At 67.0% G+C, this 230686-nt stretch carries 167 protein-coding genes and 1 pseudogene (1 of these 168 cut by a window edge); 79 read left to right on the top strand and 89 right to left on the bottom strand.

Features of this window, described 5'->3' with window-relative positions:
- A protein-coding gene (locus E6C72_RS31000; protein WP_247882191.1) for a DUF6165 family protein crosses the window boundary here: on the bottom strand, positions 1–1018 show its 5' portion. Its footprint begins 1181 nt before the window's first position; 1018 of the gene's 2199 nt are visible here — the first part of the coding sequence; the start codon lies at positions 1016–1018; its stop codon lies beyond the left edge, outside the window.
- A gap of 831 nt (positions 1019–1849) precedes the next feature.
- On the opposite strand from E6C72_RS31000, the gene E6C72_RS30995 reads away from it, so the two are divergent.
- Positions 1850–9685: a calcium-binding protein gene (locus tag E6C72_RS30995; RefSeq protein WP_247882190.1), complete on the top strand. Its 7836-nt coding sequence runs from the start codon at positions 1850–1852 to the stop codon at positions 9683–9685.
- 201 nt (positions 9686–9886) lie between these two features.
- Here E6C72_RS30995 and E6C72_RS30990 read toward each other — a convergent pair whose 3' ends face one another.
- From E6C72_RS30990 to gmd, 3 genes are read right to left on the bottom strand one after another with little or no spacing between them, the layout of a single operon-like run.
- Positions 9887–10315 (bottom strand): hypothetical protein, encoded by a 429-nt coding sequence (locus E6C72_RS30990; RefSeq protein WP_109085322.1) that lies wholly within the window; start codon positions 10313–10315, stop codon positions 9887–9889.
- A gap of 41 nt (positions 10316–10356) precedes the next feature.
- A complete protein-coding gene (locus E6C72_RS30985; protein WP_109085323.1) occupies positions 10357–11352 on the bottom strand; it encodes a GDP-mannose 4,6-dehydratase in 996 nt (331 codons plus the stop codon).
- A 45-nt stretch (positions 11353–11397) separates the two neighbouring features.
- Entirely contained in the window at positions 11398–12453 is a 1056-nt protein-coding gene (gene gmd / locus E6C72_RS30980) for a GDP-mannose 4,6-dehydratase (RefSeq protein ID WP_109085324.1), read from the bottom strand.
- Positions 12454–12778: 325 nt separating this feature from the next.
- Here gmd and E6C72_RS30975 point away from each other — a divergent pair, with 325 nt between their 5' ends.
- From E6C72_RS30975 to E6C72_RS30965, 3 genes are read left to right on the top strand one after another with little or no spacing between them, the layout of a single operon-like run.
- Entirely contained in the window at positions 12779–14743 is a 1965-nt protein-coding gene (locus tag E6C72_RS30975; protein WP_109085325.1) for a tetratricopeptide repeat protein, read from the top strand.
- Positions 14744–14797: 54 nt separating this feature from the next.
- Positions 14798–15556, top strand: coding sequence for a bifunctional 2-polyprenyl-6-hydroxyphenol methylase/3-demethylubiquinol 3-O-methyltransferase UbiG (locus E6C72_RS30970; protein ID WP_109085326.1), 759 nt, complete (start codon positions 14798–14800; stop codon positions 15554–15556).
- A complete protein-coding gene (locus E6C72_RS30965) occupies positions 15549–16469 on the top strand; it encodes a class I SAM-dependent methyltransferase (RefSeq protein ID WP_109085327.1) in 921 nt (306 codons plus the stop codon). Before E6C72_RS30970 ends, E6C72_RS30965 begins: the two co-directional genes overlap by 8 nt.
- A gap of 176 nt (positions 16470–16645) precedes the next feature.
- Here E6C72_RS30965 and E6C72_RS30960 read toward each other — a convergent pair whose 3' ends face one another.
- Entirely contained in the window at positions 16646–18259 is a 1614-nt protein-coding gene (locus E6C72_RS30960) for a tetratricopeptide repeat protein (protein WP_136700890.1), read from the bottom strand.
- Positions 18260–18455: 196 nt separating this feature from the next.
- On the opposite strand from E6C72_RS30960, the gene E6C72_RS30955 reads away from it, so the two are divergent.
- Positions 18456–20267 (top strand): tetratricopeptide repeat protein, encoded by a 1812-nt coding sequence (locus tag E6C72_RS30955; RefSeq protein ID WP_247875638.1) that lies wholly within the window; start codon positions 18456–18458, stop codon positions 20265–20267.
- A gap of 200 nt (positions 20268–20467) precedes the next feature.
- The gene (locus E6C72_RS30950) at positions 20468–21679 is read left to right on the top strand and encodes a sulfotransferase family 2 domain-containing protein (RefSeq protein ID WP_109085329.1); all 1212 of its coding nucleotides are present in this window, start codon (positions 20468–20470) and stop codon (positions 21677–21679) included.
- A gap of 127 nt (positions 21680–21806) precedes the next feature.
- Here the strand turns inward: E6C72_RS30950 and E6C72_RS30945 are convergent, their stop codons facing one another.
- Together E6C72_RS30945 and E6C72_RS30940 are read right to left on the bottom strand one after the other, a co-directional pair.
- Positions 21807–22988: a glycosyltransferase family 4 protein gene (locus E6C72_RS30945; RefSeq protein ID WP_109085330.1), complete on the bottom strand. Its 1182-nt coding sequence runs from the start codon at positions 22986–22988 to the stop codon at positions 21807–21809.
- A gap of 159 nt (positions 22989–23147) precedes the next feature.
- Positions 23148–25112: a tetratricopeptide repeat protein gene (locus E6C72_RS30940; protein WP_109085331.1), complete on the bottom strand. Its 1965-nt coding sequence runs from the start codon at positions 25110–25112 to the stop codon at positions 23148–23150.
- 361 nt (positions 25113–25473) lie between these two features.
- Here E6C72_RS30940 and E6C72_RS30935 point away from each other — a divergent pair, with 361 nt between their 5' ends.
- The 4 genes from E6C72_RS30935 (at position 25474) to E6C72_RS30920 (ending at position 31653) form a co-directional block, all read left to right on the top strand.
- Positions 25474–27630: a peptidase domain-containing ABC transporter gene (locus E6C72_RS30935; protein ID WP_109085440.1), complete on the top strand. Its 2157-nt coding sequence runs from the start codon at positions 25474–25476 to the stop codon at positions 27628–27630.
- 12 nt (positions 27631–27642) lie between these two features.
- Positions 27643–29079, top strand: a complete 1437-nt coding sequence (locus tag E6C72_RS30930; protein WP_109085332.1) for an HlyD family type I secretion periplasmic adaptor subunit — start codon at positions 27643–27645, stop codon at positions 29077–29079.
- A gap of 2 nt (positions 29080–29081) precedes the next feature.
- Positions 29082–30434 (top strand): tetratricopeptide repeat protein, encoded by a 1353-nt coding sequence (locus E6C72_RS30925; RefSeq protein WP_109085333.1) that lies wholly within the window; start codon positions 29082–29084, stop codon positions 30432–30434.
- A 307-nt stretch (positions 30435–30741) separates the two neighbouring features.
- Positions 30742–31653, top strand: a complete 912-nt coding sequence (locus tag E6C72_RS30920; RefSeq protein WP_305764661.1) for a GDP-L-fucose synthase — start codon at positions 30742–30744, stop codon at positions 31651–31653.
- A gap of 13 nt (positions 31654–31666) precedes the next feature.
- Here the strand turns inward: E6C72_RS30920 and E6C72_RS30915 are convergent, their stop codons facing one another.
- From E6C72_RS30915 to E6C72_RS30905, 3 genes are all read right to left on the bottom strand, one after another.
- Entirely contained in the window at positions 31667–31957 is a 291-nt protein-coding gene (locus E6C72_RS30915) for a hypothetical protein (protein ID WP_109085335.1), read from the bottom strand.
- Between the two features lie 75 nt (positions 31958–32032).
- A complete protein-coding gene (locus E6C72_RS30910; RefSeq protein WP_109085336.1) occupies positions 32033–32899 on the bottom strand; it encodes a hypothetical protein in 867 nt (288 codons plus the stop codon).
- A 119-nt stretch (positions 32900–33018) separates the two neighbouring features.
- Positions 33019–33258, bottom strand: coding sequence for a hypothetical protein (locus tag E6C72_RS30905; protein WP_136700889.1), 240 nt, complete (start codon positions 33256–33258; stop codon positions 33019–33021).
- A gap of 608 nt (positions 33259–33866) precedes the next feature.
- On the opposite strand from E6C72_RS30905, the gene E6C72_RS30900 reads away from it, so the two are divergent.
- From E6C72_RS30900 to E6C72_RS30890, 3 genes are all read left to right on the top strand, one after another.
- Complete coding sequence (locus E6C72_RS30900; RefSeq protein ID WP_109085441.1) at positions 33867–35330, top strand: mannose-1-phosphate guanylyltransferase/mannose-6-phosphate isomerase; 1464 nt, start codon at positions 33867–33869, stop codon at positions 35328–35330.
- Between the two features lie 72 nt (positions 35331–35402).
- Entirely contained in the window at positions 35403–36644 is a 1242-nt protein-coding gene (locus E6C72_RS30895; protein WP_109085338.1) for a class I SAM-dependent methyltransferase, read from the top strand.
- Positions 36645–36931: 287 nt separating this feature from the next.
- Positions 36932–39028, top strand: a complete 2097-nt coding sequence (locus E6C72_RS30890) for a glycosyltransferase (protein ID WP_109085339.1) — start codon at positions 36932–36934, stop codon at positions 39026–39028.
- A gap of 24 nt (positions 39029–39052) precedes the next feature.
- On the opposite strand, the gene E6C72_RS30885 is transcribed toward E6C72_RS30890, so the two are convergent.
- From E6C72_RS30885 to E6C72_RS31955, 4 genes are all read right to left on the bottom strand, one after another.
- Positions 39053–41161, bottom strand: a complete 2109-nt coding sequence (locus E6C72_RS30885) for a hypothetical protein (RefSeq protein ID WP_136700888.1) — start codon at positions 41159–41161, stop codon at positions 39053–39055.
- A 10-nt stretch (positions 41162–41171) separates the two neighbouring features.
- The gene (locus tag E6C72_RS30880; RefSeq protein WP_136700887.1) at positions 41172–43505 is read right to left on the bottom strand and encodes a hypothetical protein; all 2334 of its coding nucleotides are present in this window, start codon (positions 43503–43505) and stop codon (positions 41172–41174) included.
- 240 nt (positions 43506–43745) lie between these two features.
- Positions 43746–47333 (bottom strand): glycosyltransferase, encoded by a 3588-nt coding sequence (locus E6C72_RS30875; RefSeq protein ID WP_158280133.1) that lies wholly within the window; start codon positions 47331–47333, stop codon positions 43746–43748.
- The gene (locus tag E6C72_RS31955; protein WP_158280134.1) at positions 47330–49432 is read right to left on the bottom strand and encodes a hypothetical protein; all 2103 of its coding nucleotides are present in this window, start codon (positions 49430–49432) and stop codon (positions 47330–47332) included. Before E6C72_RS31955 ends, E6C72_RS30875 begins: the two co-directional genes overlap by 4 nt.
- 532 nt (positions 49433–49964) lie before the next feature.
- Between E6C72_RS31955 and E6C72_RS30870 the strand changes: the two genes are divergently transcribed.
- The 3 genes from E6C72_RS30870 (at position 49965) to E6C72_RS30860 (ending at position 54995) form a co-directional block, all read left to right on the top strand.
- Positions 49965–50984: a GDP-mannose 4,6-dehydratase gene (locus E6C72_RS30870; protein ID WP_158280135.1), complete on the top strand. Its 1020-nt coding sequence runs from the start codon at positions 49965–49967 to the stop codon at positions 50982–50984.
- A 72-nt stretch (positions 50985–51056) separates the two neighbouring features.
- Positions 51057–53411, top strand: coding sequence for a glycosyltransferase (locus tag E6C72_RS30865; protein ID WP_158280136.1), 2355 nt, complete (start codon positions 51057–51059; stop codon positions 53409–53411).
- 51 nt (positions 53412–53462) lie between these two features.
- Entirely contained in the window at positions 53463–54995 is a 1533-nt protein-coding gene (locus E6C72_RS30860; RefSeq protein WP_136700886.1) for a glycosyltransferase, read from the top strand.
- 25 nt (positions 54996–55020) lie between these two features.
- On the opposite strand, the gene E6C72_RS31950 is transcribed toward E6C72_RS30860, so the two are convergent.
- From E6C72_RS31950 to E6C72_RS30840, 5 genes are all read right to left on the bottom strand, one after another.
- Complete coding sequence (locus E6C72_RS31950) at positions 55021–55605, bottom strand: NUDIX hydrolase (RefSeq protein WP_158280137.1); 585 nt, start codon at positions 55603–55605, stop codon at positions 55021–55023.
- Positions 55602–58262: a hypothetical protein gene (locus E6C72_RS31945; protein ID WP_158280138.1), complete on the bottom strand. Its 2661-nt coding sequence runs from the start codon at positions 58260–58262 to the stop codon at positions 55602–55604. The genes E6C72_RS31950 and E6C72_RS31945 overlap by 4 nt, the downstream gene beginning before the upstream one ends.
- An 82-nt stretch (positions 58263–58344) precedes the next feature.
- Positions 58345–59619 carry a DUF4214 domain-containing protein gene (locus E6C72_RS30850; protein WP_109085346.1) on the bottom strand — a complete coding sequence of 425 codons (1275 nt, stop codon included), beginning with the start codon at positions 59617–59619 and terminating at the stop codon, positions 58345–58347.
- 39 nt (positions 59620–59658) lie between these two features.
- Positions 59659–61431, bottom strand: coding sequence for a hypothetical protein (locus tag E6C72_RS30845; RefSeq protein WP_136700885.1), 1773 nt, complete (start codon positions 61429–61431; stop codon positions 59659–59661).
- Between the two features lie 968 nt (positions 61432–62399).
- Positions 62400–64604, bottom strand: a complete 2205-nt coding sequence (locus E6C72_RS30840; RefSeq protein WP_136700884.1) for a hypothetical protein — start codon at positions 64602–64604, stop codon at positions 62400–62402.
- A 311-nt stretch (positions 64605–64915) separates the two neighbouring features.
- Here E6C72_RS30840 and E6C72_RS30835 point away from each other — a divergent pair, with 311 nt between their 5' ends.
- A complete protein-coding gene (locus E6C72_RS30835; RefSeq protein WP_158280139.1) occupies positions 64916–67279 on the top strand; it encodes a glycosyltransferase in 2364 nt (787 codons plus the stop codon).
- 15 nt (positions 67280–67294) lie between these two features.
- Here E6C72_RS30835 and E6C72_RS30830 read toward each other — a convergent pair whose 3' ends face one another.
- From E6C72_RS30830 to E6C72_RS30820, 3 genes are all read right to left on the bottom strand, one after another.
- Positions 67295–69283, bottom strand: a complete 1989-nt coding sequence (locus E6C72_RS30830) for a tetratricopeptide repeat protein (RefSeq protein WP_109085350.1) — start codon at positions 69281–69283, stop codon at positions 67295–67297.
- Positions 69280–70845 carry a tetratricopeptide repeat protein gene (locus E6C72_RS30825; RefSeq protein WP_109085351.1) on the bottom strand — a complete coding sequence of 522 codons (1566 nt, stop codon included), beginning with the start codon at positions 70843–70845 and terminating at the stop codon, positions 69280–69282. The genes E6C72_RS30830 and E6C72_RS30825 overlap by 4 nt, the downstream gene beginning before the upstream one ends.
- Positions 70846–70918: 73 nt before the next feature.
- The gene (locus E6C72_RS30820) at positions 70919–71743 is read right to left on the bottom strand and encodes a bifunctional 2-polyprenyl-6-hydroxyphenol methylase/3-demethylubiquinol 3-O-methyltransferase UbiG (protein ID WP_109085352.1); all 825 of its coding nucleotides are present in this window, start codon (positions 71741–71743) and stop codon (positions 70919–70921) included.
- Positions 71744–71946: 203 nt separating this feature from the next.
- On the opposite strand from E6C72_RS30820, the gene E6C72_RS30815 reads away from it, so the two are divergent.
- Positions 71947–72789, top strand: coding sequence for a hypothetical protein (locus E6C72_RS30815; protein ID WP_109085353.1), 843 nt, complete (start codon positions 71947–71949; stop codon positions 72787–72789).
- On the opposite strand, the gene E6C72_RS30810 is transcribed toward E6C72_RS30815, so the two are convergent.
- Positions 72768–74480 carry a glycosyltransferase family 41 protein gene (locus tag E6C72_RS30810; protein ID WP_109085354.1) on the bottom strand — a complete coding sequence of 571 codons (1713 nt, stop codon included), beginning with the start codon at positions 74478–74480 and terminating at the stop codon, positions 72768–72770. The two genes, E6C72_RS30815 and E6C72_RS30810, sit on opposite strands and share 22 nt — an antisense overlap.
- Positions 74481–74489: 9 nt before the next feature.
- A complete protein-coding gene (locus tag E6C72_RS30805; RefSeq protein ID WP_109085355.1) occupies positions 74490–75077 on the bottom strand; it encodes an SIS domain-containing protein in 588 nt (195 codons plus the stop codon).
- A 206-nt stretch (positions 75078–75283) separates the two neighbouring features.
- On the opposite strand from E6C72_RS30805, the gene E6C72_RS30800 reads away from it, so the two are divergent.
- Positions 75284–75847 (top strand): hypothetical protein, encoded by a 564-nt coding sequence (locus E6C72_RS30800; protein ID WP_109085356.1) that lies wholly within the window; start codon positions 75284–75286, stop codon positions 75845–75847.
- Positions 75848–75891: 44 nt separating this feature from the next.
- On the opposite strand, the gene E6C72_RS30795 is transcribed toward E6C72_RS30800, so the two are convergent.
- On the bottom strand, positions 75892–77232 hold the full coding sequence (locus E6C72_RS30795; protein ID WP_109085357.1) for a tetratricopeptide repeat protein: 1341 nt from the start codon (positions 77230–77232) through the stop codon (positions 75892–75894).
- 303 nt (positions 77233–77535) lie between these two features.
- Here E6C72_RS30795 and E6C72_RS30790 point away from each other — a divergent pair, with 303 nt between their 5' ends.
- The 4 genes from E6C72_RS30790 to E6C72_RS30775 all read left to right on the top strand — a co-directional run bounded on the left by E6C72_RS30790 (position 77536) and on the right by E6C72_RS30775 (position 86350).
- Positions 77536–79137: a glycosyltransferase gene (locus E6C72_RS30790; RefSeq protein ID WP_109085358.1), complete on the top strand. Its 1602-nt coding sequence runs from the start codon at positions 77536–77538 to the stop codon at positions 79135–79137.
- On the top strand, positions 79134–82217 hold the full coding sequence (locus tag E6C72_RS30785) for a glycosyltransferase (RefSeq protein ID WP_247875639.1): 3084 nt from the start codon (positions 79134–79136) through the stop codon (positions 82215–82217). The genes E6C72_RS30790 and E6C72_RS30785 overlap by 4 nt, the downstream gene beginning before the upstream one ends.
- Positions 82218–82353: 136 nt before the next feature.
- Positions 82354–85479: a M10 family metallopeptidase C-terminal domain-containing protein gene (locus tag E6C72_RS30780; RefSeq protein WP_109085359.1), complete on the top strand. Its 3126-nt coding sequence runs from the start codon at positions 82354–82356 to the stop codon at positions 85477–85479.
- A 127-nt stretch (positions 85480–85606) separates the two neighbouring features.
- Positions 85607–86350, top strand: coding sequence for an FkbM family methyltransferase (locus tag E6C72_RS30775; RefSeq protein ID WP_158280141.1), 744 nt, complete (start codon positions 85607–85609; stop codon positions 86348–86350).
- Between the two features lie 32 nt (positions 86351–86382).
- Here E6C72_RS30775 and E6C72_RS30770 read toward each other — a convergent pair whose 3' ends face one another.
- Entirely contained in the window at positions 86383–88083 is a 1701-nt protein-coding gene (locus E6C72_RS30770) for an ABC transporter ATP-binding protein (protein WP_158280142.1), read from the bottom strand.
- Positions 88084–88328: 245 nt separating this feature from the next.
- Here E6C72_RS30770 and E6C72_RS30765 point away from each other — a divergent pair, with 245 nt between their 5' ends.
- The 4 genes from E6C72_RS30765 to E6C72_RS30750 all read left to right on the top strand — a co-directional run bounded on the left by E6C72_RS30765 (position 88329) and on the right by E6C72_RS30750 (position 90723).
- On the top strand, positions 88329–89138 hold the full coding sequence (locus E6C72_RS30765; protein ID WP_109085362.1) for a 2OG-Fe(II) oxygenase: 810 nt from the start codon (positions 88329–88331) through the stop codon (positions 89136–89138).
- Between the two features lie 3 nt (positions 89139–89141).
- The gene (locus E6C72_RS30760) at positions 89142–89828 is read left to right on the top strand and encodes a hypothetical protein (RefSeq protein WP_109085363.1); all 687 of its coding nucleotides are present in this window, start codon (positions 89142–89144) and stop codon (positions 89826–89828) included.
- A complete protein-coding gene (locus E6C72_RS30755; RefSeq protein WP_109085364.1) occupies positions 89825–90241 on the top strand; it encodes a lasso peptide biosynthesis B2 protein in 417 nt (138 codons plus the stop codon). The genes E6C72_RS30760 and E6C72_RS30755 overlap by 4 nt, the downstream gene beginning before the upstream one ends.
- A gap of 161 nt (positions 90242–90402) precedes the next feature.
- Complete coding sequence (locus E6C72_RS30750; RefSeq protein WP_109085365.1) at positions 90403–90723, top strand: hypothetical protein; 321 nt, start codon at positions 90403–90405, stop codon at positions 90721–90723.
- A 90-nt stretch (positions 90724–90813) separates the two neighbouring features.
- Here E6C72_RS30750 and E6C72_RS30745 read toward each other — a convergent pair whose 3' ends face one another.
- From E6C72_RS30745 to E6C72_RS30730, 4 genes are read right to left on the bottom strand one after another with little or no spacing between them, the layout of a single operon-like run.
- The gene (locus tag E6C72_RS30745) at positions 90814–91437 is read right to left on the bottom strand and encodes a GNAT family N-acetyltransferase (protein WP_109085366.1); all 624 of its coding nucleotides are present in this window, start codon (positions 91435–91437) and stop codon (positions 90814–90816) included.
- A 19-nt stretch (positions 91438–91456) separates the two neighbouring features.
- A complete protein-coding gene (locus tag E6C72_RS30740) occupies positions 91457–92023 on the bottom strand; it encodes a phage tail protein (RefSeq protein ID WP_109085367.1) in 567 nt (188 codons plus the stop codon).
- Positions 92024–92040: 17 nt separating this feature from the next.
- Complete coding sequence (locus E6C72_RS30735) at positions 92041–92577, bottom strand: phage tail protein (RefSeq protein ID WP_109085368.1); 537 nt, start codon at positions 92575–92577, stop codon at positions 92041–92043.
- Positions 92578–92607: 30 nt separating this feature from the next.
- Entirely contained in the window at positions 92608–93153 is a 546-nt protein-coding gene (locus tag E6C72_RS30730; RefSeq protein ID WP_109085369.1) for a phage tail protein, read from the bottom strand.
- 659 nt (positions 93154–93812) lie between these two features.
- On the opposite strand from E6C72_RS30730, the gene E6C72_RS31940 reads away from it, so the two are divergent.
- Positions 93813–93977: a hypothetical protein gene (locus E6C72_RS31940; protein ID WP_158280143.1), complete on the top strand. Its 165-nt coding sequence runs from the start codon at positions 93813–93815 to the stop codon at positions 93975–93977.
- 180 nt (positions 93978–94157) lie between these two features.
- Positions 94158–95312: a JmjC domain-containing protein gene (locus tag E6C72_RS30725; RefSeq protein WP_109085370.1), complete on the top strand. Its 1155-nt coding sequence runs from the start codon at positions 94158–94160 to the stop codon at positions 95310–95312.
- Between the two features lie 27 nt (positions 95313–95339).
- Here the strand turns inward: E6C72_RS30725 and E6C72_RS30720 are convergent, their stop codons facing one another.
- Genes E6C72_RS30720 through E6C72_RS30710 form a run of 4 tightly spaced genes read right to left on the bottom strand, consistent with a single transcriptional unit; the run spans position 95340 to position 99484 of the window.
- Positions 95340–97271 (bottom strand): asparagine synthetase B, encoded by a 1932-nt coding sequence (locus E6C72_RS30720; RefSeq protein WP_158280144.1) that lies wholly within the window; start codon positions 97269–97271, stop codon positions 95340–95342.
- Entirely contained in the window at positions 97268–98176 is a 909-nt protein-coding gene (locus E6C72_RS31935) for a hypothetical protein (RefSeq protein ID WP_158280145.1), read from the bottom strand. The genes E6C72_RS30720 and E6C72_RS31935 overlap by 4 nt, the downstream gene beginning before the upstream one ends.
- Positions 98176–99213 carry an aspartyl/asparaginyl beta-hydroxylase gene (locus E6C72_RS30715; protein WP_199228728.1) on the bottom strand — a complete coding sequence of 346 codons (1038 nt, stop codon included), beginning with the start codon at positions 99211–99213 and terminating at the stop codon, positions 98176–98178. Before E6C72_RS30715 ends, E6C72_RS31935 begins: the two co-directional genes overlap by 1 nt.
- Positions 99206–99484 (bottom strand): PqqD family protein, encoded by a 279-nt coding sequence (locus tag E6C72_RS30710; protein ID WP_109085373.1) that lies wholly within the window; start codon positions 99482–99484, stop codon positions 99206–99208. The genes E6C72_RS30715 and E6C72_RS30710 overlap by 8 nt, the downstream gene beginning before the upstream one ends.
- 213 nt (positions 99485–99697) lie before the next feature.
- Here E6C72_RS30710 and E6C72_RS30705 point away from each other — a divergent pair, with 213 nt between their 5' ends.
- Positions 99698–100444: a trans-aconitate 2-methyltransferase gene (locus E6C72_RS30705; RefSeq protein ID WP_158280146.1), complete on the top strand. Its 747-nt coding sequence runs from the start codon at positions 99698–99700 to the stop codon at positions 100442–100444.
- A gap of 44 nt (positions 100445–100488) precedes the next feature.
- Here the strand turns inward: E6C72_RS30705 and wbaP are convergent, their stop codons facing one another.
- On the bottom strand, positions 100489–101874 hold the full coding sequence (wbaP, locus tag E6C72_RS30700; RefSeq protein ID WP_158280147.1) for an undecaprenyl-phosphate galactose phosphotransferase WbaP: 1386 nt from the start codon (positions 101872–101874) through the stop codon (positions 100489–100491).
- A gap of 325 nt (positions 101875–102199) precedes the next feature.
- On the opposite strand from wbaP, the gene E6C72_RS30695 reads away from it, so the two are divergent.
- Positions 102200–103222 (top strand): radical SAM protein, encoded by a 1023-nt coding sequence (locus E6C72_RS30695; protein WP_109085376.1) that lies wholly within the window; start codon positions 102200–102202, stop codon positions 103220–103222.
- Positions 103223–103235: 13 nt separating this feature from the next.
- On the opposite strand, the gene E6C72_RS30690 is transcribed toward E6C72_RS30695, so the two are convergent.
- Complete coding sequence (locus E6C72_RS30690; RefSeq protein ID WP_109085377.1) at positions 103236–103991, bottom strand: FkbM family methyltransferase; 756 nt, start codon at positions 103989–103991, stop codon at positions 103236–103238.
- Positions 103992–104082: 91 nt separating this feature from the next.
- Here E6C72_RS30690 and E6C72_RS30685 point away from each other — a divergent pair, with 91 nt between their 5' ends.
- Positions 104083–105243, top strand: coding sequence for a hypothetical protein (locus E6C72_RS30685; RefSeq protein WP_136700883.1), 1161 nt, complete (start codon positions 104083–104085; stop codon positions 105241–105243).
- On the opposite strand, the gene E6C72_RS30680 is transcribed toward E6C72_RS30685, so the two are convergent.
- Genes E6C72_RS30680 through E6C72_RS30665 form a run of 4 tightly spaced genes read right to left on the bottom strand, consistent with a single transcriptional unit; the run spans position 105234 to position 109538 of the window.
- On the bottom strand, positions 105234–106181 hold the full coding sequence (locus E6C72_RS30680; protein ID WP_109085379.1) for a hypothetical protein: 948 nt from the start codon (positions 106179–106181) through the stop codon (positions 105234–105236). The genes E6C72_RS30685 and E6C72_RS30680 overlap by 10 nt on opposite strands.
- On the bottom strand, positions 106178–107011 hold the full coding sequence (locus E6C72_RS30675) for a glycosyltransferase family 2 protein (RefSeq protein ID WP_109085380.1): 834 nt from the start codon (positions 107009–107011) through the stop codon (positions 106178–106180). The genes E6C72_RS30680 and E6C72_RS30675 overlap by 4 nt, the downstream gene beginning before the upstream one ends.
- The gene (locus E6C72_RS30670) at positions 107008–108300 is read right to left on the bottom strand and encodes an O-antigen ligase family protein (protein ID WP_109085381.1); all 1293 of its coding nucleotides are present in this window, start codon (positions 108298–108300) and stop codon (positions 107008–107010) included. Before E6C72_RS30670 ends, E6C72_RS30675 begins: the two co-directional genes overlap by 4 nt.
- On the bottom strand, positions 108297–109538 hold the full coding sequence (locus E6C72_RS30665; protein ID WP_109085382.1) for a glycosyltransferase family 4 protein: 1242 nt from the start codon (positions 109536–109538) through the stop codon (positions 108297–108299). Before E6C72_RS30665 ends, E6C72_RS30670 begins: the two co-directional genes overlap by 4 nt.
- 198 nt (positions 109539–109736) lie before the next feature.
- Here E6C72_RS30665 and E6C72_RS30660 point away from each other — a divergent pair, with 198 nt between their 5' ends.
- Positions 109737–110897 (top strand): glycosyltransferase, encoded by a 1161-nt coding sequence (locus tag E6C72_RS30660; protein WP_136700882.1) that lies wholly within the window; start codon positions 109737–109739, stop codon positions 110895–110897.
- A 293-nt stretch (positions 110898–111190) separates the two neighbouring features.
- Here E6C72_RS30660 and E6C72_RS30655 read toward each other — a convergent pair whose 3' ends face one another.
- Positions 111191–112771: a hypothetical protein gene (locus E6C72_RS30655; protein ID WP_109085384.1), complete on the bottom strand. Its 1581-nt coding sequence runs from the start codon at positions 112769–112771 to the stop codon at positions 111191–111193.
- Positions 112772–112774: 3 nt separating this feature from the next.
- Positions 112775–113950: a glycosyltransferase family 4 protein gene (locus E6C72_RS30650; protein WP_109085385.1), complete on the bottom strand. Its 1176-nt coding sequence runs from the start codon at positions 113948–113950 to the stop codon at positions 112775–112777.
- Between the two features lie 101 nt (positions 113951–114051).
- Here E6C72_RS30650 and E6C72_RS30645 point away from each other — a divergent pair, with 101 nt between their 5' ends.
- Complete coding sequence (locus E6C72_RS30645; protein ID WP_136700881.1) at positions 114052–114798, top strand: FkbM family methyltransferase; 747 nt, start codon at positions 114052–114054, stop codon at positions 114796–114798.
- Positions 114799–114819: 21 nt separating this feature from the next.
- Here E6C72_RS30645 and E6C72_RS30640 read toward each other — a convergent pair whose 3' ends face one another.
- A complete protein-coding gene (locus E6C72_RS30640) occupies positions 114820–116241 on the bottom strand; it encodes an O-antigen ligase (RefSeq protein WP_169055338.1) in 1422 nt (473 codons plus the stop codon).
- A 232-nt stretch (positions 116242–116473) separates the two neighbouring features.
- On the opposite strand from E6C72_RS30640, the gene E6C72_RS30635 reads away from it, so the two are divergent.
- The 3 genes from E6C72_RS30635 to E6C72_RS30625 are packed head-to-tail and all read left to right on the top strand — an operon-like array spanning position 116474 to position 120301.
- On the top strand, positions 116474–117310 hold the full coding sequence (locus E6C72_RS30635; protein WP_247875641.1) for a metallophosphoesterase family protein: 837 nt from the start codon (positions 116474–116476) through the stop codon (positions 117308–117310).
- The gene (locus tag E6C72_RS30630) at positions 117286–119613 is read left to right on the top strand and encodes a polysaccharide biosynthesis tyrosine autokinase (RefSeq protein WP_247875642.1); all 2328 of its coding nucleotides are present in this window, start codon (positions 117286–117288) and stop codon (positions 119611–119613) included. The genes E6C72_RS30635 and E6C72_RS30630 overlap by 25 nt, the downstream gene beginning before the upstream one ends.
- Positions 119594–120301, top strand: coding sequence for a hypothetical protein (locus E6C72_RS30625; RefSeq protein WP_136700880.1), 708 nt, complete (start codon positions 119594–119596; stop codon positions 120299–120301). Before E6C72_RS30630 ends, E6C72_RS30625 begins: the two co-directional genes overlap by 20 nt.
- A gap of 100 nt (positions 120302–120401) precedes the next feature.
- Here E6C72_RS30625 and E6C72_RS30620 read toward each other — a convergent pair whose 3' ends face one another.
- Positions 120402–121532 carry a nucleotidyltransferase family protein gene (locus E6C72_RS30620; RefSeq protein ID WP_158280148.1) on the bottom strand — a complete coding sequence of 377 codons (1131 nt, stop codon included), beginning with the start codon at positions 121530–121532 and terminating at the stop codon, positions 120402–120404.
- A gap of 377 nt (positions 121533–121909) precedes the next feature.
- On the opposite strand from E6C72_RS30620, the gene E6C72_RS30615 reads away from it, so the two are divergent.
- Positions 121910–122995, top strand: a complete 1086-nt coding sequence (locus E6C72_RS30615) for a hypothetical protein (protein WP_109085391.1) — start codon at positions 121910–121912, stop codon at positions 122993–122995.
- 363 nt (positions 122996–123358) lie between these two features.
- Here E6C72_RS30615 and E6C72_RS30610 read toward each other — a convergent pair whose 3' ends face one another.
- A complete protein-coding gene (locus E6C72_RS30610; protein WP_247882194.1) occupies positions 123359–123916 on the bottom strand; it encodes a polysaccharide biosynthesis/export family protein in 558 nt (185 codons plus the stop codon).
- 695 nt (positions 123917–124611) lie between these two features.
- Here E6C72_RS30610 and E6C72_RS30605 point away from each other — a divergent pair.
- The gene (locus tag E6C72_RS30605) at positions 124612–125958 is read left to right on the top strand and encodes an outer membrane beta-barrel protein (RefSeq protein ID WP_158280149.1); all 1347 of its coding nucleotides are present in this window, start codon (positions 124612–124614) and stop codon (positions 125956–125958) included.
- A gap of 21 nt (positions 125959–125979) precedes the next feature.
- On the opposite strand, the gene E6C72_RS30600 is transcribed toward E6C72_RS30605, so the two are convergent.
- Positions 125980–127263 (bottom strand): glycosyltransferase family 4 protein, encoded by a 1284-nt coding sequence (locus E6C72_RS30600; protein ID WP_158280150.1) that lies wholly within the window; start codon positions 127261–127263, stop codon positions 125980–125982.
- 233 nt (positions 127264–127496) lie between these two features.
- On the opposite strand from E6C72_RS30600, the gene E6C72_RS30595 reads away from it, so the two are divergent.
- From E6C72_RS30595 to E6C72_RS30575, 5 genes are all read left to right on the top strand, one after another.
- Entirely contained in the window at positions 127497–128129 is a 633-nt protein-coding gene (locus tag E6C72_RS30595; protein WP_158280151.1) for a methyltransferase domain-containing protein, read from the top strand.
- 48 nt (positions 128130–128177) lie between these two features.
- Positions 128178–129317 (top strand): hypothetical protein, encoded by a 1140-nt coding sequence (locus E6C72_RS30590; RefSeq protein ID WP_109085396.1) that lies wholly within the window; start codon positions 128178–128180, stop codon positions 129315–129317.
- Positions 129318–129477: 160 nt separating this feature from the next.
- Positions 129478–129969 (top strand): RT0821/Lpp0805 family surface protein, encoded by a 492-nt coding sequence (locus tag E6C72_RS30585; RefSeq protein WP_109085397.1) that lies wholly within the window; start codon positions 129478–129480, stop codon positions 129967–129969.
- 222 nt (positions 129970–130191) lie between these two features.
- A complete protein-coding gene (locus tag E6C72_RS30580) occupies positions 130192–132942 on the top strand; it encodes a class I SAM-dependent methyltransferase (RefSeq protein WP_136700879.1) in 2751 nt (916 codons plus the stop codon).
- Positions 132943–132951: 9 nt separating this feature from the next.
- Positions 132952–134124, top strand: coding sequence for a hypothetical protein (locus tag E6C72_RS30575; protein WP_109085400.1), 1173 nt, complete (start codon positions 132952–132954; stop codon positions 134122–134124).
- A gap of 163 nt (positions 134125–134287) precedes the next feature.
- Here the strand turns inward: E6C72_RS30575 and E6C72_RS30570 are convergent, their stop codons facing one another.
- The 3 genes from E6C72_RS30570 to E6C72_RS30560 all read right to left on the bottom strand — a co-directional run bounded on the left by E6C72_RS30570 (position 134288) and on the right by E6C72_RS30560 (position 138673).
- Positions 134288–136627: an HAD family hydrolase gene (locus E6C72_RS30570; protein WP_109085401.1), complete on the bottom strand. Its 2340-nt coding sequence runs from the start codon at positions 136625–136627 to the stop codon at positions 134288–134290.
- 276 nt (positions 136628–136903) lie between these two features.
- Entirely contained in the window at positions 136904–137599 is a 696-nt protein-coding gene (locus E6C72_RS30565) for an FkbM family methyltransferase (RefSeq protein ID WP_109085402.1), read from the bottom strand.
- Between the two features lie 42 nt (positions 137600–137641).
- A complete protein-coding gene (locus E6C72_RS30560; RefSeq protein ID WP_136700878.1) occupies positions 137642–138673 on the bottom strand; it encodes a hypothetical protein in 1032 nt (343 codons plus the stop codon).
- 295 nt (positions 138674–138968) lie between these two features.
- Between E6C72_RS30560 and E6C72_RS30555 the strand changes: the two genes are divergently transcribed.
- Complete coding sequence (locus tag E6C72_RS30555) at positions 138969–140129, top strand: glycosyltransferase family 9 protein (RefSeq protein WP_109085404.1); 1161 nt, start codon at positions 138969–138971, stop codon at positions 140127–140129.
- A 69-nt stretch (positions 140130–140198) separates the two neighbouring features.
- On the top strand, positions 140199–141407 hold the full coding sequence (locus E6C72_RS30550; RefSeq protein WP_158280152.1) for a hypothetical protein: 1209 nt from the start codon (positions 140199–140201) through the stop codon (positions 141405–141407).
- Positions 141408–141480: 73 nt separating this feature from the next.
- Here the strand turns inward: E6C72_RS30550 and E6C72_RS30545 are convergent, their stop codons facing one another.
- Positions 141481–142575, bottom strand: a complete 1095-nt coding sequence (locus tag E6C72_RS30545; protein ID WP_109085407.1) for a 3-oxoacyl-ACP synthase III family protein — start codon at positions 142573–142575, stop codon at positions 141481–141483.
- Positions 142576–142829: 254 nt separating this feature from the next.
- Between E6C72_RS30545 and E6C72_RS30540 the strand changes: the two genes are divergently transcribed.
- The 4 genes from E6C72_RS30540 to E6C72_RS30525 are packed head-to-tail and all read left to right on the top strand — an operon-like array spanning position 142830 to position 145820.
- Complete coding sequence (locus E6C72_RS30540; protein ID WP_109085445.1) at positions 142830–143606, top strand: SDR family NAD(P)-dependent oxidoreductase; 777 nt, start codon at positions 142830–142832, stop codon at positions 143604–143606.
- A gap of 8 nt (positions 143607–143614) precedes the next feature.
- Positions 143615–144244 (top strand): Rieske 2Fe-2S domain-containing protein, encoded by a 630-nt coding sequence (locus E6C72_RS30535; protein ID WP_109085408.1) that lies wholly within the window; start codon positions 143615–143617, stop codon positions 144242–144244.
- On the top strand, positions 144241–145260 hold the full coding sequence (locus tag E6C72_RS30530) for an RHO alpha subunit C-terminal catalytic domain-containing protein (RefSeq protein ID WP_109085409.1): 1020 nt from the start codon (positions 144241–144243) through the stop codon (positions 145258–145260). Before E6C72_RS30535 ends, E6C72_RS30530 begins: the two co-directional genes overlap by 4 nt.
- Positions 145257–145820: a GNAT family N-acetyltransferase gene (locus E6C72_RS30525; RefSeq protein WP_109085410.1), complete on the top strand. Its 564-nt coding sequence runs from the start codon at positions 145257–145259 to the stop codon at positions 145818–145820. The genes E6C72_RS30530 and E6C72_RS30525 overlap by 4 nt, the downstream gene beginning before the upstream one ends.
- Before the next feature lie 27 nt (positions 145821–145847).
- Here E6C72_RS30525 and otnI read toward each other — a convergent pair whose 3' ends face one another.
- The 5 genes from otnI to E6C72_RS30500 form a co-directional block, all read right to left on the bottom strand.
- Positions 145848–146648, bottom strand: a complete 801-nt coding sequence (gene otnI / locus E6C72_RS30520) for a 2-oxo-tetronate isomerase (protein WP_109085411.1) — start codon at positions 146646–146648, stop codon at positions 145848–145850.
- Between the two features lie 43 nt (positions 146649–146691).
- Positions 146692–147993: a DUF1501 domain-containing protein gene (locus E6C72_RS30515; RefSeq protein WP_109085412.1), complete on the bottom strand. Its 1302-nt coding sequence runs from the start codon at positions 147991–147993 to the stop codon at positions 146692–146694.
- A gap of 14 nt (positions 147994–148007) precedes the next feature.
- Positions 148008–149630: a DUF1800 domain-containing protein gene (locus E6C72_RS30510; RefSeq protein ID WP_109085413.1), complete on the bottom strand. Its 1623-nt coding sequence runs from the start codon at positions 149628–149630 to the stop codon at positions 148008–148010.
- Between the two features lie 93 nt (positions 149631–149723).
- Complete coding sequence (locus E6C72_RS30505; RefSeq protein ID WP_109085414.1) at positions 149724–150842, bottom strand: aromatic ring-hydroxylating dioxygenase subunit alpha; 1119 nt, start codon at positions 150840–150842, stop codon at positions 149724–149726.
- A gap of 80 nt (positions 150843–150922) precedes the next feature.
- Entirely contained in the window at positions 150923–152080 is a 1158-nt protein-coding gene (locus tag E6C72_RS30500) for a sialidase family protein (RefSeq protein WP_109085415.1), read from the bottom strand.
- Between the two features lie 168 nt (positions 152081–152248).
- Here E6C72_RS30500 and E6C72_RS30495 point away from each other — a divergent pair, with 168 nt between their 5' ends.
- A complete protein-coding gene (locus E6C72_RS30495; RefSeq protein ID WP_169055337.1) occupies positions 152249–153244 on the top strand; it encodes a hypothetical protein in 996 nt (331 codons plus the stop codon).
- 28 nt (positions 153245–153272) lie between these two features.
- Here E6C72_RS30495 and E6C72_RS30490 read toward each other — a convergent pair whose 3' ends face one another.
- A complete protein-coding gene (locus E6C72_RS30490; protein WP_247875643.1) occupies positions 153273–154226 on the bottom strand; it encodes a glycosyltransferase in 954 nt (317 codons plus the stop codon).
- 37 nt (positions 154227–154263) lie between these two features.
- On the bottom strand, positions 154264–156645 hold the full coding sequence (locus E6C72_RS30485; protein ID WP_109085417.1) for a glycosyltransferase: 2382 nt from the start codon (positions 156643–156645) through the stop codon (positions 154264–154266).
- Positions 156646–157013: 368 nt separating this feature from the next.
- On the opposite strand from E6C72_RS30485, the gene E6C72_RS30480 reads away from it, so the two are divergent.
- From E6C72_RS30480 to E6C72_RS30455, 6 genes are all read left to right on the top strand, one after another.
- Positions 157014–157601 carry an NUDIX hydrolase gene (locus E6C72_RS30480; RefSeq protein ID WP_109085418.1) on the top strand — a complete coding sequence of 196 codons (588 nt, stop codon included), beginning with the start codon at positions 157014–157016 and terminating at the stop codon, positions 157599–157601.
- A gap of 57 nt (positions 157602–157658) precedes the next feature.
- Complete coding sequence (locus E6C72_RS30475) at positions 157659–158321, top strand: class I SAM-dependent methyltransferase (protein ID WP_109085419.1); 663 nt, start codon at positions 157659–157661, stop codon at positions 158319–158321.
- A 26-nt stretch (positions 158322–158347) separates the two neighbouring features.
- The gene (locus E6C72_RS30470; protein WP_109085420.1) at positions 158348–158626 is read left to right on the top strand and encodes a hypothetical protein; all 279 of its coding nucleotides are present in this window, start codon (positions 158348–158350) and stop codon (positions 158624–158626) included.
- Between the two features lie 172 nt (positions 158627–158798).
- Positions 158799–160727, top strand: a complete 1929-nt coding sequence (locus tag E6C72_RS30465) for a PhoX family phosphatase (protein WP_169055336.1) — start codon at positions 158799–158801, stop codon at positions 160725–160727.
- 263 nt (positions 160728–160990) lie between these two features.
- Complete coding sequence (locus E6C72_RS30460) at positions 160991–161212, top strand: hypothetical protein (RefSeq protein ID WP_109085422.1); 222 nt, start codon at positions 160991–160993, stop codon at positions 161210–161212.
- A gap of 47 nt (positions 161213–161259) precedes the next feature.
- Positions 161260–161481: a hypothetical protein gene (locus E6C72_RS30455; protein ID WP_109085423.1), complete on the top strand. Its 222-nt coding sequence runs from the start codon at positions 161260–161262 to the stop codon at positions 161479–161481.
- Between the two features lie 4 nt (positions 161482–161485).
- Here E6C72_RS30455 and E6C72_RS30450 read toward each other — a convergent pair whose 3' ends face one another.
- The 4 genes from E6C72_RS30450 to E6C72_RS30435 all read right to left on the bottom strand — a co-directional run bounded on the left by E6C72_RS30450 (position 161486) and on the right by E6C72_RS30435 (position 165661).
- A complete protein-coding gene (locus tag E6C72_RS30450) occupies positions 161486–163024 on the bottom strand; it encodes a glycosyltransferase (protein ID WP_109085424.1) in 1539 nt (512 codons plus the stop codon).
- On the bottom strand, positions 163021–164190 hold the full coding sequence (locus tag E6C72_RS30445; RefSeq protein WP_247875645.1) for a lysylphosphatidylglycerol synthase transmembrane domain-containing protein: 1170 nt from the start codon (positions 164188–164190) through the stop codon (positions 163021–163023). Before E6C72_RS30445 ends, E6C72_RS30450 begins: the two co-directional genes overlap by 4 nt.
- Positions 164191–164250: 60 nt before the next feature.
- Complete coding sequence (locus E6C72_RS30440) at positions 164251–164973, bottom strand: SDR family oxidoreductase (RefSeq protein ID WP_109085447.1); 723 nt, start codon at positions 164971–164973, stop codon at positions 164251–164253.
- Positions 164974–165106: 133 nt separating this feature from the next.
- Positions 165107–165661 (bottom strand): FMN-dependent NADH-azoreductase, encoded by a 555-nt coding sequence (locus E6C72_RS30435; RefSeq protein WP_109085426.1) that lies wholly within the window; start codon positions 165659–165661, stop codon positions 165107–165109.
- 89 nt (positions 165662–165750) lie between these two features.
- Here E6C72_RS30435 and E6C72_RS30430 point away from each other — a divergent pair, with 89 nt between their 5' ends.
- The gene (locus E6C72_RS30430; RefSeq protein ID WP_247875646.1) at positions 165751–166176 is read left to right on the top strand and encodes a helix-turn-helix domain-containing protein; all 426 of its coding nucleotides are present in this window, start codon (positions 165751–165753) and stop codon (positions 166174–166176) included.
- Positions 166177–166180: 4 nt separating this feature from the next.
- On the opposite strand, the gene E6C72_RS30425 is transcribed toward E6C72_RS30430, so the two are convergent.
- The 5 genes from E6C72_RS30425 to E6C72_RS30405 all read right to left on the bottom strand — a co-directional run bounded on the left by E6C72_RS30425 (position 166181) and on the right by E6C72_RS30405 (position 171708).
- Entirely contained in the window at positions 166181–168784 is a 2604-nt protein-coding gene (locus tag E6C72_RS30425) for a right-handed parallel beta-helix repeat-containing protein (RefSeq protein ID WP_109085427.1), read from the bottom strand.
- A 189-nt stretch (positions 168785–168973) separates the two neighbouring features.
- Positions 168974–170014, bottom strand: a complete 1041-nt coding sequence (locus E6C72_RS30420; protein WP_247875655.1) for a M23 family metallopeptidase — start codon at positions 170012–170014, stop codon at positions 168974–168976.
- Positions 170015–170156: 142 nt separating this feature from the next.
- Positions 170157–170783: a DNA-3-methyladenine glycosylase I gene (locus tag E6C72_RS30415; RefSeq protein ID WP_109085429.1), complete on the bottom strand. Its 627-nt coding sequence runs from the start codon at positions 170781–170783 to the stop codon at positions 170157–170159.
- 17 nt (positions 170784–170800) lie between these two features.
- Entirely contained in the window at positions 170801–171088 is a 288-nt protein-coding gene (locus E6C72_RS30410; protein ID WP_109085430.1) for a hypothetical protein, read from the bottom strand.
- A 26-nt stretch (positions 171089–171114) separates the two neighbouring features.
- Positions 171115–171708, bottom strand: a complete 594-nt coding sequence (locus E6C72_RS30405; RefSeq protein WP_109085431.1) for a TetR/AcrR family transcriptional regulator — start codon at positions 171706–171708, stop codon at positions 171115–171117.
- Positions 171709–171947: 239 nt separating this feature from the next.
- Between E6C72_RS30405 and E6C72_RS31930 the strand changes: the two genes are divergently transcribed.
- The 3 genes from E6C72_RS31930 to E6C72_RS30390 all read left to right on the top strand — a co-directional run bounded on the left by E6C72_RS31930 (position 171948) and on the right by E6C72_RS30390 (position 175590).
- On the top strand, positions 171948–173417 hold the full coding sequence (locus E6C72_RS31930) for a carbohydrate-binding domain-containing protein (protein WP_109085432.1): 1470 nt from the start codon (positions 171948–171950) through the stop codon (positions 173415–173417).
- A gap of 141 nt (positions 173418–173558) precedes the next feature.
- A complete protein-coding gene (locus E6C72_RS30395) occupies positions 173559–174269 on the top strand; it encodes a hypothetical protein (RefSeq protein WP_247875656.1) in 711 nt (236 codons plus the stop codon).
- Positions 174259–175590: a glycosyltransferase family 1 protein gene (locus tag E6C72_RS30390; protein WP_247875657.1), complete on the top strand. Its 1332-nt coding sequence runs from the start codon at positions 174259–174261 to the stop codon at positions 175588–175590. Before E6C72_RS30395 ends, E6C72_RS30390 begins: the two co-directional genes overlap by 11 nt.
- Here E6C72_RS30390 and E6C72_RS30385 read toward each other — a convergent pair.
- Positions 175503–176573, bottom strand: a complete 1071-nt coding sequence (locus E6C72_RS30385) for a YheC/YheD family protein (RefSeq protein ID WP_109085451.1) — start codon at positions 176571–176573, stop codon at positions 175503–175505. The two genes, E6C72_RS30390 and E6C72_RS30385, sit on opposite strands and share 88 nt — an antisense overlap.
- 266 nt (positions 176574–176839) lie before the next feature.
- On the opposite strand from E6C72_RS30385, the gene E6C72_RS30380 reads away from it, so the two are divergent.
- Genes E6C72_RS30380 through E6C72_RS30370 form a run of 3 tightly spaced genes read left to right on the top strand, consistent with a single transcriptional unit; the run spans position 176840 to position 179191 of the window.
- On the top strand, positions 176840–177949 hold the full coding sequence (locus E6C72_RS30380; RefSeq protein ID WP_109085433.1) for a hypothetical protein: 1110 nt from the start codon (positions 176840–176842) through the stop codon (positions 177947–177949).
- Between the two features lie 7 nt (positions 177950–177956).
- Positions 177957–178265, top strand: coding sequence for an acyl carrier protein (locus E6C72_RS30375; RefSeq protein WP_109085434.1), 309 nt, complete (start codon positions 177957–177959; stop codon positions 178263–178265).
- A complete protein-coding gene (locus tag E6C72_RS30370) occupies positions 178265–179191 on the top strand; it encodes a hypothetical protein (RefSeq protein ID WP_109085435.1) in 927 nt (308 codons plus the stop codon). Before E6C72_RS30375 ends, E6C72_RS30370 begins: the two co-directional genes overlap by 1 nt.
- A gap of 22 nt (positions 179192–179213) precedes the next feature.
- Here E6C72_RS30370 and E6C72_RS30365 read toward each other — a convergent pair whose 3' ends face one another.
- Entirely contained in the window at positions 179214–180722 is a 1509-nt protein-coding gene (locus E6C72_RS30365) for an HlyD family type I secretion periplasmic adaptor subunit (protein WP_109085436.1), read from the bottom strand.
- A gap of 14 nt (positions 180723–180736) precedes the next feature.
- Positions 180737–182998, bottom strand: coding sequence for a type I secretion system permease/ATPase (locus tag E6C72_RS30360; protein ID WP_247875658.1), 2262 nt, complete (start codon positions 182996–182998; stop codon positions 180737–180739).
- Between the two features lie 317 nt (positions 182999–183315).
- On the opposite strand from E6C72_RS30360, the gene E6C72_RS30355 reads away from it, so the two are divergent.
- Together E6C72_RS30355 and E6C72_RS30350 are read left to right on the top strand one after the other, a co-directional pair.
- Positions 183316–184311: a hypothetical protein gene (locus tag E6C72_RS30355; RefSeq protein WP_109085437.1), complete on the top strand. Its 996-nt coding sequence runs from the start codon at positions 183316–183318 to the stop codon at positions 184309–184311.
- A 196-nt stretch (positions 184312–184507) separates the two neighbouring features.
- Positions 184508–185731, top strand: coding sequence for an MFS transporter (locus tag E6C72_RS30350; RefSeq protein ID WP_109085438.1), 1224 nt, complete (start codon positions 184508–184510; stop codon positions 185729–185731).
- Positions 185732–185773: 42 nt separating this feature from the next.
- Here the strand turns inward: E6C72_RS30350 and E6C72_RS32500 are convergent, their stop codons facing one another.
- The 8 genes from E6C72_RS32500 to E6C72_RS30310 all read right to left on the bottom strand — a co-directional run bounded on the left by E6C72_RS32500 (position 185774) and on the right by E6C72_RS30310 (position 199288).
- Entirely contained in the window at positions 185774–189808 is a 4035-nt protein-coding gene (locus E6C72_RS32500; protein ID WP_305764659.1) for a DUF4347 domain-containing protein, read from the bottom strand.
- A gap of 384 nt (positions 189809–190192) precedes the next feature.
- On the bottom strand, positions 190193–190783 hold the full coding sequence (locus E6C72_RS30340; RefSeq protein WP_109086717.1) for a YigZ family protein: 591 nt from the start codon (positions 190781–190783) through the stop codon (positions 190193–190195).
- Between the two features lie 19 nt (positions 190784–190802).
- Positions 190803–193235 carry a calcium-binding protein gene (locus tag E6C72_RS30335; RefSeq protein WP_109086710.1) on the bottom strand — a complete coding sequence of 811 codons (2433 nt, stop codon included), beginning with the start codon at positions 193233–193235 and terminating at the stop codon, positions 190803–190805.
- 53 nt (positions 193236–193288) lie between these two features.
- Entirely contained in the window at positions 193289–193585 is a 297-nt protein-coding gene (locus tag E6C72_RS30330) for a hypothetical protein (RefSeq protein ID WP_098734685.1), read from the bottom strand.
- A gap of 146 nt (positions 193586–193731) precedes the next feature.
- Complete coding sequence (locus E6C72_RS30325; RefSeq protein WP_109086709.1) at positions 193732–195318, bottom strand: flippase; 1587 nt, start codon at positions 195316–195318, stop codon at positions 193732–193734.
- A gap of 233 nt (positions 195319–195551) precedes the next feature.
- A complete protein-coding gene (pseC, locus tag E6C72_RS30320) occupies positions 195552–196784 on the bottom strand; it encodes a UDP-4-amino-4,6-dideoxy-N-acetyl-beta-L-altrosamine transaminase (protein ID WP_109086708.1) in 1233 nt (410 codons plus the stop codon).
- A complete protein-coding gene (pseB, locus tag E6C72_RS30315; RefSeq protein WP_109086716.1) occupies positions 196784–197776 on the bottom strand; it encodes a UDP-N-acetylglucosamine 4,6-dehydratase (inverting) in 993 nt (330 codons plus the stop codon). Before pseB ends, pseC begins: the two co-directional genes overlap by 1 nt.
- Positions 197777–197995: 219 nt before the next feature.
- A complete protein-coding gene (locus E6C72_RS30310; RefSeq protein WP_109086707.1) occupies positions 197996–199288 on the bottom strand; it encodes a glycosyltransferase family 4 protein in 1293 nt (430 codons plus the stop codon).
- A gap of 201 nt (positions 199289–199489) precedes the next feature.
- Here E6C72_RS30310 and E6C72_RS30305 point away from each other — a divergent pair, with 201 nt between their 5' ends.
- Both E6C72_RS30305 and E6C72_RS30300 read left to right on the top strand, forming a co-directional pair.
- Positions 199490–200161, top strand: a complete 672-nt coding sequence (locus E6C72_RS30305) for an aspartyl/asparaginyl beta-hydroxylase domain-containing protein (protein ID WP_109086706.1) — start codon at positions 199490–199492, stop codon at positions 200159–200161.
- Between the two features lie 206 nt (positions 200162–200367).
- Positions 200368–201189 (top strand): annotated as a pseudogene (locus tag E6C72_RS30300) (IS5 family transposase).
- Between the two features lie 8 nt (positions 201190–201197).
- Here the strand turns inward: E6C72_RS30300 and E6C72_RS30295 are convergent.
- Positions 201198–201596 carry a hypothetical protein gene (locus E6C72_RS30295; RefSeq protein ID WP_109086705.1) on the bottom strand — a complete coding sequence of 133 codons (399 nt, stop codon included), beginning with the start codon at positions 201594–201596 and terminating at the stop codon, positions 201198–201200.
- Positions 201597–201937: 341 nt separating this feature from the next.
- Here E6C72_RS30295 and E6C72_RS30290 point away from each other — a divergent pair, with 341 nt between their 5' ends.
- Together E6C72_RS30290 and E6C72_RS30285 are read left to right on the top strand one after the other, a co-directional pair.
- The gene (locus E6C72_RS30290; RefSeq protein ID WP_247875810.1) at positions 201938–203791 is read left to right on the top strand and encodes an ABC transporter ATP-binding protein; all 1854 of its coding nucleotides are present in this window, start codon (positions 201938–201940) and stop codon (positions 203789–203791) included.
- Positions 203788–204306 (top strand): hypothetical protein, encoded by a 519-nt coding sequence (locus E6C72_RS30285; RefSeq protein ID WP_247875809.1) that lies wholly within the window; start codon positions 203788–203790, stop codon positions 204304–204306. Before E6C72_RS30290 ends, E6C72_RS30285 begins: the two co-directional genes overlap by 4 nt.
- A 179-nt stretch (positions 204307–204485) precedes the next feature.
- On the opposite strand, the gene E6C72_RS30280 is transcribed toward E6C72_RS30285, so the two are convergent.
- Positions 204486–205430 (bottom strand): replication protein RepA, encoded by a 945-nt coding sequence (locus E6C72_RS30280; protein WP_012978551.1) that lies wholly within the window; start codon positions 205428–205430, stop codon positions 204486–204488.
- 742 nt (positions 205431–206172) lie between these two features.
- Here E6C72_RS30280 and E6C72_RS30275 point away from each other — a divergent pair.
- Positions 206173–207648 (top strand): mannose-1-phosphate guanylyltransferase/mannose-6-phosphate isomerase, encoded by a 1476-nt coding sequence (locus tag E6C72_RS30275; protein ID WP_109086703.1) that lies wholly within the window; start codon positions 206173–206175, stop codon positions 207646–207648.
- 54 nt (positions 207649–207702) lie between these two features.
- Here the strand turns inward: E6C72_RS30275 and E6C72_RS30270 are convergent, their stop codons facing one another.
- On the bottom strand, positions 207703–208101 hold the full coding sequence (locus E6C72_RS30270; RefSeq protein WP_136700876.1) for a phage tail protein: 399 nt from the start codon (positions 208099–208101) through the stop codon (positions 207703–207705).
- Between the two features lie 379 nt (positions 208102–208480).
- On the opposite strand from E6C72_RS30270, the gene E6C72_RS30265 reads away from it, so the two are divergent.
- The 5 genes from E6C72_RS30265 to galE all read left to right on the top strand — a co-directional run bounded on the left by E6C72_RS30265 (position 208481) and on the right by galE (position 215272).
- Positions 208481–208879 (top strand): hypothetical protein, encoded by a 399-nt coding sequence (locus E6C72_RS30265; protein ID WP_109086702.1) that lies wholly within the window; start codon positions 208481–208483, stop codon positions 208877–208879.
- A gap of 3 nt (positions 208880–208882) precedes the next feature.
- Positions 208883–211099, top strand: coding sequence for a peptidase domain-containing ABC transporter (locus E6C72_RS30260; protein WP_109086701.1), 2217 nt, complete (start codon positions 208883–208885; stop codon positions 211097–211099).
- A 3-nt stretch (positions 211100–211102) separates the two neighbouring features.
- Positions 211103–212602: an HlyD family type I secretion periplasmic adaptor subunit gene (locus E6C72_RS30255; protein ID WP_109086700.1), complete on the top strand. Its 1500-nt coding sequence runs from the start codon at positions 211103–211105 to the stop codon at positions 212600–212602.
- Between the two features lie 110 nt (positions 212603–212712).
- Positions 212713–214113 (top strand): DUF2142 domain-containing protein, encoded by a 1401-nt coding sequence (locus E6C72_RS30250; protein ID WP_109086699.1) that lies wholly within the window; start codon positions 212713–212715, stop codon positions 214111–214113.
- Positions 214114–214276: 163 nt separating this feature from the next.
- Positions 214277–215272 carry a UDP-glucose 4-epimerase GalE gene (gene galE, locus E6C72_RS30245; protein WP_109086698.1) on the top strand — a complete coding sequence of 332 codons (996 nt, stop codon included), beginning with the start codon at positions 214277–214279 and terminating at the stop codon, positions 215270–215272.
- A gap of 47 nt (positions 215273–215319) precedes the next feature.
- Here galE and E6C72_RS30240 read toward each other — a convergent pair whose 3' ends face one another.
- The 8 genes from E6C72_RS30240 to E6C72_RS30205 all read right to left on the bottom strand — a co-directional run bounded on the left by E6C72_RS30240 (position 215320) and on the right by E6C72_RS30205 (position 225775).
- A complete protein-coding gene (locus E6C72_RS30240; protein WP_109086697.1) occupies positions 215320–216276 on the bottom strand; it encodes a UDP-glucuronic acid decarboxylase family protein in 957 nt (318 codons plus the stop codon).
- Between the two features lie 140 nt (positions 216277–216416).
- Positions 216417–217280: a glucose-1-phosphate thymidylyltransferase RfbA gene (gene rfbA / locus E6C72_RS30235; protein ID WP_109086696.1), complete on the bottom strand. Its 864-nt coding sequence runs from the start codon at positions 217278–217280 to the stop codon at positions 216417–216419.
- A gap of 11 nt (positions 217281–217291) precedes the next feature.
- Positions 217292–218182 carry a dTDP-4-dehydrorhamnose reductase gene (gene rfbD / locus E6C72_RS30230; protein WP_109086715.1) on the bottom strand — a complete coding sequence of 297 codons (891 nt, stop codon included), beginning with the start codon at positions 218180–218182 and terminating at the stop codon, positions 217292–217294.
- Between the two features lie 8 nt (positions 218183–218190).
- Complete coding sequence (gene rfbB / locus E6C72_RS30225; protein WP_109086695.1) at positions 218191–219258, bottom strand: dTDP-glucose 4,6-dehydratase; 1068 nt, start codon at positions 219256–219258, stop codon at positions 218191–218193.
- Between the two features lie 84 nt (positions 219259–219342).
- A complete protein-coding gene (gene rfbC, locus E6C72_RS30220; RefSeq protein ID WP_109086694.1) occupies positions 219343–219894 on the bottom strand; it encodes a dTDP-4-dehydrorhamnose 3,5-epimerase in 552 nt (183 codons plus the stop codon).
- Between the two features lie 3 nt (positions 219895–219897).
- On the bottom strand, positions 219898–223332 hold the full coding sequence (locus E6C72_RS30215) for a glycosyltransferase (protein ID WP_247875808.1): 3435 nt from the start codon (positions 223330–223332) through the stop codon (positions 219898–219900).
- Between the two features lie 213 nt (positions 223333–223545).
- The gene (locus E6C72_RS30210) at positions 223546–224967 is read right to left on the bottom strand and encodes an ABC transporter ATP-binding protein (RefSeq protein WP_247875807.1); all 1422 of its coding nucleotides are present in this window, start codon (positions 224965–224967) and stop codon (positions 223546–223548) included.
- Positions 224957–225775, bottom strand: coding sequence for an ABC transporter permease (locus E6C72_RS30205; protein ID WP_109086692.1), 819 nt, complete (start codon positions 225773–225775; stop codon positions 224957–224959). Before E6C72_RS30205 ends, E6C72_RS30210 begins: the two co-directional genes overlap by 11 nt.
- A gap of 900 nt (positions 225776–226675) precedes the next feature.
- Here E6C72_RS30205 and E6C72_RS30200 point away from each other — a divergent pair.
- The 3 genes from E6C72_RS30200 (at position 226676) to cysN (ending at position 230368) form a co-directional block, all read left to right on the top strand.
- The gene (locus tag E6C72_RS30200; RefSeq protein ID WP_247875806.1) at positions 226676–227440 is read left to right on the top strand and encodes a sulfotransferase; all 765 of its coding nucleotides are present in this window, start codon (positions 226676–226678) and stop codon (positions 227438–227440) included.
- Positions 227441–227573: 133 nt separating this feature from the next.
- On the top strand, positions 227574–228425 hold the full coding sequence (cysD, locus tag E6C72_RS30195) for a sulfate adenylyltransferase subunit CysD (RefSeq protein WP_247875811.1): 852 nt from the start codon (positions 227574–227576) through the stop codon (positions 228423–228425).
- A 59-nt stretch (positions 228426–228484) separates the two neighbouring features.
- Complete coding sequence (gene cysN / locus E6C72_RS30190; protein ID WP_158280190.1) at positions 228485–230368, top strand: sulfate adenylyltransferase subunit CysN; 1884 nt, start codon at positions 228485–228487, stop codon at positions 230366–230368.
- Between the two features lie 36 nt (positions 230369–230404).
- On the opposite strand, the gene E6C72_RS32485 is transcribed toward cysN, so the two are convergent.
- Positions 230405–230683 (bottom strand): hypothetical protein, encoded by a 279-nt coding sequence (locus E6C72_RS32485; protein WP_247882193.1) that lies wholly within the window; start codon positions 230681–230683, stop codon positions 230405–230407.
- Positions 230684–230686 lie beyond the last annotated feature (3 nt).

Below are 230686 nucleotides of genomic sequence, written 5' to 3'. Positions count from 1 at the left end.
CGTCGCCCAGCCCCTGCTCCCCATGCAGCAGGATACGGCGGCCGTCCAGCGGTTCGCCCGCCCAGCGCGGCTTGGGCATGGCGGCATGGGTGGGGGCGTCCTTGCAGCGCAGCCGCCATTCATACTCGCGCCAGCCCTCCTCGAACCGGCCGGCGACCAGCAGGGCCATGCCCAGGTTGCGGCGGGCGTCCGGACCGGCCGGGTCGATCGCCACGGCACGGCGGAAGCCGGCGATCGCCTCGTCCAGCCGGTTCTGGTTCAGCCGGGCGTTGCCATGGTTGGCATAGCCGCCGGCGAAGCCCGGATCGACGGCGGCGGCGCGGGCATGGGCGCGCGCCGCCTCATCCAGGCATCCCCGCTCCTGCAAGGCGAGGCCGAAGCTGCTGTGGCCGGCGGCGAAATACGGATCGAGGGCCACGGCGCGGCGATGGCAGGCCATCGCCGCGTCCGGCCGGCCCAGCCCACGCAGCGCGATGCCCATGTTGTTCCAGGCGGCGGCATGGGCGGGATCGATGGCCAGCCCGCGGCGATAAGCCGCTGCGGCGTCGTCGAGCGCATCGCGTTCCTGGAGGACGTTGGCCAGCCCGTTGTGGCCTTCCGCCGCCATCGGGTCGACGCGGATCGCCCGACGATAGGCCCGTTCGGCTTCGGCGGGGCGGTCCTGTCCACGGTACAGCCCCCCCAGGCTCTCATAGGCGGCGGTCAGGCCCGGCCGCAGGGCGATGGCGCTGCGGTAGGCCGCCGCCGCTCCCTGCCCGGCCCCGAAGTCGCGCAACATGTTGCCGAGATTGAGGCGCGGCTCCGCCATGGCGGGATCGAGGCGCAGCGCGCGGGCCAGCAGGCGCAGCGCCGCACCGCCCTGGCCGGCGCGCCGGACGGCCAGCCCCATCAGATGCAGGGCGTCGCTCTGGTCGGGTGCGATTTCGATGATGCGCCGGTAGATCCGGGCCGCGACGGCGATCTGGCCGTTCTGGTGGTGCCGCACCGCCGCGGCGAGTGCCTCCTGAATGGTCGCCATGCTTGATCGATCGCCTCTGTCGGTCTTGCGGCATCGGTTCCGCAGCCTGCCCATCCAACCGCCGGAGCCGGCCGCCGGAACGGAATAGCGGGTGTTCCCGAATTCTCCAAGTGAGATCGGGAGCGCCATACCCCCGGGCGCGATCCCGATCGCCGCGAGCGCCGAGGGGACGCAGCTGAGAGCCAAGCCGCACATGCATCCGCGATGGGACGGCGGTGGCAATACTGTCCATATTATGAAATTGTAACGACGATGACTGCACAGGCTTAAGCCAAGCCATGACCGGCGAAGTGACGGCGGCATGGAACGCTGTGTAAATCCTCTGCGGCGGAGATGCGAGTCGAGTGGAAAGGAACCCTGCATCCCCGGTGGAACGCCGCCGGATCGCGGAACTGTGGGTACCACCAACTTCGACCCTGCCTGTTGCGGATTGGCCATACCGGGTATTTCGGCAGGTTTTCCAAATGCTTGCCGGAGTGGGCGTATAAGCGGGATATGGCCCCTATGGGACTGTTTGGTCAGTCAGGCGTTTCGCCCTACCCACTTCGGTAGAAACGCGTTGCTTTGGGTCCATTCCTTCGGATAACAAGGGCACGGTGTGTTAGCTCGCGCTAGGACTGACTCTGCCTGCCATCAGCCGAGCGTGACGCGCGCCTTAAAGATGGTTCATCCGCCGGCGAACCAAACCTGAAGGGGATTAGTATGGCTGGAACCTTTAACGTAACGACGGGTTCAACCCTAACACTAGGACAGTTCTCTACAATCATCGGCAGCTCTGGTACTGACGTCATCACGCTCGGGACCTCCGGTAACACGGTGTCCATCTCGGCGTTGGAAACTCTGATCGGTGCAGGCGGTGCGGGCTTCGATTTCATCACTCTGACTGCCGGCTCTTCCCTGCAGGTTTCGCTGCTGGAAACTCTGGTGGGCAGCAGCTCGACGGACGTGATCTCGGTCGGCACGACCGGCTCGACCATGCTGGTGTCTTTGCTTGAGACGATCACCGGCGGCACGGGCACGGATGTTGTCACGCTGGCCAGCGGCGGCAACACGCTTCTGGTTTCGGCGCTCGAGACGCTGACCGGCGCCGTGGGCTCCGACATCGTCACGCTGGGCACCGTCGGCAACACGCTTCTGGTTTCGGCCGTCGAGACGCTGACCGGCGCTGCGGGTACCGACGTCGTCACGCTGGGCACCGTCGGCAACACGCTTCTGGTTTCGTCCATCGAGACGCTGACCGGCGACACGGGCACCGACATCGTCACGCTGGGCACTGCCGGCAACACCATCCTGGTTTCGGCGCTTGAGACGCTGACCGGCGCCGCGGGCACCGACATCGTCACGCTGGGCACCGCGGGCAACACCCTGCAGATCGTTGCCTTCGAGACGATCATCGGCCAGAACGGCACCGACGTCGTCTTCCTCGGCACGTCCGGCAACACCGTCCTGCTCTCCGGTCTGGAGTCGCTGGCTGGCGCCGCGGGCACCGACATCGTCACGCTGGGCACCGCCGGCAGCACCATGCTGGTCACCCTGCTTGAGACGCTGACGGGCCAGGGCGGCACCGACGTCATCACCCTCGTCGGCACCGGCGCCACCATGCTGGTTTCGGGCCTCGAGACGCTGGCTGGCGCCGGCGGCAGTGACATCATCACCCTGGGCACGTCCGGCAGCACCATCCTGGTTTCGGCGCTTGAGACGCTGACGGGCCAGGGCGGCACCGACGTCGTCACGCTGGGCACCGCGGGCAACACCCTGCTGGTCACCGCGGTCGAGACGCTGACGGGCCAGGGCGGCACCGACGTCATCACGCTGGCTTCGGGCGGCAACACCATCCTGGTTTCGGCGCTTGAGACGCTGACGGGCCAGGGCGGCACCGACATCGTCACCATCGGCACCACCGGCAGCACCCTGCTGGTCACCGCCGTCGAGACGCTGACGGGCCAGGGCGGCACCGACGTCATCACGCTCGCTTCGGGCGGCAACACCGTCACGGCTTCGCTGCTGGAGACCCTGACCGGCGGCGCCGGTTCGGACCTGGTCTTCCTCGGCACGTCCGGCAACACCACCACCGTTTCGGCGATCGAGACGCTGGTCGGCGGTGACGGCACCGACCTCGTCATCGTCGGCACCACCGGCAGCACCCTGCTGGTCCGTGCGGTCGAGACGATCATCGGTCAGGGCGGCACCGACGTCATCACGCTGGGCAACACCGTCAACACGCTGGTCGTGGGCGGCATCGAGACGCTGACCGGCGGCACCGCCAGCGACGTCGTCACCATCGCCACCACCGGCAGCACCCTGCTGGTCTCGGCGGTCGAGACGCTGACGGGCCAGGGCGGCACCGACGTCATCACGCTGGCCTCCAGCGGCAACAGCATCACGGCCTCGCTGCTGGAGACCCTGACCGGCGGCGCCGGTTCGGACCTGGTCTTCCTCGGCACCGCCGGCAACACCACCACCATTTCGTCGGTTGAGACGCTGGTCGGCGGTGCGGGCACCGATGTCGTCACGCTGGGCACCATCGGCAGCACCATGCTGGTGCGCGCGGTCGAGACGATCACGGGCCAGGGCGGCACCGACGTCATCACGCTGGGCGACACCACCAACACGCTGACCGTCGGCGGCATCGAGACGCTGACCGGTGGCACCGCCAGCGACGTCGTCACCATCGCCACCACCGGCAGCACCCTGCTGGTCTCGGCGGTCGAGACGCTGACGGGCCAGGGCGGCACCGACGTCATCACGCTGGCCGCTGCCGGCGCGACGATCCTCGCCAGCCTGGTCGAGACCATCACCGGCGGCGCCGGCTCCGAGCTGGTGTTCCTCGGCACGGCCGGCAACACGCTGACCGTTTCGGCCATCGACATCCTGATCGGCGGCACGGGCACCGACGTCGTCACGCTGGGTACCGCTGGCAACACGGTTCTGCTGCGCGGCCTGGAGACCCTGACGGGCGCTGCCGGCACCGACGCCATCACGCTCGGCGACACCGGCAACACGCTCTCCGTCTCCGCTCTCGAGACGCTGCTCGGCGGTTCCGGCACCGACGTCGTCCTGCTCAGCACCTCGGGCAACACCCTGCTGGTTTCGGGCCTTGAGACGCTGACCGGCGCCGGCGGCACCGACGTCGTCACGCTGGGTTCGGCCGGCAACACCCTGGTCGCCACGGCTCTCGAGACGATCGCGGGCGGTGCGGGCACCGATGTCGTCAACATCGGCACTTCGGGCAACACGCTGCTCGTCTCGGCTCTCGAGACCCTGACCGGCGGTGCTGGCACCGATGTCGTCACGCTGGGTTCGGCTGGCAACACCCTGCTCGCCAACCTGCTCGAGACGGTCGCCGGCGGCACGGGCTCCGATCTGGTCTTCCTCGGCACGGCCGGCAGCACGGCTCTGGTGTCGGGTCTGGAGATCCTGGTCGGCGGCACGGGCACCGACGTCGTCACGCTGGGCACGGCCGGCAACACCGTCCTCGTCCGCGGCATCGAGACCCTGATCGGTCAGGGCGGCACCGACGTCATCACCATCGGTGACACCGGCACCACCATGCTGGCTTCGGGCCTCGAGACCCTGATCGGCGGCGCTGCCACCGACGTGATCTCGCTGGGCACGGTCGGCAACACCCTGCTGGTCTCGGCTCTGGAAACCCTGTCGGGCGCTGCTGGCACCGACGTCGTCACCATCGGTTCGGCCGGCGCCACGCTGCTGGCTTCGGGCCTGGAGACGCTGACGGGCGGCACCGGCTCCGAGCTGGTCTTCCTGGGCACGGCCGGCAACACGCTCTCGGTGTCGGGCATCGACATCCTGATCGGCGGCACGGGCACCGACGTCGTCACCTTCGGCACGGCCGGCAACACGCTGCTGCTCCGCGGCATCGAGACGCTGATCGGCGCCGCCGGCACCGACGTGCTGACGCTGGGCGACACGGGCAACACCGCGTCGGTTTCGCTGTTCGAGACGGTCATCGGCGGCACGGGTACCGACGTCCTCACGATCGGCACCGTTGGCAGCACCCTGTTCGTTTCGGGTCTGGAGACCCTGACGGGCCAGGGCGGCACCGATGTCGTCACCATCGGTTCGGTCCTCGGCAACACCCTGCTGGTGACCGGCATCGAGACGCTGACCGGTCAGGTCGGCACCGACGTCGTCACGCTGGGCACGGTCGGCAACACCATCCTGGTGTCGCTGCTCGAGACCCTGACCGGCGGCACGGGCACCGACGTCGTCACCCTGGGCTCGGTCGGCGGCACGCTGCTGGCTTCGGGTCTGGAGACGATCACCGGCGGCACGGGTTCGGACCTGGTCTTCCTGGGCTCGGCTGGCAACACCCTGCTGGCTTCGGCTCTTGAGTTCCTGATCGGCGGTGCTGGCACCGACGCGATCACGCTGGGCACGACGGGCAACACCGTCATCGTGCGCGGCCTCGAGACGCTGACGGGTCAGGGCGGCACCGACGTCGTCACCATCGGCGACACCGGCACCACCATGCTGGCCTCGGGTCTGGAGACGCTGACGGGCGGTGCGGGCACCGACGCCATCACTCTGGGCACGGTCGGCAACACCCTGCTGGTCTCGGCTCTGGAAACCCTGTCGGGTCAGGGCGGCACCGACGTCGTCACCATCGGTTCGGCCGGCGCCACGCTGCTGGCTTCGGGCCTGGAGACGCTGACGGGCGGCACCGGCTCCGAGCTGGTCTTCCTGGGCACGGCCGGCAACACGCTCTCGGTGTCGGGCATCGACATCCTGATCGGCGGCACGGGCACCGACGTCGTCACCTTCGGTTCGGCCGGCAACACGCTGCTGCTCCGCGGCATCGAGACGCTGATCGGCCAGGGCGGCACCGACGTGCTGACGCTGGGCGACACGGGCAACACCGCGTCGGTTTCGCTGTTCGAGACGGTCATCGGCGGCGCTGCCACCGACGTCATCACGATCGGCACCGCCGGCGGCACCCTGTTCGTCTCGGCTCTGGAAACCCTGTCGGGTCAGGGCGGCACCGACGTCGTCACCCTGGGTTCGGCCGGCAACACCCTGTTCACGACCGCCCTTGAGACGATCACCGGCGGCGCTGCCACCGACGTCGTCGCGCTGGGCACGGTCGGCAACACGCTGCTGGTCTCGGCTCTCGAGACGGTCACCGGCGGCACGGGCACCGACGTCATCACGCTGGGCACGGCGGGCAGCACGCTCACCGCTTCGGCGCTGGAGACGATCGCCGGCGGCACGGGCACCGATTGGGTCCTCCTCGGCGCGGCCGGCAACACCCTGCTGGTCTCGGGTCTGGAACTGCTGGTCGGCGGCGCGGGTACCGAACTGGTCACCCTCGGCACGGTCGGCAACACCATCCTCGTCCGCGGCATCGAGACGCTGACGGGTCAGGGCGGCACCGACGTCGTCACCATCGGCGACACCGGCACCACCATGCTGGCCTCGGGTCTGGAGACGCTGACGGGCGGTGCGGGCACCGACGCCATCACTCTGGGCACGGTCGGCAACACCCTGCTGGTCTCGGCTCTCGAGACGATCACCGGCCAGGGCGGCACGGACGTCATCACCATCGGTTCGGTCGGCGCGACCTTCCTGGCCAATGCTCTGGAGACGATCACCGGCGGCACGGGTTCGGAACTGGTGTTCCTGGGCGCGTCCGGCAACACGGTCACGGTGTCGGCTGTCGACATCCTGATCGGCGGTGCTGGCACCGACGTGGTCACCCTCGGCACGGCCGGCAACACGGTGCTGCTGCGCGGCATCGAGACGCTGACCGGCGGCACGGGCACTGAAGTCATCACGCTGGGCAACACCGGCAACACGCTGGCGATCTCGCTGATCGACACGCTGGTTGGCGGCACGGGCTCCGACGTCGTCAACATCGGCACCACCGGCACCACCATGGTGCTGTCGGCGATCGAGACGCTGACCGGCGGCACGGGCACCGACGTGATCACCCTGGGCTCGACCGGCAACACGCTGGCGATCACCCTGATCGACACCCTGACGGGTGGCGCTTCGACCGACGTCGTCACCCTGGGCACGACCGGCACCACCATGCTGGTTTCGGCTCTGGAGACGGTCACCGGCGGCACGGGCACCGACGTCATCACGCTTGGTACGGTTGGCAACACCCTGCTCGCCAATGCCATCGAGACGATCGCCGGCGGCACGGGCTCCGACCTCGTGTTCCTGGGCTCGTCGGGTAACACCGTCCTGGCCTCGGGCGTCGAGATCCTGGTCGGCGGCACCACCACCGATGTCGTCACGCTGGGCACGGCCGGTAACACGGTCATCCTGCGCGGCCTGGAGACCCTGACGGGTCAGGGCGGCACGGACATCATCACCATCGGCGACACCGGCACCACCATGCTGGTCTCGGCGCTGGAGACCCTGGTCGGCGGTGCGGGCTCCGACGCGATCACCCTCGGCACGACCGGCACCACCATGCTGGTTTCGGCGCTCGAGACGGTGACCGGCGGCACGGGCACGGACGTCATCACCATCGGCACGGTCGGCTCGACCTTCCTGGCCAATGCTCTGGAGACGATCACCGGCGGTTCGGGTTCGGAACTGGTGTTCCTGGGTTCGGGCGGCACGACGGCCCTGGTTTCGGCGATCGACATCCTGATCGGCGGCACCGGCACCGACGTGGTCACCCTCGGCACGGCCGGCAACACGGTGCTGCTGCGCGGCATCGAGACGCTGACCGGCGACACTGGCACCGACGTCATCACGCTGGGCAACACCTTCAACTCGCTGCTCGTCAGCGGGATTGAGACGCTGACCGGCGGTTCGGCTTCGGACATCGTCACGCTGGGCACGGCCGGCAACACGCTGGTGGTGTCGGGCATCGAGACCCTGATCGGCGGCACGGGCACCGACATCGTCACCATCGGCACCGCCGGCGGTACGCTGCTGGCTCTCGGCATCGAGACGCTGATCGGCGGCACGGGCCTTGAGGTGATCTTCACCGGTTCGGCGGGTGCGACCCTGACCGTCTCGGGCGCGGACTTCGTGATCGGCAACACCGGCACCGACGTCCTGACCCTGGGTTCGGCTGGCAACACCACCACGATCCGCGGCATCGAGACGCTGATCGGCGGTGCGGGCACCGACGTCGTGTTCCTGGGTGACACCGGCAACACGATGACGCTCGGCCTGAACGTCGAAGTCCTGGTCGGCGGCACGGCCACCGACGTGCTGAGCATCAGCACTTCGGGCGCCACCCTGCTGACCCGTGCGATCGAGACCCTGATCGGCAGCACCGGCACCGACGTGATCACGCTCGGCGACACGGTGAACACGGTCACCGTGTCGGGCATCGACACCCTGACCGGCGGTGCCAGCACCGACATCGTCTTCACCGGCTCGGCCGGCGTGACGATGACGGCTTCGGGCATCGAGTTCCTGGTCGGCGGCACCGGCACCGACGTCGTCACCCTGGGCTCCTCGGGCAACACCGTCATCACCCGCGGCATCGATACGCTGTCGGGCGGTGCGGGCACCGACTGGGTGTTCCTGGGCGACACCGGCGTCACCATGGCGCTGGGCACCGGCATCGAACTGCTGATCGGCGGCGCTGCCACCGACGTCATCAGCCTCTCCACCTCGGGCAGCACCCTGCTGACCCGCGCGGTCGAGACGCTGATCGGCGCGGCCGGCACCGACGTGGTCACGCTGGGCGACACGCCGAACACGATCACCGTGTCGGGCATCGACACCCTGACCGGCGGTGCGAGCACCGACATCGTCTTCACCGGCTCTGCCGGCGTGACGATGCTGGCGTCTGGCGTCGAGTTCCTGGTCGGCGGCACCGGTTCGGACGTCGTGACCCTGGGTGCGTCGGGCAACACCGTCATCACCCGCGGCATCGACACCATGATCGGTGGTGCGGGCAGCGACCTGGTCCTGCTGGGTGACACCGGCGTGACCATGCGTGCGGAGAGCGGCATCGAGATCATCGTCGGCGGCGCGGCCACGGATGTGGTCAGCCTCGGCGACGGCGGCTCGACGGTCCTGCTGCGCGGCATCGAGACGCTGGTCGGCGGCACGGGCAACGACGTGATCACCACCGGCAACACCGGCGTGACCATGTCGGTCTCGGGCGTCGAGACGCTGATCGGCGGCCTGGGCACCGATGCGATCACGGTGACCAGCGGGTCGATCCGCTTCCAGGGTGGTACTGGCGACAGCATCAGCCTGGCGTCGGGCAGCGGCACCGATACGGTGGTGTACTCGTCCTTCAGCGACATCGCTGCACTGGGCGCGAACACCGGCTTCATCTCGGTGTCGAACTTCCAGTCGGGCACCGACAAGGTGCAGCTGACGGATGCCGCCCGGACGACGGCGGACAAGAATGGCGACGCTTCGCTGACCACGGCGACCGCGGCGACCAACGGGGTGAGCATGACCAACGAACTGGTCAGCCTGTCCTCGGCGGTCAGCGGCAGCCTGACGGATGCGAACCTGGCCAACTTCCGTACGGCTCTGGGTACGCTGACGAACTCGTCGGCTGGTGCGGGCACGCTGGTTCTGGCCAACAACGGCACCAGCTCCGCTCTCTACCAGGTGGTCGACACCAACGGCGACGGCCAGGTGGCCGCGTCCGAGGTGCGTCTGCTCGGCGTCTACAACAGCACGGTGCTCTCGCTCTCCGACATCAACCTCGGTTGATCCGGCGACAAAGCATCGCGGTAAAAGGAAAGGGCGCCCGCAAGGGCGCCCTTTTCTTTTGAGGATGGCGTGGCCGATCGGCTCTTTACCTCGGCCATGCCGGGTCTGTCGGACAAAAGAAAAGGCGGCAGCCGGGAAAACCGGTTGCCGCCTTTCGCTACAGGACCTCCCGCCGTCGGATGGGGAGGGCAGGGGGTGGGATCAGTGGGCGGGTTGGGCCGACAGGCGGTCCACCAGGCGCAGGATGCCCTGGGCCAGCCGGATGATGGCCGGCGAACCGATGAACAGCTCGCGCAGGGCGTCGCCTTCGCCGAAGCGCAGGACGAAGCCGTTCGGATTGAAGACCACGGCGACCTTCGCGGTCTCCGACAGGACATGCTGGGTCCGTCCCTGGAACACCGCGTCCAGGATCGACCGTGCCAGCTCGCGCGCGTCTTCCTCCGGCAGGGTGGCGATTTCCGGCGCCAGCCTGCTTTCATTGAACAGGAAGACGCCCTCCATCCGGACGGCGCCGTCCTGTGCCGATCCTTCTTCGGTCAAGGCGATGTGGGACAGGAACTTGCCGTCGGGAAACAGGACGGTGCGGTCGTCGACCTCGACATTGATGACCAGCCTGCTTTTGGCGGACATGGGGTGTGTTCTCCGGGACGGAGGGGATTTGTGAAAACGGATCAGTCGGCGACGCGGCGCGCCATCTCGGCATCAGCCAGTCCGACCACCACGTCGGCCATCCGGCGTTCGGCACGCCAGCCCAGCATCCGTTCCGCCTTGGCGGGGTTGCCGACGCTGAAGGCGATGTCCGACGGGCGCAGCAGGGCGGCATTGCCATGGACATGCCGGCGCCAGTCAAGCCCGAAATAGGAAAAGGCCTGTTCGACGAAGTCTTCCAACCGGTGCGCCTCGCCGGTGGCGATCACGAAATCCTCGGGCTGGTCATGGGCCAGCATGCGGGCCATGGCATCGACATATTCCGGTGCCCAGCCCCAATCGCGGGCGATCGACAGCGTTCCCAGTTCCAGGCTGTCGGCCTTGCCTTCGGCGATGTCGGCGGCGCCGCGGATGATCTTCTGGGTGACGTAGCGAACCGGCCGCAGCGGCGATTCATGGTTGAACAGGATGCCGGAGCAGGCGAACAGCCCATAGGCCTCGCGGTAGTTGGCGACCGCCCAGTAGGCCGCCGCCTTGCCCACGCCATAGGGGCTGCGGGGATGGAACGGGGTCGATTCGTCTGCCGGAGCGCTGGTGTTGCCGAAGCATTCGCTGGACGACGCATTGTAGAAGCGCGCATCGAGATTCAGGAAGCGGATCGCTTCCAGGATGTTGATGGTGCTGTTGATGGTGCTGTTCAGCGTCTCGACCGGCTGGTCGAAGGACAACCCGACCGAGGCCTGGCTGGCGAGGTTGTAGATTTCGGCCGGGCGGACCCTGGCGATCACCTCGACCACGCTGCGGAAGTCGGTCAGCACGGTGGAATGAAGCACGACCCGGCCGAAGATGCCGAGCCGCCGCAGGTTGGCGAAGCTCGACATCTCCCGGTCGCGCGAGGTGCCGTGGACCGTATAGCCCTTGCCCAGCAGAAGCTGGGCGAGATAGGCGCCGTCCTGACCCGAAACGCCGAAGACCAGCGCGGTCTTCGGTTTGCTCCGGGTCGTCGTTCCGATGATCATGAACAGCGCCCTATCGGTCGCGGTGCAGCGGTCGCGGAAGCGGGATCAGCGGTGATCGTCGCCGTTGGCTGCCAGCCGCATGTCCGATTCGACCATGTCCCGTACCAGATCGCGGAAAGCGGTGGTGTGGGTCCAGCCCAGCTTCGCGCGCGCCTTGCTGGGATCGCCCAGCAGCAGGTCGACTTCGGTCGGGCGGAAATAGCGCGGATCGATGCGGACCACCACCTTGCCGGTCTTCTGGCAGATGCCTTCCTCGTCCACGCCCTCGCCGCGCCACTCAATCCCGCGGCCGATATGGCCGAAGGCCAGTTCGACGAACTCGCGCACCGAATGGGTCTCGCCGGTGGCCAGCACGTAATCGTCGGCCTCATCCTGCTGCAGGATGCGCCACATGCCCTCGACATAGTCGCGGGCGTGGCCCCAGTCGCGCTTGGCGTCCAGGTTGCCCAGATACAGGCAGTCCTGGCGGCCATGCTCGATCGCCGCCACCGCACGGGTGATCTTGCGGGTGACGAAGGTCTCGCCGCGGGTCGGGCCCTCGTGGTTGAACAGGATGCCGTTGCTGGCATGCATGCCGTAGGCCTCGCGGTAGTTCACCGTGATCCAGTAGGCATACAGCTTGGCGGCGGCATAGGGGCTGCGCGGGTAGAAGGGCGTGGTCTCGCGCTGCGGCGTCTCCTGCACCTTGCCGTAAAGCTCCGAGGTGGAGGCCTGATAGAAGCGCGTGGTCTTCTCCAGACCCAGGATGCGGATCGCTTCCAGCAGGCGCAGGGTGCCGATGCCATCGGCATTGGCGGTGTATTCCGGCGTCTCGAAGCTCACATGGACGTGGCTCTGGGCCGCCAGATTGTAGATCTCGGTCGGCTGGATCTGCTGGACCAGACGGATCAGGTTGGTGCTGTCCGTCAGGTCGCCGTAATGCATGAAGAAGCTGACATCCTCCTCATGCGGGTCGCGGTAGAGATGCTCCACCCGCCCCGTGTTGAAGGACGAGGACCGGCGCTTGACGCCGTGGACGACATAGCCCTTCCCCAGCAGAAGCTCGGCAAGATACGCGCCATCCTGGCCGGTGGCGCCGGTGATGAGGGCAACTTTGCGCAAAGGACCGACCCTTGATCTGTACGGGGTTGATGATCGGGCACTATCGTCAAGTCATCCAACGAAGGCAAGGCCCTTGGTTTTTCGCCTTTTGAGGGTTCCGAGGACAATGTCGAGACCGATCGAAGATGTGCGGGACATGGCACGAACGCTGTTGATGCGTTCAACCTGGGGCGATAGGGTGCGCCCCGAACAGTCTGGGCCTTTCCCGGGGCGGTTCCATGGGGATGTTTCCGGGAGATGTTCCCGGGTGGATGTTCCCGGGTGGAGCGGTCGGGTTGGAACGGCTCCCCGGCCGCGTCGCCCCGGCCTCACCGCGTGGATCACCATGGCAACCGTTGCCGAAGCATTGCAGATCGCTGTTGGATTGCAGCGTTCCGACCGTCTGGGCGAAGCGCGCGATCTGTATCTGCGGATACTGGAGGTCGATCCGCGCAACGCCACGGCCTTGCATCTGCTGGGGTTGATCGAGCGTCGGGAAGGGCGCCGGGACAAGGCGCTGGAACTGATCCGCAGCGCGCTGGAGATCGCCCCGGAGATGGCCGACGCCTGCTGCAACCTCGCCTCCACCCTGTCCGAGCTGGGCCGGATCGACGAGGCGGCGGCGGCGCAGCGCCGGGCCCTGGCGATCGATCCGGCATTGGAGCCGGCTCATCATGGCCTCGCCTCCCTGCTGTGCGGACGCGGCGGCCCGCGCGACTGGGCTGCGTCGGCCGCGTCCTTTCGCCGCGCGCTGCGCCTTGCTCCCCAGCGTCCCAACCTCTACCACGATCTGGGCATCGCGCTGCGCCAGGGCGGGGCGTCCGATGCCGGCGCCGTGGCTCTTGCCTTGGGCAGCCAACGCAACGCGCTCGCCCTGCAGCCGGACTTCGCCGCCGCCCACATGAACCTCGGCAACCTGCTGGTCGAACTCGGCCGGCTGGACGAGGCGCTGGTCTGCTTCCGCCGCTCGCTCACCATCGAGCCGGAGCAGGGCGGCGCCCTCTACAATCAGGGCAACGCCCAGCATGCCGCCGGATTGGCCGAGGCTGCGGTCGACAGCTATGTCCGCGCGGCGCGCGCCGGCGTCAACCTGTCGCTGACCCGGCTGGCCGACGTGCTGACCGGCTTGGGTCGCGAAGGCGAGGCGGAGCAGGTGCTGCGGCTGGCGTTGACCAGTCCGGGCAGCGACGTGGCCGGCGCCATCGACATGTTGTCGGCCCTGCTGGTCCGCCAGGGACGTTACGAGGACTCGCGGCGCTTCTTCGCCGACTACCGCTATCCCCACCTCGCCGACCCCAACGCCTTCCGCATCGAATGCCTGACCGCCATCGCCGAAAGCTGGCTGGCAGCCGGCGAGATCGACCGGGCGGTGGAGGTGCTGGCCGGCGTCCACGGCCATGGCAGCCGCTTCTTCACCGTGAAGTCGATCGCCGGGTTGCAACAGGTCCTGGCCCGGCAGGGCCGGCGGCTGGAACGGCCGGCAAACCCCGATCCGTCGCAGCCGCGCATCTGTTCCTCGACGCTGGCCACCCACGGGCGCTTCGCCCACAACGTGCTGGAATATGTGCTGCTGCGGCTCTATGCCGAGAAATTCGGCTACCGGCTGGAGACGCCGGACTGGGTCGGGGGGTATTACTTCGACCTCGACGACCCCAGGCCCGGCGGCGGGCTGAAGCCGATGCATTTCGCCCGGCGCATCCTGAACGATCTGGTGACCGGGCGGCGCGACGATCCGCGTCCGGACGTCGACATCCTCTCGCCCCTGTTCCTCTTCGAGCATCGCGAGGAGTGGCGTGAGCGGGTGCGGTCCTGGCTGCGGCCCCGGCCGGACTGGCTGCCCTATGTCGATCCGGTGATGCAGGCGCTCAAACAGCGTGGCAACACGGTGGTGGCGCTGCACATCCGCCGCGGCGACTTCGTCTGGTTCCGCTACACCATCACCGAGACCTCCTGGTACGTCGACTGGCTGAAGGCGCTGTGGCCGACGCTGGACCGGCCGGTGCTCTACATCGCCACCGACGACCCGGCGACCATCGCCGACTTCGCGGAGTTCGCGCCGGTCTCGCTGGCCGATTTGACTGGGGCCGATCTGGCGAGGGAGGGGGCGGTGCAGCCGTGGAAGGGGCTGGAGTTCCTGCAGGACTTCCATGTCCTGATGAACGCCGACGTGCTGGGCGTCAGCGCCCAGAGCGGCTACAGCCAGCTGGCGGCCCTGCTGAACCGCAACGCCCAGCTGTTCGTCGAGCCGGATGCGGCGGCGCGGCGGATCAGGCCCTATTCCCCCTGGACGGCGTCGTCCGAGACCCCTTAAGACCACCACCATCACGACCAAAGCGACGCCCTCAGTGGGCGGGAGGGCAGCCCCATGGATCTCGCGACCAAGGAATTCTACGACGACTTCTGGCCCCGTTTCGTGCCGATCTACGACGAGACCAAGAAGTACATGCTGGAGACGCTGACCGAGCGGCAGATCGGCCGGGCGCTCGATGCCGGCTGCGGCCACGGCATCTGCTCCGTCATCCTGTCGGAAATGGCGGAACAGGTGGTATCGGTCGACGTGTCGTCGGACAGCCTCGCCACCGCCCGCCAGCAGGCCCAGCGCTTCGGCCGCGACAACATCGAGTTCCATCACCAGGACCTGCAGGAACTGGACACGGACCTCGGTCCGTTCGATCTGGTCTGGTGCTGGGGGGTGGCGATGATGGCGCCCGACCCGATGAAGGTCATGCGCAACCTGATGGCCGTCACCAAGCCGGGCGGCACCGTCTATCTCGGCCTCTACCTGAAGACCTGGCTGTCGCCGGTGCATGAGGGCGTGCGCCACTTCTGCCGCGCCTACATGGACACGCCGGCCCGGCGCAAGCTGGTCGGCGGCTTCTTCACCGGGCTGACCAAGGTCGCCTGCCTGTTGAAGGGACAGGAGATCAACCGCCGTGCCGACAACGTGTCGATCCAGGCCCAGGTCGAGGACTGGTACTACCCGCCCTACAAGACCTTCTATTCGATCGGGGAGATCATTGCGCTGTTCGAGCGCAACGGCTTCAAGGCCGAGTGCATCCAGGACCGGCTGGGCCGGATGAAGAGCGCCACGATCTTCGTGATCCGGGCGACGAAGAATGCCTGAGGCGGCGGCGGGACGGGAGGATCGGACGGCTTCCCCCGACTGGGAGGAACTGGGCCGGCTGCTGTCCCGCGGCTACATCGACAGCGGCTTCATCGGTGGCGTCACCCGCGTGCCGGTTGCCGATGTCGTGCGCGACATGCTGTCGGAGGCCCGGGCCGACGAGCAGGTGGCGGAACTGCGGCGCACCGCCGCTGCCGCCGGGGTCGATGCGGACAAGGCCCGCATCCTGGAGGTCGGGTCGGGCTGCGGCATGACCGTGGTGCGCGGCCGCACGGCGCATGGGCTGGACATCCACGGCATCGAGCCCAGCATGGGCGAATACAGCTCCACGCTGGATGTCTGCCGCCGGCTGATCGACCATTACGGCCTGCCGGCCGACGCGGTGCGCGACGCCACCGGCGAGGCGATTCCCTTTTCGGATGCCAGCTTCGACATCGTCTACTCCTCCAACGTGTTGGAGCATGTCGGCGACCCGGCGGCGGTGCTGGACGAGGCGCTGCGCGTGCTGAAGCCGGGCGGGCTGCTGCTGATCGTCGTGCCCAACTACGGCTCCTGGTGGGAGGGGCATTACGGCATCCTGTGGCTGCCGCGGATGCCGGCCGGGCTGGCGAAGCTCTATGTCCGGCTGTTCGGCCGCGACCCGTCCTATGTCGACACCCTCAACCTGATCGACCGCCCCTGGTTCGACCGCTGGCTCGGCCGCCATCCCGGCAGGCTGGAGGTGCTGGACTGGGGCTGGGGCGTCTTCGAGCAGCGCCTGCGCACCCTGGGCTTTGGTGATTGGGCGGCGTTGTCGGTCGCCAAGCGCATCGTCACCTTCGTCCACCGCTCCGGCCTGCTGGAGCCCGCGATCTGGCTCGCCCGCCGTCTGCACTGGGAAACCCCCATCATCTTCGCGGCGCGCAAGCGCTGAGCAGGACCGCACGCCGGCGTCCCGTCCTGCCGCGGTGGATTTTTCAGCCTGCGCTTATCCCCGTTCCTGCTGCGTGATAGAAAGACCTGTCCGCCGGCCGGACCTTTGGAACAATGGAACAGGCGCCTATTTCTGTTCCACGGTGTTCCAAATGTTCCACCACACCGTCAGCCGACTTACGGCAGCAGGTCCGGCGGCAGACCGGCGGCCTTGGCCTCGGCGGCGCGGGCGAGGTCATGGGCGATGCTGGCCATCGAACCGGACCAGTCCCACTGGCGGTCCTGGCGGTAGATGCGCAAGGACGGGTACCAGATGCTCTTCTCCGCATCGTTCATCCAGCGCCAGTCCATCCGGTAGGGCGCCGGCAGCCAGGTCGGGACGCCCAGCGCCCCGGCGACATGCAGGACGGAACTGTCGATGGCGATGACCAGATCCAGCGTCTTCATCACCGCCGCGGTGTCGAGGAAGGCGTCCGGCCCGGCGTCGAAATCCGCACCCAGCCGGTGGAGCAGCGCCTCGTCGGCATCCGCCAGGCGCTTGGCGGCATTGTCCTGCTTGTGCAGGTTGACCAGGCTGACGCCGGGGATGGCGGCCAACGGGCGGACGAACTCGAAGGGGACGGAGCGCCTGGGGTCGGCGTCGCGGGTGGCGTCGCCGTTGCTCCAGCACAGCCCGACGCGCAGGCCGCCCAGCCCGGCCAGCCGTTCCGTCCACAGCCGCACCCGTTCGGGATCGGCCGACAGATAGGGGCGGTTCGGCACGCTGTCGGCGGTCGACCCGAGCAGATGGGGCAGGCTGAGGCACATCGCACGGGCCCGGATGTCGGGCATGTGCTCCGGGTTGAAGCGGATGTTGCCGGGATTGGGTACGGTCGCCAGCAGGCGCTGCAGCCGCGGCGGACAGACCACGACCACCTCGCCGCAGATGCGGGCGACCTGCGGCACGAAGCGGATGAAATGGATCATGTCGCCCCAGCCGCCCTCGGCGGCCAGGGCCACCGTGTCGTCGGGCAGCGGCCGGCCGTCCCAGACCGGGATCGGGTTGCCGTCGGCCCGGAACCAGACATTGTTCTTGCGCGCTTCGAAATCGGCCATGCCGCCGACGAAATCGCCGAGCCGCATCCGGTTGATGCCGGCGATGTGGCGGGCGTCGGTCATGGTCGGCTGCAGGCGCAACGCCCGGCGGCAGGCCGCCAGGGACTCCGACGCGCGGGCCATCTCCTCCAGCACCAGGGCGACCTGCAGATGGGCCACCGGGTTGCCGGGCCCCAGCATGACCGAAGCCTGGGCGTTGCGCAGCGACTCTTCGAACTCCGCCCCCTGCGAGGCGGAATCGAGCAGCAGGGCCTCGCTGAGGGCGATGCGGGTTTCCAGATGGTCCGGACGCAGCACCGCCGCCCGCCGCAGCGGTCCGGCGGCCTCCTGCCGCCGCTCCTGCCGCAGCAGGGTGCTGCCCAGCTGGTACAGGGGCTCGGCATCGTCGGGAAGTTCCGCAGCCAGCTGGCGAAGCAGGATCATGGCGCCGGCATGGTCGCCGATCCCCTGCAAGGTGCGGCACAGATTCTGCCGTACGGCGGTGAAGCCGGGAGCCAGCCTCAGCGCCCGGCGCATCAGAGCCACCGCGTCGTCGGTCCTGGCGAACCGCTTTTCCACCAACCCCAGCAGTTGCAGCCCGTCATACTGGGCGGGATCGACGGCGAGTGCCTTGCGGTACAGCTGCCGGGCTTCGTCCAGCCGGTCGGTCTGGTGGGCCTCGACGGCGGGGATGAGAAAGGACTGCGGCTGGATCATGGACGGGCTCGCGAAGGGCAGGGTGCCTTTATGGCCGTTGGACGGCGCCGATTGCAATTCCGGAAGCCCTTCCGGGCAGGCGGACCGCCACCGGTTGACCCGAAAAAACATGCCGTGCTATGGCCGCGAACCGGAAGACCGCATTCTTCGTCCGCCTTCCGGCCTTTTCCCCGCAAAGCCAGTGGATAGCCGCTTCATGGGTCAAGACATCGCGCGCGCCATAGAGCATTACCGGGCCGGTCGCCGCGACGACGCCCTGGCCCTGGCAGAACAGGTTCTGCGCGAGGCCCCCGGCGACAGCGGGGCTCTCAACCTTGCCGGCGTCATCCTGTACGAGCTGGGCCGCCTGGACGAGGCGGTGGAGCGGCTGTCGGGCCTGGTGGCGCTCGATCCCTCCTTCTTCCAGGCGCGCATCAATCTGGCGGTGGTGCAGCAGGCGAGGGGCGCGCGGATGGAAGCCGTCGCCCAGTTCCGCATGGTTGCGGCCCTGGTGCCGGACCAGCTGGAGGTGCAGGACCGGCTGGGCAGCCTGCTGCATGGTTTGGGCGATCATGACGGGGCGTTGCGCCATCTGCGCCGCGCCGTCAGGCTCGCCCCCAACGACCCCGACCGCCGGGTGCTGCTGGCGGTGTCGTTGATGTCGAACGGCGCTCATGCCGAGGCAGCCGCGATCCTGTCCGACGTGCTGGCGCGGCAGCCCGGCCATGCCGATGCCCGTGGCCATCTGGCCACGGCCTGGCTGTCGTCCGGCCGGCCTGACCTGGCGGAGGCGGTGCTGGCGGAAGGCGGTGCCGTGACCGGCGAGGCGGCGAACACCCTGGCCCGTGCCCGTCTCTACCGCCGGATCGCCGAAGAAGCCGGCCGGCCGCAGCTTCCCCACGGGCTGCTGGTGCGCGCGCCCTTCTCGGTTCTGTCGGGCTACGGCGACTTCGCCCAGCATTTCGTGCGCAGCCTGATGGAGCGCGGGCAGACGCTGCGGCTGGCCGGGCTGGCGGGCGAGGAGAGCTGGCGCCCCTCCTTCGCCGACCCGATCCTGCAGGCGGCGGCGCGGCGGCTGGATGCGCCGGTACGGCCCCGTCTGGCGCTCAGCGTGCTGACCCCGCCGCTGGTCGAGCCGATCCCCGGCGTGCCGACCGTCAATTACACCATGTTCGAAGGGCCGCGGATCCCCGCCGTCTTCGCCCTCTGCAATCGGGCGCATGATCTGGTGATCGTGCCGACCGAATCCTCCCGGCTGGCCTGGATCGCCGCCGGCCATCCGGAGGACCGCATCCGCGTCTGTCCGCCCGGCATCGCCCCCAACCCGGCGGACGCCGGGGCCCGGCCGCTGCCCATCATGGGGTCGCGCGGCCGGGGCGTGATGGAGTATCGGGTCCGCGTGCTCAACATCTCCGACTTCGTTGCCCGCAAGAACCTGGACGGGCTTCTGCGGGTCTGGCTGCGCGCCACCCGCGCCGATGACGACGCGATCCTGATCCTGAAGGTGGGCAAGGGTGGCTCGTCCCTGGTCGGCGAGGTTCGCCGGCTGCTGGAGCAGGGCATGCGCGCCACCGGCCGCCGGATGGAGGCGGCGGCTCCCATCGCGCTGCTCACCGACCGCTACGACGAGCAGGGTATTGCCTGCCTCTACGCCATGGCGACCCATTATTTCAGCCTGTCGCACGGCGAGGGCTGGGACCTGCCGATCACCCGGGCGGGCTGCCTGGGCGCCGGCCTGATCGCTCCCAGGCACAGCGCCTATACCGCTTACCTGAACGATGAGGTCGCCCACCTGATCCCCTGCACGACCGGTCCGGCGCTGATGCCCTACAGCAGCGCCTATTACCCGGCTTTCCACGGGCTGGACTGGTGGCACCCGGATGAGGATGCGGCGGCAGAGATCCTGTCCCGTGTCGTCCGCAACCCCGAGGCCGAGCGCCGGGATGCCGCCCGCCACCTTACGGAAACCTTCACCTGGGATGCCGCCGCCCGTCGCCTGCTCGACGTCCTGGATGAGGTGAGGCGATAATGGCTGGCTTCCGCAAGGTGCAGGGTGAAAGCCTCCCCAGAGCTTTGCGGGGAGCGCCGCCCGGCCCCTTCACGGTCCGCCCTCCTCCTGAGATATAAGCGCAGGGAACCTTTTCGCACTTTTCAAGGGGGTGAAGAATATTCTATCTTTTCTAGAGAGATGGATGGATTTCCACCATCTAAAGATATGGTGGTAGAGCAATGAGGTTTGATAAGGATTATTCGGACAATAATTCAAACCATGACCGGTTGGTGTTTCTTCACATAGCAAAAACAGCTGGAACAACCCTTGACCATATTCTGAGGGAAAATTTCCTGCCTAATGAAGTCTGCCCAGAAAGGTTATCTGGTATTTCTGCGTGGTCACCACGAAATTTGTTGAAGTACAAATATTTCTCCGCCCACGACAGTTTCGATAGATTCAGCACTTACATTCCGAAGCCTTTCCAGATGGTGACGGTTCTTCGTGAGCCTGTCGATCGTCTCATTTCTCAGTATTTGTATTGGAAAAGTCATACCGACAGTCATGTCGAAGAGAACAACCTCCATTACCCTCGGCTTGCAAGAGAGTATGCATTAAAAGAGTTTCTGAAGTTCCCAATTCCTCTCCTCCGTACTTTGACCGAAAATGTCACGGCAAGGTACCTGACCGATCATACAATGAAAAATGATTGGGAGCTTTGGCGGGATGGTGACGATCAAGAGATGCTCGATCGTGCTTTGCGAAACCTTGAAAAGATAGATGTCTACGGCATCGCGGAGTTCATGGATGAGTCGATCGACGTCATATGCCGTCATTTCAATATAGCGGTTCCTGCCGTTATCCCGCGGCTGAATGAGACAAGAAACAACAATCTCGATGGAACAGCGTGTTTCGAGGAAATTGAAGACCTTAAGATCGATGATGAAACGGAAGAGCTTCTGGTAAAGCTGAACCGTCTCGATACGATTATCTACAATGAGGCTGCCAAGCCCTTCATTGAGAGAGCGAAAAAGGATGGAAGACGACTCTCCGGCATCAATTCAGCCTGCGGCCGGACCATCGCTCAGTATGCCAGGACCGTCTTCATGGCTGAGCCGGGCGAGGTCGGGTTCCTCATCTTCGGGCCATACATCCGCCTGAGGAGAGGGAATTACACGATCACTGTGGAAGTGAAGCTGTCAGACCTTCCCAACGGTTTGGACGATGCTCATGAAATCGGCTTTATCGACGTCTCTTCGGAAAAAGGCACTGCGGTTCATGCCCATCGGGCGATACGTCTGGGTGATGTGACAGGTGAGGGTTATCAAAGGATCCGCGTCGATTTCTCTTTGAACAGGACGGCAATCGATCTTGAGGTGAGGACCTATACATCAGGAGTTTGCAGGTTCTCTGCAAATCGGGATGTTCGTCTTCATGAGAGGGATGCCTGATACTCTTCCGTGCAGTGCGGTAGAGCCGCGATCCCGGCTTTCGCAGTGTTGGTCGCAGGAAGGCGACACGGAGGAATGGCGGCGCCCGCCATCGGCGGGCGCCGTTGGAAACCGGTCTCGGAGGATTCTACTGGATCGCGCTGACGAACGCCTCGGCAAAGGCCCGCCACGTGCGTTCGGTGCGGATGAAGGCTTTGGCGCGGGCGGCGCGGGCCTTGGCGGCGGCGCGGTCGGCGTAGAGGCGTTCCAACGCTTCCACCAGTTCGTCGACCGAGGATTCACCCCAACCGAAGCGGCTGCCGTCGCGGTCGGCGACCGGGACCTGCCGGTCCAGCGTCAGGCACAGGTCATCGCCCTGGGTCGGGCTTTTCAGCAGGTCGCGGTGGCCGGTGTTGTTGGACAGCACCACCGGCACGCCGCAGGCCATCGCCTCCATGGCGACCAGGTTGGTCGCCCCCTCGCAGCGGTTGGGGAAGACGGCGGCGTGGCAATCGGCCAGCACGCCGGCGATCTGGTGGCGGCCGAGGAAGCCGAGGTCGACGAAGCCTTCCTCGTCGGCGCCGTTCTCCAAGGCCCAGCTCTTCACGTCGACCATGTTGTTGGGCAGGATGCGCGGAGGCTTCGGCGCCAGGGGTGATTCCGCCATGGTCATGCCGACCTCCGGCCAGGCGTTCTGCCAGGCGGTGACGAGCAGCGCGTCGGGATGGCGCTGACGGAAGGCGCGGAAGGCGGCCAGCACGATGTCCTGGCCCTTGCGGAACTCCAGCTTCCCGCCGGAGAAGATGACGAACCGGTCGCCGAACCGGCCGCTCGGCTCCGCCTCCACCATCTCGGTCGGGTCGATGCCCTGGAAGGCGAGGCCGATATTGTCGAAGCCCCAGATCTCCAGCAACTGCCTGTTGTAGGTCGAATGCACGACGATGCGGTCGTACTGGCGGGCGCGCGCCATCACCTCGGGCGTGAAGCGGGTTTCCTCATAGGCGATGACGCCGATGTTGCGCCGGCCGCGGAAGCGCCCCGACGGGCCACCGGCGGTGAAGCCGTTGCCCAGCGCGTGCAGGACGTCGAATTCCTTCAGCAGCAGCATGTGGCCCTTGGCATTGTCGGCCATGGCGGTGACCTGCTGATAGGGGCCCTCCAACGATTGCAGCCTGGCGCGGTTCTCCGGGCGCAGGGTTCCCATCAAAGGCTTTTCAAGCAGCAGCGGCGGCCGGCCCATGTCGGCGAGGTAGAGGGCGGTGTGGACACCCACCAGTCCCCAGCCGTGGACCTCCGTGAGCTGCCAGGTGAAAGCCAAGTTCGGAATCATGATGGGAAACCCTGTTCTGGCCGCCCGCATCGGCGGTCCCTGTCGGCAGGCGCCGGGACGGCTGCCGGGCGGACGATCCCGTGCCGGGACGGCGCTTGTCAAGTCGGCCGGCACCCTGCGATGCCGCCACTCCATGACCGGCCCGCCAGGGCCGGCCGGTCAGGCTGTGCGCGCCAGCCAGTCGCGCCATATCGCGCGGTAGGCGGCCTCGACCCCGCGGGCAAAACCCTTGTAGTCGGTCAGCGGGGCGGTGTTCAGCCGGTCGCGCATGGTCCGGCGCAGCCCGCCCAAGCGCTCCGGGTCTCCGGCGAGCGCCACCGCGGTGGCGATGTAGCCGGCCTCGTCGGATGCCACCAGCTCGGTCAGGCCGCAATGAGTCAGCAGGCTGGCGCCGACGCGGGCGACGTGGTTGGCACCCGTCACCGTCACCACCGGCACGCCCATCCACAGCGCCTCGCAGGTGGTGGTGGTGCCGTTGTAGGGGAAGGGGTCGAGCCCGATGTCGATGCGGTCGTAGGCGCGCAGGTGCCCATCGGCGGCGTCGATGCGGGCCAGCAGCTCGACGCGGCCGGCATCGATCCCGAACTGGACGAAGGTGTTCAGGTAACGCCGGCGCGTTTCCTCGTCGCCCATCTGCGCGCTCTTGACGATCAGGCGGGAGTTCGGCACGCGCTTCAGGATCTCCGACCAGACCCGCACCACCTCTCCGGTAACCTTGGAGGTGTTGTTGAAGGAGCCGAAGGTGACATGGCCGTTGGCCCTGAACGGCGGCTCGGCCGGCGGGGCGACATCCACCGGCGGGCGGTAGCTGTGGAAGCCGTGGGGCAGCCGGACGATGCGCTCGGCGCTCAGCCGGTCCGCCTCGCCCGGCGGTTCGGTGACGGCGTCGCTGAAGCGCCAGTCGATGGCGCGCATGCCGGTGGTGTCGGGATATCCCAGCCAGCTCACCTGGACCGGCGCCGGCTTGCGGGCGAACAGGGTCAGCCGGTTGTTGGCGGTGTGGCCGGTCAGATCGACCAGGATGTCGATGCCGTCCTGCTCGATCAGCGTGGCGGCGCGGGCGTCGTCCATCCCGACCAGCGACCGCCAGCCCCCGGCCAGCCCCTTCAGCCGTTCGGTGACCACGTCCGAGCGTGTGGCCGCATGGTAGCAGAACACGTCGAACCGATTGCGGTCATGCTCCTGGATCAGCGGCTCGGCGAAGAAGGCGACGGAATGGGCGCAGAAGTCGGGCGAGACGTAGCCGATGCGCAGGCGGCGTTCGGGATCGCGCGGGTTGGCGTGGCGCTTGCCGGCGGGCAGCAGCGGGTCGGCATGGCGCTGTGCCCAGGCCACATGCGCCTTGAAGATGGTCTCCGGCGGGACGGCCGGCGTGTAGTGCAGTGCCAGTAGCAGGTTCGAGTGCATCAGGGCATGGCTGGGATGGGCCTCCAGCCCCTTCTGGAAGACGCCGATCGCCTCCTCGATGCGCCCCATCTCCTTCAGCGTCTCGCCCAGATTGTTCCAGGCCTCGGCCGATTTCGGGTCGGCCTTCAGCGCGGCGACGAAGCATTCCACCGCGCGGGCCAGCTCTACTCCACCCTTGTGCAGGTCGCCCAGGTTGCACAGCGCCGCCGCCATGTCGGGCTTCAGACGCAGCGCCTCGCCATAGGCGGCGCGGGCGCCGTTGCGGTCGCCGCGGTTGCGCAGGATGTTGGCCAGGTTGAAATGGGCCTCTGCATAGTCGGGCTTCAGCCGGATGGCGGCGCGCAGAGCCTCCTCCGCCTCGGTGACGCGGCCCATGTCGAGCAGCAGGCAGCCGTGGTTGCTGTGGACGAAAGGATCGGCCGCGTTGCGGGCGAGCGCCCGGCGGTAGCAGCCCAGCGCCTCCTCCCAGTCGCCGCGGGCGCGCAGGATGATGGCGAGGTTGTTGTTGGCGTTGGGGTGGCCCGGGTCGGCGGCCAGCACGGCCCGGTAGCCGGCCTCGGCCTCGGCAGTCCGGCCTTCCCGGTGCAGGGTCAGCGCCCGGCCGAACCCGGCCTCGGCCCCAGGTGCCTCAGCTGCCGTGATCCGGGCGGCGGGCAGGGGAGCAGGCTGGGGGGCCGGGCGTTTCGCCTTGGCCTGCTTGCGTGAAGGCTTTTTCATCGGGCTGACCGCTTGGCGTTATGTTTTTGTCGGCAAAGAACCATCCCATCGGTCGATAGCAATGACCGTGCACCGTCCGCAAGCGGCATCTCGTTCCGCGGTCCGTTGTGCCGCAACTGACACATGGACCGGTAGCATATGATGGATGAGGGATGCCTTTGGGGACAGATGGCTTGCCGCTGTTGGGCCTCTTCTGCTATCTCAGCGGAATCGCGTGGTCAGGCATCGTCTGCAAGTGGCGGACGCACGCGCTTCGTCGCGCCCCTGACCAAAGGAGCGTATGGTCGATCGGAACCGGGTGACCAAGCGGTATGAAGACCTTGCTTTCGCGACGCATTCCACATTTTTCACGGCGGTTTCCATGATCCTTGCTGCGGAAGTCCCCTGCGCCCACACCGGGCTGCATTCCCTGGCTGCCGTCGCGCGCCAGCGTGGCCTGGATGTTTCGGCCGAACGGCTTCAGCACAACAACGTCATCGGGAACGAGGAGCTGGACACCGCCCGCCTCCTGCGCGTCGCCAAGTCCATCGGCCTGAAGGCCGAATCGGCGACGCTGGATTGGGAGGATCTGGGCAAGCTCGAGGATGCCTTCCCCGCCATCCTGCGCCTGCGCAACGGCAACTCGATGGTGGTGCTGGGCTTCGGCAAGCAGGGCGACACCGAGGTCGCCATCCTGCAGGACCCGCTGGCAGGCCAGGAAGTTATCCTGCCGGTCGACCGCATCCGCCTGAGCCAGGCCTGGGCCGGCGAGGTGGTGCTGCTGAAGCGGGACTACGGTCTGACCGACATCGAGCAGCCCTTCGGCCTGAAGTGGTTCCTGGTGGAGATCCTGCGCCACAGGCGCATCTTCCGAGACATCGGCATCGCGGCGATCATGATGAGCCTGTTCGCGCTCGCCGTGCCGATCTTCTTCCAGCTTGTGGTCGACCGCGTGCTGGTCCACCGCAGCCTCGGCACGCTCGGCGTGCTGATGGTTGGCATGGTCGGCGTCATCCTGTTCGAGGCGGCGTTCTCCTATCTGCGCCAATACCTGATGCTCTACGCGACGAAGAAGATCGACGCGAAGATGAACGTCCAGGTCTTCAACAAGCTCGTCGGCCTGCCGATGCATTACTTCGAGCGGGTTTCGTCGGGCGAAATCGTCAAGAACATGCAGCAGGCGGAGCGTATCCGCAATTTCCTGACCGGCCAGCTCTTCATGACGCTGCTGGACACGGTCTCGCTGGTCATTTTCCTGCCGATCATGTTCATGTACAGCGTGCCGCTGACCGTTCTGGTTCTGGTCTTCTCGGCACTGATGGCGCTCAACATCGGCATCATGATCCCGCTGATCAAAGGCCGGCTGAAGGACCTCTACCAGGCGGAAATCCGCCAGCAGTCCTTCCTGATCGAAAACATCCACGGCATGCGCACGGTGAAGTCGCTGGCGCTCGACGCCCGCCAGAAGCAGGAGTGGGACCACCGTGTCGCCCGTGCCGCCGAACAGCGCTTCGACGTCGGCCGCATCATGATCATCGGGCAGACGGTGGCCCAGCCGCTGAACCAGCTGATGATGGCCTGCCTGCTCGGGCTCGGCACCTATCTGGCGCTGAACGGCGACCTGATGATGGGCGCGCTGATCGCCTTCTACATCCTGGCCGGCCGCGTCACCCAGCCGCTGCTGCAGATGGCCCAGCTGGTCCAGCAGTTCCAGGAGGTGTCGATCTCGGTCCAGATGCTGGGCACGATCATGAACCATCCGCCGGAAGAGGGCCGCACCGGCCGCGGCCTGCGCACGACCCTGCGCGGCACGGTGGAGTTCCAGGAGGTTCGCTTCCGCTACGCCCCCTCGGCTCCGCCGGCGCTCGACGGGGTTTCCTTCACCGCGTCCGAAGGCACCATCCTCGGCGTGATGGGGCGCAGCGGTTCCGGCAAGACCACCGTGACCCGATTGTTGCAGGGGCTGCATCGGGCACAGGAAGGGCTGATCCGCATCGACGGCCGCGATCTGCGCGAATACGATCTCGACCATCTCCGCGCCTCGATCGGCGTGGTGCTGCAGGATAACTTCCTGTTCACCGGCACCATCCGTGAGAACGTCTCCGCCGCCAAGCCGGGGGCGACGACCGAGGAGATCCTGAAGGTGATCCATCTGGCCGGCGCCGACGAGTTCGTCGAACGGCTGCCCAAGGGTCTGGACACCATGCTGGAAGAGGGGTCGTCCAACCTGTCCGGCGGTCAGCGCCAGCGTCTGGCCATTGCCCGCGCCCTGCTGACCAACCCGAAGATCCTGATCATGGACGAGGCGACCTCGGCGCTCGACGCCGAGAGCGAGGCGATCGTCCAGGCCAACCTGATGAACATCGCCCGCGGCCGCACCGTGATCATCATCTCGCACCGGCTGTCGTCGCTGGTGCCGTCGGACACCATCCTGGTGATGGATCGCGGCAAGGTGGTGGACAGCGGCAAGCATGACGAACTGCTGGGGCGCTGCGACATCTATCAGCACCTCTGGCACCAGCAGAACCGGCATATCTAGGAGCGCGCGCCCTTGTCCGCACAAAAGCCGACCGCACACAAGCTTGCGAAAATCGAGACGGCGCGCGTTCCTGCCAACGACGCGGCGCCGCGCCCGCCGGCCTCCCCCCTCGACAAGCGGGCCAAGGAGCGGGGGAAGGCGGCGATCGGTGCCTTCCAGAAGGACACTGAGGCGATCCAGAACGCCCCCGATCCGTTCCTGGCGCGCATCACGCTGCATCTGCTGGGGCTGTTCGTCATCGGTCTGATCGTCTGGGCATCGATGTCCTACCTGGACAAGATCGTCGCCTCGCAGGGCAAGATCATCTCGACCGAGCCCAACGTGATGGTCCAGCCGCTGGAGATGGCGGCGATCAAGCAGGTCCTGGTCCGTCCGGGCGATGTGGTGCGCAAGGGCCAGGTATTGGCGACGCTGGACCCGACCTTCACCCAGGCCGACGTCCTGCAGCTGGAATCCCGCCTTGCCAACGCCGACGCCCTGATTGCCCGGCTCGAGGCCGAGCATGACGGCAAGCCCTTCATCGGTGGCAACGACCGCTACGGCTACGGGACGCTGCAGCAGTCGTTGTGGCGTGAGCGTCAGGCCCAGTACCAGTCGCAGATGCAGAATTACGAGGAGAAGCTTGCGCGGCTGCAGTCCAACGTCGCCAAGTACGAGATGGACCGCGTCCATCTGAACGAGCGGCTGAAGGTGGTGCGCGAGATCGAGACCATGCGCTCTTCGCTGCTGGCCACCCAGGTCGGCAGCAAGCTGAACCTGCTGCAGGCCACCAGCGACCGCATCGACATCGAGCGCAATCTGGTCCTGAACCAGAACGAGCTGCAGGGCAACCGCCATGACCTGCAGGCTCTGCTGGCCGAGCGTGACGTCTTCATCCAGCAGTGGAACGGCAAGATCATCGAGGAACTGACCTCCCAGCGCAACGAGCGCGAGGCGTTGCGCGAGCAGCTCACCAAGGCGCGCAAGCGCCAGGCACTGGTCCAGCTCGACTCTCCCCTCGACGCCATCGTGCTGGAGGTTTCGCCCAAGGCCGCCCCCGGCTCCATCGCCAAGGAGGCCGAGGCGCTCTTCACCCTGGTGCCGGTCGGCTCCCCGCTGGAGGTCGAGGCCAACATCGACGCCCGTGACCTCGCCTTCGTCCAGGTCGGCGACAAGGTGCGCGTCAAGCTCGACGCCTATCCCTACATGCAGCATGGGGCGCTCGACGGCGAAGTCACGACGATCAGCGAGGACTCCTTCTCCAGCAAGGACAGCAGCACGAACGGAGCGCTCTTCTACCGGGCCCGGATCAAGCTGCTGACCACCACGCTGGACAATGTGCCTTCCAACTTCCGCCTGATCCCCGGCATGCCGCTGATGGCCGACATCAAGGTCGGCGAACGCCGGATCATCACCTATTTCCTGCGCCCCATCCTGCGCGGGGTCGACGAAAGCCTGCGGGAGCCTTGATCTTGTTCGGCAAGCTGCTGAAGCGAAGCAAATCCACCGGTTTCCGCAAGCCCGATTTCCAGCGCGGCCTCGCCGCCTTCGAAGCGGAGGACCATGCCGCCGCCGTCGCAGACTGGCTGCCGCTGGCCGAGGGCGGCCATGCCGAGGCGCAGTACCGTATGGGCCAGCTCTATGCCCGCGGTCAGGGGGTGGTGCGCGATTTCGGCGACGCCGCCCACTGGTTCCGCAAGGCGGCGGAGCAGGGCCATGTCGAGGCCCAGTTCTCGCTCGGCCTGTGCTACGCCAACGGCGAAGGCGCCCCCCAGGACAGCGCCTTGCCGGTGCGCTGGTACAAGACCGTGGCCAAGGCCAACCCGGCGGCGGCGGAGGCCAATCTGGCCTTGCTCTATCCGAATGGGCTGGGCATCGGGCCGGACATCGCCCAGGCCCTGCACTGGTACCGGCTGGCCGCCGAGGCCGGCCATGCCGAGGCGCAGCATCACATGGGCCTGCTCCATGCCTTCGGGCAGGGAGTGACGCAGGACCATGCCGCCGCCGCCGCCTGGTACATGAGGTCGGCCGAGCAGGGCTATGCCGTCGCCCAGCACGCGCTCGCCTCCCTCTACGCCAACGGCCAGGGGGTGGAGCGCGACATGGGGCAGGCGGTCGCCTGGTACCAGCGGGCGGCCGGGCAGGGCTTCGTCAATTCGCAGCTGGCGCTCGCCATCATCTATGAGCACGGCACCGGGGTGGAGGCCGATCCGGCCCGTGCGGCGGAGTTCTACCGTCAGGCGGCCGAACAGGGGCATCCGGTGGCCCAGGTCAATCTGGGCCTGCTCCATGCCCGCGGGCATGGCGTTCCCAAGGATTACCGCGAAACCCTGAAATGGTGCCGCCTGTCGGCCGAGCAGGGCAACGTCAATGCCCAGTTCAACCTTGGCCTGATCCATTCCAACGGGCTGGCCGGTGCTCCCGACCATGCCGAGGCCGCGGTCTGGTACCGGAAGGCGGCGATGCAGGGGAATGTCGGCGCCCAGGTCAATCTGGGCCTGATGCTGGCCCACGGCTGGGGCGGCCGGCCCGAACTGGTGGAGGGCGTGGACTGGCTGCGCAAGGCTGCGGCCCAGGGCCATGCCGGCGCGATGACCAACCTCGGGGCGCTCTACGCCAATCGCGATGGCAAGGCTTACAACCCGATCCAGGCCTATGTCTGGTACATCATGGCTGCCGCCGCCACCCAGCCCGGTCCCGACCGCGATGGGCTGGAGGCCAAGGCCCATGAATTGGGAGGGGCTCTGACCAGCGAGGATCGTCATAAAGCTCAGGTCATTATGGAGGACTGGAAGAAGAACCCCAAGCTGATGGCAGTGACCTGAAGCTTACGACACTCCGGTTCGGCGTGCTTCCGGTGCCGGGCTGGGGTTTCTCCTCATTCACATCGCTCGGCGGCATCACCATCTGCTCCAGCGATGGAGCCCGTGGCGATGCGGTTACCGGGTTTGGCGTCCGTCGCTTCCTCCCATATCCGGTATGCCGTCTTGTGCAAAGACGCAGGCTGGACCCCTGGCGTGCCCAATGTTAGGAAGCGGCGGCAAGGCATGAGAAGCGAGAAACGGCGTGAGCACTGAGCCCCTCCTGTTCCCTCTGCGCGGCAAGCGCGTCTGGGTGGCTGGTCACCGCGGCATGGCCGGGTCGGCGATTGTTCGCCGGCTGCGCAAAGAGGGGTGCGACGTTCTCACCGTTGGCCGCGACGTGATGGATCTGCGTCGTCAGGCCGACGTGGAGGCGTGGATGGCCGAAACGCGGCCCGAAGTCATCTTCCTGGCCGCCGCGACGGTGGGCGGGATCCATGCCAACAGCACCCGTCCGGCGGAGTTTCTCTACGACAATCTCGTGATCGAGACGAACATCGTTCACAGCGCCTACAGGTGCGGTGTGAAGAAGCTGGTTCTGCTCGGTTCCTCCTGCATCTATCCGCGGCTGGCGCCTCAGCCGATGAGCGAGGATCTGCTCCTGACCGGGCCGCTGGAGCCGACCAACGAGTGGTATGCGGTCGCCAAGATCGCCGGCATCAAGCTGTGCCAGGCCTACCGCCGCCAGTATGGCTGCGACTTCATCGCGGCGATGCCCACCAACCTCTATGGCCCCGGCGACAACTTCGACCTTCAGCAGGGCCATGTCGCGGCGGCGCTGATCGCCAAGATCCACCAGGCCAAGCGGACCGGCGCCGAGACGGTGGAACTGTGGGGGACCGGTGCGCCGTTGCGTGAGTTCCTGTTCGTGGACGACCTTGCCGACGCGCTGGTCTTTCTGGCCGAACGCTATTCCGGCGAGGAGCACGTCAATGTCGGCACCGGTATCGAGACCAGCATCCGCGGGTTGGCCGAGCTGATCGCCGAGGTCGCCGGTTGGTCGGGCCATTTCCGCTTCGATTCCAGCAAGCCCGACGGCTCGCCGCGCAAGCTGATGGACAACAGCCGGATTGCCGCCATGGGCTGGACGGCTCCCACCAACCTGCGCGACGGCTTTGCCCAGGCCTACCGCTGGTATGTGGACAATCTGCCGGCAGGAACCCTGCGCGGCATCGCCTCCTGATCCTGCTGCCGGCTCACGCTTCCGGCGAGGTCAGTTCCGCCAGCCGCTTCGCCAGCGCGTCCCGTTCGGACCGTGCGGTGTCCCGTTCCGCCAGTGCCGTGATCTGCAGGGACGACAGGATGTCGGCCAGCGGGAAGCCCGCCGCTTCCGCCACGGCGACCGGCTCGGCCGCGCCGATGAATTCGCCGATGGGCGTGCCGTCCTCGCCGAGGGTGACATAACGGAACTGCGCATGCGCCCCGGAAAGACCGCCCGTGGCGTTCCAGCGGACGAGGAACTCATAGGGTTGTTTGGTGGTCTGCATGATCGGACTCCTGTTCGAGGGGGATTCGGGGCCCTGATGCGCGATGCTCTGGACACGGCTGTCATGACATGACTGTCAGGACACGATGGCGCCATCCGGCCATCGCCAGTTGGCTCCGTCGCTGACCGCCAGCTTCTTGCCGCCGGCCCCGTCGGAGACGTAGATCAGGCCGCGTGCCGCTGCGGTCGGGAGGGTGGCGACCGTGTAGCTGGGCAGCACCGGGATCGCCCCGAAGGCGAGCCGACCGGCGCTGGTGCCGACCGTGGGATCGCCCCCGCCGCTGCCCGTGACGGTGATGCAGCGCGTGGCCCCGGATACCGCCGCCACGCGCAGGCTTTCGTTTCCGATTCCGCCGCCGACGGTGATCATCGTCACCGACAACCCGGAGCGGACCACTTGCAGGGCCGTCGCTGCCGCGCTGTATGAGTCGGTCACGGTCTGGATCGAGAACTGTCCGCCGCTGACGTTCAGGCGCCAGAGCTTCTCGTTGTCCGCTCCCGTCTGATTCTCCATGTCCAGGTTGGGGCTGCTGGAAGCGACGATCCGCACCCGCTGGTCCGCCGGGACCAGGCCGATGTATCCGTTGTTGGGGATGGAGAGACGCTCCACGCCCCCGGCGGTGAACGCCACCGTGTCGGCCGCCGGAAAGAACAGGCCGGTATCGGGATCGCCGGCCGGCGACAGGGCGGGAGTCGCCGCATTGCCGGCCGACACGGTGACGGCGCCCGTGAAGGCGGGGCCTGCGAGAGGCGCCTTGGCATTCAGCGCCGTCTGCAATCCCGCCACATCGCCCATGATATGACCGTGCCCTGTGGGGGAGAGCCCCTGGCGGATGGCTGCGACGGTCGTGCGCAGGGTGGCGGTGCCGTCGTCGATCGGCAGGATTTCATCGCCGGACAGGGAAGACGCGGCGGGAAGCTGATGAATGGCGATCTCGGACATGGGTCACCTTCCTATGAGACGATCGCCCGAGCGCGTCGTGAGTGCGGTCCCGGAACGGGTGACGAGCGCGTCGGCGAAACGCCGGGTCGCTGCGATGAACCGGCCGATGCAGGCAAGCATCAGGTCATCTCCGACACGTGCAGCGTGCCGTCACTGGTGGAGCGCATGGTCGCCAGCATTTCCCCCGGTTCCACCCGGAAATATTCCGGCGCGCTGGCGGGAAGGTAATGGCCGTTCGCGTCGGCGAAGGGCGCCTGGCCGAAGGCGATGAAGCAATGCGCGCTCGAGACGACCCGGATCACCGTGGTGGTGGGACCGAAGGGGGCCGACGCATGCGATGCGGCGCTGATGGGCACCATTTGCGCCACGCCGGGCCGAAGCGCCTGGATACGCTGACCGGAATCATCGGTAGGCAAAAGGGGCATTACTTGAGTCTCCTGTCTGTTCTGGGATTGGCGGAAATCCGAAGGCGCATGCGAAAAGCCTTGCCGTGGCGGTGGCCAGGCAAGGCGGGAAGGACATTTTTTATGTTTACGTTTTGTTCTTATTGTGGTGAGCGACGTTCCGTCAAGCGCTATTGGGAAAAACCCAGCTGGACCTCATCCTTGCCATGCGAATTGGTTCCGCTCTGGATGGGGTGATGGGGACATATTATAAAGCCTATACCACCACGGGCTGTGACTATGTACCAAGGGGGCGAATATGTTGTTGCAGGAGGAAAGTTATATCATTAGAGGTAAATGCCAAAGAGATGGCTCATATGAAGTCTGTGCAGTCCAATGCCCGTTATCCGAGATGGAAGAGATGGCGTTGATGCCAGTTTGATACGGAAGTCTGCGCGTGGGTCGCAGAGGGGGCAGGGGCTCTGTTGAAATTACAGAGTCAAGAAGCTCAAACAGACTTCCATGCTTTTTTGTACCGGTCCTGAACGGTGGGGCAGCAGGAATTGGATGAGGGCAGCGCGATCATGACGAACACCTCTCCCCTCGTCACAGTGACTCCGGTCATTCTGTCGGGCGGGTCGGGAAGCCGTCTCTGGCCTCTTTCGCGTGCGCTTTATCCCAAGCAGTTCCTGCCGCTGGCCGGTGATCGGACGATGATCCAGGAAACCGCGCTGCGGGTTTCCGGAGCACGGTTCGCGCCGCCGCTGATCGTTTGCAACGAGGATCATCGTTTCATCGTCGCCGAGCAGCTGCGCGCTGCGGCTGTCAAGCCGGCTGAAATCATCCTGGAGCCGGTTGGCCGCAACACCGCGCCGGCGGCTTGCGTCGCCGCTCTGCGGATGCTTGCCGGCGGGCAGGACGGCCTGATGCTGGTGATGCCGTCGGATCATGTCATCGCGTCATCCGACCGCTTCCTGGAAGCGGTCGAGACGGCGGTGGGCGCCGCGGCGGACGGGGCGCTGGTCACGTTCGGCATCACGCCCACGGCGCCGGAAACCGGGTATGGCTACATCAAGGTGGGCGGCTCCTTCGATGCCCGCCGCCCCGACCGCGGCTTCGAGGTGCTGCGGGTCGAGCGGTTCGTGGAAAAGCCGGATCGGCCAACGGCGGAATCCTACCTGCGGGGTGGTTCCCATGTCTGGAACAGCGGCATCTTCCTGTTCTCGGCTGCGGCCTATGTCTCGGAACTCGAGCGCACTTGCCCGGCCATCGTCGAAGCCTGCCGCCGGGCGCTTGCCGGGGCGGAGCGCGACCTGACCTTCTGCCGGCTGTCGGCCGAAGCCTTCGCCGCCTCGCCCGCCGACTCCATCGACTATGCGGTCATGGAAAAGACCGACCATGCGGCCGTGATCCCGGTGGACATGGGATGGAACGACATCGGCGCCTGGTCGGCGCTGTGGGACATCGGCGAGAAGGATGCCGACGGCAATGTTGCCCAGGGCAACGTCCTCCTTCACGATGCGCAGGATGCCTATGTCCGTTCCGACCACCCGCTGGTCGCCGTGGCCGGGCTGCGGAACGTGGTGGTGGTGGCGACCGACGACGCCGTGCTGGTGGCCGACAGGAGCCGGGCGCAGGACGTGAAGCACATCGTTGAACGGCTGAAAGCCGACGCGCGCGATGAGCATGCCCTGCACACCACGGTTCACCGCCCCTGGGGGTCGTACCGCAGCGTCGACCGCGGTTCGCGCTTTCAGGTCAAGCGGATCACCGTCAGGCCTGGTGAGAAGCTGTCGTTGCAGATGCACCATCACCGGGCGGAGCACTGGATCGTGGTTGAAGGTGTTGCGCTGGTGACCTGCGGAGAGGAGAGTTTCCTGGTGCATGAAAACCAGTCGACCTTCATCTCGGCCGGCAAGACCCACCGGCTTGAGAATCCGGGCAAGGTGCCGCTGCATCTGATCGAGGTTCAGTCGGGCGGTTATCTGGGGGAAGATGACATCATCCGTTTCGAAGATGGGTACGGCCGCAGCCTTCACCCGTCCTGAACGGCTTTTGAGTTGATCTAGAGGTTTTCGAACAAGCGGCGCAGAGCGCATTGACAACCGAGGGCGGCTTTTGTGGAAAACGTTGGATACAAGCGCATTGACAAGTGCCGGATCAGCGGAAGCGATCATCTGGTTTCGGTCCTGGACCTTGGCCGCCAGGAACTGACCGGCGTCTTCCCTTATTCCAAGAGCACGCCGATCACGCGCGGGCCGCTGGAACTGGTGTGGTGCCCGGACAGCGGGCTGCTGCAGCTGGCGCATTCCTATGATGCCGGCGAGATGTACGGCGAGAACTACGGTTACCGCTCCGGCCTGAACCAGTCGATGGTCCGCCACCTGACGCAGAAGATCCAGAATCTGGAGGCTTTTGCCGGCGTATCTGCGGGCGACGTGGTGCTGGACATCGGCTCCAACGACGCCACCTCGCTCAAGGCCTACCGGACGCCGGGCCTGAAGCGGATCGGCATCGATCCGACCGGGCTGAAGTTCAAGGCCTTCTACCCCGATGACATCACCCTGGTGCCGGACTTCTTCTCGGCCGAGGCCTTCCGGCGTGCGAGCGACCAGCGGGCGCGGGTGATCACTTCGATCGCCATGTTCTACGACCTGGACGATCCGATCCGCTTCGCCCGCGAGGTGCACGACTCGCTGGAGCCGAACGGCCTGTGGCACTTCGAGCAGAGCTACATGCCGGCGATGCTGCGCACGGTGTCCTACGACACCATCTGCCATGAGCATCTTGAGTATTACTCGCTGGGGACGATCGAATACATCCTGCGCCAGGCCGACATGCAGGTCGTCGACGTGCAGATGAACGGCGTCAACGGCGGCAGCTTCGCGGTCACGGCGGCCAAGCGCAGCAACCCGATCCGCCGCAACGAGGCGGTGATCAACTGGCTGCTGGAGCAGGAAGAGCGCATGGGGCTGAACACCCCGGTGCCCTACCGCGACTTCGAGGCGCGGGTGTTCCGTCACCGGGCGGACCTGACCCGTCTGCTGCAGTCGCTGGCGGCCGACGGCAAGAAGGTTCTGGGCTACGGCGCCTCGACGAAGGGGAACGTCGTCCTGCAGTTCTGCGGCCTGACGGACAAGGAACTGATCGCCATCGCCGAGGTGAACCCGGACAAGTTCGGCGCCTATACCCCCGGCACCCACATTCCGATCATCTCCGAGGCCGAGGCGCACGATATGAAGCCGGATTATTTCCTGCTGCTGCCCTGGCACTTCAAGGAAGGCGTCGTCCAGCGCGAGCAGGCATTCTTCGCCCGCGGCGGCAAGATGATCATTCCCTTCCCGGAAATCGAGATCATCTGAAGACAGAGGGCGCGAAAAGCGCCGCCTGTTCCGAAAGGGATGGTAATAGTCCGTATAAACGAGAAGGCGCGCATTCTATTATGTGCGCTTTCTTTTTATTCAAAAAATGACTCCTTGTTGGAGCGCTTCATGTGCAGATATCCACAGATCGCCGGCCATGGGCATGGCTGTCGGCGATGCCGGGGATTATCGATAGAGCGCAGGTCCTGTGCTAGCTTCCGTGCCTTGACCTGGCGGCGGAGCCGGACTGCCTTGCCGGGTTTCCTGCCGGTCCGTCAGAGGGTTTTATGCGTAGTTTTTCGACCAGGAACGCGGTGCTGTTCGATTTGACGTGTTTTCTGTCCAACCCGTCCCGTGGTGGTGTCCAGAGAACCATGGCCGAATTGATGCATCACTGGCCGAAAGACAGGATCCTCGTTCCGGCGGTGGTGGACGAGAAATCCACCATGCACATGATTTCATTCGACGTCCTGAAGTCCGTCGAAGCCCTCTTCCAGTTCGCCGATGAGGGCAGGGATGCCGGGCTTTCCCGGGAACTTGTATCCTATATCGACAATCGTCTGGAGGTGGTGACGGAGAGCCAGATCGATGCCTGCGACGGCATCCTGCTGGTCGGAGTGGCCTGTTGCGACCAGCAGATCGGTTTCTATGAGACGGTCGTATCGACAAGACCCGGGAAACTGTACGCCATCTGCCACGAGTCCGATCCGTTGCCGGGGGCGGCGGACTCCTCCGACGGCCATGTCCGTATTCTGCGGCGTCTGGAGAACATCGCTTTCTCCTCGCGCGGAAGGCAAAGAGACTTCGAAGCGCTCGTCGCGAAGCGGAACCTGCGGACTCCCATCATCATCGGCGGTGGGGCGGACGCGATCGGGGATGTGACCTGCACCCCCGACAGTCGGCGGCCGGAGTTCGTGTGCGTCGGGACCGTCGCCCGGCGCAACAACCATTTCCTGGTCCTCGACCTCTTCGAGACGATGTGGAAATCCGGTCTTACGGTCCGCCTGACCTTCGTCGGACAGGCCGGCGCCATCGCTCCGCAGGAGGTGGAGCGTCTGGAGGCGCTTTGCCGCGATCAGCCGCTGTTCTCATGGGAGCGATGCGTCTCCGATGGGGAGATGGGCGAGATCCTCCGATACGCAACGGGGCTGCTGTATCTGGGAGAGGGGTTCGGCCTGCCGGTTCTGGAGGGCCTGCGTGCCGGCATCCCGGCAATCGTTTCCAAGACCCTGCCCGCCCTGGAAACCGCCCTGGGCGGCGTGCTGGCCATCGATGTCGGCATCGACACGCTGGCCGCCGCGGTGCGCAGCCTTCTCGATCCGGAGGTTGCGAGGGCCAGGCGCCAGGACATCGACCGGAGCCGGTTGCCGGGCTGGGGCGACGTCACGGCCAAAGTCGCGGGGTGGGTCCACGGCTCCGGGGAGAGGGCCGAGCCGGAAACCGGGCTCGATGGTCAGGCGGCGTCTCCCGTCATCTGCTTCCGGGAGCGGTTCGAAACTGCGCGGGCGATCGACCGCATCCTTGGCCAGGATGGTCCGGCCTTCATCGATGCCTGCTTCGTGGAGCTTTTCGGGCGCAGGGCCCGTGGTTCGGAAATGGCCGGCTGGTCGAGGACCGCGGAGAAGGTCTTGCAGGACAAGCTCGATCTTTTGCTGCTCATCGCGTCCAGCGATGAATTCATCCAGGCCCGTGGTGCCGGGGAACTCCGGAAATGGATCCGCGGCGTCCTGTTCCACCGGGCCCATCCGGGGCTTCCCTATGACATGGAGCCCAGGCGGCGCCTTTCCCCGGACGATTTCGCGGAGGCGGGAGGCCTGCAGGAGCTGACGGACCCGGTTCTTGAGGAGTGCCTGCAGAAATACCAGACCCTTCTGAAGGCCGACATCGAGAATTTCGTGGAACTGTGTTTCCACCTTCTTCTCGATCGCCCGGCCGAGGAGAGTTTCAGGAAGGGCTATATGGACTGGCTGGCGACCCGCCAGACCCCGGAGGCCCGCAAGCTCATCATCAAGGAGCTTGCGACCTCCCCCTTCAACCGGGAGCGCAAGTCTGAGGCGTGGCTGGCCTGCATGGAAGCCCTCGCCGAAATCGACGTTTTCGATCCGAAACAGGTGTTCCTGCATAAGGAGCTTCAGACGCGCATCCCATCCCGGTCGCTGTTCAGGATGCTGATGTCGCTCGACGATGCGGCGTTCATCCGCTTCTCCCTGCGCGTCGATTTCGGGCCGCGCGACGGGGAGGTCAAGCCGCTGGTGCTGGTGCCGGAACACCCCATGGAACCCTCCGTCAAAGCGAAATACCTCCTGTATCTGGCGACGCTCGCCAAGGAGGCGCGCCTGACGAACGGCGTGAAGAGCTGGCTTGGGCGGATCGCCTTCCCGTGAAAGCCGCACGCCCCTCGGCCGGCATCATCCGGCCGAGGGGACATGCAGGTCATGACCCGGCCAGCCGAAACGCGGGCTGAGAGCGGCCTCCAGCCGCATCCTGAAGCGCCCGACGCTCCAGTCGTTGCAGAATGGAGCCAGGCCGGAAAGGTCGCCGCGGGCAATGGCGGCGAGGCTGCGTTCGCCAAGGGCGAGCGGCGATCCGGCGAAACGGCGTCCGGCGCCATCCACCGTCGTCGCCAGCGGCCGCTGGACGGACAGGGCAAGATCCATGCAGCGGGCAAGCCGCTCGTCATGCTCCGTCCCGTGGATGAAGACATTCATGCTGTTGGTGGCGAAGACGTCGCAGAGTTCGGCTGCCGAACCCGGCCGAGGCAGCAGGTCCAGCGTGATGCCGGCCGCTTTGGCCGATGGGCGGACGCCGTCCAGAGCCGCCTCGACCTGCCCCATCGCGGTCTCGTCGAGGATCGGCAACAGGGCGATCTCGCATGGCCCGAGATCGCGGACCATCTCGACGATCCGGCGGATGGCGCCGGGATCGGCGTCCGCCAGAACGCCACCGACGCGCATCCGGTCGCTGGGCGGCAGCTTCACGTTGGTCAGGTCGGGCACCATGCGGCCGATATGGCTCAGCGAGCCGTTCCAGGGATCGGGTATCCCGCCGGTGACCAGCACATGGTCCAGGCCCCGGAGCAGCGGCCAGCCCGCCAACGCCTCGATCCGGCCGTGCCAGCAGCCGAACCGGTGCACGCCCACCACCGCCGACAGGATCCCGGCGAGCGGCTGGATGTTTCGGGAGAGCCCGGCGTCGACGACGATCGCGTCCAGGTCCTGCTGGGCGCGCAGGATGGCGGGGAGGGTCGCCAGACGGGTGCATCGCGCGTGCAGGAAGGTGAAGCGGTCGGAGTGGCGCATGAAGTCGATGGCGTGCCCGCCCAGCCCCTCCAGCGGCGACCCGTCGTCGCAGATGTCGAGCAGCAGCACGCGGGGGCGGCGCAGGGCGGCAAGGGAATGGGACAGCTTTCTGGACATGCGCGTGCCGGTGCCGCCGGGGAGGGGGCTGCCGGAGAGTTCGCTGCCGCCGCTCATGCCAACGCTTACGGGGCTCCGGTCGAGCAATCCATGATCGGCGAGGATGTTGCGGAAGGCCGTGACGTTGCGGTCCGGTGCCCAGTCGCGCCGCATGCGCTGGACCTCCGCTCCGGAAAGGGCAATGGAATCGCGCAGCGACCGGTAGGGATATGGCGTGACATAGCGGTGGAGATGGCGGAACGTGTCGTTCGTCGACACCGCGAGCGGGCGGCCGGTCGCCACCGCCTGGTCGGTCGTCGCCGCCAGTCCCGGCTGGTTCCGGGTGTACATGAAGCAGTTGAGCGTGTTCCCCGCACACCACTCCACCAGCTCCTCCTTGGTGAAGAACCGGTGTGAAACGCGGACTTCGATGCCGGGCTTCGCCACCTTGCGGCAGAGGTCACCCAGATATTCGGCGTAATTGCGGCCGTGCAGACCGAAGAAATACTCGTCGGCATAGGTCGCGGGGGGGATGTTTATGCGGATGACCGCGCGGTCGAACTCGCGGTTGACCGCGTCGACGACGATCTCGAACCCCTTGCCCGGCGTTCCGAAACCGAAGCTGCCGATGACGGGCAGTCCCGCCTCCACCGGCCGGGCCGATGGCGTGACGGCTTCCAGCGGGCGGGGGAAGGGATGGACGGCGGGATCCGTATCGCCAATGGTGGGATCGAGCACGAGATAGCCGTCGAAATCGCCGCGTGGCGCATGGACGAACGCATCGTCACGGGCGACTTCCAGGACGATGCAGAATTTGAGGCCGCCGAGCGGGCGCAGCCGGCCGGAATCCAGCAGGGCCGCCCCCCGCATCGTCAGGTGATGGTAGTTGAAGACCCAGAAATCATAAGCCCCGGCGGGCTTCAGCGACAGGCCGGTTCCAGGCTTCGCCTCCAGCCTGAGGTCGTGGAGCGCCGCGATGTCGAGCTGGTGGATCTCCGCATAGTCCAGCGTCCAGTCGGAGCCCTGGGCAAGCGCCCGGTACACCATCAGGCCGGATTCGTAGATGCTGCAATTGGCCTTTTCCGTATTGACGAAGAGGCCGACCGGCTTGCGTCGCGTCATCGCCATGTCCTCAGCCTGCATCGGTCGGGCCGCCGTCCAGCGGCTTCACGATCTGGAGCAGCCGGTCCAAGCCGTCGCCGTGCGGCGGAGCCGGCTCGCCGCTTGCGGGCGATGCGGGATCGGGGGATGATTTCGGCGCCGCATCCAGCGCTCTCAGGAGAGCATCCGCCAGCAGGTCGATGTCGCCGTCCATGGCGTCCAGCCTGACGGTTCGGGCGCCGACGGACTGACGGCCCAGCTCTCTCCCTGCGCCCGCTCCCGAGCCGATGCACAATGCGGCGGCCTGCCCGAACAGCCGGCGTTCCAGCCTGGGATCGGCTGCCGCGGTCCACAGCACGCTCCCCTCCACTCCCAGCCGCGCCGCCACCCGCCTTGCCTCCGGCTCGACCGTCGGTGACGAGGCTCCGATCAGCAGGCGGGCGGTGGGGTGGGTTTCGAGAAGAAGGCTGAAGGTGGCCAGCAGAAGGGCCTGCTCGTCCGGGCTGGAGCCGCTGCTCGGCGCATACAGGAGGGGTGCCGTTCCGGAGGTCTCCAGCAGGGCGTCATCCGCCAAGGGATGGCCGTCGGTGGGCAACTCCTTCAAAAGCTCCTTGGGCAACTCCTCGGGCAGCGGCACCCAGGCGACCCGTGCCGGCGGCAGGCCGAACCGGTGGGCGAGCCAGTCCGCCATGCCCGGCGCATCGGTCAGCAGCAGGGTGGCCCGGCGGGCCAGCAGGTCGGTCCGCCGCCGCTCGGCCGGGGAGGCCGTGGCGGCGGAGATGGCGACGGCCTGCGGAAGAAACAGGATCGCGGGCTTGGAGAGCGATACGGCTTCGGGAAACAGCCCCCCGCCGGGGACGACGACGGCGGCGATGTCGGGATCGCCGTCGAGCCGTTGCAGACAGCGCAGGCGGAGCAGGGCGTCGGTCAACCGTTCCGTCGCCGGCGTCGCCTCGGCAGCGGTCCCGGCTACTGTCCCGGCGGCGGTCTCCAGCATCAGGGCCACCGCGTCCGGCTGGCCTTCCGCATCCTGTCCGCCCTGGAGCTGTTCATGGTCGATGGCGTGGAGGACCAGCCGTCCGTTCGCCACCGCTTCGCCGTAACGGTCGCAGAGCGCCGGCAGGCCGGCGGCATAGCTGGTCAGGATCAGGCGGCAGGGGGTCTCCGCCAGAAGCGTGCCGACCAGCCGGCAGAGCCGTTCCCGCACCTCTTCCGCAGGCATGGTTTCCGACCACAGGCCGTTTGCGGCGGGATGCAGATGCCCCAGACAGGCGATCACGGGCTCTGCGCCGCCGGATCGGCTTCCCGCCGACACGTCGCCGGCACGGATGCTCAGCGGCGGAACCGGCGAGGGCGGGGCGTCGTCGAGCAGCGCCTGCATCACCGCGTCGAACCGCGGATTGACATGCTCCGGATCGTAGAGCTTGCGAACCTCGGTCTGCGAGGCGAGGATCTCGTGGACGAAGGGCGCATCCCCCTGGCGCAGCCACTCCATCTTGGTGCGGATCTCGTCGGGCGTCCGGCCCAGGCCGGGAGCGTCGCCACCGAAGAAGCGGTGCAGGAGGGAGTCCGGGGCGAACAGGACCGGGCCGCCGACCGTCATCATTTCGATTGGCGGGAGGTAGCAGACGTTCCGGTCCTGATAGGGATAGAAATAGCCGGCCGATTGCTGGAAATGGCGGATCAGCATCGCGCGGTCCAGGCTTCCCACCACCCGCGGATCGCCGACATCGGCGCGCTGAACCCCGTAGATCCGGATGAAGGGATCCGGATAGACCGTGTTCAGGTGCTGGTACATCCTGTTGAAGAACGGGTTGTGGATGTTGGGAACGCTGACCATGATGGCCTGGCTGTGCCCGTGCGAAAGCCAGGTGTCGCGATGCTCGAAGGTGTCTTGCGGCAGGGAATAGGGCACGCTCGCCATGCACCGGGCACGGAACCACGGGGCTTCGTCCTCCACGACCTGATCGCAGAATGGGACGATGTGGAAATTGGGATGGCTGACCAGCCGCGCCCACAGTTTCCGGTCGATGATCTCCGAGGACAGGTGTCCGTGCTGCCCATAGATGCGGTAGATGATCGGACCGCGGAAATGACGCAGGACCGGCTCCAGCCACACCGGCGTGATCGTGACGACGATGGCGTCGAAATAGGTATTCAGGATCTCGGCGATCTTCGGAGAGAAATCGGCATAGAAGAAATTCGTCCTGGAGAGGATCCTGAAAACCTCCTCCGGCAAGGTCGTCGGCTGTTCGGCATCCCAGTCGAGATTGGCCGACTGGTCGTAGATCGGGGCGAGGTAGGGCGGATTGAAGACTTCATAGCCGAGCTCCCGCAGGCGCGGCAGTTCGGTCCTGGTCAGCACGACGTGCATTCCCAGCCAAAAGATCCGTTTCCTGGCCGGTGTCTTACCCTGGGCCCACATGACCGCTCCTCAATCCAGGTGCCTGCGCCGCGGCACCTTCAATGGTCTCAAGCCCACCCCTGACCCGTGCGGGGGGCTGTCCCGGTGCTTGCCCCCAGAGTGCGATCGGTTCAAGCGGACTCTATGGTTTGGCAGGTTTTCCAAGCCCGTCCGTTCGTGGGCGGAGTTCGGAAAACCTGCTTAGGACGAGGCCGCAAGCCCCAGCAGAGCCTCCGCCCGGTGCGGTTCGGTCAGCAGCGCCGCGATCACGTGGATCAGGCGGGACTGGGCGAACGGGCCGGCGGCACCGGCATATTCGGACGAGCGGCAGAGATGCTGCGCCACCATCAGCCAGCCGCTCCGCGGTTCGTTGCGCATCACCGCCGCGTAGCCGTTCCGGGCGTCGGAATCGGCCGGCCGGCCAAGAACGGCCAGATAACAGGCATCGACATAGGCGTCCGTGCCACGGGCCTGTGCCTGGTGAAGCCGGCGCGCGATGGCGACGGCAAGCGCATCGACCAGTTCCACGAAGGTCGCGTTCGGCCCTTCCTCCGCCGCCGGGGCGCCTGTCCGGACCATGCGTCCGAGGATCTGGAAGATGGCGGTCTCCCGCGGCATGCCCAGCGACAGGCGGTAGGCCAGGGTGCTGCGGGTGGAGGGGGCGGCCCGCCTCCCGGTGAGCGTTTCGTGCAGCCGGGCGGCGAAATCCGCTTCGCCCATGGTCAGCAGGGTGGCGACGCGCCTGATCAGGGAAGGCCGCGAGATCAGCCGGTCGGCCAGAAGCGGACGGATGCGATCCAGGCAGTCGGCGGAGAAGACCGTCTTGCACTCCTCGGAGTCCAGGCTGGCACGCACAAGCACGCGCCAGCCGCCGGTCCCACCGGTTCCGCCGGTAAGGGGCCATCCGGCCTTTTCCTCCGCCGTGGGAAGCCGGCCGCGGAATTGGAGGAAGCAGGTCTCGGTGAACCCTTCCGCGTCCAGCAGGCGCAGGCTGTCCCGGCAGCGCTCCAGAAGCCGCGTTCCCAGAAGCCGCTGGACGGCGGCCTGCTCGTCCGGATCCGGAAGGATGCGGGCACGGAAGCCGATGCCCGCCATCGTTTCGGCGATCAGCCGTTCCCTGGACACGCCGAGTGCAAGCCGGGCACCCAGGGCATCGGCTTCGCCGGCCTGGGCCGTCCGTCCCAGAAGCCTCTTGTGGAGCAGGGCGGCGAACTGTCCGTCGGGCACCTCCAGCAGGCGTTCGACGCTGCGCATCAGCGGGGCGGTCAGGAAGGCGTTGTGGCGCGGATTGGCGTCGATCACCGCCACCGCCATGTCGCCGTAGGTTTGCCGGGCATCCGGCGACCGCATCAGCTCCTCGATGAGCTGGAACGGAGACTGCCGCTGAAGGATGTCGAGATGCCGCGCGGTGTCCGCCTCGTCGGCGCGACGCAGCAGAATGCCGGCGTGGCAAAGGGATATGAAGGCTTCGGGCTCCAGCCCCGCGCCAGTCCCATCCTTGGCCCCGTTGCCGTCGCCGACCTGGGCGGCGGCATCCCGCAGCCGGGTCAGGAGCGACTTGGCCGCGCTCAGGCGCAGGGCGTCCAGGCTGTCCGGGGCAAGCCCCATCCAGTGGGTGGCGATGAAGGCGAGCAGGGCTTCCCGGCATGCTCCCGCCTCGCGCAGGTCCCGCAGGGCCGCCGACTGGTCGCCGTCGGGCTTGCGTCCGGTCAACGCTTCGAAGACCTGTGCGTCGCCGGCCGTTTCCCGCAGGGTCCGGGCATCGGCGAATCGCCGCCCGATCCCGGAGTGCTGTGGCCGCAGGTCGCGCAGGGCCGGCGGCGTGACGGGTGACAGCAGCTGCATGTCGCTGCAGGGGGCCGGCGTCCGGCCCCAGTCTGGATCGGACAGGACGACGGAGGCGGCGCAATACAGGGTGACCCAGCGATCCCAACCCGTCTCCAGGCTCACCGGGCCGACGAACAGGCCTTTCACCAGGGCCTGCCGTCGCGTGGCGGAGAAGGCGCCGGTGAACAGGCAGAGGCTGCGCCACAGCGCCGGATCCAGGGCTTCTCCGGCCATGGTCCGGGCCAGGGCGGTGGGGAAATCCGCGGCGGGAAGGCCATCCAGGCGGTTCAGCCGGTCGATCTCGGCCGGCAGGCGGTCGAGTTGCGGCGGCATTGCGCTCCGGTTGCCGGGAGCGCCGGTAATGACCGCCAGCAGGTCATGATGAAGGCGGCCCGCGCCGGTTCCGCCTTTCCGGCCCGCCGTCAGGGCAAGGCAGGTCAACAGGGTCCGCACGCCCGCCTGCCGGTCGCACAGGCCGACGGCGACGCTGTGATGGACGAGGTCGGCCACCAGAAGCGGGGGGGAAAGGAGATCGAGTTCGACCAGCCGCCCCAGCCGGCCAGAGCCGTACCAGCCATCGAGATCGAAGTTGAGCTCCAGCGCCGCCTTGGCGAAGGCGTTGGCGGTGCCGAACAGCAGGTCACGGCAAGCCCGCAGCGATCCCGAACGCAGTCCGCCGGCCGCGATCGCTTCGAATCCCAGGTCGTCCACGGGCTGGACCGGCGCCGCACGCTCCTCGATCCAGCCGTTCAGATCCTGACCGAACCGTGTCCAGCTCTTGAGCGTCAGGCCAGCCAGTTCCGCCCTTGCCGCCTGGTGGGTCTTGCGGTCCAGCAGCGACAGCACGGCGGCCTTCAACGCCGCCGTGTCGTGGGGAGGGACGCGGATCTGCCCCAGTGGCGGCACATCCGCCAGGGACGGGTAATCGGAACGCACGATGGTCGGAACGCCGGCCTGGAGGCTTTCCAGCGGCCCCAGCCCGAATCCCTCGCCGTCGCTGACATAGACCGTGCCCCAGGAGGAGGCCAGGCCCTCGCGGATGTCGGCGTCGCCCGGGGCCCGGACCCAGCGGAAGCGCGCTGGATTTCGCCCGGCCTCCTCCATCTCCTCGAACAGGATGTCCGAGGTGGCGCCATCGGGATTGCCGAGAAAGGCAAGCGCCGCCTCAACGCCTTCGTCCCACAGGGCACGGAAGGTCCGGAGGACGAGCAGATGCCCTTTGCGGTCGGTCACCGTGCCGACGACGGTGAACAGCGGGGTGCCGCCCGGCGGGTCGGCAGCCAGCCGCGCGGGGGACAGCGGCAGCACCGTGCCGAAGGTATCGCTGCCCAGGGTGATGACCCGGATGTTGTCCGGGTCGCGCCGTCCCATGACGGCGACCACCTGATCCCGGGTGAAGGACGAGATCGTCGCGATGTTTTCCACGCTCAGGCAGAAGCGGAAATATTCCATCGCGAAGGGCAGATGGTTCTTGAAGTGGTCAGGCTGCCCGATTGGGATGATGTCGTAGATCAGGAAGAAGATCCGCTCGCGCATGCGCTTGGTCAGGTGGGCGTAGAATTCGGCGCGGACGGAATTGTAGAAGACCTCGATATTGACCACCGCGCGTGCGGAGAGAAGGGCGTCACGGTCCACCCGGCAGAGCGGGCGGGCGGTCAGCTCTGCGATCCTGGCGCTCACCCTTTCGAAATCGTCCACCGCGAAAAGCTCGTCGGCCAGCAGGTCGAGCAGGGCGTGGTCGTGCACGACCACCATGCCGTCCGGTGCCACGGTGAAGGGGACGAGGCGCCCGCGGTCGGGCGCCGTCGCGATCATCCGGGCCAATGTCCTCTGGATGCCCGTCCGGTGGAAGCTGCTGGTCGTTTCGGTCAGGTCGAGCCAGATCCGGCCATGGAGCAGGAGGCCGATCTGATCGGCGTCGAAGGCCATGGCGGGTGCCATCAGGGTCGGCTTCACTGTCATCGATCCCACCCCAGGTGAGAGAGGAGGGAACGGGTATAGGCTGCCGCCGTCCGCTCCCCGGCACAGGTTCGGAGCCGTTCGGCACGGTCGCCGGCGGGGCCGGCTTCGATCGTCCGCTTCAGGGCAAGGGCGATGTCGAGGGAGCTCAGCATGTCGCTCACGGTCAGGACGGCGTCCTGCGGGGCGTCGGCGGAGGCGGCGAGCTCGGCATTGGCGATGCTCGGCATGCCGGCGGCGATGCAGTCGACCAGCGCCCCGGCGAAGCGCCCGAAGGCGACCTTGCCGAGGTGCAGCCCGACATCCGACGCGATCAGGTAACGGCGTACCATGTCCGGCGCCGGCGCGTCTTCGTGGCAGACCACCATCCCGGACAGGTCCAGGCGTTCCAGCGTGTGCCGGATGTGGGATTGGACGCCCGGCTCGCAGGCGGCGGCGATGTGCCATTGGACCGGCACCCTCCAGTGCCGCAGCAGATGGAGAGCCCAGAGGGTCTCCTCCAGGGCGGTCAGGTGCGACGGAGGGGAGAAACTGACGATCAGGGCGCAGCCGGGCGGAACGCCGAGCCGGGCGCGCGTCATCGCGATGAAGGCCGGCGCCAGTTCCTCCGCCTCCAGACGCTGGGACGGCGGAATGGGCAGGCCGGCGACCGGCCGATGCAGCTCGGCCGACAGGCGCCGGGCGACATCCATGCCATGCACCAGGAGCCGGGGGGCGCCATCGGCGATCGGCTCCAGAAAGCTGCGGGGGACCGGCATGGAGTGATGTCCCCAGGTGTCGGCCGTCGCGGTGTCGACCGGCCGGCCGTGGACACGGTCGATGAACGCGCCGAGTTCGGGCCTGTCCAGCCGGCTGCGCCAGTGGTCGAGCATATAGCCGTCCCGCAGCAGCAGGCCGGGGCGAATCGCCATGGCGAAATTGACCACCTCATCCGGTACCGTCGCGGCGCTCATTGCGCAGAGAAGCGTGCCCTGCCGGCCGAAGGCCCTGTAGGCGGAGAAGGGGCGGATGCGGGCAGTCGGACCCAGTCTGCCGCGGCTTTCCCCGTCCGGGGTGTAGACGGTCAGCCGCACCGTGTCGGGCAGGCTGCGTTCGATGTCGCCGACCAGGGTGTCGATGGCCGGGTCGCTGCCCAGATAGGTCGCCAGCTCCAGATCCAGGATCCCGGCGTCGCTTCCCATGGGATGGGCGGCGGGGCGTCGCAGGATCCGTTCGACCGTTTCCGCCAGGACGGTGGCGCACCGTTCCACCATGCCGGATTCCGCCGGGGCAGGCCGGGGAGCAGGCATGGGAGAGGGAGACGGCGAACCGAGCGCTGTGCGCAGGCAGACCGCCAGAGCGGCCGGGTCGGCGATGTCGGCGATCTGCATTCCAGGGGAGGCCATATCCGGTCCGGCGACCTGCGCCTCCACCCATGGCTTCGACGGCCCCTGAAGGATCAGGCTGCCGCCGCGGGCCGCCGCTTCCGCAGCCGCGACGATGTGATCCGGGGTCGTCCCCGGCACGATCACCACCGAGGCCCGGTCCAGCAGCCAGCCCCATTCTTCCGGCTCCGGGTCGGCGAGCCGGTGGGTGGTGACGTGAACGGGGATGGTCGGGGATGCTTTTCCCTGGGTTTCCGGCCCCTGGGTTTCCGGAAGCAAGTCCCGGCTGACGATGACGGCAGCCATCGGTTCTCCGTGCCGGACCTCGATCCGGCCGAGTGCCGCGAGAAAGGCGTCTTCGAAGGCCCGTTCCTCGCCCAAGCCGACGAACAGCAGAATACGGTCGCCATCCAGCCCCGGTACCGGCCGGCCGGCCGTCCGACCCACCGAGGGCCGTGCCGCCATCGGCACAGGGTAGAGCGGGGGCATGGCCGGACCCAGGAGGCGGCGCAGCAGGCACTCCACCTCTTCGGCCGCCGGCTGGCCGGCAAGCAGCGCATCATAATGACGCAGAGCCGCCATCCCGCTCAGCACGGTATGGCAATCGCCTCCCGCTCCGCGCGCGAGACCGGCGGTGCCGTGATCGCTGCTGCAGACATGGGCGATCGACGCGGCCGCCCCGGCGAGAAAGCTCCAGAATGCGCCGGGAGCCTCATCGAACGGGCAGGGATCGAACACAAGGAACGGCCTGTCCGGAATGGGGCCGTCTTCAATCCTGCGCAAAGGAAAGGGAAGGGATATTATATCCTGATGTCGGTCTTCGCATATAATTCCGATGCATTCATATGTCTTTTGGAAAATCTCTATTAGAAAGAGAGACGAAAAATTGAGGTTTTCTAAATTAAGTTCTGATCCAGGTCTGTTATTCAGTTTGATGTAGCAGATCATCTGCCGACCTTTTCAGGAATTTTTAGGACTATTATCAAAGACATATGATTAAGTCAACTTCCTGCCTGCTCTGCGCAATCATCGTTCGGATGTTGGGTTGGCGGATTATTCCCCTGCCATCAATGGCACGGCTCCTCGGACTGAAGAGCGGCAAGGTGAGCGACTGTATTCCTCCTGCCTGTCCGCCGGCGGCGGAGTGCCCGTCCCATCTTCTCTCAAGCCAGCCATTGCTTCCAAGTCCGGATCGCCTCAAGACGGACTGGCGGAAAAAGGCCGTCTGGTGCAGTAAGATGGCCTCCGGGTAAGTATGAGGGTTTGCATCGTGGATAAGGTCCGGTCGCTGTCGGAAGGGGAAAGCCCTCGCATCATGGTGACCGGCGCCGCCGGCTTCGTCGGCCGGCATGTGATGGAAGCCCTGCTGCGCCGCCTCCCGGAGGGGGGGAAGCTCATCGCCTGCTGCCGCGCGACCGGCGGTGCCCCTCTGCCGGGCGCCGGATCGGACGTTGTCGACGTGATCGAACTCGACATCGCCGACGCCGGCCGCATCGACGAGGTGGTGCGGCAGGTCATGCCGACCCACATCGTCCATCTTGCCGGCGTCTCGACCCTGGCCGCGGTCGCGGCGGCACCCGACCGGGCCTGGCAGATCAATCTGTTCGGCACGCTGCGCCTGGCAGAGGCCCTGGCCCGCCACCGTCCGGGTGGATGCTTCCTGTTCGTCGGCAGCTCCGAGGTCTATGGCCGGGCGTTCCAGGGGGGGCGAGCGGTCGATGAAACCATGCTGCCCGATCCGACGAACCTCTATTCCAGCACCAAGATCGCGGCCGATCTGGCGGTCGGCCAGCTGGCATCTGACCGGTTGACAGTGGTGCGGGCGCGGCCCTTCAACCACATCGGGCCCGGGCAACGGGAAGACTTCGCCGTCTCCGCCTTCGCGGCCCAGATCGCCAGGATCGAGCGCGGCCTCCAACCGCCGGTCATGCGTGTCGGCAACCTGGAAAGCGAGCGGGATTTCCTCGACGTCCGCGATATCGCCGATGCCTATTGCCGGATGGTCGAACAGGCCGGCCGCCTGCCCAACGGTGTCGTGTTCAACCTCGCCTCCGGCGTGCCGCGGCGCATCCGGTCGGTTCTGGACGACCTGCTGGCCATGGCCCGCATTCCCATCGAGGTGGCGATGGACGAGACGCGGATGCGCCCGAGCGAGACTCCGCTCGTCCTGGGAAACGCCGGCCGTGCCCGCGACCTGCTTGGCTGGGCGCCGACGCATCTCTGGACCGATACGGTCGGGGACATTCTGGACCATTGGCGCCATCGGGTGTCCCGTGCCGACCGGCCCTGAGGGGCTTGTCCGGAGGCCCCCGGGCATTCCGCTCCCGACATGTAACCGATGACGCCGACAGATCGCCCTGATATGGAAAAGCACAGCATTTTCTTCGACGCCCGCTGTCTCCAGGACGGCAACTATCGGTATCGCGGCGTCGGGCGCCATTCATCCGGCATCTGTGCTCATCCATCGAAGTCGAAGTATGTTGCGGTCGCCTGCTGCTCGCGCGACCTGCCGCCGTTGCCGGCGGAGTACGAGGCCCTGTTCGACCGCGTCCTGTTCAGGTTTCCGCGGGATCTGGACGGGACGTCATCGGTCGTCTCCCTGTCCCCGATGACCGACAGCACCGATTTCGCGGCAAAGCCGCATGTCGGCAATCCGCTGGTTCGCGCCGCCCTGATCTATGATTTCATTCCCTGGGACCATTACGGCTATCTGGGCAGCAAGGACGCCATCGACGAATACTGCCGGCAAATCGGCGCTCTTCGGAATTTCGACCTCTTCTTCCCGATTTCGGACTATTCGGGCCGGCGCCTCACCGACATCTGCGGGATTCCCTCCGCGTCCATCGCGGTGACCGGGGTTGGCGTGCATGATGATTTCTATGCGGCCGGGAGCATGGGGGACGATGCGGTCGCCACCCTCATCCGCCGCTTCGATCTCGAAATCGGACGCTATATCGCCTTCGTCGGCGGTGGCGATCCGCGGAAGAATGCGGATCTCGTCGTCGAGATGGCCGGGCGCTATGCCGCCATGGCCGAAGCGGACGCCCTGCCGCTGGTCATCGGTGGGCAATATCCCTTCGCCCTGCGCGAAGCCCTGACCGCGCGCCATCGCGACTGCGGCGGCCGGCCGGGCGGCCTCGTCTTCCTGCCGCATATTCCGGATTCGGAACTTGCGGCGATCTATCGGGGCAGCCTGGCGACGGTGGTCGCATCGCTGATCGAGGGATTTTCCCTGCCGGTGGTCGAAGCCGTCGCGGCCGGGTCCATCGCCCTGGTTTCGGACTGTGAAGCCCATCTGGAACTGATCTCCACGCCGGAAACGATCTTCGCCCGCACTGATGCCGGCGATGCCCTGGCGAAACTCGCGTCCATCGCGAGGCTGGATGCCGCAGGGCGGCGGCGCTTGCGCGCACGGCAGCGCGTGCAGATCGACCGTTTCCGTCCGTCGGCCGTCGCCGACCGCTTCTGGTCGGCGCTGGACAGCGCCATCGAGAGCGCGCAGCGGACGACCGCCGCCCACTCTCCCGTTTCCGGCCCGGCCCCGCTGCGCCGCGCCCGTCCGCGGCTGGCCTTCGCGACGCCCTGGCCACCGCAGAGGAGCGGGGTCGCGACCTATAGTTTCAGGGCGGTCGAGGCGCTTTCCCGCCACGCCGATGTGGATGTCTATTGCGATGTCTCGCCTGCGGATGCGCCGCCGCTTCCCGGTGTCCGATTGCTGCCGGTGCGCCGGCGGATCGACCAGCGTCACTATGACCGCACCTATTTCGTGATCGGGAACTCGCATTTCCACACGCCGATCCTCAAGCAGCTGCTGGAGAATGGCGGCGCGGCGATCATCCATGATTCGCGACTGTTCGAGTATTATTACACCACGATGGGCGGGCGGACGCCCGACTTCTGCCGTCTGACGCAACGCCTGATCGGGCGTGAGGTCAGCGAAGAGGAACTGCAAGGCTGGCTCGGCGACCAGCGGAGCCTGCCCGATCTCTTCCTCGGCGACGTGATCGATTCGGCCGCCGACATCATCGTCCACCATCCCGGCTTCAAGCGGGAGATCGTCACCCGCTATGGGCGCGAGCCTCTGTACATTCCCTTCGCCGTCCCGCCGCTGTTCGAGGACCGGGACCTGGAACCCGATGTCCGTCGGGCGGTCCGGTCCGAACTGGGGCTGCCGCCGGACAGGCTCGCGATCGCGACCTTCGGCTATGTGTCCCCGGTGAAGGGGGCGACCGAATGCATCTTCACGCTCGGTGAACTGTATGACTGGAACATCCCGGCCGACCTCTATTTCGTCGGTGGCCTCGATCCGGATTTCAAGGACAGGCTGGCACGGGACGCGGAGTTCTGCGGCGTCGGGCATGCGGTCCATTTCTTCGGGGATTACGCGGCGGACGATCTTTACCGCAAGTTCCTGGTGGCGGCCGATTGCGGCATCCAGCTGCGGAAGATCGGCTTCGGCCAGGGCAGCGGCGCCATCGCCGAATGCGCGGTGGCCGGATTGCCGACCGTCACCAATGACGGCATCGCCAGTTCGATCGAGGCGCCCGGCTATATCCGGCGCGTTCCGGACATCCTCAGCCCTCCGCTGATCGCCGAGCAGATCCTGGACATGCACCGTGACGGCTCCTTCGGGAGAAGGATGTCCGACGAGCGGAATTCATTCATCGGGAAGCACAGCTTTGCTCATTACGCCAGGACCCTTCTCGAATCTATTTGACTGATTTGACCAATTCCTGCTTGGGCGGATTGCTGTTTTTGGAGGTCCATCTTGCTGTCTTCTGCGATCAGAGAGGCCGTGTTGTTCGATGTGACATGGTTCACGTCATGGCCGGATCGCACGGGGATTCAAAGATATGTCGTGGAACTGGCGCGGAACTGGCCGCGCGACCGGGAAATCCTGCCCGTCATCGTCGATGGCGATGGGGAGATGCACATCATTCCGTCGACAATATTCTCTTTGATGGAGGCGTTCTTCGCCTGCGACCGCAAGGACCGTCTGGCGCTCCTTGCGGAGGAAATCAGGGCTTTCCGGGACAGGAAGCTGGCCCGTGTCGACAGGGTGGACATTGCCGGATGCGCCGGCATTTTCCTGCCGGAAACGACCTACAACGAAAATCAGATCAAATTCTACATGGGAATTGTCGGAGATTTCCCGGAGAAGATCTTCGCCATGACATATGATTTCATATCGTGGCTTTCTCCGGAACATTTCCCGCATTTCAATTCTTCCCAATACGGCGTCACGGGGTATCTGCGTTTGCTGAGGCGCATCAGGAATCTCGGGTTTCTGTCCAACCACACGAAGACCGTTTTCGAGACCCGGATTCTGCGTGGCGCCGTCGCCAATCCGATCGTCCTCGGCGGCGGCGCGTCGGCCTTCGAGGGGACGGACAACCGGCCGGACAGCGCATGCCCGGAATTCGTCTTCATCGGAACCGTACAGCTGCGCAAGCAGCATTTCCTCGTCCTCGACGTCTTCAGCAAACTCTGGGCGTCCGGCTGTACCGCCAGGCTGACCTTCGTCGGCCAAGCCGGCAACATCGGCGATGCCGAGGCCGAGCGCCTGAGGAAACTGTCGGCGAGCCAGCCGCTGTTCTCCTGGATCAAGAACGCATCGGACGGCGATATCCGCAACATTCTCGGCCGCGCGACCGCCTTGCTCTACCCGAGCATGGAGGAGGGGCTTGGGCTGCCGTTTCTCGAGGGGCTTCGTGTCGGAATCCCGGCCATCGTTTCGCAGACCCTCCCGGCTCTGGAATTCGCCGCCGGCGGTTATGTCGCCATCGACGTGAACGCCGAAACCCTTGACGGCGCTGTCCGTTCCTTCCTCGATCCGGTCTTCGCCGATGCCAGAAGGCGGGAAATCGACAGGGACGCGCTGCCCAGTTGGGACGGTATCGCCCGGAAGGTCGCCGACTGGATCCGGGCTGGCGAGGGGGCGGCCGGGGGGGCAGGCGTCCCGGAGCATCCCCTGGAGATCGCCGGTATCCCGGCCATCGGCTTCATCGAGCGGTTCAGGAGGGCCGGGATCGTCCATCGCCTCGACCGGCACGACGGGATCGCCTTCATCGAGGCCTGCTTTGAAGAGCTGTTCGGGCGTTCCCCGGCGCAAGCTGAGGTCACGGCCTGGAGCGGAGTCCTGGAGTCCCAGTGTCCGTCGAAGCTGGACCTTCTTCTGCTGATGGCGTCCAGCGATGACGGCATCGCCCGCCATGGTGTCGCAGACCTGCGGAGCTGGGTGCTCGGGCTGAGCTTGTACCGGAGCTGCCCCGACCTTTCCTACAATGCCGGTTACCCTTGATCCGGGGGCCCCTGATCCGGCGTCTCTACCGCCCCGGCGCTTCGCCGCGCAGGAGGCCCAGCGACACGCCCAGGGCATGGGCGAGGACGGCGATCCTGTTGTCTTGAAGGGCGTCCCGCAGCTCGCCGCGCGTCATCAGTCCGACCTCCATCTCCTCCAGGTCCCCCGATGCCGGTTCGCCGACGCGGTGGGCGTTCCGGGCGTGGAACAGATGGTCGGTGCCGCCGCCCTGGTTGCCGTTGCGCACGAAGGAGCCGAGAAAGGTCCACTCCGCCGCCGCGTAGCCCGTTTCCTCCAGCAACTCCCGCCTTGCCGCGTCTTCCGCCGTTTCTTCCGGACCGATGCGGCCGGCCGGCAGCCCGATGCAGTGGCGCCGGGCGCCATGGCTGTAATGGCCGATGGTCACGACCAGCCCGTCCTCGGTTTCGGCGAACACGCTCGCGGAATCGTCCGCCCCGACCTGATAGTAATCGTCGATGATCCGGCCATCGGGCAGCCGGACGGTTTCGACCGTCACCTCGACGTCGCGCGTCGTCCGCAGCAGCGTGCGGCGGTCGATCACCTCCCATACCGGCCGGCCGGTCGCGGTTGTGGTGGCGCTTTTGGTCATGGCGTGGCGGCTTCGGGCTTCAGGAAGACCAGCCCGGCAAGCTGGGGAGCGGAGAAGGGATTGGGGGCCAGCAACGGCCGCTGCGAGTGCCACTGCACGGGCCCGACCGGCGTCACTCCCAAGGACTCCAGGAGAGCCAGCAACTCGTCCGGATCGGTCGTCGGGAAGTCCGGATTTTCCTGGTCGTCGTCGGCATAGGCTTCGCGCTGGAAGAAGGTGAACACGCCGCTGCCGCCGGGCTTGAGCATCGCCACGACCCGGGTCAGGAAATCGCGGGCATCGGCCATCCCCGACAGCGCACAGGAACTGAAGACGCAGTCGGCGGAGCCGGCCGGGATCATCCGTTCCTCGGCGGAGGTGAGCGTGTAGCCGAGCTTCCGCAGCAGGATCCCGGACCCCCGGCTTTCGTCGCCGAAAGCCACGATGCGGCTGGCCGGCGACCAGTTGGACAGACATTCGACGGCGGCCACCAGGAATTGCTGCTGGGGCGTGACGTAGGCGGCGGCGTGTTCGTGCGCCCAGGACAGATCCGAATCCTGAAGGATGTCCAGGCGGTTTCCTTTCGCCAGCCAGGCGGACTCCTCCGCCTCCAGCAGACCGCTCGGGCAGGGGAAGGATCTCGCTTCGACGACCGAACCGGACGGCAGCCAACCGCTCTGGAGCTGGCCGGCCGGTGTAGGCGCGGCGTTGGCGCGCTGGACCCGGTCGAACTCGCTGTAGAGCCGGCCCTCGCTGCGGAGGTTGTAGAGCGCCGTCTGCGCCGACATGCCCTTGCGGGCGAGGGCCTCGACCGGTGCGTCCTCCAGGAAGGTGCCGTTCTGAATTTCCGGGAAGGACGCCATCCGCGTGAAGATCACGGCACGCTCGGTGCTCAGGGCCAGATCGCAATAATCCAGCAGCTCCGGACCATGCGTCCCGTCATTGGCGAACAGAAGCAGGTCGTAGGTGCCCACGGTGTGGATGACGCTGAAGGCGTCGCGCGGCATGGGGACCGTCACCACCTGAAGCGCCGGAGTCATCCGGAGCTGCGGCTGCATGGCCTCCAGCTTCCTGGCGAACAGCCGGTCATCCTCCTCGGTTTCGGAGGGCAGGCGGGCGACGAGGATCTGGGCATCCGGCTTGTCGCGCTGGATCTTGCTGACGATCAGCTCGAAGCTGTTGTCCGGCGTCCTGGCGCCAAACACGCAGATCCGCATGGGACCGGGCGGGATCGACGGCAGGGCCGTGTAGTAGGGGATGACCGGGGCGCGGTCGATCTTGTGCACCTTCTGCTGCAGGGCGGGGGCCTGCAGACCTTCCGCCAGCAGTGGCTGGCCGGGGGCCAGCGGCAGGTGGTGGAGCACGGGCCCGGCCTGCTCCAGGACGGGCGGCAGACCCGGATCCTCGACCGTCCCGCACAGGACGACGGCGCTCGGCCGGAGCCAGAAGATGCCGCGCTGGAAATCGTCGGCATCGCGGTAGCGCATGATGACCGGCTTGTATTCCCCCGTGCGGCCGAGCGCGGCGACGACGCGCTGGACATAGGAGATGGGGTCGGAGATGGGGCCGGAGAGGGGAGCCTTCTCCTCGCCGGTTCCGGCCATGGCCAGGACGACGGTCGTCGGCGAATGGCGTGCCGACCGGGCGGCCTCCGCGTCGCCCCGCCCGTCGACCGTGACGCCGTTCGCCACCAGCATGTCGATGAAGCTGTCCTGGAACGCCGCGACGGACCAGTCCTTTTGCAGGCGCCGGACGGAGTCCCGGGTGGAGCGCATCGCGTCGCGCAGCGACGTCTTGGGATAGGGGGCGATGTACGGGTGGATGTGCCGGAACGTATCGTTGGACGAGACGATGAGCGGCTGCCCCGAGATCACGCACTGGTCGGTCGTGGCCGACAGCCCGGACTGGCGGCGCGTGTAGAAGAAGCAGTTCAGGTCATTGTCGGCGCACCAGTCGACCAGTTCCTCCTCTTCCAGGAAATCCCTGGTGAATTGGATTTCGATCCCTGGCTTGGCGATCTTGCGGCAGAGCTTTTCGATATACTCGGAATATTCCATCCGATGGACGTTGAACATGATGCTGTCGACATGCGTCGCCCGCGGAACATTGATGCGGACGATGGCCCGATCGAATTCGCGGTTGACCGCCTCCACCACATGCTCGAACCCCTTGCCGGGCGTCCCCAACCCGAAGGACCCGATGACGGGAATCTCGCGGTTGTGATGATGGCCCTTGCGGGAAACGCCCCGCAGGGGGCGGGGGAACGGCGTCACCTTGGCGGTCGGCATCGCCGTTGGGTCCAGGACGATGCAGCTGTCGAACCGTTCGGCAGGAACGAACTTGATGGGGTTGTCCGGCTCGACTTCCAGCACGATGGCGAACTTCGGCCCTTTCAGGTGCGGCAGAAGCTCCTGCGGCAGGAGCGGCGCCATCGTGTGCGGATGGTAGTTCAGAACCCAGAAATCATAGGAGCCCGGCTTTTCCCCTTCCGCGTCCTCATGCCCTGCTTTCAACCTGAAGGACTGGTTCGTCTTCAAGTAATCAATGTCAATCTGTTCGAGCGTTATATAGTCAAGATCATAGAATTTCGACTGCTTCAGGCAGTCGTAAACCATTTTACCGCTTTCGAATATGCTGCAGACGGCCGGTTCTGTATTAAGAAATGCGCCGCGGATCATCAAAACAAACTCCCGGTATTCTCGAACAGGTTCAGCATGACGGATCGGGCGGGACCGCTGCGGGTGCCGGCTGGCCGGCAGGTCAGGCAGAGGCGAGCCACCGGAGCATCCGGTTCGCGGGTTGCTTGGCCCGCATCTCCTCCGAATTCAGGAAGGCGTTCAGCGTGACGTCGACCCGGCCATGCTGCTGCAACTCGCGTTCGTGGTGCGCCCATCCCGACGGGTCGGGCGCGCGCTCCAGGAGGACATTGTAGGTGGTCTCGATGAACCGGCGCCCCAGGGCGGCATCCTCATGGATCGGCGTCCTGATGCCTTCGACGATATTGCCGGCCAGTTCCCTGGCGTTCCAGTCGCCCGCCTCCACGAAGGCCGGGCCGCTGTCCGGCTTGCCCAGGACCAGCATCGCTTCGGCGGTGATCTCGCGGATGTTGCGGTCGAAACCCGGCCATACGTTGCCCTGCCGGTAATGGCCCTGCACCGGACCCTGGGCGTGAATGATCTCATTCGCCAGGGCCAGGTCCCCCTCCCGCAGCCGCCTGCACAGCGCCTTCGCCTCATCGATGGTCCGCGCCTCGCCGGGATTGCCGGGGGCGATCCGGCGGCTGAGCATGCTTCCCTGGAAATATACGACCGGCCCCCCCAGGAGCAGCATAGCGATCGTGGCATGCGGCAGCCGGCCCTCGCCGACATAGGGATGGAAGAGGCCGGAGAGGTTCTGCAGCATATCGACGACGGACGGTGCGGCGCCTTGCTCCGTCGCAGGCTCGCCGATCGTCTGAAAGCCTTCCGCCGCGAAGTGGTCCTGGATGAAGCGGCTCATCCGTCGCAGATAGGGGCGCTGCGGGGACGGGCCGTCACTGTCCTTGGGGACCAGAATCCCGACGGGGCGTCCGTTTGGCGGCGATCTGTCCCATGTCCCGACGGCAGTGTCCGGGACGCCCGCCGCCGTCTGCTGGGTCCAGCGCGACAGCCGGGCGATCCAGGGTTCCTCGCGGCCGACATCTTCCGGCTGGGAGAACAGGATGCGGATGTTGTTGCGGCTCTCGACGATCGACCGCAGGCTGAGTTGCCAGAGGGCGGCCGCCACGCTGCTCCGGTCACCATGGCTGCGGAAGACGATGAAGCCGGGAAAGGCCCGGATCAGTTCGGCGAACAGGGCCAGGTCGTTCCAGACGATGATGGCGTCGTACCCGCCCAGAACGGCTGCGGGTGGAAGCGCGGCCATGGGCGCCGCGCCGGCGGCTCCCCGCTGCGTGTCCACATGGATGCGTGGGCTGAGCGAGGCGAGCCGCTCGGCCTCGCACCTGGAAATCGGGTCGTGGCAACCGAGGCACAGGGTTTTGGGCTGGTGCGACATTGGAAACTCCAGGCTACGCGGAACGTCTGGCGGCGGGGGTCAGTCGGACAGCTTGATGACCGTCAGCCGTTCGATGCTCAGGGCGGCGGACCCGTTCGTGAAGATGCGGAACTCGTACTTCCCGTCGGAGCGTCCGACATGGAAGTCGCAGGTGAACCGTTCATATTGCGGCGAGGTGCTTTCCAGCGTCACCGACGCCAGAACCGTCCCGTCGCAGGACACGTCGGCGCAACCGGCGGGGATGTGGGTGGCGGAGATCCTGCCCATGACTTCCAGCCGGTAATGCCCTTCCGGCAGTGTCGCGAATGGACCGAAGAGGAGGAAGCCGGCCTCTCCCTGGTCCGTCACCCGGACCTGGCGCTTCAGGACGTCGTCCATTTCCCACCGGCCCAACCGCAGGATCGATCCAGGCGGGGCAAAGTCACGGTGAAGGTCGTCGACGGTCTGCTGCTTGCCGGAGCGCCGGCCGATCGCCCGTTCCAGGAAATCGACGGCACCGCCGTTGAGACGGACGGCCTCCTGCAGTGCCGGCCAGGGACCCGCGGTGCCGGCGACCGCGGCGAGATGGTTGCGCACCTCGTCGCCGACCGGGGCTTCGATCACCGTCGCCGACAGGGCGTCGGCGATCTGCCGGATGCGCTGGGCGGGAGAGTGCTGGCCGGCCGGGTCGATGAATGCCCTGACGAAGCGGCGCCGGCCGTCGGCGCCTGGCTGCGGGCGGGTGCCGCTGGCCGGTCGGCCGCCGATCATACGGGCCATTTCACGATCGAAGATGGGCCAGACATGCGCCGGATCGTAGAGTGTGGCGATGTGCTGCTGCGATTGCCGGACCTCGTCGATGAACACGTGGTCCTTGGCGCGGAAGGCGTTGACGATCCGATGCGCGTCCATCACCGAGGCGGCTTCGCCGGGGCCTCCCTTGCCGATATGGCGGGCCAGCAGGGAACCGCTGAGATAGGCGACCGGGCCGCCGAGTACGATCATCTCCACAGGCGGGAGGTAACAGACCCTGGGATCGCGATAGGTGTAGAGATAGCCGCTGGCGTCGGCGAACATCCCGATCTGCTTCCTGCGCTCCAGGGACCCGACGACATGGTCGTCGTCGATGTCGACCAGTTGGACCCCGCAATACTTGAAATGCTTCTGGTGGAAGAATTCCTTGAGGAAGTCGTAATGCGCCCGGTGGAATGGATTTCCCAGGATGTTGGGCGCCGTCACCAGGATGCTGTCGTTGCGGTCTGTGGACGCGGCCCATATCCCGCGATGCTGGAAGATGTCTTCCGACAGGCAGTAGGGAATCACGGTGCCGCGGCTGCGAAGCCAGTCGGCCTCCGCTTCCATCGTCTTGTCGGAATGGGGGCAGAAATGGAAATTGTCCCGGTTCTCGATCAGCGGACGGACGCCGCACAGTTCGAACTCATCCGAAAGCAGATGGGTTTGGCCATATGCACGGAAGATGCACGGTCCGTCATAAACCCGAAGGATTTCGGCGGTCCAGCGGGCGACGATCGTGACGACCACGGCGTCGAACTGGCTGTTCAGGATGTCCGCGATCTCGGGACTGATGGAGTTGTAGAAGAAGTTGTATTTTGACAGCTTGTCGAAGACTTCAGGCGGGAGAGTGGTCGGCTGGTTCCGATCCCAGGTCGATGCCACGCTCTGATCGGGAATGTGGCTCAGGTAGGGAGGGTTGAAGACCTCGTATCCCAACGCGCGGAGGCGCGCGAGCTCAGTCCCGACCAGCAGCTTGTGGGCGCCGAACCAGAAGATCCGACCTTTGCCGGCTCCGACACCCCGATCCCCCTGCACCATCACGATCTCCAGATTATCCAGGCCGACGCCCGCCTCGTACGAGGCGGGCGGGTCCGCTTGTTCAAGGTGCCGGCCTGCGCCGGTCATGGCCGCGAGAAAGACGGGAAACCACGGCGCGCTTCCCCATCGCCAAAGCGGTGCTTTCTATCATCAGATCGCGCCCCGCGCGAACATGGCTTGGGTGACCGTTCCCGGCCGGGTAGGAACGATTGAAACTGACGGCAGCAGGCAATCCCATCCGGCGTTCCGTGATCGGGCTTGCAATCCACATCATGGCGTCCCCTGCGGAAGGCGGAGAGGTGGGCCGGTGATCCGCAGCCATCAGATGCGCCCTCGCGGGCAAAATGTGCCGTCAGAAAACGAAGGGATTTTCGCAAGAGCGTTATGCGGTGTTCCTCGGAGGACAAATAACGGGCTTCTGGGAATTACGCCCCTCGCATTGGAGATCATGCTCTTTCGACGAAGTGATTTCATGATTATTCCGGCGCAGTCAAAATTCAATCAAGCTGGCTGAGGCCGTTTCAGAGAAATAGATAAGCCTAGCGAACATTTTAAACACCAAATATAATCTCTTACAGTAATAATATTACTGCATTCAAGGGTTTTGTCAATCTTTTGTAAGCGCGATAAGCGTAAAGGAATATTTATCATGAGCGCATTTTGTGAATTTTATGAAATGAAATGGCTAATGTATTTCTCTATACTAAAATTCCATATGCATAATATAAGATATTGTATTTTATATTTATGGCGAGTTGAGGAAAATATAGGCGAATATTTCTTGGTATGTTTGGAATTGCAGACGAATATCAAAACGCATTTTCATGCATATGACTGTGATTATGTCTTTCGGATATGCCGATTGCCTTCATGCCGCGACAGTTTGCGGGGTATGATTTTGATAAAAATTGTGAGAATTCTTGCCGCGATTTCGTGACGCGGCCGATAAAAATTTCACTTTTGAAATACTAGCCGGAGGCACTCAAAATCAGGCCGCTGCAAGGCGGAACTTGTCCGATTGCCACGGCCGCGACGGTGCTCATGGCGGCCGGGTGGATTGTCCGTATCCGAACCTCGAAGGCGGCTACGGGCCTCGGGACGATGAAGCGGACCGTAACGGGAACAAAACTGTCCGGTCCAAAGCAATCCGTGGTCAATCTGTAGATTTGTTCCTGTGCCGTGCCGTCGAATGCCGTGTCGATGAGGGCAATGACCGTGTCGTTGGGAAGGCCGGTTTCTTCCAGGCGGAGCAGGAAACTGCAGTAATAGGTTCCCGCCTGCATTGGAACATAGGGGCCGAACAGCAGGAAGCCAGGTTGCTCCATAGGGATGGAGAAGATGCGCTCATCGTCGTCGAAGCCCGCGATTCCCTGAGAGCGCAGGCCCATGTGAAGACGCCCCTCGATCTGAAGGTTCTGGAGCCGGGCCAGATGCCGCTCTTCGGTCGGAGGGTGGTGCCCGGCCGGCAACGGCATTGCACAGCGCAGCCTTTCAGCATCGAATTTCCGGAACACCCAACCGGCCGGGATGGATCGGGAAGTCTGGCCACCGGTTTCGCCCCCAACGCTTTCGTGTCCATTCCCGGTCCGATCCCCGTTCCACCGCGGCGGATCGAACAGGATGCAGTCCGGCAGCAAGGGCAGGAGCCGCCCGAGAATGTCGTCGGGCGTGTAGAGCCTGTGCTCCGTCGGGAACGGACCATCGGTCCGGTCAATGCTGTCAGGGTGGGCGATGTCCAGGGGCAGGACCGCCACCCCGCCGGGGGTGAGAAGATCGGCGACCGTCCGGATGAAGACCTCGTCCTTCGCTATACGGTTCAGCGTGGTGGTGCAGAAAACGATGTCATGGAAGGCGGTGCCCTTCTGGAGGGGAGGGAGGCTTTCTTCCCGCAGGCCGATCTGGTCCAGTACATAGCCTTTCATGCGCAACGCCTCGACGCAGACGTCATCCGGCGATCCGATGCCGAGAATGCGCGGTTCGAAAAAGTCGGCGGCCAGACGCTCCACCGCGTCGATCAAGAATGATTGCTGGACGTCGACCTGCCTGACCTTGCGCCCCGGTGCTTTGCGTGAACTGTCGTTCGGGCGGTGGGCCGCCGTGCCGCAGGCGACGCGCTTGGCATAGGCGCGCGAGGCGGGGGACAGAAGCTTGTTGTATCCCCGGCCGTCGGGAACCGACCGCCGGGCCTCCAACCGGTCGAGCGCCTCCAGGATGGCCCCGTTCCATGCGGCGCTGGACGCGCCCGGCTCATAGCGTGCGATATGGTGGGCCAAGGGGGCGAGCCCGGAGGCGGCGATGTCTTTCAGACGGCGCCTGTCGGCACGGATCGATGGGTTGACGCCATGCACATGGCGGAACATCCGGGACCGGCTGACCGCCATCGGCCGGCCCGCCGCCAGGGCATAGTCCAGGCAACTGGAGATGCCGCGGTCAAGCCCTGACAGGTCATCGTAAAGGAAAACATTGATCGTGTTTTCCGAAAGAAAGTCCAGCAGCCTGTCCTCGTCCAGGAAATCGCGCGTGATGTCGAGCATGATCCCCGGCTTGCGGATCATTCTCCGGCAATCGGCAATGATGGATTGCGTCGCCTGCTCGGGAAACAGCTCGCTCCGGTCATGGGGCGACAGGTTCAGGCGGATGCGCGCCGTGTCGAATTCCTCGTTCACCCGGGAGCACAGCCGGTCCAGCCCCTTTCCGGGCGAGGCGAACCCGAACCAGCCCACCGTGAACAGCTTCGGAGCGGGGGCGGGCGGGCGAATCGGCGGTGTGAAGCGCGGAACCGGAAAGACCAGGGGGCTGGCGGGAACGAAGGACGGATCCGGATAGAGGATGCCGTCGAACGGTGTCCGGTCCAGCCGTTCCGGCGTCAGCTGGTAGGCTTCGTGGACGACGGCGAGACACGGCACGCCGCAGGCGCGGATGCCATGGCCGGTCGCCCAGGGCATCGTCCCCTCGTGAAGGTTGAACAATACGGCGGCGGGGGCGATATCCTTGCATTCACCCAGGAACTCATCGATGGAGGCACACTCGGCATAGCGCCAGTCGATGTCCGGGGATAAAGAGAGAAGCTGCAGAAGGCGCCGGCCGAACTGCTGCACGCCACACCGCATTCCGCGATGCGAGACGATCAGGAAACGAAGTCGTTTTGGCAGTGCAGCAATTTTTTCCTTCATATTTTCTAATGCTCTGTCTTTGATTTTTTGAAGGCTTCCATGATTTATTACAAGGCTGCAAAGTTGTAAAGTTTGGGGAAATCCCAATTGCCCGCGCTTCCGATGCGCCGTCGTGCCCGCGCCAGCGGGAATGGAGACATCGGCTTTCCTATCGGTACGCTTGCCGCCGCGCTATACCAGTCTTTCCGGGATGGATGTGCCGCCGGGATGGCAAGGGGAAATCCGGGATGAAGGTTCGGCATGCCCGCCGGGCAGGCCGCTCTTCCAATTCCCTCTTCCCCACGCCGCTGGCCGTCGTTGTGACAGGGCGAATGATGAGCGAGATCGATTACCAGGGCAGGCTTGAGTTCATCACCACGGGCAAGATCTATGGCTGGCTGGTCAACAAGACCCGGCCGGAGATGGAATGTCTGGTCGATCTCTACGTCAACGGCTGGTTCATGGGCACCCATCCCTGCAACGAGTATCACGAGGCGCTCGCCTCGCTGCCGGGGCACAAGGGATTCGGCGTCTTCAACATCCCGCTGCCGCAGGATCTGCTGGGGATGGAGGACTGTGTCGTCGATGTCCGCATCCACGGCACCGCGGCGTCGATTCCCAACTCTCCCATCGTCACCAGCCTGCACCGGGCTGTCATCGACACCGCCCTGTCCGGCATGACGCCGGAACGCAAGACGCTGTGCCGGACGGCGCTCGCCGAGACCCTCAACCTGACCAAGCGCGCCCGCAACCGGCTGGAAGACCCGCGCCTGGCCCGCCCCGCCCCCGGCTACGAAGAGGCGGAGCTGACCATCGGTGCCTTCCTGGCGCACCAGCTTCACCGGCTGGATGCGGCGCGGGACTTCCATCTGCGCAGCGCCGCCGACCTGCTGCGCTTCCTGGTCCGGCACGCCGACCGCTTCAATCTGGCCGACCATGCCTGGTGCCCGCTGCCGGCCGACGTCGCCGCCTTCCTGGCCTCGGGAGAGGAGGATGCCGGCGGTCTGTTCCGCTCACGCCTGCTCGCAGAGTACAAGGAACAGGTTCTGGATACCGCCGGCCGGCCGACCGGGGCGGAGGAACTGTGCAAGCTGGTCCACTGGATGTTCGGCAAGGCACGCCTGCCCAAGACGGCGCTCGCCACCGAGCATGCCGATTACCTGAACGGGCCGGCCGGGCTGACGGTGGAAGGCGGCGGAACGATCGGGCACGGGCTGCTTTCCCGCTTCTATGCCGAGATGCATGCGATGGACGAGGCGCTGGGCGGCAAGCTGGCGCTGCGCGACGACAAGGCGCTGTTCGTCATCCTGCTCAGCATCAGCCTGTGGCTGGTCCGCTGGAACCTGGACGACCTGTTCCTGCCGCCGGCGGTGCGCGCGCTGTTCGATCGCCGGATCCAGCATGCCGGGCGGGAGTGGAGCGGGCTCGGCTATTTTTTCTCCTTCCTGGACCTGCCGGGCGCGGAAAGCCTGACGCTGGACAGCCTGCGCCTCCGGCAGGAGGCCGCGGCGGTCACATACGATGCCGGCCAGGGCGGCGGAGCAGTCCCGAAGGGCGGGGTCAACCTGTTCGGCTATTTCGACGGCAGCACCGGCATCAGCCGCAACGCCCTGTTCTCGCGCGAGATCCTGGCGGCAGCCGGCGTGCCGGTGACGATACCGCCGCTGGTCCTGCCGCAGCATCACGCCACCGAATCCCTCCACCCGGTGAACCTGATCCATTTCGGCATCATCGGCGCCCCCGGCGACATGGTGAACCATGGGATGGAGCGCTTTGCCGGTGCCTACAACATCGGCTTCTTCCTGTGGGAGACCAGCCTGCCGCCGCGCTCCAGCCTGCTGACGCTGGACCTGATGGACGAGATCTGGACCCTGTCGGACTTCTGCGCCCAGGGGCTGGCCCACCATTTCCGCGGCCCCATCCATGTCGTGCCGAACTGCGTCGACGAGCGGGCCGCCGCCCCGGCGGCGGGGGATGGGGCGGCGGCGGACGGGATGGCGGATGGCGCCGGCTGGCGCGGCGAACGGCCCTTCACCTTCTATTTCTGCTTCGACGCCCGCAGCTGGTACACGCGCAAGAACCCTCTGGCGGCGGCGCGGGCCTTCCAGCTGGCCTTCCCGGCCGGCGACCCGTCCTGCGGCGACATCCGGCTGCTGCTGCGCATCCGCTACCGCGCCAGTTCGCGCAGCATCGCCGACACCGCCCACCGGCTCCAGCTCGACCGGCTGGCCCGGCTCGATCCGCGCATCGTCATCCGCGACCAGGAACTTCCCTACACCGAGTCCCTGGCGGAGATGCGCAACTGCGACTGCTACGTCTCGCTGCACCGGGCGGAGGGGTTCGGCTACACGATGGCGGAGGCGATGATGATGGGGAAGCCGGTCATCGCCTCGCGCTATTCGGCGAACCTCGACTACATGACCGACCGGACCGGCTTCCTGGTCGACGGGCGGGAGCGCTTCATCGAGCCCGACGAGTATATCGACGTCACCCCCGGCGCAGCCTGGTTCGAGCCGGATGTCGCCGCGGCGGCGGAGGCGATGCGCCGCGTCCGCTTCGACGAGGCCGAGGCCCGCCGCCGCGCCGCGGCGGGGCAGGAGCATGTCCGCCGCACCCTGAACCGCAAGGCTGTGCAGGACCTTTATGTCACCCGCCTGAACGCCGCCCACGCAGCCGCCGCCCGCAAACGGGCCTGATGGGCGGCCCTCTTCCTACTGCCCGGCCGGGACGATGAAGCCCTGGGGTGGCTGGCCGGCGCTGTGCAGCGCCCACATGACCTGATAGGCGCGCTCCAGGTTGCGGGTGAAGCGGCGGCTGTCGAACAGCGGCGCCGTCATCCGGCCATCCTCCAGCCTCTTGCGGAAGCCGGCCCGGCGGGCCGGATCTCCGGCGAGCGCCACCGCCAGATCCTCGTACTCCGTCAGGGAGCGGGTGATGGTGTCGGGCAGGCCGGCCGCGCTCAGCAGGCTGGCCGCCACGCGCGAGGCGAAGGTCCCGCCCAGGCAGGTCACCACCGGGCAGCCGGCCCACAGCGCGTCGCTGGTGGTGGTGTGGCCGGTATAGGGCAGGGTGTCCAGCGCGAGATCGGCGACACGGTAGCGGGCGATGTGGTCGGCCAGCGGGCGGGGTGGGGCGAAGGCCAGCCGGGCCGGATCGATGCCCTGGGCCTGCGCCTGGGCCTTCAGGTTGGCGGCCGCCAGCGGGTTGGCCTCGAACAGCCACAGCACCGATCCCGGCACGCGCTTCAGGATGCGCATCCACAGGGCGAACATGGTGGGGCTGATCTTGTAGGCGGTGTTGAAGGCGGCGAAGACGACGCCGTCCGCCGGCAGGCCGCACTCGGCCCGCGACGCCACCTGCTCCGGCAGCGGGCGGTGGCGGTCGTTGATCTGGTAGGCGTCGGGCAGCAGCACCAGCCGCTCGGCATAGAAGGGCTGGTGCTCCGGCGGGGTGACGAAGCGGTCGCCGATCACATAGTCCATATGCGGGCAGCCGATGGTGCCGGGATAGCCCAGGTAACTGACCTCGACCGGAGCCAGCCGGCGCGACAGCAGGTCGAGCCGGGTCTGTTTCGTGTAGCCCTTCAGGTCGACCATGATGTCGACCCCGTCGTCGGCCATGCAGCGGGCGACGGCGTCGAGCGGCACGCTGCGGATGTCGCGGAAGCGGTCGAAGGCCTTCACCAGCCGCTTGCGCATGGCGCTGCCGTCGTCGGGGCCGTAGGAATAGGCCAGCACCTCGAAGCGGTTGCGGTCATGCAGCTCGAACAGCTCGGCCGCCAGGAAGGCGGTCGCATGCTCGTGGAAGTCGGCGGAGACATAGGCGATGCGCAGCCGCCCGCCGGACGACGGAGCGCGCGCCTGCAAAGGTGCCGCTGCGCCGCGCTTGACCACCCGCTCGAAGAACAGGCGGGCGGAGCGGTCCTGCTGGGCTGGGGTGCTCTCGATCGACAGGGTGGCCAGCGGGATGACGATGCCGCCGTCCTGATCGATGATCTCGGTCACGCGGGCGCAGAGCCGGTCGTAATCGTCCCAGTCGCACAGCGTCTGCATCAGGTACAGGTGATAGCACAGCGCTTCGGTCTTGGCCGGGGACAGGGCCACCGCGCGGGTGTAGGCGGTCTTCGCCCCGGCCAGCCGGCCCAGCTCGCGCAGGGTGTGGGCATAGCCCAGCATCGCCTCGGCATGGCCCGGATCGACGACCAGCGCCCGGCGCAGCGCGCGCTCCGCCTCGGCCACGCGATGGGCTTCGCGCAGGGCGACGCCGAGATTGGCGGCGGCGAGCGCGTCGACCGGCCGCAGCCGCAGCGCGCGCGCGAAGTCGGTCGCCGCCCCGTTGCGGTCGCCCAGCGCCAGCCGGGCGGACCCGCGGTTGACATAGGCTTCCGGGGTGGCGGGCGACAGCTGGACGCAGCGGTCGTGCGCCGCCAGGGATTCGCCCATGCGGCCCAGCGACTGCAGCACGGTGCCGAGATTGCCATGGCTGTCGGCCAGATCCGGCCGCATGGCGATCGCCTGACGCAGGATCGCTTCCGCTTCCTGCGGGCGGTTCTGCATCATCACCGTCACGCCCAGCAGCTGGGCGACCTCCCCCATGCCGGGGGCCGCCTGCAGAATGGCCCGGCACAGCCCCTCGGCCTCCGCCATCCGGCCGGCACGGAAATGCTCCAGCGCCAGCCGCACCGCCTCGTTCAGCGTCATCGCGTGGTCCTCCCGGCGGCCTTGGCGGCACCCTCCGCCGCCACCACGTCCTCCGCCGCCACCGTCACCCTGGCCATCACTTCGGCCCAGTCGTTGGACCTCGCCTGACGGAACAGGCGCATGGTCGGATACCATGGGCTGTCGAGCCGGTCGCGCATCCAGCGCCAGTCGGCGAACCATTTCAGCACCACCCAGGTCGGCCGTCCCATGGCGCCGGCGAGATGGCAGACCGAGGTGTCGCAGGTGACGATCAGGTCCAGGTTGGCCATCACCGCCGCGGTGTCGAGGAAGGCGTCCGGTCCGGCGTCGAAATCCGCGCCCAGCTCCGTCACCGCCACCCGGTCGCGCAGCCGCTCCAGATGGTCCAGGCCCGACACCTTCTGCAGGCTGTAGAGCCGGACGCCGGGCAGCCGGCCCATCGCCTCGAAGCACTCCAGCGGGATCGACTTGCCGGTCTCGTTGCCGTGCCAGTTGATGCCGACGCGCAAGGCCGGGCGTTCGCCGCCCTCCAGCCGGTCCAGGCGTTCCGCCCAGCGGGCCGCCAGCTCCGGCTCGGCCCGGATATAGGGCACGCCGCCGGGAACATTCTCCGGGGTGGTGCCCAGCCGGTGCATCAGGCTCATCAGCGAGATGTAATAATCATAGGCCGGCAGCGGCTCGCCGAAGGCGAACAGCCCGTCCAGGTCGGGGGCGGTCGACAGCACGCGCTTCAGCGCCGGCTGGCATTCGTAGAGCACCCGCGCGCCCATGCGCTTCAACACGCCGGCATAGCGGATGTACTGGAAGGAGTCGCCCAGCCCCTGCTCGAAATGGACCAGCAGCGTCTTGCCCGCCAGCGGCTGGCCCTGCCACAGCACGCCCGGCATGTCGCGCTTGCGCCAGACCGGCTGTTCGAGCCGGCCTTCATAGGCGACGGTGCCGTTGGGGTAGTCGCCGGCCATCAGCAGGCAGGTGCCGAGATTCTTGCGGTATTCCGGCTTGCCGACGTCGATGGCGAGCGCGCGCCGGTAGTTCAGCGCCGCGTCGGGCGGATGGCCGAGGCTGAGGCTGACCGCGCCCAGATTGTTGTAGTTGACCGCCACGTCCGGCTCGACGGTCAGCGCCAGCCGGTAGACGGTGCGCGCCTTTTCCCCGTCGCCGGTGAACATGAACAGGTTGCCGAGCGTCAGCAGCGCCCCCGGATAGTCCGGCTTCAGCCGCGCCAGTTCGCGGAAGGCGACCAGCGCATGGTCGAGGTTGCGCTGGTCGAGCAGGATGCCGCCCAGCGCGTTCAGCGCGTCCGGATAGGCGGGGCGCAGCCGCAGCGCCTGGCGCAGCGGCTCCATCGCCTCCTGCGGCCGGCCGGCGGCGCGCAGCGACAGGCCGAGGTTGCCGTGCAGGTTGGCGATGTCGGGACGCTCGTCGGCCAGCCGGCGGAAGGTCTCGGCCGCCTCGTCGAAGCGGCCGGCCTGGAACAGGACGGCACCGCCGTTGAAGGCCTCGACGAAGGCCGGTGAGAACTCGGAAATGGCAACCCCCAACGCTTCGCCCGACTGCCTGCCGCACGGATGGAACCGCCGCATGGAACCGCGGCTTCTTACCCCAAGAGCCCGGTTGGCGGCAATAAAGGGCTGCCTTCTTCGCTCCCCCGGTGCGTCACTCCTGCGGCTTGCGGCCGATGGCCGCCCAGGAGATCTCGTTGACCCAGGCGAGCCGGACGTCCTCCAGCCCGGCGCCCTGCATCAGCGCCTCCACCTCGTCCCGGCGCCAGTAGTTGGCGATCTTCGGCAGCATCTGGTCGAAGACGATGGAGCGCAGATGCGCGAAATCGAAGCGGCGGATCAAACGGAAATATTCCAGCCGGTCCAGCCCCAGCCGCAGGGCCAGCCACAGCAGCGCGGTCGGCGGCAGGGACAGCGCATGCACCAGCCCGATCGGCAGGCGGCTGAACAGCGTCTTGCGCAGCGGGTCGGCGAAGCGGACGATCCAGCCGTTGTTCTCGCGGCCATAGACCCAGATCATCACCCGCCCGCCCGGCTTCACCGCGCGCACCATGTTGGCGAGCGCGGTTTCCGGATGGGCCAGATGGTGGATGACGCCGATGGAGAAGGCGAGGTCGAAGCGTTCGACCTCGTTCAGCTCATAGGCGCTCTGGCGGCGCACCTCCATCGCCGGATGCGGCGCCAGCGTGGCGCGGGCGGAGGCGAGGCTGCGTTCGTCGATGTCGATCGCCAGCCCGCCGGCAGCACCGTAGCTCATCGGCCAGTGGCTGTTGCGCCCCATGCCGCAGCCGACGTCGACGAAGGTCAGGCCGCGCCAATCCTCCGGCGCCATGAAGGGCGTCCAGCGGCGGAACTGCTCCTGATAGATATCCTTCAGCTCGGCATAGCGGCCCCACTCATAGCCGAAGCGGTCGGCCGACCCGCTGTGCACCGCGGACGCGGTGTCGGGGGCGGGGGAAGAGGGCGGCGCTTCGCTCATCGCGGCGGTCCGGTGTGGTGGCGGGGGAAGACGGCGCTATCGGTAGAAGCCGGAGGGCGCGCTTGTCAAGGAAGGGCAATCGGGACGCTGGGGGACAGGCCGGTTCCTCCCGCCGCCGCGGGCGGCTACCATGCGGTCCCATCCCGCGAGACGAAGCATCCCCAGTCCCCATGCCCGATATGCCTCCCGATACGCCCCCCGATATGTCTGCCGGCCAGTTCCCCGGCAAGCCCGGCCTGCCCATCCTGTTCGTCCATATCGGTCACAAGGGCACGCTCGACATCGCGCTGGAACAGGCGGTGCGGGCGTCGCCCGACAGTCCGGTGATCCTGCTGACCGACGAAATCCGCGACCTGCCTTTTCCGGTGCATCAGGCCGACATCCGCCTCTACACCGGTTCCTACGGCCGTTTCGGCGCGGTGTACGAGCATCTCTCGGTGAATGGCGAGGGGTACGAGGCGATGTGCTACGGGCGCTGGTTCTTCGTGCATGAGTTCGCCGTCCGCCACGGGCTCGGCCGCTTCTGCGTGTTCGACAGCGATGTCATGCTCTACCGTCCGGCGGAACATTTCGCCGCACCCTTCGCCGGCCGCATCGCCGGCAACTGGAGCTGGGCCAACTGCTTCGAGGGGCCGGAGGCGCTGGGATACCTGTGCGACCGCTTCGTCGAAATCTTCGCCGACAAGCCGCGGCTGCACGCCCTGGCCGACCGCTTCCGCATCGGCGACCGGCCGCATGTCAGCGACATGCATCTGCTGATGGAGATCGCCGCCGCCGATCCCCGCTTCCTGGAGCAGGGCGGCCTGATCGACCGGGGGTTCGATCACAACATCCGCGACGGCAATCAGCGCTTCGTCCTGCGCGACGGGCTGAAGGACATCCGCTTCGGCCCTGACGGCATTCCGGTCTGCCCCCGCACCGACGGCGGTCCGCCGGTTCCCTTCACCTTCCTGCATTTCCAGGGACCGGCCAAGGAGCGGATGGCCGGCTTCGCCTGGCCAGCCCTGACCCAGCCCTCGGCCCTTCAGACCTCCGACCGCCGCTGATCGCACCAGCGCCGCCATATCAGCCGATAGGCGGTCTCCAGATTGCGCATGAAGCGGGTCTCGTCGCACAGCGCCGACGCCCGCACCCGCTCGCGCATGCCCATGCGCAGCCGCATCAGGCGGGTGAGGTCGCCGGCCAGCTCCGCGGCGATGGCGGCGTAACGGTCCGAGGTGGCGGCGACCAGTTCCGGCAGGCCGATGGCGGTCATCAGGCTGGCGCCGACGCGGGCGGCGTGGCGCCCGCCTGCCAGCGTCACCAACGGCGCCCCCATCCACAGCGTGTCGCAGGTGGTGATGGTGCCGTTGTAGGGATGCGGGTCCAGCGCGATGTCGATGCGGTTGTAGGCGGCCAGATGCCCGGCGGCGTCCTTGATGAAGCCGACGAGATCGAGCCGGGCCGGGTCGATGCCGGCGGCGGCGAAGCGCGCCCGAAGCCCGGCGGCGGTGCCGGCATCGGACAGCGGCCGGTCCTTCAGCAGCAGGCGCGCATCCGGCACGCGGCGCAGCACCTCGGCCCACAGCGCAACGGTGCCGTCGGTGATCTTCGACAGCTTGTTGAAGGATCCGAAGGTGACGGCCCCGGTGGCGCCGGCCGGCAGCGGCACCACCGGCGGGGCGGAAACCGGCGGGCGGAAGCACAGGAAGGGGGCGGGCAACCGGACCAGGGTCTCCACCGCATGCCCGTCGGTCGGTCCGATCGGATCGCTGACCGGATCGACGATGCGGTAGCCGACCGCCTCCATGCCGGTGCCGTTGGGATAGCCCAGCCACGTCACCTGCACCGGCGCCGGGCGCAGCGCCAGCATCGGCAGCCGGTTCAGCCCGGAATGACCGGCAAGATCGACCAGGATGTCGATGCCGTCGGCGCGGATCTGTGCCGCCAGTTCCTCGTCGTCCAGATGCCCCACATTGCGCCAACCGTCGGCCTGCGCCTTGAAGCGGGCGGTGTGGGCGTCGGCGTGGCTGTCCGGCAGGATCGAATAGCAGACGATGTCGAACCGGCCGCGGTCGGCCGCCTCGAACAGGGGCGTCAGGAAATAGGCGCCGAGATGCTCGCGGAACTCGACCGACAGGTAGCCGATGCGCAGCCGCTTTTCCGGATCGGGGCGGTTGGCGTGCGGAACGGCGGGCTTGCGGCCATTGCCGGCCCCATCGCTGGCCCCGTCGCCGAACCGTTCGTCGAAGCGCCGGTGTTCGGCCAGCAGGCGCTCGCCGGGCAGGTCGAGGTAATTGAGGCACAGCAGCCGCTGGCTGGCGACGCGCGGGTCGTCCGGCATCAGCGCCTCGGCCCGGTCGAAGACGGCGGCGGCCTCCGCCGCCTCGCCGCGCATCTGCCGGACCACGCCCAGATTGAACCACAGCCCGGCACCCTGCCGCGGTTCCAGCCGGATCGCCCGGCTCCAGCAGCGGACGGTCTCCTCCAGCCGGTCGCCGCCGAAGGCCTCGCTGCCCAACCCGACCCAGGGCTTGTCGTAATCCGGCCGCAGCGCCAGGGCGTTGCGCAGCGCTGCCGCCGCCGCCGCCGGGCGCCTCATCTCGGACAGGATGACGCCCAGATTGTTCCACAGGTCGGCGGCCGTGCCGTCCTCCGCCAGCAGGTCGCGGTAGAGGGCCGCGGCCTCTTCCAGCCGCCCGGCGCCGAGGGCGTCCAGCGCGCGGCGCTTCAGCGCATCCAGGGTAGACGGATCCATGGGGGCGTTTCAGGCCAGCCGGGCTTCGACCTGCTCGCACAGGTAATGGTAGAGGCAGATATGGACCTGCTGGATCAGCGGGGTCGAACGCGACGGCACGTCGAGCAGGATGTCGCTCAGGGCCGCCATCTTGCCGCCGCCCTCGCCGGTCATGGCGATGGTGGTCATGCCCAGGCTCTTCGCCACCTCGAAGGCGGCGATGACGTTGCGCGAGTTGCCGCTGGTGGAGATGCCCAGCAGGACGCCGCCCGGCTCGCCATAGGCCTCGGTCTGGCGGGCGAAGACGCTGTCGTAGGAGTAGTCATTGCTCCAGGCGGTCAGGACGGCGGCGTTGGAGCTGAGGCAGATCGCCTTCAGCCCGCGCCGCTCCTTCAGGAAGCGGCCGACCAGCTCGCCGGTGATGTGCTGGGCGTCCGACGCGGAGCCGCCGTTGCCGCAGACCAGCAGCGCCTTGTTGGCGCCGAGCGCGGCCGTGACCGCCGCGACCGCCGCCTCGACCCGGGCGGGGTCCAGGCTGTCCATGGTGCGCCGCAGGACGTCGATGGCGGCGGTGAGGCAGCCGTGCAGCGAGGGGGCGGTGGTGTCCTGGATGGCCATAGGCGGAATACCTTTGCGTGACCGATGGTGCGCGGCGGAGGGACGGCGGAGAGGCGCTGCGCGCGCCGTATGCAGCGGGCAGTGCATCCTATGGATCGCGGGGGCCTGTCAACTGCCAGCCGCGCAATGACGGCTTTCCCATACCGCGCGGAAAGCTTATTTTCGGTCCCGTGCCCCGGCAGCGGGGCGGATGCCGGGGATGGCCAATGACGACGCGGACGGTCCGGCTGGGCCCCCTCAGCGTGAAGATGTACTGTGCAATCGGCATGATCGCCGTGTCCTGGGCCCAGCTCGAGGACATGGTGTCGCTGTGCATCTCCCGGCTGCTCGGCGCCGATCACACCGAATTCCTGCCCATCGCGTCCAACATGCAGGTCAAGGCCCGCTTCGACGCGCTGAAGTCGATCGCCGGCCTGCGCCTTCCCCCGGACGAGGCCAAGGCCCTGGTCGCCCGCTGCGACGAGGCGCTGGAACTGGGGCGTGAGCGCAACAAGATCCTGCACGGCTCCTGGATCCAGGGCGAGACCGACGACGTCGCGATCCGCCTGAACTACCGCGCCCACGGCCGCATCTCGGCCGATGCCCCGGTCATCTCCGCCCGCGAGATCGCCGAGATCAGCGACCGCATCACCATGCTGACCGAAGGCTTCGCCCAGAGCCTCCAGCGCCTCGGCCTGTTCGACCCCAAGAACCCGATGCGCAACCCGGCGCGCAGGGCGGGACCGGTGGCGGCGACAGAAACGGCCAAGCCGCCGGAAACAGCGGACTGAGGCGGCCAGCCTCCTACCGCCCAGCTCCCTACCGCCCAAGCCCCTTACCGCCACGCCTCGAACGGCACCAGCCCGCGGTTGCCCTCTGCGGGGTGGAGCAGCAGGCGGGGGGAGGGGTTCAGTGCGGCGGCGGTGGCGGCGAAGGATCCCGTGCTGATCGCCAGGATGTCGGCCCGCGTCATCACCTGGAAATCCTGCAGATACTCCAGCCCCTCCCAGCGGACCGGGAAGTCGGCCGGGGTGGTCGGGTTGAAGCGGGCGAATTCGGGAACCACGCTCGGTTCGTCGGTGGCGACGAACAGCACCGGGTCCTCCAGCGTCGGCCACAGCCCGTCCAGCCAGTCCAGATAGAGCGACAGCGGCGTGTAGTCCTGGTTCCACCAGTCGGTCTGGCGGATATGGACGGCGACCAGCGTCCGGCCGCGGTGGCGCAACGCCTCCACCGGCGGCTCCAGGAAGCGGTCCCAGCAGGGGCGCGGAGTCAGCCAGGACAGGATGTCGGTCCGCCGCTCCTTCAGCATCGCGTTGACCGGCGAGCCGCCCAGGAACAGGTCGCGGTCGCGGAAGGGATCGGCCACCCGTTCGTCGAAGCCGCGGGCGAAATCCTTGCGCTGCCGCAGCCATCCCTGGAATTCCGGCAGCACAGACGGGTCCAGCCGCGGATCGTCGAGCGAAAAGAAGGCATGGCCGACCCAGTCGGGGGTCAGGAACTCCATCCCGTATTTCTCGGCATAGAGGCGGACGGCGACATACTCGTTCACCGTCTGGGCGAAGCGCCCATAGGAGCCGAGCGAGGCCATGGTCAGGCGGGGGCGGTCGTGCCGGGCCTCCCGCCGCCGGTTCCATCCTTCCGTCTCCGCCGGCAGCGAGCGGTCGAAGCGCATCAGCGAGTAGGCGATGTAGGAGGGCGAATAATTGCCCTTCAACGTGACGGAGCGCTTCAGCAGTTCATAGGCGCCGTCGGCGTCGCCCCCGGCCCGGCGTACCTCGGCCAGCCCGGCCATCGCCTCTGCATAGTCGGAACGCCCCTGGATGGCACAGTTGAAGGCCAGTTCCGCCCGGTCGAAATGCCCGCACAGCAGCAGCGCCATTCCCAGATGATAGAGGGTATCGACCGAGCCGGGATCGCGGCGCAGCGCCTCCGCCAGGATCGGCACGGCTTTCGCCGGCTCGCGGTTCTTGTAGGCGGATATGCCCTGGATCAGCAGGGCGTGTACGTTGCCGGGGTTGGCGGCCAGGATGCGTTCGCAGATGCCCGCGCTGATGTCGAGCCAGCCCGAATTGCAATAGTCGAGCGCCTGCCGGACGGCGTCGGGAACCGACATCCGCTGTCCCGGCAGAGTTTCGATCTGGACAGGGGTGGCGATTTCGGCGGAGGCAACCATAAAAGAGTACCCGGAAAGGAGGGCTGTGGTTGCCCTGACTTGCACCCGCACCGACCGGAGGGTCAAGCTGCCTTGTTGCAAGCCTCGGCGATTTCACCGATGTTCCTTCGCCTTCCGGCTCCTCCGATCCGGATGTCCGACTAAGCAGGTTTCTCCAGATCGGGCCACAGGCCCGGCCTGGAGAAACCTGCGGACTCTATGGTTTGCAGGTTTTCCGAGCCCGCCCAATCTGTGGGCGGAGTTCGGAAAACCTGCTTAGCCTCCCGCCCGTCTATTCTCCGGTTCCGGAACAGCGCCCGCGCCATGATCTCGATCCACGACACCCTGACCCGGGCCGTCGGCCTGCACCAGGCCGGCGAGAGCGACCGGGCGGTGACGCTCTACCGAAGCATCCTGGCGCTTGATCCGGCCCAGACGGACGCGCTCCACCTGCTTGGACTGCTGAGCCGCCGCCCCGACCCCTCGCGCGGGGTGGCGTTGGTGAACCGCGCCCTGCGGCTGGTGCCGGCCCATGCCGGCGCCCTGTTCAACCAGGCCGGCACCCTGCTGCAGATGGGCCGGCCGGATGCGGCCGTGGCCCATCTGCGCCGCAAGCTGGAGGTGGACCCGGATTGCGCCATGACATTGCGGCGTCTGGGGACGGACGCGCTCGCCTGCGGACGGATCGACGAGGCCGACCGGCTGCTGCGCCGTGCCGCCGCGCTGGAAACCGGTAGCGGCATACCTGATTCCCAGCTGCGCTGCGCCCTGGAACGTTGCGCCACCGCCCGCGCGATCGGCAACGATGCCGCAGACCCTTCGCTGCCGCCGGGGCTGGTGGTGCGCGGGGTGTTCCGCGACAGCAGCGGCTACGCCTATGCCGTCCGCCGTTTCGTCCAGGAACTGGTGGCGGCCGGGATCCGTGTGCGGCTGGTCGACCTGAACTATGGCGATGCCGACAACCTGCCGGACGACCAGATCGACCCGCTTCTGTTTTCGCTCGACCGGCCGGTGCGGGCCAAGGCGGTGCTGACCGTCACCACCCCGCCGGCAGTGGAAAGCATTCCGGGGCTGAAGACCGTCAATTTCAGCATGTTCGAGGCCGTCGACATCCCGCCTCTGTGGGCGGGCCTCAGCCGGCGCCACGACCATGTCGTCGTCGCCACCGACTCCTCCCGCACGGCCTGGCTGCGCGCCGGCCACCCGCAGGACCGCATCCATATCTGTCCCGCCGGGGTCGAGACGGTGGATGCCGCGGGCGTCGCCCCCGCCTACATCGTCGACAGCCTGGGCCGCCGGCTGGCCGACTACCCGGTACGCATCCTGAACGTCTCCGACTTCAACGACCGCAAGAACCTGGATGGGCTGCTGCGGGTCTGGCTGCGCACCACGCGGGCGGAGGACCGGGCGGCGCTGCTGCTGAAGGTCGGCAAGGGCGGCGGGATTTCCGACGGCATGCGCGATCTGCTGGCCCGGGTGTCGGCGCAGACCGGCCGGCCACTGGAACAGGTGGCGCCGATCTTCCTGGTGGAAGGCAAGCTGTCGGATGCGGAGATGATGTCGCTCCATGCCGCCTCGACCCATTACTGGAGCATGTCGCACGGCGAGGGCTGGGATCTGCCGATGGCCCAGGCCGGGGCGATGGGGCTAATCCTGCTGGCGCCCGACCACAGCGCCTATCAGGCCTATCTGGACGGGCGGGTGGCGCACATGATCCCCAGCGCCGTCACCCCCGGCATCGGCGGCTATGCCGGCCAGAGCTGGTGGAGCCCCGACGAGGGCGAGGCCGTCCGGCTGCTGCGCGCGGTCATCGACGACCCCGCCGGCACCCGCCGTTCGGCGCAGGCCCATCTGCTGGAGCATTTCAGCTGGCAGGCCGCGACCCGCCGGCTGATCGCCCTGCTGCGGGAGCTGGACGCGCTGTGAGCATCCCCGTCCCCGCCACCCCGAGCCTCCGCCTGCCCGATCCCGTCACGCTCTTCTGCTGCCTGGCCCCGCCCGACTATTACCGCCGGCCGCTGTTCTCGGAACGGGAGGTGTTCTGCGGGCCCGACTGCCCGACGGTGGAGACCGGCGATGGCTTCGCCTCGCTGAACACCCCGCCCGGCGAATATGATCTGGTGTCCGTCGTGGCGCGGCTGCCGGCGCACCAGCGTCCGGAGCTGATCGTGGTGAAGGCCGACGCCACCCGGCGCAACCTCCCCCGCGGGCTGGGCCGGCTGACGGGCACCAAGGTGCTGCTGGTCGGCGACACGCATCATTTCGCCGCCCCCTTGCGCGGGCTGCTGGCCTATGGCGCGATGGAGGACTTCGACGCGGTGATGCTCGACCACACCCGCCAGCACGCCCATCTCTTCCTGGAGGCGGGGTTCGAGCGGGTCTATTGGGTCCCGGCGGTCGATTATGCGTTGCGCCGGCGCGACATCCCTTCGTCTCCCCAGGCGCCCCTCACCTTCGTCGGGCAGACCGGGGCCTTCCACCCCTGGCGCCGTCATGTGCTGGACCGGCTGAGCGCGGCCGGGCTGCCGCTGGTGAGGATGCGCGCGGAGCCGGAGAGGGCGGCCGATGTTTATGCCTCCTCGCAGGTCACGCTGAACGTCTCGCTGAACGGCGACCTCAATCTGCGCGTCTTCGAGGCATTGGGGGCCGGCGGCTTCCTTCTCACCGACGCGCTGTCGGCGGATGCCGGGCTGGAGCGCTGCTTCACCCCCGGCCGCCATCTCGTGACATACCGCTCGCCGGACGAGCTGGTGGAGCTGGTGCGCCATTACCTCGACCATCCGGACCAGGCGATGGCGATCCGCCGGGCTGGCCAGGCGCATCTGCTGGAGTTCCACAGCCCGCAGGTCAAGCGCGCCCAGTTCTTCGCCGCCGTGTTCGACGACCGCGTCGACCCGGCGCTGGACGTTCGCGGGGAGCGGCGCGGGCTGCTGCCGCTGCCGTCCCGGAGCACCGGCTTCCGCCGCCGCCTCGCCGCCTACGAGGCGCTGCAGAAGCTCCAGCTGACGTCGTCGCGGCTGACCGTCCACGCAGCCGGCCAGGACGGGGCTGAGGACGGGTTCGCCGCCGACCTGCGCATCATGACCCGCGATCTGCCGCGGGTGGCCTTCACCACCCCTGATGCCATGGGGCCTGATGCCATGGCTCCTGATACCGACGGCGCCGTCAGCCTGCCGCTGCCGCCATCCGGCGAGCGGGTGCGGGATGAGGCGGTGCTGCTGCTGCCCTGGCCCGACAGGGCGGAGGTCGACCGCCAGATGGCCCGGTTGCCCGGTGCCTCCGTCCTCTGCCCGACCGTCTCGGCGCGCGACCATGCCGCGGCGGCCGCCCATCTGGCCGGCTGGGGCTTCGCGCCGACCGAAGCCGGCGGCATCCTGTTCCAGTGCGCCGACGCCCTGCGCTATGCCGGCCGCTCCCTGTCCGACCCGGCCCTGGCGGCCGCGCTGGAACCGGATCTGCGGCGCGCCCGCATCGCGGCGCTGGAGCCGATGCTGCAAACCGCGGAGCAGATGGTCGCCGTCGCCCGGCTAGCCTCCCGTTTCGGCGAGACGGCTCTGGCGGAGCGTTTCCTGCTGCGCGGCGTCAGGCTGGACCGTCAGCAGCCGGATGCGCTCGCCGGGCTGGCGCGTTTGTACGCCGCAAGCGGACGCCAGCTGGAGGCCGCCATCTATCTTGCGGAGGCCCGGCGCGCCGCGGCGCTGTCGGCCATGGCGGAACCCGCTCCGGAACCCGCTCCGGATCCGGCACCCGATCTCGATGCCGCCGCGCTCGCGACCGCCATCGGCGACAGTCCGGCGCTGGAACGTTACCGCAGCCTGTTCCGGCAGGCGACGCTTCCCTCCACCGGGCGGCCCCGCCGCATCCTGGTGGTCACCAACCTCTTCCCGCCGCAGGAGTTCGGCGGCTATGGCCGCAAGCTGTGGGAATTCTCGGCCGAACTGATCCGCCGCGGCCACACGGTGAAGGTGCTGACCGCCGACGTGCCCGACCTCACCCGCCCGGGCATGGCCGGGACCGAGGACATCGAGGCGCATGTCGACCGCTCGCTGACCCTCTATGGCACCTGGAAGGACGGGCGCGCCTTCACCCATGACGACCGCGCCCATTGCGCCGCCCTGATCCGTGCCAACATCCGCCGGGTGCTGGAGACCGCCCGCGACTTCCGTGCCGACGCCTGTCTGGTCGGCAACCTCGACATGCTGGCGACCGAGTTCCTCGACCCGCTGACCCGGCAGATGGGCGTCCCGGTGCTGCATTGCCTGGGAAACCAGCACCCCGGCTATCCGCCGGAAGCCGCACCCCGCTCCCCCCTCTACCGCGCCGGACCGGCCAGCGGCTGGGTGGCGGAGCGGCTGGCCGCCGGCGGCTATGGCCTGTCCGCCACGGTGATCCATCCCGGCGCCCGCGTCGATTACTTCCACCGCGCGGTGATGCCCTCGACCGACCGGCTGCGCATCGCCTTCGCCAGCCTGTTCGTGAACTACAAGGGGCCGCAGACGCTGGTCAACGCGCTGGGGATTCTCCATCGCGAGGGCATCGACTTCGACTGCACCTTCGCCGGGGAGGCGCCGGACGCCGAACTTGCAGCCCGCTGCCGCGACTTCGTGGAGCGCCACGGCATGACCGGCAAGGTGCGCTTCACCGGATTCCTCGACCGCCGCGGCATGTCCGACCTGTTCGCCCGCTGCAACGTTCTGGTCTTCCCCAGCGTCTTCCAGGAACCCTTCGGCATTTCGCAGGTCGAGGCGATGGCCGCCGGCCTGACCGTCATCGGCAGCGGCACCGGCGGCAGCGGCGAGGTGCTGCGCGACGGCGTCGATGGCCTGCTGTTCAAGGCGGAGGACCACGAGGCGCTCGCCGGCTGTCTGCGCAGGCTGATCGGGGACCGCGCCGCCTGGCTGCGCATGGCCCTGTCCGGCCGCGACCGCGCCCGCGACTTCACCGTCGCCCGCTCCGTCGACCGGATCGAGGCGGTGTTCGAGGAGCTGATCGCGCAGAAGGGATGATCGGGGGGCGCGATTTTCGCCCGTTGTCCATTGGCCGGTGAGAAAAAAGGTCCGGGGAACCCACCCCTTTCGATCGGGGAATGAAAGGTTGTAGAGTGGCCGAGCCGCAGTCCGCGGCACGGATTCCCTCGCGGCCATGACGACCACCCCCTCCGATCTGTCCGACGGTTCGGCCGGCACCTTGCCCACCTGTTCCTGCCTGCTGTGCAGCGCTGCCGGCTGGAGTGCCGCTCCCATCGCCGCAAGCCCGGATCCGCAAAGCCCGGATCCGCAGGGTGCTCTGCCGCAGGGGGCCGTCGCGTCCACCATCTCGGCGCTGCTGGCGACGGGGACGCCGCGCTGGGGCAGCGGCGGAGTCGGCAGTGGGGCGACCGTCACCTACAGCTTCATGGAGCAGGCGCCGTCCTACGCCTCCGCCTCCGACTCCACCGGTTTCGCGCCGCTGTCCAGCGCACAGCGCGACGCGGTGCGTCAGGCCTTCGCCGCCTGGAGCGCCGTCGCCAACGTCTTCTTCGTCGAGACCTCCGACAGCGCCAACAGCGGGCAGGGCGGGTCGATCCGCATCGGCACCAACCGGCAAAGCTCCAGCGCCGCCTACGCCTACTATCCGACCGGGGCGCTCTACGACACCGGCGGCGACATCTATCTCGCCAACAACACCTCGACCAACACCAGCCCGACGCCGGGAACCTACGGCTACCTGACCATCCTGCACGAGATCGGGCATGCCATCGGGCTGAAGCATCCCGGCAACTACAACGCCACCGGCGGCGGGGGCGAACCGCCCTACCTGTCCTCGACCGAGGACAATTACCGCTACACGCTCATGTCCTACAACCGGCACCCCAGCCTGGGCCTGAACGGGCTGGCGACGGGGCCGGCGCTGTACGACATCGCCGCGGCCCAGTACCTGTACGGTGCCAACACCGGCACCCGCATCGGCGACGACCGCTATGTCTTCGCCAGCAACACGGTCGCGGTCAGCCAGTCGATCTGGGATGCCGGCGGGACCGACAGCATCGACGCCAGCGGGCAGGCCTCGGCCGTCACCATCGACCTGACGCCCGGCGCCTTCAGCTCCATCGGTCCCAACGGCTCGGGCGGGCTGGCGGTGGGCAATGTGTCGATCGCCACCGGGGTCACCATCGAGAACGCCATCGGCGGCAGCGGCAGCGACATCCTGATCGGCAATTCCGCCGCCAACCTGCTGGTCGGCGGAGCCGGCGACGACACGCTGACCGGCGGGGGCGGCGACGACACGATCCAGGGCGGCGGCGGCACCGATACCGTGGTCTACAGCGGTACCCGCTCTTCCTACACCGTCACCGTCACGTCGGACAGCGCCATCATCTCCGGCGGCGGCGAGGGCACCGACACGCTGACCGACGTCGAGTTCGCCCTGTTCGCCGACACCCGCATCAGCCTGATGCCCCCGGCGGTCACCGCAAAGCCCGGCCGGGTTTCCATCGGCTCCTCCATCACGCTGGCCAGCCTGATCACGGCGGCCGATCCGGCCGGCGGTCTCGTCACCCAGTATGAACTGGTCGACAACACCAACGGCGCCGGCTCCATCATGGTCGGCGGGGTGGCCCAGGCGACCGGTGCGGTGGTCTCGCTGAGTGCCGCCGCCTTCGCCGGGGTCACCTTCGCCGCCTCCACCCTGACCAGCGTCGACGAGCTGTCGGTGCGCGCCTACAACGGCGTGGCATGGAGCCGCTGGATGGGATTCACCGTCGCCTCGCGTCCTGCCAACCGTCCGCCGGTCGTCCAGGGCGACAAGACCCTGACCGCCCTGGAGGCCGGGCCGGCCATCGCGCTCGGCATCGACCGGCCGAGCGATCCGGACGAGGGCGACAGCATGACGGTGACGCTGGTCCGGCTGCCCGCCGCCGGCACGCTGCGGCTCGCCAACGGCACCGCCGTCACCAGCGGGACGATGCTGAGCGGTGCCGATCTGGCCGGCCTGACCTATCAGGCGCCGACCGGCACCCCGGCATCGCCGGGCTCCTTCGCCTACACCGTGACCGACAGCCAGGGTGCCGTCAGCGGCCAGACCGTGACCTTGCGGGTGACCACGCTGGCCGAGACGATGGCCGGCTTCGACCCGCTGGTCTATCTCGCCTCCAACCCCGATCTCGCCGCCGTCTTCGGCACCGACGCGGCGGCTGCGCGTGCGCATTATCTGTCCACCGGCCGGGCGGAGGGGCGGGCGGCCCGGTCCTTCGATCCGCTCTCCTACCTCGCCGCCAATCCCGACCTCGTGGCGGCCTTCGGCTACGACCTTGCCGCGGCGAGCCGCCATTACCTGGCGCTGGGCCGGCGGGAAGGGCGCTCGGCCGGCAGCTTCGACCCGCTGGCCTATCTGGCGGCCAACCCAGACCTTGCCGCCGTCTTCGGCACCGACACCACGGCCGCGACCCGCCATTACCTGTCCAGCGGCCAACGCGAAGGCCGCAGCACCCGCTTCGACGGCTACGGCTATCTGGTCTCGAACCCCGATCTGGCGGCGGCCTTCGGGCTGGACCCGGCGGCGGCGGCCCGCCATTACGTGACCTCCGGCCGGCGGGAAGGGCGCGGCATCACCTTCGACAGTCTGGCCTATCTGGCGGCCAACCCGGACCTTGCCGCCGTCTTCGGTACCGATACCGCCCTGGCGGCCGGCCATTACCTGTCCAGCGGCCGGCGGGAGGGGCGCAGCACCAGCTTCGATGCGCTTTCCTATCTGGCGGCCAACCGCGATCTCGCCGCGTCCATCGGCAATGATCCCGTGCGGGCGGAGGAGCATTACATCCGCTTCGGCCGTCTGGAGAACCGCGGCACCAGCTTCAACGCCCACGACTATCTGCTGGCCAATCCGGACCTGCTGAGCGTCTTCTCGGGCAGCGAGCAGCAGGTGAAGCTCTATGTCGTGCTCTACGGCAACACGCCCCGGCGCGACGATGCCGGTTTCGATGCGCTGAGCTATCTGGCCGCCAACCCGGATCTGGCGGCAACCTTCGGCACCGACACCGCCGCCGCCACCGCCCATTACCTGTCGACCGGACAGGCCGGCGGACGCCCGATCCGCTTCAACGCGCTCGCCTACCTGATGGCCAACCCCGACCTCCAGCGCGCCTTCGGCAGCGACCAGCAGCAGGCGCTGGTCCACTTCATCCAGTATGGCCGCAACGAATCCCGCCCCAACCCGATCGGCTATGTCCGCCCGTCCGCAGCGGGGCTCGCCATGGCGAATGACGGGATGCTGGCAGCCGGTGTGGGCTAGCGGCGCGAGGTGGGTCGCAATCCATGAACGTGATCGGTCCGTCATGTGACTGCAAAATTCATTGCGATCAATTTTTGAATATTTTAAATTGAAGGCGGCGCATTGATGTTGAATTCGCCAAATAAACTTGCTGACTGTTAAGGGGCTGGAGGGCAATTTGTTTAAATCATTGTCATTGAGAAATATTGGGGTTGATCAGATATGTCAGCATTCTTTTTTTAAAACTCTGAACAAAGACAGTATTGTGGTGGATTTCGGAGCCAATGGCGGTGCGTTTTCGCATGCCATCATCAAGCGTTATGGGTGCCGGGTGTTTTCGGCTGAACCGGTTCCGGAACTGGTGCGGAAGATCGATCAGCATCCCTCCCTGACTCTGCAGCCTGTCGCCATATCCGGCATGAACGGCACAATGAGGATCAACATCTATCCGGATCGTTGCCCCAGTGCCTTCGACCGCTATGAACGGGAAGGATTGGTCGAAGCCATTGACGTCGAAACGGTGACCTTGGAGGAGTTTCGGCGCCGTTGTGGCATCGAAGCAGTCGATTTGCTGAAAGTCGATATCGAAGGCTCCGAGCTTGATATGTTTCTATCTGTTCGTCGTGAAGAATTATCAGATATAATGCAGATCAGTGTTGAATTTCACAGCTTCATATATCCGGATACCCTGGAGAAGGTGAGGATCGTAAAAAATAGAATGCGTAAAATTGGGTTTCGCGTTATAGATTTTTCGTTGAATAATACAGATGTATTGTTCGTAAATCGTCGGGCTTCGGTGGGGGTGTCGCATATTTTTTGGGCGGCGACTGTCTTGAAGTATTGTCGTGGTATCCGTCGACGGCTGCGGCGTCTGGTTGGGCAAAGCGCGTGAGCTGAAAGGAATCCCGGCCGGCCTCCTTCCCGTCACGCCCCGTCCTGTTGAGCGAACCGCTGGATTTTGCCCCCGTCCAGTTCCAGCACCATGTCGGCGGCACGGCGGGTCCGGTCGCGGTGGGTGACGGCCAGGATGGTCGTTTGGCGATGCAGCCGTTCCAGGGTCTGGAGCACCATGGCTTCCGATCCGGCATCCAGCGCCGATGTCGCTTCATCCAGGATCAGCAGACGCGGACGGCGCAGCAGGGCGCGGGCGATGGCCAGACGCTGGCGTTCCCCGCCCGAGACGGCTCCGCCGCGGTCGCCGACGACCGTGTCCAGGCCCTGTGGCAGAGCACGGACGAAGTCGGCGGCAGCGGCGGCTTCCAATGCCGTCCACAGGGCAGACTCGTCGGCATCCGGAGCGGCAAGCAGCAGGTTGGCGCGGATCGTGTCATGGAACAGGAAAGGATCCTGCGACACCACGGCGATCTGACGCCGCCAGGAAGGCAGCAGGGCAGGCACCAGTTCCACCCCGTCGACATACAGCGAACCCCGTGTGGGCCGGGCCAGACCCGCGGCCACGTCGGCCAGGGTGGATTTGCCGGCTCCCGACGGGCCGGTGACCGCCAGCAGCACGCCGAAGGGCAGGTCCAGTTCCACCCCGTCCAGCGCCTGACGTCCGTCGGGCGTGCGCAGCCCCACGTCCCGGAAGGACAGGCTGCGGGTGAAGATGGGCAGGTTGCCGCCCGGTCCGTCTGCCTGACCATCCGCCGACCCTTCCGCCCCGGTCCGCAGCCTTTGCAGCATCTCCTCGTAAATGACCAGGGCGGGCAAGCCGGCCTCCAGCATCCGCCAGAAGCGCAGGCTGGCCAGCGTCCGCTGTGCCAACCGGGCGAAGGCGAGGATCACCACCAGGGCCTCGCTCAGCACCTGCTCCAGCCAGAAGACCGACACCATGACCGCCAGTGCCGCCATTACGGCAGCGGTCAGCACCAGCGCAGCATGCTCATAGGCCTGGATGCGGCTGTGCCGGGACTGCAACTGACGCAGTGCGGCGAAGCGGCGCGACAGGTTGCCGCTGCGCACCGCCTCCGCTCCGAACCCCTTGATGATGCGCAGCCCTGCCAGATCATCGGTAAGATCGGCCATCATGTCCTGATGCGCCCGGCCCAGGCGCAGGCCGATGTCGAAACCGCTGCGCCCGATGCGCCGGATCAGCAGCAGGGCCAGTCCGGACAGAAGCAGCGTGACCAGCGTCAGGACCGGAGACAGCAGCAGCGCGGTCAGCAGCAGCATCGGCATGGTCAATGCCGCCACGCCCAGGCTGACCAGCGCGTCATGGCACAGCCCCAGACGCCCGACCTCGCCGATGATGATCTGCTTGATGCTGGTGGCGCGCAGCGACTGGAAAACCGGCCAGGACACGTGCAGCAGCGCATCGTGCATGTTGCCGCGCATCCGGTCGACGAACCGGTTGCGCTGGTCGTTGCTCAGCGAACTGCGGACAGCGACCACCCACGCCGCCGCCGCCACCAGCAGCAGGTAAAGCCCCAGGCCTGTCAGCAGCGCCCCGCCCGGCGGTTTGGCGTTGCCGCCGACTCCCACAAGGTCCAGCACCGGCACCAGCATCAGCAGCCCAGCCCCTTCCGCGAGGGAGGCCGCCAGTCCAAGCCCCAGCATCAGCACGATGCGGCGCCGGCCATAGGAGGCGGTCAGCAGGACCAGCAGGCGTCGGACGGCTGGCGACACGGCCGCCGTCCTTTCGCTTCCAGCCCGGCCTGGCTGCAAGCCGTGCATGCGATCCACCACTTGCGTCTTCCTTCCTGTCCGGCTTTCCGGTCTTGGTTTCCCTGCCTTGGCTTCCCTGCGGCGACCGGGGCGATCGTTGCCGGTCGGACGATGCAACACCGGGTTCTTTTTGAACGATTTCATTGTTGCTGTGCAACTTTTTGGATATTTTGGCCTTTCCTTTTCCTGCGGGTCATCGGCGGATCATGTCCTCATATTCCGTGTCATCGGTGCTCGCCCGTGCCGGCCGGGCCGACATACGGCTCGACCCGTTTCCCCATATCGTGATCCCGGATGTGCTGGAGGCGGCAGGCTATGCGCAGCTTGCCGAAAGCTATCCCGGTTTCGGGCGGATCGGCTGGGATGATCCGGCCAGACGCATTCCCAGCAACCAGCGCTTCATGCTGGGCGCCGATATGATCATGGCCGATTCCGGCATGCCCGATTGCTGGAGGGCGTTCGCGGCCCGGCATAGCGGTCCGGAATTCCTGGCCGAGGTGGAGGAGCTGTTCGCCGGGCACTGGCACCCGGCCCTGCGGCGCGTGCTGGATGGACGTCTGACCGGCCATACCACGGCGCGCCTGTCCTTCATGACCGCTCCGCCGGGGGACGAGACCATCCTTCAGGATGCACGGATCGAGATCAACACGCCGGTGAGCGGGAAGGCGTCCGTCAGCCGTGGCGCCCATCTGGACACGCCGAACCGGCTGTTCACCGGCCTGCTGTATTTCCGCGATCCGGCCGACGACAGCGTGGGTGGGGAACTGGTGCTCTACCGCTGGCGTGACGGCGTGTCTTCCCAGCCTTTCGCCTTTCAGCAGCCTGCCGAGGCGGTGGAGGAGGTGGTGCGCATCCCCTACCGGGCCAACCAGCTGGTGATGTTCCCGCAAGGGATCCATGCCCTTCATGGGGTCGGGATGCGCCATCCCACGCCCCATATGCGCCGCTATGTCTTCATCACGGCCGAACTGCGCCAGGACTGGCTTGCTGACTGGCTGGCGGACGGGGAAGCCTGATCCATGCGCCTGTTCATCCACGGCATGCAGTCCAGCGGCGCCACCGCATTCACCCGGATGCTGGCGGAGCGGCCCGGCTGCGTGGCCCTGGTCGACATTCCCAACAATTTCGCCGCCCCGCGGGTGACGACGTCGCAGGACTTCGTGGCCAAGGCGGTGATCACCACGGCCTATCCGCTGGCCACCCATGTGGAGCGCTTCCGGCCGGACCGGGTCATTCTCTTCCTGCGCGACCCGCGCGACAATTACGCAAGCCTCCGCACGAAGCAATATCGCAACCATTCGGGCCTGATGGACGAGAAGTTCATCCTGCTGGACCAGCTGTTCGCCGAGCGGCACCGCTTCGACGCCGTCATCCATTACGAGGATGCGGTGGCGGTGGACAGGGGGGTGCTGGACGATCTGGAGCGGCTTGGCTGGCCCGCGACGCCGGACTGGTACCGCTATTCCCGTTCCTATGACGATATCCTGGGCAGCCTGTGGGCGGCCGAACCGTCATTGCGGGAGGATATGGAGGTTGTGTTCGGCAATACCCGTGGCAACGGGTTGTCGGACCGCTTCCGGGAGAAGCCGCGCGACCCCGAGACCGAGGAGAGGTTGGCCGTGCTGTGCCCGCGGCTACTCGCCCATTACCGCGACCGCGACGCCGGGAAATCGTCCGGCTGCGCACCGGTTTCCGGCCTGCCATGAAACAGCGCCTGCTGCGGCTGGAGGCGCTGCTGGCCCTGCTTCTGGCCTGGGGGCTGGTGTTCCTGTTGCCGCTTCGCCTGACCCGGCGCCTGCTGGGGGGGATGGAGCTTCCCGGTGCCGGGGCGTCTTCGGCAACCGCGCCCGTCCTGGCCCGCGCCCGTGGCGCCTGCATCCGTCTGGAGCGGGTGGCGGCCTGCCTGCCCTGGCACAGCAGCTGTCTGGTCCAGGCGGTGGCCGGCATTCTGTTGCTGCGCAGACGCGGCATCGCGGGAGCCACCATCCGCTTCGGCGTGCGCAAGACGGACATGGCGTTGGAAGCCCACGCCTGGCTTCTGCTGAACGATGCCATTCTGCTGGGCGGCGGCGAGGCCGGGAGCTTTTCCCCCCTGGCCGACCTGTCCCGCCGGGGCTGAGGCCATCCGGCGCCAGCGGAATGCCCGGATCGCGATGGCTATCCCGAAAGATATCGAGAGCGATCATCCTCATCAATCAGCACGCCGGAGTTGAATCGGTGTGGAATTCGATCCGCCAATCCGTTATCGTGCACCGACCGCACGGGCAAGGAGTTGAGCGTATGACCGATCTTCTATCTCTGGCCGATGTGACCCACGAGACTTTCAGTCCGGCTGTGAAGCAGAATTTCACCGTTCGCTGGCCGGATGTTACGGAAGATCTGGTGCTGACCGAGGTGAAGATTGGCCGGATGGACGACGATCCCCGGCGCAAACGGGTCCCTTTCTCTCTGCTGTTCCTGGGGACGACGCCGAATCTGACCCTGAACCAGATGATCCACCCGATGGAGAATCCTGCCCTGGGTGCGATGGAAATCTTCATTACCCCCCTCGGACCGGATTCGGACAGTGGACTTATGGTTTATCAGGCCTGCTTCAACTGACGATCCCTCTTGATTGGCGGCTTGTTGATTGGGGTGGTGTGATGGAAGGGGAGACACTTTCCTCCATCACACCACCTTTTCCCTTTAGACTCAGCCGGTGAGGCGCAGCCCCGGACTGATGGGGCCGTCCTGCCAACGCATCGCAAGGGTTGCCTGGCGAAATCCGGGAGCCTCCTCCACGAAGCCGAAACGGCTGTAGAGACGGCGGGCCGGATTGGTCGTATCGACATTCAGCGTGATGCTGGCCCGCATGGAGCGAGCAAGTCGCAGCAGAGCCGCAAGGATCATGCTGCCGATTCCCATGTCACGGCAGTCTGGCAGGATGAGGAAGTCGAAAAGCCGGCATGACGGACCAGCGTGACCCTGGCTCCAGTAAAGATAAATCCGGCCCACTGGACGGCCCTGGCGCAGGATTATGGCGTAATCCGCGCCAGGGTAGTGGGACGTATGGTGGATGTACTGATACGAGAACTGCTTCTCCACGAAGTCCTGCTTCGTATCGCGGTCCCACATATTGCCAAGGGCGATCATCTCCGCTGCGCGGCTGCCGGCATAGAGACTTCGAATGAACGGAATATCCCCCGGCGTCTCCATCCGCAGACTGATCCCGTGGCTGGTCATCTCCGGGGTGGGCTGCAGCGGAAACCGCAGCGGACTGGGCGCCCGCTGCGGAAAATCCACCCCTGGCAGCCGGAAAGGCTCGTCAGTCTTCATGATCAGGCTGCCGCACTTGTCAGTTCGGATTGACTGGATACATGCCGTTGACGCAGATGCAGAAATTCATCGGCAGATAGGGTTGGCGATTCTCGTGCGCTGCCACCGACGCCAGGGAGCCGCCCCCAGGCTGTATCATTGTCGAGTTCATGGTGACATCCGGGACAGTCGGAGCGAGAACGAAGCTGTTGACGTTGATGTTGTTGCGCAGGACCGATGTCCCCATGGAGAGAGGAGCCGCCGTCGCCGGACTCGCCGTTTTTGCGCTGCTGTTCACCGTCACCAGATTGGCTTGATGGGTGTGGTTTCCAATATTTGTCGAGTTCAGGGTCACGCTTTCGTGACCGTACAGCTTTCCCATGCCATAGTAGGACAGACCCGTACCCTGGCCAAATCCGACGGGGATATTTCCCTGAAGATTTGGCAAGTTGAATGTGTTTTTCCCATCGCCACCATAACGGGTGTAGAGGATAGAATAAAGAGCTGGGTTCTGCTGGATCAGAATCTGAGCTCCGTTACAGTAGGCCCAATCCTGAGGATTGTAGCTGAATCCGAAAATACGGACTTCGCCGGTGAATGCATCCATGACCGAAACTCCTTCGATTACGCCCGTACCGGGTAAGTACCCTGGGTGCAGATCATGAAATTGACCGGCTGACAGGGCATAATATTAGAGTGAGGGACGCCGTTTCCGGCAGAGTCGATCACACTGGTGGCCATCGGACGCAATTGTGCGTTGGCTGCGGTCGTGTTCGGTGCGAATTGTGCGTCAGTCCCGGTAAGGGCGCCCAGAAGCGCGTTCTTTGGCGACTGGACATCGGCGGTGGTCGTGGTGGCCACCATCGTATGGGTATGTATCGGCATAGTGGCGCCGGTAAGGCCCACCTCTTCGGCGCCACCTGTAGCTCCCAGCACACGGTTCGTCAGGTTCGTGCCCTGCCCCTGGCCGACCGGGACCCGGCTGCGCATGTCCGGAACACAGAAATTCGTGGTACCGTTGCCGCCGAACGTGGTGCCGATCAATGAGAAAAGAACCTGATACTGTGACACGCCGAGCGCATTACCATTGCAGATTGCAAAATATTCAGGGGCATAAGACCCCATGAACATCCTTATTTCGCCAACAAAAGAATCCACCATAATCAATCTCCTTGCAGAACAGACCGGAAATCAATTCCGAGACGGGTAGATTCCCGATGTGCAGATGCAGTAATTGAGCACAAGGAACGGCTGGATGTTTGCATGCCCGGCGTTCCCGCCCCCAGTATCGATGGACGCCGGATCCAAAGCGGTGGTGGATGCGGTGGTGGAGCAGTAGGTAGGGCTGCTATCGATCACATCGGCGAAAATGCTGCCGCGCAGCGTGGCTGAATTTGCCTGACTGCTGCTCGCCTTGAAGGAATGCGTGTGCGCCGGAAGCTGTGATGTCGTCACTACCACCGTTTCCGATCCACCCGCTTTTCCGGCCTGATAGGTGGTGATGGGAGCGTTGGCGGGCCTGTTCGAGTTGGTCGTCATGGCCAGCGGCGTCCGGCCGCGCAGATCGGGAATATTGAAATTTGTTTTTCCATCTCCACCAAAAGTAGAGCCCAGCAGGCTGTTCAGTGCCGCGTTCTGCGCAATCGTCAGAGTGGCGCCGTCGCACAATGCCCAATCCGCCGGGGCCCAAGCGAACCCGAATAGCCTCAATTCACCAAGAAAATAGTCAGCCACCATATCCTCCCTGGTTTTCAACGCTCACGGCTATCGGCCGTTTGGCCCAGGGCGGGCCGGCGAAAGGATGTCCCATCCCCTATGTCGATGTCTATTATAAACGGGTAAAATACATTTGATTTTAGGCTTGACGTTGCATTGTTAGCGAAGATCATATCTCATGATCGATATATTTTTCGATAACACAACTCGAAAGAGTCTTGCGTGGCGTGCCCATGGCGAAAGCACGAAGAAAATTTGCAATGATTGCAAAAGGTATTGTGAAAATAATTTGATGGTACTCGTTGAAATCAAAAAGTTCAACATGTGTATTTCTATAAATGAAAGGTGGCCAAGCAGTTTTCCATACAACGGCATGTATATGACGAAATTTTTTGAGGAAGGTGTCGGAAGCCTGGTGGAGAATTGGGCTGCTTCTTCGGATCTGAAGCTTTGATTCCGCGGGCCTGTCCCGCTGGTGCATGCGGTTCGGACTCCCGGCTGCGGTCCGCCCGGAAAAACCGACGCCTTCACGGACAGGTGAAAATCCCGGCATTCGGATAGCGTGTCAGGAGGGGCGTCGACGCGGTGGAAATTCCCCATGGGGATGAAAGCTTGACGCTAATCCGCAAATGGCCGATTTTCGACCTCAACGACCGACGTCGCGTTTTGGAGATTTGAAGATGACGACGAAGCTTCCCTCCGATGAAGGCCCGCGCAAGGAGGGGGCTTGCGTCAAAGCCGCCTGGATCCGGCCGGTTCTGGAAGAGGTGGATATCGTCACCGTGACGCAGGCCAACAGCAACGCCGTCGCCGATCAGGATCCCAATCAGACGGCTTCAGGCTGAAGCCGTCTGATTGGGATTTTCGGTGACCTATAAGTTCCCCGGACTTTACACCTGAGCGGGGCGGAACAGCGGGTGCGGTCGGCGCCATGGCTGAGATGCGGCGGTCAGCCGCCGGGTGGCATGATCCGGCGCTACTCTGTTGTCGAACCGTGCCGGGGCGTCATCCAGAAGAGCATCTCCATGATTGCCTCCTTGCAGGCTCTCCTGTCTCCCCATGACCCGGCCGAACTCCATGCCGCGGTCCGCGAGCGTCGCAGACTCCATCTTCGGACGGGCAACAGGGAGCTGTTCCGGCATCTTCTGCCCTGGTCCGCCTTCAACCACATGCTTGGCTCCGACCGCTTGCTGGACGACCGGACCCGGATGGTGCGGCGGGGCCGCGATCTGCCGCGGGAGATGTGGACCTATATCAACCAGGATCTGAAGCGGGTGGGGCTGCCGGACCAGTTGCAGCGCTTCTGTCACGAGGGGTTGAGCATCGCCATCAACGATGTGGATGGGATTCCCGCCATCGCCGCGTTGAACGCGATGATGGAACGGTCGCTCATGGCCCGCGTACAGACGAATATCTACGCCAGTTTCGGCCGTGAAAGCGCCTTCCGCACCCACCATGACACCCACGACGTGCTGATCCTGCATCTTCACGGACGCAAGCGCTGGTTCTGCTATGGGCACCGGCCGGATGCCTATGCGAAGACGGCCGTGGTTCCCAACGAGGCGCTCGGCCCCCCGCAATGGGAGGATGTCCTCGAACCGGGGGATATCCTGTATGTGCCGCGCGGCGACGTGCACCGGGCATCGGTGGAGGGGGAGGCCTGCCTGCACCTCACCAATGCCCTGCTGTGGCCACGGGGAACGGATCTGCTGCAATGGCTGGCCAAGGATGGAATGCCTGGCATCGACTTCGACCCGGACGTCCCCGTCTACGGCACGGCGGAGGACATGCGCCGCTATGAGCAGACCCTGCGCGCCACCTTGAGGCATCTGGCCGATACGCTCGATCTTGGGTCGTTCCTGTCCGCCTTCGGGCGTAACCGGCGCGCGAAATCCCCGTTCAATCTCGGCCTGTCGTCCGAACTGGCTCCCGACGTCTGGGCGCGACCCATGCTGCGCCAGGATGTTTCCCTGCCGGCCGAGGGAGAGGCTGCCATTCCCGTCAACGGCGGTACGCTCAGGCTGGATTCGCAGGAACGGGCCGTCCTCGCCGCCCTGCTGGATCGGGGAGCCTGTCAGATCGCCGATCTGCCGGCGCTGACCGGCCTCGCCATGGAGGCGGTCCGCGCTTCGGTGGGCAGTCTGGCGCGCCGGTCCCTCATCCTCCTCGAGGAAGACTGAGGGCGCGGCCCTTGCGTCCGGCCAGCGTCAGTTTCCGCCGCTGGCCCGCCGGGTGAAGATACCTGCGGACAGGCCGCGGGTCAGTTTCATGAAATGACGGCGAAGGGATGCGGGGTCGCTCGTGACTGCGCTTTCCAGCGTGTCGGCGCTTGTGCGCAGGCTGTTCAGATCGACCAGATCGGCACAGTTTCCGATGCGGGCCTGCCGCGCCAGCTCCTCCCGGATTGCCGGGCGGGCTTTCAGCAGGATGGCTTTCCAGTCGGCGGTCTGCGTTCCGACTTGCGGATTGTCCAGGATCTCCTTCGGGATCCGGTCGGCGAAGGCCCGGCGGAACACGTCCTTGCAGCGCCCGTTGCGCAGAAACCGCTCTTCCGGCAGGGACAGGCAGAATTCCAGCACCCGGCGGTCGCTGGTGGGGTCACGGCGATCCACCCCGAATCCGGCATTGGCGGCGGCGTTCAAGGGACCGGAATCGCGGCAGCCGATCATGAACTCATGCCATTCCGGCCAGCTCCGCACTCTCCTGAACATCGCCGACTTTCTCCAGGCGTCGTTGGGCAGGCCCAGGGTTTCCAGCCTGTCAAGCCGGGTGGGGATCAGCTCCAGCATGTTCGGCGTCCTGTTCAGCAACCGGCGCCGGACCGAGAGCAGCCAGGACGGCATCAGGGGCCAGAAGGCGGCGCGCAGGGCCGCCTTGCGGTCCGGGTGGATGCCCGCCGAAATCAGGACGTCCATGTCGCGCCACAGGGAAAGCCATTGCAGGCGCGCCGCCTGCCGCATCAGCAGATGTTCGCCGGTATAGCTCAGCCCCATGTTCCCCAGAATGCCCGTCAGCACCACGGGGGCGCCGTCCCGTGCCGCCCGGCTGTAGATCTCGTAGACCCAGGCGGTGCTGAGCGGATTCATGACGGGTTGGTCCGCCAGGAAGATCATCTTCTCGATCACCGGCAGCAGATCCGCATCGTGGGCATGGACCAGATGGTGGTCGATGTTCGGATACCGGGCAGCCATCAGCGCCGCCAGCGGCCCCTCGTCGGCCCGCAGCAGGGGATGGTGGGGGGGATGATCCCCCGGCACGGGGACATTGGTGTAGGCGTGCAGCCGCCGCCCCTGCTGCGCCAGCAGCGGTGCCGCGCAGCTGGCGACGGCGGTGCTGTCCATGCCGCTGCTCAGCATCAGGGCGGTGCCGCCGGTGCCGCGCAGCTGGGCTTTCACCGCGGTCTCCAGAACATCGCGCAGGCCATCGGCGTCCTCCTCGCCGCGAACCCGCCGGCGCGGCACTCCGAGCGGGTTCCAGTGACGGCGCTGCTCGATCCGGCCGTCCGGGGTGACGATGGCCAGATGACCGATGTCCAGCCGGCTGACCCCCTGATAGAAGCTGCGCGGGCCGGTGAGGGGAAACAGCATCTGCCATGTGGCCAAGCGCACCGGATCGGGGCCGGTCGGCACGTCGGGCAGGGCCAGCAACCCCTTCGGCATGCTGGCGAAGGCGAACCAGCCCCGTCCCACATGGTAATGCAACGGTCGGGCGCCGGCATGGTCGCGGGCCAGCAGCAGGGTACGGGCGTCCATGTCCCAGGCGGCGAAGGCGAAGTCGCCGCACAGACGGCCCAGCGCGTCTTCGCCCCAGCGCTCCAATGCCGCCAGGATGAAGGCGGCGTCGCACATCAGCGCCTGTTCGGCCGGAGCGATGCCCATGGCCCGCCCCAGTTCCTCGCGGTTGTCGATGCGGCAATCGGCGACCAGACGCAGGCGCCCTCCTTTTCCGGCAAGCGGCTGGCGGTCGAAGCGGTCTTCGGGAAGAAAGCGCATCAGCCGGTGGCCGAGCGCAATCTCCCCGCCATTCCACAGCCCCTCGCGGTGCGGGCCGTACAGGGCAAGGGCGCGGCCGACCCGCTCGCAATCGGCCTTCGCGCCGGGCCTGCCATCCGGATACCAGACGCCGGCAATCGCGCTCATGCTCCGTTCTCCGTGATCCGTTCGATATGGGCTGCCAGCTCGTCCAGCCGCGAGAGGTCTCTGGGGCGGCGCAGGGCGAAGACCGGCACGCCGGCCGTCAATGCCGCGGCCCAATGGAAAATGACCGGCGTCGCGCCCATGAAGGTCGCCAGCCGCAGCCGGTAGACATAGCGATGCAGGGACGCCGTGGCGGCGGCGGATCCCAGCCGTTCCGCGACGGGCCGCTCCACCGCATGATCCGACGACAGCACGAACAGCGCCGCCAGCGGGCGGGGCCGCGGATCGAACAGCCTGTCCGACGCGATGGTGAACTTGTCTTCTCCCGCTTCGAGGCGGGTGTCTTCCGTCATCGGGTCGCCGAAGGCGCCTGCCGCCTCCGCCCACAGCCGCAGGTCGGGGGCGCCGGGCCATACCCGTCCCGTGACAGGGTCGATGACGGCCTGATCCTCCGCCAACAGCCGGTGGCCCCGCTGCATCAGGGCGCGGGCCGTCGTGCTTTTGCCTGCCCCGCTGTCGCCGGCGATGGCGACGGCGCGCTCCCCCAGCGTGACGGCACAGGCATGCAGGGGCGGCAGTCCCCGCTGATGCAGGAGGATGCCCAGGCCCGGCCCGATCAGCCAGCTTCGCACCAGCCGCCGGTCCAGCCCGTCCGGCACCTCCACCCGCAGCGCCCGACCATTGTCGAACAGGAACCTGATGCCCTGGAGGGTGCGCAGGATGCAGGTTCCGTCGGCATGCATTTGGAAATGCGGCTTGGCCCGGACGCAGTCGGCCGTGGGGATGGGCAGGGGGCCGAAGGTCACCGTAACGTCGGCAGGCCGATCCGGGTCGATGTCGGGCGCCAGGGGCAGTGCCGCCGCGGATTGGAGGACCAGCCCGCCATATTGGTATCGAAACACGTCCATCACCGTTCGATCCTGCCGGTCAGCAGGCGCAGCCCCTCCAGCCGTTCGTAAGGGGTGCATAACAGATCGCGCGCAAGCTCTGCCACTTCCGGCGAAACGGCCGCCCGCTTGTGCCCATCATCGGGCCGGAAGGGCCGCAAGCCTGCCGGATCCTTGGCGTCGATGCCGGCGGACCGGGCCAGGGCCGCCGCTTCGTCCGGTTCGGCCGTCAGTCCCAGCCAGGGCAGGATTTCCGTGGTCAGGGCGCCCGGCAGGCTGCCGTAGGGCACCAGCAGCCAGTTTCCGGACGCCTGCCGCATCACGCTGTCGGCCACCAGAGTCATTGATCTGGCCAGCATCTGGGCGGCGAACGCGAGGGGGGAACGCCGGACCTGCGACGGCGGCAGGCCAAGGAACAGGCTTGCCGGCGCCGGATTGGCCGCCCGGCGCATCCATCCGGCCGGTCCATCCTGCAAGGAGACGAGGATTTCCTCCGGCTGACGGTAGATGAAGAGTTTCGGCACCGCTGGGAAGGCCGCCTCCAGCAAAGGCAGGTGCAGGGCGTTCCAGCTGGACAGTTTCAGAATGAACCGGTCCTGATCCGGCCGTTTGGCGCGTGCCAGTGCCGCGACCACCTGACGCAGCGCCCGATGCCGGTCGGGCGGCGGCAGGAAAGGCCAGCGGCCGTCCACGCTCAGGACCATGTTCAGCGCCTGGGGCTCGGACAGGACATGGCAGCGCGACAGCAGTGACAGACCGCGCGAAACCAGGGTGGAGCCGCAGCGCCCGGCATGCAGGATCAGCGCTGCCGGTTCGGGCGCTCCATCCGCCTCCGGCAGGTCGGCTTGCCAGACGGCACCCGCCCTGGCGATCCGGTCGGCCAGGAAAGGCAAGGTCGGGTCGGTGCCCGCGATGTCTGCCCAATCGGCGATGATGCGGTCGCCCCGATGATGAAGGCCGACCGGGACCGGCTGTGCGCAGGCTGGGTGTCCTGCCGCCTGATCGGCAACCGCCCCGGCTTCAGTCGCTTCAGCTCCAGTCGCCCCAACCTCAGTCATGGAGGCGGATCAGTTTCCTGTCGGCCATCTGCTGCAGCAGATCCAGAACGTCGCGCTCGATCACCTCGGCCGGCGCCTCATAGTGTTCGCCAAGAAACCGGCAGAGGTCGGCGACCTCCCGCGGCTGTTCCAGGGTCTTCCAGATCACGGAACCGATGCGGTCCAGATTGAAATAGCGTCCGCTGTCCATGTCCATCATGACGAATTCGCCCTCGATCTCCGTGGAAAGAAGATCGGCATTGATTGATACGACACTGGAAAGCTGGATCATCGTCCATTGCTCCATGGAAAGGGCGCAAGCTTTGTTGAATTGGGTCGCATGACACCGGAAGCGCTTTGAAGCGTGAATCCGAGCGCCGAACATAGGGCTGCCGCTTCCGGCTTGTCCATGCGCGGGGGCCAGGCCGGCCCGGACCAGGCCTCCGGCTTGACAGGAGACCAGCTGCTTCGCATAAGGGCCGGAATCCGACAGTGCCGGGCGTCCATGATGCGACCAGGGGATCTGAGGCGGGCCTTCCTGCGCACGGCGCCGGGCTGCTGGCTCCGCAGCCTGCGTCATTTGCGCGACCGGGCTTGGCGGGAAGGGTTGCGCCTGCGCCTGCGTCCACCCGCGGGCCTGTTCCAGCCCGAGGCGATCACCGCTCCCGACCGTTACGGCACCTTGTTCGGCAAGGCCGCCGGCCTGCTGGGCGGCCCGCTGGTCGATGGGCCGGCGCTGCGGCTTCTGAGCTTCGGTTGCGCCGATGGGGACGAGGTCTTCGCCCTGCGCAGCTATTTTCCCGCCGCCGCCATCGTCGGGCTGGACATCAATCCCGCCAACATCGCCCGCGCCCGAGAACGTCACCGCCGGGCGGGCGGTGATCCGCGCCTGCGCTTCGAGTGCGCAGCCAGTGCCGCCGGGGAGGAGCCCGGCAGCTTCGATGCCGTCTTCGCCCTGGCGGTGTTCCGCCACAGCGATCTCGACGGCTGGCCCGATCGCTGCGACCGCATCCTGCCCTTCGCGGCGGTGGCGCGGGAAACCGGCATCCTGGCGGACCGGCTGCGGCCGGGGGGACTCTTCGCGTTCGCCAACAGCCATTACCGGGGCGGCGATCTGCCTGCCCTGGCCGGCTGGACGCGCGAACATGTCCGTTCCCCGCGTCCGGCCCCTGTCTATGATCCCGGTGGACGGCTTCTGGGAGGGGGGCTTCAGGATGAAGGGCTTTGGCGCAAGCCGGGCGGCAGCCGGTAGACCGGCCTCTCCCGGACAACGACGGCCACCCGGATGGCGGCCGTTCAAAATGCACCGATCCGGCGCATGACCACCGGGACGGTGTTCGCCAGGATCGCAAGGTCGTGCCAGAGCGACCAGTTCTTCACATACCACACGTCGTACAGGACGCGGTCGGCATAGCTGGTGTTGCTGCGCCCCCGGACCTGCCACAGGCCGGTCATGCCCGGGCGGGTTTCCAGATAGAACACGACGTCGCGGCCATAGAAATCGAGTTCCTGCGCCGTGACCGGCCGCGGACCGACCAGGCTCATGTCGCCGCGCAGCACGTTGAACAGCTGTGGCAGTTCGTCCAGGCTGGTTGCCCGCAGGAAGCGGCCGATTCTGGTGACGCGCGGGTCGTCCTGCAATTTGAAGCGGCGCGACCATTCCGCCGCTGCCTCCGGATGAGCTGCCAGATAGGCCGCGAGCATGCTGTCGGCCTTCGGGTCCATGGTGCGGAATTTCAGGCAGCCGAAGGGGCGGCCGTTCCGGCCGATCCGACGGTGCCGGTAAAACACGGGACCGCCATCGGACGCGATCGCCATTGCAAAGACGGCGAACACGGGCAGAAGCAGGATGCCGAGGATGCTGGCTACCGTGAGGTCGAAAAGCAGCTTCACCGTCCGGCTCAGCGGCTGTCCCAGGTTGTTGCGCGCCTGCAGCATCATGACGTCGCGGCCGATGAAATAGATCGGATCGAAGCCCAGGATAGGCAGGCCGCGCAGCGGTGGGATAACGGCGAAAGGCAGGCGTTCCCGCACAAGGTCGGCAAGCAGCGCCCCGCGTCCCAGCATATCGGTATCGGACAGGGCCAGCACCACCAGCCTGGCCCCCTGCTTCTCGCACAATTCCGACCAGGACTGGCTGGCGATGCGCGTCTCCACCTGTTCCAGCGGCAGCACCTCCATCACCGCATAGCCCAGGCTGCGTTCGGAGGTCAGCGCCTCGCAGGCGTCCTGCACGCCATCGCCGCTGCCCACCACGATGACCGGGAGGCGCCATAACCCCTGGCTGTCGAGCAGGCTGCGCGCGACCCGTCGGGCAAGCGGGATCAGGACGATGATCAGCAGCCAGGATCCGACCAGCCACAGACGGGAAAAATCGCGCTTGAGCGCGAACATCAGGAAGCCATCGGCCAGCAGCATCAGCATGCATCCAACCACGACGTCCCGCAGCCCGGTCCAGGCGGGCAGGCGCCGCCGGTAATGGCCGGCGGTGTGGAGGCGCAGCAGCAGCAGGCCGGCCAGCGGCAGATACTGCGCCAGCCGGTTCCACATGTTGTCGGCGATGAAATCGAGATAGGGCAGGCCGAACGTCTCGATATTGACCGCTATGGCGAGCAGGGCGGCCCCGCCGAAGGCAAGCAGGACGGCGGCGGCATCCATGGCGAGCAGGACACCATAATGCATGGCTTCGGCCCGTCTCAGCCTGTCCAAGTAGGCTGTCGTACCCTGAGATGCGTGCAATGAGCCGTTTTGCAGGATCGACATTTTATTACAATTTTAGAAAATTCTTTTGCAGGATATGCACTCCCGACGGGCGAAGCCAGAATGAAGTGCAGCGTATCGTCGTTTTTCCGGTTGTGTATGTCAAACAGGAGAATGGGAAAAATCATGCCCGGCCGGCTGATGCAATCCCCAACACTCCCGGCTGCTGTTCTTTCCACTGGCTTAAGCTGGACGATCATGCTTCAACGGTTCGAATCGATCATCGCCCAAGGGCATTCAGGTCGCCATGATTAAGGCAGACAGCGGCACCCTGCTCAAGCTGAATGCGCTCATCCGCAGTAATCGCCTGAAATTCGCCGGGGTTCTGGCCGCCGATCTGCTTGGGATCCGCTATACGATCGTGCGGTTGGACCCGGTCGTCGCCTGCAACCTTCGTTGTGCCATGTGTTATTTCAGTGATCCCGGATGGTATGCCGGAAATGCCGGCCCTCGCTTCACGCCGGAGCAGGTCGAGCGCATCGCCGGCGATTTCTTTCCGGAGGCGCTGCAACTCTTCATCGGCTGCGGTTCCGAACCCACGATGTGGAAAGGCTATCCGGGGATCGTCGGGCTGGCCAAGCGGCATGGCGTGCCCTTCGTGTCGCTGGTCACCAACGCGCAACTGCTGACCCGTCCGGCCGTCGACGAGATGCTGGCGCACGGGCTTGATGAAATCGTCGTTTCGGTCCATGGCACCCGGGCCGAGACCTATGAAACGCTGATGAAGGGCGCCCGCTGGCAGCGCCTGCACGACAACCTCGCCATGCTGGTCGAGGCGAAGCGCGCCGCCGGGCTGGAAAGGCCGATGCTGCGTCTGAATTATACGGTCAACAACGACAATCTGGCACAGATGACGGCGCTGCTGTCCGTGTTCGGTTGCTACGGCCCGTCGACGATCCAGATCCGGCCGATGGCCGATCTCGGCGACACCGCTTACACGGACAAGGATCTGCGGCGCTCGCTGGACGCTTACAATGCCGGGATCGCCCGGCTGCGGCGCGACTGTGAAACGGCGGGTGTGCGGCTGCTCGCCAACACCCAGGATCCGCTCTACCGCAGCGAAAACCAGCGGGCGGTGGTCTATGAGCATGCGGTGCTGCGCTATATCGGACCGCAGCGGGTGTGGCGGGAGGGGTTCGATCCGATGACCGAATCCTACGGCATGCTGAAACGGCGGACCGGTTTCCGCAGGTCGCTGCTGCGCTGGGCGGCATTGGGTTCGTCCGACCTGGAACGCGCATCCACCCTTTCCACCTCGGATGTGTTCTGAAGCAGACGGGGCTTCAGGCGGGAAGCGCCACGGTGGCCCAGCGGCAGCGCTCGACGGGGCGCATTCCCTCCTCGGCGTCATGCAGGCGGTATCCCGCTTGCGACAGCAGGTCCGTCACCGCGTCCGCATTTTCTTCCCCAACCTCGAGAACCAGCGCCGGCCGTGTCTTCAGGACGCCGGCGGCCCCCTGCAGGACCGCAAGCTCGGCGCCTTCCACATCGATCTTGATCAGATCGGGCCGGAAAGCATCGTCGAGAATCTGGTCCGCCGTACAGCCCCCGACCACCAATGTCTCCCGGACCCCGCCGCGTTGCGAGTGCCCATATCCCCGGATGGAGTTGGAAGCGCGGCCGCGCGCGGCGATCTCGAACCGCACCGGCCCTGCCCGGTCGGTCATCGCACAGGCGGCCAGGGTCACCGGCGCATAGCCGGCGCCGGCCAACCCATGGGCCGACCGCTGAAGGACCGAGCAGAGCCAGGGGTCGGCCTCGACCAGCAGAACCTCGCCGGACGGCCCGGCCATCCAGGCCGCGGCGAATCCGAACAAGCCGAGATTCGCTCCGATATCCCAAATCTTCATGCCGGGCCTGACCAACCGGCGGACGGCGTCGAACAGGAGCGGCTCGGCCGCGGCCAGGTCCGGCCGCAGCAGCCTCAGCCCGGCATCGGGCGACACGACGATGCGTCCCGGTCCGAAGCCGGACGGCAGCCGGCGCCGGAACGTCACACCGCGGGACAGGCGTTCGGCGACATGTCTCAGGCTCGGCATCGGAAAGTCTTTTCAGTGGAGGCGGGCAGCCTCTTTCTCCTATCACGACCGGGCACTTCTTGCCTGCGGCCAGATAAGGATCAGGACAACGATGGCACCCGCTGGAAAAGGCCCCGTCGTCACCGTATTGGCGCTTCTGCTGTTCGTCCCCTCCGCCGAACTCGCGGTCAAGTTCCTCGGATGGCCGCTGACGGGGGCCTATGCGGTCGGGCTGGTGCTGGCCGGCGCCGTCATCTTCGCGATCGAACGTCACGACCGGCTCGCCCCGCTCGTTCAGCGCCGGGAATGGCTGCTGGCGGCTGGGTGGATTCTGGTGATGGCGGTGCTGCTGGCAGTGGTCTATCCGCTGGCGCAGTCGGGAGTCTATGGCCGCGGCAGCGACCGGGACGAGGCGCTGACCGCCGGGATCCAGGCACTGTTGGACCTGCGCTATCCCTATTACGAGCGGACCTATTTCGGTGGCCGCCTCTCCCCCATGCCGGGGGCGCTGTTCCTTGGATTGCCGTTCCACCTGATGGGCAGCGTGGCGATCCAGAATTTCGTCTATGGCGCCGGCTGCATCCTGCTGGCCGCCCGCGCGCTGTCGGGCTGGCGCACCCGCTGGCTGCTGCTGCCGCTGCTGACCCTGGGGAACATCGCCTTTCTCCAGGATTACGTCACCGGCGGGGATTTCGTTCTGACCAGCCTGTATGTCGGCGTCGCCGTCTGGGTGAATGCAGGCGCCATCGAACGGGGAGAGGGCGGACCTTCCGCCATGGCGAAGGCTGCATTCCTGGGGCTGGCGCTGTGCTCGCGTCCTATCTATGCGGTGGCCGCCGTCGCGCTTGCCGCCCATGCACTGCGGCGTCAGGGACTGCGGTCGGCCGCGGCCTTCGCCCTTACCGCCGGAACGGCCGCCGCCATCCTGATCCTGCCCTTCTATCTCTATGATCCGGCGGCCTTCCTGCCGTCGCACATCCTGAACTTCATGCCGCCGCCGCTGCGTTGGCTCGATACCGCCCTGCCGGCCGCGGCGCTGCTGCTGGCCACGCTGCCGGTGGTCCGGCCCATGGATGTCTGGGGTCTGTTCGCGGTTACGGCCGCCGCGCTCGGGCTGATCCTGGTGCCGGGGGCGGCGGTCCGCATGGCGACCGACAATCCCTCTCTCTATTACCTGGCCCCGCCGGCGCTCTATGCCGCCGCCGCCCTGCTTGGGCGGATGGGACGGCGGGAAAAGGACCGAGCGGGGAAGGGTAGGGCAGTTTACCAGTAGGCCGCGTTTTCGACCAGCCCGGCGGCCTTCGGGGTTTCCTCCGGCAAGGGCCGGCGCCAATGCGGGTTGGCCAGCCCGGCGATGAGGGCATCGTCGTCGAAGCGCCGGCCGTGGATGCCGAACAGGACCTGGGTGGACCCGCCGGTGTGGATGCCGATGCTGCCCAGCCGCTTGGCATGGGCGCACAGCGGAATCGACAGGGCTCCCGCCCCGATCAGTGCGACGTCGAACGGGCTGCGTTCGAGCTGGCTGGCCAAGTCCTCGCAGCGGGCGAACCAGTCGGGATGGCTGGGGGGAACCAGAGCCGGACTGAAGGGGGCGGCGACGATGCGCAGGTCGAAATCCGGCAGCGGTGTCGGCTTCCCGCTCCACAGAAGATGGCGCCGTTCATACTGGACGGCGGCGGTGCGGGCGAAGGGGGTTACCAGCACGACCCGACGGCCGGCCAGGGCATGGCTCCATGGCTCGGCAAAACGGTAGGGTTCAAGCGCTTCCAGGCCGATGCAGCGGGCCTCCGGCGCGGCCTCGCGCACCACCCGCGCCTCGCCGGCATTGTACCAGACCCCCAGCAGGTCGAGGGTGCCCAGCCTCTCCAGCCAGAATTCGCAGAAGCGGCCCAATGTCCGGTCGTCGGCCGGAAACACGCCCGGCCCGACCAGCGCCTCTTCCCGCAGCCAATTGGGGAAACGTACCGGACTGCCGCTCATCCAGCGCAAGGCAAGGCGCAGCTCCGAATTCCCGATCTTGCCGATGGCGGCGGGGCGTCCGTCGCGGATGACGCCGGCGATGAGATGATTGCCATCCTCCGGGGTGGCGACCGGCCGGCTGCGGGCGAACAGGGCGCCGCGCAGTTGGCGCGGCAGGCCACGCAGTCGGTATCCGGGATCGACGTGCCGGGCGATCCGGCGCAGCCGGTTGCGCAAGGCGACACCGATCATGGGCCGCCCGCCCTGCTCCGCAGCGGTTCTCCGCCACCATTCAGGGCGCGGCGCAGCCGCCACAGCGTGGCAACCGGATCCCGTGACCATTTCCGCAGCCGGGCAACGGCGCGGTGCAGCCCATCGGCCGGAGCCGGTCCGCGCCCCAGAAGCCGGGAGGTGATCCGGGCCTGCTCCTCCTGATACACCGCGTTCAGACGGCCGGAGCCGGAGATGGAATTGCCGTGCAGGGTAAAGACCGCCAGGGCCTCGTCGATGCGGTGGAAACGTCCACCGGCAAGCACCAGCTCGGCCAGCAGTTCTCCGTCCCAGCAGGTGCGGTTGGCCGGATTGAAGCCGCCCGCCGCCCGCACCGCGTCGGTGCGGAAGAACATGCTCTGCTGCACGAGGCTGAGGCCGCCGAAGGCCAGCAGCCAGGGCGTCAGCGGCGGCCGGCTGGCATGCGCCGTATAGCGCCGGCCGATGCGGTGGTCCTCGATGATGCCGTGCCCATAGACCACGTCGGCCTCCGGGTTGTCGGCGAAGGCACGGACCGCCTGCGTCACCGCGCCGGGCAGCAGCCTGTCGTCGGCATTGAGGAAGCCGAAAAGGGAGCCGGTGGCGGCCGCCAGCCCGCGCCGCAGCCCGTCTGCCGGTCCGTCGTCTGGATCAAGGATGACATGGCCGAGCCGGTGCCGGTGGCGTTCGATGATGGCACGGCTGCCGTCCGTCGAACCGGGGTCGACCAGGATATATTCGATGTCCGGATGGTCTTGGTCGAGCACCGACAGCATCGCCGTTTCCAGGAACTCCGCCTGGTTGTGGCTGAGGGTGACGATGGACATCCTCATCGGCCGTTTCCCTGCCGTGTCCGGCCGGCGGAGCTGCTGGAAGCGGAGGCTTGTGATTCGGCGTCCAGCCGCAGCAATGTGACCGCCACCACGATGGCGAAGCTGCTCATCACCCGGTTGGTCAGACCGTATGGCGAGAAGGGAATGGCCCAGCCCAGCATGACCAGCGTGAGAATGACGATCGGATCGGCGAGCGACCTGTTGTGGATCAGCACCAGGATGGTCCGGGCCAACAGGAAAAGGGCATAGAACCAGAACAGCGCCGACAGGATGCCGCCCTCCACCCAGGCGCCCATCAGGTGCGAATGGGTGGGAATGAGATCCCGTTCCTCCGGCAGCATGTCGTCGACCCGTTGGCCGGACTGCTGCCAGTAAAGGGTTGAATAATATTCATCCTCCGCCCAGGAGCCATGGCCCAGGAACGGCTTTTCCTTCACCGCCTCGATGGCGATCGGCAATTCCGACCGGCCCGACAGCAGCACCCCGCGGTCATCGACCTGATCGAAGAATTTCTCCTGCTCCTGCTGACCCAAAAGCCCCTGCTGGGCCGCGCCTGCGTACAGATCGATGATCAGAACGCCGCCGGCGGAGAGAACCAGGACCGACACTGCGATTTGCAGCGAGGCGCCCCAGGCCGAAATGACGCGCCTGCGATTGCCCAGCGCCAGGGAAAGCCCCAGCAGAATGGCGGTCATGAAGACCATGCCGCCCATGCTGCGGAAACCAAGCTGCAGGTTGAGAAGTCCGATGGCTCCGCACAGCCCCAGGGCCGGAAGATACAGCCGCTGTTTCCACAGCCATCCGGCGCCGGCCACCAGCAGCATGGTCGTCCCGACGCCATACCCGAACTTCCAAGGCTCGGTTTCGGCATAGAGCGACGGGTTGAGATAGGCCCCCGCCACCAGCCCCACCGCCATCGCGACATACGTCGCATGGATGTTGCGGATCCTGTTGCCGCAGCAGATGCAGAAGCCAAGAAGCAGCATGACGGTCATCAGGGAGCGTGCCGCCCCGCGCAGCATGTTCGCGCTGCTGCTGCCGTTCACGATGTCGCTGACATACTGGGCGCCGCACCAGACGAGCGCCAGGATCAGCAGCGTGCGGAGCGGCCCTTCGATGGGCGGAAAGCGTCCCGCCAGCAGGCCGAGCGCCACCAGGGGGATCAGCACCAGTTCGGTGCCGGTCAGCCGTCCGACCAGATCGATGTCCACACCGACCGGAAACCCGACCGCAAGGCAGACCAGAATGCCAAGTCCGGCGTTCCGTAGCTTTGCGTTCGCAGCGGTCATGATGCCTCCTGGTTGCGCGGCGGCAAGCCGACCGCCATCCGCAGCCCACGCAAGTCGGCCTCGAAATCCCACTCGTCGATGATGGTGCGGCTGAGCGCGCCCATGCGGGAGGCCCGCTCGGGATCGGCGAGAACCGCCGACAGGGCGACCGCCAGGGCGTCGACATCGCCGGCGGGAACCCTGAAACCGTTTTCGCCATGGCGGATCAGGTCGTGGGCGCTGCCCACCTGATCGCACACCACCACTGGCTTGCCCAGGTTCATCGCTTCGTTCACGACCAACCCCCAGCTTTCGCCGACCGATGGCAGCACGAAGACATCGCATAGATCATAGAAACGGCGCAGCTCCCGCTGCCCACGAAAGCCGGCGAAATGGACCGTATCGAGACCGTGCGCCGTCTCCTTCAGGACGGCCAGCATCTCGCCCTCGCCAACATAGACCAGATGCGGCCGTCGTGCCGCGGCGGCCGGGGACAGGCGGCGGAAGGCCTCTAGCAGGAGGTCGGGGTGCTTCCGGCGCAGCAGCCTTGATGCATACAGGATCACCGGGTCTCCGTCCGGCAGCCCCAGTTCCTGGCGCAGGGCTGCCCGGCCGGTGCCGTCCTCCGCCTGGAAAAAGGCGTTGTCGACGGCGTAGGGAACGGAAACGATCTTGCCGTCCGGAATCCCCAGCTGGCGGTAGTAGGCGGCGTTCCGCGATCCGATGGCGAGAAACCGCTCCGCCGCCGCGTTCAGCGCCGCGAAATAGAGCGGCTTGACGGTCCGCTTCAGCCAGCTGCGCCTGCGGCTGACGTCGTGCGCCTCGTCGCGGATCATCACGCGGATGCCCAGCGACCGCGCCCAGGCCATCGCCAGCCAGTGGGATGGACGGTTGTAGCCGTGGATCCACAGCCAGTCGAACCGGCCTTCCTTCAGGATGCGGCGCAGGTCGCGGCAGAAGGGCCACCAGAAGGATGGGGTGGCATCGGCGCCCCAGGCAGGGACGATGCGGTGGTCGAAGCCATCGGTCAGCGGAACGTCCCATTCGACGGATCTGGCGAAACCGGGATCGTAATGCGGCCGCAGCGAGGAATCGCTACCGAAGAGGACGGTCAGCGCGATTCCCGGCTCACGGGCGACCCGCCGGAACAGGGCGCAGGAATAATGAACGGGGTGGGTGATGAGGACCGCGATGCGGACCGGAGGAACCGTGTCATCTGCCGGCCGACCCGGATCGACGGACAGGAACGGGGGGGCCATGACAGGAACCGGTTGAACAGCGATGCTGTTCAGTAGCGGCTGGCGGGTGGGATTGCAAGACTGCCGCAGCGTGTGGAGCGTGTTGTCAGAGCGCGCGCAGCGCGTTGTCAGCACGCGGGTCCGTTGTCTATACAAAGCGGCCAGATACAAAAATGCGCGCCGTCTGCGACAGGGGGCGTCTTACCAGGAGAGCCGCCGGTGCGTGTCGTCGTTTCGACCATCGCCCGCTTCCACCATTTCGACCTTGCCCGTGAATTGCAGAAGCGGGATGCCCTGACCGCCATCTACACCGGCTATCCACAGTTCAAGCTGCGCAACAGCGGGGTCGAGCCGGCCCGCATCCGTAGCTTTCCCTGGCTTCAGGCCCCTTACATGGCCCTGATGCGATGGCCCTGGTTCGCCCGGACCATGGAAGGGCGCTGGTCCAACTGGGCGCACCGCGCGCTGGATGCCCATGTCGCCCGGACGCTGCCCGATTGCGATCTGGTGGTGGCGCAATGCCGGATCGGCGTGAAGACCGGCGCCGCCGCCAAAAGACGGGGGATCGCCTATGTCTGCGATCCCGGTTCCACCCATATTCTGTACCAGGACCGGCTGCTGCGCGAAGAGCATGAGCGGCTGGGCTTCCCTTTTCCGGGCCTCGATTCCCGCGCGGTGGAGCGGGACCTTTCCGAATACGAGCTGGCCGACGCGATCACCGTTCCCTCCTCCTTCGTGCGGGACAGCTTCCTGGCCCAGGGGGTTCCGGCGGAGAAGCTCATCCTGGCCCCTTACGGCGTCGACCGGCGCATCTTCGGCCGCACAGCGCCGCGGGCGGAGGAGTTCCGCGTCCTGTTCGTCGGGCAGCTCGGAGTGCGCAAGGGGCTGCACCACCTGCTGCGCGCCTTCCGCAAGGCGGCCCTTCCCAATGCCCGGCTGGTGCTGATCGGCAGCCTGTCTCCGGAAGGGCAGGCGATCCTCGCGCGGGAGCCGGTGGAGAGCCTCACCTGGCTCGGCCGCCAGCCCTGGCCGCGGGTCGTCCATGAGATGTCGCAGGCCAGCGTGTTCATGCTGCCGTCGATCGAAGAGGGGCTGGCGCTGGTCCAGGCACAGGCCATGGCCTGCGGCTGTCCGGTGATCGCGTCGGAACATACGGGGTCGCGCGACCTGTTCCAGGATGGGCGAGAGGGATTCATCCTGCCGGTCGGCGATGCCGATGCCATGGCGGACCGTCTTCGCCGCCTGTACGAGGACCGCAGCCTGCTGGCGGCGATGTCGGAGGCCGCCCTGGAGCGCACCGGTGCGATCGGCGGCTGGGATGGGTATGGCCGGCGCCTGACCGATGCCTATGCGGCGCTGCTGAACCGTGCCGCCCGATAGCTCCGCTTGGCAGTTCCACTCGGTGGATGGTTGTGCTCCGGGTCCGTAGCGGGTATCAGCCGATCAGGCGTGCCAGCAGGGGGCGGCGGACGAAGATCACGTCCCGCGCGAAGGCATGGGAATGATCCAGCGCCCATATTCCTGGAAGATCGCCGGGTAGAGGCCGGCGGCGGCCATCCGGGCACGGCCGTCCCCCTGGCGTCGGCAGCGACCGATCTCACGGTACAGGTGAGCCTGCCACAGAACCGCATCTCTACTATTTGACGAGAAAATCCCAGCTCGTACGCATTCAGTCAATCTTTTGCCGATAGCCGGCGCCGATAGCCGTGCAGCCTCAAGCGGATCCAATTCCGCTGGCCGGTGCTCAATGTCACGATCAGCGCCGGTGGAGCGGTGGCGGCCCAAAGCAGCATGAAGACTCCCAGTCCCGGCACCGTGTCCAAGGAAACCAGCTGGTTGATGGCGGCGGCGGTCAGCAGGACCAGAAGAAAGACCGCTCCCGTCACCGCATAGGCGCGCAGGACCGGCCGCAGTATCCGGCACCCCAGCAGCCGTCCGGTGCTGTGCAGATACCAGGGGATGGCGGGGATCGTTTCAGCCAGGATCACCGTCAGGGCGGCGCCGGCCGCCCCCGCCGTCGGAATCAGCAGCAGGCCCAGCAACAGGATGGCGAGAATCTCCACCGCATGGATGGCCGCGATGGTCCCCGGACGATCGACCAGCCGAAGCAGCGCCCCGGCGCCATAGGCGGGCACCTGTATCAGCGCCCCGGCCAACAGGGCGCCGGCGGTCAGCGGATCGAAGACGGCCGTGCCATGGGTCCACAGCGTGAGGATGGCGGGACCGGCCGACCAGGCACCACCGGCCAGCAGGGCGACGATGCAGCCGGTCGGCGCAACACTGTCCGCATACAGACGGCCGGCGGCTGCACGGTTGCCACCCGCATGCATGCGGGCCATTTCCAGCCCCAACGGGGTGGCGACCTGACGGGCGGTCTGGCGCACCAGGCCGACAAAGGTCCGGATGGTGGCGAAGGTAACCACCGCGCTCGCCGGGGCCAGCCGGCCGAGCAGCAGGATCGGCAGATGAACCAGCGCCATGACGGCTCCCGTCTGCATGGCATAGAGCGGGGCCTTGATCGCCAAGCGCCGCAGTTCCCGCCCGTCCGGTGTTTGCGGGCGCAGCGCGTGCAGGTCGCCATGCCTGTACAAATCCCACAGCAGCGCCCCCCAGCCCAACAGCAGGGCCGCCGCGAGCTGGGCCGTGGCAGCGGTCTGCGGGCCGCCGCCGGCAAGGGCGACGGCCACGCCGGCCGTCACCTGCCCGGCCTGGGTCAGCATCAGCAACAGAACCTCGCGGTGGAACCGGCCGCGTGCGGAGTGCACGGCGGCGATCAGGCCGCGGGGCAGCAGGATGACGATGGTCAGCGCCAGAATCAGCTGGGTCGGTCCGGCCCCCTCCAGCCGCGTCACGCCCAGCAGGGCCGGCATGTCGGCCAGGATGGATGCCGCCACGACCGCGGCGGCGACGGCGGCGCACAGAACACCGTAGATGCCCAGTCCGATTTGCAGGATCCGCCGGCCTCCCACCTCATCGCCGGAGGCCCAGGCGGCGCGCAACGTGTTGCCGAGATAGCCGCTGATCCCGAAATCGGCCAGCGTCAGCAGCGCGGCCGCGGCGGACAGCACCAGCCAGTCGGCGAAGACGCCGCCGCCCCAGGCGGCCAGGAAACCGGGCACGCTCAGCAGGTTGCCGAGGATCAGCACGACCTGGGCCGCGCCCTGCGCCCCGATCCCCGCGGCCAGCCGGCGCAGCAGCCCCGTCTGGACATGGTCTTGCGGAGAGGACGGGGGCGGACAGGACTCGCCCGACATGGCTCAGACCCTGCCGGCGACCAGGCGCCACAACCGGTCGGCGACCGGAGCCACGATGAACCGGCCTTCCACCAGCCGGCGGCCCGCAAGTCCCATGGCGGCAAGACGGCCGGGCGCAAGGCTCTGGACCCGCCGCAGAACCTCCCGCGCGGCCGTTCCGTCCGGGGCGAAGACGAGGCCGGCGCCGTCCTGTTCCAGATCGTCCCAGGCCATGCCGCGGGTTGCCAGCACCGCCCGGCCGCAGGCCATGGCCTCGACCACCACATTGCCGAAATTCTCGCGCAGCCCGCCATCGCCCAGCCCGGATGGCAGGACGACGGCGTCGCAGTCGGCCAGCAGCCTGCGCACGCCCTCGGGCTTCAGATAGCCGCGCAGATCAACCGCCTCCCCGGCGGTGGCGGCGAGCCGGACCACCTCGCCGGCATAGGCGCCGCCACCGCTGCCGGCGATCAGCAGGCGGTCGCCGGGCCGGCGGGTGTCGAGCCATGCCTTCAGGAACGGAAGAATGCCTTTCTCCGGTGACAGCCGTCCGATGTACCCGATCACCAGTCCACCATCCGGGGAGCGCGGCGGCAGGACCGGCCAGCCGGCCAGATCGATGGCGTTGGGCAGCACCGCCACGGACACGGACGGCAGCAGGGCCCGCACCCCGTCGGCTTCCACCGTGCTGGTCGCATGAACCGCCTGCGCCGCCGCCAGGGTCGGCAGCGTGATCCAGCGGTAGAACAACCATTTCAGAGGTTTGCTGCGGCGAATATGGTCGACATGTCCCGGCATCAGGCCGCCATGGACCGCAACCACGAAAGGCCGGCGCAACAGCCGGCAGATCAGCCCGGCCACGCTGGTCGGCCATGTGCCGACACCGCTGACATAGACCGCTTCGGCCCGGCGGCAGGCCCGCAGGATCGCCGGGATGGCGCCGGCACCCAGCCCCCAGCGCCGCCAGAGCTGCGCATGGTAGAGATGAACCGGAACAGCCGCCGGCAATCCGACATCGGCGGGACGCAGCGGCGGCGTGCCTTCCGAGGCGTCGCTTGCGCACAGGGAGAAGGAACGGCCCGCCGCCGCCCAGGCTTCGGCAACCCTTGCGGTCGCTTCGGCGATTCCCCCATATCCTGCCGCTGGCGCAATATGGGTGACGACGATCGCGACCCGGGGTTGATTCGGCTGGTTCTTCATATCGATTCATGCGAAGAGAGCGGCAATCGTAGGCGAGCCTGTCAGGACTGGCAACCGTCTCGGTCCTGGCGGTGCCGGGCAACAGGGTGGGCCTGAACGCGTTGAGACGGACGCTTCGACGGATTTGGAAGCTGGCGCGGCTGCTGGGGCGGCGGGAGTTCCGCCGGGGCTTGCGTTTCGGCGTGGCGGCATCGCTGGAAAGCCTGCCGGCATTGAACGGGCTGAAGGTGGCGACGGTGATCGACGTCGGCGCCAATGTCGGCCAATTCTCCCTGCTGATGACCGCGTTGCGGCCGGATGCGGTCATTCATGCCTTCGAACCTCTCGCGTCTTCGGCATCGGTTCTGTCCCGGCTGTTCGCTGGCAACTCCAGGGTGCAGGTGCACCGCTGCGCGGCCGGAGCCGGCAATGGCGAGGCGATCCTGCATATCTCGCGCCGGGCGGACAACTCCTCATTGCTGCCGATCGGAGCGGGGCAGCTGAGCTTCGCACCAGGCACCGATGCGGTGGCGGCCATCCCGGTTCCCGTACGCACCCTCGATTCCGAAATCGCGCCGGAAGCGCTCAAGGGGCCGGTTCTGCTGAAGCTCGATGTGCAGGGCGGCGAACTGGCGGCACTGGAGGGGGCGGAACGGCTGCTTGCCGTGGTCGAGCATGTCTATGTCGAGGTGTCATTCGCCTCTCTTTACGACGGGCAGCCCCTGGCCGCCGCCGTGGTCGGCCATCTGCAGGCACGCGGTTTCGTGCTTGCGGGCATCGGCGGCTGCTCGCACGCACGGGATGGCCGGATCGTCCAGGCGGACCTGCTGCTGAGCCGCCCGTCTCCTGCCGGGCAGCAGCAGTCCTAACGGCGTTCAATCCTCGGCTCTTTAATCTCCGGAGGAGGCCGGTTCCAGCGTCCGCGTGTTCCAGGATTGCGCGAAGCCGAGGCCGAGCAGCAGGGCGAAGGTGGCGGCGACTGCCGGTATCTGCACGCTGAAATCGACCAGCCCATGCGCGCCCAGCAGAACCATCGACGCGACCGCCAGGGCCGGATAGAGGCGGTCGCGCCGCCGGACCATCAGCCCGCGCAGGCACACCCCGGCGATGACGGCGAGGGACAGGCCGAGCAGCGCCGCCGCGGGCACGCCCAGTTCCATCGCCAGTTCCAGCGGTACATTGTGCGCGAACTCCCACACCACAGGATCGAGCAGGGTGGTGTCGCGGTACATGCGGAAGGCCGGTTTGAACGTCCCGAGCCCCATCCCGGTGTAGGGAGCGTCGGCGATGGCGTCCATCGTCAGCCGGTAGACGTTGGTGCGTCCGGAATCATGCTCCACCGACGTCTGTTCGGCCAGACGGGTGATCGTGCCGTCGCCGCTGGCGCTTACCGTCACCAGGGCGACCAGCACCACGGCGCCGACCAGCGGCAGGGCCATGCGCCGTGGTACCAGCCCCGCCGCCGACAGCAGGATCAGCAGGACGCCCAGGGCCAGCCCGGTGGACAGGAAGGCGCCTCGCGAATGCGACAGCAGCAGCGCGGTTCCGATCACCAGCCCGCAGGCCAGATAGGGCATGGCGCGCAGCAGCAGGGTTTCGACCAGATCGTAGGCGCCAGGGCTTTGAGAACCCTGCCGCGGGCGTAGCGCGTTGACGAACAGCCCGATGCAGCACACCACGCCGAGGCCAGCATAGGCGCCGTAGGCGTTGCGGTTGACAAAGGTGGCCGTCAGATCGCCGGCATAAGCCCACTTCTTCAGCCAGAGGATGTTTTCCCATCCCGCCAGATGAACCGTCAGGCCGTAGGTCGCATAGACGGTTCCGGCAATGCACAGGGCGACCACCGCCTCGCGAGCCCGGCCACGGTCGCGGCCGAACTGCACCGCCAGCCAGAAGATGCCGGCATAGCAGGCAAGCCGCAGAACTGCTGCCCAGGTCATCGCCGGATCGGCGCTGATCATTCCATTTCCGAGGCCATTTCCGAGGCCATTCCCGGGGCCGCCGGCCAATCCCAGCGCTGGGGTGGCTTCCGCCCACATCGGATGCCACAGGGACGGCGGCGTGACGGACGAGGTCTGCAGGGCGGCCCAGCCCAGCACCAGGGCGTAGGGCAGGCCGACGGGCAGAAGGAAGGCGGGCGGGATCGGGACCGCAACCCGTCCCATTGCCGCCCGTACCGACCAGACGGCGAGCAGCAGCCCCACCGCCACCGCCAGAAGGCTCCATGACCAGGGACGGTTGCTGCCCAGGGGCAGCGGGGCCAGCAGCACGATGGCGACCAGCAGCCGGAAAAGAAGGGTGTTGACGGCCATGCGACCCATGCCAGCGAGAACCTGAAAGGCGGCGGAGTGTAGCCGCCTTCGGTGTGGGTGAACAGGATCGATCAACCCGAAGGCGCGCCCCGGCGCCAAGGCGGCCGGAAAGGCGCATGGAAGGTTTTGCCCCGGTCCGCTTTGGTCCGTTTGCCTGTTCTTGTCACCTGTCAAGGCAGCGAAAGCGGTGTGGAGGCTCTATCACTGCTCACCCCAAAAGTGTTATTGCACGGTGGACGGCACGGCGCGGCGCGGATGGTTCGAACGGTATGAAGCAATGTGGTTGAGACGCTGGAAGGAAGGGATTTTCGGCTTGCGCCGTCCCCAGCCACCGAAGCAGCTGCCGCGCATACCCGATGGTCTGCGTCTCTATGCCGTGGGCGACATCCACGGCCACCAGCGTGCGCTGGATGACCTGCTGGACCGGATCGGCGAGGATGCCGCCGGTGCCCGTGCGGCGGGGCTGGAGGTGGCGATCGTCTTTCTCGGCGATTATGTCGACCGGGGCGACGACAGCCGCGCGGTGGTCGAGCGGTTGTGCGGAACGGTTGTGGACGGCGTTTCCTGTCATTTCCTGATGGGCAACCACGAAGCCGTTCTGCTGGATTTTCTGAAGCGGCCCGCATCCGCGGCCGACTGGCTGGATTACGGCGGCATCGAAACGCTGGCGAGCTATGGCGTGCGCGCCTCCGCCGGCATCCGGGAGCGCGCCCGGTGCGAGGATTTGCGTGCCCGCTTCCTGGAAGCGCTGCCCGACCACCATCAGCTGTTTTTCGACTCCCTGAAGCCGATGGCGGTGTTCGGCGACTATGCGTTCGTCCATGCCGGCATCCGTCCCGGCCGACCGGTCGACAGGCAGAAGCCGGGTGATCTGCTGTGGATTCGCGAACCGTTCCTGTCCGATGCGCGGCCGCACGGCAAGATCATCGTCCACGGGCACACCATGGTGGATGAACCCGAATTCCGTCCGAACAGAATCGGCATCGACACAGGGGCTTATGTCACGGGCGTTCTGACGGCGCTTGTGCTTGAGGAGGATCGGCAATGCCTGATTCAGGCAAGGACGTGATGGACGGGCGGGACGCACTGCCGATGACCGTGGTTGCAGACGGCACGGCCCAGCGCTTGGCGGACCGGACGTCCGGCGATCCGCAGGCCGGGGCCGGCGGCTTCCAGGACGGCTTCCAGGACGAACTTCGGCAGCGCCTGCGCTGGGCATGGCGGGTGATCTGGCGTGGCAAGTATCTGGTGCTGGCCTGCATGATCCTGGCCATCGTTCCGACCATTCTTCTGCTCAAGCAGACGCCGGCACGCTACACCGCCCAGACCAGCATCCTGATCGAAGCGTCGGACGTGCGCGACCCGCTGTCCGATCGGTCAGTCCGCACCTTCCTGTCCGACAACGTCGTGCAGACCGAAGCCGCACTGATCACCTCTTCCACGCTCGCCCGGCGGGTGGTGGACAAGCTGCATCTCGAAGACGATCCGGAGTTCAATTCCGCCCTGCGGCCGGCGCGCCCGCTGTCCGGCATTCTGGCGACGGCGCTCAACCCGCTGTCATGGCTGCCGTCCGGCTGGCTGAGCGCCGCCCCGTCCGTCCCGGCGCTCAGCCCGATGGCGGAATCCGAAATGGCCAAGGCGCAGGTGGTCCGCGCCTTCAGCAGCGCCCTGGACGTGCAGGCGCAGCGGCGTTCCTACATCGTCATCGTTTCCTTCACGTCGGAAAACCGCGAGAAGGCGGCGCTGATCGCCAACACCGTAGGCGAGATGTATCTGCTCGACCGGCTGGAGGCCGGCTTCGACGATGCCCGGCGCGTTTCCAGTTGGCTGGGCGAGCGGTTGGAGGTCCTGCGCCGCGACGTGGTCGCCGCGGAAAGCGCCGTCGAGGAGTTCCGTTCCCAGAACGGATTGCGCCGCAAGGGGGACCGTCAGGTCACCCTGACCGACCAGCAGCTGTCGGAACTGAATTCCCGCCTGGTGATCGCCCGGTCGGATCTGGCGCAGAAGCAGGCGCGGCTGGATCAGGCGCGGTCCGTGCTGCGGTCGCGCGGAAGTGCGGATTCGACGACGGACGTGCTCCAGTCCCCGCTGATCCAGCGGCTGCGCGAACAGGAGACGACCCTGCTACGCGAGATGTCCGACGCCCTGAAGATCTATGGCGACCGCCACCCGCGGCTCGTCGGGCTGCGCGCCGAGTTGAACGGTGTCCGCGGGACGATCGCCGCGGAAGTCGATAAGATTTCCTCTTCCTTCGCCAACGATGTCGAGGTGGCGGCGGCCGGCGTGAAGTCGCTGGAACGACAGCTCGAAGGCGTACGGCAGCAGGCCAACACGGCCGGAGAGGCGGAAATCCGGCTGCGCGAACTGGAACGGCAGTCCGAAGCGACGCGCTCGCTCTATGAATCCTTCCTCACCCGGTTCAAGCGCGAGGCCGAACAGGAGCGGATGCAGCGCGCCAATGCCCGGATCGTCTCGCCCGCCGATCTGCCGGTCGCCAAATCCTATCCCCGCGAGATGCGGACGCTGCAGATCGTCGCGCTGCTGGCCCTGCTGTTCGGCCTGGGGCTTGTCTTCCTGCTCGACCGCCTGGACACGGCCATCCGCTCCAGTGACGAGGCCGAGGATCTCACCGGCCTGCCCGTGCTGGGCATGATCCCCTTGCAGCGCAACCGCAAGATGAATCTGGTGGAGGAACTGCTGCGCAAGCCCCGTTCGGCCCTGGCCGACGCGGTGCGCAGCCTGCGGACCGCCGCCACCATCGGGACGCTGGGCGACAGCAAGGTCATCATGGTGACCTCATCCGTGCCGAAGGAAGGCAAGACCTTCGTGTCGCTTTGCCTGGCGCTTCTGTTCTCCAAGGCGGAAAAGCGTGTCCTGCTGATCGACGCGGACATCCACCGCCCGCGGCTTCACAGCGCCATCGGGATCGACGGCAGCCGAGGTCTGGCACAGGTTCTGGGCGGAAGCGCCACCTTCGACGATGTGGTCCAGCATGGGGCGGCCGGAACCCTCGACGTTCTGCCTGCAGGGCAGGAGACCAACACCGCCGAACTGATCAAAGGGGCGGCGATGGAGGCGTTCCTGCGCGACCTGCTGCCGCGTTACGATCGCATCATCATCGACACCGCGCCGGTGCTGGCGGTGTCCGACGGCCGGCTGATCGCTCCGCTGGTCGACCGCGTCATCTATCTGGTGCGGTGGAACGCGACGCCACGCGACGCGGTGCGCAACGGGCTGAAGCTGCTGCGCAGCGCCGGCGCCCCGCCATCGGGCGTGGTGCTGTCGCAGGTGAACCAGCGCAAGCATTCCCGTTACGGATATGGCGATTACGGCCAATATTATGGACGCTATCGTGAATACTACGCGGAGTGACGCCGTCCGCCCGCGTCATCGCCCGGCGGCAGCGGCGGTGGCGGCCGGGCTTCTCGGCTGCATGCTGCTCGCCCTCGGGCTGCCCCGGCTGATCGCCGGGGGGCTGACCGCCGACAACCAGGATGTCCTTTGGGAGATCGCGGCCGGCCGGATGCCGCAACGTGCCGAACTCGACCGTGCCGCCGACAGGCGGGAAAGCGCCGCACGCTGGGAGGCGTCCGCCGAACGCGAGACCGACCGCGGAATTCTGCTGGTCCGGCAGGCCGACGCCACCCCGACGGGACCGGAGCATGACCGGCTGATCGCCGCCGCCGGCGAAGCCATCACGCACGGGCTGTCACTGGGACCGGTGCAGCCTTATGGCTGGGCGGTGCTTGCGGCCTTGCGCGAGAAAGCCGGCGACCGGACAGGGGCCGTCCAGGCGCTTCGCCTGTCGATGCTGTCGGGTGCCTTCGAACCCGACCTGATGCTGTGGCGCATCGACATGGGGTTGAGGCTGATCGGGCTGATGGGACCGGAAAACGAAGCCCTGCTGCGCGGACAGGTGCGCAAGGCCTGGGTGATGGCCCCGGACAAGGTCGCCCTTTTGGGCCAGACGCCCAAGGCCGGCCCCTTCGTCCGCAATGCGCTGGAAGAGTTGAGCGATGCCGAAATCGCCGACTATGTCCGGCGCCATGGCCGGAAATAGAGGCCAATCGCACTCCGGAGTCCGTCTGGTTCTTACTGAAGCACCAGACGGACGCCAAGCTTTTGGTTTCCGTGTGTTTCACGCTTGAAGCGATCACGCTCTAGGGCGCACGCCGGTCCTTTGGACGGGCTCGTTGGGGATGAGACGGGCGATGGGGCAGGACCGCTCTTCCCGTCGCCCACAGCACACGGATGAAGCGCACGGCGTAATAAAGAAATCCCAATGCCGAGGGCAGCCGAATGGCGTTGCGGTCGGTCACCGTAGGCCGCAGCCGCAGCCGCAGCCGGGCCAGCCATGCAGACCGGAGCTCTGTCAGCGCCAGCTCCGCCCGCAGAATCCGCAGCCGTCCGACCCGCCGCACCATGTCGAATTCGCCGAGCGGCGGCAGGGCCAGAACAGCCGGGAGGATCGATTCCGCCCGCAGAACGCCGGCCATGGCCTGCGGAGAAAGCCGGGAAGAAAGCTGACCGGAAAGTTCTACGGAAACGGCGGGTCCGCAGCCGAACAGCGACTGGCACAGGCGCAGGGACAGGAGGAGGTGACGCTCCGTTCCAGCACGCCGGGCGATCTCCGCAATCGCGTTCCAATCCAGCTCCGCCAGCCGGGTCGCTGCGGCGATGTCGGCAAGCCATTGCAGACGGCACCAATGATGATGCGCGCCGTGATAGGCGGCATAGGCCATGGCGGCGGGCGGCGCCAGGGTTCGGACCCGGACGCCGGCAATCTGCATCTCAACCGCGGTTTCGAAGGGCCGGAATGCACCGGTGGGGACCAGCCCCTCATCCTCGCCCATGCGTGTGTGCAGGTCGATCATGGCGCCGGTGACGGCATGGCGCAGGGTGACGGCGTTCTGGCAGACCAGCACGTCCGCATCCGTGCCGCCATAGCCCAGTTCGGCGAGAAGCCGGCGGGCGCCCTCCTCGTCGTCAGGCCTGATGAGCAGATCAAGATCGCTGCAGACGCGGCCGAACAGATGCCCGTGGATTTGCGCCGACAGCGCCGGCCCCTTGAGCGCCAGCATGTCGATGCCGGCACCGCCGAACCGCCGGGCGACGCGGGCCAGTTCTCCCGCCCGCTGCAATGCCATGGTCCTGGCTGTCCGTTCGTTGTCCTTCAAGGCAGCGCGTACGCTGTCCGGAATCCCCGCCTCCGAATTCAGAAGGGAGGTCATCAGCAGATCGAGCCGATGGTGTCGGACGCAGGTGACCAGCAAGTCCCAATCCAGCGCCATCCAATCGGAGTCCCGGTCGCCTCCGCCGCCATGCGGGCGGAAAGGTACGCTCCTCAGGGTTGCCGAAGCGGATTGCAGCATGACGCGGAGTTCGGGTGCCAGTGCTGCGCCGACAGTGTTCGGTGGATGATTGGGGGAGGGCGGCGGCATCGGCGTCGGATGCAAGGAATGGCCTTCGGGAGCGTCCATCAAGGGCGCGCACCCTATCACCTGCCCGTAGACGGAGGAAGCCGGAGCGCATGACTGCAGGGGAAATGTCCAGGCTCATGAAAGCTACCGATTGCAAGGCCGCCGGGAAAACGTATTAATGACCATTGCAGTCCGTCGGGTGCTTCCAAGGGAAAAGAGGTGTGGCCATGAGGTTTCCAGCACAGCTAGTGGCTATCACCGTGGCCGCCGCCGCCGTCGGATTCTGCGGTCCGGTCCTGGCCCAGCAGGGGGGCCAGCAGGCTCAGGGCAACGCCGCCGCCCAGGGCGACGTCAACACGCTTCCCCCCGCCCTGCGTGCCGCAGTGCTGAGCGGCAACCCCCAGCAGGTGACGCAGGCACTCAACACCCTGTCCGCAGGAAATCCGCAACGCAGCGCGGAACTGGCGCAGGCGGTGGTCACCGCGGCGGAGCGACTGCTCAGCGTCAACCCGCAGGCGGCCATCCAGGCGGCGGCTGCCGCGGTCGAGACGGTGCGTGCCACGACCGTCCAGTCTTCCGCGCCGCAACAGACGGTCACCGTTCTGACCACCGCCGCGCGCATCTTCGTGACGCCGCAGGTCCAGGCCGTCGCCCCGGTGGTCGCCGCCAACGTCGCCGCGGCTGCCGTCGCGGCCTCCGCCACCATCAACAACCCGGCGGTCACCGCGGCGGTGTGCGCCCAGGCCGTCACGGTCGCCGAGCGGGTCTTGCCGGTCGCCCCGGCACTCGCGGTGCAGCTTGCCAGTTCCGCCGTCCAGGCGGTCCAATCCCAGCCGGTGATGACTTCCGCGCCGTCCCAGACGATGAATGTGGTCACCGTCGCCGCCCGCGTCGCCATTTCGCCCGATGCGCAGCGGGTCGCTCCCCAGACGGTCGCCAGCATCGCCATCGCCGCGACGCAGATCGCCAGCAATCCGGTCGTCTATCAATCGTCGCCGCAGACCGCCATCGCCGTCATGGCGAATGCCTACACCGCCGCCACCTCGCAGACGGTGGTCGCCGCAGTGCCCAGCGCCGGCAGCACCGTGACCCAGACGCTGAACCAGGCGAGCACGACCACCTCTCTGAGCGCCAGCAACCCGACCAACGCATCGCAGATCAACGAAATTCTCAATCGCCAACAGTCCACCACCAGGACGGCGACGGAAACCTCGTCGGGTACGGCGCAGCAGAACACACAGCAGACGACGACCACCAACACGACGACCAATAACAACAACGATACCCAGCCCATCATTCCGTCGAACACGATCTTCACGTCGAGCCCCACCTGATCCTGGGATCATTCCTGCGCTTGTCATGATGACCAGGGAGAACTCCGGCCGGCTTTCCGGTCAGGAGTTCTCCGCAGGGAACCCCATGTCGCCATGTGCGGCATGGGGCGGGACGGACCGGTATGGCAGCAGTCATTGCCGGAACGGGCAATTGCCGTTCCGGGCCGCTTCCATCGGAAATCTGAAATCGATCAGCCGCTGCACCAACCGGCGCGGGTATCGGACGATCGGGGGCAAAAGGCCGGAACTTGTCGCGTTCAACTTGCTGCGTTCAATGAAAAACGCGATAAGTTCAGGCCTCGTGCTTGGCGATCGGATTCACGCTTCGAATTGAGTCCGATTTTACGCGATCCGATCCGCAGATCAGAAGCGGCGCTCCAGAACCTTCACGATGTCGCCGGGCAGCAAGGGGGTCCGTTCCGTGGCACGGTATTCCTTCTGGCCGTCGTCAACCGGACGGACCAGGACGACCTCCCCCTGACGGGCGCGGTAATCATAGCCGCCGGCACGGGCGACCGCGCTCAGAACCGTCATGCCGGTGGTATAGGGGAATTCACCGGGCTGCCGGACTTCGCCAAGCACGTAATAGGGGCGGAAGGTCTGGACCTCCACCGCCACATTCGGCACCTGCATGTAGTTGTCGCGCTTCAGCGCGTCTTCAATGCGCGTGGACAGCACCTTGGCGGTGACGCCGCTCGCAGCAATGTTGCCGACCAGCGGCATGGCGATGTTGCCGGCTGGGTCCACCGTGAAATCCCCCGACAGGTTGGCTTCATTGAACACGATGACGCGAACGCGGTTGCCGGGTTCCAGACGGTAGCCGTCGGCCGGGTTCGCGATCTTGGTCGGGGCCGGCTCGCTCGGAAAATCGCCGACTGTCGAGGAAATGGAACCGCAGCCGCTGAGCAGAAGCAGGGTCAACAGGGAAGCGCCAATGCGTCGGGAGAACAGGTTCATATCAACAGACCCATCGAATCGAGCGGCGATCCCGATCGATTCGGTTCGCCAACAACGCTGTACGAACAGCACAAAGCAGCTAAAAGAGTTAATCCATCCCCCAAGATGATGCAACTGCAAATCATAGTGCCGCTATATCCGAACCGGATGTCCACGCTGCAAGAAAACTATGTCGAGCTGTAATAAAAATCATCGAAAAGTAACGGGGCGCGAGATGTTTTGAACAGAGCCCCTTTGCCTGACAGGCGACTTCATTTCCCCATATTTTCGTTCCGGCTCTGCCCTCTCTCAGTCCGCGAATCGGGGCAGCATGCCGCAAGTTCCGGCTGGAAGGCCGTTCTCCCACCGCCCGCGTGGAAAAGTCATGGGCAACCGGAACGCTGCCTGCCCGCAAGTCCGGCAGCAGAATCCCGCGGTATCGGCGTGGGATTTCAGCTTCATCGCTCTGCGTATGACGGAGGACCGGCTTCAGGTTGTTTAATGTGACAAGATTCCACCGCCTCTGGATCGCCATCGGAAAAAATGTTACCCCCTATGGATATAGGCCGCCCCGTTTTCGATTAGACCCTTAATGGATGTCGAGGATCCCGCATATGACTGTCGCTTGGCCGCATACCCGGCAACCGCTCAACGACCTGTTCCGTGGCAAGGAAAAGACGATGCGGTCTGGTTCTGTCCGGGCATCGGTGACCAAGCCGCTCACTGCGGTTTCTCTGATTGCACTTGCGGCATTCTGGGCTTTGCCGGTGCAGGCGCAAAGCATCAAGTCACAGGACAAGGCTGATCCACGCCGCGCCAATTCCGCCAAAATCCTGCAAGAGCAAAACCCTCAGGAAAAGACCGACGGCAAAGACGACGAAAAGCAGATCGACGATTCTTACCAGCCCAAGGGGATCGAACTTGGGTCATTCCTGCTGCTGCCGCAAGTCGAAGTAAGCGAGGGCTACAACAACAACATCTATGCCCGCGCGAAGGACAAAAAATCGGATTTCATCACCCGGATCACGCCGGAGTTCCAGCTGCGGTCCCGCTTCACCAACCACATGCTGAATGTCACCGCTCGGGCGGAACAGTCGCTGTTCGCGACCTACAAGGATGACAACCATCTGGACGCCTCGACCTCTGTCGCCGGGCGCTATGACTTCAGCCGGGAATGGGAAGCGACGGGATCGCTCGACGCTTATCAGACCTATGAGGACCGCGGTAGCCCCGATGCGGTCAACGGGAAGTCGCCCACCCGGACCTATGGCTTCGGCGGGCGGACCGGGACCAAATATCAGGTCGGCCGCTATACCTTCCAGAGCGAGCTGAACGGCGCGCGGCGCCTGTTCGGCGACGTCGACACGTCCACAGGCACCACCATCGACAATTCCGACCGCAACCGGAATGAATTCGGGGCGATGGGCCGCGGTTCCTACGAGCTGTTCCCCGGCTATGCCGCGGTGACCCAGGTCGAAGTCAACCGGCGCCAGTATGATTCCAGCCGCGACCGTGCCGGCTTCAACCGGTCGAGCAGCGGCTGGCGGGCTGAAACCGGTATCGGCGTCGACATCACCCAGCTGGTGCGCGGCGACTTCCTGGTCGGTTACATGAAGCAGGATTACGAGGATTCGCGCTTCAAGGATCCGTCGGGTCTGGCGCTGAAGTCGGTCCTGAACTGGACCCCGAACCGCATGACCGTGGTGGCGCTCTCGCTGGAACGTTCGGTGCAGGAAACCATCACCACCAACGCGTCCGGCATGATCCATACCGGCGCCAGCCTGCTGATCCGCCACGAAATGCAGCGGAACATCATCCTGACCGGCACGGCAAGCGCATTCCAGGATGATTTCAAGGGCGCCAACCAGACGAACTGGACCTACGACGCCCGCGCCCGTGCGGTGTATGCCCTGCAGCCGGAATTGTATGTCGGCGGTGAGGTCGGCTTCCGCCGCCGCACGTCCGACAAGCCAGACGTGGGCTTCAGCCAGGGCGTGGCGCTGCTTCGCATCGGCGCCCGCATGTGATGCGGACGGGCCGCCGCACCTTCAGGCGGCGGCCCGCTGGCAGCACTCTTCGATGAGAGCGGAAAAGCGGCTGCCGATGCGGTCGATGTCGAAGGCATCGGCGGCATAGGCAGCCTGCCCATCGGCGAGGAACTTTCGCAGGGCGGCGTCCTGGCGCAGACGCAGGGCGGCGGCGATGAACCCTGTTTCATCCGTCGGTTCCACGCACAACCCCGCTTGCCTGCCCCGGATCAACCGGTGGGCATGATTGCTTGCCGGAAGCGCCCCTAGGATGGGGCGGTTCGAACAGAAATGGCTATAGACCTTGGACGGCACCGACAATGCGCCGGCGAAGCTCTCCAGCACCACCACGGCGACATCCGCACTGGCCAGCACCTGTGACAGGCTTTCAAAAGGCTGGAAATCCAACAGCAGCAGATTGTCCAGGGCTTCGGCCTGCTTGACGCTCTCCAGCCAGCCGCGGCCGATGCCCTGGCTGACCACGACCACCCGAACCTCCGGGTCATCGCGGAAACTGCGGGCCAGAGCGGCCAGCAGTTCCGGGTTGTGCTTCTTTCCCATCGTGCCGGCACACAGGAAAACGAAACGGTCCGCCAAGCCATGCGTGCGGGACCAGGGATTGTCCTTGGGCAAGGGGCGGATTTCGCCCTGAGGCGCCCAGTTCTCCACCACGGTGCTGTACGGGTGGCGAACCCCGTACCGTGCAAGGGCCGGCAGGAAGTCATCGGAAATGACCACCAGACCTGCCGAATTCCGCATCGTGCCGAATTCGATACGCTCCAGGAAACGGCAGGCCGCCCAGCGTAGAGGCGCCGGCTTGCCCTTCAGGATTTCGGCGGCGCCGATCGAAAAGATGTCCTGGACCCAGCACAGCAGAGGCAGCTTCCGTTTGCGCAATGCCTTCAACAGCGCGGCCTGCACGGCCGGCGGCGTGTTGGTGGACAACACCATGTCGGGGCGGAACGCGATGGTCCGCGCGCCCAGTCTGGCGCCATAGTCCATTTCCTGCCACCAGCGCCGCAGCAGGGCATATTTGGACAGGGGACGGCCTGTGCTCACCGCTTCGATCCGCAGCCCGGCCGGATCGTCGGCGCCGTGCGCCAGACGGCCGCGCGGTGCCTCGACATCGGCGGAATAGAGGTAAAGCACCTCGTGGCCCTGGCCGGCCAGCCAGCGGGCGAGTTGGATTGGAAAGGAATAGCCGCCGTAATCATGAAGAACGATCCGGCGGCGCGGTCCTCTGCCGAGCGGCGGGACCGTGGGGAGCCGGCGGGGCGGTGCCAGGACGATTTCACCCGCGCTCATCCCGTCATCAATCATTCTGCCGAAATGCCCGCCAGCTATTCCGAGATAATCCGTTCACCCCGTCTTTACACGAAAGCTTTGCGGCATGCTGCAACCATGTTAAGACCTCAGCCCCGGTGATCGACGGAATCGGGCTGTCGGCGAATGCCCTTTTCGCCTCGCTGGATGATGCAAAACCGGAGGGGCATGATTAAAAGATGCGGGGCCGGACGATACAGGATCCCCAGCCGGTATTGGTTCAGTTCGGTTGCGGCTGGTCGGTGTCTGAAAACTGGCACAATTTCGATGCGTCGCCGACCCTTTGGTTCGAGCGCCTGCCCATCGTCGGACGTTTCAGCTTCAAGAATGCGGAACGTTTTCCGGCCCTGGCCCGCTACGGCGATATCGTGAAGGGGTTGCCCTTTGCACCGGGGTCGGTCGACTGCGTCTATGCCAGTCATGTTCTGGAGCATATGACCTATCGGGACTGCCTGACGGCTTTGGACAACACACGGCGGATGCTGAAGCCCGGAGGGGTGTTCCGCCTGATCGTGCCCGATCTGTCCTGGCGGGTCGACGCGTATGTCAGGGCACGCTCGGCCAACATGCCGCAGTCCTCCATCGCGCTGATGCGCTCCACGATGCTGGGCATCGAGGAGGAGGAACGTGGACCGCTCGGGATGCTGAAGCGGCTGCTGGGCCGCAGCCGGCATCTGTGGATGTGGGATGAAGGGACTTTGACCGAAGCGCTGACGGCGGCCGGTTTCCGGTCGGTGCGACGGTGCCGGTTCGGGGATGCCGCGCACCCCGCCTTCGCCGAACTGGAGAACGAGGGCCGCTTCTTCGAGGACGGCAATCCTGAACTGGCCCTGGAGGCCATGGTGTAGCCTCTCCGGGATCGGACCCGAAAGGACATGGCAAGGGGATGAGGGGGAATGCATGAAGGCGCACGCCGGTTCCTGACCGGGTTGGGACTCACCGTCATTCTGGGCTATCCGCTGCTGTTCTACGCCCACAAGTTCCAGGTGCCTTGGCTCGGCGGTGGCGACGACTTCCGCAGTTACCATGTCATGGTTCTGAATCCGTTGGATTTCGGTGCGGTGCGTGCGCCATTCGCCATGCGGCAGCTGACGGCTGTCATCGCCCATCTCATCCTGAAGGCCGGATTTCTGTTCTCGAACGACATCGCCTTCGATCATTTTACTGTTTTCGAGGGGATCTCCTATCGCGCGGATGTCTTCTTTTCTTTGATTTTGGCGAATTTTCTTGGGTTGGCTTCCGCTGGCGGTTTCGTTTACGCCACTGTGGCGCAGACCGCCGCGACACAAGGCCGGCCAGCCAGCTGGGCGCCGGCCGGGGTGTCTCTGCCAGGGCTGTCGGCGGTATGCTTGCTGCTGCTGGCCGGTCCGCTGATGTTCCATGTCGTGGCACCGCTGACGGAGGGGTGGAGCTGGTTCCTCGTCGCCGCCGGTGTTTATTTCTACCGGGCGGACGGGCGGAGTGCCTACGCGGCCCTGCTGATTCCACCGGCGGCGGTGTTCCAGCGGGAATTGGTGCTGCCGATCTTCGCCACCCTTGCGGGGGCGGAGTTGCTGTTGCGCCGCCGCGACCTTGCGCCGCCGCGGCGGCGTTTCCTGGCCGCGCTCCTGGCCACGTCCGTCGCCGCAATGGCGGCCTATTTCATTCTGCGCGCCGTCATCCTCCCGGTTCCCCGCACCGACCTGCAACAGATCTCCCCGGCCCAATGGCCCGGCATCCTGATGGCCCGGATCGCCAGCCCGGCGGTGATGGCGAAGTTTGCCCGGGTTCTGGTGAAGATGAACCTGATGCTGCTGTGGGGCGGTGTCGCGCTGCTGTCCCTGCGCCGGGGCCTGACTGGCTGGGAGCGTCATTTCCTTGGCGTCATCGTCGCACTGGCGATGCTGATCGCGCTGGTGAGCATCATGGTGGGGGCGGATGCCGCTGCCGACCGCTATCTGGGCCTGCTGACGCCGCTGTTCATCGTCTCCCTCTTCGATCTTTTGGCCGGGAAAGGGCAGGGCACCTCGATCCGATCCGGAACCACGCCGCCATGACCGGGATCCGGGAGCAGTTTTCGCGTCGTTGGTGCCTCAACGGCTAGACGCTCTGCGGTCTCCTGCCGCTGGCATGGAAAAGCCAAGGGTTGCTGCACAAACGGTACCGCTTGCGCTATAGTCGGGCACAACAACCCTCGGAACAGAGATGAGTCCTCCGATGCGTGCCCAGTCCCGCTCCACCCGTATCGCAGCCGTCGCGGTGCTTGCGCTGTCCACCATCCTGGCCGGCTGCCAGACCGGCTCGATGGGCACCAAGGAAGGGTTCGGCACCGTCGGTGGCGCCGTTGCCGGCGGCCTGATCGGCTCACGCTTCGGCGGCGGCTCGGGCAAGCTGGTGGCGGTGGGCATCGGCACGCTGCTGGGCGCCTTCGCCGGCCGTGAGATCGGCGCCTCGCTCGACCGTGCCGACCAGCAATATGCCGATCGCGCCGCCTATCAGGCTTACAGCGCCCCCATCGGCCAGCGGATCACCTGGAACAACCCGCAGTCCGGCAACCAGGGCGTCATCGTGCCGGTCAAGGACGGCTATGACGGCTCCGGCGCCTACTGCCGCGAATTCCAGCAGACCATCGTCGTCGGCGGCCGCACCGAGCAGGCCTTCGGCACCGCCTGCCGCCAGCCGGACGGATCGTGGAAGATCGTGGGGTAAGGGAGTGGTCGAATATTGCAACACTTCCTGTAACCTCTCGATCAAAAGAAATTGAGATTGCCTGTTATCATTTACCCAAGAAATTCATCATCCACACTTCGCGCTATGAACAGAGTAGAGTGAATGCTATCAGGTTAGGATGATTGCCCTCTTTTTTTGGTTTGAAGAGGGCAATCCACGCTGCAAACGATCCAGCCAGAGGCGTGCATAGGAGAGTACTTGGTGCGGCAACCTACGCAGAAAAAAGCGCGAGGCATCTTCGTCAATACGTCGAAGGAAAGATGCAGCATTCACGAATCTGGGCTGATGGTGTTCGATTGCATAAAACAATCGGAGCATTATGAGTTAGAGTATATAAGATTTAACGATATCGATCGATTCAGCTCTGATTCAGAGATTGATTTCTGGGTGTTCAATTATCACCCTTATGCCATGGCGGATCTGGACACATCTGGATTGCGCCGGCTAAGCGGCCGGGTGTTTACGATCGTTCTGGAAACACTTCCGGGAGATCCGTTTGCTCTCTGTCCCAGAGAGCATTTCGACGCCTATATCTGCCTGGATCCAACCCTGACGGCTGACGGCCGTGTCTACCCCTTCCCCAGGCCTTTGGAAACCCCTCCTGCTGTCCTGCCGTCCGCGCCGGCAGGAGGCCCGGTGATCGGCAGTTTTGGTTTTCCGACTGTCGGCAAGGGCTTCGAGTTGGTGGTGGATGCCGTCAATCGGGAATTCGACAGAGCCATCGTCCGGATCAATGTTCCTGACGGGGATTTCACAGGCGGTACGGCCCTGTTGCACGGGGAGAATTATACCGACCATCTTGAACGTCTCTGTCGGCAGGCGGCAAAGCCTGGCGTTCAGATCGACTTTACGCGGAAATACCTTTCCAAGGCAGAGCTGATCTCCTGGTGTTCCGGCAACAGCCTGAACTGTTTTCTTTACACCCGGCAACAGCCGGGTTTGTCCGCCACCACCGATCAAGCCATCGTAAGCGGGCGGCCTCTGGCCGTATCGGACAACCCGACGTTCCGACACATCCATGCGCATATCCCACCCTACCCGTACTGGAGCTTGCAGGATTCGCTCGAGCGCTCGCCGCCGATCGTTCGTGAACTGGGCTCCCTCTGGGGGCCCGCCACCTTTGCAAAACGCTTCCACGCTCTTCTGCAAGATTTCCATCTTCTTCCCCAAGCCGATGCGCCGAAGGCGGAGACGGATCCGAAACCTGGACCGATGGCTCTAAGAACAGCGGAGGTGCTGCCCGTCGTTCTGGTGGTCAATCATGCCTCCCAGCGTTGCGGCATCCACGAGTATGGCCGCAATCTGGCCGATTCATTGTCGTCCTCCAGATCTCTGACCGTGCATTATTGCGAGTGCGACGACGCAGAGACCTTGAAGACATCGGTCGACCGGGTGCGGCCGGACCTGCTGCTGCTGAACTACAATCCCGGCACCATGCCGTGGTTTACGGCCGAGGTGTCTTCACGCTATGCGGGCTTGCCGCGTGTCGAGCTTCGGCATGAATTTGCTCAAGACGTGGATGTTCCGGACGACCCCCGCTTCAGTCACCATATTCTTCCAGACCCGACCCTGGACCTGGAGGGGCCGCGGCTGTTTTCCTGCGGGCGCTATGTTCCCTATTTCACCATGCGAACCCCGGCGCCTCGGATTCCGACGATCGGCAGCTTCGGTTTCGGCACCCCGAACAAGGGGTTCGATGAACTGATACTGCGGGTTCAGCACGAGTTCGATGAGGCAATCATCCGCCTGAACATTCCCTGGAACGATGTGGTCGATCCAGAGGGGCGGATGGCTCACGCCACGGTGGAACGCTGCCGCCGCCTGCTGTTCAAGGACAGCATCCACCTGTCCATCACGCATGATTTCCTGGATAGGGAAGGCATTCTCGACTGGCTGTCCGCCAACACACTGAACGCCTTCTTCTACAACGGCCCCAACATGCTCGGGATTTCCAGTGTCGTGGATTACGCACTGGCGGTGGATCGGCCTTTGGCGGTGACGATGAATCCCATGTTCCGCCATCTGCGTGATGTCCGCCCCAAGATCATGGCGGACCAGTTGCCGCTTAAACAGATCATAGCCGCCGGAACGGCGGGACTGGTTTCGCTGCGCAACGATTGGTCACCTGCGCGCTACCGGCAGCGTTTGGAAGATATTCTGCTCGGTATCCTGCTGAAGAGGCAGACGGGTGAACGGGATGCGTCGCAAGCATCCGCACCGGCTTCTCCGGCAAAGCCTGGGCGGCCGGCCGGTCAATCGGAGCCTGCCTTCAACCGGGTGCTGGACGATATGGCCCGCGCGCACTACGAACCTGTCGTCGCGCTGATGCGGGAGAAATGTCCCGACCTGATCCTGCGCAAAATTCCCCGAGCCAATGTGCAGCAGGCCTTCGTGCTGGACACGGTGTTGGGCATCCTGACGGGCATTGGCAGGACGGCCGCGCCGCGGACACTCTGCGTCGGCTCCTTCGAGGATACGGCGGCCGAAACCTTGACGGCTTTGGGGTGGGGCGTGGACAAGATCGACCCTGCCATCAATACCGACTTGGACGGGTTTATGCGGCTTCGCAGCACGCATAAGGAAAGTTATGATGTAATCTTCTCGACATCCGTGATCGAGCATGTGCCCGATGACGGGAAATTTGCGGAGAACATCGCCGCCTTGCTGAAATTGAACGGCGTTGCGGTTCTGACCCTCGACTTCAACGATGCCTATCGTCCCGGCGCCCGGTTGCCCCTGGTGGACGAACGCCTTTACAGGATTGCCGATCTGACCGATCGGTTGCTGCCCCGAATGAAGGGCTGCCGGTTGATTGACACCCCCCAATGGGATGCACCGCCCGATTTCGATTATGAGGGGTGTCGCTATGGCTTCGCCACTCTGGTCGTCCGCAAAACTGACGCCGATCCCAAGTCGGCCGCGGACAGCGCGGCAACCATGCGCGTAGAGTAGAGGACACAGATGAACCCGCTGCTGTCACTGGTTAGCCCGGACAAGCCCTATTTTCCGGATCTGGAGTTGGCAACCCCCGCCTTGACCGATCCAGCGCTGCTGCAATTCGCGGTGCGGGATACGGCGCCGGAGGCCGGGGCCATGCGTTTGCTGCACGTGGGTGCGGGGGTGGGGGCATCGACCTTGACCCTGGCGGATGCTATGGGAAAGCACGCCCCATTGGGTGGGACCATCTTCGCTGTGGACAGCTGGGGTGTCCAATTGCGGCCGAACGAGTTGGGCGTCTTGCAGCGGGATGAACAGCTTCTGGCGCTACGGCTGGCCCAGCAGGATTTGGGCTATGAGCTTTTCCAGTGGAACGCCGGCTTCGCGCCGGATCAGGTAAAGATCCATACCTTGCGAGGACCGGCGGCGGAAATCCTGTCCGTTCTTGCCTGCGATTTCGATCTGGTTCTGCTCGAAGCTCCTCTTTACCGCGACCAGATGGTTCCCGCTCTTGAAAGAGCGCGGACATTGGTCCGCGACGGGGGACTGCTTCTGGTGGGCAAGGCGCAGCTTCCGGTTCCTGTTGCCGGGGATGATGTCTGCCGGTCGTCAGGAGATCTCAGTGTCCAGTTTCACCCGACTTTGCGGCTGGATTTTCACCCGGGGGTTTCCCTGGCCATTCAGCAGGAGTTTCCCGACGCGCTGCCTCTCGCAGGCCATGTGATCCTCCGGCGCGTGGGCGATGACTTCATTCCCCACACCCCGATATCCGGCCCGTTCCGGATGCCGGCCCACCTGAACAGCCTGAAGTCCAAATTCCCGGCTTACCGGGATGGGCAGTCGGTCAGCCTTCAGCGGTGGGACAGCCTGCGCACTGCCGCAACTTGGATTTATGGTGCGGGGGAGGCTGGGCAGCGAGCGTTCCGGTTTGCTCAATCCGCAGGGGTATCGCCGGCGGGGTTCATCGATACGTATCGGCGCGGCTCGCTGTTCGGACTGGAGGTCATCGGTCCGGACGATTTGCTGGCCGGAGCAGCGGGCGACGCACCTGACATCGTGATCGCCACTCAGCATTGGCCTCAAATCCTTCCCAGCCTGGCCTCCTTGCAGCAGGCACGATTCCACGCCGCCATCCTGCCGGCGGGCGATGGATTGGTTGCCTTGCCTCACCCAGCTCCAGAGCAGGAGCCGGTGTAACGCCCGGACAAGAGGCCAAGGCAAGAGACGAAGACAAGGCGGTTCGGGAAACGATGGGATGACCACCCTGGCGGCTGACGGAAAGTTCCAACGCAGGTCAGCCGATCGGGTTCAGCATGCTCTTCGTCAGTTGGGATGATTGAGGCGGACGGGTGGCGCCCGATCATCCCGGAAGGGGAAGGCAAACCGGCTGCAATCCGGACTCCTGAAACACCTCGGCGATCCGTGTAAGAGCCTGATCGCGGTAGCCCAGGGTCGCCAGAGCCACATGCAGGCAGCCGCTGCCGGGCAAATCCGCCAAGTCCAGCATTGGCACATCATGGAAATATCGGCCTGCCACCAATTCCGGCATCAGGTCGACATAGCCCGCCACCGCCAGCCCCTGCTGTGCGGCGGCCTGGATGAAGGCCGGCCCCATACCGCCCTCTCCCCCAACCGCCAGCAGAATGACTTCCGCCAGCCCCGACGCCCGCAGGCTTTCCACAAAGGCGCGGCAGATGGCTCCATGCCCGGCATCGACCGCCACGGCATCATGATGGCGGCTCAAGGCCCTGGGATCCAAGATGGTCATGGCCCCCTGCGGCCAGCCCACCAGGGCCGGGCGCAGCCCCAGCGCCAACGGCAGCAACGGCTGCGCCTGACGCTCCAGCAGCGGCCGCACGGTATCCAGCGCCCGCTCGTCACAGATCATCCGTTCATCGCCGCTGCCATCATTCTGGTCATAGCGAAGTTGCCCCAGCTGCTGTGCCTCCTCCGGGGTCGGCAGGGTGATGGCTGCATACAACGGCAGCAGCGCATCGTCCGCCATCGGAGGCGGCATATCGAGGCCAAGCTGCCAATAGCGGGCGATACCCTGACGGGCGGCGGCAATGGCCCGCGCCTCCTCCCCGGTGGCGGTGGCGGAGTCGTAAACGGGCTCGACCAAGCCATCAGTCCCTGTGCTGTAGCCCAGGGTGGTGCCCTCCAATCCGGTCAGAACCCGCTCATGCATCTGCGGGCTGCGATAGAGCATGGTGCCCAATGCCGCTCCCATCGCACTGTCACCGGCGTAAACACTCACCGCCAGCCCTTGCAATTGATGGCGGGCGATGTCGGACACCGCGTAGCAGAGATAGGCCCGCAAACCGTCGACCGGCCGACCGGCCGCCGCCAAAGCAGCCACCAGCGCTGCTGCCGTGGTTCCGCGCGCGCCCAGATCGACCAAGGCGACGTGTCGGTCTTCCAGCATCGGCGCGACGTACCGGACAAGGCGTTGGCGCAGGGATGCCGCCGTTTCCTTCGCCCGCGCCTGCACCGCGGGGGTGTCGAAGCGGGCCAGAACCCGGTCCAGCGCGCCGTCCGGCACCGACAGCAATCCATCCAGCGTCAGGCCGGCGAGATCGGCGAGATCCCCCAGATCGAGCGATGCGGGGTCGCTGCCCATTGCTTCGGCGAGCAGATGGTTCCATGGCAGATGGGGACGGCTGTGCAGGAGCGCTCGGGCCCGAGCGCGGTCCAGCCTCTCCAATGCCAGCGGCGCCAGTGCCTGGCGGGAAATCGCCAGGGTTTCGACCTGCAGAGGCCAGCCGCGCCGGTTCGCATAATCGCGCATCAGGGGAGCGAATACCGCTCCTTCCCGCCAGAAACAAAGGATGGTGTCGATCCCCCGCCGACGGCAATCCTCCACCACCCAGCGGCAGTAACCTGCCACTGCCGGCCCCAGGATCAGGGCGCCATAATCACGCCAGAAAGCCAGATCGTCGGTAACTGCCGGCAAAGCCGCCAGCCGGCGGGTCGGGTCATAGGCTCCCCCCGGCATCAGGCGACGCTCCCGCTCACGGGCAGCGGCATAACGGAATGACGGTTGGTAGAGCAGGGCGGTCAATCCGGCCTTGCGGGCGGCTCCGACATCGGCCATCGGGTCATCGCCGATATGGGCGATCCGCCCGGGGGAGATCTCCGGCCAATCGGCCAGAAGCCGGGCGAACAGTCCGCCGTCGCGCTTGGAGCATCCATGGTCGGCGGACACGTACAGCCGACGATACAAGTCCGGTCCGATCCCCGCCGCCGTCAGCAGGGCGGCGATGGTCGGGGTGGAGTGATACATGTCCGACAGCAACACCACGGGCAAACCGCGCCGGTGCAGGTGATGCAACCAATCGCGAAGAACTGGATTAGAAAGACTCGTTTCCGCCTCGACCGCCAGTTCGATCCTGGCGACGGCTGCGGGATCCGGCAGGGCGGCTTCCAGGCAGGCATAAATCTGCGCCAGGGTGACCTCCCGGCCGCCGGTGCGTTCCTGCTGTGCCGCACGGGCCTCCTGCTCCGCAGCCTGCCGCAAGCGGCGGAAGGCCATGCCCGCCAGGGATGCGTCCATCACTCCCGCGGCGATGGACCGGGCTGCCACGATGTCGAACAGCTGAACGGGATCCTCCAGTTTCCGAAACAGCAAGGTGTCGAAAACATCCAGTGAGACCAGAGCGACGTCCGCCGGCAGCATGGGCCAGCCCGCATCATCCGTCATTCCGCTTGAGTTCCTCATTGCGCCATCTGTGCCGAGGCAGGGCCGATGTTGTGACGGTGCCGGCAAAATATTAATTTCAGGAAAAACGAGGGCACGAGACCTAGGGTGTGAGACTTGGGGCGTGAGATTTGGGGCGTGAGGCTTGGCGGCATGACCCGGCAGCGCTGCCCTCCAGCAATCCCTGGCTCCTGCCCAGCGGCCGTGATGAAGCATCATTTGGACATGGCGCGTCGGATATGAGGCCGCCCTTCCCAACAGCCAGCTTGAAACGGATTATCAGGTAGGCAGGATGACATAATTGTTGGAGAAGTGATGATCGATACGGTAGCCGATATCCGCGATCACACGTTCATAGTCGGCAAAATTCGTACCGAACTGATCTTGGAGCAACACCTCATACTCAAAAACGATGGCTGGTTTGTGCTTCTGAATGGTTTGCACAGCCCCTCGAATGGCATTGAGGTCGCTGCCTTGCACATCGATCTTGATCACGCTGATGTCGCCCTGGATATCCAGGCTGTCGATGGTCAGGGATTCCACCCGGCGGCCTTCCGTGGCGCGCGGGTCGATGCCGAAACTGCCGAAACTGCCGAAGCGGGAGAAATCCGGTTCGGGATAGATCAGGCTATGGCCCGGCTCATGCCAGACCGCACCGGGATGCACGATCACGTGGTCCGCCCCGTTTTCGGCGATGTTCCGGCGCAGGAGTTCCAGCACAAAGGGATCGGCTTCAAAGGCATGCACCCAGCCTTCCGGTCCGACCATGCGGGAAAACAGAATGGCCATCTGGCCAAAATTCGAGCCCACATCCAGGATGGTGCTGCCCGGCCTGCTGTACTTCGCGACAGCTTCGACCACCTCGGGTTCGAAGATCTCGCCCGCGCGCATAGCCTGAATAACAATGTCCGTCTTCACTGAATCCGGCAGCCACCAACGGCCAGTCGCGGTTTCGTAGAGGGATACTGAATTCATCGATGCACCTGAAGGCGTTGAAGGAGGGAGAGCCGCATGGCCTTACTGTGCGTTCATCCACCGACGAGGAGGGTGCCCCACCGCGGCGGCATAACGGGCCACATTGCCGGCTTCGGCGGACAACGGGAACGCCGCCATCACCAGATCGAAGACCGGCCCCAGCGTAGCGATGAGAGAGCGGGTCAAGGCTTCCGCCTCCACGTGGCGGCCATATCGGCCCAGCAGCACGATCGTGGCCATTGAAAGCCAGGCATCCGTCGCGGGACGAAGGGAGAAATCCCGGCCCCCCAACAGGGCCTCGGCTGCCGCATCGTCGCCGTCCCCCAGCCGGATCAGCGCCTGGATGCCGATGGCAGAGGGATGATTGGGCTCGGCGGTCAGCACCTCCGCCACCAGACGCTCCGCATCGCTGCCGCGCCCCGTCGTCAGCAGAAGTGCGGCATAGGTCAGCCGCACCATGGCCGGGCTCCAGCCCTGGACGGACAGGGACTTCAAATCCGTCTCGGCCTCGACCAGCGCGCCCCGGCACCGGGCCAGGACAGCCCGGATAAAGATCAGCATAGGTTCGTGATCGACGATCTGCCCGAAAGCCGCCAGCAGCATCCCGGCCAGATCCAGTTCGGCAGCGGACATCAGGTTGTGGGTCAGCTGCATCAGCGGCGTCTTGGCCAACCGATCCATATGCTTCAGGTCAGCCGCCGCTATGCCGGTCAAGGTCCGGGCGGCCAGCGGCAGGTTCCCGTCCTGGCTGGCGACAGCGGCCGATGCCAGCCGAACCGCCGGTGCTTCCAGACAATTGCCGGCGGCCATGGCGATGGCCGCCTCGGCCTTTTCGCGCTCTCCGAACTCCAATGCATTCAGCACCAGTTCGGCAACCGCCCAGGCATCATAGGCCGGATCATGGCGGCGTGCCGCCTGATCGACGGCAGCGGCCTGGGCAAGATCGCCTGCGGCGGTCGCAAGTTGAACCAGCATGAAGGCGGCACAGGCGTGATCAGGCTGGACAGCCAATGCGCGGGAATAGGCGGTCGCCGCCGCGGACGTCTCGCCGCCACGCTGCAGGGCATATCCCATGTGGAAATGATAGTTGGCGAGAGTGGTGTCACGGATGCGTTGGCGCCACGCTTCAATGTCAACGTTGCTCGGTACCGGCCGCAAAACCATGCCCTCCCCTTGCAGCGCAGCCGCCCGGCTTGGCGGCACACCATCGGATCGCCGCACCATAGCCAACCCATGGGACGCAACACACTGAAATCTGCGACCAGAACCGGCCTTGTCGGCGAAACCCCTTTCACCTTGGCTGAAGATGTTATGATGCTTATGCGGCTCGTGTGTCAGAGAACGGTATAAGCCAGAGAACGGTATAAGAATGACGGAACGAATCCTGCTGGGACAACTCGGCTCCAACGGTGATTGCCTCTACGCCACAGCCGTCGCGCGCCAGATTAAGCTCGACCATCCCAAGGCCCATTTGACGTGGGGCATCGCCGATCTGACCCGAGATTCCGTCCGTCATCTGCCCTACGTCGACGAGTGGTGGGAATTTCCCGTCCGGGACTTCGCCGAAATGGAGCGCGCTTGGCACCGATTCGAGCGGGAGGCCTGGGCTCGCCATGGGGCGGGCGAATTCACCCGCCTGGTGATGACCCAGATCTGGCCGGGGAACATGCGTCATTTCGATGGCACGGTCCGCCCATCATTGTATCGCGGCTATCCAGGCAGGATCACGGACCCGGCAATCGCCCACATCCATCTGACGGACGAGGAGCGCGATGAGGTCAATGCCTGGGTCGCCGAGATGGTGGCGCCGCGGGGGAGCCGCGTCTGCTTGGTCGAATGCTTCGCAAAGTCCGGCCAGTCATTCATGACCCCGGCCCTGGCGCAAGCGGTCGCGGAGCGTGTGACGGCGGCAATGCCTGACTGCGTGGTCATTCTGTCCACCCACCTGCCGGTTGTGAGCGAGAACCCGCGCATCCTGTGGGGAGGGCATCTCAGCATCCGCCAGACCGCGCATCTCACCCATCACATCGATCTCTTCATGGGGTGCGGCAGCGGCCTGACAGTCGCGGCGACCAGCAGCGCAGCCAAAGCCGGGATCCCGTCGATTCAAGTGCTGGAGGCGTCGGCATCGGTTTTCGGGTCCTTCCGGCATGATTTCGATTATTGGGGCCGTTCGTCGGAGCAATTCCTGGAAACCGCCGGCGGCGATGCCGATGTCCTGGCGGACATCGTCCTGACCACCTTGCGTGACGGCCTGGCCGCCGCCAAAGCGGCGTTCGACCGGCCGCAACCCTTGGAATTCTCCTGGTATCGCCACCTGATCACGGAGGTGCTGCTGCACCGGTCGCGCTTTGTGGAAGCGGCTCAGTCCTGGCTTCTGACGGTCGACCGCTATGGCCCCATGGCGGAATTGCGGGACTTCGCCAGAGCCGAGATTCTACCTCACTTGGCGAAGGATCCATTGTCTGGCTGTGCTCATCGCGAGGCACAGTTGGAACGGTTTCGCAGCCTGTGTGGCAACCCGTCGTAAGACGTGTCGGATCCATCTTCCACCATACCGGAGTTCAGTATGGCCTGCCGTGAGGCCGGTTTTCCGTCAATGACCCACAATCCCCCAGAGCAGCGGACCCTGCACCTTTTGGTGCCGAACATCGAAAGCCGTGGCGGTCACAACTATCACCAGATTCTGGAATTGCGCAGGGCTGCAACGAGGCGCGGCTTGGCTTGCCGTATCCATGTCCCGCGCCAAGTCACCGATAGCGGCTTGCTTGCCGAACTGGAGGCCGAGAGGGACTTGGATCATGTTCGGATCCAGGAATTTCCTGATCCGGTCGCCGAGATCGGAGCCGCAAATTACCGATTCTATCAGGATGTCGATCGGCTTCCTCCCTTGCACCCTGGAGATCTGTTGTTTCTTCTGGCTGCCCACCATCGCAACGTCTACGGCTTCATGAAAGCCATCGATCGCCGTCTGGCAGATGGCGAGTCCGTTGCTTTCGCAGCACTGCTTTGGAGTCAGGAATGCTACGCCTCGGCTGATGGCGAAATCCACCGCCGCAACAGCGACATCTTTGGACGCTTCCTCCTATGGTGCCAAGAGCGTCCACTGACCTGCCGGGCTGTGTTCGCCTTTTCCGCCGCTCATCTCGCCCATTTGCACAGCCTGCCCGGGGTCAGGGCCGAATTGCTGCCTTTCCCGTTCATTGTCCCCCGCATCCCGGCAGCCAGCCTACCAACCCGCCCTCCGAACAGCTGTCGATTCGGGTATTTCGGCCTGAGCTGGTGGGATCAGAAAGGGTTGGGTGTTTTCCTGTCCGCCTTGCGCACGCTGCTGGCTGCCAATCCAGAGGTTACGGCCACTCTGCAGGTCAACACGTCAGGAGCCACCTACGATGCGGAAGCCCTGCTGGCAGCGCACGCCGACGTCCTGGGATCCGACCGGGTAAGCTGTCTCGAAGGCGATTTGGAGACTGATATCTACATGCGGGAACTGGCAGCCTGCGACGTGATCATCCTGCCCTACGGTCCGGCCTACGACCGCCAGGAATCCGGAATCCTGCACGAAGCAGCGGCTTGGGGATGCGCGGTGGTCCTGCCCGAATCTTCTCTCGCCAACGCCCGTCTTAAGGCCGCCGACATCGTCACGATGCCCACCTTCGACCGCTGGACTCCGGCTTCCGTCGCCGCTGCCTGTCAACGGGCCATCCCCATCCGCGGTCCCCTCGGCAGAACAATGCAAAGCGCGGCGGATGTCCTCAACGGTGACTTCACCGCCGAGCGTCTGCTCGATCGCCTGGGTCTATCGTAAGCACAGCCTTATCGATGCGCAGCAACGCCAAGGAACCAGGTGGAGGTACAGTGCCGGGAAGGCATCAGCCCGCTCACACCGCCAGCACCGGATAGCCTTCGGGCAAATCCACCACCTGCGGCTCGGGCATCGGTCCCAGTTCCGCCACCATCGCTCCCCAGGACCAGCCCACCCCGAATCCGGCCATCAGCGTCTTGACCGGCCCGGCCGCCAGCTGTGCTCCCATGCTGTGGCAGATCGCCAGCGGGATGGAGGCGGAACTGGTGTTGCCGAAGCCCTGCATGTCGATGACGAACCTGTCGGCCGGTGCCTTCACGCGCTTGCGCAGATGCTCCAGCATGAAGGCATTGGCCTGGTGCAGGACGAAGCGGTCGATGCCGTCGACATCGGTGCCGGCATGCTCCATCGCCTCGCGCAGCAACGGCGGCACGGCGCGCAGCGTGAAGGAGAACACCTCCGCCCCGTTCAGCGTCAGGCGGGAGTCACGCTCCAACTGGGCCGCTGCCTCCGTGTCAGCGATCCGGCCGGCGGTGCCGACCGGCGGGATCAGGCAATGGCGCTTGCCGCCGGCCTTGACGAAGATATGCGGCGCGCCGGCGCCGTCGGTGCCGATCACCACCGGGATGGACGGGGCGGCCGCGTCGACCTCAAGGGCGGTCGCCGATCCGGCATCGCCGAACAAGGGCAAGGTGGCGCGGTCCTCCGGATGCAGGTGGCGTGTGGCGTTGTCGCCGCACAGCACCAGGGCCCGCGTGGCCGTCGATCCGCCCAGCAGCTTGGCCGCGATCCACAGGCCATAGACATAGCCGGAGCAGCCCAGCGGCACGTCGAAGGCCGCCGCACTGGTCGGCAGCCCCAGCCGGTGCTGCATGATGCAGGCGGTGGCCGGCAGCACATAGTCGGCGTCCTGCGAGACGAAGACCAGCACCTCGACCGTCGCCGGATCCCAGCCAAGCTGCTGCATCAGCCCCTCCGCCGCGGCGACGCAGAGGTCGGACGCGCAATAGGGCGGCGGCAGCACGCGGCGTTCCTGGACGCCGATGGTGGCGGCCAGCTTCTTCGCCTCCTCCACCGTGAACATGCCCGGATCCTCGACGAAGGAATGGCGCTGGGGCGGCACCACCGCGCGCAGGCCGGCGATCCGGATGCCGTCGATGATGGCTTTCATGGCTGTCCTGTCCTTCGCGTGTTCAAGGGCCCGGCGGGGGGCCTCTTCGGAAACCGGTGGCCGGCCCCATGGCCCACACCATAGCGCACAGTGGCGCGGGATTGGTTTCCGGATCCTTGATTGCGGACAATTACGGCGCGGAACATCCCCATCCAAGCTCCATTCGCCGTCCATCGAAAAAGCCGCAGCGGGGAGCTCCTCGCGCCTGTGCTATGGTCCTCACCCGACACGCCACCAATCTGGATTTCCTCGCCATGACCGCCCGCTCCCCGGCCGCCTACAACCCCATGGACCTGACCGGCCGCCGCATCCTGGTGACCGGGGCGTCGGCCGGGATCGGCCGGGCGACGGCGGTGGTGCTGGCGAAGCTGGGGGCTCGGCTGGTGCTGAACGGCCGCGATGAGGAACGGCTGGCCGGGACCGCCGACCGCCTGGAGGGGGACGACCACGCCATCGCCCCCTTCGACCTGTCGGATCTCGAAGCGGTGCCCGGCTGGGTGAAGGGGCTGTGCGCCGACGATGCGCCCTTCGACGGCATCGCCCACTGCGCCGGCATCCAGACGCTGCGGCCGATCCGCATCTTCTCCGCCACCTTCTTCGACGAGGTGATGCGGGCCAATCTGGGCAGCGCGTTGGCGCTCGCCCGCGGGCTGCGGCAGAAGGGCTGCCATGCCGAACGGGCGGCGATGGCGCTGATCTCCTCCACCGCCGCGACGGCGGCCTCGCCGGGCAACGTCGTCTATGCCGCCAGCAAGGGCGGCATCATCGCCGCCACCAAGGGTCTGGCGGTGGAGCTGCTGAGCGACGGCATCCGCGTCAACTGCGTGGTTCCCTCCATCGTCGAGACCGAACTGATCGAGCGCGGCAAGCAGAAGCTGACCGCCGAGCAGTACGAGCATCTGCGCACGCTGCAGCCGCTGGGCTTCGGCCATCCCGACGACATCGCCCACATGATCGCCTATCTGCTCGCCGACACCAGCCGCTGGATGACCGGGTCCATCGTCACGGTGGACGGCGGCCGCACCGCCTGAGGCCCGCGATGCAGAACGAAGCGCCCGAAAGCCGCTGGTTCCATCTCGGCATGGCGGACGACCTCGCAACCCCCAACGCCTTCGTCACCACGCGGGTCGGGGCGGTGCCGCTGGTGGCGCAGAACATCAAGGGACGGGTGGTTGCCTTCCGCAACGTCTGCACCCACCGCTTCGCCGTGATCCATGGCGAGCCGGCGGGCTGCGGCCCCTTGCGCTGCCCCTACCACGGCTGGAGCTTCGACGCCGACGGCGTGCCGGTGGGGCTGCCCTTCAATCCGACCGACTTCCAGCTGGAGGCCGAGGGGCGCCGCCGGCTGGCCCTGCACCCGGCCTCGCTGGCCCGCTGCGGCCGGCTGGTGTTCGTCCGGGTCGCCGTCGATGGCCCGTCGCTGGAGGAGGAACTGGGTACCTCCCTGTTCGCCCGGCTGACCGCCCTGTCCGATGCCTTTACCCACCGCGGCGATGCGGTGGAGCCGGCAGAGGATTGGGAGACGATCGGGGCTGCCAACCTGCGCCTGCATCTGGCTCCGGACGGCGTGCTTGTGCTGCACAGCGCCGCCCCCCCCGGTGCCGACCGGCGCTTCTCCCGCACCATCACCCTTTATCCCGCCACAGCCGATACGGAACTGCCGGCATGAGCGCGCATCCCGTCCAGAGCGTCATTCCCGAGGACGGCGCCTTTCTTCCCCACAGCCATTTCTGGACCAAGGAGGCTTTCGCACAGGAACGCGAGCGGGTCTTCGGCCGCTGCTGGCTCTATATGGGCGTGTTCGATGACACCAACCTCCTGACCGCCGAGATGGCCGGCCTGCGCTTCGAGCTGCATCGCCGCGGGGAGGCGATGGGCGGTGAAACGATGGAGGGCGTCTGCCGCGACGGGGAACGGGTGCGGCCCCTGGAGATCGACCGCTGCGGCGCCCTGGTCTTCGCCCGGGTGGCACAGGAGGGCGGCCCGACCCTGGCCCAGCATCTGGTCCCCTATGGCGAGCGGCTGGCGATGATGTCGGCCAATTGCCTGAACCCGCAGCCCCCGATCGGCATCGCGTTCCAGGCCAACTGGAAGGCGCTGATCGAGAACACCATGGACGATTTCCACGGCTCCACCGTCCATCCCGACACCATCCATCCGGCGGTGCATCCCGACTGGCAGAACCACCTCGTCACTGAACGCCACGGCGCCAACAGCGACTCCCGCTGGCTGCTGGCCGACGGCACCGCCGGCTGGTGGGCGAAGCTGGACGCCAAGCTGCGCATGCGCCGCTTCGCCGAGGAGTCCTTCTACCGCCACACCTTCATCTTCCCGAACTTCTATCTGGCGACCTTCTATGGCGCCACGGTGATCCCGCACCGGGTCGATCCCGTCGCCCCCGACGCCGCGGTGCTGCGGTGGCAGCTGTTCCTGCCGACCACCCGGCTGGAGACGGCGCGCGAGCAGGCCTTCCACCGCTCCACCGCCGCCTACCTGATCGAATCCGCCGGCGCCGTGATCGCCGAGGACCGTCCGGTCTGCGAGGCGGTGCAGCAGGGCCGTCCCGGCATCGCCGATCTCCCCCACATCACCGGCATCTACGGCCGGCGCGAACGCCGCATCCTCGACTTCCATCAGGCGATGCTGAGGCAATTGGGAGAAACGCAGGCGGGAGAAGCCGCATGAACGGCGCCCTGACCTTCATCGAACCGACGGAGGATCACGCCGAACTGCTGCTCGACTGGCGGACGCGGCCCGACATCGCCGGGCAGATGCTGACCAAAGTCCCCTATGACGTGGAGCGGCAGAAGGCGTGGCTGCGGCGCTGCGCGGAGCGGGACGACTATGTCCACCGCATCCTCTGCGTCGATGGCGTGCCGGCCGGCCATGTCTCCATCACCATCACCGAGCCGGACTGGCGGATCGCCACCATCGGCGTGCTGATGGGCGAGCGGGCAGGGCGGATGGGGGCAGCCCCGCTGAACTTCGCCTACATGCTGAACCACGTCTTCTTCACGCTGGGGCTGCGCAAGGTGGTGAACCACATCCTGGGCACCAACAGCCCCCGCCTGCTGAAGGGCCAGCCGATGATCGGCTACCGCCCGGTCGGCGTGCTGAAGCGCCAGGTGGTGAAGGACGGGCAGGAGATCGACCTGCACATCTTCGAAATGCTGGCCGAGGACTGGCTGGCGGTGCGCGACCGCTTCCGGGTCTACCAGGACATGGACGGGCGGGAGTGGCGGTGAGAGGCCCATCCGCCTAACCCGCATTGATCAGCCCCTGATGACCGCGGCGCGGTTCGGCGTCAACCAGCCCAGGCCCCAGCCCAGGCCTTCGACCGTGCCGGCACGCGGACGGTATTCGCAGCCGACGAACCCGGCATAGCCCAGCCGGTCCAGTTCCGTGAACAGGAAGGGATAATTCAGCTCCTCGCCATCCGGCTCGTGGCGGGACGGCACGCTGGCGATCTGGATGTGCCCGATCATCGGCATCAGCCGACGCAGCGCCATGGTCACGTCGCCGTGCAGGATCTGGCGGTGGTAGACGTCGAACTGGAGCCTCAGATTCGGCAGGTCGAGCGTGGCGATCAGCGTCTCGGCCTCGGTGAAGTCGTTCAGGAAATAGCCGGGCATGTCGCGCCCGTTGATCGGCTCCAGCAGCAGGTCGACGCCCTGTTCGGCAAGGCGTCCGGCGGCGTGCCGGACGGCCCGGACGTAACTCGCCCGCGCCGCGGGATCGGTACGGTCGGCCAGGCCAGCCATCAGGTGCAGCCGGGTGCAACCGGTCGCCCCGGCATAGTCCAGCGCGCGCTCGACGCCGGCCTTCACCGCGTCGAACCGGTCGGGCAACGCCGCCAGCCCGCGTTCGCCCGCCGCCCAGTCGCCCGGCGGCAGGTTGAACAGGGCCTGGGTCAGGCGGTTGCGTTCCAGCCGCGCGGCGACCGCCTCGGGCGGGTGGTCGTAGGGGAACAGATACTCCACCGCCGTGAAGCCGGCCTCGGCCGCCGCGTCGAAGCGGTCGAGGAAGGCCCATTCGGTGAACATCATGGTCAGGTTGGCGGCGAAGGCCGGCATCCGGGTGCTCCTCATCAAGTCCGTTCCGCGCCGCCAGGCAGCGTCACGCCGACAGTACCCCGAGCGGCTTGCCCTGGAACCCCGGAAAACTGCGCGACGCCGGCGCGCCGATCAACTCCGACAGAACCGTCCGGTAATCGGTGGTGACCGCCAGATCGACGCCGCGGTCCAGCTGATGGCTGGCCAGCCCCGGCCATTGGCCCAGCAGGCGCCCGCCCGCCACCCGCCCGCCCAGCACCAGCATGGCGCCGCCATGGCCATGGTCGGTGCCCTGGCTGCGGTTGCCGCGCAGGCGCCGGCCGAACTCGCTCATCACCACCATGGTCAGGTCGCGCTCATAGCGCCGGGTGTCGGCATGGAAGGCGGCGATGGCCCGCGACAGCTGGCCGACGGCGGTGGCGAAGCGCCCCTGCTGGTTCTCGTGGGTGTCCCAGCCGCCGACATCGACGCAGGCCACCCGCAGGCCGATGTCCATCTTCAGCACGCGCGCCACCGTCTGCAAGGCACGCCCGGCCTCGGTCTCCTCATAGACGGCCCCGCCTTCCGCATCATAGGCGGCGACCTTGCCGCCGGCCTCCCGCGGCAGCCGGCCGTCGACCATGGACAGCCCGTCGAGCGCCGCGCGCGCCGCCCGCTCATAGGCGCCGTCGCCCTGCCGGGACAGCGCCGCCAGCACCGCCGCTGCCTGCGGTCCACCGGGAGGGGCCAGCCCGCCGCGCAGGTCGGGCACGGCGAGCGCCCCGCCCATCCCGGCCAGGGCGGCGGCCGGAGCAGCGGCGGTGCCGATGGCCGGAACCCGCCCTGCCACATCATGCCCCCCTTCACCAAGCCCCCCGTCACCAAGCCAGCGGGCGACCCAGCCGCTGCCGGTGCGGGCGAGATCCTCCTCGCGGGCGATGCCGCGCTCCATCAGGTCCTGGGCGACGAAGTGGCTGCGGGTGCCGTCGGTCAACCCCACCGCATGGACGATGGCGAGCCGGCGGGCGGCATACAGCTCGGCCAGCGGGGCGGCGTCCGGATGCAGGCGGAAATCGAGGGCGGGGGCCAGCGTCTGCTCCAGCCGGATGCCGGCCCGCGAACCCTCGGCCGCCACCCGCAGTTCCGGCGTCCGCGCGGCGCGGTAGTCGGGATCGTCGGCCGGCGCCACCAGCGCCAGCATGTCCGCCCCGCCGCGCAGGAACACCACCACCAGCGTCCCGGCCGGCGCCTCAGCGGAAGAGGCAACAGCCTTATCGGCAGCGAAGGCAAGGCTGCGGATTCCGGGCAGCCCAGTCAGACCGCCCCCGGCCAGACCGAGTCCGGCCGCCAGACCGCCCCGCATCACAGTGCGGCGAGAGATCGTCATGGCTCAAGCCTCCCTCAGCGTTGGTTGAAGCGCGGCGCCATCGCCACGAAGGCGGCGACCCGGCGCAGGCGGTCGTCGCCGGCCTTCGTGCCGGGCGTCAGCATCGCGTCGGCCGCCAGCCCCATGCCGGCCAGAATGGCGGCGGTGGTCGTCGGCTCCGGCCCGCCGCCCTGCAGAATCCCCTGCCAGCGGTCCACCGCCGCCGCCGCCGGCAATGCGGCCGGAAAATGGGCGGCAAGGTCGATGGCTCCCGTCTCCCAACGGTTCTCCGCCAGCCCGAGCAGCAGGGACCAGCGCCGGCGCATGGCGGCGGCCCCCAGCCACGCCTCCATCCGGTCGGGATGGCCGGTCGGGGCAGGCCAGCCGAACAACCGCTGGCCGCTGCCGTCCAGTTCGCCCAACAGCGGGTTGGTGGGGACGAGGTCGATGCCGGCGCCGCGGGCGAAGGAGGCGACCAGCTCCAGCGGGCGCTTCACCTTGGCGTCGCGGATCCGGGAGAAGTCGGGGGACAGCGCGATGGCGCGGACGACACGGGCGATCTGGTCCGGCTTGCTGCGGTTGTCCGTCCACACCCGCGCCGCCAGGGCGACCAGCCCGGCCGGCGGGTCGTCGGCCACCAGCCGGCGGCACAGCGCAGTGCAGAGGTTGCGGGCGGTTGCCGGATGGTCGGCCACGAGGTCGAGCACGCGGTGGCCGTCGGCCATCGGAGATTGGAAAGGGTCGAACTCCCGTCCCAGCACCCGTTTCTGATAGCCGTCGTGCCAGCCCTCGACATAGGTGAATCGTCCGGTCACCGGCAGCCTGGCATCGCCGCCCAGCCCGGCGCCATCCTCCAGCGTCCAGCCGGTGAAGGCGCGGGCGGCCTCGTAGACATCCTGGTCGATGTAGCCGTCCGGCGCGCCGCGCAAGGCCCCCGGCACCTCGCGCCAGCGGTTGTACAGCGCGTTCAGATAGGCGTCCCGTCCCAGCGTGTGCAGCTCGAACAGCTCGCGGGCGTAATTCTCGTTGGCGGCACCGGCACGGGACGAACGATTGTTCAGATAGACCTGCATGGCGCTGCTGGTCGCCACCGCCTCCAGGAAAGCGCGGAAATTGCCCAGCGCATGGCGACGGATCACGGCGCGGTCATAGACCGGCAGGGCGGCCGCCACCGCAGGCTCGCCCGCCGCATTGACGTTGAAATGGTTGTGCCAGAAATCGACCAGCACTTCGCGCAGCTGCCAGCGGCTGTGGACGGCGCGGATCAGGGTGGCGGCGGCGACCTCCAGCCTCGGTCTCTGCCGCTCCGGTCCGGCGACCGCCGGACGGTTGGCGGCGAGCGGCCACAGCACTTCGATCGGCTGGCCCAGGCAGGCCAGCGGCCGGTCCTCGTCCACCGCGCTCCAGCCATCTCCGGCCGGGTAGCGGATGCGCAACTTCGCGTCGGCGAGACGGCGGCCGACCTCGGGGTCGTCGCGCTCGTCAGCGGAAGGATCGGGGGGAGACAGCTGGCGGTCGAGCCAGCGGGCCAGCCAGTCGGGCCGGCCGGTATCGCCGATCCCGGCGTCGAGATCCGCAGGGCGCGGACCGAAGGCAAGCCGGTTGAGGGCGATGACGGCAGGAAGAACGGAAGACGGATTCGGGACGGCGCCGCCCATGGTGGATCAACCTCCGACGACCAAGCCCCCCGCGCGATGGTGACAGACGGCCGGTCCACCGAACAGTGACAAAATCGGGATCGCCGCCCCTTGTCAGCCCATCATCCCACGCCACACCGCATGGAACTGCTGGATGCGCTCCTCGTTCAGCCCGAGCATCGCGGGACGGTCCGTCTGGCGGCAACCGCGGAAGGCCAGTTCGGAAGCCTCCTGGTCCTCGCGCAGCAGGGCGATGTTGAGGTCGCGAGCGCCCTCCTCGATCAGGCGGCGGGCGGCGGGACCGCCCCGGCCGGCATCGCCGTCCGGATCGGCCAGGAACAGGCGGAGGCTCAGCGCGCAGCGGTCGGGCCCGAGCGGATCGTAAGTCTGGACGCTCATCACCGCGCCGCGGGTGAAGCCGATTTCCAGGTTGGGGAAGATGTGCAGGTGGTCGTATTCACGCAACGCCGTGCTGGGGCGGAAGCCCAGCCGCTCCGACACGCCGTCCCACCAGCGGGCGCTCTTGTCCGACACCGACGTGACGCCGCGGGAATGGGCGCCGTCGTAATCGCAGCGCCAGTCGCCCTTCACCAGCTTGCGGAAGGTGGTGGGGTGGGTGAGGTCGGCGTGATAGACCTCCAGCACGCTTTCCACCCCCATCTTCCAGTTGGCCGCCCATTCCATCGACCGCTCGTCGAAGGAACGGACGAAGATCTCCGAGGCATGGCGCAGCACGTCGGCAGTGACGCCGAGCCAGTCGTCGAGATCCGGCCCCTCCGCCGCCACCCGCAGGAAGACGAATCGCCCGCACACCCCCACCGCCACCGGCGTCAGGGAGCGGCCGCAGCGGCCCTCCCGGTCGAGGGCGAAATTCGCCTCGTTGCCGGGGATGCCATAGGGCACGCCGTCGCGGTCGAAGGTCCAGCCGTGATAGCCGCAACGCAGCATGCCGTTGCCGCGCGGCGCCCGATGGATCATGGCGAAGCGGTGGGTGCAGACATTGCAGAAGCCGCGCAGCTCCCCGTCGAAATTCTGCACCAGCACGTCCAGCCCGCCGATGCGCCGGGTCAGATAGTCGTTGGGCCGGGCGAGGTCGTCGGTGAAGCCGGCGAAGACCCAGGACCGGCGGAAGACCCGCTCCTCCTCCGCCCGGAAGATCTCCGGGGCGTGGTAGGCAGCAGGAGCGATGCCGGGGACGGCCTTGGCGGCGACGAAGGGGAGGGGGCTTTCCATGATGCGAAGGGTAGCCCGCCCCCCGCCGGCCGGTCCAGGGCACAGCGGGTCGCAGGGCTGCTCTTCTCAGGCCCTCTGCTTCACGGACGGAAGAGCGTCGCCTCGATCCCGCGCAGGCCGGTGGCGTCGCAGATGTAATAGGCAACCATGGCGCGCCCGTCCGGCAGCACCGCCGCCCAGGGATAACCCAGGTCCGGCGCCGGCCCGTCGTCGCGCAGCACAAGCTCCGTCCCCTCGTCCGGTTGCTGGCGGCGCGGGTCGTAGAGGCGGGCGCGCACGCCGTAGGGCGCATGGCGATAGCCGCCGGCCAGCAGGAGACGGCCATCCGGCAGCGGGCAGGCGTCATAGGGATGGCCGACCACCGCATGGCGGCGCCACGGCTCCCAGCTGTGGCCGAGGTCGGTGGAGCGCGAGGTGGCCAGATGGTCGTCCAGCCCGGTGGTGCGGTGGAAGGCGTGCAGAACGCCGTCGGCGTCCAGATGCAGCGCCGTCTCGCAGAAACCGGCCCTGGCCTCGGGGTCGATGGCGATCACCGCCCGGTGCACCCAGCTCTCCCCCCGGTCGGTGGAGGCGAAGAGATGGCTGGCATAGGTGCCGGTGGAGGGGTGGTGGGTATAGCCGGTCTGCAGGATCGTGCCGTCCGGCGCCTCCACCGCCCGGCCACGGACCGCACCGCCATAGAAGGGCCGCCGGCCTGGGACGATGTCGGGATGGCCGGGCAGGGCGGGCAGGTCGTGGTGCGCGGTCCAGCTCCGCCCGCCATCGTCGCTGTGCCGGCTGTAGCCGCCCCAGAAGATGTAGAGGTCACCGGTTCGCTGCGGACTGCCGGTCAGCCCGATCCCCAGCGCACGCAACTCCTCCCCCTGCGACGACGGCACCGGATACCAGCGGAAGCCGGTCAGCAGGATGCGGCCGTCGCGCAGGGTAAGCAGGCTGGCATCCTGGTCGGCTGCCTGCGGGTCGGGGGGCAGGGCCGTCTCCTCCCCCAGCGGCTCCGCATCGGCGCCGAGCCGCAGCAGCACGGTCTGCGAACGGGAATCGAGATGGTCGACATGGTTGAAGCCGGCCTCCCCCGCCCGGTATTCCGGCCCGCGCAGCCAGCGATGGTCTCGTGCCCGCCGGAAAGCCAGCAGAATCGCTCCCTGCTGTCCCGGCATGGTTGGGGCCAGCGATGGGAAGGACGCATAGAAACGCGGATCGCGGTACAGCACGCGATGTTCGACACCGGTCATGGTCATCGGGTTTCCTGCCTTCTTCGTTCCTCAAAAGACCCTATGCCTTATAACCCGCGACGCCGTGCCTCAGCAGCAGAGTGGCGCGGACAGGCGGATACGCCTTGAAAGACCGCTGCCCTTATGGAGAGTCTTCGTCACGAACGATTCTCCTTTCGCGCGGTGCCGCATCCCATGGCGTCCTCCTTCGTCCCCACCTCCGCTCCCGCCCCCGTCGGCAGCTTTCTGGACAATGTGCGGACGCGCATCGCCTCGCCGCGGGCCTACTGGCGCAAGGCGAAGGCAGACCCGCGCTACGCCATCTACGACATCCTGCCCATCGTCACCGACCCGTGCCTGCGCGACCGGCTGGCGGCGCTGATCGCAGTGCGGCGGCCGCGCACGCCGGGCTTCTACCCGTCGCTGGAGGCGCGGGACTGGTGCCGGACGCTGGAGAGGGACGGCATCACCCCGCTGCTGCCGCCGATCGCCCCGGCCATCGTCGCGGATTTGCGCGCCTATTTCGAGAACACCCCCTGCCACGATCCCTTCCGCCCGCATCTGGGCTGGTTCCGGCCCGACAGCCCGCCCAGCCCGGACTCCAACATGGGCTATCACGGCATCGACCAGATCCTGCGGGCGCCCCATGTGCTGGCTCTCTTCAACGACCCGCAGGTGCTGGAGGTGGCGGAGCTGTATCTCGGCTGCAAGCCGATCCTCGACAACATCGGCTGCTGGTGGTCCTGGGGCGGGGAGAGCTTCGGCGGGCGCGACGCGGCCAAGGGCACCCAGCGCCACCACCGTGATCTGGACAGCCTGCGCGGCTTCAAGATCTTCTTCTACCTGACCGACGTGGACGAGGACGGCGGCCCGCACATCTTCGTCAAGGGCAGCCACCGCAGCCGCCGGCTCTCCACCGGCCGCGCCCTGACCGACGCGCAGGTGGAGGCCGCCTTCGGCACCAGCGATACCGTGGCGGTGACGGGCCCGGCCGGCAGCCGCTTCCTGGGCGACACCTACGGCGTCCACAAGGGCGCCCTGCCGCGGCGCGGCCGGCGCCTGCTGCTGTCCGGCCAGTACAACATCAACCGCACCCCACACGGCCCGACCGTCCCGCCGCTCGACCGCCGCTGCGCCGATCTGCCGGATGGGCTGGACCCCTTCGTGAACCGGATCTATGTGACGCCCTGAGGCGGCCAGGAGTTCCGACCAGGCCGCTTCAGTACATGTTCGACCCCGCCGCGTAGCCGAGCTGGTAATAGAGGTGCGACATCGCCTGCAGGCTGGCCGGGTCCAGCGCCTGCACGTCCAGCGCCATCAGCTTGCCCAGGCTGAAGTTGAAATCCTGCGGCAGTTTGCTCAGACCGTAACGGCGGTGGGCGATGTAGTCGGAGGTGCCCTGGAAGAACATCCGCCGCAGGACCCAGGCCTTGTCCAGCCGGTCGGGGTGGATGTGGTGGGACACGCGGGCGCCGGGGACGTAATAGGCGGTGGCGCCCGCGGCGCGCAGGGCGGTGAACAGCATGCCCTCGCTCGACATCAGCCCATCGCCGCTGCGGCCCAGGTCGGTCGGGAAGCCGCGGCCGTCGACCAGCCGCTTGCGGAAGGCGCAGTTGCCTTCGCCGAACCATTCGCCCGGCTTCAGGAAGCGCGGCACGCTGTCCCAGCCCCAGCGGCACGAGAAGACGTGCAGCAGCCCGTCGGTCAGCCAGTCCGGACGCGAATGGTCGCCGAAATCGGGATCGACCTCACCGGCGACCATGTCGACGCCGGGATCGGCGAAAGGTGCGGTCAGCCGCTCCAGCCAGCCGGAAAGGGCCCGCTCGTCATCATCGATGAAGGCCACCAGCGGGGCGGCGGCCAGGGCGACACCCCGGTTGCGGGCGTGGCCGACCCCGGTTCTCTCCTCCACCACATAGCGCAGGCTGGTGCCATGCCCGGCGAAAACGGAACGCCACCGCTCCGCCACCGGCCGGGCGTCCTGCTGCGGAGCGTTGTCGATCACCAGGATTTCGTGAAGGCCGGCAGAGGTCGTCTCCCCGGCCAGACTGGCAAGGCAGAGGTCGAGCAGTGCCGGCCGCCGGTAGGTGCAGACGACCACGCTCACCGCAAGGCGGGAGATCGCATGGAGGTCGTCGGACGGGGCATGGTCGGGCATGGACTGGTCGGGCATGGGGAACTCCCGGACAGGAAGGACGGGATTGGATTCGTCAATGATCGGCGTGAACGATGCGCAGGTCCGGCAGGCCCCAGGCGGTCACGCCCATATCCTTGGCCATCATCGCCAGCCCCTCCGTCTCGATGTAGCCGCGGTGGCTGTAGGGAGGGAAACACAGCCCCTCGCGGTGAAGGTCCGCCCGCACCAGCAATGCCGTGCCGCCCACCCCGTCCAGCGGCACGATGGCCTCGCCGGCGAAGGCATCCAGATAGAGCCGCCCGGCGCCGCGCGGCGGCTGGAAGATCCCATCGACCAGATGGCGCGGGTCTTCGCCGCCTCCCTCTTGGCCAGCCAGTCGGAAGCTGTTGAGATCGAAGGTCCGCCCGTCGGGCAGGACGCAGTGGGGAACGGCGATGTCGCGGCCGGCGGCGAGCAGCCGGGCCAGCAGATCCGGCGGATACCCGACCAGATCGGCATCCAGCCACAGCACCCAGTCCTCATCCTCCAGCGCCCCGGACAGCAGCCGGTTGCGCGAGCGCGCCAGCAGTTCCCGCCGCCGCCGCTGGATCTCCGATGCCCAGCGCGGCCCCGCGGGCCGGAATCCGTAATCGTGGCGCAGCAGGGTGACCCGGCGGTAGCGCCGCCGCAACTCCGGCAGCCGGTCGGCCAGCCAGCCATGCGTGCCGTCGCCGCTGTCCCCCTCAAGAAAGCCCAACGACAGACGGGACGGATCGTGATCGAGCCGGCCGAGCAACTCCAGATAGCGCGGCAGATGGGCAGCGGCATCCTTCACCGGGGTCAGCACCAGCACCTTTTCCCGCCGCGCCGCGACGGCCGGAGCAAGCAGGACGGCGCGCCGATAGGCTCCCACCGGCAGGCGCTTGCCCATCTCCTCCAGCACGGCCCGGCAGCGTTCACCGCTGAAACGGGCGGTGGCGGCCCGCCAATGCTCCTCGAAATGCCGGGCGGTGAAGGTGTTGCCGCCATGGACGACGTAGGTGTAGAGCCGCGGCACATCCATCCGCACCACCCGGGCATCCCGGCGCAGCTGCTCCACCACCGGCGTGTCCTCGCCGCGGCGAAGGGCCGGATAGCGGGGCATCACCGCCCTCTCGCACAGGAGCGAGCCCTCCCAGTCCCGTTCGCAGGACACCGCCAACCGGTCTTCGGCCGGCCACCAGATCATCCAGCGGCCGAGCAGGCAGGCCTGGGCGCCGGCGGCGGCCAGCACCCGCTGCTGCATCTCCAGCCGGCAGGGGTCGTAGAGGTCGTCGTCGTCCCACTGGCAGACGTGGAATCCGGCCGCATGGTCGAGCGCGATGTTGCGCAGTTCGCCCAGCGTCAGCCCGCCGGCCCGGCCATCAGGTTGGCCATCAGGTTGGCCATCAGGTTGACTGCCCGCCTCGACCCGGACCAGCCGGACGTTCGGGCAACAGGCGGCGCGGATGGCGCGTTCCAGCGGATCGTCCTGCGGCAGCGCCGGGCTGTCGCAGACGATGACCAGCTCGCGGTTGGGATAGGTCTGGCGCGCGAATCCGTCGATGGCGAGTTCCAGCGGCCCGGCCCTTTCCCCCCTGGTGACCATCAGGCAGGAGATCAGCGGCAGCCCCTGCGCCTGCGCCACGGGGGGACGGCCGCCGTCCGGCCGCCCGTCGGTCACCACCGCCGTGACCTGCTGCGGCAGGGCGGTGCCGCGCCCGGCACCGTCCCGGAACCAGGTGCCCTCCCAGTGATGGAGCGCATAGGCCTGACGGGTCGCCCGCTCCCAGAAGACGGGATCGAACAGGCGGCCGCTCCAGCACTCCTCCTTGGTCACGGGATAGAGCAGCTCCGGCGGCAGCACCGTCACCGCGGCCCCCTCTTCCTCATGCCCAACCTCCCCATACTGCTCATGGGCACGGGTCAGCAGAAAGGGGCCGGTGGCATCCAGCACGTCGGGGCAGTGCCGGGCCTCGACCAGCCGGTCCAGCAGATGGTCCCAGAAGGGATGGCCGGGCACCGATGCGAGGAAGGAGGGGCACAGGATACGGGGCAGCCCGCGCTCAACCGCCTTCGCCAGCCTGCCATGCTCCTCCGGCTCCAGCCCGACGACGAAACTCCGGCCCTCCAGCAGCCCGTCGATCGGGCGCAGGCATTCGAAATCAAGGTCGGCATAGACCCCGCCGAAACGGCGCAGGATCAGGTAGCGGGCCAGATCGATCCGTGCGATGGGGTCGGCATACCCCCGGAAGACCGGCCGCAGCTCCGGATGTTCCTCCACGACGAAGCGCTCGATGTCCTCGTCGGTCCAGAAACGGTGGGTGAAGCCGGGGTTGCGTCCGATCCAGCTGTGTTGCAGCGTCTGGAACCCGGGCGGGACATCGCGGGTCTTCCAGGTCTGGTGGATCAGGCGTGGGATCGGGCCTTGGAGCAGGGAACCGGACAAAATCTGCATCTAAGATGGTTGCATTTGTGCGGGAACCGATAATCCCTTTTACCAGGACCTCTCAATCAAAATGGCTTCCTAGAAAAAATCGGTCACATCTCGTTTCATTTGACACACGTGAACGAAGAAACACCCCGAGCCCGATGCACCGGAAGCCGCGATTACTGTCCTGATGCGCGGATCATGATTGTTGAAATTTCTTTTCAGGGTTGTTTTCCATCCACACGACCAGCCTGCCACAGGATCAGGGCACAGAATCAGGGCGGACCCGCTCCCTCCCCATGAGGAGAACTGGACGCGGATGGATGGCTGCTGGTACGCCATCACCGGCAACCGTTCCGCCCCCCTCCGACGCCCCAGAGAAAGTGCTGCTCTCGATGCCCGGACACCGCCCCTACCACCACCGTCCCTGGACCGTGCTGCGCAGCCGCGAGCTGGTCGATGCCGATCCGTTCCTGAAGGTGCGGGTGGAGACGGTGGAGTTGCCGGACGGACGGCGGATCGACGATTACTACCAGTTCGACCAGCCCTCCTTCGCCTGCATCTTCGCCGAGACGGCGGATGGGAGGATCGTCATCTACCGCCAGTACCGCCACGGCCCGCGCAAGGTCGGGCTGGTCTTCCCCGGCGGCCATCTGTCGCCCGGCGAGGAACCGCTGGCCGCCGCCAAGCGCGAACTGATGGAGGAGACGGGGATGGAGGCGACAGCCTGGACCGACCTCGGCGCCTACATCGTCAATGCCAACCAGGGCGGGGCCTGGTCGCACATGTTCCACGCCACCGGTTGCCGCCGGGTCACCGATCCGATCGCCGATGATCTGGAGGACACCGAAATCCTGTTCCTGACCCGCGCGGAGCTGCTGGAGGCCATCGGCCGCGGCGAGATGCATCTGCTGACCCAGATCGCGTTGGTCAGCATGGTCTGGCAGGCCGACATCGCCCGGGTTCTGTCCTCGCCCGGTTGACCGTCCCGCCGGCCGGCGCCTACAGTCCGGCACGATCACCGGCAGGAGCCCGCCCCCATGTCCATGCCCTCCATGGAGGTTTTCCGGCACAATTACCATGAGCTGACGGATGTGGGCCGTGCCCTCTACATGGTGGCGGTCAAGCCCAAATGGGACGAGCGCCAGCAGTTCTTCTTCGAGGGATGCCGCGACCTGCCGGGCCAGATGTACATCGCCGACCGCAAGGCCCTGTTCGAGGCGATCCTGAAGCGCCGGCCGCGCCAGTGCTTCGAGATCGGCACCTATCTGGGCGGCGGCAGCACCTATTTCATGGCCTCCGCCTTCCGCCAGCTGGGTGCCGGACAGGTGGTGACGCTGGAAGCGGAGCAGAACAACTACATGCTTGCCGCCGGCTATTACGCCCGCTACCTGCCGGAGCTGAGTCCGCATGTGAAGTTCCTGCTGGGCGGCGACCCGTCGCTGTTCCTTCCCCATATCGACCCGGAGCAGGGGGTGGACAGCCTGTTCCTCGACGGCAGCAGCGACGGTGAGGAAACGTTCCGGCAGCTTCGTTTCTTCGAGCCCCATTGCCGCCCCGGCACGCTTCTGCTGGCCCACGACTGGGACACGGAAAAACAGCGGCTGGTCCGCCCCTATCTGGAAAACTCCCCCGACTGGCAGCTCGACCAGTATATCGGCGAGCCGGACAGCGTCGGCTACGCCGCCTATATCCGCCGCTGACGGCTCTCCAGGAAGGATCACGCGCCATGTCCCGTCCGCTCCTCGCCGCCCTCCTGTTGACCGCAGCCCCGGCCATGGCCGAGCCGATGAAGGGCCGCTACGAGCTGCGCTGCCAGGATCCGCAGACCCGGCAATGGACGGTCGCCGGCCAGCTGACCGACCCGGAAATCGTCGACCAGCCGGCCTCGCAGCCGGCATCGGATGGAAAGCCCGCCGGACGCGTGGTGCGCGGCACCGGGGCCGACGGCAGGCCGATGACCCTGCCGATGCCGTCCGACCGCACCTGCATGCTCAGCGCGCGCTGACCGCCGGCGGTTGCCGCCCCATCGAACGGGAACCGACCGTCAAACTGTAACATCCCCGCTGTAGCTTCCCGACGCTCGCCAAGAACAAGGCCGCGCCGAACGGGGCCCCGTGCCCCGATGGCACCGCTCATGCCAGCAGTTTGCCCTGATGAGGGTTCGGGAGACACCAGTCATGACCAATATGCCCGTCCAAATGCCTGAAACGTCGCGCCGTTCGGTGCTCCGCGCCCTTGCCGGGCTGCCGCTGCTGCCGGTCGCCGGCATCGGCGCCGGCGAGCTGCTGTTCGCCTCGGGCGCCGAGGCCGCCGCCGCCAAGGGCGCGCCGGTCGCCGTCGAGTTCGTCGGCATGGCCGCCCCCACCGCCGCTGCCGCGCAGGCGAAGACCACGGTCGAGTCCAGCATGGTTGTGACCTGGGCCGATGGCTCCAAGCAGAGCTTCGCGCTCGGCTACCAGCCGCTGTTCATCACCGGCGACATGGTTCCGGACGGCAAGGGCGGCACGATCCTGGCCGGCGGCTATGTCGACATCAACGGCAAGCCGATCCTCGACGGCTCGCTGGCCACCCCGACGCAGTTCTTCTCCGACTGCCCCGATGGCTGCAACATGCTGGCCCCGATCCCCGGCGCCAAGGTGGCGGGCGTGACCGGCAACACCCTGTTCGCCGTCGTCCAGTTCGAATACACCACCCGCGATTCCAAGGACGCCTCGATGTACGGCAAGCTGCCGTCGCCGATCGCCGTCCTGACGCTGGACCAGAACAAGGAAACCGGTGCCTTGAAGCTGGTGCAGTACCACAATGTCGACACCAGCGGCGTGCACGGCCTGTGGATCACCTGCGGCGCCAGCCTGTCGCCCTGGAACACCCACCTGTCGAGCGAGGAATACGAGCCGGACGCGACCGCGCTGGACGACCAGTTCCGCGCCTACAGCAAGAACCTGTTCGGTGACGAGACCAAGGCCAACCCGTACCACTACGGCCACCTGCCGGAAGTGACGGTGAACCTCGACGGCACCGGCGGCATCAAGAAGCACTATTGCATGGGCCGCATCTCGCACGAGCTGGTGCAGGTGATGCCGGACGAGCGCACCGTGCTGATGGGTGACGACGCCACCAACGGCGGCCTGTTCATGTTCGTCGCCGACAAGGCCAAGGACCTGTCCGCCGGCACCCTCTACTCCGCCAAGATGGAGCAGGAGGCTGGCAAGGACATCGACAAGGGCGGCGCCTTCGCCCTGAAGTGGATCAAGCTGGGCCACGCCACCAGCGACGAGATCAAGACGCTGGCCGACACGCTGAAGGCCGCCGACATCGTCGAGGTGAAGAAGGAGGACCCGAAGGATCCGTCCTTCACCGCCATCGGCTTCAGCGGCAAGACCCAGTGGGTCAGGTTCAAGCCGGGCATGGAGAAGGCCGCCGCCTTCCTGGAGACCCACCGCTACGCCCCCACCCTCGGCGCCACGCTGGCCCTGACCAAGCTGGAAGGCGTCACCGTCAACGCCAAGGACAAGACCGCCTACATGGCGGTGTCCTACATGTACAAGACGATGAGCGACGGCAAGAACGGCATCAAGGTCGACGCCATCAACGCCGGTGCGGTCTATCAGCTGCCGATGAAGGGCGGCCAGACCGATCTGGCCGGTGCCGCCATCGACAGCGACTGGGTGCCGGTGCATTTCAGCGCCGTCCCGGCCCTGGTCGGCCGCGACCTCGCCACCCCGGACGCCATCGGCAACACCGCCGACGCCGACCGCATCGCCAACCCCGACAACCTGAAATTCTCCGAGAAGCTGCGCACGCTGCTGATCGGCGAGGACAGCGGCGCCCACGTCAACAACTTCCTGTGGGCCTACAACGTCGACACCAAGCAGCTGTCCCGCATCCTGTCCTGCCCGGCGGGGGCCGAATCGACCGGCCTGCAGGCGGTCGACGACGTCAACGGCTTCTCCTACATCATGAGCAACTTCCAGCACCCCGGCGACTGGGAGAAGGGCCTGCACGACAAGGTCAAGGACAGCCTCGCCGGCCTGATCGACGACGCCTACCGCAACCGCCGCAGCGGCGGCGTCGGCTACATCCACGGGCTGCCGCAGCCGGTGTGATGGGGCCGGCCTGATCGGGGCCGAACGGACACTGAAGAACGCGGCCGGGCAACCGGCCGCGTTTTTTCATGCCCCAAGCAAACCATCAATCGAAAGAAGTAACACTACCGCCAAATCGCAGAGTGGCTTTTTCTTTGGAAGAGGTAATCACCAATCGACCTGAGACCAATCGGTGATCTTAACGCCTCGTTAACTGGGCGGATGGCTCAATAAGCTCACCAGAACGGGCAAAAGTCTTCACCACGAATACAGGGGTCGCCGCCATGTCAAAGACCGATTGCGCTGCAAACATCTTCGCTTCTGCTTCCCTGCACCTGGATGTGATCGATGAATTCATTGCCATCACCCAGTCGAAGCTGAACGGCGCCACCAGCGATTTCAGCCGCGACAGCCTGACCGACCTGCTGGCCGGCCTGACCGAACAGCGCGAGACCTACCGCGCCGTGCTCGCCGCCGTACCGACCGTCAACGCGCTCGCCGCCTGATCCGACCGCTTTCTCCGCCGCCCTCTCTTCCTCGAAAGACCGTCATCATGACCGCCCCGATTGCCGCCCCGATTGCCAAGGACGTCCTCGCCTCCGCCACCCTGCATCTGGACGTGCTGGAGGAGTTCATCGCCGTTGTCCGCCGCCGGATGGCGGCAACCACCGACGCCTTCGCCCGCGACAGCCTGAACGACCTGCTGCTCAGCCTGACCGAACAGCGCGACAGCTATCAGGCCTTCCTGCCGCTCGCCGCCGCCGAGCCGGTGTGACGGCTTAGAACGCCTTCAGCTTCTTCCAGGCGAACACCACCATGCGGGCCAACAGCCAGCCGTGGGTGAAGCGGGAGATCTGGGTTTCGCCATAGCTGCGGTCGGCGTAGCGCACCGGCACCTCGACGATCTTCAGGTTCTGCTTGGCGGCGCCGAAGATCAGGTCGAAGTCGCCGAACGGGTCGAAATCGCCGAAGTAATGACGGTTGGCGACGATGGTCTCGTAATCCTTGCGCCACAGCACCTTGGTGCCGCACAGCGTGTCGGTGAAACGCTGGTTCAGCAGGAAGGAGAAGATGCGCGCGAAGGCCCGGTTGGCCAGGAAGTTCAGGAAGCGCATCGCCTCCGGCGCCATCGGGTAGACCAGCCGCGTGCCGTTCACGAACTCGCCGCGCCCCGACACCATGGCCTGATAGAATTTCCCCATCGTCTCCGGCGGCACCGTCAGGTCGGCGTCCAGGATGATCAGGATGTCGCCGCGCGCCACGTTGAAGCCGGCGCGCACCGCGTCCCCCTTGCCCTTGCCGGGCTGCTTCATGACCTTGATGTCCCAGTCGGGATAGGCATCGCGGACGCGCAGGCACTCCTCGTAGGTGTTGTCCTGGCTGTTGCCCTCGACATAGATCACCTCGATGTCGGGGGCGAAACGGGGCAGGCGGCGGATGGCGTTCTCGATATTGCCGCGCTCGTTGCGGCAGGGGATCAGCACGGTGACAGAGGCCGGCTTGCCGTCGACCGTCACCTCCTGCACGGTCGGCTGCGGCCGGGCGACGACATAGTTGCGCACGCACAGCCGGCGGATGCCCGGCAAGGGCGCGACATAGCGGTTGACCAGCGTGCCCAGCCCGAACAGCCGCTTCGGGATCAGCTGGCGCCATTCGCGGCGCACCGGCTCCCAGCCGGCCAGATCCAGCAGGTTGACGATGTCGCTGGTCGACAGCCAGTTCTGCTGGCCCTGCGGCATGCGCATCCCCAGCTTTTCCGCCGCCCACAGGATCGGCTCCCACACGCGGGAGTGATAGCTGACGATGATCCGGGTCTTAGGGCTAGCGACCCGGCGCAGCAGGCGCAGCGTCTCCTCGATGTCGTCGAGGAAACCGATGGTGCCCGACAGCAGGATGTGGCTGAACGGCCCCTCGATGGCGTCGATGGTCGCCGGATCCTCGGCGTCGGCGGCGATCAGCTCCAGCTGCGGATGGCGCGCCTTCGCCACCTCGATCGTCGCCGGGCTGAGGTCGATGCCGACGCCGCGCGCCGGCTTCAGGGCCGCCAGCGTGTCGCCGACGCCGCAGCCGATCTCCAGCACCGTCGCCCCTTCCGGGATCAGGAAGCGCAGATAGGCGCGGTCGGCGTCATGGAAGGCGCGGTTGCGCTCGGCCCAGCGCTCGCGCAGGGGAGCCATGGCATCGAACAGCGAGCGGATCCGCTGCTGGCGCGGGGAGAGGCCGCGCGTCTCGGCAGCAGGGACGGGATCCATAGCGGTGGTTACGGAAGCGGCCGCGGAAGTCGATTGGGAAAGCGTCGGGGTGGACTGGTCGGTCATCGCGAAAAATCCGTGGGAAAGGCGTCGGGTCCGCCATGAGACGTCTGGACAGCCGTCCGGGCAGCGGTCTCATTGCGCAGCAGCAGCCAGAACAGGCCGCCGGGCAGCGACAGGACGGCGATCGACAGCCCGATCAGCAGCGAGACCAGAAGGGCCGCGTCGGCATTGAAGCCGAGCAGCGCGAAGCCGGCGACCATCGCCCCCTCGCGCACGCCCCAGCCGCCGAGCGAGACGGGCAAGGCGGCGGCGACGATGGCGGCCGGCACGATGGCCAGCCCGTCGAGCCAGCCGAGCGGCAGGCCGACCGAGCGGGCGAACAGGATGGTGGCGCCGATGGTGGCGAGATGGACGCCGATGCTGTGGCCCAGCGCCGCCCAGGCGGCCGGGTTTCCGCCCATGGCGCGCAGCTGCGCCACCGCAGTCCAGACGGTGCGCCCCAGCGCCCCGTCGCGCAGCCGCTTCGGAATCGGCAGCCGGTCGCGCGGGATGCGCCCGGCCAGCAGCAGAAGCCCCATGGCGACGGCCAGGACCAGCGCCCCGGCCAGCACCGTGCCGGCGACGGCGGGCGGCGCCACCGCGGCCAGATGCGGCAGCCCGATCAGCCCGATCAGCACCACGCCCAGCAGGGCCATCAGCCGGTCGACCAGCAGGGCCAGCATCACCGGACCGGCCGGGTGGCCGAGGCGCCAGGTGAACCAGCCGCGCAGCAGGTCGGCCCCGACCGATCCCGGCAGAACCTGACCCAGGAATCCGCTCGCCATCTGCAGGCGGAAGGCGGTCCAGCGGGTCAGCGAGAAGCCGGCGGCCCGGCCGACCGCCCGCCACCGCTGCGAGGCGAAGGGCAGGGTCAGCGCCTTGACGGCGAAACCGGCGGCGAACAGCCACGGATCGGCGGCCGACAGGCGCGCGGCGATGCCGGCCCAGTCGGCCCCGGCGGCGAGCGCCCCCAGCACCGCGACCGTCACCGCCAGCTTGACCAGCACCGGCCACCGCCGTCCGGCCGGCTTGCCTGGACTGGGCTGGTCCGGAGCGGGCTGGTCCGGGCCGGAACCGGGCTTCGCCGATTGGGCGAAGGGGGTGTCGAGAAGAGCCTGGGCCATCATCCCCGCATGGAAATCCGGGTGCCGCGGGACAGCGGCGCCGAACGGGCCGTTGTAACGGCTCACGCCCGGCTTGTCACCCGATCAGGCGGAAGAGGAGGCTGGCGGGGAAGAGCAGAGCGGTGATCAGGGATGCGGCGGATAGACCAGTTCCGAAACCTGACGCGCCCGGGCCATCTCCCACAGCATCCCGGCAAGATCCGCCGGATCGATTTCCGGGATCTGGAAGCCGGGGGGCAGGTCGATCCTGATCTCGCCGGAGGCCATGCCGGACTGCCAGGCGCTGTTCCTGATGACCGCGGCCAGAGTCAGCATCCCGATATGAACGCCATCCCCGGCGACCTCGCCGTGCAGAGAATGCAGATAATTGCGGGCGGCGGCCAGAGCCGGGCCGGGACCGCTCATGAAGGGCAGCCCGATCGCCGCCGATCCGCCGAGAGCGACGAGGATGGTTCCCGCCTTGCGCTCCCGCATGTCCGGCAGCACCGCCTGCACGGCGGCGACAAGGCCGTAGAGGAACAGCTCGGTCTTCGCCTTGACCTGCCCGGGCGTCAGCGAGAAGGCCGGAACGAAGGTCTCCGGCGCGCTGGGGCCATAATAGAGCGTGTCGACGGTGCCATAGCGCGATTGGATCGCCGCCAGAGCCGCGCCGACCTGCGCCGGATCACGCAGATCGGCCACGAAGGCCGCCGCCGGAATCCCTTCGGTCCCAAGCTGGGCGGTCATGGCCGCCAGCGGCTCCGCCCGCCGGGCGACCAGCGCGACGGCATAGCCCTCATTCCCATATCTGCGGGCCAGCGATACGCCCAGGCCGGGACCAGCGCCGAGAATGGCGATGCATTTGGTCATGCCGATACCTTCCGTGTTTTTCAAATCGGCCCATGGTTTCAAATCGGCCGGGATCATGCGCAGCGGAGGTGATGCGGGAGCCTGGTCCGCATCGGGGCGGAAATCCGCAGGGCCATGATGCCTCCCGCTCCGGCTATGCGGCCAGCGTCTGGATTTGGGCCTTGGCCGCCTCCACCGAACGCTGCTGCGCCTCCTCGCCCATGGCGAGACCCTCGGCCCGGATGACGGTGATGTCCGTAATGCCGAGGAAGCGGAAGAAGGCCTGGAGATGCCCCTCCTGGTGATCGAAGGCGGCATAGGGGGAACCGGCGGAGAAGATGCCGCCACGGGTGGAGACCACGATCAGCCGGCGGCCGCCGCACAGCCCTTCCGGTCCCTGCGCGCCATAGCGGAAGGTCTTGCCCGGCACGGCCAGATGGTCGAGCCACGCCTTCAGTTGCGACGGAATGCCGAAATTATACATCGGCGCCCCAACCACGATGGTCCGTGCCGCCAGGAACTCCTCCAGAACCGGAGCGTTCTCGACCCCGGCCCGGGCGAGATGCGGAAGCGGCTCGGCCGCGAGGTTGCGGCGGACGACGGTCTGCGACGGAGACAGGGCGGCAAGATGGGCGACGACGGCATGGCTGAGCGCGCGGCTCATGCTGCCGTCGCCATTTATGCTGCTGTCGACATGGAGTATGGTCATCAAAATACCCCTTGGTTACGTTTAGTAACGTGGTTCCGTTCCGATAGGGGGTATATTGAGGGAACCGGAAAAGCGCACAAGGAGGCACTTTGACGTCACGAAGGCACATCGAGGGAACCGCCCGCCTCAAGGAGGACAGCGCCTGCCCCATCGTGCGCGACGTCCTCACCAGGGTTGGCGACAAATGGAGCGTGCTCGCCGTCGTCATGCTGGGATCGGGACCGAAGCGCTTCAACGAACTGAAACGGTTGATCGAAGGCATCTCGCAGCGGATGCTGACGCTGACCCTGCGCAGCCTGGAGCGTGACGGGCTGGTGTCCCGCACCGTTTTCGCCACGGTGCCGCCACGGGTCGACTATGCCCTGACCCCACTGGGCGAGACGCTGCTGCGGACGCTGAAGGAGCTGGCGGACTGGGCGAGCGACAATGCGGACGAAATCCTCCGCGCCCGCGCCAGCTTCGACCAGCGTGACAACGACCCGGTGCCGGTGGCCGCGACCTTCACGTCCCGCTGATGCCTCACCCGATCCCGGCGGCCAGCATGGCGCCGTCCGGCAGCAGCGCCGCCGCGCGGGCAGGGGCGAGGGCAGCGATGGGGCTGAGCGCCCGGCCTTCCAGCCGGCCGTTCAGGATGTAGTGCCGCATCGCCGCCGTCAGGTCGCCGCCGGTGGCCGCCGCCACGTCGGCGTTGGCAGCCAGATAGGCCGAGGCGTTGAAGCCGGTGCTCCGCCCCTCCGTCCGGCCGCTGCCCAGGTAATGCAGATCGGCCCGGATGGTGTCGGTGCCGAAGGCGGCGGCGAGATCGGGATTCGCCGCCAGATAGGAGAGCGGATCGAAGCTGACCGTCCGGCCTTCCGCCCGGCCGCTGCCGATGTAATGCATCGCCGCCGCCATCCGGTCGGTGCCGAAGGCAGCCGTCAGGTCGCCGTAGGACGCGATGTAGGCCAGCGGATCGAAACTCACCGTCCGCCCCTCCGCCCGGCCGCTGGTGATGTAATGGGCGGCGGCGGCATCGCCGTTGGTGCCGAAGACCGCCGGCAGGTCGCCGTAGGAGGCGATGTAGGCCAAGGGATCGAAGCTCACGGCCCGACCTTCCGCCCGGCCGCTGGCGGCATAGTGCGCGGCACCGGCGGCGGCGTTGGCGCCGAAGGCGGCCGACAGGTCGGCGTAGGAGGCGATGTAGGCCAGTGGCGAAAAGGCCAACCCGGACGAGGCTGCGGACGTGCCGCCTGTTCCGGTCCCCGATCCACCACCGGTGCCGGGGTTGGGAATTCCCGGCACCGTCAGCGGAGCGGTGCCCATCCGCGCCCAGTCCAGCTCATGGATTCCCAGGGAAAGACCAAGGGCCGCCGCGGCCCCGCCGCCCAGCCGGAAATCGCCGGCCGCCGGGTTGGCGAACAGCCCCGACGACAGCGTGTCGCCACCGTTCAGACCGCGAATGCCCTGCAGCAGGTTGCCGGCGACGGTGTAGGAGCCGGGCGTCCAGAACTCCCAGTAATCCGCGCCGGTGGAGGAGGAGATGACGTTGCCGGTCACCCGGTTGTTGCTGAGCAATCCGATACTGCCGGCGCTCGGCACCCATTCCAGGCGGATGAAGCGTTCGCGCGGGTTGGACAGGGTGGCGAAGTTGTTGGTGACGGTGTTGGAATCGCCGCCATGGATGAAGACGCTGGCCCAGCCGGTGTTCTGGATGAAGTTGTCCTGAACGGTGACGCCGTTGGCCATGTCGTCCAGATAGATGCCGAAGCTCTTCTGGCGGTCGAGCCAGCCCGACCCGTCGGTCGCCAGCCCGCCGACATTGCGGATGTCGTTGCCGCGGATGACCGTGCGGGTGTCGAGGTTGGACCGGCCCAGCATCTCGATGGCGCCGCCGTCGGCGGTCTCGGTCATCGTGTTGTAGAGGCGGTTGTACTCCACCACCGTGTCGGTGTTGACGGTGGCGCCGTCCCAGTTCTTGATCGAGATGCCGTAGCGCGCGCTGTTGCGGATGTCGTTGCCGGAGATCAGCGTGCCGCCGGCGCCATAGAGCTGGATGCCGGCGACATCCTTCAGCACCTCGCCGATGCCGTCCATGCTGTTGGCGCTGATGCGGTTGGCGTTGCTGCCGTAGGTGACCTTGATGCCGCCGGCCCCCAGATGCTCCATCCGGTTGGCTTCGATCGCGTTGGCGGACGAGCCGGTCAGCGTCATCGCCGTGCCGGCATTGACGAAGCGGTTGCCGGCGATGCTGTTGCCCGACGCGTTGGTCAGCGTCAGGGCAGAGCCGTCCCAGGTGGTATCGGCAAAGGTCAACCCCTGGAGGGTGATGCCGCTCGCCCCGTTCAGCGCCACAAGCGTGCCCAGCCGCGCCACCACAGCACCCTGGCTCAACAGGGTGCCGGGATCCTGCGGCTTCACCACCAGCCGGCCGGTCTCGGCCTGCCAGGCGAATTCGCCGGCGTCGCGGATGAAGGCGTCGTCGTTCAGCAGGCGATAGGTGCCGCCGCTGCGCAGGGCGTACTTCACCGGTTGCGTGAAATTGATCGTCCGGCTGCCGGCATCGGTGGAGGCGACGCCGACGATGGTGTCGGACAGCCGTTCGGTGTCGAAGGTCTGGACCATGGTGCCGGGCTGGACCCCGGCGGCCAGCACCGCCGCCATCGCCCCGTCGCCGGCGCCGATGCGCAGGCTGGTCCTGCTGGCACCGCCGGCCGCGGCCTCCAGCACCGACCAGCCGGACTTGGCGTCGCCGGCGTTCCAATCGCCGGTCTGCGCCACCTTCTGCCGCACCCCGCCGATGGAGAGGTCCAGTCCGGTCGCAGACGTCGCCGCGGCATAGAGCCCACCGCCGATGGCGGTGAAGCCGCCGACCCGCTCGCCGCCGCTGAACACCGGCGTCTCGCCGGGAAAGGCCATGATGCGCACGCCGCTGTCGGCCGCGGTCAGCGTGACCGTGCGCGCCATGGCATAGGTGCCGCCGCGCACATAGGTGTCGCGGATGCCGGTCGCCCGCATCGCGCTCTGCGCCCGTTCCAGCGTGGCGAAGGGACCATCGGTGCCGTCGGCATTGGGTGCCGCCAAACGCCCCGACCAGGAATCGTTGCCGTTGGTCGCGACGTAGAAAGCCTGCTGCGTGTCTGTCATTGCCGGATTGCCTTGCCGATACCGGGCAATCACAGGGCAGGAATACTTAATAAAGAGGTATCGTTATCCTTTGGAATGTATCCTTTCGCACGGAATCGCGGTGTTCATTTCGTGACAAATGCCTTGGCCATACCACTTGTCACTTGCCTCGCCCTTTCAGTCGTCTTTGGCACACCCCGCTCAACCCGGTCAGCGCAACTCCACCCGCCGCTCCTCCCGCAGCACCGTCTCGTCGCCATGGCGCAGCGTCACCGTCACCCGGTAGGGACCGGGCGCCCAAGGACAGGGGGCGGGCTTCTTCACCTCGGTGCCGAAAAACAGCACGGCCAGCGGACGCGGCACAGCGCCCTCGTTGCGGAACAGGCGGCGTCCGTCGGGCCCGGTGACCTCCAGCGTCACCCGGTCGCTCTGGCGTCCGCCCATCAGCTCCGTCCACACGCCCAGCACCGGCGTGTCGGCCGGCATTGGCCGGCCGCCATAGCCATAACCGCCATTCCGGGCCACCTCCGCCTTCGGCGCCTCGGGCGCCAGACCGGCGCCGAGCACGGCGCTCGGCCGGTAGGCGAGCGTCCGGCGCGCCTCGGCGCTCCACAGCGTGCCCGACGGAACCGCTGCGGCAGCCTGATCGGCGGAACAGGCCGGCGCCTCCCCGATCCCGACCTCCTTCCCGGTGTAGGGGTCGAGGGTATGGCCGTCATGGCGGATGCCGAAATCGACATGGGGGAATTCGGTGTTGCCGGACAGCCCGACCTGGGCCAGCACCGTGCCCGCCTCCACCCGGTCACCCGGCTTGACCGCGATGCTGCCGCGCTTCAGGTGGCTGTACTGGGTCTCCCAGCCGTTGCCATGGTCGACCACCACCGCATTGCCGGCCTCACGCCCGGCCGGCGCGCCACCGCTCTGCCGGATGCTGACGTCGTCCATCCCGTCGCGCACGCGGGCCACCGTGCCGGGGGCGGCGGCCACCACCGCCACCCCGCGCCGCATCGCCTCCAGGTCGGTCAGCCGGAAATCGGTCCCCTTGTGCCCGTCATAGCTCAGTCGCCCGCAGGCGAAGTCCCGCATCCCCGGCCCCGGATCGGCATCGACATAATTCTGGACGAAGCAGTCCGTCCCGATCCGGCAGCGCACCGGCACCTCCAGCGCCGGCGCACCGGCGGGAGCCTGGGCGAATGCGGCGGACGGCACGAAGGCGAGAGCTGCAAGGCCCCAGCGATATCGGACCGGCACCCTTTTCCAGACTCCCTGCCAAACCCCTCCCACAGCGCTGCTCCGTCTTCCGTGGCTTCCGCTCAACAGGTGGGGCGTCGGGCGGAGAGAGCCAGCCCCATCCTTATGCGCCGTCGCATAAGGGGCGCATAAGCGGAAAGGCTCAGCCTCCGCCGATCTTCCGACCCGGCCGCCGGAATGCGGCCCGCGCCCGCTCCACCTCGCCATGCATCGCACAGCCTTCGACGTGATCGTTGATCAGTCCCATCGCCTGCATGAAGGCATAGACGGTCGTCGGGCCGACGAAGGACCAGCCGCGTTTCTTCAGGTCCTTCGACAGGGCGACCGACGCCGGGGAAGTGGAGGCGGTCTGCGGCGGCGCACACTCCTCGGCCGGCGGTTCGAAACGCCAGACATAGGCGGCCAGGGAGCCCTCCCGCTCCACCAGTTCCCGCGCACGCCGGGCATTGTTGACGACCGCCTCGATCTTGCCGCGGTGACGGACGATGCCGTCGTTGGTCATCAGCCGTTTGACATCGGCCTGGGTGAAGGCGGCGATCCGCTCGAAATCGAACCCTTCAAAGGCCGCGCGGAAATTCTCTCGCTTGGCGAGGATGGTGCGCCAGCTCAGGCCCGACTGGAAAGCTTCCAGGCAGAGCTTCTCGAACAGGCGGCGGTCATCGCCGACGGGAAATCCCCATTCGGTATCGTGATAGGCGAAGAATTCGGGCGCCGCCGCGCACCAGCGGCAGCGTGGCCGTCCGTCAGGACCGGGGATCGTCGCGTTCATCGGTAAACCTTCATCGGTCAGGCCTTCAGAAACGCCAGACGGTCGTCGACACGGCCCGGCGTGATTTCAAGGATTTCGGCATCGACGATCCTCTCCGTCACGAAGGGATCCTCCCGCAGGCGCGCGTCCAGATCGTCGCGCGAGATGTTGTGCGCGAGAACGGCACCACCGGCACCGCCGGCAAGGCCGCCGGTCAGCAGAAAGACGCCATCCTCGAATCCGCGCCGGATCCAGGCGTTGTGCCCGTCCATATGTTTGGCGGCCTCCGCCCTGTTCGCGGAAAATCTGAGCGTGACGACGAACATGCGGAGCGACTCCTTCGGGAATGAGGTCAGAAAAGGCGGTCGAGGCGGCTTGCGTCGGGACGCTGGGCCTCCAGCCAGATGCTCATGTCCTCAACCTCGCGCCGGATGAAGGCGTCGTCGCGGAAGGCAGTGGCAAGTGTTGCGACGCCCTGGCTGCGCATCAGAAGATGCATGGCAAGCGCATCGGCGTCGGTGTCGCGTCCAAGTGCCGAGAACTGGCGGGCCAGCCAATCCCGGAACAGGGTGAAGAGCCTGGCCGCATCCTCTTTGGCAACGTGATCGAGTTTGGAAAGTTCGTTGCAGAGCGTGCCGACCGGGCAGCCGTACTGCATGATCTTCGCCCGGTTCATCACGAGAATATGGATGAAGTTGCGGATACGCTCCGCCGGATCGCCGGTTTCGACCTCCCAGGCCTCCAGCATCCTGCCGGTGTTGGCGAGGCGCAGGGCGATCACCGCATCCAGGATCTCGTCCTTCGTCTTGAAGTGATAATAGAAATTGCCGCGGGACAGCCGGACGGCCGCAGCGATGTCGGCGAAGGAGGTGGCTGCGAATCCCTGCTCATAGAAGAGCCGGTCGGCAGCTTCCACGATCTGCCGGCGCGTGCTTTCGGCACCCATCGCCTTGTCCTCTCACGCCTGTGTGCCGCCTGCCACCACCGCTTCGAGTGAACGGTCGGGGATGAAGGCGATGATATCCTCTAGGTCAACCGACCTAGAGATTTCTAGGACATTTGTCCAACAAAGTCAATCGGGGCCCAAATCCGCCCCGTCCTTGTCATCCGAAGGCCACATCGCCAGCCGGCATACTCCGCCCCGCATCTTCATCGACGACGGCAAGCAGGACGGGGACCGACAGCATGGCGAACAGCACCTATACCGGCCGGGGTGAGACGATCGTCGTCATCGACAGCGGCTGGTCGCCGACCTGGGAAGCCGCTTCACGCGTGGTCTATCAGCACGACTACGCCAACAACGACGCCGACGCCCGCAACCCCAACGCCGACACCCACGGCGCCCTGGTGACCTCCAGCATCCTGTCACAGGCGCCGGACCTCAACATCATCGCGCTGAAGGTGATGCCGGACGGCGCCTCCACCGCATCGGGGTCGGCGATCGAGCAGGCACTGCAATGGGTCGTGGCCCATGCGTCGGACTACAACGTCGTCGGCGTCAACCTGTCGCTGGCCGGCGGCTCCGCCACGTCGGAGATGACCACCCTGCTGTCGGACGAGTTGGCGAGCCTCGCCGCCAAGCGGGTGCTGGTCTCGGCCGCCGCCGGCAATGCCGGGCAAAATGGGACGGCGACCGACGTGTCCTATTTCGCCGCCGACCACAACACGATCTGCGTCAGCGCGTCGGGCGGCGACGGCACCATGCCGGGCTGGGCCCAGCGCGTCCCCGGCATCACCGACATCTGCGCCGACGGCACCGACATCCGGCTGACCGATCTGGCTGGACGGACGGTGACGGCCAATGGCTCCTCCTTCTCGGCGCCCGCGGTGACCGCCGCTGTGGCGCTCGCCCAGCAGGAGGCCATGGCGTTGCGCGGCAGCGCTCTGACCCAGGACGAGTTCCTGTCGCTGGCCAAGCAGACCGGTACGCCGATCGCCGGCACCGGCTACACCGACCTCGACACCCAGGCGCTGCTGGCGAAGATCGGCCAGCTCTATGGCACGACGGCGACGCCGACGGTTCCCGATCCAGGTGCTCCGTCCACCACCACCGCCGCCATCCTGGTCAATGCCAAGGGCACGGCGGCGGCGGGGGTGAACGCCCATTTCACCCTGCTGGTCGACGGTCATGCGGTCGGCAGCGCCACGGTGGGCACGGCGGCCAAGAATTACGCCTTCACCGCCACCCTGTCGGCCGACAGCGCCCACAAGGTGCAGGTCCAGTACGACAATGACGGCTTCGCCGGCGGCCAGGACCGCAACCTGTTCATCAACAGCGTCAGCGTGAACGGCCACAGCTATGCCGCCACCGACGCCGCGGTGACCTACGACAAGGGCGCGCTCGACGGGCACGACGTGGTCAAGGGCCAGAGCGGCATGTGGTGGAACGGCACGCTGGTGGTCGCCGCCGACAAGGGCCTGTTCGCCACCCAATCCCCGGCCCAGGCCCCGGCCCAGGCCCAGGCCCAGGTGGCGGAGCTTCAGGCCGGCGACCTGCTGGGACATGCGGTGTCGGCAGGCACGGCGGCACTGGAGACGGCCGATGGTGCCGGCTGGACGTCGGAACTGCTCCCGGCCTTCCAGCATGCCGACCATGGCCTGCACGTCTGGTACGATGCGCACGACATGGTGCATGGGGTCGAACTGGCGGCGTAACCGCGCCCGGTCCGCATTCGCTCGACCGATCCGGCGTTAATCTCCATACTCTCATATTCATGGGAATGACGGCCACGGCAGCAGGAAGTGCCGGGGCCGTCACGTCTCAGGACGTGAAAGAGTATGAGAACCGGATTGGAGATGACGTTTCCCGTCGTTCTTGTCTGCGGCATGTTCAGCAGCGCCTCGACCTGGGCCTTCAACGCGGCCGTCGATCTTGTCCGCCTGACGATGCCGTGCCACGTCGCCTTCGCCGCAAGCCTGGATGCCGACACCCGCCTGCCTCCGCAGCCTGACGGAACGGCGCTGGTGCTGAAGACGCACGGCTGGGGCGATCCGGCGGGATTCCTGGCCCATCATCCCGGCGCGCGCTGCATCGTCACCATCCGGGATCCGCGCGACGCCGTGGTGTCCCTGATGCAGCGCTTCGGCTACGGCTTCGACCGGGCCGTGGCCTATGCGGTCCATGGGGCCGACGGAATCGTCGGCGCGGCCCGGCAACCCGGCAGCCTGCTGCTGCGTTACGAAAGCGGGTTTGTGGACCGGGCGGCGACAGTCGTCGCCATCGCCGGCCATCTCGGCCTGCAACCGCGCGACGAGCAGGTCGAGGCGCTGTTCCGCAGGCTGCAGCCCGACGCCGTACGGGCCGCCATCGCCGAAGCAGACCGGCTGGACCGCTTTCCCAAGGGGCTGCCTCCCGGCGAAACCGCCGATCCGCTGACGCAATGGCACCCCGGCCATATCGGCGACCGCCGGATCGGCAAATACGCGCAGCTTCTCGATCGGGAGCGGCAAGTCGCCGTCACCATGCGGCTGGCCCGCTACATGGAGCATTTCGGCTATGCTGCATGAGCTGCCGGCCACCTCTGCCATGTGCCTTTCCCCGTCCCCTCCCGCGCCGGCGACGGTGGTCGCCATCGAGGGAACCACCTTCCACGGTCCGGAGGCCATGACCGGGATCGGCCGCTATGTCCGGAACATGACGCGCTGTCTGGCGCGGATCCATGCGGACCGGGGAGTCCGGCTTCTGGCCACGGTGGGGCGGCTGGACCATGCGGCGCAGCTGGCGGAGACGGTCGCGCACGACGTGCAGGCCCATCTGTTCCCGCCATTGCTTCCGGAGGCGTCCGTGCCCGCCAGCCGCGTCCGGCCCCTCGACAGGCTGGAACAGGATCTGATCGCACTGGGGGCGACCGTCTATTTCGACCCCAACCCCTTCGCCCTCTACAAGGGCTTCTTCGCGCCCAAGCGGCTGCGCCATGCGGCGATGGTCCACGATCTGGTGCCGCTGACCTACCGCTCGGCCTATTTCGAGATCTGGCCGGATGCGGTGAAGGCGGAATACATGCGGCGGCTCACCCATCTGGCGGAAGCAGCCGATGTCCTGCTCTTCCCGTCGCGGGCGACCGCCGAGGAGTTCCGCCGCCTCACCCGGCCCCACCCCGGCCTTGTGCAATGCATCACCGGCGAAGGGGTGGATCCGGTCTTTCTCACTCCGTCCAGCACCATGGCGACCCCCACGGCCGGCATCCCGGCCGATATCCCGATCGACATCCCGGCCGACCGCCGTCCCTTCATGCTGATGGTCTCGAACCTGGTGGACCGGCGCAAGAATCTGGGCTTCACGCTGACGGCATACCGGCATTTCCTGTCCCTGGCCGCATCCACCCGCCACGCGGCGACGGGACTGGAGATCGTCATGGCGTCGGACACGCTGATCGATCGGGCGCAGGAGCATTGCCGGGCGCTGGGGCTTGGCGACCGCGTCCGCTTCCGCATCGCGGTGTCCGACGAGGTCCTGCGGCAGCTCTACCGCGACGCCGCACTTCTGGTCTGTCCGTCGGCGGCCGAGGGCTTCGGCCTGCCGGTCATCGAGGCGCTCGCCTGCGGCACGCCGGTGCTGAGCAGCAACCGGGCCGGTCTGGCGGAATTCGACTGCGACGGCTGGATCCTGCCGGGCGACCTGTCGTCCGAAACGGCGCTTGCCGCCGGCATGTTGAGGGCGCTCGACCGGCCGCGTGGCGACCCGGAGACGGCACACCGCTACGCCGCCCGGTTCGACTGGAACATGGTCGCCGACCGCACCTATCGGGCCCTGTCCTCCCAAGCCATATCCCCCCAGACCATATCTCCCCAGGCCCCAGCCTCCCCACGGGCGACTGCGATGGCGTAACCGATGGCGTGCTCGGCGCGGGTCTGCTCGTGCAGGCTGGATTGGGGAAACGCGTTGGCCTCGATCACCCAGAGATGACCATCGTCGTCCAGCGCCAGATCGACGCCCAGTTCCGACAGCGGAAGGGGCTTGGTCGTCTCGATCAGCCGGGCGACCTCCAGAGCCAGGGCGGGGATGCGGTCCCGCAGGTCCGCCGCCCCGGCCGCGCGCCGCCCCAGCAGGAAGCCGTCGAGCGGACCCTGGTAGCCGCCCTGGCTGGTGTTGGTCAGGAAGCTTCCCGCCTCGGCCAGCCGGACATAGGCGCGGGTGACGCCCCATGCACCGTCGGCCCGGCGCTGGACATGGACCCGGATGTCGGCCGACCGGCCGTCGCCCGCCACCGAACGGATGAAGCGCTGCGCCAGATAGCCGCGATAATGCAGCCGGCCGGCGATCCGCGCCCGGACATGGGCCACCGCGTCCTCCAGCGTGCCGCGGAGGGTGCTCCGGCCGTGCTGGACCCGCCAGACACCACCATCGTCCGACCCACCATCGTCCGACGGCCCGCCGAGACCGGAAGCATCGGCTTCCCGATGGATGAACTGGATGCCGAAACCGCGGCGTCCGTCGACCGGCTTCACGACCGCGTTCCGGTGCTCGCGGAAGACGGCGGCCAGCGTGGCGTCCACGGCGTCGGCGGGAATGGCGACGGTCGGGATGGCGTGGGAGCTCAGCGGACTGCCGGACAGCAGCGCGTGGAAGGCCAGCTTGTCCATGGCGGAGTCGGCAATGACCGGGCGGTTCCGGCGGATCCAGCCGTCAAGTTCGAGCCAGCCGGCACCGGCCGCCGTCCTGATCACCACCAGATCGGGCAGCGGGAACCAGCCGGCGGTCCAACCGGCCGGGGTCCAGCACTCCCCGGCGATCAGGCCGCGGTCCCGATCCCAGGCGCCGCTGTCGAGAAGAACCAGAGAGACGCCCTGAAGGGCCGCTTCCGCAAGCATTGCCCGAAGCCGGGCCGGCGGAAACAGGTCTCCGGCCGGATGGTTGTAAGATATGAAGCCGATCTGAAGCATATCGGGCCGATACTGTCTCTACCAAGGGTGATCATCGGATTGACCGGATTATGACCTTATGCTATCGGACATTTTTCGGAAAAACAGATTCCATGAGAAGTTTCATTATTTTGCCAATTGTAACGTTGTGACGGAAATTGTTTCTTTTGGCGTGAACCTATGCTGTCAGGCACGGCGCTTCGATCGAGTGGACCATGGACGACCAGACCGATTCACCGGACGATTATCACGCGATCTGCCTCGGCACCGCCGCCCGCGCCCGCGGGATCGCCACCCGCTATGTCGACGGGGTCTACAGCCGGTTCCATCCCTTTCCGTCCCGCTGGCTCGCCCTTGCCGCCGGTGGGCGGGAATATCTGTTCGCCTCCGGCATGCTTCTGCTGAAGGGGAGCGATCCCTGGCGCGGCCTCGGCCTGCACATCAACGAGGAGGCCACCCTTCTCATCCGCGACAAGCAGCGGGCCAAGGATTTTCTCGACGCGCGCGGCTTCGGCACGCCGGCCGGCCGGGTCTTCCGCCGCGGCGACCTGTCGGCGGCGCTCGACGCCTTCAGCAGCTTCGCCGGGCCGGTCTGCGTCAAGCCCAACCAGGGCACCAAGGGGGAGCTGGTCTTCCCGGCCATTGCCGACCGCGCGCGCTATGAAAGCGCGGTCCGGCGGGTCGCCGCCCGGCACCAGAAGATCCTGGTCGAGGAAAGCGTAAGCGGACAGTTGATCCGCTTCTTCTTCGTGCGGCCGCGGGTGGTGGCGGTCAAGCTGAGCCGCCCGGCCAGCGTCGTCGGCGACGGCAGCGCCACCATCGCCAACCTGATCGAGGCCAAGAACGCCCTGCGCGACCGGCGGGCGGTGCCCGGCCATTCCAACATCGTGGTCGACGAGGATCTTCGCGATTTCCTGGCGATGACCGGCCGCAGCCTGGACGATGTGCCGGCGGCGGCGGAGCGGGTCTTCCTGCGCGGCACCTCCAACGGCGCCACCGGTGCCGACAGCCTCGGCTGCCGGGCGGATCTGCACCCGTCCTATCTGGACGTGCTCGCGGCGGCCTGCAACGCGGTGCCCGGCCTGAACCTGACCGCGGTCGACGTGATGATCCGGGACCCGGCGGCGCCGGCGCGGCACGGCAATTACTGGATTCTCGAAATGAACCGGAATCCCGGCCTGACGCCGTATCATTTTCCCTGGCGGGGCGAAGCGCAGGACGTGTCCGGGGCGATCCTGGACGCGATGGAGCGCGGCTTCGCCCCGGTTCCGGCGTCTCCTCCGGCGTCCGTCCCCGCATCCACCCACTCCATGCCTGCCAACTGAGCGACCGATGACCGCAACCGCAGCCCCCGACCATGACAATCCGGACCGCGACTCCCTGCAACGCTGGATGATGGCCTATCTGGCGACGATCTGCGGCGAGGCGGCCGACCGCCTGGATCCCGGACAGCCCCTGGCCGTCTACGACCTCGATTCCGTGGACGCGGTCGAAATGGCGCTGGAGATGGAGAAGGCGTTCGGCATCGTCCTGCATCCGGAAACCTTCCTGGACACCACCATCACGGTGGCCGCCATCGCTACGGCCATCGCCGCCGGTCCGGCAGGCGCGCCGCCGGCATCCCGCCTGACGCCGGTGTGATGGCAACGGACATCCCGGGCTGGGTCCACGCGCTCAACCAGCCGCCCTCCTGGTCGCTGGCCGCCCTGGCGGACCCGGCGACCGGCGCCGAACAGCGCCTGCACGCCTGCCAGATCCTGATCCAGAGCGGCGTCGTGCATTGGACCCTGCCCCATGTCGAGGCCCTGCGCGGCATCCCGGAAACCGCCGGGCGCGCCGACCAGCTGGTCCTGCTGTGCCGGGCCCTGTGGGACTGCGACCTGACCGGGGCCGGCGCCATCCCGGCCCGGCTGGCGCGGGATGCGGATGCCGGGAATTACTGGATGGCTCCGGCCAACTCGGCGACCACCCTGATCGCCTTCACCGGACGGGCCAGACGGCTGTCGGTGTCGGTCTATCTGATGCAGCGGATCCTGGAGCCGTTCGGGGTCAACATCATCTACCTGTTCGATCCGGCCGACAGCTTCTATCTCGGCGGGATCGGCGGACGCTGGACCGGGCTGGACGCCACGCTGGAGCTGCTGCGCCGGCTGTGCGCGGGGTTCGGCACGCAGCGGCTCTACTGCCTCGGCCAGTCCACCGGCGGCTATGGGGCGCTGCGCTATGGGCTGGAGCTGGACGCCCGCGCCATCCTCGCCTTCTCTCCGATGATCCGGCAGGCCAGAGGGCCCCGGCCGCTGGAGCGGATCGCCAGGGCGCTCGGCCGGCCGGTCGGCGAGGAGGAGGTCGACCTGCGCCGCCTCTATCGCAGCCGGCCACGGCACCCGCCGGCCACCATCGTCTGCGGCGGCGGCAACACGGCCGATCTGCGCTCCGCCGCCGAACTGTCCGACCTTCCCGGCATCGACCACCGCATCCTGCCGGATGTGGCCGACCATGCGGTCATCACCACCCTGCTGCGGACCGGCGCCCTGCGGCCGATGCTCGCGGAGTTCCTGCACCAGTGACAGGCGCCCATAGCGGCCGGCCTCACCGCTCGTGCATGGCCTCCTGGGCGCTGCGCGAGAGGGGAGAGAGCAGATAGTCGGCGATGCGGCGGCGGCCGGTCTTGATCTCGGCACTGACCGTCATGCCCGGCTGCAGCCGGGTCTGCCTGCCGTCGACGTCCAGCGTGTCGCGGTCCAGCGCGATGCGGGCGGCATAGACCGACCCTGCCTCCGGCGTCTTCGCCGCGCTCTTGTCCGTCCCCTTGTCGGCCTGCTGCTGCTGTTGCACGGCGTCGCTGGACAGCGAGGCGACGCGGCCGGGGATCAGCCCGTATTTGGTGAAGGAGAAGGCCTCCACCTTCACCTCCGCCACCTGGCCGGTCTGGACGAAGCCGATGTCCTTGTTGGGGATGAAGGCCTCGACCTCCAGCCGGCTGTCCTCGGGCACGATGACCATCACCGGCTGGGCGGTGGTCACCACGCCGCCCACCGTATGCACGGCCAGCTGCTGGACATAGCCGTCCACCGGCGCGGTCAGCCGCAGGAGGTCGACCTGCTGCTCGGCCTTGGCAAGCTCCTGCTCCAGCGAGGCGGCCTTGCGCTCGGCCTCGGCGAGGCTGGTGTAGAGCTGGCGGCGGAACTCCGCCTCGGTCTGGCGGCGCTGCTCGGCGGTGGCGGCGATGGAGGCGTCGGCCTCCGTCAGCTTGATCTTCTGGACCAGAAGCTCCTGCTCCTGCCCGACCAGATCCTGCTGGAGCTGGAGATACTGGAAGCGGGACGAGGTGCCGCGCTTCGACAGGTCGTACAGCGCCTCCGCCCGTTCGCGGATCAGCGGCAGGGTGGCGTTCAGCTTGGCGATGGTCTGCACCACGGTGGCGCGGTCGGCCTCGCGACGGGCCTGCTCGCGGTCGAGGGCCGCCAGCTTGGCGCGCTGCTCGGCGATCTGGCTGGCGAGGAGCTGGCCCTGCATCCGCGCCAGTTCGGGCGACAGGCCGGCCGGTGCGGCGAACCTGCCATCCGGGGGGGCGTCCGGGTTGCCGTTCACCAGCTCCAGCGCCGCCCGCAGCCGCGCCGCCTCGGCCTGCGCCGCCGACAGGTCGGAGCGGATGCGGCCGCGGTCGGCGGCGGCCTCGGTCGGGTCGAGTTCGATCAGGGTCTGGCCGGCCTTGACCAGCTGGCCGTCCTCGACGGCGATGGCGCGGACGACGCCGGTCTGCATCGGCTGGATGGTCTTGGTCCGGCCGCTCGGCACCACCCGGCCCTGGGCCACCGCCACCACGTCGACATGGCCGAACCAGGCCCAGGCGCAGGCCGCGGTGAAGGCCAGCATGATGACCCCGGTGAAGATACGCGCGGTGGGGGAGGGCGGACGCTCCAGGATCTCCAGCGCGTCGGGCAGGAAATCCATCTCGTCGCGCCGCCGCTTCTGCGGCCGAGTTGGCGGGCGCGGCCCGCCGGGGGTGCCCGGCGCGTTGGCGGGCGGCTTGACCCCAGGAGGGATCGGAGCGGAGGTGGCAGGGGTGGTCTTCACCGCGGCGGTCGTCTTACTCATGGCGTTCATTCCCCTCAGCCCGCGGCCCGCTGTTCGATCAGCCCATCCGTGGGCGGAGCGCTGCCCGGCAGCTGCCCCATCTGGCCGCGGAACAGCGTCGCGTACCGGCCGCCACGGCGCAGAAGCTCGTCGGGCGCGCCGTCCTCGACGACGCGGCCGCGCTCGACGGTGACGATGCGGTCGGCGATGGCGACGGTGGACAGGCGGTGGGCGATGATCAGCACCGTGCGGCCGGCGCAGATGCGGCGCATGTTCGCCTGGATGATCCGTTCCGATTCATGGTCGAGGGCGCTGGTCGCCTCATCGAAGATCAGGATGCGCGGGTTGGTGACCAGCGCGCGGGCGATGGCGATGCGCTGCCGCTGCCCGCCGGACAGGCTGGCGCCGCGCTCCCCCACCACGGTGTCGTAGCCGTCGGGCAGCTCGACGACGAAGTCGTGGGCGCCGGCCAGCTTCGCCGCGGCGACGACGCGGGCCATGTCCATGGTCGGGTCGGTCAGCGCGATGTTCTCGCGGATGGTGCCCGAGAACAGGACATTGTCCTGCAGCACGACGCCGATCTGCCGGCGCAGCCACACCGCGTCGGCGGTGGAGAGGTCGGTCCCGTCCACCATCACCCGCCCGCGCTCCGGCACATGGAAGCGCTGGAGCAGCTTGGCCAGCGTGCTCTTGCCCGAGCCGGACGTGCCGACGATGCCGACCGCCTGACCGGCCGGGACATGCAGCGACACGTCGCTCAGCGTCTCCGGCCCGTCATGGCGGTAGCGGAAGGTGACGTGGTCGAAGGTCAGGTCGCCCCGGATCGCCGGCATGGCGGCGCGGCCGGCGCTCTGCAACGGTTCGGGCGCGGTGTTCAGGATGTCGCCGATGCGGTGCATCGACAGCCGCACCTGCTGGAAATCCTGCCACAGCTGGGCGATGCGCAGCACCGGCTGGACGACGCGGCCGGCGAACATGTTGAAGGCCACCAGCTCGCCCACCGTCAGGCTGCCCTCGATCACCAGCTTCGCCCCCAGCCACAGCACCAGCATGGTCGAGATCTTGGAGACGAACTGCACCGACTGGCTGGCGACGTTGTTCAGGTTGCCGGCGCGGAAACCGGCGCGGACATAGCCGGACAGCTGGTCCTCCCAGCGGCGCTGCATGCGCGGTTCGACCGCCATGGCCTTGACCGTCTCGATGCTCGACACCGTCTCGACCAGGAAGCTGTGGTTCTCGGCGCCGCGGGCGAATTTCTCGTCCAGCCGGCGGCGCAGGATCGGCGTCGCCACCAGGCTGATGGCGACGTAGACGGGGAAGGAGGCCGCGACGATCGCCGTCAGCATCGGGCTGTAGACCAGCATGACGCCGAGGAAGACCACGGTGAACAGCAGATCCAGCACCAGCGTGATGGTGGAGCTGGTCATGAAGTTGCGGATCGTCTCCAGCTCGCGCACGCGGGCGACGCTGTCGCCGACCCGGCGCGCCGCGAAATAGCCCATGGGGAGCGACAGCAGCCGCTGGTACAGCTTGGCCCCCAGCTCCACGTCCAGCCGGTTGGCGGTGTGGGCGAAGGTGTAGGTGCGCAGGCCGCCCAGCACCGCCTCGAACAGGATGACCGCCAGCATGCCGGCCATCAGCACGTCGAGCGTGCCCAGGCTGCGGTGCACCACCACCTTGTCGACCACCACCTGGAAGAACAGCGGCGTCACCAGCGCGAACAGCTGGATGAAGAAGGAGGCGAGCAGAACCTCGCCCAGGATGCCGCGGTATTTCCAGGCGACCGCCCCGAACCAGCGGGCGTCGAAGCGCGGCTGGCCCATGCCCAGCGTGCCCTTGCGCCCCAGGCAGATCAGCCGGCCGGTCCACAAGGGCTCGAAGGCCTCGCGGTCGAGGATGCGGGTCTGGTTGGTCGCCGCGTCATGCACCAGCACGCGGTCGCCGCCGGCCTTGGCCAGCACCAGGAAACCGCCATCGGGACCGGGGACCAAGGCCGGCAGCGGCGTACGCTCCAGCCGCTCCCACTTGGTCTTGACCACGCGGGCCTTGGCGCCCAGCCGGTGGGCCTGGCGGACCAGCCCGGTCAGGTCGGGGGATTCGCCGCCGCAGGCATGGCGCACGCCATCATAATCGGCCGGAATGCCGAGGATGCGCAGCGCCGACACCAGCCCGGCGATGCCGGGATCGAGACGGGGGCCAGCATTGGGGCCAGGATTTGGGCCGGTTTGGGCGCCTGGGGGAGGGGAGGAAGGGTCCCGCGCCGGATCGGGCGGCGACCCGTCTCGCATCTGTTCCATGAAGGCTTCCCGGTTCCGAAACTCTAAGGGGTGCCGCCGGACGGCCGCGGCCAATCGAAGGTGAGCATCGCGTCCCCCCACGGCCACCCGAACGATGGGGTACCCCGCATCGTTGGTGTTCGAAGGGAGAGGACCGAACGTTCGTCAGAGCGTCTTCCGCGGTCTCCCCGATGGTCCATCCCGATCGGCGGCTTTCCCCCAATGGCTTTTCCCCAACGCCTTTTCCTGGACCCGGTGCGGTGCTTGGGAGTAGGCATGCAGGACAGCCGGACCAGCGGGACCGGCGCCGTTTTCCCACACGCCGGACAAAAGCCGCCTTGTCGCCGATCTCCCAGCTCCTGCGCCTTCTGATCCTGCTGCTGACGCCCTTCTGGCTGTCGCTGGCGGTGGAGGGTCTGGGGCTGTACGGGTCGATGCCGTCGCTGCTGTCCAGCTGGCGCCGCCCCGCGGACGTCGACACCACCACGGCCCAGCCGACCGGCTGGCGGGAGCGCGCCTATCTGGCCGCCAATCCCGACGTCGCCGCCGCCGTCCGCAGCGGGCAGGTCTCCAGCGGCTATGCCCATTATGTCCAGCAGGGCCGGGCGGAGGGCCGCCGCGGCGGCTTCGTGGAGCAGGTCAAGAAACCGGCGGAAGCGCAGCCCGCCGAAAGCCCGCCGGCAGAGGTGCCGCCGGCAGCCCAACCGACCGCAGCCCAACCGACTCCCTTCCAGGCGGCTCCGGGCAAGACGGTTCCGGCCTCTGCTCCCACTTCCGCCTCCGTCCCTGCTGCCCCGCTGCCGGCGGCGAAGCCCGAACCGCAGGACGCCGTCCCCGCCCCGCGGACGGAACCGGCGGTGGAGTTCCTGCGTCCCGGCGTCAAGCCGGTCCCCGACGCGCCGGCCCGGCCGGCCGGCATCCAGACCGTGGCGAGCCCGGCACAGTCCCGCACCGTGGAGCGCATCCGCACCGCCAACGGCGGCGACGGGCTGCGCGTCGTGCTCGACCTCGACCAGGATCCGCGCTTCGAAACGCCGGTGCGCCGTCCCGACGGCCGGCTGGAGGTGATGCTTCCCGGCACGCAATGGCAGGCCCCGCCGGCCGGTCGTCTGCCGGCGACGGCGCTGGGCTACCGGGCGGAGCGCGCCGGCACCGGCACCCGCCTGCTGTTCAGCGACGAGGACAGCGGAAGCGACGGCAAAGGGGACGGCAAGGGCGAAGCCGTCCGGCTGCTCGCCGTCTCCACCTTGGCCCCCGACAAGGACCGCGGCCACCGGCTGGTGATCGATCTGGCGCTGCCCTCCATGGCAAAGGCCGACCGCAAGGCCCGCTGACGGCAGACGGCCGCGGCGATTCCCCCGTTTCCTTCATGGTTGTCTTGCCCAGCCGGATCGGTTAGCTGTCTGACCGTTGTCAGTCGCACTGGCCGTAAGCGTTCAACGTCAATCAACGCACTCAACGATCCTCAGCGGTCGGAGTGCGTTCTGATGTCCGGACGCCTGCCGACCGCGGACCAGTGTGGAGCACATCATGAGTTCCCAGCCGGCACGCGATCCTTCTCGCGATCCGTCACACGATTTCTCCCAGGGCCGCCTGTTCATCCTGGCCGCCATCCTGTTCGTCTCCTATCTCTGTGTCGCCATTTCCCTTCCCGTCACGCCGCTGTTCGTGGCCGGAACCTTGGGGATGAGCAATTTCTGGGCGGGTCTGGCCGTCGGCAGCGCCTTTCTCGCCACCATCCTCAGCCGCAGCGTCGCCGGCAATTTCGTCGACGGCGGCGGCGCCAAGCCGGCGGTCGCCCGCGGGCTGGCGTTCTACATCGCCGGCGGGCTGGTCTCGCTCGCCGCTGGGCTGCTGATACATCTGCCTTGGGCGGCTTTCGCCGTGCTGGTGGCGGGGCGCCTGCTGATCGGGCTGGGCGAAAGCCTCGTCGGGGTCGGCGTGATCGCCTGGGGAATCGGCATCGTCGGCCCGCAGCGCTCGGGCAAGGTGCTGGCCCTGGTCGGGGCGGCGCTCTACGGCGCCTTCGCGGCAGGCGGCCCGCTGGGTCTGCTGCTGCTGGACAGTCTCGGCTTCGCCGGTACCATGGCGGTCGGCGTCCTGCTGCCGGTGCTGGGGCTGCTGGCGATCCGGCCGCTGGCGGGGGTTCCGGCGCATCCGGGGGCGAAGCGCCCGCCCTTCCGCAGCGTGCTCGGCCGGATCTGGCTGCACGGCGCCGTCGTCAGTTTGCAGGGCATCGGCTTCGCCGCCATCGGCGCCTTCTTCACGCTGCACTTCGTCCATGAATCCTGGCCGTTCGCCGGGCTCGGGCTCACCGCCTTCGGGGTCGGCTTCGTCCTCGTCCGCTTCGCCTTCGGCCATCTGCCGGACCACATCGGCGGCCTGCCGGTGGCGATGGGGTCGCTGGCGGTCGAGGCGGTCGGCCAGCTGCTGGTCTGGAGCGCCGGCGATCCGACGCTGGCCCTGGCCGGCGCCTTCCTGACCGGGCTCGGCTGCTCCCTGGTCTTCCCCGCCATGGGCCGGGAGGTGGTGCATCTGGTGCAGCCGCATCTGCGGGCGACGGCGCTCGGCGCCTTCGCCGCCTTCCAGGACGTGGCCTATGGCCTGACCGGCCCGGTGGCCGGGCTGCTCGCCGACCGCGCCGGCTATGGCAGCGTCTTCCTGCTGGGCGGGGCCGCCGCCACCGCCGGCTTCCTGACCGCCCTGTCCATGCGCCGGCCCCAGACCGCGGCGGGAAAGCGGCCGGTTCAATAGGAAGGGGCGGCCCCGAAAGGCCGCCCCTTCCCGCACCAAAGTTCAGGCCGGCAGCTCCGTCCGCTGCCGGGCGGACAGCCCACCATCGCCGGCCGCCAGCAGGCCGGATGCCATGCCCGACGAGGCGTCGTGGAAACCGCCGTCGATCCCCTGCGCCTGCGACCCGGTCATCCCGGCCGCCAGCATGGTGACGGCGATGGGGGCCTCGCCAGTGGTGGCGGCCCCACTGGCTGCTCTCCCTGCCTCCGCCGCGCTGGAGGTGCTGCGCTTGATGTAGGCCAGCTCGACCGCGGCGTCGCTGGTGCCGAACTCCGTGGCGATCTCCGGATGGCTCGCCAGATAGGCCGCCGGGTCGAAGGCGGTCAGCGACCGGTTCTCGGCATAGCCGTTGCGGACATAATGGATCTCGGCCGCCTGGACGTCGGGACCGAAGGCCTGGATCAGGTCCGGGTTGCTGGCGATGTAGCGCAGCGCGTCGAAGCCCTGGGCCGGCCGCCCCTCTGCCCGGCCATGCTCGATGTAATGGCGGGCGGCGGCATTGGCATCGGTGCCGAAGGCGACCGCGAGATCGCGGTTGGCCGCCAGGTAATTGTAGCCGTCGAAGGTCGCGGTCCGCCCCTCGGCATAGCCGTTCTGAATGTAATGCCGGGTGCCGGCATCGGCGTTGGTGCCGAAGGCCGCCGACAGGTCCGGATAGGAGGCGATGTAGGACAGCCCGCTGAAGTTGGGATGCCGCCCCTCGCCATAGCCGTACTCGATGAAATGCCGGGCCGCGGCGTCCGCGTCGGTGCCGAAGGCGGCGATCAGCTCGGGGTAGGAGGCGGTGTAGGCGAGCGGATCGAAGGTCACCGTCCGTCCCTCCGCCTGCCCGACCTGAATGTAATGCTGGGTCGCCGCATCGGTGTTGAGGCCGAAGGCGGCGATCAGGTCCGGGTAGGAGGCGATGTAGGCGAGCGCGTTGAAGCCTGCCGGCAGCCCGCCAGCAGGCGGCGTCTGCGGGGTGGAGGCGGGGTCGGCCGACGGCACCACCTGCAGGGCGATGGTCTGCGCCGCCACGCCGCCATGGCCGTCATCGACCTTGTAGGCAAAGGACCCGGCATCGCCTGCAGCACCCCCGGCGGCCAGGAAGGTCAGTCCCGGCAGATCGGCCGCCGTCAGGGTCTGGTTCGCCGCCACGGCGCTGCCGTCGGCCATCCGCACGCTGCCGCCGCCGGGCAAGCCGGTCACCGTCACCGTCAGCGCGTCGCCGTCGACATCGGTCGGGGCGGCGATGCCGAGCGACACCACCGTCCGGTCCTGCACGCTCACCGTCTTGTCGGCCTGGACCATCGGGGCATGGTTGACGACCGGTTCCACCACCGGCGTCACGACCGGATCGGGTGAGGAGGGAGGGGGAGGGGGAGGGGGAGGGGGAGGCGAGACCACCGGCGCGGCCTCCACCGTCAGGGCGACGGTCTGGGTATCGGCGCCGCCATGGCCATCCTCCACCCGGTAGGCGAAGGACCCGGCATTGCCGACGGTGCCGGCCGTCGGGGAGAAGGTCAGGGCCGACAGCTGGGCAAGCGTCAGGCTCTGGTCCGCCGTCACCACGGTGCCGTCGGGGAAAGCCACGGTGCCGCCGGTCGGCAGGCCAGTCACCGTCACGGTCAGGGCGTCGCCATTGGCATCGGTCGGGGCGGCGATGCCAAGCGCCACCGCGCCCGCGTCCTGCCGTGCCGTCACCGTCTTGTCGGCCTCCGTCACCGGGGCGGCATTCACCGTCAGCGCCACGGTCTGGCCGGCGGTGCCGCCATGACCGTCGGAGACGGTGTAGGCGAAGGACCCGGCATCGCCGACGGTGCCTGTGCCGGCGGTGAAGGTCAGGGCGGCGAGCTGGGCGGTGGTCAGGCTCTGGTTGGTCGTCACCGGCGTGCCGTCGCCCAGCCGGATAGCGCCGCCGGCGGGCAGGCCGGTGACCGTCACGGTCAGGGCGTCGCCATCGGCGTCGGTCGGGGCGGCGATGCCCAGCGCCGTTGTCGCATCGGCCTGGGCCATCACCGTCTTTCCGGCTTCCGCCACCGGAGCGTGGTTGGCCTGAACGATGGTGACGCCGCCGCCGACCTGGAACTGGCTGGCGTCGAAGCTGCCGGTCAGCGTCACCGCCAGATCGCTGCCGATCCGCAGGGTGGTGGAACCGGCGCCCGTCTCGACCTGCATGGCGGTCAGGTCGGCACCCACCATCACCAGCCGGTCACCGACGGCCGCGTCGGCGATGGTGACGGCACCGGTGGTCCCGGCGGCGATGCGGATGACGTCGTCGCCGCCGTTGCCGGTGACGGTCGCCCCGGCTCCGACGGTGAGGTCGTCGGACCCGGCGGTGCCGGTCAGGGCAACCCGGCCGAAACCGGTGGCGGCGGACAAATCAACGGTCGCTCCGCTCCCGGACGCGGTCACCGCGAGCGCATTGCCGTTGCCGGTCAGCGCCAGCCCGGCCAGCTGCGAGGCGGCGAGGGTCAGGGTGGCGTTGCTGCCGGTCACCTCGGCCATAACCTCGATGGCCTCGATGCCCGACAGCGCCACCGCCGACAAATCGGCGCTGCCGGCGATGCGCAGGGTATCGGACGCCGCACTGCCGGCGATCATCTCGAAGCCGGCCGCCTGCGCGCCGGTCAGGGTGACGTCATGCGCCTTGCTGCCGGTCAGCTCCAACCGCTCCACCCCGGCCAGCGTCATCCCCGTCAGATCGATCGTGGGAGAGGCGACGTCGGTGTAGTATTCGAGGTCGTAGCCGTTGTAGCTGGTCAGGTCGTCGGAGCGGATCTCCAGCGTGTCGATGCCCTCGCCGCCGTCGAAGCTGACGGTCCCTGCGTCATACTGGCTGACCACGATGTAGCGGTCGTTGCCAGCCTCGCCGAAGATCTGGTCGGCCTGGGTCTGGCCGTAGCTGCCGGCGCTGACGATGCCGGCCAGGATGGTGTCGTCGCCGTCGCCGCCATGGATGGTGTCGCGCTCCCAGTCGCCCTTCAGCAGGTCGTTGCCATCGCCGCCATAGATCAGGTCGGCACCGCCGCCGCCCGCCACCGTGTCGTTGCCGGCGTCGCCATGCAGCTCGTCATTGTCGGCGCGGCCATAGATCAGGTCGTTGCCGCCGCCGCCGAACACCGTGTCGTTGCCGTCGCCGGCCTCCAGCGTGTCGTTGCCGGCCCCGCCATGCTCGACATCGTCGCCGCCATGGCCCCAGAACCACACGGCGGTGTCGCCGGCGGTCAGGCTGTCGGCATGCTCCGACCCGACCCAGCGCTGGATATCGACGAAGGTATCGCCGGCCGCCTCGCCGGTGTTGTTGGCGCCGTTGGTCAGATCCAGCGTGATGCCGGTGGTGGCGTTCTCGTAGGTGACGATGGTGAAGCCGTTGCCGCCGACATAATGGTCGGCACCCAGCCCGCCGTTCAGCGTGTCGCCGGCCGACTGGCCGCTGTTGCCGCCGCCGACCAGCGTGTCGTCGCCCAGGCCGCCGATCAGGCTGTCGTTGCCGGTGCCGCCGACGATGCTGTCGTTGCCGGCCCCGCCATTGATGGTGTTGCCGCTGTCATCGCCGATCAGCGTGTCGTCGCCGTCGCCCGGCGTGCCGGTGTAGGCCAGCCGGTGGACCCAGGCGCCGGTGTCGGAGACGGGCAGGGCGGCGGCGATCGGCCCGGTCGCCATGTCGAGATCCCAGGAAGCGCCCAGCGACGGATGGCCGACCGGATGGCTGGCGGCAGCGACGCGGGCCCCGGTCGCCTGGGCGAGCGCTTGGACGAAGCGCCCGCCATCGGCACCGGTGTCGCAGGCATGGATCAGAATCTCGGTGTCCGGAGCCTGCGGCCAGGAACGGGACAGCGCCGTCACGTCGAGCCGGTGGGCACCCAGCCGGACCGCGCCGGGCTCGCCATGGGCCAGCAGATGGACGGCGGCGGGACGGGTGGCAAGCGCGGCGGCAACAGCCCCTCCACCATCTCCATCGGCCGCGACCCGGACGATCCGGACATCGGGCCGGCAACGGTCGAGCAGCAGATCGAGATCGTCGAGGCTGGCGTCCGCAATCAGTACGTCGCGCACGGATGGTCCTCCTTCATGGCCGCAAGCATATGGGCGGCAGTATTCTTTCAGGCCGAACGACCCTGTTCTCCCAAATGTGAGGAACAGTTGTGCAGCAACAACTCGATAAGTCGGGGTATCGCCGGCAAGAACGGGCGATCACTTGCAGGAAATCGTAAGAAGGAGACTGCGATTTCAGGCGGTGACTTCAGCTCAAGCCAAAGCCCGACCGTGAGAGATCAAAATTGCCGCTTTGCGGGAAACTAGACTTTGGTGCGCACGAAAAAGGGGTGGAATTGGCTGGCCCCCGCGCTGGTTCGATACCATGACAACATGATTTGAGAGTATGATTTCATGTCATTAAACTGATGCATAAGAATGCTTATGGAAAAGCCATGCTTCCGCTCATTCCTCGCAGCACTCCACCACCGCCTGCCCGCGGGAGATGTCGGTGACCAAGCGGATGAAGGCGTCGGACTGGTCGCGGGGAAGCGTGACCTGAAGCCGGACCCCGTCGGCGGTGAAGCCGGTGGTCTCCACCCGCGTGCCGGAAAAGCCGCCGAGGCTGGAGCGGATGCGAGCCTCCTCGGCGAAGCCGCAGGAGACGGACAGGGTGGAATAGGCGACAATGGGCTCGCGCGCCGCCGCCTTCAGGCAGCTCGCCGCCGTGCCGCCATAGGCGCGCACCAGCCCGCCCGCCCCCAGCAGGATGCCGCCGAACCAGCGGCTGACCACCACCGCCACCCGGTCCATCTCCTGCCCTTCGATGGCCTGGAGGATCGGCCGTCCGGCGGTCCCGCCCGGTTCGCCGTCGTCGCTGAAACGATAGACGTCGCCGACCCGCAAGGCCCAGCAATTGTGGCCGGCATCCGGCAGGCTGGACGCGGCGATGAAGCGGCGCGCCTCCTCCTCGCTCCCGGCCGGGGCGGCCTGGGCCAGGAAGCGGCTCTTCTTGATGTCCTGTTCGAACCGTTCGGTCCTGACGAGGGTGAACATCATGAGGGTGACCGCTGGCCTACAGCACGAAGTCGAAGGCGGAGAAGCTGTAGTTGGCGATGTTGACCTGGATGCGGAAATCGGCCGTCCGGTCGCCGTTCACGTCGCCCTCGATCAGCGTCACCGTGCCGGAGGCCTGATAGCGCAGCTGGCCGGCAGCACTGAAACCATCGGTGCCGATGAAAGTGAAGGCGTCGTTCCCGGTATTGCCGGTGATGGCGTCGATCTCCGACAGATCGATGCGGTCGCCCTCGGCGCCGACGGTGGCATAGCTCGCCAGCCCCTTCAGCGCCTCCGCCGCCACGACGGCGCCGTTGAAATTGATGATGACATCGGGGGCGGCCAGGGTGGATTCGTTCAGGTTGCGGATGGAGAAGACGTCCGCCCCGATACCACCATCCAGCAGGTCGGCGGCATAGCCGCCGATCAGCGTGTCGTTGCCGGAACCACCCAGCAGCACGTCCTCGTAACCGGTGACGGTGTCGCTGGCGTTGACGGAGATCTCGTGGTTGCGGTCGGAATAGACGTCGCCGAACATCACGTCGTCACCGCCGCCGCCGCGCAGCACGTCACTGCCCAGCCCGCCATAGAGCGTGTCGTTGCCGAGCCCGCCGTCCAGCCAGTCGGTCCCGGCCCCGGCGTCGAGCCAGTCATTGCCGTCCTCGCCCAGCAGGGTGTCGTTGCCGACGACATCGATCACGTCGCCGCGCATCAGGTCGTCCCCCGCCCCGCCGAACATCAGGTCGTTGCCGGCCCCGCCCTCCAGCTGGTCGGCGCCGTCGCCGCCAAGCAGGACGTCGTTGCCGGCATTGCCGAACAGCGTGTCGTTGCCGCCCAGCCCGGCGATGGTGTCGTTCCCGCCACCGCCGCCGATGGCGTCGCCCTGGAACGTCCCCACCAGATAGTCGTTGCCGGTAGAGGCGGAGGTCGAGACGGTCAGCCCACTCAGCGACGGTTGGGAGAAGCTGACCAGCGACCCCAGCGGATAGACGCCGTCGGTGGCCTGCAACAGCTCGATGCTGGTCAGCGTGTCGGTACCGTCGGGTCCGCTGACCACCAGATTGCCGCTGCCATCGAAGGACAGGGAATAGGAGGAGAGCGCGCCGGTCAGCACGAAGCTGTCGATCCCGGCCAGCCCGTCCACCGTGTCGGTGATCGCATTGCCCAGCGCGTCGAAAGCGGCGCTGCCGCTCAGCGTGTCGTTGCCGGTGGTACCGGTCACGACCACCGGTGCCCCCACCGGTGCTCCGATTGGCGCAGCTTGCTGCGACAGCGGGTCCGCCGCCCAGCCGGGGAACGCCATCGGCATGGCAAGCCCTTCGGCGGCGCCATTCCCCGACCGGCCGGGCGTCAGCCGCAGCGGCCGGCCTTCGCGCATGCCGAAGGAGAGGTAATGCAGTTTGGCCGCCGTGGCATCGCCGCCGGTGGCCGCAGCCACATCGGTGTTCGCCGCGAGATAAGCCGAGGCGTCGAAGGTCGCGCTGCGCCCCTCGCTCCGGCCGAAGCGGGCATAATGGACCACCGCCGCTGCCGGATCGATGCCGACGGCCGCGAACACGTCCGGATTGGAGGCGAGATAGCCGTAGGGATCGAAGCCGGCCGTGCGGCCTTCGCGGGCGCCATAGGCCAGGTAATGCTGAATGGCGGCCCCGGGATTGAGGCCAACGGCCGCCAGCACGTCGGGATTGGCGCCCAGATAGCCCAGCGCGTCGAAGCCGTTCAGGCTGCGTCCCTCGTTCCGGCCGCTCCAGGCATAATGGGCCGCCGCGGCGATCACGTTGTCGCCGAAGGCGGCGGCAAGGTCACGGTTGGCCGCCAGATAGCTGCGCGCGTCGAAGGCAAAGGCCGCCGGAGCGGCAGTGCGGCCGTCGATGGTCAGCAGCTCGACATCGGTCAGGATATCCGTGGCGCGGCTCGACACCACGGCATAGCGCCGGTTGTCCAGCGCCACCACCACAGGCGTTTCAGCCCGGTAGCTGCCGCCCTGCAAGGCGTAGCGGCGCGGGTCGGCGGTGTAGGCGGCGCGGTCGGTGCCGGCGCCGCCGTCGAAGCTGCGACCGCTCGGGATCCCCAGATAGACGCTGTCGTTGCCGTCGGCCCCGACGAAGCCGTCGATCTGCTGGAAACTGCGGGCACCGAGCCGGTCGACCGTCCCGCCGGTCAGAGCGACGTCCAGACCCTCGATCCGGTAGCGCAAGAGCCCGGACGGATCGCGGTCGGTCAGGCTGGTGAAGCGGACGGTCGCCGTCGTCCCGCTGCCGGTGGCGGTATAGTCGAGCGTCGTGGCATGGGCCCGGCCGGCGACCGTGCGGGTGACGGTCTGGCTGCCGGCCCCGGCGGCAATGGAGGAGGCATCCGGCAGGGTGGTGAAGGCATCGGCGACGAAGCCGTTCGCCAGCCGGGCCTCATCCAAGTCGAGGGCAAAGCCCTGCCCCGCCACCAGCCGTGCCATGCACGCCCCCTAACCCCACCGCAAGACGGCACAAGCCGCCGGGTTCAGGCCGATCAGATGACCTGGAGATAGGCCGGGTCGAGCGCGCCGTGGCGGAACGGGATCCAGTCCTTGTGGTCGGCGCGGTACTGCAGGCCGTAGGGGTTCTTGAAGAAGATCTTCTGCAGCGGCTGGCCGCCCTCGGCGCGGGTGCGCTCCAGGTCGATCAGCGCCGACGAGGCGAACACCTTCTCCCACAGCTCGGTGTTGTCCACCTCGCGGCCAGCGTTCTTCACATAATCGCGCGCGGTGTCGCTGAGCTGCCAAGCCTCTTCGACCATCGCGTAATAGTCCACAGTACCCTCGGCCATGGCCTTCGAACTCCAACCAGCGTTGCACAGAGTTTCCGCTCACATAGCGCATTTTCGGCGGCAAAGGAACCACCTGCGCGCCGCAGCGGTTGAGCGTGGCCGGACGACGGCCGCGCCCTTGTCGGACGATGTCACGGACGGTGATGTTACGGACGATCCGCCGCCGCTCCGTCGATGGCCTGTCCACTGATCCCGTTCATCCGGGGTGCCGGCAGCTGGGCGGGCAGCGGCGCCGTCCGGTTCTTGCGCAGCGGGGCCGCCAGCTTCTCCCACGACCGGGTACGCAGCAGCCGTCCGGCGACCCCCAGCCCGACCGCCAGCAGACCGGTCAGGCTGATCGCCGCCCCCACCGGCCCGCCGACCAGGAGGCCGGCCAGCCCGGCGACCCCGGCCAGCAGGGCGCGCAGGCCGATGGTCAGCGCCACCGTTCCCGTCCCCGGCGCCACGCGCGGCAGCAGAACCAGCAGAAGCCCGCAATCGACCGCCGTGCGCAGGCTCCAGGCCGCCGCGGCGCCGACCGCGCCATAGCGCTCGGCCAGCAGCCACAGCACGCCGAGATAGACCGGCAGCTCGGCCAGTTGCAGGCGCGCCGTCACGTCGACACGGCCGACGCTCTGGATCAGGGTGTTGGGCACATAGGCGGTGGCGTTGAAGAAGACGCCCAGCATCAGGATCGACAGCACAGACGCGCTGTTGGCGGCGAAGGCCGGACCCAGCCACAGCTCCAGCGCCGTCTCGCCGCCGACGATGGTGGCGGCCTGCATCGCCAGGAACACCGCCAGCGTCAGGTGGCCGCCGGCGTCCAGGATGCGGCCCAGCGCCGGCGGGTCGCGCCGGAACAGGCTGGAGGCCAGCGGGAACAGCGCCAGCGACAGGGCGCCGGGGATCACCATCAGCCGCGACAGCAGCTCAAAGGGGGTGGTGTAGAAGGCGACCATCGCCGCCGGCACCAGACTGAGCAGGATGAAGCGGTCGGCATAGAGCATCGCCGGGCCGACCAGATTGTTCAGCATCATCCAGGCGCTCATGGTGAACAGCCCGCGCAAGGAGGGCCGGCCCCAGCGGCCGGGGCGCAGCAGATCCGGCACTTGGCCCACCGCCAGCACGCCATAGCCGACCAGCCCGATGAAGCGCCCGGCCGCGATGGCGGCGATCACCGGCACCAGGCTCTGGCTGAAGGGCAGAACGCAGAGCGGGCTGAGATAGTTCAGCACCCCCACCGTCATCCGCACCAGGCTGATCGGGCGGAAGCGCTGGTGCGCCTCCAGCACGCCGCGCAGGCCGGCGGACACCAGCGCGATCGGCACGATGGCCGCGGCGATCAGCAGGCTGGTCCGGATCTCGTTCGGCGAGGTGCCGGTCTCCAGCTGGAAGCGGTCGGCCAGCAGCCCGGCGCCCAGCGCCACCACCCCGCCGGTCAGGAGGCCGATGGCCCCCATCAGGGCGATGGCCGGCCCGGCGATCCCAGCCGTGTTGGCAGAACCCTCCCCCTGCCCTTCCCGCTGTCCGTCCCCATGCCCACCGGCATGGCCGATCCGGTCGGCGACGACCTGCACCAGCGACCGCCCGAGCCCGAGGTCCAGCACGCCCAGATAGCCGAGCAGGGCCCAGATCAGGGTCAGCGCGCCGAAGCGCTCCATCCCGACGGCGGAGATGAGCCACGGAATCGACAGCAGGGCCGCCGCCATGGGCAGCCCCTCGCCAAGCAGATTCCAGAGCGTGTTGCGAAGCAAATTCGGAGGTCCGTACGCGAAACACTGTGGAGCGGCGTTCGGGACGACCCGACCCCGGCCATCCGGCTTTCCAGCCGTTCGACCTAGGTCTATGCCCTCCTGACGACGCCATTGTTATCGGTCCATCCCGTCCAAAACGCTAACGGAATCGCTTGGGCGGAACGGTCTGGACCCTGAACGTCCGCCGGCCCTGCCCCTAACCCTGCCCTTTGAACTGGCCGACTGGACCCGTATCAGGACAGAACCCGCTCCAGCGCCGCGGCGACCCTGTCGACGTCATCGTCGGCCATGGCCGGAAACAGCGGCAGCGACAGCGTGTGGGCGTAATGGCTCATGGCGCCGGGCAGGGCGAGATCACCGTAACGGCGCCGCCAGTAGGGTTGGCGATGGACGGGGATATAGTGCACCTGGGTGCCGACGCCCAGGGCGCGCAAGCCCGCCATCACGGCCGAGCGGGTCCGTCCCGCAGCAGGGAAATCGATACGCGCCGCACACAGGTGCCAGGCGGGACGGCACCCGGGCACCAGGGCCGGCGGCCGCACCAGCGGGGCCAGCGGCGCCAGCCGCCCGGCATAGAGCGCCATCAGCCGCGACCGCCGTTCGACGAAACGGTCCAGCCGGCCGAGCTGGCTCAGCACCAGGGCGGCATGGATGTCGGAGAGGCGATGGTTGAAGCCCGGCTCCGCCATCTCATAGTACCAGGGGTTGGGGTTCCCCTCCGCGTCGAGCGCTGCGTCGGGATCGGTGAAGCCTTCCCCCGCCTGCGGCTCGCGCATCATGCCGTGGTTGCACAGGCGCCGCACCCGGGCCATCAGCGCCGGGTCGTTGCCGGTGACCGCCCCGCCCTCCCCGGCCGCGATGGTCTTGACCGGATGGAAGGAGAAGACGGTCAGCGATCCGGCCTCCACCTCCGGCCAACCGGCGCCCACCGGCCTCTCATGACCGCCGGACAGATCCACCGTCCCGATGGCGTGGCAGGCATCCTCGACCAGCGCCAGCCCTTCGGCCTGCGCGAGCGCGGCGAGGGCGGCCGTCGGCGCCGTCTGTCCGGCATAATGGACGGGGGCGAGGGCGCGAACGCGCCAGCCGGCCTTGCGGGCGCGGGCAATGGCGGCTTCGGCCTCGGCGACGCCCATCAGCCCGCTGTCGGGATCGACGTCGGCGAAGGCGACCTCGGCACCGGCATGGCGGGCGGCCGACGCCGTCGCGAGGAAGGTGTTGGACGGCACCACCACCGCGTCGCCCGGCCCGATGCAGAGCGCGGCATAGGCCAGCCGCAGCGCCGCGGTGCCGTTGGCGCAGGCCACCGCCTCGGCTGCTCCCACCCTGGCGGCCAACGCCCGCTCGAAGCCGGCGACCGCCGGCCCCTGGGTCAGCCAGTCGCCGCGCAGCACCGCCGCCACCGCGGCGATGTCGTCCTCCTCCACCGACTGGCGGCCATAGGGGAGGAAGGGCAAACTTGCCATCAGGGCGCTTCCGCCAGCAGGGTGCGCAGACGCTCGCCATCCAGCCAGTCGTCGTTGCCGTCGCTGGCATAGCGGAAGCCGTCGGCCACCGGGCGGGCGTTCAGCCGCTCGTAGGGCGCATGCTGCCAGAAGGCGAAGGCCGGCTCGATGACGTAGCGGTCGTCCAGCTCGTAGGTCTGGCGGGAATCGTCCTCGGTGATCATCACCTCGTGCAGCTTCTCGCCGGGGCGGATGCCGACGATCCGCTGCGGCAACTCCGGCGCCATGGCGCGGGCGAGGTCGGTGATGCGCATGCTGGGGATCTTCGGCACGAAGATCTCGCCGCCCTGCATCATGGCGAAGCAGGACAGCACGAAATCGACGCCATGCTGCAGGGTGATCCAGAAGCGGGTCATCCGCTCGTCGGTGACCGGCAGATGGTCGGCCCCCCCGGCGATCATCTTGCGGAACAGCGGCACGACGCTGCCGCGCGACCCCACCACATTGCCGTAGCGCACCACCGCGAAGCGGGTGTCGAGCGCGCCCGACAGGTTGTTGGCGGCGATGAAGATCTTGTCCGACGCCAGCTTGCTGGCGCCATAGAGGTTGATCGGGTTGGCCGCCTTGTCGGTCGACAGCGCGACGACACGCCGCACCCCCGCCGACAGCGCCGCCCGCACCACATTCTCCGCCCCGTAGACGTTGGTGTTGATGCATTCCATCGGGTTGTATTCGGCGGCCGGCACATGCTTCAACGCCGCGGCATGGACGCAGAAATCGACGCCGCGCATCGCCAGTTCCAGCCGTTCGCGGTCGCGCACGTCGCCGATGAAATAGCGCAGCATTGGCCCCCACTCCGCCGGCATGTGCTGCTGCATCTCGTACTGCTTGAATTCGTCGCGGGAGAAGATGATGACCCGGCGCGGCGTCGCATGCCGCATCACCGTCTCGACGAAGCGGCGCCCGAAGGAGCCGGTACCGCCAGTCACCAGGACCGACCGGCCGTCCAGCATGCGCAGGCCGGCCTCAAGCCCGGTGCCGGCGGCAGGGTCCGGATGCCAAGACTTGGAATCACTGGCCTTGCTGGAGTGTGTCGTCACCGCCGGTTCCGTCCGTTGAAGCCGCATCGCTCGAAGCCGCCGGGCCTGCTGCGGTCCGGGTGGTCCGGATCAGGCGCCGCATCGGGGATCGAAATGAACCCCTACCGTAACCGGTGCTTTCTGACGATCGGGTTAATTCACTCCGCCCCCCGGTGCAAGGCCCTCATCGGACCGGCATGGCCGCAGCCGGCCCGCCTGCACGTCCTCCAGCAGGCGGATCTGCGCCGGCAGGCAGACGGTGGCGAGATCGAAGCGCTCCACCGCCGTCATCCTTGCGGCGGCCGACAGGGCGGCGCGCAGATCCGGATCGTCCAGCACCGTCTCCACCCGGTCGGCGAGCGCCATGGGATCATAAAAGCCGGTCAGCAGCCCGTTCACCCCGTCCTCGATCACCTCGGCGACCGGCGGCGTGTCGGAGCCGACGATGACGGCGCCACAGGCCATCGCCTCCAGCATCGACCAGGACAGGACGAAGGGAAAGGTCAGATAGATGTGGGCGCGCGAGATGCGCAGGACAGAAAGGTAGCTGTCATAGGGCAGCTTGCCCAGCACATGCAGCCTTGCTGCCTCATGCAGCGGGTTGCCGGCGGCGTCCAGCATCGTCTCCCGCCACATCTTTTCCCGCCAGGTTCCGCCACCCTCGGGCGGCGCGCCATAGCTGACCTCGTCGCCACCCACCATCAGGATGTGCAGGTTGGGCCGGCGCCGCAGCAGTTCCGCCGCCGCCCGCATGAAGGTGGGAAAGCCGCGGTAGGGTTCCAGGTTGCGGGCGACATAGGTCACCACCTCGTCCTCGCGCGACAGGGTCCGGCCGTCGGGCAGGGTGACGGTGGCGGCAGGATCCGGCCGGCAGACCGCGGTATCGACCCCGTCATGGACCACTGAGATGCGCGGACGGAAGGCATCGGGATGCTGGCGCCGCTGCCACTCCGTCGGGCTGACGCCCCAGTCCATCGCGTCCAATCCGGTCAGCAGCGAGGCGTTCTTGGTGCGGATGCGGCAGCGCGTCTCCAGCGTCACCGGCTTTTCCGGATCGAAGCCGACGTCCGATCCCTCCGCCCGGTAGAAGAACTCGCAATAGAGCAGCAGGCGGGCGTCCGGGAACAGGTCCTTCAGAAACAGAGCCTCGCCCCAGCCGGGATGGGCGCAGATCACGTCGGGGGTGAAACCCTCCTTCTGCAGGGCCAGACCGGCGCGGACCGCGCCCTGCCCGTGCAGGACCTGCCCCTCGAACATGCGGATATAGGGATGGGTGCCCTCCCCCGGCTCACGCGCCGGCCGGTAGAGCGCCATCTGCACGCCGCCCGGCAGTTCGCGCCGGACCTTGCCGATGAAGGCGACCCGATGGGCCGGGTCGGCCGCGAAATGGCGGACGAGATGCTTGTACTGGCCAGGGGTGTTCTGGTGGACGAACAGAATCCGCATGGAAGGATGATGCCCGGAAACGGAGGAACGGGGCGACAGCCTGCAACCATCCGTCACCGCTGTCGATGCATAAGACCAGCGGCCACTGATGATCGCCGCTGGTATCCGCGCCGACCGGCGGAGCTTGGCGGTGCCGGGTGGCATATCCCCGGTAATAAGTTTAAGAACCAAGCGACCCCACAACCGAAGGGACCGTCCGGCATGCAGTGCCGCCCTCTTCACCCCTGGCAGCAGGTCACCGTCGGCAGCGGCCTGACGCTGCACGCCCCGCTGACCGTCCGCGCCGACGCAGGCGCACTCCGGCGCGAGTTCGACGCCCTCGACGCGGCGACGGGGGACGAGGGGCGCCAGTTCAGGGCCGGGGACGGCAGCTGGTCGTCGATCACCCTGATCGAGGAGGGGCTCGCTCCCAACGGCAACCGCGTCCAGGGCAAGCCGACCCCGGCCCTCGACCTGATGCCGACCGCCCGGGCCCTGTTGGAAGGGCTGCGCTGCCGCATCCTGTCCTGCTACGTCCACCGGCAGGAGCCGGGCGGCCTGCTCCGCTGGCATTACGACAGCGCCGGCCTGCACCTGCCTGAAGCCCGGCTGATCGTACCGGTCATCGTCCCGCCTGCCGCTGTGACCTGGATCGGCGACAGCCCGGCCGCCTATCCGGCCGGCATGCTGTGGGCCGGCGATTTCACCTTCCCCCATCAGGTGGAGAACGCGCCCGAGGAGCAACGGATCGTCCTGCTGGTCGACGTGGTCAGCGACGGGCGCTCCCGCTCCCTCGCCCCGCCGGAGCTGTACGGCCAGCTGCCGCTGCGCGTCGGCTTGAGAGAGCAGGCGGTCAACAGCCTCCTGGAGAACCGGGAACCGGTGGCGGTCTGACGGTGCCCTCTACCCGGCGCGGAGCAGGGCCTCGTAGCGCCGGACGGTTTCCCGCATCTCCTCCAGCAGCAGGCGCTGCTCGTCGGCCGCGGCCCGCGCCCGCTCCGCCTCGGTCCGCGCCTGCTCGGCATAGAGCCGGGCCTCCTCGGCTGAGAGACCGTTTGAAAAGATTTGGCTCTGAAAGCGTGATGTGATTCAAGCTTCGGATGTGGATCGAAGCGACGCGCAGCCGGATGGCCAGGATCGAGAAGCAGACGAAGCGGTATTCGACGGACCTGACCGATGAGGAATGGTCTCTGATAGAACCGCTGATGCCACAGAAGGCCCCCACCGGCCGTCCGAGGTGTGTGGACCTTCGGGAAATCTTGAACGCCTTGCGCTACTTGGCCCGGACGGGCTGCGGCTGGCGGCTTTTACCAAAGGATTTCCCGCCGTGGCAGACGGTGTATTGGTGGTTCCGGCATCTCCTGCGGCGCTTGCTGTTTCAGACGATCCACGACGTGACGTTGATGATCGATCGTGAACGGGCTGGCCGCGAAGCCAGTCCGAGCGCCGGGGTTGTGGACAGCCAATCGGTGAAGGCTCCCGCCGCTACGGAGCGCGGCTACGATGCGGGCAAGAAGATCAACGGGCGCAAACGGCACATCGCGGTCGACACCGATGGCCGCCTGCTGATGGTGAACCTGACCACCGCCGACATTTCCGACTCCGCCGGAGCCCAGAAGATCCTGGAGGCGATGCGCAAGCGTTGGCCGTGGATGAAGCACCTTTTCGCCGACAGTGCCTATGATCGCAAGAAGCTGATGGATAAGGCTGGCTTCCTCGACTTTACCGTCGAGGTGGTTCGGCGAACCGATACCGAGCCGGGGTTCAAGGTCGTGCCGCGGCGATAGGTGGTCGAGCGGACATTCGGATGGATGACCCGCTGGAGACGTCTGGTTCGAGACTATGAAGCCCGGATCGACGTCTCCGGCGGTATGATACAGCTCGCCATGGCGAGCCTGCTACTTCGACGAGTCTGCCACTGAAGCGGTTGTCAAACGGGCTCTGAGAGGCGGGTCTCCTCGTGAAGCCGTCGCGCCCGCTCTTCGGCCTGCCGCGCCTCTTCCGCCACGCAGCGTGCCAGCCCTCCCAACGAGCGCCGATCCTCGTCTTCGATCCGCCAGTCCTCGGCTTGCTGCCGTTGCGTCTCGCCGGTGATCCGTCCTTCCTCGGCCACCAGGCGGGCACCTTCCGCCTCCATATGGCGCTCGAACGCCACATTCCGCTCTTCTTCGGCTTTCTCGCGCAGCAGTTCGGCGGCCCGGCGGGATTCCTCGCCCTTGTTGCGGCGCGCCTCGCTGCGCCGCCGCCAGTCCTCGGCATCAGCGCGTCGGTTCTCGGCGAGTTCCTGAGGGTTGCAGGGGGGGGCCAGGGGAAGGTGCGTGCGGATCATGGTGCTTCCCCTTCATCAGGCGATGGGACGCAGTCAGCGTCCTTTCGGTCACACAGAGACGTTCGCGGCTCTGGTCCAGAAGGCGACGCCTTCGTTCCAGCGCCTCCCAGAGTGTCGTATGCAGGGCCCTGAGGCGATCGAGAGTTTCCATTCCACCCTCAACAGACAAGTCCGGCAACCCGCCCCAACGGCATAGTGGCCGGCCAGGGAACAGATTCTCCGAAAGAGGTCTGCATCGGCCCGCCTCATAAGGATCCGTTCCGCTCCCGCCTCTTGGCGCCTATAAGGTCCTGTGTCCGCCGGCCCTCCCGGTTCATCGCGCGACGGAGCGCCGACATCCTTTGTCCTCTTCCACGTCCCCCCTGCCCTCCTCCCCCTGGCGCTTCCTGTGGATGTTCGTGCGCGAGCGTTTCCTCGGCCGCGCCATCCTGCTGAACCTCGCCGCCGCCGGCGGGATCGGGCTGATGGGGATGGAGCCGGTGGCGATGCGCGGGCTGGTCGACGCGCTCGCCGGGCTGTCGGGGACGGGGCTGTCAGGGCAGCAGCCCGCCGGCTCTCCCGCCTGGACGGCGGAGGTGATGCGCTGGTTCCTGCTGCTGGGCGGGCTGTGGATCGCGTCCGCCCTGTTCAACCGGCTGCGCGAGCTGGTGGATCTGCACACCTCGCCAGCCTTGCGCCATGCCATCCAGGTCCGGCTGTTCGACCATCTGATCGACCATTCGCCGCGCTACTTCCAGGACAATTTCGCCGGCAACCTGGGCCAGAAGGTCAAGCAGGCCGGCCAGAGCGCCATCCAGATCCTGGAAATCCTGACCAACGACATCATCCGCATCGTCGTCATCCTCGCCATCGGCATGACCCTGCTGGCCTCGGCCCAAACCTTGTTCGCCGGGCTGCTGGTCGGCTGGACGGCGGCTCATCTGACCCTGTCGGCGCTGCTGGCGCGGCGCTGCCTGCGGCTGTCGCACGCCTTTTCCGAAGAGGTGTCCTCGACCACCGGCCGCATGGTCGACATCATTGCCAATGCCGAGCTGGTGCGGGCCTTCGCCCGCCGGCGCCAGGAACTGGCCGGCCTGTCCGACGCCCTGACCGGCGAGATCGCGCGGTCGAAGGAGCTGCGCTGGTTCCTGACCAAGATGTGGTTCTGGCTGTTCAACGCCCTGCTGATCTTCCAGATCACCCTGATCGGCATCGCCGTGTCGGAGGCGACGGCCGGCCGCATGAGCGTGGGCGACTTCGCCATGATCTTCTCGCTGGCCAGCATCGTCGGCGGCAATGTCTGGGGCCTGTCGACCCGCATGCTGGGCTTCTTCGAACAGCTGGGCATCCTGTCGGGGGCGCTGGAGCTGATCGTCCGCCCGCACGAGATCCCCGATCCGCCCGGCCGCCCCGATCTGACCGTCACCGAGGGCGCCATCCGCTTCGAGGAGGTCCGCTTCGCCCACCCGGGCTCCGATCTTGAGAAAGGGGGGGCGGTGTTCGACGGACTGTCGCTGACCATCCGGCCGGGGGAGCGGGTGGCGCTGGTCGGTCCGTCGGGAGCCGGCAAGAGCACGCTGGTCCGCCTGCTGCGCCGCCAGTTCCCGTTGCAAGGCGGCCGGATCCTGATCGACGGCCAGGACATCGCCATGGTCAGCCTCGCCTCGCTCAACCGCGCGGTCGCCGAGGTGCCGCAACTGCCCAGCCTGTTCCACCGCTCGATCCGCGACAACATCGCCTATGGCAGCGAGGAGGCGACGGACGAGGCGATCCGCGCCGCATCCGCCCGTGCCCATTGCGACCGCTTCATCAAGGGCCGCGCGGGCGGCTATGACACGGTGGTGGGAGAGCGCGGCATCCAGCTGTCGGGCGGTGAGCGCCAACGGGTCGCCATCGCCCGCGCTTTCCTGAAGGACGCGCCGATCCTGGTGCTGGACGAGGCGACCTCGTCGCTAGATTCCGAGACCGAGCATCTGATCCAGGACGCACTTCTCGGCCTGTTCGAGGGGCGCACCGTGATCGCGATCGCCCATCGGCTGTCGACCGTCACCGGGATGGACCGCATCCTCTATATGGAGAAGGGGCGCATCCTGGAGGACGGTGACCACGCCACCCTGCTGCGCCAGGATGGACCCTATGCCCGGCTGTGGCGGCGGCAGGTCGGCGGCTTCCTGCCGGACGATGCCGGCATCACCACCATGGAGGAGGCACGATGAGACGGCAAATCCGCTTGGGGATCCGCCCGGCACTGCTGCTCGCCGCCAGCCTGTTCACCTTCGCCACGGAGGCAGCCGCCATGTCCCCAACCATGTCCCCCCTGCTCTTCTTCCAGCGGATCGAGCGCGTCGGCCTGCTCTGTGCGGTGGACGCCGAGGACGGCCCGGCCGCCGATCTGGGGGATGACGCGCTGTGCGGCCGCGCCGCCGCGGTGCTGTCTGGGCTGCTGGCCTCCGGCCCGGCGGTCGCGGTGCTCGCCCCCAACGACGCCCGCATCGCCGACGCCGGCACCTTGCTGCTGCTGGTCCACGCCACGCTGCGGCCGGATGACGGAAAGCGGCTTTTGTCCCTCGCCGCCACTCTCCAGCGCAGCGGATCCGTCGGAGGGCCGCCTTTTTTCATGCTGCCGCCCCAGGCTTTGTTCCTGTCCGGCAAGCTGGAGGAAAGTCTTTTGGAATCAAGGCTCCGCCGCCTGCTGACCCCGCTGGCGAAGGCGTTGCGCGCCAATCCCTGAGGGGACGTGGTTTGGAGTCTTGTCGCAGGGGGGAGAAAGCGGCACCGTAGGCTTGAACATTCACAAGCTGTCATTCCTGTGAAGGCGGGAATGCAGCTACCTCAAACATTTGGCAAGGAAGCCCTGATCCCCGCCTGCGCTGGAATGCCTCTTGAACAGGGAAGGTACAGGCCTTGCGATCAGCGGCAAAGCTGCGCGAACTTGCGCTCCGGGATCGGCGGCGGCGAGGGGTGCAGCATCAGCCCCTGTTCCTCGACATCCACCCGTGCGTCCGGATACACCGCAAGCGCCAGTTGAAGCGCCTCGATGAACCGCTTCCTGAAATCACGCAGACGGCTGTATCCGGCGCCGAACTGCTCGAACACCGCCGGCCAGGTGATCGGGGTGGAGCGGTTCAGGCTATGCAGCCGGTAGGCCAGCCAGATATAGATGTCGATGCTGGTGCTGTTGTTCTGGATATGGCGCAGTGCCGGTTCCCAGATCGGCACCGGATGGGCCTTCAATTCGCGGAAGAAGGCCTCGGACAGCAGCACGCGGTCTTCCCACAGCGACCCCTGGCCCGGCTCCGCCCCGGCATTGGCCGAGAAATGGATGCCGCCCTTGACGATCGACCCCTTTTCGAAGCCGATGCTGTGGGCGTCCTCCCAGGCGAAGGTCAGGTTGCAGGCGGCGATGCGCGAGGCCTGCTCGCGGATGTCGCGGTAGGTCTGGCCGCCCACCGACAGGCCCATGCGGTCGAGCCATTCGTGCATGCTGCGGCCCAGCTCGACCTCACGGCTGTCGGTCTGGATCGCCCTGGTTTGCAGATACAGCAGGATCATCCGCGCGCGGCTGCCATACGGAACACCGTAAAGCTTAAAGCCACCGTTGCGGATCGGCAGTCGTCCCGGTTCGATCAGCAAGCGGATCTTATGTCCGCGACGCTCCCACGGCTGGTCGTCGGGAAGACGACGATGCGGAAGAGCCGTCAGCGCAAAACCCGAATAGGTGATACCAAGCTCCTGCCGTTCCTCTTCGAGGACGGCAGCAGCGACATCGACTAGCGAACGCTGATCCGGATCGGTCTGGAGCGCCTTCGCCTGGTCGCGTCCCAGCTGGGTAATCAGGGTGTGTATCTGTCCCATAGCGAGCTGACCTTGGCACGACTTTGCGGTCAACGCTATATCACGCTCGGTTAGTGCCAGCAATTTGGAGTCTTGTCGCTCAAACTATTTGTACGGTTATTTGATTCAGTTAATAGTTTGCGCGACAAGACTCCAGTAGAGAATCGCGAGTCGCGCGACAAAACTCCAGAACTCCCGCGACAAGACTCCAGCGGATAGTCCGCGTTGCCTGTGGATTTTTCGGCTGACGCGACAAGACTCCAGGCGGGACATTTCGATTCGGCCCCGAATCGCTTCTGAGTCGCTGATTTCCGAGTCGCAGAGGCGAATCGATCACGACTCGTCGGTGATTCACCGTTTCCCATGCCGGTCGTCTCAGCTCTGTCCGCAGCCCGGTTTGGAGTTCTGTCGCGCCCCGTCCTGGTCCGGTTCCCCGGGAACCGCTTGTCCAGGTCGCAGCCCCGGAGCCTGGCGCCGGGGGGCGCGACAAGACTCCAACCTTGAACCCGGCTTCACCTTCGGACGGTCGTCGCCGTGGGAAGCGTTTGGAGTCTTGTCTCGCCCCCCAACCCCCATCCAATTCCATGCCGACCTCCCGTGCCCTTTTCCCGGAAGGGGCGCTCCGGTCGGATGGGTCTCGGAGGGGTGCTTGTGAAGCGTGGAAAGCACGGTCTATAACGAACCGCCATGGCGCCGGCTTCCGGGGGTGACCTTGCGGCTTTCCGGCGACCGACCACATGCTCACACAACAGATGGCGGCAGGATGAACGGCAATTCCGCGCAGAAAATCGTCCCGGTGCTGCTGTCCGGCGGTACGGGGTCCCGTTTGTGGCCCTTGTCGCGCGAACTGTATCCCAAGCAGTTTCTGCCGCTCTGCTCCGACCGGACGATGCTTCAGGACACCGCCCTGCGGGTCAGCGCGCAACCGCGCTCCACGCTGCCCGCTTCCGGTACGGCCGGGGAGGTCGCCTTCTCGGCCCCGCTGGTGATCTGCAACCAGGAACACCGTTTCCTTGCCGCCGAGCAGCTGCGCCAGTCGCGCTGCACCCCGCGCGGCATCATTCTGGAGCCGGCCGGCCGCAACACCGCCGCCGCTTGTGCGCTTGCGGCACTCGCGGTGGTGGACGAGGATCCGGACGCGCTCCTGCTGATCCTGCCGGCCGATCATGAAATCCGCGACGCCGACGCCTTCCGCCGCGCCGTCGCCATTGCCGCCCGCGCTGCGGCGGCCGGCCGGCTGGTCACCTTCGGCATCGCCCCGACCCGGCCGGAGACCGGCTACGGCTATATCCGCCGCGGCCATGCGATGGACGAGGCCGACGGCGCCTACAACGTCGCCGCCTTCGTCGAGAAGCCGTCGCTGGAGGTGGCCGAGCGCTACCTCGCCGAGGGCAGCTATGCCTGGAACAGCGGCATGTTCCTGTTCCCGGCCGCCCGTCTGCTGGCCGAGCTGGAGCGCCACGCTCCGGCGGTGCTGGCCGCCTGCCGCGAGGCGCTGGGCCAGGGTTCCAAGGATCTCGACTTCTTCCGCCTGGACGCCGCCGCCTTCGCCAAGGCGCCCAGCATCTCCATCGACTATGCGGTGATGGAGCGCACCGACCGTGCCGCCGTCGTCCCCTGCGAGATCGGCTGGACCGATGTCGGCGCCTGGTCGGCGCTGTGGGATGTCGGGACCAAGGATGGCGAGGGCAACGTCGTCGTCGGCGACGTGCTGCTGGAGGGGGCCCGCGACTGCTACGTCCGCAGCGACAACCACCTGACCGCCGTGGTGGGGGTGGAGAACGCCGTGGTGGTGGTGGTGGACGACGCCGTTCTGGTCGCCGACCGCTCCCAGGCCCAGGACGTCAAGCGCATCGTCGACCGGCTGAAGGCGGAGGGGCGCAGCGAGTCCGTCAGCCACCGCCGGGTCCACCGTCCCTGGGGCTCCTACCAGTCGCTGCACACCGGCGACCGCTTCCAGGTCAAGAGCCTGACCATCGCCCCCGGCTCGCGCCTGTCGCTCCAGAAGCACCATCACCGCGCCGAGCATTGGGTGGTGGTCAACGGCACCGCGCTGGTCACCCGCGGCGAGGAGCAGGTGATGGTCTACGAGAACCAGTCGATCTACATTCCGATCGGCACGGTCCACCGGCTGGAGAACCCCGGCAAGGTGCCGCTGACCATCATCGAGGTGCAGTCCGGCTCCTACCTGGGCGAAGACGACATCGTCCGGCTTGAGGACGTCTACGGCCGCAATTGAGTGGCTTTCCGGTGAAAGGGCGGCGCGGCATGGATGTGCGGCGCCGCCTCTGCATCACTTGATCTTCATGATGAAATAGATCGCGAAGTAGGGGGGCAGGGTTTCGATTGGCTGCCCTGTTCCAGGGCCATTGTCTGTCTGTCCTTCAATATTGCCGCCGGTTCCATCCCCTGGGCTGGCATCGCCCCCGCTTTTCCAGTTGTCGCGCTTCTGTGTGAACTGGCTGTAGGAATGCGTATGCGGCGGAAGATTTTGTGGCTTTATGACTATCGTGGATGAGCCTCCGGTTTTTTGTGGAATGTAGTTGGCGCCGACTCCGATCGGGAAACGTTCCCTCATATCAGGGGTTAGATTTTTCCCATCGCAGATTGCCCAGCCATCAGGAACTTCATCGGCACTTCCATACCACATGATGACGGAGTTCTTTGGAAGGTTATCCGGAACATTTGTCATTTCGCATGCTCCAAAATATATAAAAATTGAGGAGATTGATATTCTGATCTTCCATTGAACGATCATCAATAAACGAATTAAAACGAATTAAAACGCATCCAGCCATAACCAATTATATCCTTTATAAGCGCAAATTAATACATTGGTATGATTTTGATGGTGAGATGCTTCCCTTCCTTTGGGCGGTTGATTAAGCGAATTTGCCCAAAATCTCCCTTTTGGATTTATATGTTTTGAAATCTATCGATCTTCGACAATCTCCCTCTGTGTCTCTTTGTGGCTGCGGGCATTGGCGGCTTGGTCCGGATCGCCACCTTCCGGTAGAAAGAGGATGCGAGGGGGCCGAAGCGGCACCCCGCCTTCTGCTGCCGGAACCATCATGACCATCGAGCCGCCGCCGGACGACCGCATCCCCGAACTCTATGCCGATGGGGTCTTCGACATCGGCTTCGGCAACGGCATGGTCCGCATCGACCTGTTCAGCCTGTCGGCCCTGCGCAAGGACGCCAACGGCCAGCCGCTGCCCGCCATCCGCCAGCGGGTGGTGATGAGCCTGCCCGGCTTCCTCGCCAGCCTCTCGGCGCTTGAGGGCATGCGCCAGCGGCTGGAGGCCGCCGGCGTGCTGCCGCCCGGTGCCGGCGCGGTGCCGGTTCCAGCCCCCGCCTCGGCCGTCCCGGCCTTCCAGAGTCCGGTGCAGGCACCGATCCAGCCCGCCACCTCCTCCCCCGCGCCCCCGGCCACCCCGCCCGGACGGCCCCGCTCGCCGAATTTCGGCTGACCGATGCCGGACGCCAGCACGACCGTCGCGCCGCCTCCACCCGGTCCGGACGCTACTCCCGACCGCGACGAAAGCACCGCGCTACGCTGCCTGACGCTGGTGGCGCGCCACCATGGCCTGTCGGCCTCGCCGGCCGCCCTGCGCGCCCGCGTCGCCCCAGGTCGCGGTGAGCCCTCCACCGCCGACCTGCTGCGCATCGCCGCCGCCACCGGCTTCAAGGCGACCGCCCGCCGGCTGGACTGGAAAGCCTTGCAGGCCCTTCCCCCCGTTTTCCCGCTGCTGGCCCGGCTGTCCAACGGCAACACCGTCATCCTGGTCGGGCTGTCGCGTCCGCCCAATGCCGCTGGCGATCCGGCCGAGGAACCAATGGTTGGCGTCGTCGATCCGCTGGCCGACCGGCTGGATGTGATCGACGTGCCGCGCGACCGCTTCCTGGAGCGCTGGGACGGCGAGCTGGTCTTCCTCAAGCCGCGCCACGGCCTTGCCGACCCGCGCCAGCCCTTCGGCCTGCGCTGGTTCGTGCCGGAGATCCTGCGCCAGAAATCCGCCTTCCGCGACGTGGTGGTGGCGGCGCTGGTCCTGCACGCCCTCGCGCTTGCCGTCCCGGTCTATTTCCAGATCGTGATCGACAAGGTGCTGGTGAACGAGACCGTCGCCACGCTTCAGGTGCTGACCATCGGCGTGCTGGCCGCCCTGCTGTTCGAGGCGGCCTTCCGCTTCCTGCGCCAGTTCATCCTGCTGGCGGCGGCCAACCGCATCGATATCCGTCTGTTGAACCGCACCTTCGGCCATCTGCTCGACCTGCCGATCACCTTCTTCGACGGGCATTCGGCCGGCGTCACCGTGCGCCACATGCAGCAGGTCGAGCGCATCCGCGAGTTCCTGACCGGCAACCTGCTGTCCACCGTGCTCGACAGCCTGGTGCTGCTGGTCTTCCTGCCGGTTCTGTTCTTCTATTCGGTCAAGCTGACGCTGGTGGCGCTGCTGTTCGCCGGCCTGATCGCCGGGGTGGTGGTCGCGCTGGTGCCGGTCTACCGCAGCCGCCTGCGCGACCTCTACAACGCCGACGCCGAGCGGCAGGCCATGCTGGTGGAGACCATCCATGGCATGCGCACCGTCAAGTCCTCGGCACTCGAACCGCAGCAGCGCCGCAGCTGGGACCGCAAGGCCGCCCGCGCGGTGACCAGCCATTACCGGGTCGGCCGCATCTCCATCGCCGCCCGCACGGTGACGGAGTTCCTGGAGAAGGCGATGATGGTTGCGGTGGTCGCCGTCGGCGCCTTCGACGTCTTCGACCGCCAGCTGTCGGTCGGCGCGCTGATCGCCTTCCAGATGCTGTCGGGCCGGGTGGTGACGCCGCTGGTCCAGATCGTCTCGCTGATCCACCAGTATCAGGAAACGGCGCTCTCGGTGCGCATGCTGGGCGAGGTGATGAACCACCCGGCCGAACCGCGGCGCGAGGGCAGCGGCGCCTGCCCCGCCCTGGTCGGCCGCATCGAGATCGAGGGGCTGGGCTTCCGCTACGACCGCAACCGCCCGGCGGCGCTGGATGGCGTCACGCTGACCGTGCCGGCCGGCTCGGTCGTCGGGCTGGTCGGGCGCAGCGGCTCGGGCAAGAGCACGCTGATGCGGCTGCTCCAGGGCTTCTACCCGGTGCAGGAGGGCAGCATCCGCTATGACGGGCTCGACATCCGCGAGCTGGATCTGGCCCATCTGCGCCGCTCCATCGGCGTGGTGCTGCAGGAGAATTTCCTGTTCCGCGGCACCATCCGCGACAACATCGCCATGACCATGCCGGAGGCCAGCCGCGAGGAGATCGTCGAGGCCGCCCGGCTGGCCGGGGCCGACGAGTTCATCCACCGCCTGCCCGACGGCTACGACACGCTGGTGGAGGAGGGGGCGAGCAACCTGTCCGGCGGCCAGAAGCAGCGCATCGCCATCGCCCGCGCCCTGCTGCCGCAGCCGCGCCTGCTGATCCTCGACGAGGCGACCAGCGCGCTCGACCCCGACAGCGAGGCCATCGTCATGGCCAACCTGCGGCGCATCGCCCAGGGCCGCACCGTGCTGATCGTCACCCACCGGCTGTCGACCCTGACCGGCTGCGACACCATCGCCGTGCTGGAGCAGGGCCGCCTGCTCGACCTCGCCCCCCATCCCCTCCTGCTCGACCGCTGCGCCGAATACCGGCATCTGTGGCAGCAGCAGAACCGGGGGCGCTGAGTCATGCCCGACACACGCGTACCCGAAGCGGATCGGCCCGAAGCGGATCGGAACGCCGAAGCGGTGGAAACCGGCCGCGAGGTCGTCCCGGCCAAGGCCGACCCTCCCCCGTCCCCAGCCCGCCGCCGTACCGCCCTGCCCGCCCCGTCGGCACCGCCGCCGGGTTTCGCGCTGGAGTATCTGCCGGACGGAGCGGCGATCGAACATGCGCCGCTGCCCTGGTTGGCGCGCTCCACCCTCTATGTGCTGGCCGGGCTCCTGGTGGCGCTGGTCCTGTGGGCCGGCTTCGCCCAGGTCGACCGCATCGTCACCGCCGGCGGCCGGCTGGTGACCACCGCCCCGCTGGTGGTGGCCCAGCCGCTGGAGACCGCGGTGGTGCGCGGTGTCGACGTGCAGGTCGGTGACCGGGTGCGGGCGGGCGACCGTCTGGCGACGCTCGACCCCACCTTCGCCGCGGCGGATCTGGCCGACCTGACCGCCAAGCTCGCCAGCGTCGAGGCCCAGATCGGCCGCCTGCGCGCCGAGCTGGACGGCGGCGACTTCATCCCCGCCGCCGGCAACCCTGACGCCGCGGTGCAGGCCGCCATCCTGGAGCGCCGCCGCGCCGAATACCGCTCCCGCCTCGCCTCGCTGGACGAGAAGGCCGGGCAGCTGGACAGCGCCATCGCCGCCAGCCGCCGCGCCCAGACCGGCCTTGCCGAACGACTCGCCGTGGTGGGCGAGGTCGAGGACATCCGCCGCCAGCTTCAGGAGCGCCAGACCGGCTCCCGACTGACTTACCTGGAGGCGCGGATCGAGCGGCTGCGCCTGCGCGACGATCTCGTGGCCTTGCAGGACCGTGAGCAGGCGAGCGCACACGAGCTGCGCGGCGTCCAGGCCGACCGCGCCGCCTTCATCGACGAATGGCGCCGCAAGACGGCGGAGGAACTGGTGGAGCAGACCCGCCAGCGGGCCACGCTGGTGGAACAGATCGCCAAGGCCGACCGCCGCCGCTCGCTGGTCACCCTGACCGCCCCGGTCGACGCGGTGGTGCTGGAGGTGGCCAAGCGGTCCGTCGGCTCGGTCGTCCGGGAGGCCGAACCGCTGGTCACCCTGGTCCCCGCCGACGTGCCGCTGGAGGTGGAGGCGGAAATCCCGTCGCGCGACATCGGCCTGGTCCGTGTCGGCGATTTCGTGCGGGTGAAGCTGGATGCTTTCCCCTTCCAGCGCCACGGCACCCTGCCCGGCGAGATCCGCACCATCAGCGCCGACGCCTTCACCCATGATCCCGGCCAGGGTACGGCTGCCCCCATGAACCCCGACGCTCCCCGGCCTGCCGCCGGCGCCGTCTTCCGCGCCCGCATCCGCCTCACCGATACCCGGCTGGAGGCGGTGCCCGAGGGCACACTGCTCAGCCCCGGCATGGTCGCCTCGGCCGAGATCCGGGTCGGCACCCGTTCGGTCCTGTCCTACTTCCTCTACCCCGTCATCCGCGCTCTCGACGAAAGCATCCGCGAACCGTAAGGGACCGGTTCCGTCGCCCGATCCTTCCCCGCTGCGTCAAAGTTTCCAAGTGGCGCCTGTCCGGCGGATGGGGTACCCACCCACCAGCCCACTCAGTGACAGGTCTGGTGATGCAGCGGATAGGTCCTTTCCTTTTTGCCGTTCTGGCAACCATCTCGGCATTCTTCCTGGTCTGGAGCCTTCCGCCCTTCCAGACCGCCGACGAGCCCGCCCACATCTACCGGGCCAACATGATCACCCACGGCTACTGGGTGGCCGCCAAGGTTCAGACCGACGGGCGGATCGCAGCGGGAGGCCCGTCCGATGTCGCGATCATCGAGGCCTATTTCCCCTTCCACCACGTCCCCTTCAAGCCGGACGAGAAGGCCAATCTGGAGGATTTCGTCAAATCCTTCACCGCCCGCTGGGATGGCCGGGTCTTCAACGTGGCGGCGGAGAACACCGCCCCCTACCCACCCTTCTTCTACCTGCCGCAGGCGGCCGCCATCGCGGTCGGCAAGGCGCTGGACATGCCGGTGGTCCAGACGCTGTATCTGGCACGGGCGGCCAACGCGCTGACCTGCATCATCGTCGGCTTCTTCGCCCTGCTGCTGGCCGGCCGGGCGCATCTGCCGCTGTTCGCCGTGCTGCTGCTGCCGATGTCGGTCTCCCTCTACGCCTCGATGAGCCAGGACGGGCTGGTCATCACCGTCACCGCACTGGGCATAGCCTTCCTGGCCCGGGCGCTGTCCGAAGGCCGGCCGCTGCGCAGCGCGGAGGTCTGGGCCAGTGCCGCCTGCTTCGCCCTGGTGGGGATGACCAAGCAGCCCTATGCCCTGCTCTGCCTGATGCCGCTGGCGGTTCCGGCGGAGCGGGCGGCGGTGAAGCGCCTCGCCGTCGCCGCCTCGCTGGCCGCCGCGGTCGGCTGGGCGGTGTGGATGGCGTTCGCCGTGCAGACGCCGCTGATCCGCCAGGACGCCCCGACCGACGCCATGGGCCAGCTCCGCTTCCTGCTGGACAACCCGCTGGCCGTCCTCACCATCGCCGTGAAGACTTTCCAGGTCTGGGGCGACGAGTATTACCAGCAGTTCGTCGGTATCCTTGGCTGGGTCGATACCCGGCTGCCCAGGCCCTATTACAGCGCCGCCTATCTGGTCCTGCTGCTGTCCTTCCTGCCGCTGCTGCTCGGCCGCCGGTTGGCGGACTGGTATTCCGGCGCGCCGGCCCACGCCTCGGCGGTGACTGCGGCCGTCGTGCTGGCGACCGGGGCGCTGCTGTTCGGGGCGCTCTACATGGTGTGGACGCCGGTAGGGCAGCTGTGGGTCGATGGCGTGCAAGGGCGCTATTTCCTGCCGCTGGCGGCGCTGCTGCCGCTGGCTTTCGCCAGCGGGCGGCAGGAGCCGGGATCCGGCTGGTCCCCAGGCTTGACGGGGGTGCTGGAGCGCGGCATGACCTGGATGGTGTGGCTCTTCCCCATCGTCAGCATCCTGGTGGTTCAGCGGACGGTCATCCTGCGCTACTACCTCGACTAGCGCGCCCGCTCCCCATCCGGCCGCCCATCGGGGTTGGAGCGGGGCGTTGGAGGCCGTTCAAATGATGTCGCCCGCTCGGCGGAAAAGCCCGCAGTGCAGCATGGGCGGGCGACTATCTTCCGACTCTGCCCCAATCGCCCCCAATCGAAGACGAAGAGCGGACATGACCACGAGCGACAACGCGACCGTTCTGGTGACCGGCGGCGCCGGCTATATCGGCTCCCATGTGGTGCTGGCCCTGCGCGACCAGGGACGCGCCGTCGTGGTGCTGGACGATCTGTCCACCGGCCGGCGCTCCGCCCTGCCCGATGGGGTGCCGCTGGTCGAGGGCGATGTCGGCGACAAGGCCCTGCTGGCCGACACCTTCGCCCGCCACCGCATCGGCACCGTGATGCATTTCGCCGGCAGCATCGTCGTGCCGGACTCGGTGGAGCGGCCGCTCGCCTACTACCGCAACAACACGGTGAAGAGCCACGCCCTGGTGGAGGCCTGCGTCGAGGCCGGGATCGGCCGCTTCATCTTCTCCTCCACCGCCGCCGTCTACGGCATGCCGGAGCGGCTGCCGATCGACGAACGGACGCCGACCAGCCCGATCAACCCCTACGGCTCCTCCAAGCTGATGACGGAGTGGATGCTGCGCGACAGCGCGGCGGCGCATGACCTGCGCTATGTGGCGCTGCGCTACTTCAACGTCGCCGGCGCCGACCCGCAGGGCCGTTCCGGGCAGGTGTCGAAGGTCGCCACCCACCTGATCAAGATCGCCGCCCAGACCGTCACCGGCCAGCGGGCGGAGCTGCAGATCTTCGGCGACGACTACGACACGACGGACGGCACCTGCGTGCGCGACTACATCCATGTCAGCGACCTCGCCGAGGCCCATGTCGCGGCCTTGCGCCATCTGGAGGCCGGCGGCGCGTCGGAGGTGCTGAACTGCGGCTATGGCCGTGGCTATTCGGTGCGCGAGGTGCTGGCGATGGTGGAGCGGGTGACCGGCAAACCGCTGCCGATGCGCATCGGTCCGCGCCGCGCCGGCGATCCCCCCGCCCTGGTGGCGGGGGTGGAGCGGATCGGCCGGACGCTGGACTGGACCCCGCGCCATGCCGATCTGGAGACCATCGTCGCCTCGGCCCTTGCCTGGGAGGAACGGCTGGTCCGGTAGGGGAGCGAAAATTCCCTCTCCTGTCCCGGGAGAGGGAGAACCACCCCTCAGGCGAAGAAGCGCCCTCGGAAATAGGCGATGGTGCGCTCCAGCCCCTCGTCCAGCGGCACGGCCGGTTCCCAGTCCAGCAGGGCACGGGCCTTGGCGATGTCGGGGCGGCGCTGCTTGGGGTCGTCCTGTGGCAACGGCTTGTGCTCGATCCTTGAGGCCGAGCGGGTCAGGCGGACGACCTTTTCGGCCAGCTCCAGCATGGTGAACTCGCCGGGGTTGCCCAGGTTGATCGGGCCGGTGACGCCGGCCGGCGTGTCCATGAAGCGCAGGAAGCCTTCGATCAGGTCGTCGACATAGCAGAAGGAGCGCGTCTGCTGGCCGTCGCCATAGATGGTGATCGGCTCGCCCTTCAGGGCCTGGATGATGAAGTTCGACACCACCCGCCCGTCGTTGGGGTGCATGCGCGGGCCGTAGGTGTTGAAGATGCGGATGACCTTGATGTCCAGCCTGTGCTGGCGGTGATAGTCGAAGAACAGCGTCTCGGCGCAGCGCTTGCCCTCGTCATAGCAGGCGCGCGGGCCGATGGTGTTCACGTTGCCCCAATACTCCTCCGGCTGCGGATGCACCGCCGGGTCGCCATAGACCTCCGAGGTCGAGGCCTGCATGATCCGCGCCCCCACCCGCTTGGCCAGACCCAGCATGTTGATGGCGCCGTGCACGCTGGTCTTGGTCGTCTGGACCGGATCGTGCTGGTAATGGATCGGCGAGGCCGGGCAGGCGAGATTGTAGATCTCGTCGACCTCGACATAGAGCGGAAACGTCACGTCGTGGCGCATCAGCTCGAAATGCGGGTTGTCCAGCAGGTGCAGGACGTTGTCGCGGCTGCCGGTGAAGAAGTTGTCGACGCACAGCACGTCGTTCCCCGCCGCCAGCAGCCGCTCGCACAGGTGGGAGCCCAGGAAGCCGGCGCCGCCGGTGACGAGAACGCGCTTTCGGTTGGTGAGAGCCGGCAAGGCTGCCTTCCTGTCTTGGCTGTTGGCGTTGGCGGTTTGCCGACGGCCGTCAGAGCGGCCCCGGCAACCGCAAAGGAGCAACGCGGCGGGAGGGCCGTTCGATCCTTCGTCTTCGGCCCTTTGTCTTTAGCCTCTAGCCTTTAGCTTAGCAGCCCGAGCAGGTAGCGCCCGTAATCGTTCTTCTTCAGCGGTTCGGCCAGACGGCGGACCTGTTCGGCGTCGATCCAGCCGGAGGTGTAGGCGATCTCCTCCGGGCAGGCGATCTGCAGGCCCTGGCGGTGCTGGATGGTGCGGACGAACTCCGCCGCTTCCAGCAGGCTGTCATGGGTGCCGGTGTCGAACCAGCCATAGCCGCGGCCCATCTGCTCGACCGACAGCCGGCCCTGATCCAGATAGGCGGCGTTGACGGACGTGATCTCCAGTTCGCCGCGCGCCGACGGCTTCACCGCGGCGGCAATGTCGAGCACGTCGTTGTCGTAGAAATAGAGCCCCGTCACCGCCCATTTGGAGCGCGGGGCGACCGGCTTTTCCTCGATGCTCAGCGCCCGGCCTTGCGCGTCGAACTCCACCACGCCGTAGCGTTCGGGGTCGCGCACGGCATAGGCGAAGACGCTGGCGCCCTCGGTCTTCTCGCCGGCGGCGCGCAGGATGTTGGTCAGGCCGTGGCCGTAGAAGATGTTGTCGCCGAGAACCAGCGCGCAACTGTCGTTGCCGACGAACTCGCGGCCGATGATGAAGGCCTGGGCCAGCCCGTCGGGCGAGGGCTGGATCGCGTAGGTCAGGTTCAGGCCCCACTGCGACCCGTCGCCCAGCACCGTCTGGAACAGCGGCTGGTCGTGCGGCGTGGTGATGACCAGGATGTCGCGGATGCCCGCCAGCATCAGGGTGCTGAGCGGGAAATAGATCATCGGCTTGTCGTAGATCGGCAGCAGCTGCTTGCTGATCGCCCGCGTCACCGGGTAGAGCCGGGTGCCGGACCCGCCGGCCAGGATGATGCCCTTCATGGTCTTCGTCCTCACGCCTGCGGCGGGTTGGTGAACAGCTCGTCGATCACGCGGTCGACGCTTTCCCGCCACGGCGGGCAGACGACGCCGAGACGCTCCCTGGCGCGGGAGCAGTCCAGCCGCGAATTGGCCGGGCGGCGCGCCGGGGTCGGGTAGTCGGCCGTGCCGATGGCGGTCAGGCGCGGCCGCTTGCCGGTGCGCTCCTCCAGTCGCCGGAAGATGTGCTCGGCGAACTCATGCCAAGTGGTGTAGCCGCTGCCGGTCAGATGGTAGGTGCCCCAGGCGGCGCTGCCGGTCTTCTCAATCGTCCCGGCGATCTGCACGATGGCGGCGGCGAGGTCGGCGGCGGCGGTGGGCGAGCCGTGCTGGTCGGCGACCACCCGCATCTCCTCGCGCTCCTTGCCGAAGCGCAGCATCGTCTTGATGAAGTTGTTGCCGTAGGCGCTGTAGACCCAGGAGGTGCGCAGGATGACGTGCTTCGGCGTCGCCGCGCGCACCGCCTCCTCGCCCGCCGCCTTGCTGGCGCCATAGACGCCCAGCGGGTTGATCGGGTCGTCCTCGGTGTAGAGGCCGTCCTTCGTCCCGTCGAACACATAGTCGGTCGAGACATGGATGAAGGGGATGCCGCGCGCGGCACAGGCCGCCGCCATGGCGCCCGGCCCGTCGCGGTTGATGGCGAAGGACAGGTCGACCTCGCTCTCGGCCTTGTCGACGGCGGTGTGGGCGGTGGCGTTGACCAGCAGGTCCGGCGCGTGGGCGGCGACCGCCTTCTCCACGTCGCCCGGCCGGGTCACGTCGAACTCGGGATAGGGCAGGCCCACCACATCGGTGCCCGGCGCCCAGTTGGCCCGCATCAGCTCGAAGCCGAGCTGGCCGTTGCTGCCGAGAACCAGGACTTTCATGGGAACCTTCATTGCGCGGCCCCTTCTTCCTTCAGGCCGAGCCGCTCGCCCTGGTAGGAGCCGTTGAGGATGGCCTGCCACCAGTCGCGGTTCTCCAGATACCAGGCGACCGTCTTGCGCAGGCCGCTCTCGAAGGTCTCCAGCGGGGTCCAGCCCAGCTCGCGCTCGATCTTGCCGGCGTCGATGGCATAGCGCTTGTCATGGCCGGGGCGGTCGGTGACGAAGCTGATCAGCTGGTCGTGCGGGGCGCCGGCCGGGTCCATCTCGTCGAGATGCGCGCAGATGGCGCGGACGACCTCCAGGTTGGTGCGCTCGTTGTGGCCGCCGATATTGTAGCTCTCGCCGATCCGGCCCTTCTCCAGAACCAGCCGCAGCGCGCGGGCATGGTCCTCGACATAGAGCCAGTCGCGGATGTTGTCGCCCTTGCCGTAGACCGGCAGCTTCTCCCCCGCCAGACCCTTGAGGATCATCAGCGGGATCAGCTTCTCCGGGAAATGGTAGGGGCCGTAATTGTTGGAGCAGTTGGTCAGCACCACCGGCAGACCGTAGGTCTCGTGCCAGGCGCGGACCAGATGGTCGCTCGACGCCTTGCTGGCCGAATAGGGCGAGTTGGGGCTGTAGGCGGTGGTCTCGGTGAAGAAGCCGTCGTCACCCAGCGTGCCGAACACCTCGTCGGTCGAGATGTGGTGGAAGCGGAAGCGCTCCTTGCGCTCCGCCGGCAGGGCCGACCAGTAGCCGCGCGCCGCTTCCAGGAGGCGGAAGGTGCCGACCACGTTGGTCTGGATGAACTCGCCCGGCCCGTCGATCGAGCGGTCGACATGGGATTCGGCGGCCAGATGCATCACCGCGTCGGGCTGGTGGGTGTCGAAGACACGGCGCAGTTCGGCGGCGTCGCAGATGTCGACCTTCTCGAAGGCGTAGCGTGGATTGCCCTCGGCGCCCGGCAGGGAGGACAGGTTGGCTGCGTAGGTCAGCTTGTCGACATTGACGACGAAGGCGTCGGTTTCGGCGAGAAGCTGGCGGACCACCGCCGAACCGATGAAACCGGCGCCGCCGGTGACGAGAATGCGCGTCATCAAACCACCTTACCGCCGAGAAGCGGGGCCGCCCGCGGCCCCCGTTGTGCAAAAGCTCTGAGTGCCCGAACCCGGAAACCGCCGTCAGAACAGGTCGGTCAGCCGGGCCAGGGTCGGATGCTTGTGGTCCTTGTCCGACAGCCGGGCCTTGTCCGCCGGCACCGGCCAGTCGATGCCGAGCTCCGGATCGTTCCACAGCAGGCCGCGGTCATGCTCGGGCGAATAATAGTTGGTCACCTTGTAGATGACCTCGGTGTCCGGCTCCAGCGTGCAGAACCCATGGGCGAAGCCGATCGGCACCAGGATCTGGTTCCATTCCGCCGCACTGATCACCGCGCTGACATGCCGGCCGAAGGTGGGGGAGTCCTTCCGGATGTCGACCGCGACGTCCAGGATGGCGCCGCGCACCACCCGCACCAGCTTGTCCTGGGCAAACGGCGGCAGCTGGAAATGCAGGCCGCGGATGGTGCCGACCTCGGCCGACAGCGACTGATTGTCCTGGACGAAGTCGTACTGCAGCCCGGCCGCCTCGAACGTCTTCTTGGTATAGGTTTCCGAGAAGAAGCCGCGATGGTCGCCGAACTTCTTCGGGCGGATGATCTTAACGTCGGGAATGTCGAGAGAGACGACGTCCATGGCTCAGATACTTTCCTTCAGGCGCTCTTTGCGCAGCTCGGGGCAGGACTTGCGCAGCCAGGGCTTGACCGTGCGCGGCGGGAAGGCCAGCCCGAAATTCTCGGCGTCCAGCGTCAGGTTCGGGTTGTAGTAGGGGTCGGCCAGCAGGCTGTCGCCCCAGCGCTCCTGCATGTAGGCCACCTCGCCCATGAAGCGCTTGACCTTGTCGGGCGCGGTGTCCGGCCCGCGCGACGCCGATTCCAGGTGGTACAGCTCGGCGAACGGTGTCCAGACGACGAGATAGCCCGTCTCGCGGATGCGCAGGCAGAAATCGACGTCGTTGAAGGCGACGGCCAGCTTCTCGGAATTCAGCCCGCCGACCTCGTCGAAGATCTCCTTGCGCAGGATCAGGCAGGCGGCGGTGACGCAGGACAGGTCCTGGGTCAGCTGGGCCCGGCTGAAATAGCCGTAGGCGTCGCGGGTCAGCCCCTTGTGGACATGGCCGGCCACGCCGCAGATGCCGGTGACGACGCCGGCATGCTGGATGGTGCCGTCGGCGTAGTAGAGCTTGGCGCCGACCGCGCCGACCTCCGGCCGCAGGGCGTGGGAGACCATCTCGGCCAGCCAGCCCGGCTCCATCACCTCGATGTCGTTGTTGATCAGGCCCAGCACCGCGCCGGTCGCCTCGGCGGCGGCGAAGTTGTTGATCGAGGAGTAGTTGAAGGGCGCCTTGTAGGTCAGCACCCGCACCCGCGGCTCGTCCTTCAGCGTGTCGAAATAGGCGAAGGTCGCCGCTTCCTCGCTGTTGTTGTCGACGATCAGGATCTCAAGGTCCGGATAGTCGGTGCGGTGCAGCAGCCCGTCGACGCAGCCCTTCAGCAGATCGACCTTGTCGCGCGTCGGCACGATCAGCGACACCCGCGGCAGCTTGGCCGGCAGGGTGTAGCGGATGCGGGTGAAGCGATTGGTGGCCGGCGAGGTTTCCACCGTGGCGGCGACGCCGCGGCGCTGGAAATGCTCGGTCAGCGCCTTGTGGGCGGCGGCGGTGGCGCGCGGCAGATCGACGGTGGAGAAGGCCGCGGAGTCCGGGAAGACGCGCCAGTGATAGAGGATCGCCGGGATGTGGCGGATGCGCTCGGGCTGCGTCGCCTCGACCGCGCGCAGGGTCAGGTCGTAATCCTGGCTGCCCTCGAAGCCCAGGCGGAAGCGCCCGGCCTGCTCGATCAGCGAACGGCGGAAGACGCCCAGGTGGTTGACCATGTTCTGGCCGTGCAGCAGGTCCAGATTGAAGTCCGACTTGAAATGCGGGTCGTAGCGCTCGCCGTCGGCATCGATCTTGTCCTCGTCGGAATAGAGGATGTCGGTGTCGGGATGCTGCGCCAGCTCGGCCGCGACGGTGTAGAGGGCGTGCGGCGGCAGCCGGTCGTCATGGTCCATCAGCGCCACGAAATCGCCGGTCGCCAGATCGAGCGCGCTGTTGCTGGCGGCGGAGATGTGGCCGTTGGTCTCGCGCCGGATCACCTTGATCCGGTTGTCGCGCGCCTTGTACTCGGCCAGCACCTTCTGCACATGTGGTGCCGTGGAGGCGTCGTCGGCGATGCACAGCTCCCAGTCCGGGTAGAACTGGGCCAGCACGGAGTCCAGCGCCTCGCGCAGGTAGGTCTCCGGCGTGTTGTAGACCGGCATGACCACGGAGAAGCGCGGGCGCGCCGGCAGCCGGGCGATGTCGGCCTTGATCGCCGCCCCGTCCTCCGGCGTCAGGGTGTCGTACATCCGCACCCACGACTTGTAGTCGGCCGACCAGCGGTTCGGCTGAAGTTCCTGCAGGACGCGCTGCTTGGTCGCTTGCCAGCCGTGGCGGCGCAGATAGTCCAGCACCCGCGCCGGCTGGTTCTGCCGGACATAGTCGAGCAGGATGTTGGTCTTGCCGATCTCGCGGATGGTGAAGTCGGCGATCTCGAAGGACACCGGCCGGGTGGCGGGGTCGAAGCGCAGCGCCTTGACCGTCTGCGGCAGCAGGGCCAGCTGGCGGAACTCGCCCACCGTGTCGACAGGCAGGCGGATCATCGTCCGCTCGTCGAAGCCGTTGCCGTCATCGACATAGATCACCGGCACCAGCGGGGCCGAGGCGCGGACCACCCGGTAGGAGATCACGCACCAGTGGCCGGGCAGCCGGCCGCGGTCGGAGCGCAGCAGGAAGGCGGGGTCGCTGCCGGTCGCCTCATAGCCGCCCTGCGGGCTGGGCGTCACGTCGTGCAGCGGCTCCAGCGTGATGCTGTGCAGGCGGCGGCGGTAGAAGCGCCCGGCCTTCTGGGTCAGGCGGCCCAGCTTGCGCACCGGCGCCGACAGCTTCCAGGAGGTCGAGTTGACCAGGCTGTGGATGTGCTGGTCGCGGCTGGCCACCACGCCATGCAGATGGGCGATGGCCTGTTCGCGGGCGACCAGTTCGCGGGCATGGGCGGCGAGGTTGCGCTCGCGGTCGGCCAGTTCGTGCTCGCGCTCGGCCAGAGTCTGCGCCATTTCGGCGAGCGCATCGCCCTGGCGGTGGATCTCGGCCTGATGGTCGCCGAGCCAACCCTGGATGACGGCGATGTCGCGGTCGCGCGTCGCGATCATGCCCTTCAGGTCTTCGGTGTGGGCGATCTGGTCGTCCAGCACCTTGCGGACCATCGCCACCTCGGTGCGCAGGTGCTTTTCCTGCTCTTCCAGGCGCTGGATGGCCTCGGCCTCGATGGCGGCGTCGCCCAGCCGGTCGAACCAGCTGCGGACGGCACGCAGCCCCTCGCCGCCAGCCTGTTGCACGGCGAACAGCTCGCGCACCGCGTCGGGCAGATCCTCGCCGACGCCCAGCACGCCAAGGCCGTTGGAATGCAGGAAGGTGAAGGACGGTCGGTCGCGGGTGATCTCGTCCCACAGGCGCCAGACGCCGAAATCGCCCTTGCGCACGTTGATGTCGTGGAACAGCACCACGCCGCGGCGGCTCATCTTCGGCAGCCACGTCTCGAAATCGTGGCGCACCGCCTCGTAGGTGTGCAGCCCGTCGATGTGCAGCAGATCGACGCTGCCGTCGGCGAAATGGAGCAGCGCGTCGTCGAAGGTCATGCGCAGCAGGCGCGAGAAGCCGGCATAGCGCGGGTCATGATAGGCGGCGAGCGTGTTGTAGATGTCATCGCCGTAGAAGCCGGCCTGCGGGTCGCCGGCCCAGGTGTCGACGGCATAGCAGGAGGTCGGCAGCCCGACATGGCGGACCGCCTGACAGAAGGCGGCATAGGAGTTGCCGGTGTGCGTCCCCAGCTCCACCAGGCTGTCCGGGCGCAGCGCCTCGACGATCCAGAAGGCGAAGGGCACATGGCCGAGCCAGGAGGCCGGCGCCGTGACGAGATCCGGAGTCAGGAGCGTGATCGGCCGGCAGATACGACGGAGAGTGTCCGATCCCTGATCCTTCAAAAACGAATCCACCTGTGCCTCTTCTTCTGCCTGGCTCGGCGGCGGGGTGCGGTCCATCGGGACACCATTTCGGGCCCGGCGGACGGCCCCGTCACAGCCGCCGACACACATACGCTGACACCCCGCCGGAATGCAAGCCGCTGTCCCGAGCCCGCTTTGCGGTGCCCAACAATGCCCGGACCTGCGGTTTTCCTGCCTCAGTCCGGGGGAATCCGTGCCCTGTCGCTATTTTGTCGCGGGGGCCGCCCGGGGGGCCGCCTGAGGGGATGAGGCTCCCTCCGCTTCCAGCGTGATCGCCAGCATCGGCATGCCGACCAGCCCGCGCACGACATGGCTGGCGTGGACCTTGAAGAACAACGCGTCCTCGACCCAATGGTGCTGGACGTGGTCCTCCTGCGTGCCCTCGGCGAGAGCCACGGTGATGGAGAAGTCGCCGCTGGGCAGATAGGGCATCTGGAAGCGGAAGCGGGCGGCGAAATCCTGCCCGGCCGGGACGGTGACGGGATCGAGCTGGTAGCTGAGGAAGGTGTTGTCGCCGAACAGGTTCTGGCCCAGCTTGTCCTTCACGTAGAAGCCGACGATCGGGCGGTAGACCTGCTGGTCGGCCCGGCAGTCCACCTTCAGCACGATCACCTCGCCGCCCTCCAGCACGCTGAGCGGCTGTTCGTCGGCATCCAGGATCGAGACGTTGGTGATGGTGGCGCCGCGGTTGCCGAACCAGGGGCCGCTGTCGTTGAAGTCGAACAGCTCGATGACGTTGCGGTGCTGCGAGCCCTTCAGCAGCTCGGCGCGGGCATCCTCCACCGGCTCCTCGCGCCTGGCCTGGGGCAGCGCCTGCCGCGCCCCGCCGATGCGGAAGCCGCGCGAGGTGTCCTGGTCGCTGTAGAGCGCTGCCAGATAGTCGTGGCAGACCTCCTTGGCCGGGCCGATCGCCCGCACCGACCCGTTGTCCAGCCACACCACCCGGTCGCAGAGGTTCACCACCTGCCCGGTGTCGTGCGACACGAAGAACAGGGTTCCGCGCTCCTTGAAGCGGTGGATGAAGCGCATGCATTTCTGGGTGAAGGAAGCATCGCCGACCGCCAGGATCTCGTCGACGATCATGATGTCGGCATCGACATGCGCCGCCACCGCGAAGGCGAGGCGGGCGTACATGCCGCTGGAATAGAGCTTCACCGGCTGTTCGATGAAGTCGCCGATGCCCGCGAACTCGGCGATGGAGTCATAGCGTTCGGCGATCTGCGCGTTCGACAGGCCAAGGACGGAGGCGGCGAGATAGACGTTCTCGCGCCCGGTGAATTCGGGGTTGAAGCCGGCGCCCAGCTCCAGCAGCGCCGCGATGCGGCCATCCACCGCGATGCGGCCGGAGGTCGGCGTCAGCGTGCCGCAGAGAAGTTGCAGGAAGGTCGACTTGCCCGAGCCGTTGCGGCCGATCAGCCCGACCGTCTCGCCGCGGCGAACCTCCAGATCGACTCCGCGCAGCGCCCAGTACTCGTCGTAATATTTGCGCCGGCCGCGCACCAGCATCTGCTTCAGCCGGTCCTGCGGGCGCTTGAAGATGGCGTAGGCCTTGCCCAGCCCCTCGGCGCGGATGACGACGGGGGTTTCAGGCGATATGGGCTTGGGCGACATGGGTTCAGACGACATCGGCGAACCCCCGGCGGGTCTTCATGAACCAGAGATAGCCGAGCCACGCCACCACCCAGGCGCCCAGCGTCGCCAGCCCCCATTCGACCGGCGACGGGATGCGGCCCCAGAACAGCAGGTCCTTCGACTGCTCCAGGATCGCCGTCATCGGGTTCAGGTGCAGGATGGCGCGGAAGCGCTCGGGGATCGCGGTCATCGGGTAGAAGATCGGGCTGAGGAACATCAGCACGGTGACGCCGACCCCGACCACCTGCCGCAGATCGCGCAGGAAGACGCCGGCGGCGGCGAAGAACCAGCTGAGCCCCAGCGTGGTCAGGCAGAGCGGCGCCAGGATCAGCGGCAGCAGCAGCGCCGTCAGCGGCGGCAGCCCGGCCACCAGCAGATGGAAGACCAGCAGGATGACGAAGCCGATGCCGGCGTTGAACAGCGCGACCGCCAGAGACACCAGCGGCAGGATCTCCAGCGGGAAGACCACCTTCTTGATGTAGCTGATGTTCTCCAGCAGCAGGCCGGGCGCCCGGTTCAGGCACTCGCCCAGCACGTTGAACAGGATCAGGCCGGAGAACAGCAGCAGGGCGAACTCCGTGTTGCTGCCACCGGTGGCGCCCCAGCGCGCCTGGAACACCACCGAGAAGACGAAGGTGTAGACGGCCAGCATCAGGATCGGGTTCAGCACCGCCCAGACGATGCCCAGCACGGACCCGCGATAGCGGGCGTCGATCTCGCGCCGGGCCAGACGCAGGATCAGCGACCTGTGATGCCAGGCTGTCTGGAAAAGGGCAAAGGGACCGGCGCCGGAACCCGCCACCTTAGGGTTTCCCGACTGAGAGTTGAACAATTTAGAGTATTCCCCGTCTGCGGCCGGCCGACCATAACCCCCGCTCCGGCGGCGTTCAAGCGAAAGCATCGGCCCGGCCGGAAGGCCGTCGGAAGGGTGCGGAAGAGGCCGGTCCCTCCGAAAAAGAACGGGCGGGGGAACGAACCTTCGGCTTCCCCGTTCACCCGAAAGATCGGAGTGCTGGTCGAACCAGCCATGTTTTTTCGTTATCTCTAAAGAAAATAATAAAATAAACATTCGAGGAAATTGTGCTGACGGAGTTAATTCTACAGACAATGCAGGTGAGTTCTGTCCTATTCGTATCAGTAAAATCAAGGCTAAGATCGAATGTGATTTTCCTACTGCAAAGATAGACACATATGTTTTTATGAGTTTATCGGGTAATCTGTGGGTTACCATTGAGGATCACGTCCGTATATTTGTAAACCCATGGGGTTAAGTCCGGATTAGGACTAAAAAAGCCCATCCGACAGGACCATAACTAGCCTTGAGAGACGGCGATTGCCTGATTTGCAGGAAAAACGCACCGATTGCCCAGACCATGGGAAAACCGGATTGCCCGGCGACGCGGTGGCGCAAAAGGAGGCCATTGTGCTTTGGAATGGAAAGACCCTGGCAGCCGGTCATTATGCCGCATCGTTAAAAAATCACTTCGGTGACGGTGCGGTCCATCGTCTTCAGAAAGAGATCAGTTTTGTCGGAAAGCGGCTTCTTCGACTTCCAAGCACTGAAAGATCGGCCTTCTTCGATCCCTGGTTCAGCGAGGAGAACGCCCGTCACCTGCGTTCGGTCGCCCGATCGGTCCGCGGGATCCCATCGGAAGCGCCTGCCGTCCCCACTGCCCCCCGCATCGTCTTCCTGCACGGGGTGATGCCGCGCAGCGGCACCAACTATCTCCAGAGCCTGCTGGAACTGCACCCCGACGTGGTGGTCAACCCCTATGGCATCCGCGAGCTTCCCTTCCTGAACACGGTGGAGGATGCGCGCATCTATGAGGGGCGCTTCCTGCGTCTTTATCGGCGCAACCGGGAGTCGTTCAGCGATCTGGAAACCTTCTGCTATATGGTCAGCGGCTTCCTGCGCCGGATCGAAGCCGAGTTCCCGGCCGACAAGACGGTGGTGATCAAGTCGCCCCACACCCGGATGCTGCGCTATTTCCCCTATCTGTTCCCGGCGGAGCGCTGCCTGATCGTGCTGCGCGACGGCCGCCGAGCGGTGCAGTCGACCATCGACACCTGGCCGCTGCGCTTTCTCGGCCGGACCTTCGCCGACGTCTGCCGCGAATGGAGCTTCGGTACCGAGGCGGCGCTGGAGGCGCAGAGCCGGATGAGCATTGATGCCTGCCGGCTGGTCCGTTTCGAGGACGCGGTGGCCGCCCCCGACGGTACCGCCCGCGACCTTATGCGCTTTCTGGAATTGGACGAGGGACGCTATCCGTTCGAGCGGATCGGCGACCTGCCCATCCTGGGATCCTCCCGCGCTTCGCGCAGCAATGGCGAAGTCAGCTGGCTCCCCGTCAGGAAACCCGAAGGCTTCGACCCGTCGAAGCGCCCGATCCAATGGTCGCGCAAGCGTCGGACCATCTTCGACGCCGTGACCGGAGACATGCAGAAGAAGGCCGGCTATGCTGCTTGACCCACTGCTCGACACCCGTCCCGCGGCCAAAAGCCGGTCCGTCACCGTTCCCGGGGATGACTTGTCCGCCATCCTGACCACGCCTGCCCGTCTCACCCATCTGCAAAGGCTGGAGGCGGAGAGCATCCACATCATGCGTGAGGTGGCGGCCCAGTTCCGCAAGCCGGTCATGCTCTATTCGGTGGGCAAGGACAGTTCGGTTCTGCTGCATCTGGCGATGAAGGCCTTTTACCCGTCGAAGCCGCCCTTCCCGCTGCTGCATGTCGACACCACCTGGAAATTCCGGGAGATGATCGAATTCCGCGACCGCATGGCGCAGGAGTTGGGCGTCGACCTGATGGTCCACATCAACCAGGAGGGTGTGCGCCAGGGGATCGGCCCGTTCAGCCACGGCTCGGCCGTCCACACCGACGTGATGAAGACCCAGGCGCTGAAACAGGCGCTCGACGCCCATGGCTTCGACGCCGCCTTCGGTGGGGCGCGCCGCGACGAGGAGAAGAGCCGCGCCAAGGAGCGCATCTTCTCCTTCCGGACATCCACCCACCGCTGGGAGCCGAAGAACCAGCGGCCGGAGCTGTGGAGCCTCTACAACGGGCGCATCCACAAGGGCGAGAGCATCCGCGCCTTCCCGCTGTCGAACTGGACGGAACTCGACATCTGGCAATACATCCATCAGGAAAGCATCCCGGTGGTGCCGCTCTATTTCGCCAAGCCCCGCCCGGTGGTGGAGCGCGACGGCACCCTCATCATGGTCGATGACGACCGTCTGCCGCTCAGGCCCGGCGAGGTGCCGGAGATGGCCTGGGTGCGCTTCCGCACGCTCGGCTGCTATCCGTTGACCGGGGCCGTGAGCAGCACCGCCGCCACCCTGCCCGAGATCATCCGCGAGATGCTGCTGTCGACCAGTTCGGAACGGCAGGGCCGGGTGATCGACCAGGACGCCGCCGCCTCCATGGAGGCGAAGAAGCAGGAGGGCTACTTCTGATGCTGACGGATCCCGATCCCGCCGCCGATATCGCCGCCTCTCCTGTGGATGCCGCCCCCATGGATGCTGCAAGCGAGGTGCAGGCGCATCTGGCCCGTCAGAACGGCAAGGACCTGCTGCGCTTCATCACCTGCGGCTCGGTGGACGACGGCAAATCGACGCTGATCGGCCGGCTGCTCTACGACTGCAAATGCCTGTTCGAGGACCAGCTGGCCAGCCTGGAGGCGGACTCCGGCCGTTTCGGCACCACCGGTGCCGGCCAGCTCGACCTCGCCCTGCTGGTCGACGGGCTGGCGGCGGAGCGCGAGCAGGGCATCACCATCGACGTCGCCTACCGCTTCTTCACCACCGACCGCCGCAAGTTCATCGTCGCCGACACGCCGGGCCACGAGCAGTACACCCGCAACATGGTCACCGGCGCGTCCACCGCTGACGCCGCGGTGCTGCTGGTCGACGCGCGCAAGGGCGTGCTGACCCAGACCCGGCGCCACAGCACCATCGTCTCGCTCCTGGGCGTCCGTCATGTCGTGCTGGCGGTCAACAAGATGGACGCCGTCGGCTGGGACCGCGAGACCTTCGAGCGCATCGCCGCCGACTACCGTGCCTTTGCCCTGCGCATCGGCCTCACCGAGGTCACCTGCATCCCGGTCTCGGCACTGACCGGCGACAATGTCACCAGACCGTCGGAGCGGATGGGCTGGTACGGCGGCCCCACCCTGCTCGGCCATCTGGAGAGCGTGGACGCCGCGGCGGAGGAGAAGCTCGGCGCCTTCCGCATGGCGGTGCAATGGGTCAACCGGCCCAACCAGGACTTCCGCGGCTTCTGCGGCACGGTGGTCGGCGGTGCGCTGCGCGTCGGCGACGACGTCGCCATCCTGCCCGGCGGGCGGAGCAGCCGGGTGGCGCGGATCGTCACCATGGATGGCGAGCTGGAGACGGCGGAGCCCGGACAGGCCATTACCCTGGTGCTGGGCGACGAGGTCGACGCCAGCCGTGGCGACATGATCGTCGCCGCGGCCGGCCGGCCGGAGGTCGCCGACCAGTTCGCGGCCCATGTTGTGTGGATGGACGAGCAGCCGCTGCTGCCCGGCCGCTCCTATCTGCTGCGCGCCGGCACGGCGACGGTCGGCGCCCAGGTGACGGAGCTGAAGCACGCCATCAACGTCAACACCCAGGAGCATGCCGCCGCCAAGCATCTCGACCTGAACGATGTCGGGTTCTGCAATCTGGCGCTCGACCGGCCGATCCCGTTCGACGCCTACGCCGACAGCCGCGAGACCGGCAGCTTCATCCTGATCGATCGGCTGACCAACGCCACCGCCGGCTGCGGCATGATCCGCTTCCCGCTGCGCCGGGCCTCCAACATCCACCGCCACCCCTCGAAGCTGGACAAGGCGGCGCGGGCCGGTGGGGTGCAGAAGCCCTGCGTGCTGTGGTTCACCGGTCTGTCCGGCTCCGGCAAGTCCAGCGTCGCCGACCGGCTGGAGCAGGAGCTGCACCGTCTCGGCCGCCGCACCATGATCCTGGACGGCGACAATGTCCGTCACGGGCTGAACCGGGATCTGGGCTTCACCGACGAGGACCGGGTGGAGAACATCCGCCGCGTCGCCGAGGTGGCTAAGCTGATGGTGGAGGCCGGGCTGATCGTGCTGGTCAGCTTCATCTCCCCCTTCCGCGAGGAGCGCCGCATGGCGCGCTCCCTGGTGGAGGAGGGCGAGTTCCTGGAGATCTTCATGGACACGCCGCTGGAGGTCTGCGAGGCCCGCGATCCCAAGGGACTGTACCGGAAGGCCCGCGCCGGCCAGCTCCCCCACTTCACCGGCATCGACAGCGCCTATGAGCCGCCGGAGGCTCCGGAGGTCACGCTGAAGGGTGCCGAACAGGGCACCGACGGGATGGTCGCCCAGGTGATGGGGGAGCTGCGTCGGCGCGGGGTGATCTGATCGGGTGGGGTCCCTCTCCCCCACCCCCTTGGAGGGTCACCCCAGCGCGCGCTTCACGATCAGCGACAGCTTTTCCAGCATCGCCGGATCGCGGTGGGAGGGGGCGGTCATGATGGCGTTGTCCAGCGCGGTGTGGCAGCCCTGGGCGCACAGCCCCTGGCGCTGCGCCACCTTCGGCGCCAGGGCCGAGACCAGCGCGCGCGCCTTGCCGGCATTGGCGACCACCACCTTGATCACCGCATCGACCGACACATGGTCGTGACCCTCGTGCCAGCAGTCGTAATCGGTGACCATGGCGACGGTCGCGTAGCACATCTC

The sequence above is a fragment of the Azospirillum sp. TSH100 genome (assembly GCF_004923295.1).
Taxonomy (GTDB): domain Bacteria; phylum Pseudomonadota; class Alphaproteobacteria; order Azospirillales; family Azospirillaceae; genus Azospirillum.
Note: the sequence above shows the minus strand (reverse complement) of the source record. Positions and strands in the feature narration are given on the sequence as shown.

Bases quoted from the DNA above. Each gene is read 5' to 3' on its own strand.
- E6C72_RS30990 (WP_109085322.1), bottom strand. From the start codon at position 10,315: ATGTCCGCCAAAAGCAGGCTGGTCATCAATGTCGAGGTCGACGACCGC.
- E6C72_RS30985 (WP_109085323.1), bottom strand. From the start codon at position 11,352: ATGATCATCGGAACGACGACCCGGAGCAAACCGAAGACCGCGCTGGTC.
- E6C72_RS30975 (WP_109085325.1), top strand. From the start codon at position 12,779: ATGGCAACCGTTGCCGAAGCATTGCAGATCGCTGTTGGATTGCAGCGT.
- E6C72_RS30970 (WP_109085326.1), top strand. From the start codon at position 14,798: ATGGATCTCGCGACCAAGGAATTCTACGACGACTTCTGGCCCCGTTTC.
- E6C72_RS30965 (WP_109085327.1), top strand. From the start codon at position 15,549: ATGCCTGAGGCGGCGGCGGGACGGGAGGATCGGACGGCTTCCCCCGAC.
- E6C72_RS30960 (WP_136700890.1), bottom strand. From the start codon at position 18,259: ATGATCCAGCCGCAGTCCTTTCTCATCCCCGCCGTCGAGGCCCACCAG.
- E6C72_RS30955 (WP_247875638.1), top strand. From the start codon at position 18,456: ATGGGTCAAGACATCGCGCGCGCCATAGAGCATTACCGGGCCGGTCGC.
- E6C72_RS30950 (WP_109085329.1), top strand. From the start codon at position 20,468: ATGAGGTTTGATAAGGATTATTCGGACAATAATTCAAACCATGACCGG.
- E6C72_RS30945 (WP_109085330.1), bottom strand. From the start codon at position 22,988: ATGATTCCGAACTTGGCTTTCACCTGGCAGCTCACGGAGGTCCACGGC.
- E6C72_RS30940 (WP_109085331.1), bottom strand. From the start codon at position 25,112: ATGAAAAAGCCTTCACGCAAGCAGGCCAAGGCGAAACGCCCGGCCCCC.
- E6C72_RS30935 (WP_109085440.1), top strand. From the start codon at position 25,474: ATGATCCTTGCTGCGGAAGTCCCCTGCGCCCACACCGGGCTGCATTCC.
- E6C72_RS30920 (WP_305764661.1), top strand. From the start codon at position 30,742: ATGGCCGGGTCGGCGATTGTTCGCCGGCTGCGCAAAGAGGGGTGCGAC.
- E6C72_RS30915 (WP_109085335.1), bottom strand. From the start codon at position 31,957: ATGCAGACCACCAAACAACCCTATGAGTTCCTCGTCCGCTGGAACGCC.
- E6C72_RS30910 (WP_109085336.1), bottom strand. From the start codon at position 32,899: ATGTCCGAGATCGCCATTCATCAGCTTCCCGCCGCGTCTTCCCTGTCC.
- E6C72_RS30905 (WP_136700889.1), bottom strand. From the start codon at position 33,258: ATGGTGCCCATCAGCGCCGCATCGCATGCGTCGGCCCCCTTCGGTCCC.
- E6C72_RS30900 (WP_109085441.1), top strand. From the start codon at position 33,867: ATGACGAACACCTCTCCCCTCGTCACAGTGACTCCGGTCATTCTGTCG.
- E6C72_RS30890 (WP_109085339.1), top strand. From the start codon at position 36,932: ATGCGTAGTTTTTCGACCAGGAACGCGGTGCTGTTCGATTTGACGTGT.
- E6C72_RS30885 (WP_136700888.1), bottom strand. From the start codon at position 41,161: ATGACGCGACGCAAGCCGGTCGGCCTCTTCGTCAATACGGAAAAGGCC.
- E6C72_RS30875 (WP_158280133.1), bottom strand. From the start codon at position 47,333: ATGACAGTGAAGCCGACCCTGATGGCACCCGCCATGGCCTTCGACGCC.
- E6C72_RS30865 (WP_158280136.1), top strand. From the start codon at position 51,057: ATGGAAAAGCACAGCATTTTCTTCGACGCCCGCTGTCTCCAGGACGGC.
- E6C72_RS31950 (WP_158280137.1), bottom strand. From the start codon at position 55,605: ATGACCAAAAGCGCCACCACAACCGCGACCGGCCGGCCGGTATGGGAG.
- E6C72_RS31945 (WP_158280138.1), bottom strand. From the start codon at position 58,262: ATGATCCGCGGCGCATTTCTTAATACAGAACCGGCCGTCTGCAGCATA.
- E6C72_RS30850 (WP_109085346.1), bottom strand. From the start codon at position 59,619: ATGTCGCACCAGCCCAAAACCCTGTGCCTCGGTTGCCACGACCCGATT.
- E6C72_RS30845 (WP_136700885.1), bottom strand. From the start codon at position 61,431: ATGGTGCAGGGGGATCGGGGTGTCGGAGCCGGCAAAGGTCGGATCTTC.
- E6C72_RS30840 (WP_136700884.1), bottom strand. From the start codon at position 64,604: ATGAAGGAAAAAATTGCTGCACTGCCAAAACGACTTCGTTTCCTGATC.
- E6C72_RS30835 (WP_158280139.1), top strand. From the start codon at position 64,916: ATGATGAGCGAGATCGATTACCAGGGCAGGCTTGAGTTCATCACCACG.
- E6C72_RS30830 (WP_109085350.1), bottom strand. From the start codon at position 69,283: ATGACGCTGAACGAGGCGGTGCGGCTGGCGCTGGAGCATTTCCGTGCC.
- E6C72_RS30825 (WP_109085351.1), bottom strand. From the start codon at position 70,845: ATGCGGCGGTTCCATCCGTGCGGCAGGCAGTCGGGCGAAGCGTTGGGG.
- E6C72_RS30820 (WP_109085352.1), bottom strand. From the start codon at position 71,743: ATGAGCGAAGCGCCGCCCTCTTCCCCCGCCCCCGACACCGCGTCCGCG.
- E6C72_RS30815 (WP_109085353.1), top strand. From the start codon at position 71,947: ATGTCTGCCGGCCAGTTCCCCGGCAAGCCCGGCCTGCCCATCCTGTTC.
- E6C72_RS30810 (WP_109085354.1), bottom strand. From the start codon at position 74,480: ATGGATCCGTCTACCCTGGATGCGCTGAAGCGCCGCGCGCTGGACGCC.
- E6C72_RS30805 (WP_109085355.1), bottom strand. From the start codon at position 75,077: ATGGCCATCCAGGACACCACCGCCCCCTCGCTGCACGGCTGCCTCACC.
- E6C72_RS30800 (WP_109085356.1), top strand. From the start codon at position 75,284: ATGACGACGCGGACGGTCCGGCTGGGCCCCCTCAGCGTGAAGATGTAC.
- E6C72_RS30795 (WP_109085357.1), bottom strand. From the start codon at position 77,232: ATGGTTGCCTCCGCCGAAATCGCCACCCCTGTCCAGATCGAAACTCTG.
- E6C72_RS30790 (WP_109085358.1), top strand. From the start codon at position 77,536: ATGATCTCGATCCACGACACCCTGACCCGGGCCGTCGGCCTGCACCAG.
- E6C72_RS30780 (WP_109085359.1), top strand. From the start codon at position 82,354: ATGACGACCACCCCCTCCGATCTGTCCGACGGTTCGGCCGGCACCTTG.
- E6C72_RS30765 (WP_109085362.1), top strand. From the start codon at position 88,329: ATGTCCTCATATTCCGTGTCATCGGTGCTCGCCCGTGCCGGCCGGGCC.
- E6C72_RS30760 (WP_109085363.1), top strand. From the start codon at position 89,142: ATGCGCCTGTTCATCCACGGCATGCAGTCCAGCGGCGCCACCGCATTC.
- E6C72_RS30755 (WP_109085364.1), top strand. From the start codon at position 89,825: ATGAAACAGCGCCTGCTGCGGCTGGAGGCGCTGCTGGCCCTGCTTCTG.
- E6C72_RS30750 (WP_109085365.1), top strand. From the start codon at position 90,403: ATGACCGATCTTCTATCTCTGGCCGATGTGACCCACGAGACTTTCAGT.
- E6C72_RS30745 (WP_109085366.1), bottom strand. From the start codon at position 91,437: ATGAAGACTGACGAGCCTTTCCGGCTGCCAGGGGTGGATTTTCCGCAG.
- E6C72_RS30740 (WP_109085367.1), bottom strand. From the start codon at position 92,023: ATGGATGCATTCACCGGCGAAGTCCGTATTTTCGGATTCAGCTACAAT.
- E6C72_RS30735 (WP_109085368.1), bottom strand. From the start codon at position 92,577: ATGGTGGATTCTTTTGTTGGCGAAATAAGGATGTTCATGGGGTCTTAT.
- E6C72_RS30730 (WP_109085369.1), bottom strand. From the start codon at position 93,153: ATGGTGGCTGACTATTTTCTTGGTGAATTGAGGCTATTCGGGTTCGCT.
- E6C72_RS31940 (WP_158280143.1), top strand. From the start codon at position 93,813: ATGACGACGAAGCTTCCCTCCGATGAAGGCCCGCGCAAGGAGGGGGCT.
- E6C72_RS30725 (WP_109085370.1), top strand. From the start codon at position 94,158: ATGATTGCCTCCTTGCAGGCTCTCCTGTCTCCCCATGACCCGGCCGAA.
- E6C72_RS30720 (WP_158280144.1), bottom strand. From the start codon at position 97,271: ATGAGCGCGATTGCCGGCGTCTGGTATCCGGATGGCAGGCCCGGCGCG.
- E6C72_RS31935 (WP_158280145.1), bottom strand. From the start codon at position 98,176: ATGGACGTGTTTCGATACCAATATGGCGGGCTGGTCCTCCAATCCGCG.
- E6C72_RS30715 (WP_199228728.1), bottom strand. From the start codon at position 99,213: ATGACTGAGGTTGGGGCGACTGGAGCTGAAGCGACTGAAGCCGGGGCG.
- E6C72_RS30710 (WP_109085373.1), bottom strand. From the start codon at position 99,484: ATGATCCAGCTTTCCAGTGTCGTATCAATCAATGCCGATCTTCTTTCC.
- E6C72_RS30705 (WP_158280146.1), top strand. From the start codon at position 99,698: ATGATGCGACCAGGGGATCTGAGGCGGGCCTTCCTGCGCACGGCGCCG.
- wbaP (WP_158280147.1), bottom strand. From the start codon at position 101,874: ATGCATTATGGTGTCCTGCTCGCCATGGATGCCGCCGCCGTCCTGCTT.
- E6C72_RS30695 (WP_109085376.1), top strand. From the start codon at position 102,200: ATGATTAAGGCAGACAGCGGCACCCTGCTCAAGCTGAATGCGCTCATC.
- E6C72_RS30690 (WP_109085377.1), bottom strand. From the start codon at position 103,991: ATGCCGAGCCTGAGACATGTCGCCGAACGCCTGTCCCGCGGTGTGACG.
- E6C72_RS30685 (WP_136700883.1), top strand. From the start codon at position 104,083: ATGGCACCCGCTGGAAAAGGCCCCGTCGTCACCGTATTGGCGCTTCTG.
- E6C72_RS30680 (WP_109085379.1), bottom strand. From the start codon at position 106,181: ATGATCGGTGTCGCCTTGCGCAACCGGCTGCGCCGGATCGCCCGGCAC.
- E6C72_RS30675 (WP_109085380.1), bottom strand. From the start codon at position 107,011: ATGAGGATGTCCATCGTCACCCTCAGCCACAACCAGGCGGAGTTCCTG.
- E6C72_RS30670 (WP_109085381.1), bottom strand. From the start codon at position 108,300: ATGACCGCTGCGAACGCAAAGCTACGGAACGCCGGACTTGGCATTCTG.
- E6C72_RS30665 (WP_109085382.1), bottom strand. From the start codon at position 109,538: ATGGCCCCCCCGTTCCTGTCCGTCGATCCGGGTCGGCCGGCAGATGAC.
- E6C72_RS30655 (WP_109085384.1), bottom strand. From the start codon at position 112,771: ATGTCGGGCGAGTCCTGTCCGCCCCCGTCCTCTCCGCAAGACCATGTC.
- E6C72_RS30650 (WP_109085385.1), bottom strand. From the start codon at position 113,950: ATGAAGAACCAGCCGAATCAACCCCGGGTCGCGATCGTCGTCACCCAT.
- E6C72_RS30640 (WP_169055338.1), bottom strand. From the start codon at position 116,241: ATGGCCGTCAACACCCTTCTTTTCCGGCTGCTGGTCGCCATCGTGCTG.
- E6C72_RS30630 (WP_247875642.1), top strand. From the start codon at position 117,286: ATGCCTGATTCAGGCAAGGACGTGATGGACGGGCGGGACGCACTGCCG.
- E6C72_RS30620 (WP_158280148.1), bottom strand. From the start codon at position 121,532: ATGGCGCTGGATTGGGACTTGCTGGTCACCTGCGTCCGACACCATCGG.
- E6C72_RS30605 (WP_158280149.1), top strand. From the start codon at position 124,612: ATGCGGTCTGGTTCTGTCCGGGCATCGGTGACCAAGCCGCTCACTGCG.
- E6C72_RS30600 (WP_158280150.1), bottom strand. From the start codon at position 127,263: ATGAGCGCGGGTGAAATCGTCCTGGCACCGCCCCGCCGGCTCCCCACG.
- E6C72_RS30590 (WP_109085396.1), top strand. From the start codon at position 128,178: ATGCATGAAGGCGCACGCCGGTTCCTGACCGGGTTGGGACTCACCGTC.
- E6C72_RS30585 (WP_109085397.1), top strand. From the start codon at position 129,478: ATGCGTGCCCAGTCCCGCTCCACCCGTATCGCAGCCGTCGCGGTGCTT.
- E6C72_RS30575 (WP_109085400.1), top strand. From the start codon at position 132,952: ATGAACCCGCTGCTGTCACTGGTTAGCCCGGACAAGCCCTATTTTCCG.
- E6C72_RS30570 (WP_109085401.1), bottom strand. From the start codon at position 136,627: ATGACGGATGATGCGGGCTGGCCCATGCTGCCGGCGGACGTCGCTCTG.
- E6C72_RS30565 (WP_109085402.1), bottom strand. From the start codon at position 137,599: ATGAATTCAGTATCCCTCTACGAAACCGCGACTGGCCGTTGGTGGCTG.
- E6C72_RS30560 (WP_136700878.1), bottom strand. From the start codon at position 138,673: ATGGGATATGCCCTGCAGCGTGGCGGCGAGACGTCCGCGGCGGCGACC.
- E6C72_RS30555 (WP_109085404.1), top strand. From the start codon at position 138,969: ATGACGGAACGAATCCTGCTGGGACAACTCGGCTCCAACGGTGATTGC.
- E6C72_RS30550 (WP_158280152.1), top strand. From the start codon at position 140,199: ATGACCCACAATCCCCCAGAGCAGCGGACCCTGCACCTTTTGGTGCCG.
- E6C72_RS30545 (WP_109085407.1), bottom strand. From the start codon at position 142,575: ATGAAAGCCATCATCGACGGCATCCGGATCGCCGGCCTGCGCGCGGTG.
- E6C72_RS30540 (WP_109085445.1), top strand. From the start codon at position 142,830: ATGACCGCCCGCTCCCCGGCCGCCTACAACCCCATGGACCTGACCGGC.
- E6C72_RS30535 (WP_109085408.1), top strand. From the start codon at position 143,615: ATGCAGAACGAAGCGCCCGAAAGCCGCTGGTTCCATCTCGGCATGGCG.
- E6C72_RS30530 (WP_109085409.1), top strand. From the start codon at position 144,241: ATGAGCGCGCATCCCGTCCAGAGCGTCATTCCCGAGGACGGCGCCTTT.
- E6C72_RS30525 (WP_109085410.1), top strand. From the start codon at position 145,257: ATGAACGGCGCCCTGACCTTCATCGAACCGACGGAGGATCACGCCGAA.
- otnI (WP_109085411.1), bottom strand. From the start codon at position 146,648: ATGCCGGCCTTCGCCGCCAACCTGACCATGATGTTCACCGAATGGGCC.
- E6C72_RS30515 (WP_109085412.1), bottom strand. From the start codon at position 147,993: ATGACGATCTCTCGCCGCACTGTGATGCGGGGCGGTCTGGCGGCCGGA.
- E6C72_RS30510 (WP_109085413.1), bottom strand. From the start codon at position 149,630: ATGGGCGGCGCCGTCCCGAATCCGTCTTCCGTTCTTCCTGCCGTCATC.
- E6C72_RS30505 (WP_109085414.1), bottom strand. From the start codon at position 150,842: ATGGAAAGCCCCCTCCCCTTCGTCGCCGCCAAGGCCGTCCCCGGCATC.
- E6C72_RS30500 (WP_109085415.1), bottom strand. From the start codon at position 152,080: ATGACCATGACCGGTGTCGAACATCGCGTGCTGTACCGCGATCCGCGT.
- E6C72_RS30495 (WP_169055337.1), top strand. From the start codon at position 152,249: ATGGCGTCCTCCTTCGTCCCCACCTCCGCTCCCGCCCCCGTCGGCAGC.
- E6C72_RS30490 (WP_247875643.1), bottom strand. From the start codon at position 154,226: ATGCCCGACCAGTCCATGCCCGACCATGCCCCGTCCGACGACCTCCAT.
- E6C72_RS30485 (WP_109085417.1), bottom strand. From the start codon at position 156,645: ATGCAGATTTTGTCCGGTTCCCTGCTCCAAGGCCCGATCCCACGCCTG.
- E6C72_RS30480 (WP_109085418.1), top strand. From the start codon at position 157,014: ATGCCCGGACACCGCCCCTACCACCACCGTCCCTGGACCGTGCTGCGC.
- E6C72_RS30475 (WP_109085419.1), top strand. From the start codon at position 157,659: ATGTCCATGCCCTCCATGGAGGTTTTCCGGCACAATTACCATGAGCTG.
- E6C72_RS30470 (WP_109085420.1), top strand. From the start codon at position 158,348: ATGTCCCGTCCGCTCCTCGCCGCCCTCCTGTTGACCGCAGCCCCGGCC.
- E6C72_RS30465 (WP_169055336.1), top strand. From the start codon at position 158,799: ATGACCAATATGCCCGTCCAAATGCCTGAAACGTCGCGCCGTTCGGTG.
- E6C72_RS30460 (WP_109085422.1), top strand. From the start codon at position 160,991: ATGTCAAAGACCGATTGCGCTGCAAACATCTTCGCTTCTGCTTCCCTG.
- E6C72_RS30455 (WP_109085423.1), top strand. From the start codon at position 161,260: ATGACCGCCCCGATTGCCGCCCCGATTGCCAAGGACGTCCTCGCCTCC.
- E6C72_RS30450 (WP_109085424.1), bottom strand. From the start codon at position 163,024: ATGACCGACCAGTCCACCCCGACGCTTTCCCAATCGACTTCCGCGGCC.
- E6C72_RS30440 (WP_109085447.1), bottom strand. From the start codon at position 164,973: ATGACCAAATGCATCGCCATTCTCGGCGCTGGTCCCGGCCTGGGCGTA.
- E6C72_RS30435 (WP_109085426.1), bottom strand. From the start codon at position 165,661: ATGACCATACTCCATGTCGACAGCAGCATAAATGGCGACGGCAGCATG.
- E6C72_RS30425 (WP_109085427.1), bottom strand. From the start codon at position 168,784: ATGACAGACACGCAGCAGGCTTTCTACGTCGCGACCAACGGCAACGAT.
- E6C72_RS30415 (WP_109085429.1), bottom strand. From the start codon at position 170,783: ATGAACGCGACGATCCCCGGTCCTGACGGACGGCCACGCTGCCGCTGG.
- E6C72_RS30410 (WP_109085430.1), bottom strand. From the start codon at position 171,088: ATGTTCGTCGTCACGCTCAGATTTTCCGCGAACAGGGCGGAGGCCGCC.
- E6C72_RS30405 (WP_109085431.1), bottom strand. From the start codon at position 171,708: ATGGGTGCCGAAAGCACGCGCCGGCAGATCGTGGAAGCTGCCGACCGG.
- E6C72_RS31930 (WP_109085432.1), top strand. From the start codon at position 171,948: ATGGCGAACAGCACCTATACCGGCCGGGGTGAGACGATCGTCGTCATC.
- E6C72_RS30395 (WP_247875656.1), top strand. From the start codon at position 173,559: ATGACGTTTCCCGTCGTTCTTGTCTGCGGCATGTTCAGCAGCGCCTCG.
- E6C72_RS30390 (WP_247875657.1), top strand. From the start codon at position 174,259: ATGCTGCATGAGCTGCCGGCCACCTCTGCCATGTGCCTTTCCCCGTCC.
- E6C72_RS30385 (WP_109085451.1), bottom strand. From the start codon at position 176,573: ATGCTTGCGGAAGCGGCCCTTCAGGGCGTCTCTCTGGTTCTTCTCGAC.
- E6C72_RS30380 (WP_109085433.1), top strand. From the start codon at position 176,840: ATGGACGACCAGACCGATTCACCGGACGATTATCACGCGATCTGCCTC.
- E6C72_RS30375 (WP_109085434.1), top strand. From the start codon at position 177,957: ATGACCGCAACCGCAGCCCCCGACCATGACAATCCGGACCGCGACTCC.
- E6C72_RS30370 (WP_109085435.1), top strand. From the start codon at position 178,265: ATGGCAACGGACATCCCGGGCTGGGTCCACGCGCTCAACCAGCCGCCC.
- E6C72_RS30365 (WP_109085436.1), bottom strand. From the start codon at position 180,722: ATGAGTAAGACGACCGCCGCGGTGAAGACCACCCCTGCCACCTCCGCT.
- E6C72_RS30360 (WP_247875658.1), bottom strand. From the start codon at position 182,998: ATGGAACAGATGCGAGACGGGTCGCCGCCCGATCCGGCGCGGGACCCT.
- E6C72_RS30350 (WP_109085438.1), top strand. From the start codon at position 184,508: ATGAGTTCCCAGCCGGCACGCGATCCTTCTCGCGATCCGTCACACGAT.
- E6C72_RS30340 (WP_109086717.1), bottom strand. From the start codon at position 190,783: ATGTTCACCCTCGTCAGGACCGAACGGTTCGAACAGGACATCAAGAAG.
- E6C72_RS30335 (WP_109086710.1), bottom strand. From the start codon at position 193,235: ATGGCACGGCTGGTGGCGGGGCAGGGCTTTGCCCTCGACTTGGATGAG.
- E6C72_RS30330 (WP_098734685.1), bottom strand. From the start codon at position 193,585: ATGGCCGAGGGTACTGTGGACTATTACGCGATGGTCGAAGAGGCTTGG.
- pseC (WP_109086708.1), bottom strand. From the start codon at position 196,784: ATGGCAAGTTTGCCCTTCCTCCCCTATGGCCGCCAGTCGGTGGAGGAG.
- pseB (WP_109086716.1), bottom strand. From the start codon at position 197,776: ATGCTGGACGGCCGGTCGGTCCTGGTGACTGGCGGTACCGGCTCCTTC.
- E6C72_RS30310 (WP_109086707.1), bottom strand. From the start codon at position 199,288: ATGCGGATTCTGTTCGTCCACCAGAACACCCCTGGCCAGTACAAGCAT.
- E6C72_RS30305 (WP_109086706.1), top strand. From the start codon at position 199,490: ATGCAGTGCCGCCCTCTTCACCCCTGGCAGCAGGTCACCGTCGGCAGC.
- E6C72_RS30295 (WP_109086705.1), bottom strand. From the start codon at position 201,596: ATGATCCGCACGCACCTTCCCCTGGCCCCCCCCTGCAACCCTCAGGAA.
- E6C72_RS30285 (WP_247875809.1), top strand. From the start codon at position 203,788: ATGAGACGGCAAATCCGCTTGGGGATCCGCCCGGCACTGCTGCTCGCC.
- E6C72_RS30280 (WP_012978551.1), bottom strand. From the start codon at position 205,430: ATGGGACAGATACACACCCTGATTACCCAGCTGGGACGCGACCAGGCG.
- E6C72_RS30275 (WP_109086703.1), top strand. From the start codon at position 206,173: ATGAACGGCAATTCCGCGCAGAAAATCGTCCCGGTGCTGCTGTCCGGC.
- E6C72_RS30270 (WP_136700876.1), bottom strand. From the start codon at position 208,101: ATGACAAATGTTCCGGATAACCTTCCAAAGAACTCCGTCATCATGTGG.
- E6C72_RS30265 (WP_109086702.1), top strand. From the start codon at position 208,481: ATGACCATCGAGCCGCCGCCGGACGACCGCATCCCCGAACTCTATGCC.
- E6C72_RS30260 (WP_109086701.1), top strand. From the start codon at position 208,883: ATGCCGGACGCCAGCACGACCGTCGCGCCGCCTCCACCCGGTCCGGAC.
- E6C72_RS30255 (WP_109086700.1), top strand. From the start codon at position 211,103: ATGCCCGACACACGCGTACCCGAAGCGGATCGGCCCGAAGCGGATCGG.
- E6C72_RS30250 (WP_109086699.1), top strand. From the start codon at position 212,713: ATGCAGCGGATAGGTCCTTTCCTTTTTGCCGTTCTGGCAACCATCTCG.
- galE (WP_109086698.1), top strand. From the start codon at position 214,277: ATGACCACGAGCGACAACGCGACCGTTCTGGTGACCGGCGGCGCCGGC.
- rfbA (WP_109086696.1), bottom strand. From the start codon at position 217,280: ATGAAGGGCATCATCCTGGCCGGCGGGTCCGGCACCCGGCTCTACCCG.
- rfbD (WP_109086715.1), bottom strand. From the start codon at position 218,182: ATGAAAGTCCTGGTTCTCGGCAGCAACGGCCAGCTCGGCTTCGAGCTG.
- rfbB (WP_109086695.1), bottom strand. From the start codon at position 219,258: ATGACGCGCATTCTCGTCACCGGCGGCGCCGGTTTCATCGGTTCGGCG.
- rfbC (WP_109086694.1), bottom strand. From the start codon at position 219,894: ATGGACGTCGTCTCTCTCGACATTCCCGACGTTAAGATCATCCGCCCG.
- E6C72_RS30210 (WP_247875807.1), bottom strand. From the start codon at position 224,967: ATGTCGTCTGAACCCATGTCGCCCAAGCCCATATCGCCTGAAACCCCC.
- E6C72_RS30200 (WP_247875806.1), top strand. From the start codon at position 226,676: ATGCCGCGCAGCGGCACCAACTATCTCCAGAGCCTGCTGGAACTGCAC.
- cysD (WP_247875811.1), top strand. From the start codon at position 227,574: ATGCGTGAGGTGGCGGCCCAGTTCCGCAAGCCGGTCATGCTCTATTCG.
- cysN (WP_158280190.1), top strand. From the start codon at position 228,485: ATGGATGCTGCAAGCGAGGTGCAGGCGCATCTGGCCCGTCAGAACGGC.
- E6C72_RS32485 (WP_247882193.1), bottom strand. From the start codon at position 230,683: ATGTGCTACGCGACCGTCGCCATGGTCACCGATTACGACTGCTGGCAC.